The organism is Pseudomonas sp. 8_5_2 (assembly GCF_059295255.1).
In genome coordinates, this window is the sequence record NZ_CM181238.1 from 4444353 (window position 1) to 4670000 (window position 225648).

180 protein-coding genes, 5 tRNA genes, 2 rRNA genes and 8 pseudogenes (2 of these 195 running past the window's edge) are annotated in these 225648 nt (G+C 62.2%); 93 read left to right on the forward strand and 102 right to left on the reverse strand.

The window, feature by feature from the left end:
* On the forward strand, positions 1-938 hold the 3' portion of the coding sequence (locus AC5O5R_RS20425; protein ID WP_494514689.1) for an NADP-dependent oxidoreductase. 64 nt of this gene lie to the left of the window's left edge; 938 of the gene's 1002 nt are visible here — the last part of the coding sequence; its start codon lies off the left edge, out of view; it ends in the stop codon at positions 936-938.
* A gap of 228 nt (positions 939-1166) precedes the next feature.
* Here the strand turns inward: AC5O5R_RS20425 and pyrF are convergent, their stop codons facing one another.
* Positions 1167-1868, reverse strand: a complete 702-nt coding sequence (gene pyrF, locus AC5O5R_RS20430) for an orotidine-5'-phosphate decarboxylase (protein WP_012271070.1) — start codon at positions 1866-1868, stop codon at positions 1167-1169.
* A gap of 181 nt (positions 1869-2049) precedes the next feature.
* Between pyrF and AC5O5R_RS20435 the strand changes: the two genes are divergently transcribed.
* On the forward strand, positions 2050-2217 hold the full coding sequence (locus AC5O5R_RS20435) for a DUF2897 family protein (RefSeq protein WP_172228589.1): 168 nt from the start codon (positions 2050-2052) through the stop codon (positions 2215-2217).
* A gap of 185 nt (positions 2218-2402) precedes the next feature.
* Here AC5O5R_RS20435 and AC5O5R_RS20440 read toward each other — a convergent pair whose 3' ends face one another.
* Positions 2403-2738, reverse strand: coding sequence for a ComEA family DNA-binding protein (locus AC5O5R_RS20440; RefSeq protein WP_494514690.1), 336 nt, complete (start codon positions 2736-2738; stop codon positions 2403-2405).
* A 916-nt stretch (positions 2739-3654) separates the two neighbouring features.
* Here AC5O5R_RS20440 and AC5O5R_RS20445 point away from each other — a divergent pair.
* Positions 3655-3930 (forward strand): DUF3077 domain-containing protein, encoded by a 276-nt coding sequence (locus AC5O5R_RS20445; RefSeq protein ID WP_494514691.1) that lies wholly within the window; start codon positions 3655-3657, stop codon positions 3928-3930.
* Positions 3931-4219: 289 nt separating this feature from the next.
* On the opposite strand, the gene AC5O5R_RS20450 is transcribed toward AC5O5R_RS20445, so the two are convergent.
* Complete coding sequence (locus AC5O5R_RS20450) at positions 4220-4933, reverse strand: hypothetical protein (RefSeq protein ID WP_494514692.1); 714 nt, start codon at positions 4931-4933, stop codon at positions 4220-4222.
* Between the two features lie 547 nt (positions 4934-5480).
* On the opposite strand from AC5O5R_RS20450, the gene AC5O5R_RS20455 reads away from it, so the two are divergent.
* The 10 genes from AC5O5R_RS20455 (at position 5481) to kdsB (ending at position 16112) form a co-directional block, all read left to right on the forward strand.
* Complete coding sequence (locus AC5O5R_RS20455) at positions 5481-6272, forward strand: ABC transporter permease (RefSeq protein ID WP_494514693.1); 792 nt, start codon at positions 5481-5483, stop codon at positions 6270-6272.
* A 70-nt stretch (positions 6273-6342) separates the two neighbouring features.
* On the forward strand, positions 6343-6939 hold the full coding sequence (locus AC5O5R_RS20460) for an ABC transporter ATP-binding protein (RefSeq protein WP_494514694.1): 597 nt from the start codon (positions 6343-6345) through the stop codon (positions 6937-6939).
* Positions 6940-6993: 54 nt separating this feature from the next.
* A complete protein-coding gene (locus tag AC5O5R_RS20465; RefSeq protein WP_494514695.1) occupies positions 6994-8100 on the forward strand; it encodes a KpsE/RkpR family capsule polysaccharide export protein in 1107 nt (368 codons plus the stop codon).
* Complete coding sequence (locus AC5O5R_RS20470; protein WP_494514696.1) at positions 8093-9181, forward strand: polysaccharide biosynthesis/export family protein; 1089 nt, start codon at positions 8093-8095, stop codon at positions 9179-9181. Before AC5O5R_RS20465 ends, AC5O5R_RS20470 begins: the two co-directional genes overlap by 8 nt.
* A 70-nt stretch (positions 9182-9251) precedes the next feature.
* Positions 9252-11402 carry a glycosyltransferase gene (locus AC5O5R_RS20475; protein WP_494514697.1) on the forward strand — a complete coding sequence of 717 codons (2151 nt, stop codon included), beginning with the start codon at positions 9252-9254 and terminating at the stop codon, positions 11400-11402.
* Complete coding sequence (locus AC5O5R_RS20480; RefSeq protein ID WP_494514698.1) at positions 11386-12351, forward strand: hypothetical protein; 966 nt, start codon at positions 11386-11388, stop codon at positions 12349-12351. Before AC5O5R_RS20475 ends, AC5O5R_RS20480 begins: the two co-directional genes overlap by 17 nt.
* On the forward strand, positions 12338-13018 hold the full coding sequence (locus tag AC5O5R_RS20485) for a 6-hydroxymethylpterin diphosphokinase MptE-like protein (RefSeq protein ID WP_494514699.1): 681 nt from the start codon (positions 12338-12340) through the stop codon (positions 13016-13018). The genes AC5O5R_RS20480 and AC5O5R_RS20485 overlap by 14 nt, the downstream gene beginning before the upstream one ends.
* Positions 13015-13938, forward strand: coding sequence for an FkbM family methyltransferase (locus tag AC5O5R_RS20490; RefSeq protein WP_494514700.1), 924 nt, complete (start codon positions 13015-13017; stop codon positions 13936-13938). The genes AC5O5R_RS20485 and AC5O5R_RS20490 overlap by 4 nt, the downstream gene beginning before the upstream one ends.
* A gap of 15 nt (positions 13939-13953) precedes the next feature.
* Positions 13954-14796, forward strand: coding sequence for a 3-deoxy-8-phosphooctulonate synthase (gene kdsA / locus AC5O5R_RS20495; RefSeq protein WP_494514701.1), 843 nt, complete (start codon positions 13954-13956; stop codon positions 14794-14796).
* Between the two features lie 29 nt (positions 14797-14825).
* Positions 14826-16112 carry a 3-deoxy-manno-octulosonate cytidylyltransferase gene (gene kdsB, locus AC5O5R_RS20500; RefSeq protein ID WP_494514702.1) on the forward strand — a complete coding sequence of 429 codons (1287 nt, stop codon included), beginning with the start codon at positions 14826-14828 and terminating at the stop codon, positions 16110-16112.
* Positions 16113-16181: 69 nt separating this feature from the next.
* On the opposite strand, the gene AC5O5R_RS20505 is transcribed toward kdsB, so the two are convergent.
* Both AC5O5R_RS20505 and AC5O5R_RS20510 read right to left on the reverse strand, forming a co-directional pair.
* Positions 16182-16952 (reverse strand): hypothetical protein, encoded by a 771-nt coding sequence (locus tag AC5O5R_RS20505; protein WP_494514703.1) that lies wholly within the window; start codon positions 16950-16952, stop codon positions 16182-16184.
* Positions 16953-17197: 245 nt separating this feature from the next.
* Entirely contained in the window at positions 17198-18130 is a 933-nt protein-coding gene (locus AC5O5R_RS20510) for a KpsF/GutQ family sugar-phosphate isomerase (protein WP_494514704.1), read from the reverse strand.
* A gap of 487 nt (positions 18131-18617) precedes the next feature.
* Here AC5O5R_RS20510 and AC5O5R_RS20515 point away from each other — a divergent pair, with 487 nt between their 5' ends.
* From AC5O5R_RS20515 to AC5O5R_RS20550, 8 genes are all read left to right on the forward strand, one after another.
* Complete coding sequence (locus AC5O5R_RS20515; RefSeq protein WP_494514705.1) at positions 18618-19676, forward strand: phosphotransferase family protein; 1059 nt, start codon at positions 18618-18620, stop codon at positions 19674-19676.
* 270 nt (positions 19677-19946) lie between these two features.
* On the forward strand, positions 19947-21968 hold the full coding sequence (locus AC5O5R_RS20520; protein WP_494514706.1) for a capsule polysaccharide biogenesis protein: 2022 nt from the start codon (positions 19947-19949) through the stop codon (positions 21966-21968).
* Positions 21908-23227, forward strand: a complete 1320-nt coding sequence (locus AC5O5R_RS20525) for a capsule polysaccharide biogenesis protein (RefSeq protein WP_494514707.1) — start codon at positions 21908-21910, stop codon at positions 23225-23227. Before AC5O5R_RS20520 ends, AC5O5R_RS20525 begins: the two co-directional genes overlap by 61 nt.
* The gene (locus AC5O5R_RS20530; RefSeq protein ID WP_494514708.1) at positions 23224-24000 is read left to right on the forward strand and encodes an SDR family NAD(P)-dependent oxidoreductase; all 777 of its coding nucleotides are present in this window, start codon (positions 23224-23226) and stop codon (positions 23998-24000) included. Before AC5O5R_RS20525 ends, AC5O5R_RS20530 begins: the two co-directional genes overlap by 4 nt.
* Before the next feature lie 7 nt (positions 24001-24007).
* Entirely contained in the window at positions 24008-25573 is a 1566-nt protein-coding gene (locus AC5O5R_RS20535; RefSeq protein WP_494515476.1) for an LTA synthase family protein, read from the forward strand.
* 4 nt (positions 25574-25577) lie between these two features.
* A complete protein-coding gene (locus tag AC5O5R_RS20540) occupies positions 25578-26144 on the forward strand; it encodes a GNAT family N-acetyltransferase (RefSeq protein WP_494511506.1) in 567 nt (188 codons plus the stop codon).
* Positions 26145-26297: 153 nt separating this feature from the next.
* A complete protein-coding gene (locus AC5O5R_RS20545) occupies positions 26298-28433 on the forward strand; it encodes a capsule polysaccharide biogenesis protein (protein WP_494514709.1) in 2136 nt (711 codons plus the stop codon).
* A gap of 3 nt (positions 28434-28436) precedes the next feature.
* Positions 28437-29480, forward strand: a complete 1044-nt coding sequence (locus AC5O5R_RS20550) for a phytanoyl-CoA dioxygenase family protein (RefSeq protein WP_172225524.1) — start codon at positions 28437-28439, stop codon at positions 29478-29480.
* A 71-nt stretch (positions 29481-29551) separates the two neighbouring features.
* Here the strand turns inward: AC5O5R_RS20550 and aceK are convergent, their stop codons facing one another.
* A complete protein-coding gene (gene aceK / locus AC5O5R_RS20555; RefSeq protein WP_494514710.1) occupies positions 29552-31267 on the reverse strand; it encodes a bifunctional isocitrate dehydrogenase kinase/phosphatase in 1716 nt (571 codons plus the stop codon).
* Positions 31268-33218: 1951 nt separating this feature from the next.
* Between aceK and AC5O5R_RS20560 the strand changes: the two genes are divergently transcribed.
* Both AC5O5R_RS20560 and AC5O5R_RS20565 read left to right on the forward strand, forming a co-directional pair.
* On the forward strand, positions 33219-34094 hold the full coding sequence (locus AC5O5R_RS20560) for a DMT family transporter (protein WP_172286522.1): 876 nt from the start codon (positions 33219-33221) through the stop codon (positions 34092-34094).
* A gap of 13 nt (positions 34095-34107) precedes the next feature.
* On the forward strand, positions 34108-34566 hold the full coding sequence (locus AC5O5R_RS20565; protein WP_494514711.1) for a DUF4265 domain-containing protein: 459 nt from the start codon (positions 34108-34110) through the stop codon (positions 34564-34566).
* A 3-nt stretch (positions 34567-34569) separates the two neighbouring features.
* On the opposite strand, the gene AC5O5R_RS20570 is transcribed toward AC5O5R_RS20565, so the two are convergent.
* Positions 34570-35451: a DMT family transporter gene (locus tag AC5O5R_RS20570; protein WP_494514712.1), complete on the reverse strand. Its 882-nt coding sequence runs from the start codon at positions 35449-35451 to the stop codon at positions 34570-34572.
* Positions 35452-35567: 116 nt separating this feature from the next.
* The gene (locus AC5O5R_RS20575; RefSeq protein WP_172225539.1) at positions 35568-35729 is read right to left on the reverse strand and encodes a hypothetical protein; all 162 of its coding nucleotides are present in this window, start codon (positions 35727-35729) and stop codon (positions 35568-35570) included.
* 190 nt (positions 35730-35919) lie between these two features.
* On the opposite strand from AC5O5R_RS20575, the gene pvdO reads away from it, so the two are divergent.
* A complete protein-coding gene (pvdO, locus tag AC5O5R_RS20580; protein ID WP_494514713.1) occupies positions 35920-36780 on the forward strand; it encodes a dihydropyoverdine dehydrogenase in 861 nt (286 codons plus the stop codon).
* Between the two features lie 125 nt (positions 36781-36905).
* On the forward strand, positions 36906-39365 hold the full coding sequence (locus AC5O5R_RS20585; protein WP_172286525.1) for a TonB-dependent siderophore receptor: 2460 nt from the start codon (positions 36906-36908) through the stop codon (positions 39363-39365).
* 316 nt (positions 39366-39681) lie between these two features.
* On the opposite strand, the gene AC5O5R_RS20590 is transcribed toward AC5O5R_RS20585, so the two are convergent.
* The 4 genes from AC5O5R_RS20590 to AC5O5R_RS20605 form a co-directional block, all read right to left on the reverse strand.
* Complete coding sequence (locus AC5O5R_RS20590; RefSeq protein ID WP_494514714.1) at positions 39682-48261, reverse strand: amino acid adenylation domain-containing protein; 8580 nt, start codon at positions 48259-48261, stop codon at positions 39682-39684.
* A gap of 1 nt (position 48262) precedes the next feature.
* Complete coding sequence (locus AC5O5R_RS20595) at positions 48263-60580, reverse strand: non-ribosomal peptide synthetase (RefSeq protein ID WP_494514715.1); 12318 nt, start codon at positions 60578-60580, stop codon at positions 48263-48265.
* Between the two features lies 1 nt (position 60581).
* Positions 60582-67049: an amino acid adenylation domain-containing protein gene (locus tag AC5O5R_RS20600; protein ID WP_494514716.1), complete on the reverse strand. Its 6468-nt coding sequence runs from the start codon at positions 67047-67049 to the stop codon at positions 60582-60584.
* A 180-nt stretch (positions 67050-67229) separates the two neighbouring features.
* On the reverse strand, positions 67230-68213 hold the full coding sequence (locus tag AC5O5R_RS20605; protein ID WP_494514717.1) for a TauD/TfdA family dioxygenase: 984 nt from the start codon (positions 68211-68213) through the stop codon (positions 67230-67232).
* 180 nt (positions 68214-68393) lie between these two features.
* Between AC5O5R_RS20605 and azu the strand changes: the two genes are divergently transcribed.
* Both azu and AC5O5R_RS20615 read left to right on the forward strand, forming a co-directional pair.
* The gene (azu, locus tag AC5O5R_RS20610; RefSeq protein ID WP_172228901.1) at positions 68394-68843 is read left to right on the forward strand and encodes an azurin; all 450 of its coding nucleotides are present in this window, start codon (positions 68394-68396) and stop codon (positions 68841-68843) included.
* A 34-nt stretch (positions 68844-68877) separates the two neighbouring features.
* Positions 68878-70530 (forward strand): cyclic peptide export ABC transporter, encoded by a 1653-nt coding sequence (locus tag AC5O5R_RS20615; protein WP_172228903.1) that lies wholly within the window; start codon positions 68878-68880, stop codon positions 70528-70530.
* 251 nt (positions 70531-70781) lie between these two features.
* Here the strand turns inward: AC5O5R_RS20615 and AC5O5R_RS20620 are convergent, their stop codons facing one another.
* The gene (locus AC5O5R_RS20620) at positions 70782-71717 is read right to left on the reverse strand and encodes an aspartyl/asparaginyl beta-hydroxylase domain-containing protein (protein WP_172228905.1); all 936 of its coding nucleotides are present in this window, start codon (positions 71715-71717) and stop codon (positions 70782-70784) included.
* Between AC5O5R_RS20620 and AC5O5R_RS20625 the strand changes: the two genes are divergently transcribed.
* Positions 71716-71850, forward strand: coding sequence for a hypothetical protein (locus tag AC5O5R_RS20625; RefSeq protein WP_256676262.1), 135 nt, complete (start codon positions 71716-71718; stop codon positions 71848-71850). The genes AC5O5R_RS20620 and AC5O5R_RS20625 overlap by 2 nt on opposite strands.
* A 42-nt stretch (positions 71851-71892) precedes the next feature.
* Here AC5O5R_RS20625 and cysK read toward each other — a convergent pair whose 3' ends face one another.
* On the reverse strand, positions 71893-72867 hold the full coding sequence (cysK, locus tag AC5O5R_RS20630; protein ID WP_172228907.1) for a cysteine synthase A: 975 nt from the start codon (positions 72865-72867) through the stop codon (positions 71893-71895).
* A 134-nt stretch (positions 72868-73001) separates the two neighbouring features.
* Here cysK and AC5O5R_RS20635 point away from each other — a divergent pair, with 134 nt between their 5' ends.
* The 3 genes from AC5O5R_RS20635 to AC5O5R_RS20645 all read left to right on the forward strand — a co-directional run bounded on the left by AC5O5R_RS20635 (position 73002) and on the right by AC5O5R_RS20645 (position 76322).
* Entirely contained in the window at positions 73002-74075 is a 1074-nt protein-coding gene (locus AC5O5R_RS20635; protein ID WP_172228909.1) for a DUF748 domain-containing protein, read from the forward strand.
* A gap of 209 nt (positions 74076-74284) precedes the next feature.
* Complete coding sequence (locus AC5O5R_RS20640) at positions 74285-75130, forward strand: AAA family ATPase (protein ID WP_013973748.1); 846 nt, start codon at positions 74285-74287, stop codon at positions 75128-75130.
* Between the two features lie 13 nt (positions 75131-75143).
* A complete protein-coding gene (locus AC5O5R_RS20645; RefSeq protein ID WP_172285698.1) occupies positions 75144-76322 on the forward strand; it encodes a vWA domain-containing protein in 1179 nt (392 codons plus the stop codon).
* A gap of 110 nt (positions 76323-76432) precedes the next feature.
* Here the strand turns inward: AC5O5R_RS20645 and AC5O5R_RS20650 are convergent, their stop codons facing one another.
* The 6 genes from AC5O5R_RS20650 to AC5O5R_RS20675 all read right to left on the reverse strand — a co-directional run bounded on the left by AC5O5R_RS20650 (position 76433) and on the right by AC5O5R_RS20675 (position 82132).
* Positions 76433-77221, reverse strand: a complete 789-nt coding sequence (locus AC5O5R_RS20650) for an RHS repeat-associated core domain-containing protein (RefSeq protein ID WP_172285697.1) — start codon at positions 77219-77221, stop codon at positions 76433-76435.
* 204 nt (positions 77222-77425) lie between these two features.
* On the reverse strand, positions 77426-78217 hold the full coding sequence (locus AC5O5R_RS20655) for an RHS repeat-associated core domain-containing protein (protein ID WP_494514718.1): 792 nt from the start codon (positions 78215-78217) through the stop codon (positions 77426-77428).
* A gap of 239 nt (positions 78218-78456) precedes the next feature.
* Positions 78457-79374, reverse strand: coding sequence for a 5-oxoprolinase subunit C family protein (locus AC5O5R_RS20660; RefSeq protein ID WP_172285695.1), 918 nt, complete (start codon positions 79372-79374; stop codon positions 78457-78459).
* A complete protein-coding gene (gene pxpB / locus AC5O5R_RS20665; protein ID WP_494511518.1) occupies positions 79371-80057 on the reverse strand; it encodes a 5-oxoprolinase subunit PxpB in 687 nt (228 codons plus the stop codon). Before pxpB ends, AC5O5R_RS20660 begins: the two co-directional genes overlap by 4 nt.
* Complete coding sequence (locus AC5O5R_RS20670) at positions 80054-80836, reverse strand: 5-oxoprolinase subunit PxpA (RefSeq protein ID WP_494514719.1); 783 nt, start codon at positions 80834-80836, stop codon at positions 80054-80056. The genes pxpB and AC5O5R_RS20670 overlap by 4 nt, the downstream gene beginning before the upstream one ends.
* Before the next feature lie 9 nt (positions 80837-80845).
* Positions 80846-82132, reverse strand: coding sequence for an MFS transporter (locus AC5O5R_RS20675; protein WP_172285691.1), 1287 nt, complete (start codon positions 82130-82132; stop codon positions 80846-80848).
* Between the two features lie 129 nt (positions 82133-82261).
* Here AC5O5R_RS20675 and AC5O5R_RS20680 point away from each other — a divergent pair, with 129 nt between their 5' ends.
* Positions 82262-83176 (forward strand): LysR family transcriptional regulator, encoded by a 915-nt coding sequence (locus tag AC5O5R_RS20680; protein ID WP_172229328.1) that lies wholly within the window; start codon positions 82262-82264, stop codon positions 83174-83176.
* Between the two features lie 129 nt (positions 83177-83305).
* Here AC5O5R_RS20680 and AC5O5R_RS20685 read toward each other — a convergent pair.
* The 5 genes and pseudogenes from AC5O5R_RS20685 to AC5O5R_RS20705 all read right to left on the reverse strand — a co-directional run bounded on the left by AC5O5R_RS20685 (position 83306) and on the right by AC5O5R_RS20705 (position 87071).
* Positions 83306-83759: pseudogene (locus tag AC5O5R_RS20685) on the reverse strand (REP-associated tyrosine transposase).
* 171 nt (positions 83760-83930) lie between these two features.
* On the reverse strand, positions 83931-84926 hold the full coding sequence (locus AC5O5R_RS20690) for an IS110 family RNA-guided transposase (protein WP_494514720.1): 996 nt from the start codon (positions 84924-84926) through the stop codon (positions 83931-83933).
* A gap of 329 nt (positions 84927-85255) precedes the next feature.
* Positions 85256-85777 (reverse strand): DUF2937 family protein, encoded by a 522-nt coding sequence (locus tag AC5O5R_RS20695; RefSeq protein WP_494514721.1) that lies wholly within the window; start codon positions 85775-85777, stop codon positions 85256-85258.
* A gap of 9 nt (positions 85778-85786) precedes the next feature.
* The gene (locus AC5O5R_RS20700; protein WP_172229332.1) at positions 85787-86560 is read right to left on the reverse strand and encodes a class II glutamine amidotransferase; all 774 of its coding nucleotides are present in this window, start codon (positions 86558-86560) and stop codon (positions 85787-85789) included.
* 13 nt (positions 86561-86573) lie between these two features.
* Entirely contained in the window at positions 86574-87071 is a 498-nt protein-coding gene (locus tag AC5O5R_RS20705) for an MFS transporter (protein WP_172229334.1), read from the reverse strand.
* Between the two features lie 120 nt (positions 87072-87191).
* Here AC5O5R_RS20705 and AC5O5R_RS20710 point away from each other — a divergent pair, with 120 nt between their 5' ends.
* The gene (locus AC5O5R_RS20710; RefSeq protein ID WP_494514722.1) at positions 87192-89234 is read left to right on the forward strand and encodes a S9 family peptidase; all 2043 of its coding nucleotides are present in this window, start codon (positions 87192-87194) and stop codon (positions 89232-89234) included.
* A gap of 101 nt (positions 89235-89335) precedes the next feature.
* On the opposite strand, the gene AC5O5R_RS20715 is transcribed toward AC5O5R_RS20710, so the two are convergent.
* A complete protein-coding gene (locus tag AC5O5R_RS20715) occupies positions 89336-89614 on the reverse strand; it encodes a hypothetical protein (protein ID WP_494514723.1) in 279 nt (92 codons plus the stop codon).
* A 132-nt stretch (positions 89615-89746) separates the two neighbouring features.
* Between AC5O5R_RS20715 and AC5O5R_RS20720 the strand changes: the two genes are divergently transcribed.
* The gene (locus AC5O5R_RS20720) at positions 89747-90118 is read left to right on the forward strand and encodes a YajD family HNH nuclease (protein WP_172229340.1); all 372 of its coding nucleotides are present in this window, start codon (positions 89747-89749) and stop codon (positions 90116-90118) included.
* A 71-nt stretch (positions 90119-90189) separates the two neighbouring features.
* On the forward strand, positions 90190-90660 hold the full coding sequence (locus tag AC5O5R_RS20725) for an RNA methyltransferase (protein ID WP_172229342.1): 471 nt from the start codon (positions 90190-90192) through the stop codon (positions 90658-90660).
* A gap of 189 nt (positions 90661-90849) precedes the next feature.
* Here the strand turns inward: AC5O5R_RS20725 and AC5O5R_RS20730 are convergent, their stop codons facing one another.
* The 6 genes from AC5O5R_RS20730 to AC5O5R_RS20755 form a co-directional block, all read right to left on the reverse strand.
* Positions 90850-92340 carry an aldehyde dehydrogenase gene (locus tag AC5O5R_RS20730; RefSeq protein WP_172286567.1) on the reverse strand — a complete coding sequence of 497 codons (1491 nt, stop codon included), beginning with the start codon at positions 92338-92340 and terminating at the stop codon, positions 90850-90852.
* A 12-nt stretch (positions 92341-92352) separates the two neighbouring features.
* Positions 92353-93246 carry a dihydrodipicolinate synthase family protein gene (locus AC5O5R_RS20735; protein ID WP_494511525.1) on the reverse strand — a complete coding sequence of 298 codons (894 nt, stop codon included), beginning with the start codon at positions 93244-93246 and terminating at the stop codon, positions 92353-92355.
* Positions 93247-93319: 73 nt separating this feature from the next.
* Positions 93320-94648 (reverse strand): MFS transporter, encoded by a 1329-nt coding sequence (locus tag AC5O5R_RS20740; RefSeq protein ID WP_494511526.1) that lies wholly within the window; start codon positions 94646-94648, stop codon positions 93320-93322.
* A gap of 179 nt (positions 94649-94827) precedes the next feature.
* A complete protein-coding gene (locus tag AC5O5R_RS20745; RefSeq protein WP_494514724.1) occupies positions 94828-96147 on the reverse strand; it encodes an NAD(P)/FAD-dependent oxidoreductase in 1320 nt (439 codons plus the stop codon).
* Between the two features lie 62 nt (positions 96148-96209).
* Complete coding sequence (locus tag AC5O5R_RS20750; protein WP_494514725.1) at positions 96210-96926, reverse strand: GntR family transcriptional regulator; 717 nt, start codon at positions 96924-96926, stop codon at positions 96210-96212.
* Between the two features lie 75 nt (positions 96927-97001).
* Positions 97002-97211, reverse strand: a complete 210-nt coding sequence (locus AC5O5R_RS20755; protein WP_494514726.1) for a hypothetical protein — start codon at positions 97209-97211, stop codon at positions 97002-97004.
* Positions 97212-97452: 241 nt separating this feature from the next.
* On the opposite strand from AC5O5R_RS20755, the gene AC5O5R_RS20760 reads away from it, so the two are divergent.
* The gene (locus tag AC5O5R_RS20760; RefSeq protein WP_172225605.1) at positions 97453-97794 is read left to right on the forward strand and encodes a DUF2892 domain-containing protein; all 342 of its coding nucleotides are present in this window, start codon (positions 97453-97455) and stop codon (positions 97792-97794) included.
* A gap of 267 nt (positions 97795-98061) precedes the next feature.
* Here the strand turns inward: AC5O5R_RS20760 and AC5O5R_RS20765 are convergent, their stop codons facing one another.
* Both AC5O5R_RS20765 and AC5O5R_RS20770 read right to left on the reverse strand, forming a co-directional pair.
* Entirely contained in the window at positions 98062-99270 is a 1209-nt protein-coding gene (locus tag AC5O5R_RS20765; protein ID WP_172225602.1) for a hypothetical protein, read from the reverse strand.
* 40 nt (positions 99271-99310) lie between these two features.
* Positions 99311-99760: a YcgN family cysteine cluster protein gene (locus AC5O5R_RS20770; protein ID WP_494514727.1), complete on the reverse strand. Its 450-nt coding sequence runs from the start codon at positions 99758-99760 to the stop codon at positions 99311-99313.
* Between the two features lie 89 nt (positions 99761-99849).
* On the opposite strand from AC5O5R_RS20770, the pseudogene AC5O5R_RS20775 reads away from it, so the two are divergent.
* Positions 99850-100305, forward strand: a pseudogene (locus AC5O5R_RS20775) (nitroreductase family protein); the annotation flags it as partial.
* A gap of 129 nt (positions 100306-100434) precedes the next feature.
* Here the strand turns inward: AC5O5R_RS20775 and AC5O5R_RS20780 are convergent.
* The 4 genes from AC5O5R_RS20780 to AC5O5R_RS20795 all read right to left on the reverse strand — a co-directional run bounded on the left by AC5O5R_RS20780 (position 100435) and on the right by AC5O5R_RS20795 (position 104644).
* The gene (locus AC5O5R_RS20780) at positions 100435-101367 is read right to left on the reverse strand and encodes a D-2-hydroxyacid dehydrogenase (protein WP_172286561.1); all 933 of its coding nucleotides are present in this window, start codon (positions 101365-101367) and stop codon (positions 100435-100437) included.
* A 2-nt stretch (positions 101368-101369) separates the two neighbouring features.
* On the reverse strand, positions 101370-101663 hold the full coding sequence (locus tag AC5O5R_RS20785) for a YcgL domain-containing protein (protein WP_172225593.1): 294 nt from the start codon (positions 101661-101663) through the stop codon (positions 101370-101372).
* Positions 101660-102793, reverse strand: a complete 1134-nt coding sequence (rnd, locus tag AC5O5R_RS20790) for a ribonuclease D (RefSeq protein ID WP_172286560.1) — start codon at positions 102791-102793, stop codon at positions 101660-101662. The genes AC5O5R_RS20785 and rnd overlap by 4 nt, the downstream gene beginning before the upstream one ends.
* A 213-nt stretch (positions 102794-103006) precedes the next feature.
* Entirely contained in the window at positions 103007-104644 is a 1638-nt protein-coding gene (locus AC5O5R_RS20795; protein ID WP_494514728.1) for a phosphoethanolamine transferase, read from the reverse strand.
* A gap of 252 nt (positions 104645-104896) precedes the next feature.
* Here AC5O5R_RS20795 and AC5O5R_RS20800 point away from each other — a divergent pair, with 252 nt between their 5' ends.
* Complete coding sequence (locus AC5O5R_RS20800; protein ID WP_172225584.1) at positions 104897-105133, forward strand: HP1242/YdcH family protein; 237 nt, start codon at positions 104897-104899, stop codon at positions 105131-105133.
* A gap of 116 nt (positions 105134-105249) precedes the next feature.
* Here the strand turns inward: AC5O5R_RS20800 and AC5O5R_RS20805 are convergent, their stop codons facing one another.
* Positions 105250-106431: a trans-sulfuration enzyme family protein gene (locus AC5O5R_RS20805; protein ID WP_494515477.1), complete on the reverse strand. Its 1182-nt coding sequence runs from the start codon at positions 106429-106431 to the stop codon at positions 105250-105252.
* 92 nt (positions 106432-106523) lie between these two features.
* Here AC5O5R_RS20805 and AC5O5R_RS20810 point away from each other — a divergent pair, with 92 nt between their 5' ends.
* Positions 106524-106985 (forward strand): Lrp/AsnC family transcriptional regulator, encoded by a 462-nt coding sequence (locus AC5O5R_RS20810; RefSeq protein WP_172225581.1) that lies wholly within the window; start codon positions 106524-106526, stop codon positions 106983-106985.
* 116 nt (positions 106986-107101) lie between these two features.
* Here the strand turns inward: AC5O5R_RS20810 and AC5O5R_RS20815 are convergent, their stop codons facing one another.
* A complete protein-coding gene (locus tag AC5O5R_RS20815) occupies positions 107102-109432 on the reverse strand; it encodes an FdhF/YdeP family oxidoreductase (protein WP_494514729.1) in 2331 nt (776 codons plus the stop codon).
* 233 nt (positions 109433-109665) lie between these two features.
* Here AC5O5R_RS20815 and moaA point away from each other — a divergent pair, with 233 nt between their 5' ends.
* Together moaA and AC5O5R_RS20825 are read left to right on the forward strand one after the other, a co-directional pair.
* On the forward strand, positions 109666-110670 hold the full coding sequence (gene moaA / locus AC5O5R_RS20820) for a GTP 3',8-cyclase MoaA (protein WP_172225575.1): 1005 nt from the start codon (positions 109666-109668) through the stop codon (positions 110668-110670).
* A gap of 20 nt (positions 110671-110690) precedes the next feature.
* Complete coding sequence (locus AC5O5R_RS20825) at positions 110691-111590, forward strand: bestrophin family protein (protein ID WP_494514730.1); 900 nt, start codon at positions 110691-110693, stop codon at positions 111588-111590.
* Positions 111591-111720: 130 nt separating this feature from the next.
* Here the strand turns inward: AC5O5R_RS20825 and moaB are convergent, their stop codons facing one another.
* Positions 111721-112260: a molybdenum cofactor biosynthesis protein B gene (gene moaB, locus AC5O5R_RS20830; protein WP_494511531.1), complete on the reverse strand. Its 540-nt coding sequence runs from the start codon at positions 112258-112260 to the stop codon at positions 111721-111723.
* Between the two features lie 275 nt (positions 112261-112535).
* Here moaB and AC5O5R_RS20835 point away from each other — a divergent pair, with 275 nt between their 5' ends.
* Positions 112536-113423 carry a LysR family transcriptional regulator gene (locus tag AC5O5R_RS20835; RefSeq protein WP_172287131.1) on the forward strand — a complete coding sequence of 296 codons (888 nt, stop codon included), beginning with the start codon at positions 112536-112538 and terminating at the stop codon, positions 113421-113423.
* Here AC5O5R_RS20835 and AC5O5R_RS20840 read toward each other — a convergent pair.
* Positions 113411-114193, reverse strand: a complete 783-nt coding sequence (locus AC5O5R_RS20840; protein ID WP_172287130.1) for an AraC family transcriptional regulator — start codon at positions 114191-114193, stop codon at positions 113411-113413. The genes AC5O5R_RS20835 and AC5O5R_RS20840 overlap by 13 nt on opposite strands.
* Positions 114194-114570: 377 nt before the next feature.
* On the opposite strand from AC5O5R_RS20840, the gene AC5O5R_RS20845 reads away from it, so the two are divergent.
* The 5 genes from AC5O5R_RS20845 (at position 114571) to AC5O5R_RS20865 (ending at position 121249) form a co-directional block, all read left to right on the forward strand.
* On the forward strand, positions 114571-116187 hold the full coding sequence (locus tag AC5O5R_RS20845) for an APC family permease (RefSeq protein WP_172287129.1): 1617 nt from the start codon (positions 114571-114573) through the stop codon (positions 116185-116187).
* Between the two features lie 168 nt (positions 116188-116355).
* Positions 116356-117282 carry a 4-hydroxyproline epimerase gene (locus tag AC5O5R_RS20850; protein ID WP_172232500.1) on the forward strand — a complete coding sequence of 309 codons (927 nt, stop codon included), beginning with the start codon at positions 116356-116358 and terminating at the stop codon, positions 117280-117282.
* 42 nt (positions 117283-117324) lie between these two features.
* Positions 117325-118272, forward strand: a complete 948-nt coding sequence (locus AC5O5R_RS20855) for a dihydrodipicolinate synthase family protein (RefSeq protein ID WP_172232497.1) — start codon at positions 117325-117327, stop codon at positions 118270-118272.
* A 149-nt stretch (positions 118273-118421) separates the two neighbouring features.
* A complete protein-coding gene (locus AC5O5R_RS20860) occupies positions 118422-119999 on the forward strand; it encodes an aldehyde dehydrogenase (NADP(+)) (RefSeq protein WP_172219436.1) in 1578 nt (525 codons plus the stop codon).
* Positions 120000-120001: 2 nt separating this feature from the next.
* Positions 120002-121249 carry an NAD(P)/FAD-dependent oxidoreductase gene (locus AC5O5R_RS20865; protein WP_494514731.1) on the forward strand — a complete coding sequence of 416 codons (1248 nt, stop codon included), beginning with the start codon at positions 120002-120004 and terminating at the stop codon, positions 121247-121249.
* 33 nt (positions 121250-121282) lie between these two features.
* Here the strand turns inward: AC5O5R_RS20865 and xenA are convergent, their stop codons facing one another.
* On the reverse strand, positions 121283-122374 hold the full coding sequence (gene xenA, locus AC5O5R_RS20870) for a xenobiotic reductase XenA (RefSeq protein ID WP_172287125.1): 1092 nt from the start codon (positions 122372-122374) through the stop codon (positions 121283-121285).
* Between the two features lie 51 nt (positions 122375-122425).
* Between xenA and AC5O5R_RS20875 the strand changes: the two genes are divergently transcribed.
* Positions 122426-122761 carry an ArsR/SmtB family transcription factor gene (locus tag AC5O5R_RS20875; protein ID WP_172219430.1) on the forward strand — a complete coding sequence of 112 codons (336 nt, stop codon included), beginning with the start codon at positions 122426-122428 and terminating at the stop codon, positions 122759-122761.
* A 148-nt stretch (positions 122762-122909) separates the two neighbouring features.
* Here AC5O5R_RS20875 and AC5O5R_RS20880 read toward each other — a convergent pair whose 3' ends face one another.
* From AC5O5R_RS20880 to mqo, 3 genes are all read right to left on the reverse strand, one after another.
* Positions 122910-123533, reverse strand: coding sequence for a helix-turn-helix transcriptional regulator (locus AC5O5R_RS20880; RefSeq protein WP_172219428.1), 624 nt, complete (start codon positions 123531-123533; stop codon positions 122910-122912).
* Positions 123533-124168, reverse strand: a complete 636-nt coding sequence (locus AC5O5R_RS20885) for a hypothetical protein (protein WP_172219426.1) — start codon at positions 124166-124168, stop codon at positions 123533-123535. The genes AC5O5R_RS20880 and AC5O5R_RS20885 overlap by 1 nt, the downstream gene beginning before the upstream one ends.
* A 158-nt stretch (positions 124169-124326) precedes the next feature.
* On the reverse strand, positions 124327-125964 hold the full coding sequence (gene mqo, locus AC5O5R_RS20890) for a malate dehydrogenase (quinone) (protein WP_172219424.1): 1638 nt from the start codon (positions 125962-125964) through the stop codon (positions 124327-124329).
* A 334-nt stretch (positions 125965-126298) separates the two neighbouring features.
* Between mqo and AC5O5R_RS20895 the strand changes: the two genes are divergently transcribed.
* The 3 genes from AC5O5R_RS20895 (at position 126299) to AC5O5R_RS20905 (ending at position 130375) form a co-directional block, all read left to right on the forward strand.
* Positions 126299-126829 (forward strand): sigma-70 family RNA polymerase sigma factor, encoded by a 531-nt coding sequence (locus tag AC5O5R_RS20895; RefSeq protein WP_494514732.1) that lies wholly within the window; start codon positions 126299-126301, stop codon positions 126827-126829.
* Positions 126830-126833: 4 nt separating this feature from the next.
* The gene (locus tag AC5O5R_RS20900; RefSeq protein ID WP_172219420.1) at positions 126834-127799 is read left to right on the forward strand and encodes a FecR domain-containing protein; all 966 of its coding nucleotides are present in this window, start codon (positions 126834-126836) and stop codon (positions 127797-127799) included.
* 134 nt (positions 127800-127933) lie between these two features.
* On the forward strand, positions 127934-130375 hold the full coding sequence (locus tag AC5O5R_RS20905; RefSeq protein WP_494514733.1) for a TonB-dependent siderophore receptor: 2442 nt from the start codon (positions 127934-127936) through the stop codon (positions 130373-130375).
* Positions 130376-130463: 88 nt separating this feature from the next.
* Here AC5O5R_RS20905 and AC5O5R_RS20910 read toward each other — a convergent pair whose 3' ends face one another.
* Complete coding sequence (locus tag AC5O5R_RS20910) at positions 130464-130655, reverse strand: YhfL family protein (RefSeq protein ID WP_172219416.1); 192 nt, start codon at positions 130653-130655, stop codon at positions 130464-130466.
* A 188-nt stretch (positions 130656-130843) separates the two neighbouring features.
* Here AC5O5R_RS20910 and AC5O5R_RS20915 point away from each other — a divergent pair, with 188 nt between their 5' ends.
* The 7 genes and pseudogenes from AC5O5R_RS20915 to AC5O5R_RS20945 form a co-directional block, all read left to right on the forward strand.
* A complete protein-coding gene (locus AC5O5R_RS20915; RefSeq protein WP_494514734.1) occupies positions 130844-131461 on the forward strand; it encodes a LysE family transporter in 618 nt (205 codons plus the stop codon).
* Positions 131462-131870: 409 nt separating this feature from the next.
* A pseudogene (locus tag AC5O5R_RS20920) lies at positions 131871-132076 on the forward strand (hypothetical protein).
* Positions 132077-132172: 96 nt separating this feature from the next.
* Positions 132173-132322, forward strand: a pseudogene (locus tag AC5O5R_RS20925) (transposase); the annotation flags it as partial.
* Between the two features lie 83 nt (positions 132323-132405).
* A pseudogene (locus AC5O5R_RS20930) lies at positions 132406-132546 on the forward strand (IS66 family transposase zinc-finger binding domain-containing protein); the annotation flags it as partial.
* Between the two features lie 2 nt (positions 132547-132548).
* Positions 132549-132716: pseudogene (locus AC5O5R_RS20935) on the forward strand (transposase domain-containing protein); the annotation flags it as partial.
* Between the two features lie 249 nt (positions 132717-132965).
* The gene (locus AC5O5R_RS20940; RefSeq protein ID WP_172219410.1) at positions 132966-133484 is read left to right on the forward strand and encodes an isochorismatase family protein; all 519 of its coding nucleotides are present in this window, start codon (positions 132966-132968) and stop codon (positions 133482-133484) included.
* 348 nt (positions 133485-133832) lie between these two features.
* Positions 133833-134012: pseudogene (locus AC5O5R_RS20945) on the forward strand (addiction module antidote protein); the annotation flags it as partial.
* Between the two features lie 101 nt (positions 134013-134113).
* Here AC5O5R_RS20945 and AC5O5R_RS20950 read toward each other — a convergent pair.
* From AC5O5R_RS20950 to dapA, 5 genes are all read right to left on the reverse strand, one after another.
* Positions 134114-134203: transfer RNA gene (locus AC5O5R_RS20950), tRNA-Ser, on the reverse strand.
* Between the two features lie 91 nt (positions 134204-134294).
* Positions 134295-135005 carry a phosphoribosylaminoimidazolesuccinocarboxamide synthase gene (gene purC, locus AC5O5R_RS20955; RefSeq protein WP_016498342.1) on the reverse strand — a complete coding sequence of 237 codons (711 nt, stop codon included), beginning with the start codon at positions 135003-135005 and terminating at the stop codon, positions 134295-134297.
* Positions 135006-135035: 30 nt separating this feature from the next.
* Positions 135036-135794 carry an MBL fold metallo-hydrolase gene (locus AC5O5R_RS20960; RefSeq protein ID WP_494514735.1) on the reverse strand — a complete coding sequence of 253 codons (759 nt, stop codon included), beginning with the start codon at positions 135792-135794 and terminating at the stop codon, positions 135036-135038.
* Entirely contained in the window at positions 135795-136913 is a 1119-nt protein-coding gene (gene bamC / locus AC5O5R_RS20965) for an NlpB/DapX family lipoprotein (RefSeq protein ID WP_172219407.1), read from the reverse strand. It abuts the gene before it with no gap.
* A gap of 15 nt (positions 136914-136928) precedes the next feature.
* Positions 136929-137816: a 4-hydroxy-tetrahydrodipicolinate synthase gene (dapA, locus tag AC5O5R_RS20970; RefSeq protein WP_172219405.1), complete on the reverse strand. Its 888-nt coding sequence runs from the start codon at positions 137814-137816 to the stop codon at positions 136929-136931.
* Between the two features lie 259 nt (positions 137817-138075).
* Here dapA and AC5O5R_RS20975 point away from each other — a divergent pair, with 259 nt between their 5' ends.
* Positions 138076-138636 carry a glycine cleavage system transcriptional repressor gene (locus AC5O5R_RS20975; RefSeq protein WP_172219404.1) on the forward strand — a complete coding sequence of 187 codons (561 nt, stop codon included), beginning with the start codon at positions 138076-138078 and terminating at the stop codon, positions 138634-138636.
* An 11-nt stretch (positions 138637-138647) separates the two neighbouring features.
* Positions 138648-139121 carry a peroxiredoxin gene (locus tag AC5O5R_RS20980; protein ID WP_172219402.1) on the forward strand — a complete coding sequence of 158 codons (474 nt, stop codon included), beginning with the start codon at positions 138648-138650 and terminating at the stop codon, positions 139119-139121.
* Between the two features lie 130 nt (positions 139122-139251).
* Here AC5O5R_RS20980 and AC5O5R_RS20985 read toward each other — a convergent pair whose 3' ends face one another.
* Both AC5O5R_RS20985 and AC5O5R_RS20990 read right to left on the reverse strand, forming a co-directional pair.
* Positions 139252-140322, reverse strand: a complete 1071-nt coding sequence (locus AC5O5R_RS20985; RefSeq protein WP_016488640.1) for an AI-2E family transporter — start codon at positions 140320-140322, stop codon at positions 139252-139254.
* A 19-nt stretch (positions 140323-140341) separates the two neighbouring features.
* On the reverse strand, positions 140342-140581 hold the full coding sequence (locus AC5O5R_RS20990; protein WP_172219401.1) for a sulfurtransferase TusA family protein: 240 nt from the start codon (positions 140579-140581) through the stop codon (positions 140342-140344).
* A gap of 122 nt (positions 140582-140703) precedes the next feature.
* On the opposite strand from AC5O5R_RS20990, the gene AC5O5R_RS20995 reads away from it, so the two are divergent.
* Complete coding sequence (locus tag AC5O5R_RS20995; protein WP_172219399.1) at positions 140704-142140, forward strand: M48 family metalloprotease; 1437 nt, start codon at positions 140704-140706, stop codon at positions 142138-142140.
* Positions 142141-142258: 118 nt separating this feature from the next.
* On the opposite strand, the gene nadA is transcribed toward AC5O5R_RS20995, so the two are convergent.
* Together nadA and AC5O5R_RS21005 are read right to left on the reverse strand one after the other, a co-directional pair.
* On the reverse strand, positions 142259-143317 hold the full coding sequence (gene nadA, locus AC5O5R_RS21000) for a quinolinate synthase NadA (RefSeq protein ID WP_172219397.1): 1059 nt from the start codon (positions 143315-143317) through the stop codon (positions 142259-142261).
* A gap of 278 nt (positions 143318-143595) precedes the next feature.
* Positions 143596-145104, reverse strand: a complete 1509-nt coding sequence (locus AC5O5R_RS21005; protein WP_172219395.1) for a YdgA family protein — start codon at positions 145102-145104, stop codon at positions 143596-143598.
* Between the two features lie 446 nt (positions 145105-145550).
* Here AC5O5R_RS21005 and AC5O5R_RS21010 point away from each other — a divergent pair, with 446 nt between their 5' ends.
* The 4 genes and pseudogenes from AC5O5R_RS21010 to AC5O5R_RS21025 all read left to right on the forward strand — a co-directional run bounded on the left by AC5O5R_RS21010 (position 145551) and on the right by AC5O5R_RS21025 (position 150123).
* The gene (locus AC5O5R_RS21010) at positions 145551-146903 is read left to right on the forward strand and encodes an APC family permease (protein WP_172219393.1); all 1353 of its coding nucleotides are present in this window, start codon (positions 145551-145553) and stop codon (positions 146901-146903) included.
* Between the two features lie 285 nt (positions 146904-147188).
* A pseudogene (locus AC5O5R_RS21015) lies at positions 147189-148178 on the forward strand (methyl-accepting chemotaxis protein); the annotation flags it as partial.
* Between the two features lie 102 nt (positions 148179-148280).
* Positions 148281-149036 (forward strand): methyl-accepting chemotaxis protein, encoded by a 756-nt coding sequence (locus tag AC5O5R_RS21020; protein WP_372242406.1) that lies wholly within the window; start codon positions 148281-148283, stop codon positions 149034-149036.
* 127 nt (positions 149037-149163) lie between these two features.
* Positions 149164-150123: a cation diffusion facilitator family transporter gene (locus tag AC5O5R_RS21025; protein WP_172219389.1), complete on the forward strand. Its 960-nt coding sequence runs from the start codon at positions 149164-149166 to the stop codon at positions 150121-150123.
* 174 nt (positions 150124-150297) lie between these two features.
* On the opposite strand, the gene AC5O5R_RS21030 is transcribed toward AC5O5R_RS21025, so the two are convergent.
* From AC5O5R_RS21030 to AC5O5R_RS21115, 18 genes are all read right to left on the reverse strand, one after another.
* Positions 150298-150373, reverse strand: a tRNA-Lys gene (locus AC5O5R_RS21030).
* Positions 150374-150433: 60 nt separating this feature from the next.
* Positions 150434-151108: a 7-cyano-7-deazaguanine synthase QueC gene (queC, locus tag AC5O5R_RS21035; RefSeq protein ID WP_494514736.1), complete on the reverse strand. Its 675-nt coding sequence runs from the start codon at positions 151106-151108 to the stop codon at positions 150434-150436.
* 15 nt (positions 151109-151123) lie between these two features.
* Positions 151124-151771: a 7-carboxy-7-deazaguanine synthase QueE gene (gene queE / locus AC5O5R_RS21040; protein ID WP_172219377.1), complete on the reverse strand. Its 648-nt coding sequence runs from the start codon at positions 151769-151771 to the stop codon at positions 151124-151126.
* A 159-nt stretch (positions 151772-151930) separates the two neighbouring features.
* Complete coding sequence (ybgF, locus tag AC5O5R_RS21045; RefSeq protein WP_172219375.1) at positions 151931-152737, reverse strand: tol-pal system protein YbgF; 807 nt, start codon at positions 152735-152737, stop codon at positions 151931-151933.
* Positions 152738-152743: 6 nt separating this feature from the next.
* Positions 152744-153244 (reverse strand): peptidoglycan-associated lipoprotein Pal, encoded by a 501-nt coding sequence (pal, locus tag AC5O5R_RS21050; RefSeq protein WP_012273762.1) that lies wholly within the window; start codon positions 153242-153244, stop codon positions 152744-152746.
* Between the two features lie 54 nt (positions 153245-153298).
* Positions 153299-154570, reverse strand: a complete 1272-nt coding sequence (gene tolB / locus AC5O5R_RS21055; protein ID WP_218583460.1) for a Tol-Pal system beta propeller repeat protein TolB — start codon at positions 154568-154570, stop codon at positions 153299-153301.
* A 26-nt stretch (positions 154571-154596) separates the two neighbouring features.
* Positions 154597-155715, reverse strand: a complete 1119-nt coding sequence (gene tolA, locus AC5O5R_RS21060; RefSeq protein WP_172219371.1) for a cell envelope integrity protein TolA — start codon at positions 155713-155715, stop codon at positions 154597-154599.
* Positions 155715-156167 (reverse strand): protein TolR, encoded by a 453-nt coding sequence (tolR, locus tag AC5O5R_RS21065; RefSeq protein ID WP_012273765.1) that lies wholly within the window; start codon positions 156165-156167, stop codon positions 155715-155717. Before tolR ends, tolA begins: the two co-directional genes overlap by 1 nt.
* A 14-nt stretch (positions 156168-156181) precedes the next feature.
* Positions 156182-156877 (reverse strand): protein TolQ, encoded by a 696-nt coding sequence (gene tolQ, locus AC5O5R_RS21070; RefSeq protein ID WP_008090219.1) that lies wholly within the window; start codon positions 156875-156877, stop codon positions 156182-156184.
* A 2-nt stretch (positions 156878-156879) separates the two neighbouring features.
* Entirely contained in the window at positions 156880-157332 is a 453-nt protein-coding gene (ybgC, locus tag AC5O5R_RS21075) for a tol-pal system-associated acyl-CoA thioesterase (RefSeq protein WP_172219369.1), read from the reverse strand.
* A gap of 125 nt (positions 157333-157457) precedes the next feature.
* Positions 157458-158504 (reverse strand): Holliday junction branch migration DNA helicase RuvB, encoded by a 1047-nt coding sequence (gene ruvB / locus AC5O5R_RS21080; protein WP_172219367.1) that lies wholly within the window; start codon positions 158502-158504, stop codon positions 157458-157460.
* Positions 158501-159118 carry a Holliday junction branch migration protein RuvA gene (gene ruvA, locus AC5O5R_RS21085; RefSeq protein ID WP_172219365.1) on the reverse strand — a complete coding sequence of 206 codons (618 nt, stop codon included), beginning with the start codon at positions 159116-159118 and terminating at the stop codon, positions 158501-158503. Before ruvA ends, ruvB begins: the two co-directional genes overlap by 4 nt.
* Positions 159119-159227: 109 nt before the next feature.
* Positions 159228-159752: a crossover junction endodeoxyribonuclease RuvC gene (gene ruvC, locus AC5O5R_RS21090; RefSeq protein WP_172219363.1), complete on the reverse strand. Its 525-nt coding sequence runs from the start codon at positions 159750-159752 to the stop codon at positions 159228-159230.
* Positions 159753-159941: 189 nt separating this feature from the next.
* Positions 159942-160688: a YebC/PmpR family DNA-binding transcriptional regulator gene (locus tag AC5O5R_RS21095; RefSeq protein ID WP_172230847.1), complete on the reverse strand. Its 747-nt coding sequence runs from the start codon at positions 160686-160688 to the stop codon at positions 159942-159944.
* 114 nt (positions 160689-160802) lie between these two features.
* A complete protein-coding gene (aspS, locus tag AC5O5R_RS21100) occupies positions 160803-162578 on the reverse strand; it encodes an aspartate--tRNA ligase (RefSeq protein ID WP_172230850.1) in 1776 nt (591 codons plus the stop codon).
* 93 nt (positions 162579-162671) lie between these two features.
* Positions 162672-162893, reverse strand: coding sequence for an FmdB family zinc ribbon protein (locus AC5O5R_RS21105; protein ID WP_016498320.1), 222 nt, complete (start codon positions 162891-162893; stop codon positions 162672-162674).
* A gap of 92 nt (positions 162894-162985) precedes the next feature.
* Positions 162986-163315, reverse strand: a complete 330-nt coding sequence (locus AC5O5R_RS21110; protein WP_172230853.1) for a ribbon-helix-helix domain-containing protein — start codon at positions 163313-163315, stop codon at positions 162986-162988.
* Positions 163316-163453: 138 nt separating this feature from the next.
* Complete coding sequence (locus tag AC5O5R_RS21115) at positions 163454-163927, reverse strand: Dps family protein (RefSeq protein WP_003254783.1); 474 nt, start codon at positions 163925-163927, stop codon at positions 163454-163456.
* Between the two features lie 279 nt (positions 163928-164206).
* Here AC5O5R_RS21115 and AC5O5R_RS21120 point away from each other — a divergent pair, with 279 nt between their 5' ends.
* Entirely contained in the window at positions 164207-164800 is a 594-nt protein-coding gene (locus AC5O5R_RS21120; protein WP_172230856.1) for a cold-shock protein, read from the forward strand.
* Between the two features lie 54 nt (positions 164801-164854).
* On the opposite strand, the gene AC5O5R_RS21125 is transcribed toward AC5O5R_RS21120, so the two are convergent.
* On the reverse strand, positions 164855-165061 hold the full coding sequence (locus AC5O5R_RS21125) for a SlyX family protein (protein ID WP_172230859.1): 207 nt from the start codon (positions 165059-165061) through the stop codon (positions 164855-164857).
* 1 nt (position 165062) lies between these two features.
* Entirely contained in the window at positions 165063-165482 is a 420-nt protein-coding gene (locus tag AC5O5R_RS21130; protein WP_172285495.1) for an HIT family protein, read from the reverse strand.
* A 693-nt stretch (positions 165483-166175) separates the two neighbouring features.
* On the opposite strand from AC5O5R_RS21130, the gene AC5O5R_RS21135 reads away from it, so the two are divergent.
* From AC5O5R_RS21135 to AC5O5R_RS21145, 3 genes are all read left to right on the forward strand, one after another.
* Positions 166176-167459, forward strand: a complete 1284-nt coding sequence (locus AC5O5R_RS21135; RefSeq protein ID WP_172219677.1) for an OprD family porin — start codon at positions 166176-166178, stop codon at positions 167457-167459.
* 160 nt (positions 167460-167619) lie between these two features.
* Positions 167620-169335 carry a proline--tRNA ligase gene (locus AC5O5R_RS21140; protein WP_172219679.1) on the forward strand — a complete coding sequence of 572 codons (1716 nt, stop codon included), beginning with the start codon at positions 167620-167622 and terminating at the stop codon, positions 169333-169335.
* A 20-nt stretch (positions 169336-169355) separates the two neighbouring features.
* Complete coding sequence (locus tag AC5O5R_RS21145; RefSeq protein WP_172219681.1) at positions 169356-170306, forward strand: hypothetical protein; 951 nt, start codon at positions 169356-169358, stop codon at positions 170304-170306.
* A gap of 41 nt (positions 170307-170347) precedes the next feature.
* Here AC5O5R_RS21145 and dinB read toward each other — a convergent pair whose 3' ends face one another.
* Positions 170348-171406: a DNA polymerase IV gene (gene dinB / locus AC5O5R_RS21150; RefSeq protein WP_172219750.1), complete on the reverse strand. Its 1059-nt coding sequence runs from the start codon at positions 171404-171406 to the stop codon at positions 170348-170350.
* A 221-nt stretch (positions 171407-171627) separates the two neighbouring features.
* On the opposite strand from dinB, the gene AC5O5R_RS21155 reads away from it, so the two are divergent.
* From AC5O5R_RS21155 to AC5O5R_RS21175, 5 genes are all read left to right on the forward strand, one after another.
* Positions 171628-171704, forward strand: a tRNA-Met gene (locus AC5O5R_RS21155).
* A gap of 134 nt (positions 171705-171838) precedes the next feature.
* A tRNA-Met gene (locus tag AC5O5R_RS21160) sits at positions 171839-171915 on the forward strand.
* Positions 171916-172048: 133 nt separating this feature from the next.
* Positions 172049-172125 (forward strand) — tRNA-Met (locus AC5O5R_RS21165).
* Positions 172126-172386: 261 nt separating this feature from the next.
* Positions 172387-175029 carry a bifunctional lysylphosphatidylglycerol flippase/synthetase MprF gene (mprF, locus tag AC5O5R_RS21170; protein WP_172287489.1) on the forward strand — a complete coding sequence of 881 codons (2643 nt, stop codon included), beginning with the start codon at positions 172387-172389 and terminating at the stop codon, positions 175027-175029.
* Positions 175029-176321 (forward strand): virulence factor family protein, encoded by a 1293-nt coding sequence (locus AC5O5R_RS21175; protein ID WP_494514737.1) that lies wholly within the window; start codon positions 175029-175031, stop codon positions 176319-176321. The genes mprF and AC5O5R_RS21175 overlap by 1 nt, the downstream gene beginning before the upstream one ends.
* Positions 176322-176456: 135 nt before the next feature.
* Here the strand turns inward: AC5O5R_RS21175 and AC5O5R_RS21180 are convergent, their stop codons facing one another.
* Positions 176457-178367, reverse strand: coding sequence for a potassium transporter Kup (locus AC5O5R_RS21180; RefSeq protein WP_494514738.1), 1911 nt, complete (start codon positions 178365-178367; stop codon positions 176457-176459).
* A 236-nt stretch (positions 178368-178603) separates the two neighbouring features.
* Here AC5O5R_RS21180 and rimO point away from each other — a divergent pair, with 236 nt between their 5' ends.
* Entirely contained in the window at positions 178604-179935 is a 1332-nt protein-coding gene (gene rimO / locus AC5O5R_RS21185; protein ID WP_172219689.1) for a 30S ribosomal protein S12 methylthiotransferase RimO, read from the forward strand.
* 73 nt (positions 179936-180008) lie between these two features.
* Here rimO and AC5O5R_RS21190 read toward each other — a convergent pair whose 3' ends face one another.
* The 4 genes from AC5O5R_RS21190 to AC5O5R_RS21205 all read right to left on the reverse strand — a co-directional run bounded on the left by AC5O5R_RS21190 (position 180009) and on the right by AC5O5R_RS21205 (position 184106).
* The gene (locus AC5O5R_RS21190) at positions 180009-180758 is read right to left on the reverse strand and encodes a hypothetical protein (RefSeq protein ID WP_172219691.1); all 750 of its coding nucleotides are present in this window, start codon (positions 180756-180758) and stop codon (positions 180009-180011) included.
* 52 nt (positions 180759-180810) lie between these two features.
* Positions 180811-182451 carry a DUF5666 domain-containing protein gene (locus AC5O5R_RS21195; protein WP_172219693.1) on the reverse strand — a complete coding sequence of 547 codons (1641 nt, stop codon included), beginning with the start codon at positions 182449-182451 and terminating at the stop codon, positions 180811-180813.
* Entirely contained in the window at positions 182448-183293 is an 846-nt protein-coding gene (locus AC5O5R_RS21200; RefSeq protein WP_172219695.1) for a DUF6502 family protein, read from the reverse strand. The genes AC5O5R_RS21195 and AC5O5R_RS21200 overlap by 4 nt, the downstream gene beginning before the upstream one ends.
* Before the next feature lie 147 nt (positions 183294-183440).
* On the reverse strand, positions 183441-184106 hold the full coding sequence (locus AC5O5R_RS21205; RefSeq protein ID WP_494515478.1) for a hypothetical protein: 666 nt from the start codon (positions 184104-184106) through the stop codon (positions 183441-183443).
* Between the two features lie 209 nt (positions 184107-184315).
* Here AC5O5R_RS21205 and AC5O5R_RS21210 point away from each other — a divergent pair, with 209 nt between their 5' ends.
* The 4 genes from AC5O5R_RS21210 (at position 184316) to tsaA (ending at position 186766) form a co-directional block, all read left to right on the forward strand.
* Entirely contained in the window at positions 184316-184768 is a 453-nt protein-coding gene (locus AC5O5R_RS21210; RefSeq protein WP_172219700.1) for a GNAT family N-acetyltransferase, read from the forward strand.
* A gap of 77 nt (positions 184769-184845) precedes the next feature.
* Positions 184846-185556: an rRNA pseudouridine synthase gene (locus AC5O5R_RS21215; protein ID WP_172219702.1), complete on the forward strand. Its 711-nt coding sequence runs from the start codon at positions 184846-184848 to the stop codon at positions 185554-185556.
* Positions 185557-185605: 49 nt separating this feature from the next.
* Positions 185606-186067 (forward strand): YehS family protein, encoded by a 462-nt coding sequence (locus AC5O5R_RS21220; protein WP_172219704.1) that lies wholly within the window; start codon positions 185606-185608, stop codon positions 186065-186067.
* Positions 186068-186073: 6 nt separating this feature from the next.
* Positions 186074-186766, forward strand: coding sequence for a tRNA (N6-threonylcarbamoyladenosine(37)-N6)-methyltransferase TrmO (gene tsaA / locus AC5O5R_RS21225; RefSeq protein ID WP_172219706.1), 693 nt, complete (start codon positions 186074-186076; stop codon positions 186764-186766).
* Between the two features lie 66 nt (positions 186767-186832).
* On the opposite strand, the gene AC5O5R_RS21230 is transcribed toward tsaA, so the two are convergent.
* From AC5O5R_RS21230 to AC5O5R_RS21245, 4 genes are all read right to left on the reverse strand, one after another.
* Positions 186833-188155: a dicarboxylate/amino acid:cation symporter gene (locus AC5O5R_RS21230; protein ID WP_172219708.1), complete on the reverse strand. Its 1323-nt coding sequence runs from the start codon at positions 188153-188155 to the stop codon at positions 186833-186835.
* A gap of 392 nt (positions 188156-188547) precedes the next feature.
* Positions 188548-189894 (reverse strand): ATP-binding protein, encoded by a 1347-nt coding sequence (locus AC5O5R_RS21235; RefSeq protein ID WP_172219710.1) that lies wholly within the window; start codon positions 189892-189894, stop codon positions 188548-188550.
* Positions 189891-190568 (reverse strand): response regulator, encoded by a 678-nt coding sequence (locus AC5O5R_RS21240; RefSeq protein ID WP_172219712.1) that lies wholly within the window; start codon positions 190566-190568, stop codon positions 189891-189893. Before AC5O5R_RS21240 ends, AC5O5R_RS21235 begins: the two co-directional genes overlap by 4 nt.
* An 83-nt stretch (positions 190569-190651) precedes the next feature.
* The gene (locus AC5O5R_RS21245; RefSeq protein ID WP_172219714.1) at positions 190652-191257 is read right to left on the reverse strand and encodes an outer membrane protein; all 606 of its coding nucleotides are present in this window, start codon (positions 191255-191257) and stop codon (positions 190652-190654) included.
* A gap of 129 nt (positions 191258-191386) precedes the next feature.
* Here AC5O5R_RS21245 and AC5O5R_RS21250 point away from each other — a divergent pair, with 129 nt between their 5' ends.
* Positions 191387-192178: a dienelactone hydrolase family protein gene (locus tag AC5O5R_RS21250; RefSeq protein ID WP_172219716.1), complete on the forward strand. Its 792-nt coding sequence runs from the start codon at positions 191387-191389 to the stop codon at positions 192176-192178.
* A 74-nt stretch (positions 192179-192252) separates the two neighbouring features.
* Positions 192253-192954: a 4'-phosphopantetheinyl transferase family protein gene (locus tag AC5O5R_RS21255; protein WP_172219718.1), complete on the forward strand. Its 702-nt coding sequence runs from the start codon at positions 192253-192255 to the stop codon at positions 192952-192954.
* Between the two features lie 3 nt (positions 192955-192957).
* On the opposite strand, the gene AC5O5R_RS21260 is transcribed toward AC5O5R_RS21255, so the two are convergent.
* Both AC5O5R_RS21260 and AC5O5R_RS21265 read right to left on the reverse strand, forming a co-directional pair.
* Complete coding sequence (locus tag AC5O5R_RS21260; RefSeq protein ID WP_172219720.1) at positions 192958-194565, reverse strand: ATP-binding protein; 1608 nt, start codon at positions 194563-194565, stop codon at positions 192958-192960.
* Positions 194562-195260, reverse strand: a complete 699-nt coding sequence (locus AC5O5R_RS21265) for a response regulator (RefSeq protein WP_172219722.1) — start codon at positions 195258-195260, stop codon at positions 194562-194564. The genes AC5O5R_RS21260 and AC5O5R_RS21265 overlap by 4 nt, the downstream gene beginning before the upstream one ends.
* 351 nt (positions 195261-195611) lie before the next feature.
* Here AC5O5R_RS21265 and AC5O5R_RS21270 point away from each other — a divergent pair, with 351 nt between their 5' ends.
* The 4 genes from AC5O5R_RS21270 to AC5O5R_RS21285 all read left to right on the forward strand — a co-directional run bounded on the left by AC5O5R_RS21270 (position 195612) and on the right by AC5O5R_RS21285 (position 201257).
* Positions 195612-195812 carry a hypothetical protein gene (locus tag AC5O5R_RS21270; protein WP_172219725.1) on the forward strand — a complete coding sequence of 67 codons (201 nt, stop codon included), beginning with the start codon at positions 195612-195614 and terminating at the stop codon, positions 195810-195812.
* Positions 195813-195992: 180 nt separating this feature from the next.
* Entirely contained in the window at positions 195993-198872 is a 2880-nt protein-coding gene (locus AC5O5R_RS21275) for a ribonucleoside-diphosphate reductase subunit alpha (protein ID WP_172219728.1), read from the forward strand.
* 231 nt (positions 198873-199103) lie between these two features.
* Entirely contained in the window at positions 199104-199235 is a 132-nt protein-coding gene (locus AC5O5R_RS21280; protein WP_256676297.1) for a hypothetical protein, read from the forward strand.
* 774 nt (positions 199236-200009) lie between these two features.
* Entirely contained in the window at positions 200010-201257 is a 1248-nt protein-coding gene (locus AC5O5R_RS21285) for a ribonucleotide-diphosphate reductase subunit beta (RefSeq protein WP_494514739.1), read from the forward strand.
* A gap of 171 nt (positions 201258-201428) precedes the next feature.
* Here the strand turns inward: AC5O5R_RS21285 and AC5O5R_RS21290 are convergent, their stop codons facing one another.
* Positions 201429-201716, reverse strand: a complete 288-nt coding sequence (locus tag AC5O5R_RS21290; protein WP_172229312.1) for a type II toxin-antitoxin system RelE family toxin — start codon at positions 201714-201716, stop codon at positions 201429-201431.
* Positions 201706-201945: a type II toxin-antitoxin system RelB/DinJ family antitoxin gene (locus AC5O5R_RS21295; RefSeq protein ID WP_028700126.1), complete on the reverse strand. Its 240-nt coding sequence runs from the start codon at positions 201943-201945 to the stop codon at positions 201706-201708. The genes AC5O5R_RS21290 and AC5O5R_RS21295 overlap by 11 nt, the downstream gene beginning before the upstream one ends.
* A gap of 950 nt (positions 201946-202895) precedes the next feature.
* On the opposite strand from AC5O5R_RS21295, the gene AC5O5R_RS21300 reads away from it, so the two are divergent.
* The 8 genes from AC5O5R_RS21300 (at position 202896) to AC5O5R_RS21335 (ending at position 210974) form a co-directional block, all read left to right on the forward strand.
* A complete protein-coding gene (locus AC5O5R_RS21300; protein ID WP_172229314.1) occupies positions 202896-204134 on the forward strand; it encodes an OprD family porin in 1239 nt (412 codons plus the stop codon).
* A 246-nt stretch (positions 204135-204380) separates the two neighbouring features.
* Complete coding sequence (locus AC5O5R_RS21305; RefSeq protein WP_172229316.1) at positions 204381-205187, forward strand: NAD-dependent epimerase/dehydratase family protein; 807 nt, start codon at positions 204381-204383, stop codon at positions 205185-205187.
* 24 nt (positions 205188-205211) lie between these two features.
* Complete coding sequence (locus tag AC5O5R_RS21310; protein ID WP_172229318.1) at positions 205212-206093, forward strand: glucurono-1,5-lactonase; 882 nt, start codon at positions 205212-205214, stop codon at positions 206091-206093.
* A gap of 63 nt (positions 206094-206156) precedes the next feature.
* Entirely contained in the window at positions 206157-207128 is a 972-nt protein-coding gene (locus tag AC5O5R_RS21315) for a TRAP transporter substrate-binding protein (protein ID WP_172229320.1), read from the forward strand.
* Between the two features lie 65 nt (positions 207129-207193).
* A complete protein-coding gene (locus AC5O5R_RS21320) occupies positions 207194-207724 on the forward strand; it encodes a TRAP transporter small permease (protein ID WP_172229322.1) in 531 nt (176 codons plus the stop codon).
* The gene (locus AC5O5R_RS21325) at positions 207725-209005 is read left to right on the forward strand and encodes a TRAP transporter large permease (RefSeq protein ID WP_172229324.1); all 1281 of its coding nucleotides are present in this window, start codon (positions 207725-207727) and stop codon (positions 209003-209005) included.
* 156 nt (positions 209006-209161) lie between these two features.
* On the forward strand, positions 209162-210085 hold the full coding sequence (locus AC5O5R_RS21330; protein WP_172226792.1) for an EamA family transporter: 924 nt from the start codon (positions 209162-209164) through the stop codon (positions 210083-210085).
* A 19-nt stretch (positions 210086-210104) separates the two neighbouring features.
* The gene (locus AC5O5R_RS21335) at positions 210105-210974 is read left to right on the forward strand and encodes an aldose 1-epimerase (protein WP_172226795.1); all 870 of its coding nucleotides are present in this window, start codon (positions 210105-210107) and stop codon (positions 210972-210974) included.
* A 48-nt stretch (positions 210975-211022) separates the two neighbouring features.
* Here AC5O5R_RS21335 and AC5O5R_RS21340 read toward each other — a convergent pair whose 3' ends face one another.
* The 12 genes from AC5O5R_RS21340 to AC5O5R_RS21395 form a co-directional block, all read right to left on the reverse strand.
* Positions 211023-212321, reverse strand: a complete 1299-nt coding sequence (locus AC5O5R_RS21340; RefSeq protein WP_172226798.1) for an MFS transporter — start codon at positions 212319-212321, stop codon at positions 211023-211025.
* A 157-nt stretch (positions 212322-212478) separates the two neighbouring features.
* The gene (locus AC5O5R_RS21345) at positions 212479-213375 is read right to left on the reverse strand and encodes a LysR family transcriptional regulator (protein WP_172226801.1); all 897 of its coding nucleotides are present in this window, start codon (positions 213373-213375) and stop codon (positions 212479-212481) included.
* Positions 213376-213462: 87 nt separating this feature from the next.
* Positions 213463-215499, reverse strand: a complete 2037-nt coding sequence (locus AC5O5R_RS21350; RefSeq protein ID WP_172226804.1) for a pyridoxamine 5'-phosphate oxidase family protein — start codon at positions 215497-215499, stop codon at positions 213463-213465.
* Positions 215500-215526: 27 nt separating this feature from the next.
* Complete coding sequence (locus AC5O5R_RS21355) at positions 215527-216156, reverse strand: glutathione S-transferase family protein (RefSeq protein ID WP_172226807.1); 630 nt, start codon at positions 216154-216156, stop codon at positions 215527-215529.
* 175 nt (positions 216157-216331) lie between these two features.
* Positions 216332-216883 (reverse strand): UPF0149 family protein, encoded by a 552-nt coding sequence (locus AC5O5R_RS21360; RefSeq protein WP_172226810.1) that lies wholly within the window; start codon positions 216881-216883, stop codon positions 216332-216334.
* Positions 216884-216974: 91 nt separating this feature from the next.
* On the reverse strand, positions 216975-217964 hold the full coding sequence (locus AC5O5R_RS21365) for an asparaginase (RefSeq protein WP_172226813.1): 990 nt from the start codon (positions 217962-217964) through the stop codon (positions 216975-216977).
* A complete protein-coding gene (locus AC5O5R_RS21370) occupies positions 217961-219115 on the reverse strand; it encodes a hypothetical protein (protein ID WP_172226816.1) in 1155 nt (384 codons plus the stop codon). Before AC5O5R_RS21370 ends, AC5O5R_RS21365 begins: the two co-directional genes overlap by 4 nt.
* 10 nt (positions 219116-219125) lie before the next feature.
* The gene (locus AC5O5R_RS21375) at positions 219126-220022 is read right to left on the reverse strand and encodes a nitrilase family protein (RefSeq protein ID WP_172226819.1); all 897 of its coding nucleotides are present in this window, start codon (positions 220020-220022) and stop codon (positions 219126-219128) included.
* A gap of 134 nt (positions 220023-220156) precedes the next feature.
* Entirely contained in the window at positions 220157-222094 is a 1938-nt protein-coding gene (locus AC5O5R_RS21380; protein WP_172226822.1) for a flavin monoamine oxidase family protein, read from the reverse strand.
* 144 nt (positions 222095-222238) lie between these two features.
* The gene (locus AC5O5R_RS21385; RefSeq protein ID WP_494511581.1) at positions 222239-223882 is read right to left on the reverse strand and encodes an acetolactate synthase large subunit; all 1644 of its coding nucleotides are present in this window, start codon (positions 223880-223882) and stop codon (positions 222239-222241) included.
* Between the two features lie 333 nt (positions 223883-224215).
* Positions 224216-224331 (reverse strand): 5S ribosomal RNA (gene rrf / locus AC5O5R_RS21390).
* Between the two features lie 143 nt (positions 224332-224474).
* Positions 224475-225648, reverse strand: a 23S ribosomal RNA gene (locus AC5O5R_RS21395); it runs 1719 nt beyond the window's last position.

A 225648-nucleotide genomic window follows, 5' to 3' on the forward strand; every position in this document is an offset into this window, starting at 1 on the left:
ACTTCAGCTTCGAGCGCGTGCCTGCCGAACAACCCGGCGAAGGCCAGGTGCTGGTGAAAAACCTGTACCTGTCGCTGGACCCGGCCATGCGCGGCTGGATGAACGAAGGCAAGTCCTATATCCCGCCCGTGGGCCTGGGCCAGGTGATGCGGGCGCTGGGTGTTGGCGAAGTGATCGCCTCCAACCACCCCGATTTCAAACCCGGCGACCATGTCAGCGGTGCCCTGGGTGTGCAGGACTACTTCACCGGCGAGCCTCAGGGCCTGCACAAGATCGACCCTAAACTGGCCCCGCTGCCCCGCTACCTGTCGGCGCTGGGCATGACCGGCATGACCGCCTACTTCGCCCTACTGGACGTTGGCCAGCCCAAGGCCGGCGAGACCGTGGTCATTTCCGGTGCGGCCGGTGCGGTGGGCAGCATCGTCGGGCAGATTGCCAAGCTCAAAGGCTGCCGCGTGGTCGGCATTGCCGGCGGCGCCGAGAAGTGCCAGTACCTGAAGGACGAGCTGGGCTTTGACGGGGTGATCGACTACAAGGCCGAAGACGTGCTGGCCGGCCTGAAGCGCGAATGCCCCAAAGGCGTGGACGTGTACTTCGACAACGTCGGCGGCGACATCCTGGATGCAGTGCTGACGCGCATCAACTTCAAGGCCCGCATCGTCATTTGCGGCGCGATCAGCCAGTACAACAACAAGGACGCGGTAAAAGGCCCGGCCAATTACCTGTCGCTGCTGGTGAACCGCGCGCGCATGGAAGGGTTCGTGGTGATGGACCATGCCAAGGATTACGGCAAGGCCGCGCAGGAGATTGCCGGTTGGCTGGCCACCGGGCAGGTGAAGAGCAAGGAGGATGTGGTGGACGGGCTGGAGACGTTCCCCGAAACCTTGCTGAAGCTGTTCAGCGGGGAGAACTTTGGCAAGCTGGTACTGAAGGTATAACCGCCCCTGCGGGGCCAATTTAGGGACAGCGGTGTGTGTCGCAGGAGCTACGGTCTCGCGCAAAATTCAATAGCATGCGCGATCCCTGTGGGAGCGGGTTTATCGAGGCGTCGAACCGCCGCGAACACCGGCGCAGCCGGTGCCATGCACGTCGTGCTACACACTGCACTAACCCCAAACGAAAAGGCCAGCACACGCGTGCTGGCCTTTTTCAATACCGCAGGCTATTTACCCACGAATCTCCGCCACCACCGCAGCCAGCGCCTGCGCCGGGTCTGCCGCCTGGCTGATCGGCCGGCCGATCACCAGGTAATCCGAACCGGCATCCAGTGCCTGGCGCGGCGTCAGAATACGGCGCTGGTCATCCTGCGCACTGCCCGCCGGGCGAATACCCGGGGTTACCAGTTGCAGCGACGGGTGCGCCGCCTTCAGTGCCGGGGCCTCCAGCGCCGAGCACACCAGGCCGTCCATACCCGCCTTCTGCGCCAGCGCCGCCAGGCGCAGCACCTGCTCTTGCGGGTCGACATCCAGGCCGATACCGGCCAGGTCCTCACGCTCCATGCTGGTCAGCACGGTCACGCCAATCAGCAACGGCTGCGGGCCGCTGCGCTTGGCCAGCTCTTCGCGGCAGGCCGCCATCATGCGCAGGCCACCGGAGCAATGCACGTTGACCATCCACACGCCCATCTCGGCAGCGGCCTTTACCGCCATGGCCGTGGTGTTGGGGATATCGTGGAACTTGAGGTCCAGGAACACTTCGAAGCCCTTGTCGCACAAGGTTTCGACAATGCCCGAAGCGCTGCTGGTGAACAGCTCTTTGCCCACCTTGACCCGGCACAGCGCAGGGTCAAGCTGGTCAGCCAGCTTCAGGGCGGCCTCACGGGTAGGGAAATCCAGGGCGACGATCAGGGGCGTCTGGCAGGCGGACATGGGCAGGGTCTCTTGGCAAGTCGAAAACGGCGCGCATTGTAAACGAAGTGGCGCAGGCTTTGGGGGCCGCGGGTCACGGAATTGGCCCGGCGGCGGCTGGGTTCTATAATTGAACCAACGGAACGGCAATTTGCTCAAATTTCATACAAGCACTGCCTGTACCCGGTAAAGGAGAACGACAATGCCCTGGTATGCCTGGCTGATACTTATCTTAGCCCTTGGCTCGATCGTCGGCGGGCTGATGATGCTGCGCGACACCGCAAAAAAACTGCCACTGACCGACGAGCAACTGCGCAAGGTGCATGAGCGCAATGCAGAGGCGGATGCCAAGGATGCGCAGGACCGTTAGTGGGCCGGGCTTAAACGCAGACTGCGCGAGTATTAGCGGCGCCTATGAAATCGAGCGCCGCGCGGGCGGCGCTCGATCTCACCGGCGCTACATATCTTGCCCCAAGCACCTGTCAGCCCTGATGCAATCCCTGTAGGAGCTGGCTTGCCGGCGATGGGCCGCATAGCGGCCCCACCCCCCGCCCTCTATTCCACCATCACCTTGTCCCGATTACGCTCCAGCAACGCACTCCCAATCCCCTTGATCTCCAGCAACTCATCCACCGAAGCAAACTGCCCATGGGCGTCGCGGTAAGCCACAATCGCCTCGGCTTTCGCCTTACCAATTCCATTCAGCTCCTTCTGCAAGGTCAACGCATCGGCCTTGTTAAGGTCCAGCCGCCCCGGCTGCTGGGCCTGTTGCTGGCTTACCACCGGCACCGGCTCGGGTACCGCCATGGCACCGGCCGGGGCGGCGCTAAGGGAGAACGACAAGCTGGCGAACAGCGGCAGCAGCAGGTACGACAGAACGTTATTACGCATGGTGAACACTCCTTCAGTTGGTCATTTGCCAGCAGCCGTTTTCCTTCGGCTGCGCAACAAACCCTAGCGGTTGCAGCGCCCTGCAGACAGCCACCCACAGCCGCGAATGGTTACTGAATCGGTCAACAACCTGGCCAACTTCCCCCACCCAAAAAAACAGCCGTTTTACTCCCGCGAGCGCAAAACCAAGACCATCAATGGAATGATCCCGCGCGTGTAGCCCAATCCCTGCTTGCCCAATACCGCCTTCCCACCCCTGCCCGCCCATCGCCCTACAACACCCGCCGCACAAGGCCCGCCCAGAAAAAAACCCATCCCGCAGCCCGTAATGCGCTCCGCTGCAGGCTGGTACCCCACTGCCCAGCTGCTATCAACCCGAACCACGACCTGAACATGAGCAGCTGCGTCCTCTTCGATATCAAAGGGAACAAACGAGGCGGCCAGAGGCAATCTTACAGGGGGTACTGGCTCGAAACAGATTCAGGAGAGACGGTGCGGCGATCCGACTTTGCCCGCGAATCGCCGCGCGGGCGGCGCTCGATGTCACAAGCACAACAAGATTCAACTCATGCGCCCGCCAGCCCAAGTGCATAGCCAGCGCGTCAGACTTTCCTGAAACCTTGCCCCACCTCTTCAGGTTGGGTGAGCTAGCGAACTATCCTACGCACCAGTCAGAAGCAGCTGAATTGTCGGGGAAATGCCCCAGGGATAACTTCACCGGGTCTCCGTAATGGTGACCGGGTGTGAGAACCTGTTGTGCACTGCTGCTCTACTGTTCAATGGCAGCCATTCGCGGGCAGGCTTCGGCTTGGCCGGTTTTTCAGTGCACCGGTTTCTCACCCCGCGCAATGGCTGCCACCTTTGTCCGTGAGAAAGACCGAGGCGGTGGGTTCTGTCAACGCACTGGAATTTCACCATGAAAAACATCGACCACTCCCCCATCCTCACCGCAGGCATCGAAACCTTTCTCGAAGCCGGCAACCCCACCCTGGACCTGCTCCGCGTGCAACCCGGCGTCCCCGTCGACGATGCCTATGAACACGTCTCGGTCCTGCTGGGCTACTGCAAGCACCTGGTGCGCGAAGGCGACATGGAAGATGACCACAAAATGCTGGGCGCAGCCGACTATCTGCTGGCCATCGCCAAGGCCCTGATGAACGACATCGAAATTGCGAAGAACAAGCGCCACTGAAGGCGCTACCCCAAGCCCGGCAGGGCGCTGCCCCGCTTGCCGCGAAACGCAAGCCTGTGTGGGAGCGGGTTTACCCGCGAATGCGTCCGCACCGACAACTCCACATGGCCAGTAAAAACTGGCCAGCAGCCCCATGTGGGCAAACCCGCGCCTGGGTGGCTAATGGGGCTGCTGCGCAGCACTTCGCCGCCAAGCCATGCACCGTACTTGTGGGAGCCTGGCTTGCCGGCGATGGGCCGCAAAGCGGCCCCAACTATTTAACTGACTGGCATTCCCCTATGAGCCCCCCTCAAATCACAGTTCGAGGATAAACACTGATAAACGCCGATATGGCGATCGGTTCCCCGTCATCCACTTTCACCCGCGGACTCTGCCCCGACCGTTTGATGTCAGAAGCAAAATCCGCCGCCTTGAATGCCTGCTCAAGCTCATCACTGCCCGCACCGGCATACACAACCACCTGAGTGCCGGTACTGTGCTTTTGCTGGGGCAGCTGTTTGATCTGCACCTGTACGCCTGCCTTGGTCAAAGCCACCGCAATTTCCTTGGCAAACTGAACGGCCTCTTTGTCATCCTTGAGGATATTGAGCAGCACCACTGGCTTCAGCGTTTTAGCGGTCAACTCACCCGCCAGTGCCTTGAACGCGTCAAGGGCCAGCGGTGTGAGCTTTCTAGGCTTGAGGCTGGCCTCAAGCTTCAGCCGCTCGGCTTTCTCGCGCTCCAGTTCCGCCTTGAGCGCGTCGTTCTGTTCTGTCAGTTGCTGGATTTCCAGCTGCGCCTGGACGGCCGACTCATTGACCACCGTGATCTCCTGGGAGGCTTGGGAGATGGTGCTTTCGGAGTGCTGGGTTTTTACGTCCGAGGTCATGTGGGCGATGATCATCGCAGTGGCTGCTACGAGCGCGGCAATGACGGCGGTGACAGAGGCGATAGTGTGGATCAGGCTGGCTGCACCTGCAGAAATATCCGGCATAAACAACTTCTTGATGTTATGGGTTTTCATCGTTTCACTTTCAGGGCGCCGGACCGAGAAATGAGCCGGCTTTGGTGCTGGTAAAGCTGTGTCGTAAGCGTGGCCGTGGCAGAGTGCCATAAAATCTGTGGGTTTACGACATGTGCCCAAACGCGCGCCTGTCGGGTCACCGAGAACTCGTTCGCTTCATCTCCGTAAGCGGGAACGGATGTGCTTGGCTAACCATTTCTACTTCGTGACAAAACTGTGACACCATTCAATACACCTCCGCCCCCCCAAAGCGTATGGTGTCCGGGCAATACGGCAGATCTGAGTCGCCCCTCCCCTTCCCAGGGTGACATCATTATGCCATCATGAATTCCACTGCCATCCGTCTCAAATACCTACAGATGGATTAGAACTTTCGCCTGCAAACGCTGTACCTCGCTTGACGCTTATGCCCTTGCACGCTTACCCTTCCGCCCCTTAGAACAGGGAAGTGTCCGGAAGATCCGTCTGAAATCGCCTCAGGGCGAGCCTTTCCTGAAGATGAATTCCGGCGTGCCTAGGCGCGCTGCATTGCTTTGCGGTCGCCATCTTGAAAGCTCGGTCATCACTCCAGATTCAGAAATCAGTCATCTTCGCTCTCGTTCTCCGCGAGGCAAGGTCTCGTGTCGGCGATAGTCGCCTGGGAGCCTTATGGCTACTGCTTGAACCAGTATGCCACCTGCTGATCTTCTCGGTCCTGTTCGCAATGCTGCGTACCCGAACCGTCGCAGACGTTGAGTATCCCGTGTTTGTATTAGTAGGTATGGCCCCATTCTTGCTGTACCGAAACACTGCCCTCCGCTTGATGGACAGTTTGCGCGAGAACCGATCACTTTTTGGATACAAGCAGATTAAGCCACTTGATACGTATGTGGCTCGAGTGATTGTCGAAACGTGCATTAGCGCTACTGTGTACGCCATCCTAGTATTTGGCTTTGCTTGGTTTGGTTTCAATATGTCCGTCCATAGCCCACTCCAATGGGTGATGACTCTCTCTCTTGGATTGTTCTTTGCGTTTGGCTTAGGCATGTTTTTCGCAATGATCACCCACGCACTTCCAAGTATTAAAATAATCATCAGGATGGCGTTCTTCCCGCTGTACTTCATCTCAGGCGTACTCATTCCGCCGGCCTATTTGCCGCCTGCCATGATGCCAGTCCTCCTACTGAATCCTTTCTTGCATCTGCTAGAGCTCATTCGCGCTGAAGTGCTGCCAAATTACGTTCCAGTTGACGGTGTATCTGAAGCCTACGTCGTCACAATCACGGTGGTGCTAATGTTCCTGTCGCTTGGCGCCTATCGCGCTCGCAGGATGCACCTCATTTCTACCAAGAACGGTTGAGTACGGGTCAAACGTGTTCGAGCTTAGAAACGTAACCAAGTCTTACCTGACACCCAATGGGCGTAGATACGTGTTTCGTAATCTGTCGCTGGCCATTCCACCAGGGAAAAACATCGGCCTTATTGGCCGAAATGGGGCAGGTAAATCTACTCTGATGCGCCTACTCGGAGGTGCAGATGTTCCAGATTCTGGAAGCATCGCAACGGATCGCAGTATCTCTTGGCCTGTAGGCCTGACTGGCGGATTTCAAGGCAGCATGACCGGCCGGGACAACATTAAATTCGTATGTCGCATCTACGGCGCCGAAGGCCAATCAATGCGGGATAAGATCCGTTTCGTCCAAGAATTTGCAGAGATCGGCGACTGGATAGACGAACCAATCAAAACCTACTCCTCCGGAATGCGCTCCAGGGTAGCATTTGGGCTCAGCATGGCTTTTGATTTTGACTATTACCTGATTGACGAGGTTATGTCCGTAGGCGATGCGCAGTTCAAACGAAAATGCGCTGAAGTGTTCGAAGACAGATTGAAAAAGTCCAATATTGTGCTGGTTTCGCACTCCATGCCCGAAATCAAGAAGCTATGCGACATCGTACTACTGGTTCGCGGTGGCGAAATCCAAGTTTACGAGGACGTGGATGAAGGCATCCAAGCTTATAACAACTGATCAACCCTTTACTCAACTTCGCAGCACCGTTACATATCAAGGATGCATCCAATTATGAGCAGTTCGGGCAAAAAGAAAGGCTGGAGACTGGCACTCGCCATGGTAATCCTGCCCATGGTCTTAGCGGCAGTCTATTACAGCGTATTCGCGGTAGACCGCTATGTGAGCACCGCCCAGGTGGTAGTGCGCCAAGATGGCAACAACCAAGGCGCTCAGGTTCCGGGTCTAGCCACTCTGCTTACCGGCACAAACCCTGCCTCGCGAGAAGAAACACTCTATCTACGCGAGTACATCACCTCTATGGACATGATGCTGCTTCTGGAGGAAAAAGTTCAATGGATTGAACAATATGCCACTCAGGGGAGTGACGTATTTTTCTGGCTTGACAAAGATGCTCCACGCGAGGATCTGCTGAAGTATTATCAACGCTTGGTTTCTGCCCATTACGACGAGACGACTGGATTGCTTCGAGTTGAAGTTCAGGCCTTCACTCCTGAACTGTCAGAAAAAATGTTGCGCACCATCTTGGCAGCAAGCGAGCACTTCGTGAACGAAGTTAGTCATAATATTGCACGCGAGCAAATGAAGTTCGCCCAAGGCGAACTCGAAACAGCCCGAGTCAATTACTCGAAACGTAAGACTCAGCTTCTTAACTTCCAAAATGACAACAAGGTTCTCGACGGCGGCAACACTGCTCAAAATCGCGCCACTATCATTGCTGAACTGGAAAGCCAATACACAAAGGAGCAAGCACTGCTCACTGAGATGTCTTTCAAACTCCGTGGTGATGCTCCACAGGTCCGCCAGCAAAAGCAAAAGGTAGAAGCTATCACCCAGCAACTCGCCAAAGAAAAGCGTTTGCTTGTTTCTTCCCCGCAAGGTTCTCAACTAAACGTAATTGCATCGCGCTTCCAGCAGCTGACACTCGACGCAGGAATCGCAGAAGAAACATATAAGAGCGCGGTAGCGGCGCTAGACAACGCAAGAATTGAGGCAAGCAAGAAAATTCGGACGCTGGTAACCGTGGTAAGCCCCAATACTCCACAGCTGGCACTCTATCCGGAGCGACTGTACAATCTGGCAACAATTTTGCTTGGTCTATTGATGCTGTACGGCATCACCCGCTTCATCTTGGCTTCGATCGAGGATCATCGTGATTAATTTTCAGCCTGTGTCCAAGTTGTTCAACCTGAAATTGGCGGCACTGGCCTTGGCGACCCTGGGCCTCGCCGGCTGCGGCGGCGCAATTTCGGGAGCTGGCCCTTATAAGGGCGAGATCGAAAGCAAGAATGAGGCGTACAATCTCGTCGATATCAACGCCAATACGATCGCCCCATATATGCGTGGTGTTGAGCCGCCTCCCTTGGCGACCGTAAGCAAACCGGTTTCGCCAGAAGTGCGTTTGATGCCTGGCGACACACTCAACGTGTTGATAGCCGATACCGCCCCCGAAGGTTCCGCTCTGTTTGCGGCTCTCGCTAGCGGCGGCACTCAGCTGAAATCTCGAATCGACACCCAAGGCATGCTTTCCCTGCCTTATGTCGGGCGACAGTTCGTCGGCGGCATGACCCTTAATCAAGTCGAGGACATGATCCGTCGCCAACTGAAAGGCATTACCACCGATGTGCAAACACACGTAGAACTTGTTGGCGACCTGTCTGGATCAGTGTTGGTAGCAGGCGCCGTGAAAAGCCCAGGGCGATTCAGCACGTTGCAGGGCCCGTTGACTTTGCTCGATGCAATCAACCAAGCAGGTGGCCCCGTCATTGAGCCTCATCTGGTGAACGTCACTGTACGCACCGGAAGCCAGGTTCAACAATTCAACTACGAAGACGTGCTCGCAGGCAACAATATGGTCTTACGCCCAAACTCTGAAGTAGTTTTAGACAGAGCACGTCAGCGTTTCGTTGCCATGGGGGCAGTAACTGAGCCTGGCCTGAAAGATTTACCGAGCCAGCATACGACATTGCTTGATGCACTGGGGAGTGTTGGGGGCCTGCGAGAAGCCAATGCAAACCCCGAAGGAGTGTTCGTCTTCCGCATGGCTAGCGGTGCAACCAAGCCAACGGTACTGAGATTGAACATGCGGGACCCGGCTGCAATTTTCTACGCTCGTCAAGTCATGATTAAACCGGATGATACGATCTACGTAACCAATGCGGCAGTTTATGAATGGCAAAAGGTAATTTCGCCAATCGTCCAAACCATGGTCCTTGGGCGTGCAGTGGGCGCGTACCAGTAATAATCCTTTTAGGTTCCGGCAGCTCGGCTGCCGGGACTTAACCAGCTAACCCGCTCTCAGGAAGCGATGCATGGGCACTGCGATGAATGGAATCTACATATTAGTTGACCCGTTCAACCGAACAGACAGTGGTGTTACAACCTACACTCGCTATGCATCTCAGCAATTAGCAACGCTTGGCGTGGCCGTCAAGGTTATAGAAAAGGGTCTCGAGGAGACGTTAGAGGATTTTCGCGTTCGCTTGCGACATGAAGTAGAGCAAACTCCAAACATTATATGTGTTGAAGCGCCTGAATCGCTAAGCAGCACGCGCCTGATAGACAAAAACATCCCGATCCACATTAGACTCCATTGTTCTAGGAGCTTGGGCGCTGTTGTCCAGGGCTTACCCTTTAGCAAAGAAGAAGTGAATTTCGAGAAAATCGAAATTGAACGTTCGAAATTTCTAAGCTCTCCATCTTGGGCGTCATTCATCGCCAGCAAAGAACTATTCAAGTTCAAGAAAATACCTAATATTTTCCCAAACCCTGCTGCTGCAGATGCCAAACCACAGTTACCCCCTAAAAAATATGACGTCACGTTCGTAGGGCGCTATCAAAAGCTCAAAGGTACGTCGGTTTTGGAGCAACTTGCGATAAGTCATCCAAACCTAAATTTTGCTGTTGTATGCCCGCCGATCAGCGAGGCATCAGCGATTGGGAACATGACGTTTCTGGATGGCGCATCAATGGGCAAGGACGAGATCTACGCACTATCGACAGTAGTGATTATCCCGAGCCTTTTCGAAACCTCGTCAATGGTTGCTATCGAAGCGCTGACTCACGGTTGCCACGTGGTACTTTGGCAACACTTAGGGGTGGTGGAATATTTTTCTGGCCTAGCGGAGCTCATGCCCATTGAACCAGGAAATATACAAAAATTTTCAGAAGCCATTTCAAAAAGTCACACACTGCAGAGGTCGGTCCAAAACTGCAACTTGACGACCTCAATAAACCAAGCGTTCAAAGATGGTCTAATTAAAACACTCCAAGGGGGAATGAAGGTTTCTCTGACCACCAGACCCGAAAAGCACATAGAAAAACATTTGAAAACTCTGGTCAAAAACCAACTAAAAAATATTATGAAGAAAAAACAGTCCCCCTTTGTTAAAAAAACAAAGAAGTTATTTCTGCATCCCATCGACTTCTTTCGCGACTCAACGGAAGCGAAATATATCAGAAGGAAGCTTCAGGACCGCCGCTTGAAGCAACTAGCGAACCTCAAAGTTGAATTCAAAGACCACCCCATAATCGCAGAGAAACCTGCGGCTCCCGTGACCGTCATAGTGAAATCCCCTACAGTGAAAGCCATAGTGGACAGCGCCCAACCGAAGCAAAAAAAGGCAATTTTGGAAAATTACATCACCTCTATAAGCGATGAGGGTCGTATTGAGTTCAAAGTACGCCCTGCCAAACCCAAGGGATATGGGACAGCATTTCTTCACCAGAGCAATGTCGACCCCGAGCTGGTTCTATCCATTCTCGATAAGCTGAACACGTATGATGATTTCAAATATGTGAATACGGAAAGGATGCAGCTGGGTTCCTTTGATATCGCCGAGGATCAATCTCCGCTTTCTATCATCAACCGTATTGATGCGAAGAACAAAGGCAACCTGGCAGAAATAAATTTCTTGATCATGCTGGACGCACCGGCAAATCTGTGCTATGCCTTGAGATATTCAGGCACCGATCAACGAATCATTCTTATCAAGACCGAAGCGGATCTGGTTGTTGATCCTGAAGCAGTCGATGTTCTTATCACTCTCTTCGCCGAGGATGAAGCACCAAACCTGAGCAGACTGATAACACTTGAGTCGGTTGACGACATACCAGTGGCGATTCGACGGGCGCTGCAAGAAGGCTTTCCTCGAAAAAAGGACATGCTGCTTCCAGTTTTAATTAGCGAAGATGCGCAATTTGATAGATCAGAATTTTTCAATTTCGATCATCGTTATTATCAAGGGATTATGAAAATTCGTCCGGTTGACCATACCGGATCGACTAACATGATCGATATTTACGAAGGTTTGGCAGAGTCGACCGTTGGGTTTGCATTATTGGAATCGGTTTATATGAGGTATCGCTCACAGTGCGAGGCTGTAGAACAAGGTGGTTCGCCTCTCAACCTCATTAAAGCCTGCTTGAAAGATGGAGTGATGATTGATGTCCAAGAAGTATAAGATAGTTCATATCTCTCAGACACCGCTAGTAGCTGCGCCCGCAAAGATTGCGCTCGCCCAGCGCCTGATCGGACATGACTCCATCGCTATTGCGTTGAATGACTACCCCAACAATGGACCACTATTCCAAAAGTTCATCGAAGATTATATTGTTGAAACCGAATTCACCAAGCCGCTTATTGATGCTGCTATTCGTGAAGCGGATATCATCCAAATCCACAACGACTTACCACCTGCTTGGGCAGAACGTCTGATTCACGCAAACCAAGCAGCAAAATATTTTTATCAAGTCCACTCTCCACTGAGAGAAGGGCCGCTCTATGTGCCTCGTCAGAATGACATTAATCTGCCATTCTTGGCTAATTTTGTGGTGGGTCAGTTCCAGCCGAGAATCCACAACAATCATATCTTTGTTCCAAACATCATCCACGACACGCCGATGGCGAGCATCAGGCAGAAAGGTGAGAAGCTTCGAGTTATTTTCAGCCCGACTCACCTCAGGCCAGGACGTTGGAACAATAAATATGTTGCAGAGCTCGAAACAGCGATGAACTCACTTGTCAGCCTCGGAAAAATCGAAGCCGTAGTACCTGACAAACCTGTCTCACCCAAAGTTTTGATGGCCGTCCGTAAGACGTGCCACGTTTCTATTGATGAGATCGCCACCGGAGGCTTCCACCAGGTATCGGTTGAAGGCCTAGCCGCTGGCAACGTCACAATCAATAGGGCCGACTACTTCTGTAAGGCAGTATTTTCGACTTTCGCCGAGGGCAATAAGCCTCCGTTCCTCTATGCCACAGGTGAGTCGATCGCCGAGACGCTTCACGAATTAGCAAACGACTGGAAGAAGACCGCTGAACTTCAAGAAGCAAGCTTGGACTATTTCAAGTCCCACTTGACCCCGGAAAAAATGGCTAGAGTTTTCGACAACGCTTATGAAAATTTTTAAATCTATTTCGTCCCTTAAAAACCGAGAAAAAGGCAAACGCGCATTTATCTTGGCAAACGGCCCTTCTATTCTTTCAGAAGACCTTTCCCTTCTGAAGGGGGAGGTAACCATTGGAATGAATGCATCAACCATGCTGGAAGAGCAGCACGGGTTCACCACGGATTATTACGTACTGTCGGACAAGCGCTTTCTAACGCATCCTGAAAAAAGCCATTTCGGAACTACCGATCTCGATCCGAAGACCATCCGAATTCTTCGAGAAGAGCTTCGCGAGGTTGATGATAAGACGCTTCCGAACAAAAGCTACTATGTCCCCGCTCTTCAACGGGACGGCTTCTCCCGAGATATTCGTGCCGGCTACTTTTTTGGTTGCACCACTACTATGTTAGCCATTCAGTTCGCATACTATTTGGGAATCACAGACATCTACCTGCTGGGCTGCGACCTCAAATATTCCGCCGAGTCGCCCCGTTTTTATAAAGAAAGCAACCCGCAACTAGAAGATAGCTTCACTAGCATTCAAATATGGAACATTGCAAACGCCAACGAAGTCATGAATAAAGAGGGCAAAAGAATAGTCAACTGCAGCAAAGGCTCTTTCTTGCGCCCGTACCTGGATCATGCGGAATTCTCTTCTCTGTTCGGAAAGCGAGTGGTAGCCGCATGAAGTTCATGGAGAATAAGAACGAAGCTGCGTTGGCACTAAGGAAGCTTTACCAGTTAAAGGCCAACACGAAAATCGACCAAGATCAGTTTGAATTCCTAATGGAAAAGACTTCATACTTTGGATTCATTGATATCGAGATTGATGACGTCTTGTTCTCCATGTTCAGCAACAATGACGACTTTGTTGCTCGCTCGTACTTTTGGAATGGCAAGAACGCATACGAATCGACCAGCCTCCGACTGTGGACTGCCCTCGCCAAGCTGTCCTCGCATGTCATAGACATCGGATCATATACCGGGGTCTACTCATTGGCGGCGGCAAAAAGCAACCCTAAATCCAAAGTCTTTGCGATAGAAGCCTTGGACCGCGTTTACTCTCGCCTGCTCGCAAACAAGCGCGCTAACGGGGCGTCCAATCTCAATTGCTTCAATATGGCTATCACTGATGGAAGCCCAGAAGTAGAGCTATTTATTTATTCCGGTGAGGACATACTCGTTTCAGGCTCGACGACTGTCTCAGAAGTAACGGACCGCGCCCCCGTAGAGAGCAGGGTGGTACGAGCCACCAGCCTTGACAAGTTTGTTCAGGACAATAACATTCCTCGAGTTGAGCTGCTGAAAATTGATGCGGAAGGTGCTGAACATCTCATTCTTGAGAGCGCTCAATATATTATCGGCAAGTCGAAACCCAATATCATCTGCGAGCTGCTGCCCACCTCTTTGACTGACACTATTCACGCGTCACTCGAACCGCACGGCTACAGATACTACAGAATATCGGAGTCATCTCTGATTTTGACTGAGACCCGCACTCCTCCGCCATCAATTGAGCCACCAGATTTCAATATTCTGATGTCCACGATGAGTGCATCAGAACTAGAGAAAGCACTCCCCTTTGTTTCTTTCGAACACCTAGCATAACAAGCGGACCCCCACATGATCCAGATTTCTCAAAATATCAAATGCTCCAACGATAGCCCATTTGTGCTTTTTGGTGGGATTAACGTATTGGAGTCCGAAGATCTCGCTCTGACGGCGTGCGCTGAATATGTACGCGTCACCGAAAAGCTTGGCATTCCATATGTTTTCAAAGCCAGTTTCGACAAGGCCAACCGCTCGTCCATCCACTCCTACCGTGGCCCAGGCATGGAAGAAGGGCTGAGAATCTTTGAGAAGGTAAAATCTGAATTCGGTGTTCCTATCATCACTGACGTTCACGAGATTTACCAGGCTGCCCCTGTTGCTGAAGTTGCTGACATACTTCAGCTCCCTGCTTTCTTGGCCCGCCAGACCGACTTAGTGATGGCTTTGGCAAAGACAGGGAAGCCGGTGAACATAAAGAAACCACAGTTCTTGAGCCCATCACAGATGCAGAACATCGTGCATAAGTTCAAGGAAGCAGGCAATGATCAATTGATTCTCTGCGATCGAGGCTCATGCATGGGCTACGACAACTTGGTGGTCGACATGCTTGGATTTGGTGTGATGAAGCGAACCTGTGACAATCTGCCAATCATTTTTGACGTCACCCATGCACTGCAGAACCGCGACCCGTCAGGTGCCGCATCGGGTGGTCGACGCGATCAAGTGGTAGACCTTGCTCGAGCGGGCATGGCAGTGGGCTTGGCTGGGCTCTTCCTGGAGGCTCATCCTAACCCCGACCAAGCCAAATGTGACGGACCAAGTGCCCTACCGCTCGACAAGCTGGAGCCATTCCTGCTGCAGATTAAAGCTCTTGATGATCTCGTTAAATCGTTCTCTCCGCTGAAAATCTCGTAAGCAGATCCTAGTTACCAAGGATTGTGAACATGCCAAGTTCTGAACAACGGGTCGTGATCGTTATCCCTGCCCGGTATGGCTCGACCCGCTTGCCAGGTAAGCCGCTAGCCGACATTGCAGGTAAACCCATGATACAGCACGTTTACGAGCGTGCTCTTGAGGTTGCCAACGCAAACGATGTAGTCATCGCTACCGACGATGAACGCGTCGCAGAAGCGGTACGCGCCTTCGGCGGAAAGTATGTCATGACATCGCCAGATCATCCTTCTGGCACCGATCGACTAGCAGAAGTCATGCGTGTAATTGATGCCGACATATACATCAATCTTCAAGGGGATGAACCGCTGGTTCGTCCGGCTGATATTGAATCGTTAGTCACAGGTATGCTTGCTGACACGGAAGTGAGCGTTGGTACTCTTTGCCATCCTATCGACGGAGAAGAGGCTCGCAACCCCAACACCGTGAAGGTAGTACTCGCCACTAACGGTAACGCATTGTATTTCAGCCGCTCCCCAATCCCGTACCCCCGTGATAACGAAGCGGCTTCATACTTGAAGCACGTTGGTGTCTATGGGTACCGCCGTGAGGTAGTTGCAAAGTATTCTGCTTTGCCTCAGCCGATGATGGAGCATGCCGAGAAATTAGAGCAGCTTCGCCTCATGGCTGCCGGTTATTGCATCCGCGCATACCTTGTCCAGCCAACAGGGCCAGGCGTCGACACCCCAGAGTGCCTGGAGCAGGTACGAGCGCTTATCACTGGCCACCAACCGACGCCTTCAGTGACACTCAAGGATATCCGGCTAGTGATCACAGATGTAGATGGTGTTTTAACAGATGGCGGAATTTACTACGACGCTACAGGGGAATGCATCAAGCGATTCCATGTCCGCGACGGCTTGGGAATGCGTCTGCTAGAGGAGAACGGGGTCAGAGTTGCAGTATTGTCGGGTCGTGACTCAGGCACGCTACGCAAGCGTGTGTCTGACCTGGGTATAGAACTCTGCCAATTCGGCGTCAAAGATAAGCATAGCGCCTGCAAGCAATTGATGGACGAAGCAGGCGTTACATCAGCGCAAACCGCATGCATCGGCGATGACAGCATTGATTTACCAGCATTTTCAGCATGTGCAATGTCTTTTGCTGTAGCAGATGCTCCCATTTACGTGAAAGCAGCAGCGACTCAAACGCTACTTGCCAGCGGTGGGACGGGAGCATTCCGTGAACTTGCAGATGCCATTCTTTGCGCCCAAGGCAAAGATAGCGTACTCAGCACAGCGACAGGCTATGCCAAAGTAATGAGCACCATGGCTCAGTGACCCAACTGCATGAGGGAGAGTAATTGTACTTTCCCTCGTGCCCAAGACTAAGCCGAGATGAGGATCTACCTAGCTCGCCGAACGAACCTTGCCCCAGAAATCGATGATATCGAATAATCGATATTTGTTGATGGTGGTTTCACTATGTCCACCACCAGTGAACTCACGGCTGTAGCATATTTTCAGATCCGTGAGGGAGCCAATCAATTTATTAACGGCAGACACATCTGCAGGATAGTCCCCGTGCTCAATGTGTATCTTAGGCTTGACATCAAAGCGATACACGAAATCATTTAAATCAACCCAAGTGTCTCCTATCTCCCGAATTTGTCTCTCCCAGTTCTGCATGGAGTGACGACGGGTACTTGCATAGTCGATCTGAGGATTGATGGAAACCACTCCCGCGACACCAAGACTGAATCCGAAATAAAGCGCAGCGTACCCTCCCATGGAGGAGCCAATCATATAAGCATCAGAGGCTTTAAGCCCGCGAGCCTCTAGCTGCTCATTAATAAACTTAATATGCCTAATATACATAGAGGAAGTACTATCCCCTAAGTAATAATGCTGAGAATCGTCTTTGAAGATTATGTACAAATCCTCACAACCTTCCGAGTGCCGCTCAAAAAACCATGACCAACGCTCATACTTACCAGGATTCATGCTCGAAAACGAAATTACTGCTCGTTTTGGATTAGCCCCAGACATCACCAAAGCTTCAACACCATTTTTTTGAATTTCATATTTTGAAATATCAACTTTGGATAAGGCTGCCTGCGACTGAGCCAAATCTGCCTGCTTTATATTCGTATTATCTGGCGACTCAACGGCATTCATCATGTGTCATCTCTATAAAGATCAACTTAAAACAGCACTGCTAAAGCGGATCTCAGCACCCTTATTGCGCCCACCACTTCACTCCTCTCGAATATAGATCATTATTCGAGGGTGGAAAAGCAGGGAGTGGAAATCAGTGCGATGTAATGCCGCGAAAGCCAGCATTTTCGGGGGTAAAAATGCTAGAGCAGCGCACTGGTACGTACGCTGCCAAACGAAGACAAACCGACCATAAGGTCCTAGACCGGTCAGTCGAAAATCTCGACAACCCCCACAACAGCGCCTTCAGCATCAGTAACAGCCAGCGCCCGAATCTTGTTATCCAGCATGTAGGCCTCAGCCTCCGATAGCTGGGAATCCTCGCGAATGGTATGAGGGCTAGCGGTCATGAAGTGATCAACCGTGGCCTGAATAATGCTCTCATCTTCCAGCAGCGCTCGGCGTAGGTCACCGTCGGTTACGATGCCGACCAATTTGTCATTGTCCATTACCACGGTCATACCCAAACGGCTACGAGTCATGACCAGCAAGCAATCATGGAAGCTAGTAGACGGCGCAACGACAGGCGCCGGTGAGTGCATGACATCACAAACGCGAGTCAGCAGCTTGCGACCCAGGCTGCCCCCGGGGTGATAGCGAGCAAAGTCCATCGGCTTAAACTGGATCGCTTCAATCAGCGCTACCGCAAGGGCATCGCCCATGGCCATGGTCGCCAACGTCGAAGTGGTCGGTGCCAGGTTGTTTGGGCAGACTTCGCGATCAACCGAAATGTCGAGCCAGATATCGGCATGCTTGGCTAGGGTGGACTTGCCGTTCCCTGTCATGGCAATGATCTTGTTACCGAACGATTTGAGGCTCGGGATCAGCTTAATCAGCTCCTCGGTCTCGCCGCTGTAGCTGATGAGAATCAGCACATCGATCGGCTTGAGCATGCCGAGGTCGCCGTGGAAGGCTTCCGCTGGATGCAGGAAGAAACTTGGGGTGCCTGTAGAGGCGAAAGTGGCGACCATCTTCTGACCGATCAGCCCGGATTTGCCCATGCCACAGACCACGGTGCGGCCTTGGCAACCGAGGATCAGTTCAACGGCGCTCTGGAACTCGCCGTCCAGGCGATCGGCCAGTTGAGTAACGGCTTGAGCCTGGGCGATAAGGGCTTCTTTAGCGATGCTGAGGTGATTCATTTTCGTCCCTGACGACAGCTGAATATATGCGAAGGGGCGAATGTTAAGGTTTTTACAACGGGAAGCAAAGTACGAACACCTCAGCGTCTAAGCTATCTGACTGTCGGAGGCTATGGCTGACTGTGAATAGGACCTGATGTGGCGCCTAATGATGGCCTAACGACATCAGCGCCTGACCTCTTCTTCCTTCGTCGCCCCCAAATCCCGCCATCAACGGTCACCTGGCAAGACAGACCTGATAGCTGAACACGCTTATATGATCAGTGTGATCTGCGCCTTTCAAGCGCATGTATTGGTGGTAGCACTGCCCGCTCGTACGGACCATGACCGAACATTTATGCCTCCTGGAGGCCCTATAGCAAAGGGAACGCACCCTGCTCTCCTCTTCCAAATCAATGGTTTGTTGCAACTTTTCGTTGTGAACTGGCCTCTCATACATCAGCATACCCCCTTCACAGCTTCAAAACGGACGTATGGCGATGCCAACATGGATGTTATGAATCCTCCAACACGCGGGCAGGTAGCCAAGAAAACGCTTTACCGCTGGCAAAGCGCCTCGCTCGAAAGCCATCTTCTTGCCCTAACGCCTGAATGGAGTGGAAAAAAGCTCGACATCACGACCGAGGTTCTCGGCGCAAATGCTTCTTTTGTGAATTACGTACGCCTCCATCGCCTGCAGGACCCGTGCACGGGACAACCTGTAGAAGTCGTGGAAAAGTCAATTCGTAAGGTGGCATTTATAGGCAGCCAGGAAGCTCGATTTCACCGGGCCGCGAGCATGCTGACAGGGAGTACGAAATTTCACTATCCGGCCTGCCTTGGCGTTATTGAAACTCCGTGGGAGAGCTTGGTCTTCACCGAGTTTGTGCGCGGGAAGCCACCACGCATGCACAAAATAGGCAAGCAGCTAGCACTAGGCATCGCCGAGCTTGAGACGCTAAGCCATGACTATTTGCAAGCACAGCCACTTGGAAAAGCGCCACTGCTATGGAGCATGGACTTCTTCAGGCCTTGGTTCCTTCTGCGGCCACGCTTCAATTTTTCACGTTGCTTACCCGCATTGGCACAGCTTGCGCTCGAAGACGAGCGGTTTGCCGGCCTTGCAGAGCGCTTCAAAGCCTTTCTGCCGCTGACTCAAAAAATGGAAAGCGAAGCACGCCTTAGCCCTCGCTGCATTAGCCACATGGATTACCTCCAAAAAAACTTGTTCATCGACAATGGGCAGTTGCACCTGATTGACTGGAGCGAGGTTAAGATCGGTCGGATTGGCTTTGACGGTGGCGCCTATTTGGGAAGCCTGTTCAGGCGTAAAGATATGAAGGTGTTCCTTGCGGCGCAGGCGGATTTCATAGATGCCTACAGGAATTCGCTACCCGAGATCTTTGACATTCGGCAGGCATTGCGAAACCTGCGCTACGTCTTCCTGCTCACTGCATTGTTCCATTGCCTGCGCCCAGAAACGATCGCGGAATATCGAGAGCGTGATCGCATGGCCTTGTTGCAGGAAAAATACGGATACTTGCTGGGTTTGCTGAATGAGTCATAGCCTCGACTAAGCATGCTGGGGAGCCAAGAAATTCGCGGGCACGCCTCTATCGCGCCTCACTTGGTTCAGGAGAATGTGCTCGCATTAGATATCATTTTGATGCCATAGGTCATCAATTGCACAGATCGTCTAATTTCTTTTCAGGATTTTTCCCCAACGGCGCGCCTACAAATCTGATTTTGTATTAAGATTCGCCCTCTCCCAACCCCACGGACCCGCAGAGCACACCGCGCCTGCCGCCCTTTGCTGAATGGATGCCGCTTCACGTTTATGGACGACGCTTCGCCCCGCCCTCGCCTGCTGGTCCTGTCCAAAGGAGCCCAGCGCATCAGTACGTTGCCTGCATTGCTGCCCGAATTCGCGCTGCAAAACGGTGCCGTGCGCGATGTAGCGCTTGCTGACTGGGTAATGGCCTGGGGCCGCAAGCCCAGCGCGATCAAGGCGATGGCCGAGGCGCACAAGGCCGGCAAGCCCGTACTCACGCTGGAAGACGGCTTCATCCGCTCAGTAGGCCTGGGTGCTGACGAACCGCCCCTGTCGCTAATCGTCGATGACGTAGGTGTGTACTACGACGCCACCCAGCCATCTCGCCTCGAACAACTGATCGCCACGCCCCTCGACGCCGAACAGACCGCACGCGCCCTGGCGCTGCGCACCCTGTGGCAGCAGCAGCGGGTCTCCAAATACAACGACGCACGCATCGAGCTGCCAGCCCTGCCGGCGGACTGCGTGCTGGTGGCCGACCAGACCTGTGGCGATGCCTCGCTGCAGGGCGCGGGGGCAGACGAATTCCGGGCGATGCTGGATGCGGCGTTGGCGCGCTACCCGCACAGCACCGTCGTGCTCAAGGTGCACCCTGACGTGGTGGCCGGGCGCAAGACCGGGCACTTCGACCTGGCAGCGCTGGCCAGCAACCCGCGTGTACAGGTGCTGGCACGCAATATCCACCCGGCCGATTTGTTGCCACACATGCGCGCTGTGTTCGTCATGACGTCGCAACTGGGCTTCGACGCCTTGCTCTGGGATGTGCCAGTGCACACCTGGGGCATGCCGTTCTATGCCGGCTGGGGGCTGACCGATGACCGCTTGCCGGCGCCTGCGCGGCGCACGCCTGTGCCGTTGGCGCAGCTGGTGCATGCCAGCCTGGTGGCTTACCCGCGCTATGTGTGCCCGGAGCGGAGCCAACCGTGCACGCCAGAGGTGCTGATCAACTGGCTTGGCCTGCAGCGCCGCCACCGCAGCGTGCTGCCGAGCGCGGTGCAGATGCTGGGCTTCAGCCGCTGGAAAGAGCCGCTGGCCAACCTGTTTTTCAATGGCGCGGCCATCCGCTTCGTCAAGCCCGAACAGCCGCTGACGCATGATGTACCGGTGGTGTCCTGGGGCTGCAAGCACGACACCGACCTTACTGCGCACCCGCTGCCGGTCAACCGGGTAGAAGACGGCTTTCTGCGTTCGGTAGGGCTGGGCGCGGGCAAGGCGCGACCGTTGTCGTGGGTGGTCGATGACCTGGGTATCTACTACGACGCCACGCGGCCTTCGCGCCTTGAGCGCATTCTGGCCGATGAGCCGTTCACCCCGCAGTTGCTGGCCCGCGCGAATGCCCTGCGCGTGGCTATCTGTGCTGCGGGGCTGACCAAGTACAACTTGCCGGGGGCCAGCTGGCAGCGCCCGGCGCAGGCGCAGCGGGTGATCCTGGTGCCTGGCCAGGTGGAAGGCGATGCGTCCATCCGCTTTGGCGGCAACCGTATCCGCAGCAACCTGCAACTGCTGCGTGCCGTGCGTGAGCAGAACCCTGAGGCGTGGGTGTTGTACAAGCCCCACCCCGAGGTGCTGGCCGGCACGCGTGCGCCGGGTGATGACGAAGCGCAGACCGTGCACTGGTGCGACGAAGTGATCGGCGATACGCCCCTGCAGCAGTTGCTGGAGGTGGTGGACGAGGTGCATGTGCTGACCTCGCAGTCGGGCTTCGAGGCGCTGTTGCGCGGGGTACCGGTGACCACCTATGGCCAGCCGTTCTACGCCGGCTGGGGGCTGACGCGCGACCTGGACCTGCAAGCCCACGTGCAGGCGCGGCGCAGCCGGCAACTGACGCTGGACCAGCTGGTGGCCGGCACGTTGCTGCTCTACCCCACCTACGTAAGCCTGGTGACCAACCGCTTCACCACTGCCGAACAGACCTTATACGAACTACAAAATTGGCACGCCTTACCGCAGCCTGGAGCTTCATCCCGATGGCAGGACTTGAAACGACGCTTGAGCAGTTTGTTGGGCATGAAGCGCCCGACGAACTGATTGCGAGGGCGACGCGTGGTCCTTTGCTGCGTATCCCCACCCATAATTTTCTGTTGCTGCAGGGTGTCAGTTCACCCTTTTTCAGCCGCCTTGCCAAAGGGCTGCGCGATATCGGCCAACGGGTGCACAGCGTGCGCTTCAATGTCGGTGACGCCCTCTATGGCCCCGGTGGCGCGCGGCTGACCTGCCCGCACCGTGCCGAAGACACGGAGGCCTGGTATTCCCAGGTGTTCCGCCAGCTGGACATCACCGACCTGGTGCTGTTCGGCGACTGCCGCCCGGTGCACCGCCCGGCAGTGGCGTTGGCGCGGTTGTCGGGCATTCGCGTGCATGTGTTCGAAGAAGGCTACTTCCGGCCCTACTGGGTGACCCTGGAGCGCGACGGGGTGAACAACAACTCGCGCCTGCCGCGTGATCCGCAGTGGTACCGCGACGTGGGCAAGCACATTCCGCGCTATCAGAACGGCAACCCGTTCAAGCTGTCGTTCACCGCCCGCGCCACGCACGATGTGCTGTACCACGCCGGTGGCGCGCTGAATCGGCTGTGCTTTCCGCGCTACCGCACCCATGCGCCGTTCAACGCGGCCACCGAGTACGCCGGTTTCATTCGCCAGGGCGTGCGCCTGTTGCGCGCCCGGGTGCATGACGACGCGCTGGTAGCCGAGGTCGCGCGGGAGCGCCACCCCACATTCCTGCTGCCCTTGCAACTGGACAGCGATGCGCAGATCCGCGACCACTCGCCGTTCCAGAACATGACCCAAGTGATCGAGCATGTGATCGATTCGTTCTCGCTCAACGCGCCGTTCGATGCGCGCCTGTTGGTGAAGAACCACCCACTGACGCCGGGGCTGATCAACTACCGCAAGGTCACCGAGCAGCTGGCGCGCAAATATGATGTGGCCGAGCGCGTCGATTTCATGGAAAGCGGGCACATGCCCACGCTGCTTTCGCACATCACCGGCATGATCACCGTCAACAGCACCGCCGGTGCTTCGGCATTGCTGCACCACCGCCCGACCTGCACACTGGCCGATCCGATCTACGCCATGCCGGGGCTTACGCACCAGGGCGGGCTTGACGATTTCTGGCAGCAGCCCGAGGCGCCCGACAACACCTTGTTCCAACGTTTTCGCAACACGGTCATCCACACCACCCAGGTCAACGGCGGCTTCTACACCGGCTGCGGCATGGACATGGCAGTGACCAACTGCCTGGAAGTCCTGATGGCGAAAACCTCAAGAATCGAAAAATACCTATGAGTTCGCACGCTTCACCTCGCTGCATCCTCATCACCGGCGCCACCGGCGGCATCGGTGGCGCGCTGGCGCCGGCCTACGCGGCCCCGGGCGTGACCCTGATCCTGCAAGGCCGGCGCCAGGACCGCCTGGACGAAATGGCCGAGCAGTGCCGCGCCCTGGGGGCGCTGGTGTGGCTGGAGGCCCTTGACGTGCGCGACCTGGACGCGCTGCGGGCGATGGTGCGGCGCGTCAGCGACGCCCATCAGCCCGACCTGGTGCTGGTGGGGGCCGGGCTTAATACGGCGGTGGGCGCCAATGGCGAGCCGGAGGCCTGGGACGACAGCCGGGCGCTGATGGAAGTGAACGTGATGGCCGCGCTGGCCACCGTCGAGGCCGCGCTGCCGGCCATGCGCAGCCGTGGCCATGGGCAGATCGCGCTGTTCAGCTCGCTGGCGGGCTGGCGTGGGTTGCCGGTAACGCCAACCTACAGCGCCAGCAAGGCGGCGATCCGCGTGTATGGCGAGGCCATTCGTGACTGGCTGGCGCCGGAAGGGGTGAAGGTGAATGTGATTGTGCCGGGCTATGTGGAGTCGAAGATGTGCTTCGAAATGCCTGGGCCTAAACCTTTTCTGTGGACGGCCGAAAAAGCGGCCAGGCGGATCAAGCGCGGGCTGGCGGCGAACCAGGCGCGTATCAGCTTTCCGTTTCCGCTCAACCTGGGCACCTGGCTGCTGGGGCTTATCCCGCAGTGGCTTTCTTCGATGATCCTGCGTGGGTTGAAGTACAGTGATTGATGTTTCCTTGTTGCCGGTTGCCCTGGGTGGCCTGGCGCTGACCGTTGGCGTCGAGCGCCTGCTGGTGCCCCGCCCTGCCCTGCGCCGCCCGGCCGACTGCTGGATGCTGCATGCGGGGCTGTGGTGCGTGGGGCTTGGGCTGCTGTATGCGCTGACGGCGCGGCCGTTGTTCAGTGGCGTGAACCTGCTGCTGCTGTGGCTGTTGATCGTGCTGGTGAGCAACTCGAAGTATCACTCGCTGCGCGAGCCGTTTGTGTGTGCAGACTTTGAATATTTCAGCGATGCAGTGAAGTTTCCGCGCTTGTACCTGCCGTTTTTCGGTTTCGGCAAGGCGGCGTTGCTGGCGGTGGGCTTTCTTGTTTACCTGTGGGCGGGGCTGAGCTTCGAGGTGCCGGGTGCGCGGCTTGCGGCGCTGCTGCCGCTGGCGGTGGGGCTGGGGCTGTTGCGTTTGGGCCGTCGGCAGGTGCAGCCGAGCTTTGATGCCGAGCGGGATGTGCGTGCCTGGGGGTTGGCGGCCAGTTTATGGCGGTACTTCTGGGCGGCGCGGGCGCCGGTCGACCGGGCGGGGTTGGGGTCGCCGTTTGCGGGTGAGCCTGTGCCGGCCTCTTCGCCGGCGAAGGCCGCTGCTGCATCGGGCTTTGGCCAGCCCACATCGCTGCCGGACCTGGTCTCGGTACAGAGCGAGTCGTTCTTCGATGTGCGCGACCTGTGGCCGGGCGTGCGCCCGCAGGTGCTCGACCAGTACGACCTGCTGGCCAGCCAGGCGCTGGCCCGGGGCAAGCTGCAGGTCGCGGCCTGGGGCGCTAATACGGTGCGTACCGAGTTCGCCTACCTGACCGGTATCCCCACGGGCCGGCTGGGGGTGCACCGCTTCAACCCGTACCGCGTGCTGGCCCGTCAGGGCCTGCCCAGCATCGCCTCCACGCTCAAGGCGCAGGGTTACCGCACTGTCTGCATTCACCCCTACGATGGCGGCTTTTATGGGCGCAACAAGGTGCTGCCGGCGCTGGGCTTTGACGAGTTTATCGATGTAAAGGCGTTCGACGCTTCGCAAAAGGCCGGGCCGTTCATTGGTGATTGCGCGGTGGCGGAAAAGATTCGCGAACTGCTGCAGGCGCCAGGCCGTACCCAGCCGCTGTTCATCCATGCGGTAACCATGGAAAACCACGGCCCGCTGCACCTGGAAAGCGCGGCCGCGCACGAGCTGCCCGCCTGGTTCGACCGCCCGCTGCAACCGGGCATGCAGGACCTGGGCCCTTATGTGCGGCATATCTGTAATGCCGACCGCATGCTGGGCATGCTGCGCGAAACGCTGATGGCCCGGCCGAACGAGGCGCTGCTGTGCTTCTATGGTGACCATGTGCCGATCTTGCCTGGGGTGTACCAGGCAATCGGCGCACCCGCGGGTGACACCGACTACCTGATCTGGTCCAACCGCCACCAACCGGGCTGCCGTGCCAGTGCACTGGCGGTACAGCAGTTGTCCAGTACCTTGCTCGGCCATGCCTGCACCCATGCCCAGGCGCCTGCACAAGGCCGGCATGCGCCGGCTGCCAGCGCCGGGGTAGCCTGACAAGGTGGTGCACATCGTTCTGGGATCGGACCTGGCGCCGGAGCGTGCCGCAGCCCCTGCCCTGGCCCGCTTGCTGGCCGAGGGGCGGGGCTCGCTGGCGTTTCTGATCGGCGATACGGCGTGCCGTTATCGCCTGCTGGGCGCGGCCATCAACTGGGACCGTGTACTGCTGGCCTTCGACGGCGAGCAGGTGCTGGGCTTTGCCGCGTTCAAACATGGCAAGCGTGGGCCGTTTGCCTTGCGCTGGCGGCCGTTCATTCGGGAGTTCGGCGTGCTGGCTGGCGGGGTGCGCTTTGCCGGCTTTTGCCTGAGCGAGCTGCGTGAATGGCGCTACCCGTTCCTGCTGTACGGGCTGCGGGTGAGCAAGGCTGCCCGCCAGCAAGGCGTGGGGGCGGCGTTGGTGCAGGCGTGCTGTGCGCATGCTGCGGGCCAGGGTTTTACCCAGGTCGAGCTGGAGGTGCCGCTGAACAACCCTCGGGCGCAACGGCTGTACCTGCACAACGGCTTTGCCCCGCGCCGCAAGCGCTGGGTGCCGTTTCCACCGGTGCGCAACATGTGGCGGGCGGTGTAATGCACATTATGGAACAACCAGCTGCCTTGAGGCTGTGGGGGCAGGCTTGGCCCGCGAACCCCGGCTGCGCCGCTGCCAGCCACGGTGGCGCCTGCTTCGCGGGCATGCCCGCTCCCACAAGGCCTGTGCAGCCCTTTATATGCGGTGGTTGCCATGAGCGCTGACTTGCCCGTCAACATCGGCCAGTTCACGCCCCCGCAGGCGTTGGTAGACGGCACCGGCTGGGTCGGCATCATGTCGCAATGGGTGGCCTGGAAGGTGCTGCACCTGCCGCAGTTTCTCGGCCCGGAAGGCCCGCCCTTCTGGCTGTGGCGGCGCGGGCGCAAGGCGCCCAAGGGGCTGAAGGCCATTGCCGGTATCGGCTACAAGCAATCGTCGGCCCAGGCCCGGGTGCTGTGCCAGCGCTGGGGGCTGCCTTACATTGCGCTGGAGGACGGTTTTCTGCGGTCTTCCTCGCTGGGCATCGAGGGCGACACGCCGATGTCGATGGTGGTCGACCCGGTGGGTATTCACTACCTGGCAGACCGCCCTTCGCTGCTGGAAAACATTCTGCAGCAGCCCGAGGCCCTCAGCGACTACGAGCTGGGCTGCGCCCGCGAACTGATCGATTTGATGCGCAGCAGCGGCATCGGTAAATACAACAACGCCCAGGACTTGCCCGCAGACGACCCGCTGGGCCGCGAGCGGCCGTTGGTGCTGGTGGTGGACCAGACGGCCGGGGACTATTCGATCCCGGGCGGCGGGCTGTGCGAGGCCGACTATGTGCGCATGCTGGATGTGGCGCTGGCCGAAAACCCCGGCGCCGACGTGCGCGTGCGCATTCACCCCGACTGCCTGGGCGGGCAGAAGCCCAGTTGCCTGCTGGCAGCGGCGCAGGCGCGTGGGGTAGCGCTGGAGTCACGGCCGGTGGCCTGGGCGTCGCTGGCGCGGCGTGCCCGGCGGGTGTACGTGGGCACCAGCCAGGCGGGGCTGGAGGCGTTGATCCAGGGTGTGCCGGTGACCTGTTTCGGGCTGCCGTTCTATGCGGGCTGGGGGCTGACCGATGACCGCATGGCCATCCCCCGCCGCCAGGCCCGGCCAGACCTGGTGCAGCTGGTGGCTGCGGCTTATGTGCGCTATTGCCGCTATGTGGACCCGTTGACCGGCCAGCTGACCGATGCCTTGACCGTTGCCCGTCAGCTGGCCCGCAAGAAGGCCCGCGATGCCGGGTTTGCCGGCCCGACCACGGTGCTGGGGGTGAAGCGGCACAAGCAGCACAATATCCGACGCTTTTTTGCCAGCCGCTGGGGGCAGCTGCGTTTTGCGCTGGACACGCCGCAGCTGGTACAGCAGGTAGCCGCCGAACAGGGCCGGCTGCTGGTGTGGGCGGCACGCGAGCCGGCCGGCCTTGCCGAACGTGCGCGCCAGGCCGGTGTGCCGCTGTGGCGGGTCGAGGATGGTTTTTTGCGCTCCACGGGGCTGGGCGCCAGCAACAGCCCGGCGCTGTCGCTGGTACTGGACCGGGGTGGCATTCATTACGATGCGCAGTCTGCCAGCGACCTGGAGCAACTGCTGCAGCATGACACCTTCGATGCCGCAACCCTGGCCGAGGCTGCAAGCCTGCGGGCGCAGATCGTGGCCAGCGGTGCCAGCAAGTTCAACCTGCGCAGCAACGCGCGGCCCGCGCTGCTGGGGCAACCGGGCCAGCTGCGGGTACTGGTGGTGGGCCAGGTAGAGGACGATGCCTCGGCGCTGTGCAGCGGCGGCGGTGCCGGGTGCAACCTGCGCTTGCTGCAACAGGTGCGGGCGCAGCTGCCGGATGCCTGGGTGCTGTACAAGCCGCACCCGGACGTAGAGGCCGGCAAGCGCCGGGGCCAGGTGGCACCCGCCCAACTGGTGGGGCTGGCGGACCAGGTGCTGGCCGGGGTGGACATCGCCGGCCTGTATGGCCAGGTCGATGCGTTGCATACGCTCAGTTCCACTGCCGGTTTCGAGGCCTTGCTGCGCGGTGTGCCGGTTGTCACCTACGGTACGCCGTTTTATGCCGGCTGGGGCCTGACCGAGGACCACCAGCCACTGCCGCGCCGAACCCGGCGCCTGACCCTGGACCAGTTGGTAGCCGGCGCCCTGCTGCGCTATGCGCGCTATGCCGACGTCCAGCAAGACTTGCCCTGCGATGCCTGGCACGCCCTCGCCTGCCTCAGCGCGCCACACCCGGCGCGCGCGGCAAACAAGCGATTGGCGCCGTTGCTCAACTATACCCGGACCATGCTCGGCTGCGGCCGGCCACTGGCCCCATCAAAGGACTAGAACATGCCTGTATCGATCAAGGACATCGGCCGTTACGCGGCGCTCCCCTGGCATTGCTTGCAGTTGGCTACCCATGCCAAGTCGTTCGAGAACAACCCGGTGCTGGGCAGTGCCCGGCTGAACGCGCTGGGTTTGCATGTACAGCGTCGCCAGCTGGCGATGGCCATGGCCGGCTACCGCCGCCAGGCACTGGCCTCGCGGCTGGATGCCGGTGAGCGCGAGCATTTTGAGCAGAACGGTTTTTTCATCCGTGAAAACGCCCTGCCCGCCGAACAGTTTGCGGCATTGCGCGCCGAGCTGGGCGCCTTGCGCAGCACTGGCTGGGAAATGCGCCAGGGCCGCGCGGTAACGCGCCGGGTAAGCCTGGACCAGGATGTGTTGGCGTGTAACCCGGCCAGTGCTGCGTTTGTGGCGGACAAGGGTGTGCGAAACCTGATTGCCTATGCGTCGTCCAATACCGGTGGCATTACCTATCAGTTGCAGTCGATCGTGATTGACGCGGCCAATGCCGACCAGGACCCGCAGACCCGGCTGCATGCCGACACCTTCCACCCCACGGCCAAGGCCTGGTTGTTCCTGGATGATGTGGAGGATGACCAGGGGCCGTTCAGTTATGTGCCGGGGTCGCATCGGCTGACGCCGGAGCGGCTGGCGTGGGAATACCGGCAAAGCCTGGGGGCGGCGCGGTCTGTCGAGCGGATGCACCGCGAAGGGTCGTTCCGCATCGACGAGCCCGACCTGGCCGCCCTCGGCCTGCCGCCGCCACGGCGCTTTGCCGTGCCGGCCAATACCCTGGTGGTGGCGGACACCTCGGGCTTCCATGCCCGCTGTGCCAGCCACCAGGCCAGCCACCGGGTAGAGATTTACGCCAGCCTGCGGCGTAACCCGTTCATACCGTGGCGTGGGGCGCACCTGTTTGCCTTGCCGTGGATTGCCAATCACCACATGCGCTGGGATATCCGCTTGAAACGGTTGATGGGGTTCGGGAAGAAAAGCCATTGGCGGTTTGTGGAACAGTTGAATGCGTATGAGGCGCCGTATATCTGACCCACGGTAAACCTGCCCTGTTTGGGCGGGTTTACCCGATCGACGCAGGGCCGGCGGTGCTGGCGTGGCAACTACCTGCCTTTGCGCCGATAGGGGAACACATCGATCACCTTGCCCTCGCGAATCGCCGCCTGCAGCCCCTTCCAGTAATCCGCGTCATACAACTCTCCATGCAAACGGCTGAACAACCGCCGTTGGCCGATATCGGCAAACAGAAACGGCGGAAACTCCTCGGGGAATACGTCGTGCGGCCCGATCGAGTACCACGGCTCACCCGACATTTCGTCTTCCGGGTAACGTGGCGGCGGTATATGGCGGAAGTTCACCTCGGTCAGGAAGCAGATTTCGTCATAGTCGTAGAACACCACGCGGCCATGCCGGGTAACGCCGAAGTTTTTCAGCAGCATGTCGCCAGGGAAGATATTCGCCGCCGCCAATTGCTTGATCGCCAACCCATAGTCCTCCAGCGCCTCCAGCACCTGGGCTTCGCTGGCGTGTTCCAGGTACAGGTTCAACGGCGTCATGCGCCGCTCGGTCCAGCAGTGGCGGATCAGCACCGTATCGCCCTCCAGCGCCACCGTCGACGGTGCCACCTCCAGCAACTCGGCCAGGCACTCCGGCTCGAACTTGCTGCGCGGAAAGCGAAAATCGGCAAACTCCTGGGTATCGGCCAGACGCCCTACCCGGTCGACGCTTTTCACCAGCCGGTACTTGTCGATAACCGTGGCGCGGTCGACGGTCTTGGACGGCGAAAAGCGGTCCTTGATGATCTTGAACACGGTGTTGAAGCCCGGCAGGGTGAACACGCTCATGACCATGCCGCGCACCCCGGGCGCCATGACGAAGCGGTCGTCGCTGCTGGCCAGGTGGTTGATCAGCGCCCGGTAGAACTCCGACTTGCCCTGCTTGTAGAAGCCGATCGAGGTGTACAGCTCGGCAATGTGCTTGCCCGGCAGAATGCGCTTGAGGAAATTGACGAACTCCGCCGGCACCGGCACATCGGCCATGAAGTAGGAGCGGGTGAACGAGAAGATGATCGAGACCTCGGCCTCGTCGGTGATCAGCGCATCAGCCTCGATGCCGTGGCCCTCGCGGTGCAGCAGGGCAATTGCCAGCGGCCATTGCTCGTCGCCGTTGTACAGGCGGCCCACCAGGTAGGCGCCCTTGTTGCGGTACAGCACCGGCACGAACAGCTCCACGGCCAGGGCCGGGTCCTTGCACACCCAGTCCGGCAGGCAATCGCGCAGTTGCTCTTCCAGGCGTGCAAGGTCGCCGTCCAGGTCGCCGTAGGGCGTATCGAACGGGTAATCGTCGAACACCGCCCGCAGCAACCCCTTGATGCCACCTTCAGGCCGATAGGTGCGGGTTTGCGCAGCGCGCTCACGGCCACGCATGGACGGCCGGGTGGTGTGGATGAACATGCTGCCATCGCTGATCAGGTCGTGGCTGAACAGGCTGCAGAACAGCGAGTTGTACCAGGTCTCGGCCAGCTCGTCGTCCAGCCGCGGGTCGATCAGCTGGATGTAGGCGTTTTTCACCAACGGCCACTGCTCCACGTCCAGCAGCACCTCTGCGGCAAAGGCCTGGCGCAGCCAGCCGTTGACCTCGGCGACCTTTTCTTCATAGAGGTTGATGCGCGCGGCGGAGGCCTGCTGGATAGCCTGCCAGCGCGCCTGCTCGAAGCGCTGGCGGGCACCAAGGGTGATGCGCTGGAAGTGGTCGCGGTAGTCGTCGAAGCCGGCGAGGATGGTGCGGGCGATTTCGACAGCGGGCCAGGGTTGGGGCATGCCGGAAACCTCGATGGGGGTGAGTTACACAGCTTAGTCGGCCTGTTTGAAATGCGGTGCCTGTGCCGGCCCATTCGCGGCGGTTCGACGCCTCGGTAAACCCTCTCTCATAGAACTGCACATGACTCACTGGTTTAGCAGGGACCCTGTGGGAGCGGGTTTACCCGCGAAGAGGCCGGACCTGCCGGCCAATATCCTTGGGCATTCACTGTCGCCGCCGCCACCGCATTCGCGGGTGAACCCGCTCCCACTGGGCTGGGCAATCTCACATTGACTGCACATAACTACTGATTTAGCAGGGACCCTGTGGGAGCGGGTTCATCGAGGCGTCGTACCGCCGCGAAGAGGCCGGACCTGCCGGCCAATATCCTTGGGCATTCACCGTTGTCGCCGCCACCGCATTCGCGGGTGAACCCGCTCCCACTGGGCTGGGCAATCTCACATTGAACTGCACATAACTGACTGATCTAGCAGGGCCCCTGTGGGAGCGGGTTTACCCGCGAAGAGGCCGGACCTGCCGGCCAATATCCTTGGGCATTCACTGTTGTCGCCGCCACCGCATTCGCGGGTTAACCCGCTCCCACTGGGCTGGGCAATCTCACATTGACTGCACATAACTACTGATTTAGCAGGGCCCCTGTGGGAGCGGGTTTACCCGCGAAGAGGCCGGACCTGCCGGCCAATATCCTTGGGCATTCACTGTCGCCGCCGCCACCGCATTCGCGGGTGAACCCGCTCCCACTGGGCTGGGCAATCTCACATTGACTGCACATAACTACTGATTTAGCAGGGCCCCTGTGGGAGCGGGTTCATCGAGGCGTCGAACCGCCGCGAAGAGGCCGGACCTGCCGGCCAATATCCTTGGGCATTCACCGTTGTCGCCGCCACCGCATTCGCGGGTGAACCCGCTCCCACTGGGCTGGGCAATCTCACATTGACTGCACATAACTACTGATTTAGCAGGGATGGACCCTGTGGGAGCGGGTTTACCCGCGAAGAGGCCGGACCTGCCGACCAATATCCTTGGGCATTCACCGTTGTCGCCGCCACCGCATTCGCGGGTGAACCCGCTCCCACACGGGCTGGGCAATCTCACATTGACTGCACATAACTGACTGATTTATCAGGGATGGACCCGGTGGGAGCGGGTTTACCCGCGAAGAGGCCGGACCTGCCGGCCAATATCCTTGGGCATTCACTGTCGCCGCCGCCACCGCATTCGCGGGTGAACCCGCTCCCACTGGGCTGGGCAATCTCACATTGACTGCACATAACTACTGATTTAGCAGGGATGGACCCTGTGGGAGCGGGTTTACCCGCGAAGCGGCCGGACCTGCCGACCAATATCCTTGGGCATTCACCGTTGTCGCCGCCACCGCATTCGCGGGTGAACCCGCTCCCACACGGGCTGGGCAATCTCACATTGACTGCACATAACTGACTGATTTATCAGGGATGGACCCGGTGGGAGCGGGTTTACCCGCGAAGAGGCCGGACCTGCCGGCCAATATCCTTGGGCATTCACTGTCGCCGCCGCCACCGCATTCGCGGGTGAACCCGCTCCCACTGGGCTGGGCAATCTCACATTGACTGCACATAACTGACTGATTTAGCAGGGCCCCTGTGGGAGCGGGTTCATCGAGGCGTCGAACCGCCGCGAAGAGGCCGGACCTGCCGGCCAATATCCTTGGGCATTCACCGTTGTCGCCGCCACCGCATTCGCGGGTGAACCCGCTCCCACTGGGCTGGGCAATCTCACATTGAACTGCACATAACTGACTGATTTAGCAGAGACCTGTGGGCTGGGCAATCTCCTGCAAGCAGGAGCGGCGGTGCGGTGGTCCGATTCATCCGCGAATGGGCCGGTACAGGTTTACAGCGCAAGAAAGCACAAGAATCGCACCGCCCCCTGGCGTACACTCGCGCCCCTGCCCTGCCTCCGGAGACCGTTGTGAGCCCCATCGCCCTAGCCCGCCTGCTGACACTTGCCGCCGTCTGGGGGGCGAGTTTCCTGTTCATGCGCATCATCGCACCCGAGCTGGGCACGGTGCCGACCGCGTTCTTCCGTGTCTCCATCGCCTGCCTGGGCCTGGTCGCCATCGTCGCCGCCGCCCGCGTGCGCTGGGACTTCCAGGGCAAGCTTGGCGCCTGCCTGGTGCTGGGCATGATCAACTCCGGTATCCCGGCCACTTTCTACTCGGTGGCCGCGCAGGTGCTGCCGGCGGGGTATTCGGCGATCTTCAACGCCACCACACCGCTGATGGGCGTGCTGGTCGGCGTGCTGTTCTTCCGCGAGCCGATGACCCTGGCCAAGCTCTGCGGCATCTTCCTCGGCCTGTTCGGCGTCGGCATCCTCAGCGGCGCCGGCCCGGTGGCGCTGGACATGGCCCTGGTGCAAGGCGCCCTCGCCTGCCTGGCGGCCACCACCTGCTACGGCTTTGCCGGGTTCCTTGCCCGTCGCTGGGTCAGCGGCCTCGACAGCCGCCTCTCGGCGTTGGGCAGCATGATGGGCGCCACGCTGCTGCTGAGCCCGCTGTTCGCCTGGAGCGCCATCAGCCAGCCACCGGCCAGCTGGGGTGGCTGGCAGGTCTGGTCGTCGCTGCTGGGCCTGGGCCTGCTGTGCACGGCGTTCGCCTACATCCTCTACTTCCGCCTGCTGGAAGAAATCGGCCCGGTCAAGGCCAGCACGGTGACCTTCCTGATTCCGGTATTCGGCGTATTGTGGGGGGCATGGCTGCTGGACGAACCATTGTCGCTGGCACACCTGTACGGCGGCCTGCTGATTGCTGCAGCGTTGTGGCTGGTGCTGCGCCCGGCACGCAACTGACGCGGGGTAAACGATGGACAGCGCATATAAAAAAGTCCTGTTCCGCCTGGAACAGGACCCGAACGGCTACCCGCCCGCCTCGGTCGAGGGGTTGTGGGCCAAGGCCGTGGAAGGCGGATACAGCGTCGACAGCATTCCCTTTCATGTCTACGGCATAGCCCCGGGCGACCTCATCGGCACCCGTGAAGAAGCTGGCGAAACCTGGTTCGATGAACTGCGCAGCAGCAGTGGCAGCTCGGTGTTCCGGGTTGTGGTCAGGCCACCGGAAACCCTCGACCAGGTACGTGCAGCCTTGCTCGATTTCGGCTGCGCCTGTGAAACCGAGCCGGCAGTGAAGATGCTGGCGGTCGAGGTGCCGTCGCTGCGTTCGCTCGATACCCTGCTCTACTACCTGCTCACCCAGCGCGAAGCCGGCCTGCTGGACTTCGAGGAAGGCGTGCTGCGCCACACCATCCCCGAAGAATTCCGCTAGCGCTTACGCCTCGGCCAAGCGCGCAGCGGGCTTGCGGAACACGAACAGCAGGCCCACCACGATCAGCCCCATGCCCAGCAGGCTGAGCGGTGCCAGGCGGTTACCGAAGATCAGCAGGTCCATCACCGCCGTCACCGCCGGCACCAGGTAGAACAGGCTGGTGACATTGACCAGGTTGCCCTTGGCGATAAGCCGGTACAGCAGCAAGGTCGCCAGCAGCGAAACCACCAGCCCCATCCACAGCAGCGCGCCGATGAAGCCGCCGGTCCACTCGACATGCAGCGGCTGCAGCGGTGCGAACACAGCGCACATGGCAAAGCCCGCCAGGTACTGCAGCGGCAGCGTGCCCATCGGGTTGTCGGTAATGCGTTTCTGCAGGATCGAACCAAAGGTCATGCTGGCCAGCGCCAGCAAGGCAAACAGCATGCCCGCCAGCGATACCCCGCCCAGGTTGATGCCCTGGTACACCACCATGATCAAGCCACCCAGCCCCAGCCCCAGGCCGAACAACCGGCTCCAGGAACGCTGGCGTTCCATCAGCACCACGGTAAGGATCGGTTGCACCCCCATCACCGTGGCCATCACGCCGGGGGTGACATGGGTATTGAGCGCCAGCAGGTAAAAGATCTGGTAGGCGCCCAGCAGCACACACCCGGTGCCCAGTGCCCGCAGCATGGCCCCGCGGCTGCGCGGCCAGCGCAGGCCCAGCAGCGGCCCGATCAGCAGCAGGCCGGTCAGGGCCAGTGCCGAGCGCAACAGCAGGAAGGCGAACGGGCTGGCGTGTGCCAGGCCCAGTTTGGAGACGATTGCGCCGCTGCTCCACAGCAGGACGAACAGGCTGGTAGTGGCCGCCGAGGCCACGGATGCTTTGGTAATGACAGACATGTATTGCCACCTGATGCTAGGCGAAAAAGCCAAACGGACGGCGTGCGCTTCAGCGTGGGAAGTAGCCGACCGTGTTCAGTAGGTTGCGTGTGCGAAGGGGTGCGGCCTAAAGCCGATCAGCCCAGCACGACCACGCAAGCAGGCGGAGCTACGCCGCCTACGACGCCACTGACAGGTGGTGGGTAGTGACTGATCATGACCGGCTGCTGGCTGCCACGCACGACCATGCCCGCGACTGGCGCGATGGCAAAGCTTGTGGTGGAAGGGCTGGCTGGCATGAACAAGTCTTCAGGAAGAGAACAATGGGCTGGACTATAGCCCGGTGTATCGGGCCTGGCAACTGCTGCCATCGGCTTTACCGCGAGCCCCGCACAGGCTGCAGCGCATCGCCCCCTGGTTAATTTTTCACCGCCCCGTCTCGTCTGAATGCGAAACGCAGCACGCATTCACCCGATTCGAGGATCACTCATGAACGTATCCACCTGGCTCTACCGGCCAGCCCAGATCACCTGCCTGCTGCTGGTCAGCGCCTACGCCCATGCCGCCAAACCAGGCGACGTGTTCAAGGACTGCAAAAACTGCCCGGAAATGGTCGTGCTGCCCGCCGGCAGCTATGTGATGGGCGCGCCCGACGACGAAGTCGGCCGCCAGCCCGACGAAGGCCCTTTGCACACCGTGACCTTCGCCAAGCCCTTCGCCATGAGCCGCTACCAGGTCACCGCCGGCGAGCTGGATGCCTACATCAAGGCCACCGGCACCGTGATCAAAAGTGGCGACGACCGCCCCGGCCGCTGGTGCGAAGCCAGCAAGCCAAGCTACCAGCAAGGCCCCCGCCAGCCAGCGGTGTGCGTCGACTACGACGAAGTGCAGGCCTACACCCGGTGGCTGGCGAAAACCACCGGCAAGCCCTACCGCATGGTCAGCGAAGCCGAACGCGAATACGCCGCCCGCGGCGGTTCCACCGGTGCGTTCCCCTTCCCCTTCGACGAGCCGGGCAAGTACGAGATCAGCAAGCACGCCAACACCTACGGCCCACGCGATGGCTACACCTACACCGCCCCGGTGGGCAGCTATCCGGCCAATGCCTTTGGCATGTACGACATGCACGGCAACGTCTACGAGTGGGTTGCCGACTGCTACCACGAAAGCTATCAAGGCGCCCCCGCCGACGGCAGTGCCTGGATCCAGGACCCCAAGTGCATCCGCGCGCACATGCGTGGCAACGACTGGGGCGAGCCGCCGATCTTCTCGCGCTCGGCCAACCGCAACGACCGCCTCAAGACCACCCGCGGCGACTTCCTCGGTTTTCGCGTAGCACGCGAACTGTGAAGTTGTGACGCGGTTAACGCAGCGCCGACAAAAAAATCGCCAATAAGAATCGTTCCGGTTTTTTGCAGGTGCTGCGTCCCATAGCTGACATAGAAAAAAACCCTCTGCCAACGAGACCGCAATAGATGTCCAAGTCCTTGCCCGGCCCGCTCAACCCGCTTGCCAAAGCGTTACTGATCCGTCATTCCCTTCGCCCACAGCGCGCGTTGTCGCGCATTGGCCTGGGCATGGCCCTGTCCGGGGCGCTGGTTGCCCAGGTGCAGGCGCAGGAATGGACCCTGGATATTCCTGCGCAGTCGATGAACTCGGCGTTGCAGGCGCTGGCCAAGCAGACCGATACCCAGTTGCTGTATAGCCCGGAAGATATCAGCGGGGTCCGCTCCGCTACGCTGAAGGGGCGTCACGACCTCGCCTCGTCGCTGCGTATCCTGCTGGGGGGCAGCGGCCTGCGCTATCAGATCGACGGCGACACGGTCACCGTCACGGCGAGTTCAGCCGCAAAGGACGGCCAGGTCGAGCTTTCGGCGACCAACGTCAATAGCATGGGCCTTGGGGCCACTACCGAAGGCACGGGTTCCTATACCACTGGCGTCACCAGCACCGCCACTCGCATGAATCTGTCTATCCGCGAAACGCCGCAGAGCATCAGCGTTGTCACCCGCCAGCAGATGGACGACCAACACTTGGCAAGCATCACCGACGTGTTGAAGCAGAACCCGGGCATCACCATGTCCCAGGACGGTGGCGAGCGTTTTCACATTTACTCGCGCGGCTCGGAAATCAGCACGTACCAGCTCGATGGCGTGAATACCACACAAGACTACCTGACGCGTAACATGCCCAATACGCTGATGGACATGGCCATGTTCGACCGCATAGAAATCGTCCGCGGCGCCACTGGCCTGATGACGGGTGCCGGCGAACCCAACGGTGTGGTCAACATGGTGCGCAAGCGCCCTACGCGCGAGTTCCAGTCGTATGTGCAGGCCGGTGTCGGCTCATGGGACTACTACCGCACCGAGGCCGATGTCTCCGGCCCGCTGATCGAAAGCGGCAAACTGCGTGGCCGCCTGGTGGCAGCCAAGCAAAGCAACCAGAGCTACATGGACTGGTACAGCCAGGACCGCGACCTGGTGTACGGCGTGCTGGAAGCAGACCTCACCGATACCACGACCGTGCGTTTCGGCATGGATTACCAGACTTACGACGCCAACGGCGCTCCGGGCGTACCGTTGTTCTTCAGCAACGGCCAGCCCACCCATTTCTCTCGTTCCACCAGTTCCGGCCCACGCTGGATGTACGAAGACTACACCACCAAGAACTACTCCTTTGGCCTGGACCAGGAGCTTGGCAATGGCTGGCAGCTGAAAGTGGCCGGCAACTACATGGACGTTGATCGCGACTCGCTGTCGGCGTTCTATCGTACCGGCGCGGGTGTATCCACCCTCGACCAGGCCACTGGCAACGCCTCATTCGATCGCCTGGAGGTGGATGCCCATCAGGTACAACGTGGCGTCAACGTCACCCTGCAGGGCCCGTTCCAGCTCTTCGGCCAGACCCACGAGCTGGTCACCGGGTTCGATTACATGGATTACGAGAACAACCACTTCACCGGTACGGCCGGGGCGGTGGATGCCAACTTCTACAACTGGGGTAACCGCTTGCCGCAGCCTGGCAGTTATTCGCCGCTGCTGGACTATGACCTGTTCATCCGCCAGACCGGTTACTTCATCGCTACCCGGCTCAACTTCACCGATGATCTGCACATGATCCTTGGTGCCCGCACTACCAGTTATCGATCCGACTCCGACCAGGTCGTGTTGACCACAGGCACCGGTAACCCCACCCATTTGCAGGAGCGCGGCGAGGTAACACCTTATGCGGGCCTGATCTACGACCTGACGGACGAACAATCGGTGTATGCCAGCTATACCGATATCTTCAAGCCCCAGACCAGCCGCGACCGAACCGGTAAAGTGCTTGACCCGGTTATCGGGCAAAACTATGAAATGGGCTGGAAAGGTGAGTTCTACAATGGCCGCCTGAATGCCAGCGCTGCGATCTACCTGATCAAGCGTGACAACCTTGCAGAAGAAGACGTAGGTTTCGCTGTCCCCGGCGTACCCAACTCCACCGCCTATCGCGCAGTCAGCGGAGCAGAAACCAAGGGCTTCGACCTTGAATTGTCCGGCGAAGTGGCCCGCGGGCTGGAGCTGCATACTGGCTATAGCCACTCCCGCACGGAGGATGCCAATGGCACCCGCCTGACCACTCAACTGCCGCTGGATACATTCCGCCTGTGGACCACTTACCGCCTGCCGGGCGAGTGGGAGCGCCTGACCGTCGGTGGCGGCGTTAACTGGAACTCCAAGCAGTCAGTGGCCACCCGTTACAACACGCGTATCGCCCAGGAAGACTACGCCGTGACCAGCCTGATGGCCCGCTACAAGATCAGCGAGCACCTGGCCGCCACGCTGAATGTGGAAAACCTGTTCGACAAGAAGTACTACGCGGGCCTGGCCGGCAACTACGGCCACTACGGCGCACCAAGAAACGCGACGCTGAACCTGCGCTACGACTTCTGATCCCCCCAATGAAAAGCGGCGCCTCCCCCTCGGGAAGCGCCGCTTTTTCATGCCCGGCATGCAGGCCGCAAAAAAAGGGCCGCTAATGCGGCTAATGCCAGTCAGTTAAAGCTAATGGGGCTGCTGCGCAGCCCATCGCCGCGGTTCGTCGCCACGGCAAGCCAGCTCCCACCCCGACCGCATCAAATTCAAGCCATGCGCCGTACTTGTAGGAGCCTGGCTTGCCGGCGATGGGCCGCAAAGCGGCCCCAATTGCTTGACTGACTGGCATTACGCTAATGCGGCCCCTTCTCACCTCTGCGTGGATTCACAGGGTTTACGGGTTAACGGTGTCTTCCAGCAACAGCCTGGCAATCACGCCCTCGAGCACCTCTGCCTGTTGAAGGATGTCATAGTGCCCGGCATTGATACCGATGTCCTGGCAGCTACCGGCAATACTCCCCGCGTGCGCTGCCTCATCGGCCCACCAGCAAACTGCCGCGGCCTTGGTAGACGGTAACGGGTTCAACTGGCGCGACAGTTCCTTGAGCTTCATGGCCACAACAAAGGTCTGCGCCAGGTCAGCGTTGCCAATTTCGGCGTAAGCCGACTGCACAGTCTGCGCAGCACGGGCGGCTTGGATCACCTGCTCCAAGTCCTCGTTGCTGCACCCAGCCGGTACCGCCGGCACAGTCAGCGCGTCAACCGCCCCCCCCAGAACCACCGCCAGGAAGCCGCACAGGTCAGCCGCCCAGTCACTCTCCTGCACATGTTGACCTGCCGAAGGCACAAAGCTGTCCACCAACGCCAGCACCGATACCCGCTGGCCCTGGTTTTCCAGCTCCCGGGCCACCAGCACCGCCAGCGTACCGCCAAGCGACCAACCGGCCAGCTGATAAGGGCCTTCGGGTTGTTTCTGCCGGATGTACTGCGCGTAGTCGATGGCCATGGTATCGAGCGAATCGTCCACCCAGGTGGGGTCCAGCAACATCCGGCATTGCAGGCCATACACCGTGCACCGGCCTTCCAGCTGGCGTGCCAACGGCTCGTAATCGAACACAGTGCCAAACCCGGCATGCAGGCAGAACAGCGGCGTACCTGTATTCAGCCGGCTATTGAGCAACAACAGTGGGTCCAGGCTGGTGTCGTTGGGTGCATAGCCAGACAACTCGGCGATGGTCGGCCGGGCAATCACATCACGCAGCTTCAGCTCGATCGGCAGATCTTCGCGAGCCCGTACCCTGGACAACATCTTGAGCACGCGCAGAGAGTCACCACCCAGCTCGAAGAAGTTGTCATCTACCCCGACCTGCTCCACCTCCAGTACCTGCTGCCAGATATCAGCCAGCGCCTGTTCGACGGCATTGCGCGGTGCAACCCACGCCTGGACTGCGGAAAATTCAGGTGCTGGGAGGCCATTGCGGTCGATCTTGCCATTGGGAGTGAGCGGCAGGGAGGGCATCAGCACCAGTTGCGCTGGCACCATATGATCCGGCAGATCGGCGCGAAGGGCATCGCGTAGCTGCTCGGCGCGGATGTCGGAACTGGCCACTACTACGTAGCCGATCAGTTGCTTGCCTGTGCTGATGTCACGTGCCACCACCACGGCATCGCGCACGCCGGCCAGATTGCGCAGGCGAGCCTCGATTTCGCCAGGCTCGATGCGGAAGCCGCGAATTTTCAGCTGGTTGTCCAGCCGCCCCAAAAAGTCGATAACCCCATCGGCGCGGCGCCGCACCCGGTCACCGGTGCGGTACAGGCGGCCACCGGTGGCGAACGGGTCGGCAACGAATCGCTCGGCTGTGAGCGCTGAGCGTTGATGATACCCACGCGCCACGCCATCACCACCGATGTAAAGCTCGCCGGCCACACCGTCTGGCAAAGGGTTGAGGTTATGGTCCAGCACGTGCAGCGTGCGCTCACCCACCCGCTCACCGATAGGCGCGTAAACTGCCCCGCAAGTCTCTTGCGCAGGCACTTTCCACAGCAGCGGTGTGACTACGGTTTCAGTGGGCCCATAACCATTGGTCAGCCAGCGCGGGCGCAGCGAACGTTTGACCTGCTCGAACAATGCATCGGGTACTGCATCACCACCAAAGCAGTACACCCGCACTGCCGGCGCAGCTTGCTGCTGGCTCTCGGCGAATTCTGCCAACTGTTGCAGATAGGCCGGCGGGAAGCAGGCGATGTCGATGCGCTGGGCATGCAAGGTCTGCCAGGTTTCTTCGGCTGTCCACAGCCTGTTGTCGCGCACTACCAGACAACCGCCCGAGGACAATGTCGACAGCCAACGCTCCTGAGCACCGTCAAAGGCAAACGACATGAACAGCAACTCGCGGGTTTGCCCGTCCATTTCATACAATCTGGCGATTGCCTGGCAATGCATGCGGATCTGCCCGTGGCTGACCGCCACGCCTTTAGGCTTGCCTGTCGAGCCGGAGGTGTAGATCAGGTAGGCCAGGTTGTCGGCACATGCCTGCGCTTGAGGTGCATCTGCTGGCAGGTGCTCCAGTTCCTGCCGGTCGAGTTCGACGCACTGGGCAACCTGGGCAAAGCGCTGGCGCAAGCCACTGCTGGTGACCAGCAGGTGCATGGCGGAGTCTTCGACGATCCACTGCAGGCGCTCCTGTGGATAGTCGATATCCAGTGGTACATACGCGGCGCCGGTCTTCATGACTGCCAGGAATGCCACGATCACTTCAACCGACCGCTCCAGGGCTATGCCGACGCAGGTTTCCGGGCATGCGCCCTGCGCAATAAGCTGGTGGGCAAGGCGGTTGGCACGCGCGTCCAGTTGGGCGTAGGTCAACTGCTGGGCACCACAGATTACCGCCAAGGCTTCGCCGCGCTCACGGGCATGCAGGGCAATGCACTCGGCAAGCAACGGCTGCTCGCCCTGCGGGGCCGCCAGCCGGTTGCGAAGGTCGGCGTGCTGCACCTGTGAAGGGGTCAGCATACCCAAGCTGCCGAGCGTGGCCTGCGGGTTGCCCAGCATGGCGGTCAGCAGGCTTTCGAAGCTGCCGCGCAAGCACTCGGCGGCGGCTTCGGTGAAGCGGTTGCGCAGGTAAAGGAACTCTACCGAGAAGGTTTCGCCCAACTGCACGGCCAGGTCCATGGCGTAGTTGGTGACGTCACGGTTGCGCACTTCGCCAAAGCGAAGCGTACCGCCCCCACCGTCGCGCAGGCGCTCGTCAACCGGGTAATTTTCAAATACCACGATGCTGTCGAACAGCGCTTGCCCAGGCCGCCCCGCCCAACGTTGCACATCGGCCAGCGCCGCGTGCTCATGGTCCCGCAACTCCAGGTTGTAGTGCTGCAACTGGTGCAACCAGTCGCTGACAATATGCTCGGGTTGTGGCGCCTGTACCACCGGCAACGTGTTGATGAACAACCCCAGCATCTCGTCCGCACCCGCCAGGCTGGTGGGGCGCCCGGCCACGGTGGCGCCGAAGCACACGGTGTCCTGGCCGGTGTAGCGTTGCAGCAGCAACAGCCAGGTTGCCTGTACCAGGGTATTTGGCGTGACGCGCAGGCGCCGAGCCTGGTCTCGCAGCTGTTGCGTACGCTGCGCATCCCAGCGCAGGTACAGCGCATCATGCCCGACAAGCTTGCCGTCCGCCTGTGGCGCAACACTCTCGGCCAACAGCGTCGGGCCCTCCAGCGCTCGCAGTTTTGCGCTCCAGAACTGCTCCAGCTTGCCGACAGGTTGCTCACCCAGCCAGCGGATGTAGTCACCGAAACGTCCCCCCACATGACTGACGGAGCGGCCGTGATAAACCTGCAGCACTTCACCTAGCAAGCGCGAATTGCTCCAGCCGTCCATCAGGATGTGATGACGTGACCAGACCAGGTGCAGGCGTTGTTCATCCAGCTGGACCAAGGTCAACCGCATCAACGGCGCGCAGGTCAGATCGAAGCCCTCGGCAGCATCCTCGGCAGCCAGTGCCTGCAGTGTATCGCTGGCCACCTTGCGCCCCCGCCAGTCCATCACGCGCAGTGGCAGGCTGGCCTGACGCTGCACCACCTGCAGTGGCTCGGCCCATTGCGCTGACGACAGGAATGCCGTGCGCAGGATGTCATGGCTGGCAATCACCTGGTTCCAGGCAGCGACGAAGCGATCAATGTCCAGGCCGTGCACATCGACAGATGTCTGGTTGATGTACAGCGCAGCTTCCGACTCCTGCAGGGTGTAGAACAACATGCCCTGTTGCATCGGCGACAGCGGGTAGATGTCGGCAATTTGCGCAGCAGGTACCGGCAGGCGGTCCAGTTGCGCCTGGTCGAGGCTGGCCAGCGGGAAGTCCGATGGCGTGAGGCCTCGGGTATCCTCTTGGCAGCAGTGTTCGATCACCGCCTTGAGTTCTTCGGCATACGCATCAGCCAGGTGCTGGATGGTCGCGGCGTCGAAGACCTCACGGCTGAACGTCCAGCCCAGCATCAGCTCACCGCCGTAGACCTGGCCATTGAGCGCCAGCAAGCCGCTCAAGGGCGCGTTTTCATCCTGGTTCGGCCCGGCGTGCTCCTTGGCCGGTTTGAACAAGCTGGCCTGCTGGTCGAAGCTGCCATCGAACTGCCCCAAATAGTTGAAGATGATCGTGCCCTGGGCCAGAGCCGCCAGCGTTTCCTGCGCTTCGGCGCTGCCCAGGTAACGCAGCACGCCATAACCAAGCCCCTTGTTGGGCACCGCGCGCAGCTGCTCCTTGATGCTCTTGATCGAGCCTGCCAACTCAGGCTGCGGGCTCAACCTGACCGGATACATGCTGGTGAACCAACCCACAGTGCGGCTCAGGTCGATGCCGTCGAACAGGTCTTCGCGGCCATGGCCCTCCAGCCGCACCAGTACTTGCGGCTGCTCGGTCCAGCGGCTCACGACACGGGCCAGTGCCGTCAAAAGCAGGTCGTTGATCTGTGTGCGGTAGGCCGCCGGCGCCTGTTGCAATAGCTTGCGGGTCCAGGCCGAATCCAGCCGGGTGCTGACCGACGCCGCGTGTTTCTGCCGGTTTTCGCCGTGAGGGTAATCACACGGCAAGACATCGCTGCTGCCTTGCAGTTGATCGCGCCAGAAGTGCAGCTCACGCTGCAGCGCCGGGTCGCCGGCATATGCCTGCAGCTGTTCGGCCCAGGCCTTGAACGCGCTGGTTTTTGCCGGCAACTTCACGGGCTGCCCCAGGGCATGCGCCTGATAGGCCTGCTGCAGGTCTTCGAGCAGAACCCGCCAGGACACGCCATCCACCACCAGATGGTGAATGACCAGTAACAACCGCTGGCTGCCGTCTGCGAGCGTGGCCAACACGGCGCGCAGCAGTGGCCCCTGTGCCAGGTTCAAACTGCGCTGGGCCTGGTCAGCCAGATGGGCCAGGTCTTCGGCATCGGCGCATGCGCGTACCCACAGCAGCTCGGCCGATGTCGGCGCGCCAATCGAGGCGTGCCAATGCTCGCCCTGGTGCCAGGCATTGAGCCGCAACAGGTCGTGATGTGCATGCAGGTTGGCCAGTGCAGCGCTCAACAAGCGCGCATCCAGTGCTTCACCAGGTTCAAGCAGCAACGACTGGTTCCAGTGGTCACGTGCCTCAAGCGCCTGCTCGAAGAACCAGCGCTGCACCGGAATCAGTGGCAGAGGCCCGCTGACCTCGCCCTGCTCCAGCTCCCGCGTTTCGCTGCGCCGGGCAACCGCGGCCAGGCCTTGCACGGTCTGATGCTGCAACAACTCCTTGGGTGTGAAGCGTATGTCTGCCTGGCGTGCTCGGCTGACCACCTGCAACGAGATGATCGAATCGCCACCCAGCTCGAAGAAGTTGTCGTCAAGACCCACTCTGTCCAGCTTCAGCACATCTGCCCAGATCGCCGCAATCTGCTGCTCCAGCTCGGTTTGCGGGGCGATGTATTCACCCTGCAACTGGCTGGCATCCGGCTGTGGCAGGGCCTTGCGGTCCAGCTTGCCATTTGGCGTCACCGGCAGTTGGTCGAGCAGCAGCAGGTGCGCCGGGACCATGTAGTCCGGCAAGCCTGCCTTCAGCGCTTCGCGCAGGCTGTCGCGCAAGGCGCTGTGGTCCTGCGTGCTGTCGGCCGGCACCACATAGCCCACCAACTGCTTGCCGCTCGGGCCGTCCTGGGCCAGCACCACCACTTCCTGCACGCTGGGCAGCTCCAGCAGGCGGGCTTCGATTTCACCCAGTTCGATACGCAGGCCGCGAATTTTTACCTGATGGTCGATACGCCCGGCGTAGTCGATCACGCCATCGGCGCGGTAGCGCGCCAGGTCGCCGGTGCGGTACAGCCGCCCGCCGTTGTCGCTGAACGGGTCCGGTACGAAGCGTTCGGCAGTCAGCGCCGGGCGCTGGTGGTAGCCACGGGCAAGACCAACGCCGCCCAGGTACAGCTCGCCGGCACTGCCGCGCACGGCTGGCTGCAGGCTGCCTTCGAGGATATGGGTTTTCAGGTTGTCGATCGGCTGGCCGATCGGCACGCTGATGCTTTCGTCCGCCTGGCAGGTCCAGTGGGTGACGTCGATGGCCGCTTCGGTCGGGCCGTACAGGTTGTACAGGCCGGCTGCGGGCAGGCGTTGCAGGGTCTGACGGGCCAGCTCGGCCGGCAGTGCTTCACCGCTGCACACCACGCGTTTGAGGCTGACGCAGCTTTCCACTGCCTCATGGGTCATGAACGCCTGCAGCATCGACGGCACAAAGTGCAGCGTGCTGATGCCGTGCTGGTTGATGGTGTCGACCAACAGCTGCGGGTCGCGGTGGGCACCCGGCTGGGCCACGACCAGGCGGGCGCCGGTCATCAATGGCCAGAAGAACTCCCACACCGACACGTCGAAGCTGAACGGGGTTTTCTGCAGCACGCTGTCGCTGGCGTCCAGGCCGTAGGCCTTCTGCATCCACCACAGCCGGTTGACCAGGGCCTGGTGGCTGTTGCCGGCGCCTTTCGGGCGGCCGGTGGAGCCGGAGGTGTAGATCACATAGGCGAGGTTCAGCGGCGCCACGTCGATATTGGGGTTGGCATCGCTGTAGCCTTCGAGGTTTTCGCCATCCAGGTCCAGGCTGCGCAGGCCGGCGGGAATCGGCAAGGTTTCACGCAGGTGCGACTGGGTCAGTAGCAAGGTGATGCCGCTGTCTTCGAACATGTAGCTCAGGCGGTCCTGTGGGTATTCAGGGTCGAGCGGCACGTAGGCCCCGCCGGCTTTGACGATGCCCAGCAGGCCGATGACCATCTCCAGGCTGCGTTCCATGGCGATGCCCACCAGCACATCCGGGCCCACGCCCTGCTCGCGCAACTTGTGCGCCAGCTGGTTGGCGCGGCGGTTGAGCTGGGCGTACGTCAGCGTGTGCTCGCCGAATACCAGGGCCGGGGCATCCGGGGTGGCGAACACCTGGGCTTCGATCAGCTGGTGAATGCTGGTATCACCTGGATAATCGGCTTGCGTTGCATTCCAGCCATCCACGATATGCTGCCGGTCAGTGTCATCCATCAGCGGCAGTTCAGCCACTCGCTGGTCTGGGTTGGCGACGATGCCTTGCAGCAGGTTGCGCCAGTGAGTAGCCATCTGCTGAATGGTCGCGGCATCGAACAAGTCGGTTGCGAAGGTCAGGGTGGCGCTGAAGCCATGCTCGTGCTCGAAAGTGTCCAGGGTCAGGTCGAACTGCGCCGCATGCACACTCCACGGCAGGCTCTCCACCTCCAGGCCTGGCAAGCTGCGACGCTCCCCTTTCACTCGGGTCTGATGGTTGTACATCACCTGGAACAAGGGGCTGTGGCTCAAACTGCGCTCTGGCTGCAAGGCATCGACCAGTTGCTCGAATGGCAGGTCCTGATGGACCTGCGCAGCCAACGCCCGCTGGCGCACTTGTGCCAATAATTCGCTGAAAGTCAGCTGCGTGTCGAACGCGGCACGCATGACCTGGGTGTTGACGAAAAAGCCGATGAGCCGTTCGGTTTCTACCCGGTTCCGGTTGGCGATGGGCACCCCCACTCGCACATCAGCCTGCCCGGAATACCGATGCAGCAGCACCTGGAAACTGGCCAGCAACAGCATGAAGGCTGTCGCACCCTGGCGCTGTACCAGCTGCTTGAGCGACAGGCCAAGCGCCTCACCCAGGTCGACGTTGATACGCTGGCCCCGGTAGCTCTGCTGCGCCGGGCGTGGTCTGTCGGTGGGTAGTTCGAGCACCGGGTGGTCATCACCCAATTGCGACATCCAGTACGCCAGTTGCCGCTCGCGCTCGCCAGCGTCCATCCATGCTCGCTGCCAGATCGCATAATCGGCGTACTGGATCGGCAGTTCGGCCAGCGCCACCTCACGGCCCTGGCTGTAGCCTTCATAAAGGCTTACCAGTTCATCGATGAGCAACGGCATCGACCAGCCATCGGCAACGATATGGTGCAGGGTGAGCACAAGCACGTGCTCTTCCTGCGCCAGATCCAGCAATTTCACCCGCAACAGTGGCCCCCGAGCCAAATCGAATGGCTGCTGTACCTCAAGTGCAACCTGCGCCTGCAAAGCGCCCTCATCCAGGGTACCCACGGCCTGACGGGCCAGTTCGAAAGGCTGGCAGGGGTGGATCACCTGCAGCAACTGCCCATCTTCCTCGCCAATGGTCGTGCGCAAGGCCTCATGACGCTGGATCAGCGTCTCGAAGCTGCGCTGCAGGGCGGCCAGGTCCAGCTGGCCGCGGAACCGGAGCGCGGTTGGTATGTTGTAGGCCGAGCCGTCAGGTTCCATCTGCCAGAGGAACCACTGGCGTTGCTGGGCATAGGACAGCACAGGGCGTTCGACTTCGTTCCTGACCACTGGAATGGGCAGCTGCGCGAGGGTGACGCCCTTGGACGCCAGTTTCTCGAGAAACAGCTTCTGCTGTGCCTGCGGCAGACGAATGAAGCGATAAACCAGGTCTGCGTTTCTATTGTCCGTGTGCATCTCAAACCGCCTCGAGCTCTGCCATGAAGTCCTGGAGCTCATCCAGGTCTCCGTCGTTTCGGGTACCGAGACTGCCTACCTCTTGCGCAAAGGCCTGCAGGTTCTCTGTCTGGAACAACAACGCGAGTGGCAGGTTCGTGCCCAGTTCGATCTGCAGTCGTGCTACCGCCTGGGTTGCCAGCAAGGAATGGCCGCCCAGCTCGAAGAAGTTGTCGGTAAGAGATACGTTTTCCACGCCCAGAACTTCAGCCCATATTGCCGCAACCTTACGTTCGAGCTCCGTGTCCGGCGCCACATAAGCTGCTTGCCGCAGGTTGCCGTCCGGCTGAGGCAAAGCCTTGCGGTCCAGCTTGCCATTCGGTGTCAACGGCAGGCGCTCGAGCAGCAGCAAGTGTGCTGGCACCATGTAATCCGGCAGGTTGGCTTTCAGTTGGGCGCGCAGGGTGTCGCGCAGCGCCGTCTGCGCTTCCTGGCTTTCAACCGACGCAGCATCACTTGGCACCACATAGCCCACCAGTTGCTGGCCTCCCGCTGCATCCTGGGCCAGAACCACCGCTTCACGCACGGTGTCCTGCTGCTGCAGTCGCGCCTCGATTTCGCCCAGTTCGATACGGAAACCACGGATCTTCACCTGATGATCGACGCGCCCGACATATTCGATAACGCCATCGGCGCCATAACGGGCCAGGTCACCAGTGCGGTACAGGCGGCTGCCCGCTTTGCCGAACGGGTCTGGGAGAAAACGCTCAGCGGTAAGGCCAGGGCGCGCCAGGTAACCACGCGCCAGCCCTGCACCGGCCATGTGCAACTCCCCCACCACACCTGTCGGCAGCGGCGCGCCGGCTTCGCTCAGCAGGTATACCGCACTGTTGGACAGCGGCCGGCCAATATTGGCCTGGCCACCCTGCGTGCGCAGGGTGAAGGTGGAATAGGTGGTGTCCTCCGACGGGCCATACAGGTCGTATACCTTGAGCACATGGCCGGTCGCGTAAAGCGCGTCGACCAACCCCTGCTTGAGCGCTTCTCCCGCCAGGTTGATGATGCGTACGCCGGGCGGCAACTGGCCGGTTTCATGCAGCACCTTGATGGCCGACGGCACCGTGTTGACCAGGCGCACCTGGTCCTTGGCCGGCAGGTGGGGCAGTTCCAGGGCATTGGTTGCCAGCACCGCGTAACCACCCGAGCCCAGGGTTACGAACAGCTCCCAGACCGACAGGTCGAAACAGATCGATGTGGACGCCAATACGCCACACAGGTCTTGCCGGCTGTAGACTGACTGCGCCCAGGCGATCATCGCCACGGCGTTGCGATGTTCGATCTGCACCCCTTTGGGCTTGCCGGTGGAGCCGGATGTGTAGATGCAGTAGGCCAGGTTGTCCGGTGTAGTCAGGCACACCGGGTCGATCTCGTCGTAGCCGTCGAGGTGCAACTGGTCAACCAGCAGCGTGCGCGCCTGGAAGCTGGACGGCACACGTTCGAGCAGGTGTGATTGCGACAGCAACAAAAGCGACTGGCTGTCTTCCAGCATGTACACCAGTCGATCCTGCGGGTAGCCCGGGTCAAGCGGCACGTATGCACCGCCCGCCTTGAGGATCGCCATCAACGCGACCACCATGTCCAGGCCCCGCTCCATGGCGACACCCACCAGTACTTCCGGGCCGACACCGGACTCGCGCAATTTGTGCGCCAGCTGGTTGGCCCGCGCATTCAGCACGGCATAACTGAGCGTCTGCTCGCCGTGGATCAGCGCGACGGCGTCTGGTGCGCTGGCCACCTGCGCCTCGAACAGCTGGTGAATGCAACGCTCGGCCGGGTAGCTGGCCGCCGTGCGGTTCCAGTCCTGCACGATAAGCTGGTGCTGCGCAGCATCGAGCAGCGGCAGATCGCCCAGTGCAGCGCCCGCATCGCTTACCAGCGCGTCAAGCAGCGTTGCAAAATGATGCGCCAACTGTTCGATCGCCTCGCCGTTCCACTGAGCGCGGTCATGCCGGTACTGGATGGCCAGGCTGTCGCCAAGGCTCACCAACACGGTCAGCGGGTAGTTGGTCTGCTCACGCACTTGCACCGCGCCAAATTGCACCCCACTCGGCGCACCCTGCTGAAGCGCTTCTGATACCGGATAGCTTTCAAACACTACCAGGCTGTCGAACAGCGCTTCACCGCCCAGGCCCGCCCAGCGCTGCACGTCGTACAGTGGCGTGTGCTCATATTCGCGCATGGCCAGGTTGCTGGCCTGTACCTGCCCGATCCAGTGCGCAACGCTTTGCTCGCTTTGCGGCGCGCCCACCACCGGCAGGGTGTTGATGAACAACCCGATCTGCGCTTCCACGCCAGCCAGCTCCGCCGGCCGCCCTGCGACCGTGGCGCCAAAGCACACCGACGACTGCCCGGTATAACGCTGCAGCAACAGCAGCCAGGTTGCCTGCACCAAGGTGTTGACGGTGACGCGCTGAGCGCGGGCAAACGCCTCTACCCGAGCGGTACGCGCGGCATCGAACACCTGGTGATGCACCTCATGCCCCTGGCCCTCTGGCTCGGCACTGCGCACCGCCTGGGCCAAGCGCGTGGGTTCGTGGAGTTCAGCCATCTGGCCCCGCCAGAATGTCTCGGCAGCCCGTGCATCCTGGCGCTGCAGCCAGGCGATATAGTCGCGATAACTGCCCGTCGTGGCCACCACAGGCTGGCCGGCATAACGCTGCAAGACCTCGCCGAGCAACTGCGAAGTGCTCCAGCCATCCATCAGGATGTGATGGCAGGTGAAGATCAGGTGATGACGCGCAGCCCCCGTACGCACCAGCGCCAGACGCAACAATGGCGCCTCGGCCAGGTCGAACCCAAGCTGCCGGTCGGTATCTGCCAGGGCGTCCAGGGCCTGATCCAGCCCAGCCTCGGCACGCAGGTCGTGCTCGCTGAACGGCAGCGTTACACGCTTGCGTACTACCTGCACCGCCTGGCCCAGATCACCCTGCCAGATGAAACTGCTGCGCAGGATATCGTGGGCTTGCAGGGCAGCCTCCCAGGCTTGCCTGAAGGCGTCTACATTCAGGCCATCCACATCCACGCGCATCTGGTTGATGTAGTTGCCGCTGCCTTGCTCGTAGATGCTGTGGAACAGCATGCCTTGCTGCATGGGCGACAAGGGGTAGACATCGGTGACGTGCGCCGCTGCAACCGGCAACTGGTCGAGTTGTGCCTGGCTCAGTGCAGCCAGCGGGAAGTCAGATGGCGTCAGGCCACGATGCCCGCTCGCACAGCAATGTTCGATGATCTGACCCAGGGCCTGCAGGTAAGCCTGGGCCAACCGCTCGATGGTTTCGCGGTGGTGCACGTCCTGGCTGAAAGTCCACTCCAGGCGCAGCTCGCCGCCATAGACCTGGCCGTTGACGGTCAACAGGCTGGCCAGCGGCGCCTGGGCATCCTGCCTGGCCCCGTCATGCTCCTTGGCAGGGGTGAACAAGCCTGTTTCGCCGTCGAAACTGCCGTCGAACTGCCCAAGGTAGTTGAAAACGACCTGCCCCTCAGGCAACGCTGCAAGGGCTTCGCGGCTGGCAGCATCGCCCAGGTAGCGCAGCACACCATAGCCAAGGCCCTTGTCAGGCACGGCGCGTAACTGTTCCTTGATGGTCTTGATGGAACCCGCCAGGTCCGCTTGCGGGCTCAGCTTCACCGGGTACAGGCTGGTGAACCAGCCCACCGTGCGCGTCAGGTCGATGCCCGCAAACAGGTCTTCGCGACCATGTCCCTCCAGGCGCACCAGCACCTCAGGCTGGCCACTCCATTGGGTGACTGCCTGCGCAAGCGCCGTCAGTAGCAGGTCGTTGATCTGCGTGCGATAGGCCACAGAGCACGCCTGCAACAGCCGTCGGGTGCTTTGCGCATCCAGGCGGGTGCTGACTGAAGCAGCATGCCTGAGTTGCCGGCTGCCCTGCGGGTTATCACAGGGCAGCGCTTCGCGGGTGCCTTGCAACTGCGCCTGCCAGTAGCCCAGTTGCTGTTGCAGCTCCGGCGCGGCGGCATAGGTTTGCAAACGCTCGGCCCACGCTTTGTACGACGTGGTCTTGGGCGCAAGTTGCAGCGGCTGCCCGGCGGCCAGGGCCTGGTAGGCCTGCTGCAGGTCCTCCAGCAGTACACGCCACGACACGCCGTCCACCACCAGGTGGTGGATCACCAACAGCAGCCTCTGGCTACCGTCAGGCAGCGTCCCGAGCATGGCGCGCAGCAAGGGGCCGTGCTCAAGGTCGAGGCTGCGCTGGGCTTGGGCGGCGTCTTGCTCCAGTTGCTCGATGCTGGCGAAATCCCGCTGCCACAGCTGGACATGACCCGCTTCGGCAAACTCCGCCTGCCACTGCACCCCATGCTTGACCATGCGCAAACGCAAGGCATCGTGGTGGTTCAGCAATGCCTGCAGTGCGGCATCGAGCATCAGCGCGTCAAGCGCTTCGCCTGGGGTCAGAAGGACCGATTGGTTCCAGTGATGGCGCTTGGCAATGGGTTGTTCGAAAAACCAGTGCTGGATGGGCGTGAGCGGTGTAACCCCAGTCACCGCGCCCTGATCGATCAGCACGATGTCGCCACGCGAGGCGAGTCGCGCCAGCGCTTGCACCGTCTGTGCCTCGAACAGGTCCTTGGGAGTGAAGTGGATATCCACCTGGCGTGCTCGGCTAACCACTTGCAACGAGATGATCGAATCGCCACCCAGCTCGAAGAAGTTGTCGTCAAGACCCACCCTGTCCAGCTTCAGCACATCTGCCCAGATCGCCGCAATCTGCTGCTCCAGCTCGGTTTGCGGGGCGATGTATTCACCCTGCAACTGGCTGGCATCCGGCTGCGGCAGGGCCTTGCGGTCCAGCTTGCCATTTGGCGTCACCGGCAGTTGGTCGAGCAGCAGCAGGTGCGCCGGGACCATGTAGTCCGGCAAGCCTGCCTTCAGCGCTTCGCGCAGGCTGTCGCGCAAGGCGCTGTGGTCCTGCGTGCTGTCGGCCGGCACCACATAGCCCACCAACTGCTTGCCGCTCGGGCCGTCCTGGGCCAGCACCACCGCTTCCTGCACGCTGGGCAGTTCCAGCAGGCGGGCTTCGATTTCACCCAGTTCGATACGCAGGCCGCGAATTTTTACCTGATGGTCGATACGCCCGGCGTAGTCGATCACCCCATCGGCGCGGTAGCGCGCCAGGTCGCCGGTGCGGTACAGCCGCCCGCCGTTGTCGCTGAACGGGTCCGGTACGAAGCGTTCGGCAGTCAGCGCCGGGCGCTGGTGGTAGCCACGGGCAAGACCAACGCCGCCCAGGTACAGCTCGCCGGCACTGCCGCGCACGGCTGGCTGCAGGCTGCCTTCGAGGATATGGGTTTTCAGGTTGTCGATCGGCTTGCCGATCGGCACGCTAATGCTTTCGTCCGCCTGGCAGGTCCAGTGGGTGACGTCGATGGCCGCTTCGGTCGGGCCGTACAGGTTGTACAGGCCGGCTGCGGGCAGGCGTTGCAGTGTCTGACGGGCCAGCTCGGCCGGCAGTGCTTCACCGCTGCACACCACGCGTTTGAGGCTGACGCAGCTTTCCACTGCCTCATGGGTCATGAACGCCTGCAGCATCGACGGCACAAAGTGCAGCGTGCTGATGCCGTGCTGGTTGATGGTGTCGACCAACAGCTGCGGGTCGCGGTGGGCACCCGGCTGGGCCACGACCAGGCGGGCGCCGGTCATCAATGGCCAGAAGAACTCCCACACCGACACGTCGAAGCTGAACGGGGTTTTCTGCAGCACGCTGTCGCTGGCGTCCAGGCCGTAGGCCTTCTGCATCCACCACAGCCGGTTGACCAGGGCCTGGTGGCTGTTGCCGGCGCCTTTCGGGCGGCCGGTGGAGCCGGAGGTGTAGATCACATAGGCGAGGTTCAGCGGCGCCACGTCGATGTTCAGGTTGGCGTCGCTGTAACCTTCGAGGTTTTCGCTATCCAGGTCCAGGCTGCGCAGGCCGGCGGGAATCGGCAAGGTTTCGCGCAGGTGCGACTGGGTCAGCAGCAAGGCGATGCGGCTGTCCTCGAACATGTAGCTCAGGCGATCCTGCGGGTATTCCGGATCGAGCGGCACGTAGGCCCCGCCGGCTTTGACGATGCCCAGCAGGCCGATGACCATCTCCAGGCTGCGTTCCATGGCGATGCCCACCAGCACATCCGGGCCCACGCCCTGCTCGCGCAGCTTGTGCGCCAGCTGGTTGGCCCGGCGGTTGAGCTGGGCGTACGTCAGCGTGTGCTCGCCGAATACCAGGGCCGGGGCATCCGGAGTGGCGAACACCTGGGCTTCGATCAGCTGATGAAGGCTGCGCGCGTCCGGGTAGGCTGCCTGGGTGTCGTTCCAGCCTTCGAGCATTTGTTGCTGTTCTGGCTGACCGAGCATCGGCAGTGCACCGACCACTGCGTCCGCGTTTTCCACCAGTGCCTGCAGCAGGTTGGCAAAGTAGCCCGCCAGGCGGCCGATGGTTGCGTCGCCCCACTGCGTACGGTCGTGGCTGTACTGCATCGACAAGGTCGCACCCAGCTCCACCACCAGGGTCAGCGGGTAGTTGGTCTGCTCCTGCACGGCCACATCGCCAAAGCGCAGGCCACCGGGCGCCCCCTGTTGCAGCGCCTCGGACACCGGGTAGTTCTCGAACACGAGGATGCTGTCGAACAGCGCGTCACCGCCCTGCCCGGCCCAGCGCTGCACATCGTACAGCGGCGTATGCTCGAACTCGCGCGCGGCCAGGTTGATGGCCTGGACCTGGCCGATCCACTCGGCCACGGTCTGTTCGCTGCGAGGCGCGCCAATCACTGGCAGGGTGTTGATGAACAGGCCGATCTGCTCTTCCACGCCTGGCAGATCTGCCGGGCGGCCGGCGACAGTGGCGCCGAAGCACACACTGGCCTGGCCGGTGCAGCGCTGCAACAGCAGCAGCCAGGCCGATTGCACCAGGGTGTTGACCGTGACCCGGTTGGCCCGGGCGAAGGCTTCGATACGTGCTGTCTGCTCGCGGTCGAAGGCCAGGCGATAGTCGCCATGGCCGCTGCCGCCTGCGCTGCCGGCGATGGCCTGGGCCAGGCGTGTCGGCGCATCCAGGGTGGCGAGCTGGGCCTTCCAGAAGGCCTCGGCAACGGCTGCGTCCTGGCCCTGCAACCAGGCGATGTAATCGCGGTAGTGCGTGGCCTGCGCTTGCGGCGCCAGGCCGGCATAGCGCTGCAGCACTTCGCCCAGCAGGCGCGAGGTGCTCCAGCCGTCCATGAGGATATGGTGGTTGGTGTAGATCAGGTGGTGGCTGGCATCGCCGCTGCGCACCAGTACCAGCCGCAGCAGCGGCGCAGCGGCCAGGTCAAAGCCGCGCTGGCGCTCATCATCGGCCAGGGTCTGCAGGGCCTGTTCCAGGGCCGGCTGGCCGCGCCAGTCGTGCTCGCTGAACGGCAGCTCGACAGCCTTGCGCACCAGCTGCACGGCCTGGTCCAGGTCGCCTTGCAGGACAAAACCGGTGCGCAGGATGTCGTGGGCATCCACGGTGGCCTGCCAGGCCTGCCTGAAGCGCTGCACATCCAGCCCGTGCACATCCACGCGCAGCTGGTTGATGTAGTTGCCGGCCTGTTGGTCGTAAAGGGTGTGGAACAGCATGCCCTGCTGCATCGGCGACAGCGGATACACATCGGCGATCTGCCCTGCGGCCAGCGGCAGGTTGTCCAGCTGCGCCTGGGTCAACGCGGCCAGCGCGAAGTCCGAAGGCGTCACGCCCTGATGCCGGGTATCGCAGCAATGCTCGACCAGCTCCGCCAGGGCCTGCTCGTAGGCCTGCGCCAGGGCCTCGATGGTGGCCGAGTGGTGCACGTCGGCGCTGTAGGTCCATTCCAGGAACAGTTCGCCGCCGTACACCTGCCCGGTGATGCTCAGCCAGTTGCCCAGTTGGGCGCCGGCGCACTGGGTACGGCCAGCGCTTTCGCCGCTTGGGGTGAACAGTGCGCCGGTTTCGGCAGCGAAGCTGGCGTCGAACTGGCCCAGGTAGTTGAAAGTGACACGCGGCTGCGCGGTATTCCCGAGCTGCTCACGCACTTGGGCATCGCCCAGGTAGCGCAGCAGGCCGTAGCCAATGCCTTTGTCCGGCACGGCGCGCAGTTGCTCCTTGATGGCCTTGATCGACTGGCCGATATCGTTGCCGGGGGTAAGGCGTACCGGGAACAGGCTGGTGAACCAGCCCACGGTGCGGCTCAGGTCCAGGTCGTCGAACAGGTCTTCGCGGCCATGCCCTTCCAGCTGCACCAGCACGTTGTCGTGGCGGCTCCACTGGCACAGGGTGCGCGCCAGCGCGCTCAGCAGCAGGTCGTTGATCTGCGTGCGGTAGGCGGCCGGGGCCTGCTTCAGCAGCCTGGCGGTGCGCTCGGCGTCCAGCCGTGTGGCAGCGGTGCGTGCATGGGTATTGGCCAGGCTGCCCTGCGGGTTGTCACGCGGCAGCTCGGCGCTGTCGCTGGCCACCGCCTGCAACCAGTAATCGCGCTGTGCCTGCAGTGCCGGGCTGCTGGCGTGGCGGGCCAGGTGCTCGGCCCAGGTTTTCACCGACGTGCTTTTGGCGGGCAGGCTCACGGCCTGGCCGCCGAGCACTTGTCGATAGGCTTGCTGCAAGTCTTCCAGCAGCACCCGCCATGACACGCCATCGACGACCAGGTGATGAACCACCAGCAGCAGACGCTGCTGGCCGTCGGCAAAGTCAAACAGCTCGGCGCGCAGCAGCGGCCCTTGCTCCAGGTTCAGGCTGGCCTGTACCTGGCTGCCAGCAGCATCCAGCTCGCTCAGCGCGGCCAGGGTGCGCTGGCTCAGCAGCGGCGCGTTGGCCAGCGGCTGGAAGCGCGCCTGCCACTGGCCGGCGCCACGGCTGAAGCGCAGGCGCAGCGCATCGTGCTGCTCAACGACAGCACGCAGGGCGGCCTCCAGCGGTTGCAGCTGCACCGGGCTGGCCGGTTTCAGCAATACCGACTGGTTCCAGTGCGCCGGCTGGGCGATATCCATTTCGAAGAAGCGCGCCTGCGCTGGCAGTAGCGCCGCCTCGCCAGTGAGTGCGCTGTCGACCACTGCTGTCGGCGCAGGCTGCCTGGCCTCGATGCGCTTGGCCACCTGGGCCAGCTGAGCGATGGTCTGTTGTTCGAACAGCTGCTTGGGGGTGATCTTGATGCCCTGGCGCTTGGCGCGGGCGATGATCTGCAGGCTGAGGATGGAGTCACCCCCCAGCTCGAAGAAGTTGTCGCTGCTGCCGACCTGCTCCAGCTTGAGCACATCGGCCCACACCGCAGCCAGCTTCTCTTCGATTTCACCTTCTGGCGCCACATAGCCGCGGCTGACCGCACCCGGTGCCGGTAATGCGCGCTTGTCGAGCTTGCCGTTGGCGGTCAGCGGCAGGCGCTCCAGCAGCAGCATCTGCGCTGGCAGCATGTAGTCCGGCAGGCGTGCCTGCAGTTGCGCCTGCAACTGCTGCACGCTTACCCCGCCGTCGGCCACCACGTAGGCCACCAGTTGCAGGCGCTCGGTATCGCCTTCCAGCGGCAAGGCCAGCACCACGGCTTCGCTTACGCCTGGCAGGCCGAGCAGCACACGGCCCACTTCGCCCGGCTCCACGCGGTAACCGCGGATCTTCACCTGGTCATCCGCGCGACCGATGAACTCTACCAGGCCATCGGCGCCAAGCCGGGCGCGGTCGCCGGTGCGGTACAAACGGGCTCCACCTTCGGTGGGCACGAAACGCTCGGCGGTCAGCGCAGGCTGACCCAGGTAACCCTGGGCAACGCCCTGCCCGCCGAGGTACAGCTCCCCGGGCACGTAGGCCGCCATCGGGTTGAGGTAGCCATCCAGCACCTGGGCGCAGGCATTGCCCAACGGGCGCCCAACTGGCACCGTACGGCAGCCGGGCAGCGGCTGATCGGGCTCGAAGGTGAGCACGCCGACCGTGGTTTCGGTAGGGCCATAGTGGTTGATGACCCGGCAACCCGGGCGCAGTTCGCGGACCTTGTCCAGCAGGCTCCAGCTGCAAGCCTCACCGCCCAGGATCAGTGCTTCGGCCGGCAGTACATCGGCAGCGCGGGTAGCTTGCAGCAGGCCTTGCAGGTGGCTCGGCACCAGCTTCACCACACCCACCTTGTGCTGCGCCATGTAGCTGGCGAAGCCGTCCGGGTCGAACGCCAGGTCCTGTGGCAGCAGGTGCAACAGGCGGCCAGACGCCAAGGCGCCGAACAGCACGGTATGGCCCAGGTCAGCCGCAGGGGTGGAGACCATGGCCATGCTCGCCGCGGCCGGCAGCTGCAGGCGTTCCAGCACCGCCTGGGTGTAGCTGGCCAGCGCCCCGTGGCTGACCACCACGCCTTTCGGCTGGCCGGTCGAGCCCGAGGTGTAGATCAGGTAGGCCGGCTGTGCGGGGGCGATGGTCACCTCGACCGGGCTGTCGCTGCAGGTCGCCCACTGGGTGTGATCGCAGGCAATCACCTGCACGCCTGGCATGGCCGAAAAGCGATGGTCGCCCGCCTCGTGCAGCAGCACGGCCGCAGCACTGTCGGCAATCAGCTGCTGCAGGCGCTCTTGCGGCTGCTGGGCGTCCAGCGGCAGGTAGGCGGCGCCGGTCTTGAGCACGGCGAGCACGGCGCTGACCCACTCGATGGAGCGCGGCAGGCACAGGGCAACGATGCTGCCCGCGCCGACCCCGCGTTGGCGCAGGTAGTCGGCCAGGCGGTTGGAGGCTGCCTCCAGGCCGGCCTGGGTCATGAACCGGTCACCGGCGCGCACGCCGCCGTGGGCCTGGCCTGGCGCCATTGCCTGGCGCCACAGGGCGAGGAAGTCGCCATGCGGGTAGGGCTGCGTGCGGGCTGGCAGCACGCTCGCCACCTCCGGGCAGTCCACCATGGCCTGCTGCGGGTCGCGGATCAGCGCGTCCAGTACCTGGCGCAGCGAGCCCGCCATGCGCTCGATGGTAGCCTGCGCGAACAGGTCGGTGGCGTAGGTGAAGTAGCCTTCGATGCCGTCGGCCTTGTCGGAGAAGTCGAACGCCAGGTCGAAACGGGCATCGCCGCCGTCACGGGCAAAGCCTTCCACTTCCAGCGCGCCCAGGCGCTTGCGCCCGGCGTCGCTGGCCGCCACGTGCTGGTTGATCTTGAACTGGAACAACGGGTTGTGCGCCAGGTTGCGTTCGGGCAGCAAGGCGTCGACCAGGTGCTCGAATGGCAGTTCCTGATGCGACTGGGCGCCGCCGATCACGTCTTTCACCTGCTCCAGCAGCGCGGCGAAGGTCGCGCGCTCGTCCACCTGCACGCGCAGTACCTGGGTGTTGATGAAGAAGCCGATCAGGCCTTCCAGTTCCTTGCGGTTACGCCCTGCATTGGGCGCACCGATGCGGATGTCGGCCTGGCCGCTGTAGCGCGACAGCACCACTGCCATGGCCGCCAAAACCAGCACGAACAGCGTGTGGCCACCTTTGCGCGCCTGGTTGCGCAAGGCTTCGGCCTGTTCGCTAGAGATGTCCACCCGCACCACCGCACCGCGCTGGCTTGGCGTGGCCGGGCGCTCGAAGTCCAGCGGCAGGCTCAGCACCGGCTGCTCGTCGCCCAGCTGGGCCTGCCAGTAGGCCAGCTGGCGCTGCGCTTCACCGGCTTCGAGCCAGGCACGCTGCCAGATGGCGTAGTCGGCGTACTGGATCGGCAAGGCGGGCAGGTCGGCCTGGCGCCCCTCGGCCAAGGCGGTGTACAGCTGGATGAACTCCTGCACCAGCACGTCGCTGGACCAGCCATCGGAGATGATGTGGTGCATGCTCAGCACCAGCACATGCTCCTCGGCCGCCACGCGCAGCAGGGTCACCCGCAGCAGCGGCCCGGTCAGCAGGTCGAAGGGCTGCTTCAGGGCGGCGTCCACCGCCACACTCAGCGACGCCTCATCGGCGACGCCATCGAACATCACCAGCTCAAGTGGCAGCGGGCAGTGGTCGAGAATTTCCTGGTGGAACTCGCCTTCTTCCGAGGCGAAGCGCGTGCGCAGCGACTCATGGCGCTGCACCAGCGCATCCAGCGCCTGCTGCAGCACCGCCTGGTCCAGCGCGCCCTTCAGGCGTACCGCCATCGGCACGTTGTAGGCCGGGCTGTCGGGCTCCAGCTGCCAGAGGAACAGCAGCCGCTGCTGGGCGAACGACAGCGGAATACGGGCCAGGCCCTGGCGTGCTGGCACGATGGGCAGCAAGCGGAAGCTCTGCCCGCTGGCCTGCATCTTTTCCAGGATCTGCTGGCGTTGCTCCACAGGGAGGCCGACGAAACGTTGGGCGATACGTTGTGCTGCTGTGAGTTCCATGTCAGGCCTCTGTGAATTCGTTCATCATTTTTTCGATATCGCTCAGGCCGTCGTCACTCAGTGACAGCGCCTGTTCCTCCAGCGCCTGGGCGAAGGCGCGCAGCTCGGGGTGGGTGAAGATCAGCCGCAGCGGGACATCCAGACCCAGCTCGACGTTGATCCGCGACACCGCCTGGGCCGCCAGCAAGGAGTGGCCGCCCAGCTCGAAGAAGTTGTCGCTCAGACCGACCCGGGCCACGTTCAACAGCTGCGCCCAGATATTCGCCAGCTGTTGTTGGCGCTCGCTTTGCGGCGCCTGGTAGTCGTGCTGCGGCTGGTTCGGGTCGGGCAATGGCAGGGCCTTGCGGTCGAGCTTGCCGCTGGGCGTCAGCGGCATGTCCGGCAGGGTCACCAGGTAGGTCGGGATCATGTAGTCCGGCAGGCTGGCCTTGAGGTACTGCTTCAGCGTCAGGCGCAGGTCACCGCTGTGGCCTTCGGCTGGCACGGCATAGGCGCACAGCTGCTTGCCGCCGGGCAGGTCGATGGCCAGTACCGTGGCTTCGCGCACGTCCGGGTGCGCCCGCAGGTACTGCTCGATCTCGCCCAGTTCAATGCGGAACCCGCGCACTTTCACCTGGTGGTCGACACGCCCGCGATAAGCCAGCTGGCCGTTTGCGTCGTAGTAACCGAGGTCGCCGGTGCGGTACAGCCGACCACCGCCAACCGTGTCGAACGGGTCGGGGACGAAGCGTTCGGCGGTAAGCGACGGCCGCTGGTGATAGCCGCGCGCCAGGCACCCTGCCCCGCCGATGAACAGCTCGCCAGGTACGCCAACCGGGGTCGGCGCCAGGCCTTCGTCCAGCGCATGCAGGCTGCGGCCTGGCAACGCGCGGCCGATGGGCACGCCGCCCTGGCTGATCTGCTCCAGGGTCATCTGCGAGCAGTCGTAGGTGGTGGCAACCACCGTGGCTTCGGTCGGGCCATAGGTATTCAGCAGGCGCACCGCTGGCGGGCCATCGGCCAGCCAGGCACGCAGGGCGTCTTCCGCTACCGCTTCACCACCGACATGAATCTGCTTCAGCCGGCCATAGGCTTGCGGGGCGCGGCGCTCCAGCGCCAGCAGGCGCCAGTAGGCCGCCGGCAGGTCGGCCACGGTCACCCCGTGGCGGTTGATCTCGTCCAGCAGCGTGGTGGTGTCCCACAGCCGCAGGTCACGCAGCACCACGCAGGCGCCCTGGGCCAGCGGCGGGAAGAACTGCTCGATGAAACCGTCGAAACTGAAGGTGGCGAACTGCAGCACGCGGTCGTCCGGGCTCAGGCGCGAATAATCGCCGGCCACCTGGCAGAACAGCGACAAGGCATGGTGGTCGATGGCCACGCCCTTGGGCATGCCGGTGGAGCCGGAGGTGTAGATCACGTAGGCCAGGTTGTGCAGCGCCGCCAGGTTGGCCAGGGGTTCGCAGGGCCAGGCCTGCAGCCATTCGGTGCCCGGTTCCAGCACCACGCAAGGTAGCTGCTTGCCCAGTTGCAAGCGCTCGCGCGAAGGCGCATCCGCCAGCAGCAGGCTGATGCCGCTGTCCTCGACCATGTAGGCCAGGCGCTCTTGCGGGTAGTCCGGGTCCAGCGGCACGTAGGCGCCGCCAGCCTTGTGAATGGCGATCAATGCCAGGGCCATGCCCAGGCCACGCTCCACGGCCACGCCGACCAGGCGATCCGGCCCCACACCCAATGCACGCAGGCGGTGCGCCAGCTGGTTGCTGGCACGGTCGAGCTCGGCGTAGGTCATCTGCTGGTCGTCGAAGATCAGCGCGAGCGCGTCCGGCCGCTCACCGGCCTGACGCTGCAGCAACTGGTGCGCGCACAGGCCGCTGCCTTGCTGCGCTGCGGGGTTCCAGCCATGGGTCAGTTGCTGGCGCTCTTCGCCGCTGAGGAAATCCAGCTCGGCGATGCAGCGCTGCGGCTCGGCGCAGATGGCCTCGAGCAGCGCTTGCCAGTGCCCGGCCATGCGCTCGATGCGCGGGGCGTCGAACAGGTCGGTGGAGTAGTTGAACGAAGCGGTCACGCCATCGGAACGCTCCAGGGTATTGAGCGAGATGTCGTACTGCGCGCCGGGCTCCAGCAGGTCCACTTCCTTGACCTGCAGCCCGTGCAGGGCATCGCCTGACACCTGCTCGCCCAGGTCGCGCAGGTGGTTGTACAGCACCTGGAAGAACGGGTTCACGCCCTGGTCGCGGTCCGGGTACAGCGCCTCGGCCACCTCCAGAAACGGCACATCCTTGTTGGCCTGGGCCTGCAGCGTGGTTTCCTTGATCGCCGCCAGCAGCTGGGCGAACGGCTGGCTGCCATCGACGCCGATACGGGCTACCACCACGTTGATGAAGAAGCCGATCAGCCCTTCCAGCTCCAGGCGGTTGCGGTTGGTGACCGGTACGCCGATGTTCAACGTGCCCTTGCGGCTGTAGCGCGACAGCACGATGGCGTAGGCCGCCAGGAACACATGGAACAAGGTGGCGTTGGATGCCACCGCCAGCGCCCGCAGGCGCTCGGTGAGGGCCAGCGGCAGGCGCACGTCGAAGCGGCTGCCCTGGTAGCTCTTGACCTGCGGGCGAATGCGGTCGGCGGGCAATTCGAGCACTTCGAAGTCGTCTTCCAGGCGCGCCTTCCAGTAATCGATCTGCGCCTGCATCTGCCCCTCGGCCAGCCATTTGCGCTGCCAGGCGGCGAAGTCGGCGTACTGCACGGGCAGCGGTTCGATGGCGTGGGCCTGGCCGGTGGCTGCCGCGTTATAGGCGGCGGCGAACTCGCGCACCAGCAGGCTCATCGACCAACCGTCGGAAACGATATGGTGCAGGGTCAGCGACAGCAGGTGCTCCTGGGCGTGCACCTTGAACAGCCGCGCACGCAGCAGCGGACCGTGCTCCAGGTCGAACGGCACGAAGGCTTCGGCTTCCAGCTTGCGCATTTGCGCGGCGTGGTCCTGGCCGCTGAGGTCTTCGAAACCGATCGGCACCGTGGCGGCCGGCAGGATGCGCTGCCAAGGCAGGCCGTCGGCTTCGACGAACACCGTGCGCAGTGACTCGTGGCGCGCAATCAGTGCGTCCAGCGCCGCTTGCACCGCGTCACTATCGAGGTTGCCCTGCATGCGCACAGCCATCGGCGTGTTGTAGGCCAGGCTTTGCGGGTTGAGCTTCCAGAACAGCCACTGGCGGTTCTGCGAACGGGACACCGGCAGCGGCTGCTGGCGGTCGAGGATTTCGATGTCCAGGCCCGTGCCCTGCTCGGCGTCGGCCACCGCCTGGGCGAAAGCCTGCAGGTCGACGGTGTCGAACAGGGTGCGCAAGTGGACGTCCAGGCCCAGTTGCTTGCGCACTCGGGATACCGCCTGGGTGGCCAGCAGCGAGTGGCCGCCAAGGGCGAAGAAGTTGTCGCTCAGGCCCACCTGCGGCACTTGCAGCACCTGGGCCCAGATCTGCGCCAGTTGCGTTTGCAGCGGGGTCTGCGGCGCCTGGTAGGCCACTTGGCTGGCGACCGGTTCCGGCAGGGCCTTGATGTCGACCTTGCCGTTGACCGTGACCGGCAGCTGCGCCAGCACCATCAGGTGGGTCGGCAGCATGTGCTCGGGCAGCAGGCCTTTGAGGCGGGTGCGGATCGACGCCTGCCAGGCCAGGCTGTCGCTCGGCAACTGGCTGGGCACCAGCCAGGCGGCCAGTTGCAGCTGCGGTGCCTGGCCATGCACGCGGACCAGCGCGTTGGCAACGCCGTCCAGTGCGCGCAACTGGTTTTCGATTTCTGCCAGCTCGACGCGGTAGCCACGGATTTTCACCTGGCCATCCATGCGCCCGGCAAACTGCAAGTCGCTGCCTTGGCGCACCCAGTCACCGCTGCGGTACAGGCGCTGGCCATGGCCACCGTTCGGGTCGGGGACAAAACGCTCAGCGGTGAGCGCCGGGCGGTTCAGGTAGCCGCGGGCCAGCCCGGCGCCACCGATGTACAGCTCGCCCTTGGCCTTGGCCGGCAGCGGCTGCAGGCAGCGGTCGAGCACCGCTACGCAGGTGTTGGCCAGCGGCTGGCCGAGGCTGGTCTGGTCGTGCAGTTCGGCAACCAGCACACCAACGGTGGTCTCGGTCGGGCCGTAGTGGTTGAGCACCTTGAGTGCCGGTGCAAGCTGGCGGATCTTGCCCAGCAGGCCTGGGCTGACGCCCTCGCCGCCGAGCACCAGGCACTGGCCCGGCAACGCCGCGCGCCCCGCCACCAGCATCGCCTCCAGGTGCGACGGCACGATCTTCAGTGCATCCACCTGGTGCTCGGCCAGGTAGGCGGCGAAGCCTTCGGCATCCAGTACCTGTTCGCGCAGCAGCACATGCAGCGTGTGGCCGCCACACAGGGCGCCGAACAGCATGGTGTGGCCCAGGTCGGCAGCCGGGGTCGAGACCTGGGCCATGCTGCGGATGCGCTCTACCGGCAGGCGCGCGGTGATGCCATCGACATAGTTGGCCAGGGCGCCATGGCTGATCGCCACGCCTTTGGGTTGGCCGGTGGTGCCGGAGGTGTAGATCACGTACGCCAGGTTGGCCGCGGCCGGGGCGGTTCGTGCGGGGCTGCCAGTGCCGCCTTGCGCCCAGTCCAGGCGCTGTACGTTGGCGGGCAACTCGGCCTGCCAGTTTCCAGGTGCCAGCAGCACACGCGTGCCACTGTCGGCAAGCATGTAGGCCAAGCGCTCAGCCGGTTGTTCAGGCTCCAGCGGCAAGTAGGCGCCACCGGCCTTGAGCACACCCAGGATACTGGCGAGCATGCTGACGCTGCGGTCGGCCAGCACGCCGACCAGCCTGTCCGGGCCAACCCCGGCTTCGACCAGGCGGTTGGCGATGGCTTCGGCACGGGCATCGAGTTCGGCAAAGCTGGCCTGCTCCCCTGCGGCCATCACTGCGGTGCGTTCGGGATGACGGCGAGCCGCAGCGGCAAACCGCTGGTGCACCAGCGGCGCATCATCGGCCGGGTCTGTCACTCCGGTGGCCGTAGCCAGGCGCGGGAGTGCAAGCTCACCTACTGCGCCAGCGGTTTCAGCGGCCAGCGCCTGCACCAGGGCCAGCCACTGTTCGCCGAGCGTTTCGATGGTGGCCGCATCGAACACGTCAGTCGCGTAGGTGAAGGCCGCCTGCAGCTGACCGCCGCGCTCGTGGGTATCCAGCGCCAGGTCGAAGCGGGCGCTGTGCTTTTCCAGTGCGATCGGCGCCAGGCGCAGGCCGGAGCGGGTCTCGATGGCCTGCACATCCGCCACCTGCGCCTGGTGGTTGAACAGCACGCGGAACAGCGGGCTTTCGCTGCTGCGCGGCAAATCCAGGGCCTCGACCAGCTGTTCGAATGGCAGGTCCTGATGGCTTTGCGCGCCCACGGCGGTTTCACGCACGCGCTGCAGCAAACCGGCGATGTCCAGCAGCGGGTCGATTTCGGTGTGCAGCACCTGGGTATTGATGAAGCAGCCGATCAGGCCCTGGCCCTCGGCACGGTTGCGGTTGGCGATCGGTACACCGACGCGGATCGCAGCCTGACCGCTGTAGCGCTGCAACAGCAGCTTGAAAGCGGCGAGCAGGACCATGAAGAGGGTGACATTGTGCTTGCGTGCCAGGCCGCGCAAGCGCTCGGTGACGTCCGTGGCGATGGGGAATTCGTGGCGAGCGCCGCGGTAGCTGGGGCGGCCCTGGCGGGTGCGGTCCAGTGGCAGCTCGAGCGGCGAATGGTCGTCGCCCAGGCGTGCCTGCCAGTAGGCCAGCTGGCGCTCCTGCTCGCCCGCCTCAAGCCAGCTGCGCTGCCACAGGGCGAAGTCGCGGTACTGGATCGGCAGCGCGTCGAGGGTGGCTTCAGTGCCCGCCACAGCAGCGTCATACAGGCACAGGAATTCGTCGATCAGCACGTTCATCGACCAACCGTCGGCGACGATGTGGTGCAGGGTCAGCAACAGGACGTGTTCCTGCGCGGCCAGTTGCAGCAGGCGCACGCGCAGCAGCGGGCCGCTGGCCAGGTCGAAGGGGGCCAGCGCCTCGGCTTCGGCGATGGTTTCGATGGCGGCCTGGCGGGCGTTCTCGTCCAGCTCTGTGAGGGCGTCCTGGCGCAGCTGCAGGGGCGCGGCGTTGGCGTCTACTTGCTGGCGTACATCATCGCCGTCGGCAACAAAGCGGGTGCGCAGGGTTTCGTGGCGGGCCACCAGCGCATCGAAGGCGTGCTGCAGCGCCGCCAGGTCCAGCGGGCCATGCAGGCGCACGGCCATGGGCAAGTTGTAGGCCGCGCCCTGCGGGTCGAGCTGCCAGAGGAACCACATGCGCCGCTGGGCGTACGACAGCTGGTTACGCTCGGCCACGTCCACGCCGGGTGCAATCGGCAGCACGGAGAAGTCCATGCCCTCGCCCTGCAGCGCCTTGAGGAACAGACGGCGCTTGTCGGGGCTGAGTTCGATGAAGCGGCGGGCGAGCTTGAGCGTTTGGTCGGCATTCATGTCGAGCGGAGTCCTGGCAGTCGAGCGGTAACTGTCAGACGAAGGGGTAGGGGGGTTATTTAGTGGAGGGCTGCGGGGCTGAAAGGTGTTCGCCATGGCAGGTTCAGCGCCTGTGAGATCGAGCGCCGCGCGGGCGGCGCTCGATCTCACAGGCGCTGCACATCTTGCGGCAAGCACCTGTCAGCCCAACACCTCACTATGCCCCTGCGCCATCGCCACCACCACCTTGCGCTTGCCGGTAAACGGCGACCGCGCATGCGCTGCCAGCATGTTGTCGAGCATCAGCACATCGTTCGCCAGCCACGGGAAGCGGATGGTGCATTCATCCAGCACCCCGCGCACTTCATCGAGCAACGAATCTTCGATGGTCGTCCCATCGCCGTAATACACGTTACGCGGCAGGTCCTCTTCCTCCACGATATCCAGCAGCGACTCACGCACCTCTGGCTGCAGGTTCGATACATGGAACAGGTGCGCCTGGTTGAACCATACGTCATCCCCTGTCACCGGGTGGCGCGCTACCACCTGGCAGCGCTGGCGGGTGCGCAGTTCGCCGTCACCCTTCCAGATGCACTCGATGGCATGCGCCCGGCAGTACGCCTCGACCTGGCGCGGGTCGTCGGTGTTGAACACCTGGGACCATTCCACATCCAGGCCGTTGCCGTAGTTGCGTACGTACATCAACCCCTTTTCCACCAGGCGCTCACGAATACGCGACGGCATGCGCCGGTATACCTCGCGGCTGTCGGCAATCGGCGTTTCGCCACCGGTCTCGGCAGGGGTCACGCTGTAGAACCAGATCTTCATCGGCCATTCCAGGGTATAGGCCTGCTCGTTGTGCAACGGGATGCTCTGGTGCGCCGGGTACTCGGTGGAGGTGTACACGCCTTTGGTCACGTTGCTGCGCGGGGTAGAGCCGAACTCGTAGTTGAGCAGCGGGTGGCCAAACGACGCGGCGAATTGGCGGAAGGCTTCGGGGCCGCCAACCTCGAACCCGCGGAACAGAATGCCGCCCGCTTGCAACAGATGCCGGTCCACCAGCGGCTGTAACGCTGCAAAGGCGTCCAGCAGGTCGATACCCGGTTCCGGCGCGCGTACCAGCAGCGGCAGGTTGCCGCGCGCGGCGTCCAGGGGTTCGATCGCAAAGCTCAGCAGTTCACTCATGACGGTCACCTCAAGCCAGGGCCGCGTTGGCGGCGAAATCGGGATGTGCGCCATTGCGGCGCCTGACTAGATGAACGAGCGGGCCTGCGGGAAATTCACCAAGGCCGCACACACAGGTAAAGCCAGCGCGCGCCGGTTCGTCTGAACGATGTGCACCCTTTTATCGCCCAGGAACCGTACATGACTCGCCAGCTCCTGCTCCTCGCCCTGCTCGCCACGGCCCCCGCCGCCTGGTCGGCAGAGCAATGCGCCGTGGAAATCAACGGCACCGACCAGATGACCTTCGACACGGCCACCATCACCGTGCCCAAGGCCTGCACCTCGTTCACCGTCACCCTCACCCACCCCGGCGACATGCCGAAGAACGTGATGGGCCACAACTGGGTACTGAGCACCCAGGCCGACATGCAGGGCGTGCTGGACGACGGCCAGAAGGCCGGCGAGGCGCAGGACTATGTGAAACCCGGCGACACCCGGGTCATCGCCCACACCCGTTTGATCGGCGGCGGCGAAAAAGACAGCGTCAGCCTCGATACCCGGTCGCTGAAGGCCGGTACCGATTACAGCTTCTACTGCTCGTTCCCGTTCCACAGCACCTTGATGAAGGGCAGCCTGACCCTCGGCAGCTGACCCCGCCCCCACTCCACCAGCGAGATTACCCTTCATGAAAACCTCCTCCCCCGGGGCCATCCGCGAATTGCTGGGCCTGCTCAAACCCTACCGCCCGGCGGTGATCGTCTCGGTTGTGCTGGGCATGGTCGGTGGCCTGGCCGTCACCGCCCTGCTAGCCACCGTCAACCAGGGCCTGCATGCGGCCGGCGGCATGAGCCAGGGCGTGATCCTGGCGTTTGCCGGCCTGTGCGTACTGGCGCTGGTCAGCAGCGTGGCCGCTGACAGCGGCACCAACTATGTCGGCCAGAAAGTCATCGCCAGGCTGCGCAAAGACCTGGGGGCCAAAGTGCTGTCGGCGCCCATCGAGCAGATCGAGCGCTACCGCACGCACCGTCTGATCCCGGTGCTGACCCGTGACGTCGACACCATCAGCGACTTCGCCTTCGCCTTCGCCCCGCTGGCCATCTCGCTCACCACCGTACTGGGTTGCCTGGCCTACCTGGCCTACCTGTCGTGGCCGATCTTCCTCATCACTCTGGTGGCCATCGGTATCGGCAGCGGCGTGCAGTACATCGCCCGGCAAAAGGGCGTGGCCGGCTTCAACGCTGCCCGCGATGCCGAGGACAACCTGCAGAAGCACTACTCGGCCATCGCCCAAGGCGCCAAGGAGCTGCGCATCGACCGCCGCCGTCGCCACGCCATGCTGACGCGCAATATCCAGGGCACCGCCGACTTCATCGCCAACACCCATATCCGTGCCATCAACATCTTCGTTGCGGCCAAGAGCCTGGGGTCGATGTTGTTTTTCGTGGTCATCGGCCTGACATTGGCGCTGCAATCGCTGTGGCCGAGCAATGACCCGGCGGTGATGAGCGGCTTCGTGCTGGTGCTGCTGTACATGAAAGGCCCGCTGGAAACGCTGATTGGCAACCTGCCGATTCTCGGTCGCGCGCAAATCGCGTTCCGCCGTATCGCTGATCTGTCCGAGCGCTTCTCCTCCCCCGAGCCGCACCTGCTGCTGGAGCCGCCGGTCAAGCGTGCCACTGCCGCCACCGCGCACCTGGAGTTGCACGACGTCGAGTACGCCTACCCGCCGGTAGACGGTAAAGAACCGTTCCGCGTGGGGCCGGTGAACCTGAGCATCGAGCCGGGCGAGATCCTGTTCATCGTCGGTGAAAACGGTTGCGGCAAGACTTCGCTGATCAAGCTGCTGCTAGGCCTGTACACCCCGCAACGCGGTGAGGTGCGCCTGAACGGCAAGGCCGTCGGCCCAGAGGGGCTGGATGACTACCGGCAGCTGTTCACCACCGTGTTTGCCGATTACTACCTGTTCGACGACCTGCCAGAACACGAGCACAGCCTGCCCGAGGACGCCACGCGTTATCTGGAGCGGCTGGAGATTGCGCACAAGGTCAGCGTGCGCGACGGTGCCTTCACCACCACCGACCTGTCGACCGGGCAGCGCAAGCGCCTGGCGCTGGTAAATGCCTGGCTCGACGGGCGACCGGTGCTGGTGTTCGACGAATGGGCAGCGGACCAGGACCCGACGTTCCGCAGGGTGTTCTACACCGAGCTGCTGCCGGACCTGAAGCGGTTGGGCAAGACCATCATCGTGATCTCGCACGATGACCGGTACTTCGATACGGCGGACAAGGTGGTGCACCTTAGCCGTGGGAAGGTGGTGGAGGCACTCGAACCGGCGTAACTCAGCAAAGGGCCGCTGAGTGAAATGCCAGTCAGTCAAGCAATTGGGGCTGCTACGCAGCCCCATAGCCTTGACTGATTGATTAGCCGCTGAGCGGCCCTTTTTGACCGGCCTATAGTCGCTCTATAGTCGCTCTATAATTTCCTATAAAGCAGCAACTCACGAAGCACCATTGCCTTCGCATCGTGTGTACAGGCTCCAACTGGACAAGCTGGCCATGCTGCGCCACAGGCGCCGTGAACAACCTGTAATCAGAACAACCAGCGATACAACAGATACGCCACCACCACCGCCAGCACCGGCCGCAGGATGCGGTAGGCCTTGGGGTTGGCGCGCTTGAACGTCTTCACACGGCCGCTGATGCGGTTGCTGAAGCGCTTGCTCCAGGCATAAGCCTGGTTGATCCCGCCAACGCGCTCGTCGTCGGTATTCTGCGGCGCGGTGGCGCGGCCGAGGAAGGCACTCACCTGGCGGTTGATGCGGGACATCAGCGGGCTGCTCAGCGGGCGTTCGATGTCGCAGAACAGGATCACCCGGGTAACGTCGGTCTCGTTCTTCACCCAGTGCACGTAGGTTTCGTCGAACATCACGTCTTCGCCATCACGCCAGGCATATTCCTCGCCATCCACATAGATGCGGCAGGCATCGGAGTTGGGCGTGGACAGGCCCAGGTGGTAGCGCAGCGAGCCGGCGAAGGGGTCGCGGTGCGGGTTCAGGTGGCTGCCGCCGGGCAGCAGCGCGAACATTGCGCCCTTGACGTTGGGGATGCTGCTGACCAGCTCGACAGTGCGCGGGCACAACGCTTCTGCCGACGGCAGCGGTTTGTCGTACCACTTCAGGTAAAAGCGCTTCCAGCCCTTCTTGAAGAACGAACCGAAGCCGGCGTCGTTGTCCTTCTCGGCGGCGCGAATATAGCCCTCGTCGAACAGACGCATGGCCTCTTCGCGGATTTCCTGCCAGTTGTCCTTCAGCACGTCCAGCTCGGGGAAACGCTGGCGGTCCAGGTACGGTTTGGACGGCACGCCGGAAAACAGGTACATCAAGGCGTTGTACGGCGCAAACAGTGCTGAATGGTTGACGAACTGGCGCAACACCGGCAGCCGGGCCTTGCCGCGCAGGTGCACGAACAGCACGCTGCCGAAGAACACCAGCAAGACACCCGCCTTGGCTGCAAAGGAAAAGGTCATGCTTTCACTCCTTGGGGAAGCGCCAGGGCTGCGCGGCCTGGCACTCCAGAAAAATCATCCTGCCATCATAAACCGATCCCGCCGAGGTAAAAACAACCTCGGCGGGATCGCATTGATGAAGATTTTGCAATGAAGCCCGCCACCGGATGTTGCCCCGGATCAGCGGAAACGCCGGTTACTGCTGGTTTTCCTGCTCGCTGAACAGGTCGCTGAAGAGCATGCTCGACAGATAGCGCTCGCCGGAATCAGGCAGAATTACGACGATGGTCTTACCCTGCATTTCCGGTTTTTCGGCCAGGCGCACGGCCGCCGCCATCGCCGCGCCACAGGAAATACCGCAAAGGATGCCCTCTTCCTGCATCAGGCGGATGGCCATGGCCTTGGACTCTTCATCGGTCACCGTCGCCACCTGGTCGACAATCGACAGGTCGAGGTTTTTCGGCACGAAGCCGGCACCGATGCCCTGGATCTTGTGCGGGCTGGGCTTGAGCTCTTCACCGGCCAGAGTCTGGGTAATCAGCGGCGACGCCACCGGCTCCACGGCCACCGAGGTGATGGCCTTGCCCTGGGTATGCTTGATGTAGCGCGAAACACCGGTAATGGTGCCACCGGTGCCGACACCGGCCACTACCACATCAACCGCACCGTCGGTGTCGTTCCAGATTTCCGGGCCGGTGGTCTTCTCGTGGATCGCAGGGTTGGCCGGGTTCTCGAACTGGCCAGGCAGGAAATACTGGGCCGGGTCGGAGGCGACGATTTCATTGGCCTTCTCGATGGCGCCCTTCATGCCCTTGGCCGGGTCGGTCAGCACCAGTTCGGCGCCCAGCGCCTTCAGCACCTTGCGACGCTCCAGGCTCATCGAGGCGGGCATGGTCAGCATCAGCTTGTAGCCACGGGCAGCGGCGACGAAGGCCAGGCCGATGCCGGTGTTGCCCGAGGTGGGCTCGACGATGGTCATGCCCGGCTTGAGCTTGCCGTTGCTTTCGGCGTCCCAGACCATGTTCGCGCCGATGCGGCATTTGACCGAGTAGCCCGGGTTGCGCCCTTCGATCTTGGCCAGGATGGTCACGCCGCGCGGGGCGATGCGGTTGATCTGCACCAGCGGCGTGTTGCCGATGGAATGGGCGTTGTCTGCAAAGATACGGCTCATGGCAGGGGTCCTTGGCATGAAAAAAAGCAGGGTAAGACCCCAAGGGTAAGCCCCGGCCGGTGACCCGTAAAGCCTGTTCGAACTCCGCGCGGTGGGTTGCGGTCAACCGCACATCCCGCCTTGGAGACACCCCGATGAGAGCCCGTTATCGCTGGCCGCTGATCGGCCTGGCCAGCCTGGTCGTGCTGCTGGTCGCCCTGCAGCTGGCCCTGCCCTACCTGGTACGCGACTACCTGAACGACAAGCTGGCCGACATGGGCGACTACCGTGGCCAAGTAGCCGATGTGGACCTGGCCTGGTGGCGCGGTGCGTACCAGATCAACGGGCTGAAGATCGTCAAGACCAGCGGCAAGGTGCCGGTGCCGTTTCTTGATGCACCGTTGATCGACCTGTCGGTGAGCTGGCATTCGCTGATCTACGACAAGGCCGTAGTGGCCAAAGTAACCTTCGACCGCCCCGAGCTGAATTTCGTCGACGGTGGCAGCAAGCAGGCCTCGCAGACCGGCCAGGGCACCGACTGGCGCCAGCAGCTGGAGAAGTTGCTGCCTATCACCCTCGACGAAGTGCACATCGAAAATGGCACCCTCACCTTCCGCAATTTCAACTCCAAACCGCCGGTGGACCTCAAGGCGACCCGGCTGCAAGCGAATATCCGCAACCTGACCAATGTTCGCGATCAGAAAGGCCGACGCGACGCAAGCTTCGACGGTACTGCGTTGATCGCGGGCGATGCCAAGGTGGAAAGCCGTGCCACCTTCGACCCGTTCAGCGATTTTGATGACTTCGAGTTCCGCTTGCGCGCCACCGGCATCGAGCTGCGCAAGCTCAACGACTTCGCCAGCGCCTACGGAAAATTCGACTTCAATGCCGGGCATGGCGACGTGGTCATCGAGGCCCAGGCCGAGAATGGCCGGCTGAACGGCTACATAAAGCCGCTGCTGCGCGATGTCGATGTATTCGACTGGCAGCAGGATGTGAAGGAGAAGGACAAAGGTTTTTTCCGCTCGGTATGGGAAGCAGTGGTAGGCGCGACCGAGACCGTGTTGAAGAACCAGCCGAAAAACCAGTTCGCTACCCGTGTTGAGCTGAGCGGCAGCGTGCACAAGCAGGACATCAGCGCTTTCGAGGCGTTCTTGCAGATCCTGCGAAACGGCTTTATCCAGGCGTTCAATGCACGCTATGAGCAGCCGGCACCGAAGTCTGACTGATGGGAAGTGACGGAGCATTCAGGGACTGAATACCCGGTCTGCGTTTGCAGCCGCCCAAGCCCGCGTTATAGTCGGTAACAAATCAAAATATGTGCTGCCTGTACTGGCCCTTTCGCGGGTAAACCCGCTCCCACAGAGGTCGCAACTACCTGTCGGAGACGGTTTACCCGCGAAAGGGCCAGTACAGGCTTACCGCAGAGGACAGATCCATGAAGTTCGAAGGCACCCGCGACTACGTCGCCACAGACGACCTGAAGCTGGCGGTAAACGCGGCCATCACCCTCGAACGCCCGTTGCTGGTCAAGGGCGAGCCCGGCACCGGCAAGACCATGCTCGCCGAACAGCTGGCGGCCTCGTTCGGCGCACGTCTGATTACCTGGCATATCAAGTCCACCACCAAGGCCCACCAGGGCCTGTACGAGTACGATGCGGTCAGCCGCCTGCGTGACTCGCAGCTGGGCGTGGACAAGGTCCACGATGTGCGCAATTACCTGAAAAAGGGCAAGTTGTGGGAGGCCTTCGAGGCCGAAGAGCGGGTCATCCTGCTGATCGACGAAATCGACAAAGCCGACATCGAGTTCCCCAACGACCTGTTGCAGGAACTCGACAAGATGGAGTTCTACGTCTACGAAATCGACGAGACCATCAAGGCCAGGCAGCGCCCGATCATCATCATTACCTCCAACAACGAAAAGGAACTGCCGGACGCCTTCCTGCGCCGCTGCTTCTTCCATTACATCGCCTTCCCCGACCGCACCACCCTGCAGCAGATCGTCGATGTGCACTACCCGAACATCAGCCAGTCGCTGGTCAGCGAGGCGCTGGACGTGTTCTTCGACGTGCGCAAGGTGCCGGGCCTGAAGAAAAAACCGTCCACTTCCGAGCTGGTCGACTGGCTCAAGCTGCTGATGGCCGACAACATCGGTGAAGCGGTGCTCCGTGAACGCGACCCGACCAAGGCCATTCCGCCGCTGGCCGGGGCACTGGTGAAGAACGAGCAGGACGTGCAACTGCTCGAGCGCCTGGCCTTCATGAGCCGGCGCGGCAACCGCTGACAGGAGCCGGGCCATGCTGCTCAACCTGTTCAATGAAATGCGCGCAGCCAAGGTGCCGGTATCGGTACGCGAGCTGCTCGACCTGCACCACGCCCTGGAAAAGCACGTGGTGTTCGCCGACATGGACGCGTTCTACTACCTCGCCCGCGCCATCCTGGTGAAGGACGAGCGCCACTTCGACAAGTTCGACCGGGCGTTTGCCGCTTACTTCAAAGGCCTGGAAAACCTCGACCGGCACATCGAGGCGTTGATCCCCGAAGACTGGCTGCGCAAGGAATTCGAACGCTCGCTCACCGACGAGGAACGTGCGCAGATCCAGTCGCTGGGCGGCCTGGACAAGCTCATCGAGGCGTTCAAGCAGCGCCTCGAAGAGCAGAAGGAGCGCCACGCCGGCGGCAACAAGTGGATCGGCACCGGCGGCACCAGCCCGTTCGGCTCGGGCGGCTTCAACCCCGAGGGCATCCGCGTGGGCGAGGCCGGCAAGCGCCAGGGCAAGGCGGTGAAGGTGTGGGACCAGCGCGAATACAAGAACCTGGACGACCAGGTGGAGCTGGGCACACGCAACATCAAGCTGGCCCTGCGCCGGCTGCGCAAGTTCGCGCGGCAAGGCGCCGCAGAAGAGCTGGACATCGACGGCACCATCGACCACACCGCACGTGACGCCGGGCTGTTGAATATCCAGATGCGCCCCGAGCGGCGCAACACGGTGAAGCTGCTGTTGCTGTTCGACATCGGCGGCTCGATGGACGCCCACATCAAGGTCTGCGAAGAGCTGTTCTCGGCGTGCAAGACCGAGTTCAAACACCTGGAGTATTACTACTTCCACAACTGCGTGTACGAGTCGGTGTGGAAGAACAACCTGCGGCGCACTTCGGAGCGCTATTCCACGTTCGACCTGCTGCACAAGTACGGCGACGACTACAAAGTGATCTTCGTCGGCGATGCGGCCATGGCCCCGTACGAAATCACCCAGCCGGGTGGCAGCGTGGAGCACTGGAATGAAGAGGCCGGGTATGTGTGGATCCAGCGGTTCATGGAGAAATTCAGGAAAATCATCTGGATCAACCCGTATCCGAAACAGGCCTGGGACTACACCGCCTCCACCCACCTGGTGCGTGATTTGATCGAGGACAAGATGTATCCGCTGACCTTGCAGGGGTTGGAGGAAGGGATGCGGTATTTGTCCAAGTGAGATAGACGACGGGCTGCGAGACGCACTGCAGTACAGCAGCCCGAAGCCCCTTGCGAGCAATTACGTATTTTCAGCGACGTGATTTGAACAAGGGTTGAGTTCTAAACCACCTACTGTCGGCGCCAAGAGCTTATATCTTCAAGCATCGGGGCAATCAGCCGCCTGGCAACCGACTTCAGCCGGAGATGGGCACGATCTCTTTCAAATTTAACTTGATTCCTCAAGATATAAAGTTGCTGAACTATTTCCCCAGCCGCCTCAGGAGACGGAGCCTGACTAAACGCGTCGAGTTTAGAATTAACCTTGAGTCGTCGCTCACGCACACCATGAAATATCTCATTGGAAGAGGCAAATAAACCATTCGGCACCGGGGCCAATGGATCACGACTCAAAGCCAAAACATGATTTAGAACATTTGACGCTTCCGCCCCCTCGATATGCAGAAGATAATCCGGCGAATCTTGCACTAGCGTTATCAACTCCGCTGGACTGGACTGATTAATCATCCTTTTCGTCTCCCTCCACGTGCGCTTGAGTGGTCGCGACGTGCCGGTTTGCAATCGAATTTTGCCAGTCGGGTCAGTATAATTTACCGGATCACCACCACAGTAGCTATAGCCATTGACCCCGCCACTACCAAAGGGACTGAGGCTGTCATATGACAAAAAACCTGACCTCACCACACTTGAAAATCGTCTTCCGCTGCCTAGAAAATAGCCATCAATCAACGAGTCGAATCGCTCCCCAGTGTATCGGAGCAGCGAATCATGCGCCGTCTTACCTTCAGAATAACCATAAGGGGCATACGTATAATTCACCCATGTTTTGATGGATGAATGGGTAGCCACCGAACCCGCTGAGTCCTGATAAACCAAAATCGATTGATCATCACTTTTCATACAAGTGCGCGCCGGGAGCAAAAAATGGCATACGCGAATACACATCCGATGACATTTATCACGTTCCGCCTGCCTGAACTGATCCTTAGCATAAAAGCATCGGATCACCATACCCAACGCTGTCAAACATAAATCATTCCTAGACTAGTATCATCTGAAGCAGCAAACGGCCACTGGCAAAAGTTTCAGTTGCTCGCCATACGGTCAGCTAATCACCCCTGACACACGCACGGAGTTCATCATCGTGACAATCTCATCATGCGACGGATCGTTTTTATCCAACAGGCCTCGACCATCGAAAAAATCAAGCCTGCTTTCAAACAACGCTATTAGGGTCTTGAGGCCCTTCTGCGCAATTTCGGCTTTAGCTGACGCCACAGCCCCGGAGCCCGCTGCTTTCAGAAGTTCCGCCATCCGATTCCAAAATTTCACATTATTTTCGTAATAGTACGCATCTAACCTTGTGATCCCACTCTGCGCGAGATGCCCTGAAAACAGATCGGCAAGCGCCTCCTTCGTCATGTAGCGATACAAACTGGGGAGCTCACTTTTTTTGAATCCTAATAGATATTCTGACATATTTGAATGATCTACCCATTTCAATGAATGACTGACCTGCCCCCCATGCATTTCGCGACCCAGCAGTTGGTGCAAAACATTAGAACGCTTAGGTGATGCCTGAACCACCCTACTATTTTGCCCCGTGGGGTCAATGCGATTTAGCGGATCACCCAAGCAATAACCATAAAGGTTCAACCCTCCAGCACCAAAGGGACTTTTTGGGTCAGGGCTATAAAACCGCATCAATATCGGGCTGTAAATCCTACGCCCTAAGCCCAGCAGATACGAATCACTCAATACATCTCGCCGTTCACCAGAAAACCCGAGTGAAGCGTGCGACTCTGATGCACCACCGTAAATTGTATAAGAAGACTTCTTAACACTTATGCGGAGCTTATTGGCTCTCACCCTAATCTCCAACACGGATAACGACACATGTAGACCACCCTATTTTCACACAGTGGCTTACCGACACAAACTCAATGGCACACCTATCAAATACGGTTCCATCAGTGGCCAACGAAGAAGATAAGACACTCTCTTCACCCTAGGCGAACAGCGGTCGCGCCACAACTGACAAAATTATCAGGTACTGCCTTTAAAAAACGTAAAAAGGGAGGGATGCGCCGCTCCCTATGTAACCCCTCTAGGAGCCCGCAAACAGGCCAGCAGCCTTACACCCAACGCCCCAGATAAAGCTGCTGCTCCCGCCAGGCCTCGTCCTGCACCACCGCCCTGAACCGCACAGAAGCCCCCGGCATGCACTGCGCCAGTTGCGCCAGCGCCAGCGGCGTCAACGCCCCCAGCCGCGGGTAGCCGCCGATGGTCTGCCGGTCATTGAGCAACACGATCGGCTGCCCATCCGGCGGCACCTGCACCGCCCCCAGCGGAATGCCTTCGGAAATCATCGGCGCCCCTTGGTAGACCAACTGCGGCCCCAGCAAGCGAATGCCCATGCGGTCGGCGCGGCTGTCCAGCGTCCACTCGCGGTTGAACGCTTCGAACAGGCTGGTACCGCTGAAATCGCCGATCTGCGCGCCCATCACCAGGTCGAGCACAGGCTTGGGCTGATGACGCGGGCGCAGCGCCTCAGGCACCTCGCGCAGGCTGACCGCGGCATCTGCGAACGCCAGCACCTGGCCTTCGCCAAGCGCCGAACCTTGACCATCAACCCCGCCCAGCTGCTCCCGCACAACGGTGGCACAACTGCCCAGCACCGCCTCGCCCTGGAACCCGCCAGGCGCCGCCAGGTACGCACGCACACCCCGTTTCGGCTGTTTCAGGGTCAACCGCTGCCCCTTGGCCAAGGCAAAGCTGCGCCAGGGTGCGATCGGCTGCTCTTCGACCCGTGCATCCAGATCGGCACCGGCCAGCGCCAGCACGCAATCCTGTTCGGCCACCACGCAGAAACCACCCAGCGTCACCTCGACCACCGGTGCTCCCAACGGGTTGCCGAGCAGCCAGTTGGCCCAGTGCATCGCCACCCAGTCCAGCGCCCCGCCCTGGGTCACGCCCAGGTGGCGCACGCCAAAGCGCCCGGCGTCCTGCAACTGGCACAACGCGGTGCTGGTTTCGATCCTCAACTGCTTCATGCCTGCGCCTCCACATCGCCGCCCAAGGCGACGAAATCGGCCTTCGATACCGCCACAAAGCGCACCCGGTCCCCCGGCTGCAGCAGGCTGTAGCCCTCACGTTCGCGGTCGAAAAGGCGCACGGGCGTGCGCCCGATCAGGTTCCAGCCGCCTGGCGACACCGCCGGATAGGCTGCTGTCTGGCGTTCGGCAATGCCGACACTGCCCGCCGCCACTCGCTTGCGTGGGGTGCTCAGGCGCGGGCTGGCCAGGCGTTCGTCGACCAGGCCCATGAAGCCGAAACCCGGGGCGAAGCCCAGGGCGAACACCGGATAATCGCGCTCGCCGTGCAAGCGGATCACCTCGGCTTCGCTCAGGCCGCTGCGGGCTGCCAGCACGGGAAGCTCAGGGCCGACACTGGCGTGGTACCACACTGGGATTTCGTGACGGCGACCGCCACTGCCGGCGTCTGGCCGCAAACCGTCCAGCGCTTGCTTGATCAATGCCCTCGCCTCGCCCGGCGGCAGGTCGAATTGCACCATCAGCGTGGTATAGGACGGCACCAGATCCAGCAAATGTTCACCGAACGCCACGCTCAAGCGTTGGCTGGCGGCAAGCATCCAGGGCATGTTGGCCTCGTCGATACGCTCGAACAGGCGCACCATCAGGCTATCGAAGGCCACTACTTCAACGCGTGGGTTCATCGTGGCTCCAGTGCATCGAGGGCCAGGCGAATCTGCCGCACAGCCGCCACCGAACTGTCGTTGTCGCCATGCACGCACAGGGTGCTGGCCACCAGCTTCAGTGCACTGCCGTCGTCCGCCACCAGCGTGTCGCCCCGGGCCAGGCGCACGGCCTGCTCCACCACAAGCGCCGGGTCGTGGTGTACAGCACCAGGCAGGCGCCGCGACCGCAGGTGACCACTGGCGGTGTAGGCGCGGTCGGCGAAGGCCTCGAACCACAGTGGCACGCCGATCTCGTCGCCCAAGGCCTGGGCCGCGCGGTTGTCGGCCGTGGCCATGAGCATCAGCGGCAAGGTGCTGTCGTAGGCCGCCACGGCCTCCAGCACGGTACGCAGCTTGAGCGGGTCGGCCATCATGTCGTTGTACAACGCGCCATGGGGTTTCACATAGGCTACGCGGCCGCCCAGCACCTTGCAGATGCCGTCCAGGGCGCCGATCTGATAGTGCAGCATGTCGCGGATTTCCTCGTTGCCGCAGGCCATGGAGCGGCGGCCGAAACCGGCCAGGTCCGGGTAGGCCGGGTGCGCACCGATGCGCACCCCATGCTCCAGCGCCAGGGCGACGGTGCGGCGCATGATGCCTGGGTCGCCGGCGTGGTAGCCGCAGGCGATGTTGGCGCAATCGATGTAAGGCATCACTTCGGCATCCAGGCCCATGCGCCAGCTGCCGAAACTCTCGCCCATGTCGCAATTGAGTAGCAGGCGTTCCACCGCGCGGCCTCCGTTGTTTTTGTTGTCCATATGCCTACCTTACCGCGCCTGCAGCTGTTTGCCGCGTGTTTCCGGCAAGCTCAGCGCGGCCACGATCACCACGCCGTAGGACACGGCCGAGAACACGCCAATGCCCAGGCCCAACGGGACTTTCTGGCCCAGCATGCCGATCATCAGCGGGAACAGTGCCGCGATGACCTTGCCGATGTTGTAGCAGAAGCCCTGCCCCGAACCGCGAATGCGGGTGGGGAACAGTTCAGTCAGGAACGCCCCCATGCCGCTGAAGATCCCCGAGGCGAAGAAGCCCAGCGGGAAACCCAGCCACAGCATGACCCCATCGCTGACTGCCATCTGCGTGTACAGCAGCACGATGACGAACGAGCCCACGGCAAACAGGATGAAATTCTTCTTGCGCCCCAGCAGGTCGGACAGATAAGCGCTGACCACATAGCCGATGTACGAGCCGACGATCACCATGGCCAGGTAGCCGCCCGTGCCCAGCACGCTCAGGCCGCGCTCGTTCTTGAGGAAGGTAGGCAGCCACGAGGTGATGGCGTAGTAGCCGCCCAGCGCGCCGGTGGTCAGCAGCGACGCACGCACGGTGGTCCACAGCATGCCGGGGGCGAAAATTTCGTAGAAGTGCGAAGGTGCCTCGGCGTTTTCCACCGCCTTGGCCTCGCGGTACACCTCCGGGTCTTTGACCAGCCGGCGAACGAAGATGACGAAGATCGCCGGCACCAATCCCAGCAGGAACAGTGCACGCCAGGCCTGCTCGGCCGGCAGCCAGGAGAACAGCAGCGCATAGAGGATGGCGGTAAGGCCCCAGCCAAGCGCCCAGCCGGACTGCACCATCCCGACCGCCTTGCCGCGGTCCTGGGCACGGATGACTTCGCCGATCAGCACCGCACCGGCGGTCCACTCACCGCCAAAGCCGAAACCCATCAGGGTACGGGCGATCAGCAATTGTTCGTAGTTTTGCGCAAAGCCGCAAAGGAAGGTGAAAAAGGCGAACCACAGTACCGTCAACTGCAGGGTACGCACCCGGCCGATACGGTCGGAAAGAATGCCTGCCACCCAGCCACCCACGGCCGAGGCGATCAGCGTGCTGGTGTGGATCAACCCGGCCTCGGTGGTGGTGATGCCCCACAGCATGATCAGCGTGGGGATGACGAAGCTGAGCATCTGCGTGTCCATGCCGTCCAGGCCATAGCCGATCTTGCAGCTCCAGAAGGTGCGCCGTTGTTGTGAGTCGATATCGCGATACCAGGCGAATGGCCCGGACGAAGAGGGGGAACTGACCTGCTGCTGCACGCCGGTGGGGTTCATGCTTGCCTCGGCTTGTTGGTATTGTTTTATAGGCGACTTGAGGGTCGCGGCCTGGGCGTCATTGTTCAGAGGCCGTGTCGCCTGCGTCCAACGAGAAAAACCGCCGGTCTGGAACAAGAAAAACTGATCATGAACCTTCGCTTCCTCGAAACCTTCGTCTGGGTCGCCCGGCTCAAGAGCTTCCGCCTGACCGCAGAAAAGCTGTTCACCACCCAGGCCTCGGTGTCCAGCCGCATCGCCGCGCTGGAGGCTGACCTGGGCGTGAAGCTGCTGCTGCGCGATTCCCGCGGCGTCAGCCTGACCCCGGAGGGCGGCAAGGTGCTGGAATATGCCGAGCGCATGCTGGAAACCGCCAAAGCCATGAAGCAGTCGCTGGACAGTGACCGGGCCAAGCTTGGACGCATCCGCATCGGGGTGATGGACACGGTGATCCACACCTGGATGAGCGCGCTGGTGGCCGAGCTGACCGAGCGCTACCCGCAGGTGGAGATCGAACTGGTGGCCGACACTGCGCTGAACCTGCGCGAGCAGCTGCAAAAGGGCTTTCTCGATGTGATCCTGCAGACCGACCTGCTGCGCGAGCAGTCGATCCGCAGCCTGGACCTGGCACGTTACCCGATGGGCTGGGTGGTGGCGGCCGGTTCGCACCAGCACCGCGACTATGCATCGCTGGCCGAGCTTGGCCGTGAGCGCATCATCACCTTCTCGAAGAACTCTCGGCCGCACCAGGAGGTGCTGAGCCTGCTGCAGGGCGCGGGAGCCGAGGCGCCGCGACTGAACTGCGTGAATTCCGTAGCGGCGATTACGCGGCTGCTGCGCGACGGGTTTGGCATTGGTGCGCTGCCGCCGGCGCTGGTGGACGGTGAGCTGGGCCGGGGTGAGCTGGTGTTACTGACGGGGCTGCAACCCCCGCCGAGCCTGGAGCTGGTGGTGGCCTGGCAAACCGGGGTGGCGCTGGTGGATGAGGTGGTCGGGGTCTGCCGGCAGGTGCTGGAGCGGTATGCGCGGGATGTGGGGGGGCGACGGATTGTGTTGGCTTCGTAGCTGTTCGCCGCTAGGTTTTCCGCGCCTGTGAGATCGAGCGCCGCCCGCGCGGCGCATCGCGGATGAATCCGCCCCTACATTTGTTGCAACGTGCCGCACCTGTCAGGCCATGGTTGTCAGTCTTTGGGATCAGATCCAGATCGCATCCCAATGGGGATAGTCACCGATTCTGGTCACCAATCCTGCTCTTAATGGGTTGGCAATGATGTACCTGGCGGCCTTGACTGCATCTTCTTCCCTGCGCAGAGCGCGGTCGTGATAACCGGCTTGCCAGACGGGGACCGTGAGGGCTCCAGACTTTCGCAAGCAGTGGCTTGACCTCGCTTTGAAGCGACGCATCAGTGTGCTCAGAGTTATTTCTTTCAGCTCGATCAGCCAATGTACATGGTCAGGCATGACAACCCAGGCCAGTGAATGGCAGCTGTTCTCCTGCTCTGCCATGCGCAGATGGCGAATCACGATGCGTGCGCGCTGGAAATTGTCGAACAACGGGTGGCGGTTCTGAGTGACTGTAGTGAGCACAGAGCCTGCCCGGTTCTGAGCACCTACGGCGGCGCAGCAGGCAGCCTTTCGGGCTGAGCATGACGGTCATCCATGAATTGTCTATTCACGTTTCAGCCTAGAATTGCCTGCAATTGGTGCTCGGACGATATGGTTTGCAAATGTGTCCCGAGTTCATGTCATGCGCCAAAGCAGGCGACCATGGCGCAACAGGTTAGGCACGTTGCAACAAATGTAGATACTCTGTTGGCGGTCAAGCTTTTCTGAGGTGTTCAGAGCTGAAAAGCTTGGCCGTATCAAATGGCACATCCCCGCGCATGCATGCCCAGATACCTGTCAGGTATTTGCGCATGACAGCGGCGATAGCTTGCATTTTTTTCTTGCCTCTACCGATCAGCGACTCGTAAAAGGCCTTTGCATAAGGGTCACAGCGCACCGCAGTCAACGCTGGCATATACATGGCTGCGCGTAGATACGCATTCCCACTCTTACCGAGCCGGCCTGGCTTGTCGATGCTTGTTCCAGATTGTGTCTGTCGAACATCCAGCCCCGCATGGCGTGCTACCTGAGAGGACTTGAGCAGTTCAGGCAGTGTGGTCAATTCAGCCAAAGCTGCAAGTGCCGTAACTTCTCCTATTCCGGGGCCTGCGAGTAGTTGCTTGTATTGCTGGGTGAGGGTTGGACATTGGGCGATCAGTTCGCGTCCTGCTTTACGAAAGCGCTCAATGCGAGTGTCCAGGGTGGCAATCGCCTCCTCCTGATCCTCGATCAAAATAGAAATGGTCGTAGCGGTCGCCTGCAGTGCATGCAGCTCATTTTTCGCCCTGGTGCGGTGTCCTACCAGCCGATTGATGTGCCGACCGAGGGCCCTGAGCTCAAGCTGTACAGGGCTTGGCGGTGTCCACAAGCGCGGCGTCATACGCTCGCCGTACTCGGCTAGCAACTGAGCATCTATTGCATCAGTCTTGCTGTTGACCAGCATGAGCTTGACGAAGTTATGGAAACTTTTGGGGTTGATGACTGAAACAGGAAGGTCGGCCGCATGCAGCTCAAGCGCGAGGTCCAAATAATAGATCCCCGTGGCCTCCATCACGATCGTCTTGGGTTTGAGGGCCTGCAGTTTTTTCACCGCTGCCTTGCGGCCAGCGGGTGTCTGGGCGATGTCCCATTGCCCGACAGGGCGCCCATCTTTACGCACCCCAGCAATCGAAGTACGCGAACCGATATCCACGCCAACACAGACACTCATTCTTCCCACCGCATGTGAGTTAGGTAACAATGGCCTCCGGTTCCCCGACCTCGAAATTCATGCCGCTGCAACCTTGTAATGCGAAGTCCGACTAGTCGGCTTCTCGATACTCTTCGTAGTGGGCAATGAGGCGGGGGACCTCTCTACATACAAGGTCAGGGCAAGCCTGCCTTCAGGAGCGATCGGTCTCCCCGGAAGTGCTTCTCGAACCTGACCAGAATAACCTCTCTCGTCAGGGTCAGACACAACATACAAGGAGCGGATTTATCCGCGATGCGCCGCGCGGGCGGCGCTCGATATCCCAAGCACTGTATTGCTCAAGGCGAACGTCAGCGCCAGCTCTCTTTGACCGCCCCACGCCGCCCGCCGAGGATCAGCCAGCCAATCCCAAGCAACAGGCTCTCGACCAGGAACGCCAGAACAAACCCTGCACCAATCCCCCAGCCCACCGCCTCGGGCACCAGCAGAATCTGGTAGCTGTAGCTATTGAGCGTTTCTTCACGCAACTGCGGGTCGGCCTGCACCAGCACATGCCAGGTCCGCTGTGCCCAGGGCCCTTGCAGCGCCTGCCATTCGTTTTCCAGCAGTTCGTTGCGGATCATCAGGCTTTCGATGCTGTTGGCATCACTGTTGAACACCGGGTCGTCGCTGCTGCGGTAATGCCGCAGCAGCGCCTGCAGGTCGCCGTCGAAGAAGCGTTCGGCGGTCTGGCGGAAGCCATCCAGCGCTTCGCGCGACTCGAACAGGTGCGCTTCGACGCGCTGGCTGTAGTCCTTGACCAACCCCGGGACCTGGATACCGGCCAGCAGGCCGAAGGTGAACAGCAGCAACCGCAGGTAACTTCTGAACATGCAGCGTCCTTAGCTCTGGCCGTGCGCTGTGCACTCGCCGTGCCGCCACAAGGCCCATTGACCCGGCTCGTAGCGCTGCCAGGTCTCGTTCTCGGTCAGGGCCTCGGTGGCGATCACCGTGACCACGTCATTGGGGGTGGTTTCGGTATGGAAATCGACGATCAGGTCGACATCCTTCAACCGCGCTGCGCCAAACGGTGCACGTCGGGTGATGTGCACCAGCTTGGTCGAGCAGAAGCAGAACAGCCAGTCGCCATCGCTGAGCATGCAGTTGAACACGCCCCGGCCACGGTAGCCGGCACAGGCTTCGACCAGCACCGGCAGCAACTGTTCCACCGGTACGGGTTCGGGGAAGGCGCTGCGGATGCGGTTGAGCAGGTCGCAGAAGGCAGCTTCGCTGTCGGTGTCGCCCACCGGCCGGTAGAAGCTGACCTCGCCCTTGAAGTCGCCCAACTGGCCGTTGTGCGCGAAGCACCAGTTGCGGCCCCACATTTCCCGCACGAAGGGGTGGGTGTTGGACAGGCAGACCTTGCCGACGTTGGCCTGGCGGATATGGCCGATGACCACTTGGCTTTTTATCGGGTAACGCTGCACCAGGTTGGCCACTTCCGACTCGCTGCTCGCCGCCGGGTCCTGGAACAGGCGCAGGCCACGGCCTTCGTAGAAGCCGATGCCCCAGCCGTCACGGTGCGGACCGGTACGGCCACCGCGCTGCATCAGCCCGGTGAAACTGAAGACGATGTCGGTCGGGACGTTGGCACTCATGCCCAGCAGTTCGCACATGGCGTGTCTCCGCTTACAGACGGGGCTCGACCCGGCCACCGCCGCGCGGGGCGGCTGGGGGCGGGTTGTCACGGTAACGGTCGTGGCGCTCGGCGGCCAGCGGGGCCTGGGTGCCGAGCTGGTCATCCTCGGCCACCTCGCGCTGGGCGGCGGCTTCGGCCTGGGCGCGGCGCTCGCGGGCGCGCTTTTCCAGCGGCCAGCGCAGCAATACGAAAAGCAGATACAGGCCGAACGCGATCAAACCGTACATGGCGAAGTCGGAAACGGCGCGCCAGGCGTTGTTGCCAACCTTGAAGGCGACATCCAAAGCAGTGATGGCGATGGCCGGGGCGAAGCTTTCCTTCACCGGGTCGACGATGGTCGGGGTCAGCAGCAGCACGGCCAGTACCACCCGCAGCGGTTCGCGCAGCCAGCGCCACATCCAGCCGGTGAGCTTGAAGCCAACCAGCAGGCAGCCCAGGGCGGCGACAGCATAGAGGCCCCAGGCGAGGGTGTAGTCGTTCTCGGTCATGGTGTTCGTGCAAGCCAGGCAAAGAGATGCCTATGATAAACACTTTTCCGGGCGCACACAGTGTTTGCCTGTACCGCAGCGAAGCGGCCGGCACAGGCAACCCCAATCAAGAGATCCTCAATGCCAACCAAGCCCCAACCCCCAATCGCCCACCAGGCCCAGGCCGCCGACCCCTATGCCTGGCTGCAACAGCGCGACACGCCCGAGGTGCTCGCCTACCTGCAGGCCGAAAACGCCTACCAGGAGGCCTGCCTGGCCGAGCAGGCGCCCTTGCGCGAGCAATTGTTCGAAGAAATCAAAGGCCGCATCCTCGAAACCGACCTGTCGCTGCCGGCACCGTGGGGCCCCTACCTGTACTACACCCGCACCACCGCGGGTGACGAGTACCCGCGCCACTACCGCTGCCCGCGCCCGGCCGACGATTCGAACACCGTCGATGAAAGCCGCGAGCAACTGCTGCTCGACCCCAATGCCCTGGCCAACGGCGGCTTCCTGTCGCTGGGCGCGTTCAATGTCAGCCCCGACCATCGCCTGCTGGCCTACAGCCTCGACACCAGTGGCGATGAAATCTACACCCTGTACGTCAAGGACCTGGCCAGCGGCAGCGTCACCACCCTGCCCTTCGACGACTGCGACGGCAGCCTGACCTGGGCCAACGACAGCCAGACACTGTTTTTCGCCGAGCTGGACGACACCCACCGGCCCTGGCGCCTGCGTCGCCACACGCTGGGCAGCGACAACGCCCAAACCGTGTTCGAAGAGCCTGACGGGCGCTTCTTCCTGCACTGCTACCGCACCAGCTCCGAACGCCAGCTGGTCTTGCTGCTGAACAGCAAGACCACCAGCGAGGCCTGGGTGCTGGACGCCGAAACCGCGCAGGCGCCGTTCACCTGCCTGGCGCCGCGGGTCGAAGGCCACGAATACTTCCCCGACCACGGCCAGCTCGATGGCGAGTGGCGCTGGTTCATCCGCACCAACCAGGACGGCATCAACTTCGCCTTGTACCACGCCCAGGTCTCGCCGGTACCACGCCGTGAGCAATGGCAGGTGTTGGTGCCGCACCGCGACGCGATCATGCTCGAAGGCCTCAGCCTGAATGCCGGCGCCCTGACCCTGAGCCTGCGCGAGGGCGGCCTGCCGATCATCGACGTGCGCCCGCAGGGCCTGCCGGCCTACCGCGTCGAGCTACCAGACGCCGCCTACAGCCTGTACGTGCAGGACAGCCTGGAGTTCGCCAGCACGCGCATCCGCCTGCGCTACGAGGCACTCAACCGCCCGGCGCAGGTACGCCAGCTGGAACTCGCCAGCGGCGAGCAGGCTGTGCTCAAGCAAACCCCGGTGCTAGGTGCATTCGATGCCGATGACTATGTCAGCGAGCGCGTGTGGGCCACTGCGGCGGACGGTACCCAGGTGCCGATCAGCCTGGTGCGCCGCCGCCAGGACCTTGGCCAGACCGTGCCGCTTTACCTGTATGGCTACGGTGCCTACGGCGAGAGCCTGGACCCGTGGTTCTCGCATGCCCGCCTGAGCCTGCTGGAACGCGGCGTGGCCTTTGCCATCGCCCATGTGCGCGGCGGCGGCGAACTGGGCGAGGCGTGGTACCGCGCTGGCAAGCAGGAGCACAAGCACAACACCTTCAGCGACTTCATTGCCTGCGCCGAGCACCTGATCGCCGAAGGCGTGACCGCTGCCGAACGCCTGGCCATCAGTGGCGGCAGCGCCGGGGGCCTGCTGATCGGCGCGGTGCTGAACCTGCGTCCCGAGCTGTTCCGTTGTGCGATTGCCGAAGTACCGTTCGTCGACGTGCTCAACACCATGCTCGACCCCGAGCTGCCGCTGACCGTGACCGAGTACGACGAATGGGGCAACCCTCAAGAGCCGCAGGTGTACGAGCGAATCAAGGCCTACGCCCCCTATGAAAACGTGATGGCGCAGGCCTACCCGGCGATGCTGGTGGTGGCGGGTTACAACGACAGCCGCGTGCAGTACTGGGAAGCGGCCAAGTGGGTGGCACGGCTACGCACGCGCAAGACCGACAGCAACCTGCTGCTGCTCAAGACCGAGATGGGCGCCGGGCATGGCGGAATGAGCGGGCGGTATCAGGGGTTGAAGGATGTGGCCCTGGAGTATGCGTTCGTGTTTGGCGAGCTGGGTGTGGTGTGAGGCTTGAAGGGTTCGCCGATAGGTTTCTGCGCCTGTGAGACCGAGCGCCGCGCGGGCGGCGCTCGATCTCACAGGCGCCAAAAAACTAAAGTCGTACAGCCCTAATCATCATCCACCGCCGGCTTCGCAGGCTCTGGCCGGATCCCCGGCAATGGCTGGTCCTTCGGCGGCCCGGGCACCGGCATCGGTGGCAACAACGGTGCCCCCGGCTGGCTGTCATAGGCCTTGGGCGGTGTGCTCGGGGTTATCTGCGGGTAAGGCGTGGGCGTTGGCGTACCCGGTGCACCCGGCACCGGCGTGGTCAGCCGGGGGGGTGTACTGGCGGCTTCAGCCAAGGGCAGGCCAGCCACAACCAGCGCGGCGAGGATCGCGTGAAACATCAGCAACCTCCTGTCGGGAACCTTCCTACAGGCTACGCCTAAATCGAAGCTTTCGCCTGTCCGCCTGCCCGGCAAGCGCGCTAGACTCAATGCCATAACCGTCATCTGCCTGATCAGAACAAAGGAAACACCATGAGCGCCACCTCTTCCGCCGCCGCCACCGCGCGCCTGGACCGCATCCTGGCCGATGCCAAGCGCGACAAGGAAATGGGCTACCGCGACAAGGCCCTGAGAATGTATCCGCACGTCTGCGGCCGCTGTGCCCGTGAATTCGCCGGCAAGCGCCTGAGCGAGCTGACCGTGCACCACCGTGACCACAACCACGACAACAACCCGCAGGACGGCTCCAACTGGGAGCTGCTGTGCCTGTACTGCCATGACAACGAGCACTCGCGCTACACCGACCAGCAGTACTTCAGCGATGGCTCGCTCAGCACCCCGAGCATTGCCAAGGCCACCCACAACCCGTTTGCCGCGCTGGCCGGGATGATGAAGAAAGACTGACCATCGATTCGCCCCCCGCTGCTACCGGGCAGCCCGTATAATCGCGCTTTTTTCGCGAAGGGCCCCGGTACGTGGCAAACAAACGATACAGCTGCATCGGCCTGTTCAACCCCAAGTCTGCCGAAAACGTCGGCTCGGTGATGCGCGCCGCCGGCTGCTATGGCGTCAATTCGGTGTTCTATACCGGCAAACGCTACGAACGCGCCCGTGACTTCGTCACCGACACCAAGCGCGTGCACTACGACATTCCCCTGATCGGCATCGACGACCTGCAGCGCATCATCCCGCTGGGGTGCACACCGGTAGCGGTAGAGCTGGTGGAGGGCGCGCGGCCGCTGCCCGAATACACTCACCCGGACCGGGCCATCTATATCTTCGGGCCGGAGGATGGTTCGTTGAGCGAGGATGTGCGGGCGTGGTGTGAAGAGACCATCTATATCCCGACCGAAGGTTGCATGAACCTGGCGGCGACGGTGAATGTGGTGCTGTATGACCGTTTGGCCAAGGGGTTGAATACCCGTTCGGGGCCCAAGTTCAAGTAAGGAAAAAGGCCGCACTTGCAGTGCCTGTACCGGCCTCATCGCCGGCAAGCCAGCTCCCACAGGAAGTGCGCAGGCCGTGAAGACTGCGGGTACCTGTGAAAGCTGGCTTGCCGGCGATGAGGCCCGCACAGCCACCACAAAAGCGGCCAGGTGCTGAGCTCCGTCAGAACAGCACCGGTCTTGCTCGGATCACGAAGCGTTGATCCAGATGGTCTTCAGCTCCGTGTACTGGTCGTGGGCCCAGATCGACTTGTCGCGCCCACCGAAACCAGACTCTTTGTAGCCACCGAACGGCGTGGTGACATCACCTTCGCCGAAGCAGTTGACCGTGACCACGCCCGCGCGGATTTCACGCGACAGGCGCAGCGCATTGCGCAGGCTGCCGGTGTAGGCCGAGGCAGCCAGGCCGTAGACGGTATCGTTGGCCAGTTCGATCGCCTCGTCGATGGTCTCGAAGCTGGTCACGCTCAGCACCGGGCCAAAGATTTCCTCGATGAACAGCTTGTTGTCACGGCCAACGTTGTCGACGATGGTCGGCTGAATGAACACGCCCTGTTCCGCTTCGCCACCTTGAACGACGTCAAGCTTGTGCTCGGCCGCGTATTCCAGGTACGACTTGACCTTCTCGAAGTGCGACTTGCTGACCATGGCGCCCAGGCGGTTGTCCGGGTCGAGCGGGTCGCCCAGCTTCCAGTCCTTCAGGTGCTTGCCGATCAGGCTCAGCAGCTCGTCCTTGACGTCCTTGTGGACGATCAGGCGCGACGATGCAGAGCAGTTTTCGCCCATGTTCCAGAACGCACCGGCAGTGACAAATTCGGCCACTTCGTTCAGGTCTTCGCAGTCGTTCATGACCACGGCCGGGTTCTTGCCACCCAGCTCCAGAACGATGCGCTTGAGGTTGGACTCGGCAGCGTACATCAGGAAAAGGCGGCCGGTATCGGTGGAGCCGGTGAAGCTGACCATCGGGATGTCCATGTGGCGGCCAATGGCTTCGCCCACTTCACGGCCACCGCCAGGCACCAGGTTGAACACACCGGCCGGGATGCCAGCCTCATGGGCCAGCTCGGCCACGCGCAGGGCGCTGAGGGTGGTTTCCTTGGCGGGCTTGACCACGATCGAGCAACCGGCGGCCAGCGACGGGGCGATTTTCCAGGCCAGCATCAGCAGCGGGAAGTTCCACGGCAGCACCAGGCCGACCACGCCGATGGCTTCACGCACCACCATGGTCACGGCAGCGTTGCCGGTCGGGGCAGTGGCGTCGTAGATCTTGTCGATCAGCTCGGCGTGCCAGCGAATGGTGTGGATGGTTTCCGGCACGTCGACGTTCTGGCACTCGCTGACCGGCTTGCCGCTGTCCAGCGCTTCCAGCACCGCCAGCTCGTGGGCGTTGTCTTCCAGCAGCTGGGCGAACTTCTGCAGCACGTGCTTGCGGTCGTTCGGCTGCATCTTCGACCAGGTGCCTTCCTCGAACACGCGCTTGGCGGCAGCCACGGCAACGTCGACATCCTGCACGTCACAGGCGGCGACTTCTGCCAGCTGCTTGCCGGTAGCCGGGTTGGTGGTGACGAAGGTGCGGCCCGAAATGGCGTCGCGGAATTCACCGTCGATGAACGCCTGGGTGCGCAGCTGCAGTTCGGCGGCAATGGCCGCGTATTGTTCCTTGCTCAGCAAATCAGCCATGGTCCCGGCTCCTTATTTGATCTGTGCGATGGTGGCCTTGAGTTCGGTGACCACGCGCTTGAGTTCTTGCTTCTCGGCCTCATTCAGGTCGTACAGCGGCTTGCGCACGCCGCCGGTCTTCAGGCCGTTCAGGGCTACACCGTTCTTGATCGCCTGGACAAACTTGCCACCTTCGAGGAAGTCCATCAGCGGCATCATGGCAGCCATGATCTTGCGGCCTTTGGCGAAGTCCTTCTCGATCACGCAGGCCTCGTACAGGGCCACGTGCTCGCGCGGGATGAAGTTGGAGCCGGCGCAGACCCAGCTCTGGGCGCCCCAGGCGAAGAATTCCAGGGCCTGGTCGTCCCAGCCGCACGACAGCTGGATGTTCGGGCGGTGGATGGCCAGGCGGTGCAGCTGGGCCATGTCACCGGAGCTTTCCTTGATGGCGACGATGTTTTTCACATCGGCAACGGCATCGAAGAACTCCTCGCCCATGCTCACGCTCATGCGGCCCGGGTAGTTGTAGAGCATGATCGGCAGGCCGGCGGCGGCGTCGACAGCTTTGACGTGCAGGGCGATTTCCTGCTGGGTCGGCAGCGCGTATGGCGGGGTGCCCACCAGCAGGGCGTCAGCCTTGATTTCCTTGGCGTGCTGGGCGAAGGCCACGGCGTCTTCGGTGCGGATGCCACCGGTGCCGACGATCAGCGGCAGGCGGCCGTTGAGCACGTCCTTGGCCTGGGCGGCCAGCTCGATGCGCTCTTGGGTGGTGTGGGCGTAGTACTCGCCGGTGGAGCCACCGATGATCACGCCGTGGATTTTCGAGTCGACCAGATATTCGAGGACTTCGGCGAACGCCGCCTTGTCGATCGAGCCGTCCGCAGCCAGCGGAGTGATTGCCGGGGTGTAGATGCCTTCGAATTTCACGGTAGGTTCTCCAGTGCGTTGCTCAGTGTCGTAAAAGCCGCAGCGCAAGGACGCTGCGGCAGGTTGTAAGGGTTCAGCCCAGCGAAGCCGCTTGTTGCAGGTTCAGCGAACGGGTTTCCGGTGCCAGGGCGAGCGAGAAGGCCAGGCCGACGAAGGTGACCACGGCGGCGGCATACATGGTTGCGCCGATGCCGTAGCTGTCGAGCGCGATGGGCACCAGCCAGGTGCCGACGGCAGCGCCGATGCGCGACATCGAGGTGCCCACACCCACCGCGCCAGCGCGGATCTCGGTCGGGAACAGTTCGTTGGGGTACACCAGCTGCAACACCTGGGCGCCACCGATGAACAGCGCATAGGCGCCGAACAGGGCCAGGATGAGCATCTCGTTACCGTTGCTGAAGGCACCCAGGCCCAGCAGCGCCAGCCCTGACCAGAAGAAGCTGTGCAGCAACGTGGTGCGGCGGCCGATGGTGTTCAGCAGGCGGGTGCCGATGATGCAGCCGACCACGAACAGGAACGTGATGGCGATCGAACCGATCGATGCCCAGTCACCCTTCAGGTTGAGTGCGCCCAGCACCCGGGGGGCGAACGCGTAGACGGCGAACACCGGGATCACCGAGCAGGTCCAGAACATGGTGACGAACAGCATGCGCTTGCCGTAGCCGGAGTGCAGCAGGCTGAGGAACGACAGCTTGTGGGTCTTGGGCTCCTCCGGCAGGTTTTTCAGTGAAAAACCGTTGCCGTACACGCGCTTGATCACCTGTTCGGCTTCGGCCGAACGGCCTTTGCTGATCAACCAGCGCGGTGATTCCGGGGTGCCCAGGCGAATTGCGAACAGCAGCGCACCGATCACGGCGGCACTGGCCAATACCAGGCGCCAGGCATCGTCGCCGCCGTGGCGCAAAATCGCCTCACCCGCCAGGTAGGCAGTGGCAGCACCGGCGAACCACAGCACGGTCAGGGTGGCCAGGCGTGGGCCACGGTTTTTCTTGGGCAGGAACTCCACCAGCAGCGAGGTGGCGACCGGGTATTCGATACCCACCGCAATGCCGATGGCAAAGCGCAGCAGGAACAGGGCCAGCGCCGATTCCACCCAGAACTGCGCCACCGAGGCCAGGATGAACAAGGTCGGGCCGACGAAAAACACGCGTTTGCGGCCAAAGCGGTCAGTCAGCCAACCGCCGAAGAAGCCACCGAAGAAAATGCCGATCAGCGCCGAGGCGGCAATCATGCCCTGCCAGAAACTGGTCAGGCTGAGGCCTGCAGACATCTGCACCATGGCCACGCCAATGATGCTCAATACATAGCCGTCGACGAACGAACCGCCACCGGAACGCAAGGTCAGCAACTGGTGGAAGTTGTTGATCGGTACATCTTCAATCGAAACATTGGTACTTGTCATTGTTGTTCCTACCACTCTGCTACATGCACATTTTCAAGGCGAGCGAGTCCGCGAAACTGAATACAGCACTCAGCCCCGGGTGAATGGCCTGCTGGCCAATCATCGATTTCGGGCAAAGGGTGCCCGTGCCGGCTAAATAACCTCCGGCATCAAGTATTCAAATTACAACTCGTCAGCGCTCAGCTTTCCTGGCCAGCGCGGAACTGCCCCCACATCAGGTTGGCGTTCAAGCCCAGTGAAACCAAAGGCTGCGGCGGGTTGGCGCAAGGCCCGGGGGCATTCAGCAAAAACTCGATCAGTTGGTTCTTGTCACCGGCCAGCCAGTCGGCCAGCAACTTGCCGGTGACCGTGCCACGGGTAACGCCCAGGCCATTGCAGCACAGTGCGCCAACTACATTGGGCGCCAACTTGCCAAAGAAGCCCATGTGGTTGCGCGACAGTGCCAATGCACCGCCCCAGGTATATTCAAAGTTGACCCCGGGCAGCATCGGGAAGCGCCGGGCGAACGATTCGCGGTGACGCTGGACGAAACGCTCCAGGTATTTGCGGTTGCTGCGCCCGTCGGGGTTGTAGCTGAAGCTGTTGCGAATCAGCAGGCGGTTGTCGACGGTGCGGCGCATGGTGGTGCCGAACGGGTCGGCAGGGATCACGCCCCAGTAGGGTTTGCCACCCAGGCGCGCCTGCTCTTGCTCGGTCAGCGGGCGGGTGATACTGCCGTAGGTGAACACCGGCAGCATGCGGCCCTTGAGGAAGCCGAAGCTCATGCCGAACGCGTTGGTGGTGAGTACCAGCTTGTCGGCGGTAATCGAACCGTTGGCGTGGCGCAGCACCACCTTGTCGCCGTACTGAACGTCGGTGATCGGCGTCTTCTCGTACAGCGACACGTTGCCCGGCAGGCTGTCGGCCAGGCCTTTTACCAGCGCCGAAGGCTGCAACAGAGCAGTGCCTGGGGTGAACAGACCCTTGCGGTAGAAGTGCGTACCGATGTGATCGGGCAAATCGCGCCCTTCGATCACTTCGTAGGGCTGGCCGAGCTTGTCCAGGCCGCGGCGGTAAGCATCCAGCACGGCAATGCCGCGGTCTTCGATGGCCGCCTGATATTTGCCGCAATGACGGAACTGGCACTCGATGTCGTAGCGTTCGATCAGTTCCTTCAGGTTTTCCTGGCCGCCCAGGTTGAGCTTGAGCACGGTCTTGGCGATGTCGATGTCGCCAATGTAGTCCTCGGCGCCGATGTCGTGCGGCAGGTCGATGGCAAAACCGGCGTTGCGCCCGGAGGTGCCAAAGCCGACTTCCTGGGCTTCGACCAGCACGATTTCGTCATCCGGAAAGTTCGTTGCCAGCTGCCGCGCGGCAGCCAGGCCGGTGAAACCGGCGCCGACCACCACCCAGCGTGCCTGGCTGTTACCACTGTGGGTCGGCCTTGGCGTGCGGGGCTTGCTCAGGTGATACCAGCCACAGGTGGCGTCATCAGCAGGTAACGAACTTATTCTTGTCATGTCACTAACCTGGATCTTGTCGTTGTCGTGTGGTCAGCAGCGGCGGCCCTGACCTTGGTCTTTCATATCTGGATCGGTACATCCAGCCCTTGCGGTGCGGCGTACTCGGCCATGCGCCGGCGCGACAGCTCGAAGTGCTCGCGCACCAGATGGCCAGCCATCTGCGGGTCGCGGCGCTCGATGGCCTGGATCATCTGCTCGTGCTGCTCGCAGGCCGCCTCGAGGTCGCGCTGCATGTCATCGGTGGTCGGGTCGCGATAGAAGATCTTGCCCAGCCGGGTGTGGTCGATCAGCAGGCGACGCAGGCTCGGCATCAGGTAGTCGTTGTGCGCCATCCGGCCGATTTCGAGGTGGAAGGCGTCGTTGTAGAGCACACGGTTTTCCACGTCACGCTCTTCGATGGCGCGGCGGAACTGGGCCTGAATGGCCTTGAGCACTTCGATTTCTTCGGCGCTGGCGTAGGTGGCGGCCAGTTGGGTGGTGGCAACGTAGATAAGCGGGGCGGCCACATAGAAGCTGTGCAGCGACTCGTGGTTCATGGCGGCGACGCGTGGCGCGCGGTTGGCCTCCAGCTCGATGTAGCCTTCGGCGGCGATCTGGCGCAGCAGCTCACGCACCGGGGGACGCGACAGGCCAAACTCGTCGCACAGGGCCAGCTCGTCCACCACGGCGCCCGGGGCCAGTTCCATACTGAGGATCCGGCGGCGCAGTGCTTCTGCAAGGACGGCTTTGCGGTCCTGCGGCACTTCTGCGGTGAGTGGTTGAACGGTGGCTTTCATGGCGGCCTTCTTTGTTGTCATAGCGCTATGTCTACTATTTGTATAACGACTATATGGCACTGTTAGACAATGTGTCTACAGCATTTTCGATGAACGGTGAAAACTGTCTGGGCCTTTGTTTTCAAGGCTTGGAGCGGTTTTTAGAGGTGAGATTAAACACCCTTGAAGCTGCATTGCCAAACCGGACAGGTATTTATCCGTTTCAGACAAATGGGCGATGAGGGCCCGCCCGACACTGACCGCACAAACAAAAAAAAACCTTGCATGCAGGAGCTTCTCTTTCATTCAGACCCGTCAGACTTACGCAGATGACAAGGCCTCGCGCCGCGCATGCCGCTTGGGTCAGCAGCACCGTCATGCTCAGGGCAAAGACTCAGGCATCGAGGTGCGGGAGCCAGTTATTGAGCACTACGCCTGCGGCATTAGCAGAGCCTTCGCCGCGACAGGGCATGTCGTTTGGCGTGCCGACTGAACGATGGCGGCGGCGGGCAGGTCAGCTGCTTACACTTCCCAAGGAGGCTTTGCCATGCTTGATATTCATTCCCCGGCAGCGCAGTCCGAGCACAATGTTCATGGCCTGGAACGGGTCAGTTCGCTGGCCGGTGGGGCGCTGATGCTGAGCAAGGGCCTGCGCCATGGCGGCCTGGTCGGCATGCTGCAGATGGTGGTGGGTGGTTTGGCGGTGGCGCGCGGGGTCAGCGGCCATTGCTCGACCAAGGCCTGGTGGCGGCGCCATCGGCAGGAGTACCAACGGTTGCGTGCGGACATACAGCGCAGCGGGGCGGAGCTGGAGGCACTGAAGGCCAGTGCCGAGGCGGCGACGCGCGGGGTGACGGTGACTGGCAAGGATCCGTTGGCTGGCGGTTGATTTTGCACTGCCTGGGCGGGCCCTATCGCCGGCAAGCCAGCTCCCACAAAGGGCTCGTGGCTGCATGCATATCACCAGCCTGTGCTGGCCTCTTCGCGGGCTTGCCCGCTCCCACGGGTTGTGCGCAAGTCTGGAAGGCAGTGCAGTACCTGTGGGAGCTGGCTTGCCGGCGATAGGGCCAGCACCGGAGAGCAACAACCTGCCAATCAGTAACCCACGGTGGGAGCGGGCGCGCCCGCGGAGAGGCCGGTACAGGTAAAGAAATGCTTAGCGCAACGCTTTGCTCTGCAACACCTCGGAACGCCGCCCCAGCACGTTCTCGCTGATCTGCACAAAGTCCTCGGTACTGACGCTGGGCAACCGCATCAACCCCCGCACCACATCATCGAGCGAACGCTTGGCCTGGGTGTGTATGCGGATTTCCTTGTCCAGCGCCTGCAACAGCATCACCCCACGCGCCACCTGGGCCGGCGTTGCGCGGTCAGCCTTGAGCCGGGTGACCTTGGCGCCCTGCTTGCTCAGCCGTGCCTGCCAGGCCAGGTAACGGTCATCGCTCACCCCGCCCGAACGGCGCAGCAACTCGCTGGCGTAATAATCGGTCAGGCTTTCCACGAGCCAGTCATTGCCGTCGCGCCCACGGATCTGCGCAAACAACTGCACCACTTCGCGCAGCAACGGGCTGCTGCCGTTCTCGCTCACCATCGGCCGGGCGCTGTGCAGGTACAGAGAACCCTGCGCCGCCATCGCGCCGCGCCACATGCCGTCCCGGGCACCGACCAGCAGCAGCTTGGGCGGGTTGCGCGGGAACACCGCCTGCAACTGCGGCCACACAAAGGTCAGCAAGGTCAGGCTGTCCATGCGCCGCATGCCCTGCCCGACCGGCGCGGCCACGGTCACCTCGGTATCGCCCAGGCGGGCGCGGCGGCTGCCCAGGTCACCGGCAAGCATCCAGCCGGTCGGGCGGTCGAACAGGCGCGAAACGTTGTCGATGCGGAACTTGTCCTTGCCCACGCGCGGCCAGGATGTCTCGATGCTCTTCCAGCCATCGGGCAGGTCGAACGCCAGGCGCGCCACCAGCTCGGTGCCGTCCTGTTGGTCGAGGCGCGCCGGTGGCACCAGCTGGTCGCCCATGAACAGCGCCCAGTGCGGGGTGATTCGCGATGAATAGGCACCGCTGCCGAGCTTCTGGTCCAACTGCACGCGGTAGCTGAGGCTGGTCTTGCCCGCTGCGGGCTGCCACACGCCGCGCTGGCCCTGCAACTGCCATTGGCCATCAGCCTGGAAACCGCTGTAGGCCCCGGCCTTGCCCAGGTCGAAATCCAGGCTGCGCACTGCGCTGCCGTCGGCCAGGGTGAGGCGGACCTCGGCCTGGCCACTGGCCGGTAACAGGCGCACCTGGTAATCAAGATCGACCTTTTTTGCCCAGGCGGGCGCACTGGCCATCAGGCCTACAAGCAACAACAGCTGACAACGCATACAGAAACTCCTTGTTCCCCGTGGCAGCGGGCCGCGCCGCTCAGCTGGCGCGGAAGATCAGGTGGTCTTCCCAGTCGTCTTCGTGCACATCGTGCTCACTGAGCATACGCCCCGACTGGGAAATACGCTGTTCATGCACCTGCTTGCGGTCACCGCAGATCAGGTGGTGCCAGGCCGGCAGGTCCTTGCCCTCGCTGACCAGGCGGTAGCCACAGGTGCTGGGCAGCCACTTGAACTGGTCGGCCTTGCCCGGGGTGAGCTGGATGCAGTCAGGCACGTGGGTGAAACGATTGGGGTAGTCGCTGCACTGGCAGGTTTCGAGGTCCAGCAGCTTGCAGGCGATACGCGTGTAATAGACGCTGTTGTCGTCCTCGTCTTCCAGCTTTTGCAGGCAGCACAGGCCGCAGCCGTCGCACAGCGACTCCCACTCTTGCGGGCTGAGTTGTTCGAGGGTCTTGCGCCGCCAGAACGGCGCGTTTTCAGCGATCATCACACGGAGTTCCTGCATTCATCTTGGGGCCACGGCGCGCGGCGGCGCCAGTCTAGAGCCTGGCCTTCGGCAAAGCCAGACCGCTTGTCAGTCGTTGCAACTCGCAGCCTTGGCGCTTTCTTTATGCCCGCCGTGACACACCAAACTGGGAGCGTTACCTGAACCTGCTGGCGCCGTTCAACCGCAGCTGGGCGCAACAGGCGTCGGCGCTGGTGCTGATCATGTCCAGGACCACCTTCGCGGCACCTGGCGCCACGGAAGAAAAGCCGGCGCTGTGGCATACCTTCGACACAGGCTCCGCCTGAGGCCACCTGGCCCTGCAGGCCAGCATCAGCGGCTGGCATACCCATGGCATGGCCGGTTTCGACCAGGACCTGGCGCGTCAGGAACTGAAGGTGCCCGAAGGCTACGTGCTGCATGCCATGGTGGCGATCGGCAAGCTCGGTGACAAGGCCAGCCTGGACGAGGCGCTGCAGGCCCGTGAAGCGCCGACCCCGCGCAAGCCGTTGAGCGAGCTGGCTGCCGAGGGTGATTTCAGCCTGTAAGCCTTGTGTCGGCTGTACCGGCCTCTTCGCGGGTGAACCCGCTCCCACAGGTACCCACATTACTCAGGTACTTTGCAAGCTGTGTGGGAGCGGGTTCACCCGCGAAGAGGCCGGTACAAGCACTGCAAATCAATAGCCCCGAGCGAAGTCGACTTCGCCACGCATCCCCTGCCCTGCTTCATACGCCCGCACATTCTCGACAAACAACCGCACCATCGCCGCCGGGGAGGTAGGCGCCGAGCTGTGCCCGGTCAGCAGCAAGCCCCAGGCGGTCCAGAACGGATGCTGCTTGGGCAGTGGCTCCTGCCGGCACACATCGATCACCGCGCCGGCCAAGTGGCCTTCCTTCAGCGCCGCTACCAGGTCGGCATCGACCACCGCCACGCCACGCCCGGCATTGATGAACAGCGTAGTGGGCTGGAAGCACTTGAACAGCGCCGCGTCATACAGGTCATGGGTGGCCGGGGTATCCGGCAACAGGTTGAGCACGTAGTCCACTTGCCCGACCATGCGCGGCAGGTCGGCCAGCGCCGCCACCTCGACGAACGGCGCCTGTGCACGGGCGCTGCTGGCAACGCCGTACAACGCCACGCCAAATGGCTGCAGGAACTCGGCCACACGCTGGCCAATGTCACCGGTACCGACAATCAGCACCTTGCGCCCTTCAAGGCTGCACCCCGGGCGGTCATCCCAGCGCCGCTCCACCTGGCTGACCAGTCGCGACAGCACTTCGCGCTCGTGGCCGAGCATATAGGTGAGCATGTACTCGGCCATCACCTGGCCGAAGATGCCCACCGCACGGCTCAGGCGGTAATCACGCGGCAGGCCTTCGGCCAGCAACGGCGTGACACCGGCCCAGGTCGACTGCATCCAGGCCGGCTTGAGCCCCTGCCGCAGCAGGGTTGCCAGCAGGTCTGGCTGGCCCAGCCACACCGGGCATTGTGCTGCCTGGCAGGCCAGTTCGGCAGAGTCGCCGCTGGTCAGGATTTCTACGTCTGGGGCGGCTTCGTGCAACAGCTCGGCGTAACGGGCATGGTCATGCTCAGCGATCAGTACTCGCATGATCAGACCGGGTCGTTACGGCGCAGCAGCTCTTCAGGCAGGTGCTCGATGTATTCATCTTCCAACGGCGGCATCTGCAGGTGGTAGCCCTGGTTTTCGAGGTTCTCCAGCACCTTGGTGATGTCCTCGCGCGCCAGTTTGCGCTCGGGGGTGAGCACCAGGTCGAAGGCGTGAATGGGGGTACCAAAGGCCGGCAGCAGGGCTTCGGGTACGCGGTCCAGGCCGTCGGCCTTGAGCACGTACAGGTACATTTCGTTCTTGCGGGGGCTCTTGTAGATCGAGCAAATGCGTTTCATCGGGTCTCTCCGGCGCCTGCCAGGTTGTCCAGCAGGGCCTGGCCCATGCGCTCACGGCGCCAGCCGCGCAGCGAATCGGGCAGTTGATAAGGGCCGTTCGGGTAGCCGCTTTTGAGCAGCGCTTCCAGGGCCTTCTTGCGCAGCATCAGCTCGGGGACAATGCCCAGGCGCTCACCTTCGGCCTGACCGATGGCGCGCAGCTGCTTGAGGATGCCGGCGGCCTCGATCGGCAGAGGCTCGGGCAACACCGCTGGCCACTGCTCGGCAGGCAGGCTGGCGGCGCGCTTGATCAGCTGAATAAGGAACTCACCGTCCTGGCGAATGGTGCGCGGGTGCATATCGTCGATCTTGGCCAGCGCCGACAGGTTGCTCGGCTGGCTCTTGGCAATAGGCCACAGCGAGTGCTCCTTGAGGATGCGGTTGCGCGGCACATCGCGGTTGCGCGCTTCGCGCTCGCGCCAGGCGCACAGCTCACGCAGTACCGCCAGTTGCTGAGGCGCCAGCTTCCAGGCCAGCTTGACGTCGCGGTAGAGGCTTTCGGGCTCGACTTCGCGGCGCAGCTGGGCAACCAGTTCGGCGCCGTCTTCCAGCACCCAGGCATATTTGTCGTCGGACAGGCGCGGGCGCAGGGCGGTAAACAGCTCGGCCAGGTGCACGGCATCCTCGGCGGCATAGCTGACCTGGGTCTCGGACAGCGGGCGTTGCAGCCAGTCGGAGCGGGTTTCGCCCTTGGGCAACTCGATGCCCAGCACCTCTTGCACCAGGCGCGAATAGCCCATGGAGAACCCCAGGTTCAGGTATCCGGCGGCCAGCTGGGTGTCGAACAGCGGTTGAGGCAGCTTGCCGGTCAGGCGCAGCAGCACTTCAAGGTCTTCGCTGCAGGCGTGCAGTACCTTCACCACACCGGCATCTTCGAGCAGTTCGCCCAGCGGCTGCCAGTTGCTGATCAGCAACGGGTCGATGAGGAAAGCCCGCACGCCGTCGCCGATCTGGATCAGCCCGGCTTTCGGGTAAAACGTGTCGACCCGCATGAATTCGGTGTCGACGGCGACGAAGGGCAATTTGCACCAGTCGCGGCAGTGTTCGGCCAGGCTCTGGTCGTCACGGATCCAGTGTATTTCGATGGCCACGAGGCTCTCCCACTAACATTGGCGCGCAGTATATACGGCGCGGGCACTGCTGGTGAAACCCGGGCCATCCTTGATATCGATCAATGGTGCAGTTTTGCATGTGCGGGGCCGCCCCTGTGGTGGCGGGCGCACCCGCGAAGAAGGCGACACGGTGCATGGCACGGGCTTGTCCGCAGACAGGGACAGCGCAAGCCTGCACGACCGCGACGGGCTTCAGCGCTTGGCCGTCAACCAGGGGCGGCAGCTGGCGAACATGTCCAGCGACTGTTGGTACACCTCGGTGTGCACCTGCAACAGGCCGAGCATCGAATGGAACAGGTTGTCCTGCGACAGCGGGGCATCGCTGAGCTTGGCCAGGCAGTCGGTGTCGACGCCGAAGTCCTCCTTGTAGCTGTCGGAGAACCAGGTCAGCAGCGGCACATGCTTCTGCTGCTCGGGGGCGATGGCATAAGGCGTGCCGTGCAGGAACAGGTTGTACTCGCCCAGCGATTCGCCGTGGTCAGACAGGTAGATCATGGCTGTGTCGACCTTGTCCTGCTTGCTGCGCAGGGTATCGATCAACGAAGACAGCACCTTGTCGGTATAGGTCAGGGTATTGTCATAGCCGTTGATGATTTCCTGCTCGCTGCACTGGTTCAGGGCGTTGCTCTGGCACACCGGGGCGAAGCGCTGGTCGGCGCCAGGGTAGCGCTTGAAATACTCGGGGCCGTGGCTGCCCATCTGGTGCAGTACCAGCACCGTGTCCTTGTCGAGATTGTCGATCAGCTCGCCCAGGCCCTGCAGCAGGATCTGGTCATGGCACTCGCCATTGGCGCACAACTCGGGGTCCTTGAGGTTGCTGACATCGATGAACTGCACGCGGTCGCAGGTGCCCTTGCAGCCCGACTGGTTGTCGCGCCACTGCACGGCCAGGCCGGCCCGCTGGAGGATGTCCAGCAGCCCTTCGCGGTTCTTTGCCACCCGGGCGTCGTAGTCCTTGCGCTTCATGCCCGAGAACATGCACGGCACCGAGACGGCGGTTTCCGTACCGCACGAGTGCACGTCGGAAAACGCCAGCAGGCCCTGCTGCCTGGCCAGGTTCGGCGTGGTGTCACGGTCGTAACCCAGTACACCGAAATGGTCTGCCCGCGCACTTTCACCGACCACCAGTACGGTCAGCGACTTGCGTTCATGCTTTTGCCAGGCGGCATCGCGCCTGGCATCTTCGCCGTAGTGCTGGAACGGGCGCGATGCAGTACCGACACGCTCGCTGACATAACCAATGGAGGCACCGACGATATTGCTGGGGGTGAGCATCAGGCGCAGTTCGTGGTGGTTGCGAAACAGCGACGACAAGCCCTGGTAGTTGACCAGTGCCACCGAACCCAGGGCCACTACGCAGGCGCCACTGACTACCAGCTTGCCCAGCAGCTCGCGGTGCCAGGCACGGTAGGCGATGGGCGCTTTCCACAGCAGCAGTGAAGGCAATACACCCAGCAGCAGGATATAACCGGCAAACTTCAACGACATCAAATCGAGTACTTCGGCAGTATTGGTCTCAGCCATGTTGCGGAACATGCCGGCGTCAATAAGTACACCGTATTGATTCATGAAGTAAGCGACGCCGGCGCCACTCATGAACATCAGGATCAACAGCGGTTTCAATACATAACGGAAGGCAAACAGCGTCAATATCAGGTTGAATGCAAACAGCATCAGCACGGCGAACGCCAGGCTCAGCCACAGCCCGGACAGGCCGGCGGGCACGACCTCTTGCAGGTGCCCCCAGAGAAACATGTTCATGCCAATCAGCAGGTAAAGGCTGGCCAGCAGCGTGACCCATTCAGTCCGCAGGGGTTTGAAGTTGAGCATCAGTGTTCGCATTCAAGAGTGATTATCAACCCCCGGCCAAATGACACCGTGGGAAAGTTGGGCGAACTCTAGAAAGCAGGGCATCAATTTTTTGTGAAAAAGTTGGTAATAATTTCGTGAGTCAGCGGCTTTTATCAATTACCTGGACTTGATTCAGCTGCCATTCAGCCTGGCAACCCTCAACCGCCAGCGCAAAGGCAGGCTATCCTCAGTGGTCAGGACCTAACCGACAACCCTGACAGAGGTGAAGAAATGCCAGTTCCGCATGATCTGCTCGCTGACCTGCACGTTACCGCTGACGACTTCCAGGCGCTCATCGACAAAGACCAGGCGCTGCACGCACTGCACAAGGAATACAACGCCAAGGACAAGGAGGTGGTGGCCGCCGAGGGTAACGGTACCAACGACGATGCCGTCAACCGCTTGCGCAAGGAGCGGCTGCTGATCAAGGACAAGATCGAACGGATCATCCATCCGCCCAAATCCTGACCTGACATCTTTATCGAACTCACCGGCCCAATCGCCGGCAAGCCAGCTCCCACAGGTACACCACAACATTCCGAACCCTGTGGGAGCTGGCTTGCCCGCGATTGGGCCAGCAGCCTTTAAACAGCAACCAGCGCGTTTAAAGCACCATCAAGGTCTTCGACCAGGTCACGGTAATCCTCGATCCCCACCGACAAACGCAGCAGGTTCTCGCTGATCCCCATCACGCCTTTCTGCTCCGGGCTCAGCGAGCAGTGCGACATGCTCCACGAGTGGTTGATCATGCTTTCAACCCCGCCCAGCGAGTCAGCCAGCACAAAGATCTGCAGCGCCTCCACCAGGCGGTTCAGCGCGGCGCGATCGCCTTTGACCTTCATCGCCACCACCGCCCCGCCGCTGCGCATCTGGCGTTTGCACAGTTCATGCTGCGGGTGGCTTTCCAGCCCCGGGTAATACACCTGCTCGACCTGGGCGTGGCTTTCCAGAAAGCGTGCCACCTGCAGGGCATTGGCGCACTGGCGCTCCATGCGCACATCCAGGGTTTTCAGGCCGCGCAGGGCCAGGTAGCAATCGAACGGCCCCTGCACGGCGCCAATCGCCATGCTGATACGACGCAGGCGCGCCAGCAGCGTATCGTTGGCCGCAACCACCACGCCACCGGTCAGGTCCGAATGGCCGCCGATGTACTTGCTGGCCGAGTGCATCACCAGGTCGACGCCCAAGGTGATCGGGCGCTGGTTCCACGGTGAGCAGAAGGTGTTGTCGATGCAGGTGAGGATGCCCCGCGCCTTGGCCAGGTCGCACACCGCCTTGATATCGACCAGGTGCAGCAGCGGGTTGGTCGGCGACTCGATCCAGATCAGCTGGGTCTCAGGCTTGATCGCGGCAGCCACGGCCTCGAGGTCGTTGAGGTCGACATAGGTGGTGGTCAGGCCCGAGGTGCGGCTGCGATAATCCTCCAGGATGCGGAAGGTGCCGCCGTACACGCCGTTCATCACCACCACATGGGCATCTTTGGGCAGCAGTTCGAGCACCGTCGCGGTGGCGCTCACCCCCGAGGCGCAAGCGACCGCACCGACGCCGTCTTCCAGCGCGGCGACACAGGTTTCGTAGGCATGCCGAGTGGGGTTGCCGACGCGGCTGTACGAGTATTCCGGCTTGTCGTCCAGGCTGCGCTTGGTGAATGAGCTGGCGGTGACGATGGCCGGGAAGATGGCGTTATCGGCGACGCTGAACTGTTCGCCGGCGTGGATGGTACGGGTGGCGAAATTGCGCGGCTTGTCGGACATGGTCGGGCCCATAGGCAGAGGGAGGGCCGTCACTATCGCACAACGCAAATCATCTGGCCTTGGGGTAATCTGTGAAATATTTTTCTTCACGGCCATGGCGCGATATGGACAGTTTCGACCAGCACATTCTTACCCTGCTTCAGCGCGACGCCTCGCTCTCGCTGAAGGACCTGGCCGAGGCCGTCAACCTGTCGACCACGCCGTGCTGGAAGCGGGTCAAGCGCCTGGAGGACGACGGCTACATTCTTGGCCGTGTCGCCCTGCTCGATCCCGAACGGCTGGGGCTGGGGCTGACCGTGTTCGTCCAGCTCAAGACCCAGCGCCACGACAGCGCCTGGCTGGAGCAGTTTGCCGTTACCGTGAGCGGGTTCGAGGAGGTGATGGAGTTCTATCGCATGTCCGGGGACTGGGACTACATGCTGCGGGTGGTGGTGGGGGATATTGCGGCGTATGACCGGTTCTACAAAAAACTGATCACCAGTACCGATGGGCTTTCCAACATCACCTCAAGTTTTGCCATGGAGCAGATGAAGTACACCACCGCCTATCCGGTGCATCGATCCTGATCGGTGCTGGATTCTTCGCGGGTAAACCCGCTCCCACAGGATCACCACAGATTTCAGGGCTGTGGTGATCCTGTGGGAGCGGGTTTACCCGCGAAGAGGCCAGCACAGACAACCCATCAATCCGAGGCCAACACCGCCGCAATCCGGTTCCCGACCTTGGCCTTTTCGACCTTGATCGCGACAAACTTCGACGTCGGCGTATAGGTCCCCTCGCCATAACTCTCCAGCGGCACCAGCGGGTTGGTCTCCGGGTAATACGCCGCCGCCTGCCCTTCCGGCACGTCATACGCCACCAGGCGGAACCCCGACACGCGCCGCTCCACGCCATCCTCCCACAGCGACACCAGGTCCACCTGCTCACCCGGCTCGAAGCCCAGCCGGCGAATGTCAGCCTCGTTGACGAACACCACTTCGCGCAGGCCGAACACGCCGCGGTAGCGGTCATCCAGGCCGTACAGGGTAGTGTTGTACTGGTCGTGCGAACGCAGGGTCTGCAGGATCAGGTCGGGCTTGTCGCCGCGTGCCAGCACCTTGGCGTTGATCAATTCCTCGGGCAGCGCGTGAGGCATGAACCGGGCCTTGCCGGTGGCGGTGCGGAAGTTGCGGTCGGCGGCGTTGTTGCCCAGGTGGAAACCGCCCGGGCTGTTCAGCCGCTCATTGAAGTCGGTGAAGCCAGGAATAACGTCAGCGATCATGTCGCGAATACGGTCGTAATCGGCCACCGCATACTCCCAGTCGATCGGCTGGTTGCCCAGCGTGGCCTTGGCCATGCCGGCAACGATCCAGGGCTCCGAGCGCATGTGCGGCGAGCGCGGGCGCAACTGGCCGTTGGAGATGTGCACCATGCTGAAGGTGTCCTCCACGGTCACGCCTTGTGGCCCTTCGTCCTGCAGGTCGATCTCGGTACGGCCCAGGCACGGCAGGATCAAGGCATCGCGGCCGGTGACCAGGTGCGAGCGGTTGAGCTTGGTGGAAATCTGCACGGTCAGCGCGCAGTTCTGCAGCGCCGCATGGGTGCGTGGGGTGTCCGGGGTGGCCTGGGCAAAGTTGCCGCCAAGGGCGATGAACACCTTGGCCCGCCGCTCTTCCATGGCCTTGATCGCCAGCACCGCGTTATGCCCGTGGGCACGCGGCACACGGAACTGGAAGCGTTTTTCGAGGGCGTCGAGCAGCGCCGCCTTGGGCTTCTCGTCGATACCCATGGTGCGGTCGCCCTGCACGTTGCTGTGGCCTCGCACCGGCGACAGGCCGGCGCCGGGCTTGCCGACGTTGCCGCGCAGCAGCTGCAGGTTGACGATTTCCTGCACGGTCGGCACCGAATGGCGATGCTGGGTGACGCCCATGGCCCAGCACATGATGACCCGCTCGGCCTTGCGGTACATGCGCGCGGCCAGTTCGATCTCGGCCAGGGTCAGGCCTGACTGCTTGACGATGTGTTCCCAGGAGGTGGCGTCCACCGCCGCCAGGTAGCCATCGACGCCACTGGTGTGCTCGGCGATGAAGGCATGGTCGAACACGGCCGGCTCGCCCTTGGTCTGGGCCTCACGTTCCCATTGCAGGAGAAACTTGGCGATGCCACGCATGGCCGCCATGTCGCCACCCAGGGCCGGGCGGAAGTAGGCGCTGGAGGTCGGCTCGGAGCCGTTGCTGAGCATTTCGAACGGGTGCTGCGGGTGCTGGAAACGCTCCAGGCCGCGCTCCTTGAGCGGGTTGAAGCACACCACCTGGGCACCGCGCTTCACCGCCTCGCGCAGCGGTTCGAGCATGCGCGGGTGGTTGGTGCCGGGGTTCTGGCCGATGACGAAGATCGCGTCCGCCAGCTCCAGGTCGTGGAACACCACGGTACCTTTGCCTACCCCAAGGGTTTCCGACATGCCCGCGCCGCTTGCTTCGTGGCACATGTTCGAGCAATCGGGGAAGTTGTTGGTGCCGTAGGCACGCACGAACAGCTGATAGAGAAACGCCGCCTCGTTGCTGGCCCGGCCGGAGGTGTAGAACTCGGCCTCATCCGGCGACTGCAGCGCACGCAGGTGCCTGGCGACCAGTTCGAAGGCCTCTTGCCAGGTGGTTTCCACGTAGTGGTCGGTGGCGGCGTCGTAGCGCATGGGGTGGGTAAGGCGGCCCTGGTATTCGAGCCAGTAGTCGCTCTGGTCCTTCAGTGCGCTGACGCTGTACCTGGCGAAGAATGCCGGGTCCACCGACCGCCCGGTGGCCTCCCAGTTAACCGCCTTGGCGCCGTTTTCGCAGAACTTGACCATGTCGCTTTCCGGCGACTCGCCCCAGGCGCAGCCGGGGCAGTCGAAGCCGCCGTTCTGGTTGGTCTTGAGCATGGCCCGCAGGTTCTTGAAGGCGTTCTCGCTACCCAGCCAGCTCTTGGTCACGCTCTTCAGCGCCCCCCAGCCGGCGGCGGCGCCTTTGTAGTCCCTGATGTGTTCGTCCTGGCTCATGCGATGAATCCTCACGCTTCGATGCTTTTCGCAAGCGTATGGAGCGGGGGGTGGGGCGTCCAATCGAAAGATCTTACGGTTTGATAAGCGCTTTCGATCATGGGCCTGCCGGCGCCGAAGAGGCTGTGTGCCAAGTGATAGAGGCCATTGATCACCCAGTCGGCCAAAGCAATTTGACGCCCCGCCAGCCAGGTTATAGCTTGGAGTTGAACCCATCCCATCCGAGCGCAAACGTGGAACAGAACAGCCGGGCCCTGATCGACGGCTTCAACCGGAAAATCGACTACCTGCGGATGTCGGTCACTGATCGCTGCGACTTCCGCTGCGTGTACTGCATGGCCGAAGACATGCAGTTTCTGCCGCGCCAGCAGATCCTCAGCCTCGAAGAACTGTTCCAGGTAGCCGAGCGGTTTGTCGCCCTCGGCACCCGCAAGATCCGCCTCACCGGCGGCGAGCCGCTGGTACGCCAGGGCATCGTCGACCTGTGCGGGCGCATCGCTGCCCTGCCCGGCCTGCGTGAGTTGTGCATGACCAGCAACGGCTCGCAACTCGGGCGCCTGGCCCAGCCGCTGTTCGACGCAGGCGTATCACGCCTGAACATCAGCCTCGACAGCCTGGATGCCGAACGTTTCAAGCAACTGACCCGCACCGGCGACCTGCACCAGGTCATCGCCGGCATCGACGCTGCACGCCGGGCCGGCTTCCAGCGCACCAAGCTCAACTGCGTGGTGCTGAAGGGCCGCAACGACCACGAACTGGTCGACCTGGTACGCTTTGCCATCGACCGCGAGCTGGACATCACCTTCATCGAGGAAATGCCGCTGGGGGTGATCAGCGAGCATGAGCGTGGCGAGTCGTTCTGTTCCAGCGACGAGGTACGCGCGCTGCTTGCCGAGCAGTTCACCCTGATCGAATCGACCGAGTCGTCCCAGGGCCCGGCCCGTTACTGGCGCTTGGCCGAAGCCGCCAACACCCGCGTCGGCTTCATCTCGCCGCACAGCCACAACTTCTGCGCCACCTGCAACCGCGTGCGCCTCACCGTCGAAGGCCGCCTGCTGCTGTGCCTGGGCAATGAGCACTCGGTAGACCTGAAACAGGTGCTGCGCGCCCACCCAGGCAACCCCGCCCGCCTGGAAAAGGCCATCCGCGACTCGCTGCACCTCAAGCCCTACCGCCATCACTTTGAAGTCGGTGGCGACGTGCAGATCCTGCGCTTCATGAACATGACCGGCGGCTGATCGCCCGCCTCTGGATTGACATGATCGTCCACCCCACCCCCGATGTGCTGCGCGTGCTGTTCACCCTCAAAGGTTCGATCGTCAAGCGCATCGCCCTGCGCTGCCTGATGGTCACACTGCTGGCGGCGCTGATCGTGCTGGTCGAGCGCCACTACCCGGCGTTTTTCTACCCGGTCAGCGCCACACCTTTCACCTTGCTGGGCCTGTCGCTGTCGATTTTCATGAGTTTTCGCAACAACGCCTGCTACGACCGCTGGTGGGAGGGGCGCAAGGCCTGGGGCAAGCTGATTATCGAAACCCGCTCGTTCATACGCGAAAGCGTGGTGATTGCCGACGAGAACCTGCGTACCGAGCTGCTGCGCAGCCTGTGCGGCTTTGCCCATGCGCTGAATGCCCGGCTGCGTAACGAATGCGAGATAGACGCCGCCAGGCCCTGGCTTGCGGATGAAACGAAGATCAGCCCGCACAATATCTGTAATGGCATCCTTCAGGAGATTGGCGCGCATTGCTCGCAGTTGGCGGCTCAACAGCACATCAGCGACTGGCGCTACAGCCTGCTGGAGCAGCGGCTGGTGGGCCTGACCGAAGTGCAGGCCACTTGCGAGCGGATCAAGGGCACGCCATTGCCGTTTCCCTACACCCTGCTGCTGCACCGCACCATCTACATCTTCTGCATTTTGCTGCCATTTGCCCTGGCCGAGCCGCTGGGCTGGCTGGCGCCGCTGTTCACTACCATCGTGGGTTACACGTTCTTCGGGCTGGATGCGATTGGCAACGAACTGGAAGACCCGTTCGGGCGGGATGAGAATGACCTGCCTACCGATGCCATGGTGCGCACCGTGGAGCGCGATGTGCTGGCGGGATTGGGGGCAGCCGGACTGCCACCGGCCTTGTTGCCGGCGGGGTATGTGTTGAGCTGACGGTTAGTGGGTGCCTTTTCTGGCCTCTTCGCGGGCTCGTCCGCTCCCACAGGGTCTTCACAATTCTTGAGTCATGCGCTGTTCCTGTGGGAGCGGGCAAGCCCGCGAAGAGGCCGGTACAGACTGAAGATCAGTCCCGGCTTGCACAGGCCTCAATGGGCAGCAGGTGTTTGACGAAGTTGCACGGCCGGTGGCGGGCATCCAGCTGCTCCGCCAGAATCCCCTCCCAGGCCGTGCGGCATGCCCCAGTGGAGCCGGGTAGGCAGCACACCAGCGTGCGGTTGGACAACCCGGCCAAGGCTCGGCTCTGCACGGTCGAGGTGCCGATATCCAGAATCGACAGCGCCCGGAACAGCTCGCCAAAACCGTCGATGCGCTTGTCCAGCAGGCACTCGACCGCCTCCGGCGTGCTGTCGCGGCCGGTAAAGCCGGTACCGCCGGTAATCAGCACCACCTGCACCTGTTCATCGGCAATCCAGGTGGCCACCTGAGCGCGGATCTTGTACAGGTCGTCCTTGAGCAGCGCCCGCGCCACCAGGCGATGGCCGATCTCCACCGAACGGCTGGCCAGCAGCTGGCCAGAGGTGTCGTTGTCATAGGAACGGGTGTCGCTGACGGTCAGTACGGCGATGTTCAGCGGGACGAAGACCGCATCGGGTTGGACGCGCACGGTGTAGCTCCTTGAATGGCATTTGCGCCACGCTAGAGACATGGGCTGAAAGCGTCCAATCGATATGGCGAACTGCTTCATCGACAAGGTCTATCGCTGCCTGTACCGGCCCTATCGCCGGCAAGCCAGCTCCCACAGGTACGGCGCAGGCCTTGAGGGCAATGTCCTGAGTGAGCTGGCTTGCCAGCGACAGGGCCCGCACAGGCACCATCAAACAATGGCCAGCCACCGCAGAGTTGGTTAAGGTCAACACACCCCGCATGCCAGGCACTTCCATGGACATCAAGCAGCTCAAGTTCCTCATCGCCCTCGACCAGACCCGCCACTTCGGCCAGGCGGCGGCGCTGTGCCACATCACCCAGCCGACGCTGTCCATGCGCCTGCGCAACCTGGAAGACGAACTGGACCTGGTACTGGTCAAGCGTGGCCAGCGCTTCGAGGGCTTCACCGAGGCCGGCGAGCGCATTCTGGCCTGGGCCCGCACCCTGCTGGCCGCCCACGACGGCCTGCAGGCCGAAGCCGCCAGTTGCCGTGGCCAGGTGGTCGGCAGCCTGCGCCTGGGCACGGTGCCGCTGGCCAGTTTCAACCCCATGCACCTGCTGCTGCCGCTGCGGGAAAAATACCCGGAGCTGCACTTCCAGCTCAGTTCGCTGAGCTCGGAACAGGTCATCGACGGCCTTAGCCGCAACCAGCTCGATCTGGGCATCTGCTACCTGGACCAGGTCAACACCAGCTTCTTCGAAGTGATCGAATTGGGCATCACCACCATGGGCCTGCTGCATGACACCCGGCACTTCCGGTTTGCCAGCGACAGCTTGCGCTGGGACGAACTCGGCGACATTCCGCTGGGGTTGCTGAGCAAAGGCATGCACTACCGCCAGTCGCTGGACCTGAGCTTCCGCAGCCGTGGCCTGGAGCCCAATGCAGTGCTGGAAAGCGACTCGAGCTTCCAGCTGATCCAGGCCATCAACACCGGCATGTGCTGCGCGATCATGCCGCTGGACTGCGGCCTGGAAGACCTCAGCGAGCACTTGCGCATCCTGCCGGTGGCCGACGCCGCCATTCATAGCCAAGTGGGCCTGCTGCTGCGCCGCAGCGAGCCGCGTTCGGCGATTGCCGAGCAGTGCTTTGACCAAGCGCGGGCGCTGTTTCAGGCCAGCTGATCGCCGGTCGCCTGGCGGTACTGGCGCGGGGTAAAGCCGGTCAGTTGCTTGAACTGGCGGCTGAACGCGCTGTGGTCGGTGTAGCCGCAGCGCATTGCCACCTCGGTAATAGGCAGCTCTGAATGCAGCAGGCGATGGGCATGTTCCAGACGCGCCTTGTGAATCATCTGGCGGGGTGTGAGGTGGAACACCCGCTTGCAATAGCGCTCCAGCTGAGCCACGGAAATGCCGGCGATGCGGGTCAGCTCGCGCATGCTGATCGGCTGGTGGAAGTGTTGGCGGATGTGTTCGTCGACGGCGGCAAGGCGCTGGTAGGCGGGGTGGCTGTCGGCGGCTGACTGCAGGTCGACCGATATGCCGACCAGGCCGATGATCTCCCCGGCCTGGTTGTGCAGCGGGCGCTTGTGGGTCAGGCACCAGCCGGGTTCGCGGCTGCCATAAAGATGCAGCTCCAGTTGGTCTTCCAGCACCAGCCCTTCCTTGAGTACGCGGCGGTCCTGCTCGGTGTAGCCGGGGCCCAGCTGTGCCGGGAACACTTCGGCGCTGGTCTTGCCCAGCAACGGCTGCAGGCGCTTGAGGCCGCAGCGCTGGACCAGGGTGTTGTTGGCCAGCACGTAGCGGGCGGCCGGGTCCTTGATGAAGATTGCGGCGTTGGGGATGGCGTCGAGGATCGGCAGCAGCAGCGAGACACCGGCCAGCAGGGCCTCGAGGGTGGCGGGGCGGTGCTGATCGAGGGACTGGTACAGGGTTGCCAGGGGGGTGACGGTCATCTGCTTTATCTCGGTTTGCTGTGTCGGCCTCTTCGCGGGTGAACCCGCTCCCACACTGACCTCGCAGCTTTCGAAGGCCACGCAGGACCTGTGGGAGCAGGTTTACCCGCGAAGAGGCCGGTGCACCGATTGAATCTCTACAGCCCTTGCGCGGTATGGCTTTCAGCCTATCCACCGGCCTTCAACCCCGCCACAAATTTTTTGCAACTGTGCCGATTTCGTCATGCCCCTTGCAGAAAACCATCAAGAACCCTCGCCCCGATCGGCCCATTCTATGCCCCACGCAAGCCGCCCACATGCAATAAGAGCGCGGCCCAGAAAGCCGCACCTCGTGACATCAGACCTGCCTATCCAATAACCAACAAAAAGGCGAACCCATGTCAGGCAAATTCAAGAAACAGCTGTCGTTGCTCGACCTCACTTTCATCGGCCTGGGAGCCATCTTCGGCTCCGGCTGGCTGTTCGCCGCCAGCCACGTCTCGGCCATCGCCGGCCCGGCCGGCATCCTCTCCTGGTTCCTCGGCGGCTTCGCCGTCCTGTTGCTGGGCATCGTTTACTGCGAACTGGGCGCCGCCCTGCCCCGCGCTGGCGGCGTGGTGCGCTACCCGGTGTACTCGCACGGCCCGCTGCTGGGTTACCTGATGGGCTTCATCACCCTGATCGCCTTTTCCAGCCTGATCGCCATCGAAGTGGTCGCCTCGCGCCAATACGCCGCCGCCTGGTTCCCCGAACTGACCAAGGCCGGCTCCAGCGACCCGACCGTGCTCGGCTGGCTGGTGCAGTTCGCCTTGCTGGGGTTGTTCTTCTTCCTCAACTACCGCAGCGTGAAAACCTTCGCCAAGGCCAACAACCTGGTCAGCGTGTTCAAGTTCATCGTGCCGCTGCTGGTGATCGGCGTGCTGTTCACCTTCTTCAAGCCGGAAAACTTCGAGGTCCAGGGCTTTGCTCCGTTCGGCCTGTCGGGCGTGGAAATGGCCGTGTCGGCTGGCGGCATCATCTTCGCCTACCTGGGCCTGACGCCGATCATTTCGGTAGCCAGCGAAGTGAAAAACCCGCAGCGCACCATCCCGATTGCGCTGATCCTCTCGGTGCTGCTGTCCACCGCGATCTACGCCCTGCTGCAACTGGCCTTCCTCGGCAGCGTGCCGACCGAAATGCTGGCCGACGGCTGGGCCAGCGTGACCAAGCAACTGGCCCTGCCCTACCGTGACATCGCCCTGGCCCTGGGCGTGGGCTGGCTGGCCTACCTGGTGGTGGCCGACGCAGTAATCTCGCCCAGCGGCTGCGGCAACATCTACATGAATGCCACCCCGCGCGTGATCTATGGCTGGGCGCAGACCGGCACCTTCTTCAAGTACTTCACCCGCATCGACGCCGAATCCGGCATCCCGCGCCCGGCGCTGTGGCTGACCTTTGCCCTGTCGGTGTTCTGGACCCTGCCGTTCCCGTCGTGGGAGGCGCTGATCAACGTGGTCTCCGCCGCCCTGGTACTGAGCTACGCCGTAGCCCCGGTCACCGTCGCCGCGCTGCGCCGCAACGCCCCCGACATGCCGCGCCCGTTCCGGGTCAAGGGCATGGCCGTGCTCGGCCCGCTGTCGTTCATCATCGCCGCGCTGATCGTGTACTGGTCCGGCTGGAACACCGTGTCGTGGCTGCTGGCGCTGCAAATCGTGATGTTCGTGCTGTACCTGCTGTGCGCTCGGTTCGTGCCCACCCAGCACCTGTCACTGGCCCAGCAAGTGCGCTCGTCGGCGTGGCTGATCGGCTTCTACGCGGTGACCATCCTGCTGTCGTGGCTGGGCAGCTTCGGCGGCCTGGGGGTGATCGGCCACCCGCTCGACACCGTGGCCGTGGCCGCCTGTGCGCTGGGCATCTACTACTGGGGCGCGGCCACTGGCGTGCCGGCCCATTTGGTGCGCCTGGAAGGCGAGGACGAAAGCGAAGCCATCCAAGAGCCGCTGGCAGGCCAACGCCCGGCCGCGCTGGCTCGGTGAAGGCTACTGGCCCTATCGCCGGCAAGCCAGCTCCCACAGGGGCTGCGCTGCCCCTGAGGCGGATGCAATACCCCAGAGGCCGATGCAATACCTGTGGGAGCTGGCTTGCCGGCGATGAGGCCAACATAAACAGCACAAGACCCTGCAGATCAAACAATGGACGAGCCCATGAAACAGATTCACGTCATCGACTCCCACACCGGCGGCGAACCCACCCGCCTGGTGATGAAAGGTTTCCCGCAATTGCACGGCCGCAGCATGGCCGAGCAGCGCGACGAACTGCGCGAGCTGCACGATCCATGGCGCCGCGCCTGCCTGCTGGAACCACGCGGCAACGATGTACTGGTCGGCGCACTGTACTGCCCACCGGTATCACCCGACGCCACCTGCGGGGTGATCTTCTTCAACAACGCCGGCTACCTGAACATGTGCGGCCACGGCACCATCGGCCTGGTCGCCTCGCTGCAGCACCTGGGCCTGATCGAACCTGGCGTGCACAAGATCGACACGCCGGTCGGCCAGGTCAGTGCCACCCTGCATGAAGACGGCGCCATCACCGTCGGCAACGTGCCCTCCTACCGCTACCGCCAACAAGTGGCGGTGGAGGTGCCCGGCCATGGCGTGGTGCGCGGCGACATCGCCTGGGGCGGCAACTGGTTCTTCCTGGTATCCGACCACGGCCAGCGCATCGAACTGGGCAACCGCGAGGCGCTGACCGAATACACCTGGGCAATGCTCAAGGCCCTCGAAGCCCAGGGCATCACCGGTGAAAACGGTGGCCCCATCGACCATGTCGAGCTGTTCGCCGACGACGCCAACGCCGACAGCCGCAATTTCGTGATGTGCCCCGGCAAGGCCTACGACCGCTCGCCCTGTGGCACTGGCACCAGCGCCAAGCTGGCCTGCCTGGCTGCCGACGGCAAGCTGGACGAAGGCCAGACCTGGGTGCAGGCCAGCATCACCGGCAGCCAGTTCCATGGCCGCTACGAGCGCGACGGCGAACGCATTCGCCCGTTCATCACAGGCCGCGCCTACATGACCGCCGACAGCACCTTGCTGATCGACGAACAGGACCCGTTCGCCTGGGGCATCTGACCCCGCTTTTATCCCGACTGAATACCGCCAGGAGCTACATCAATGACTAACAACATCTTCACCGGCACCATGCCCGCCCTGATGACCCCTTGCACCGCCGAGCGCAAGCCGGACTTCGACGCCCTGGTGCGCAAAGGCCGCGAATTGATCGAAGCCGGCATGAGCGCCGTGGTCTACTGCGGCTCGATGGGCGACTGGCCGCTACTGACCGAAGCCGAGCGCCAGGAAGGCGTGGCGCGCCTGGTGGCCGCCGGCATCCCGACCATCGTCGGCACCGGCGCGGTGAACACCCGCGAGGCCGTGGCCCATGCTGCCCACGCCGCCAAGGTAGGCGCCGCCGGCCTGATGGTCATCCCCCGCGTGCTCAGCCGCGGTGCCTCGCTGATCGCCCAGAAACACCACTTCTCGGCCATTCTCGCTGCCGCGCCGAAGCTGCCGGCGGTGATCTACAACAGCCCTTACTACGGCTTTGCCACCCGCGCCGACCTGTTCTTCGAGTTGCGCAGCGCGTTCCCCAACCTGATCGGCTTCAAGGAATTTGGCGGTGGCGCCGACCTGCGTTATGCCGCCGAGCACATTACCTCCAAGGATGACGACGTGACCCTGATGGTCGGCGTCGACACGCAGGTGGTGCATGGCTTCGTCAACTGCAACGCCACCGGCGCCATCACCGGCATCGGCAACGCCCTGCCGCGCGAAGTGCTGCAGCTGGTGAGCCTGAGCAAGCAGGCGGCCAAGGGCGATGCCAAGGCCCGCCGCCTGGCACGCGAGCTGGAAGCGGCGCTGGCGGTGCTGTCGTCGTTCGATGAAGGCTGCGACCTGGTGCTGTACTACAAGCACCTGATGGTGCTGAACGGCGACCGCGAGTACGGCCTGCACTTCAACGAAACCGACGCACTGACCGACGCCCAGCGCAACTATGCCGAGCAGCAGTACGCGCTGTTCCGCAGCTGGTATGCCAGCTGGTCGGCCGAGCAGAACATCGCCTGATAACCCGGGGCCGCTGCGCAGCCCATCGCCGGCAAGCCAGCTCCCACAGAGACTGCACAGGCCTGAGGCCGGTGATGATCCTGTGGGAGCTGGCTTGCCGGCGATGGGCCGCGCTGCGGCCCCTCATACCTGAAGCCCAAGGAGGCTCCATGACCCTGACAGGCAACCTGCTCATCGGCCAGACGCCGGTAACCGGCAGCCGCGAAGCCATCCACGCGGTCAACCCGGCCACAGGCCAGGCACTGCAACCCGCCTACCTCGGCGGCACCGGCGAACACGTGGCCCAGGCCTGTGCCCTGGCTTGGGAGGCGTTCGATGCCTACCGCGAAACTTCGCTGGAACAACGGGCCCGGTTCCTCGAAACCATCGCCGCGCAGGTCGAAGCGCTGGGCGATGTACTGATCGACCGCGCTGTAGCCGAAACCGGCCTGCCCAAGGCGCGTATCCAGGGCGAGCGTGGGCGTACCTGCACCCAGTTGCGCACCTTCGCCCGCGTGGTCCGGGCCGGCGAATGGCTGGACGTGCGGGTCGACAACGCCCTGCCCGAACGCCAGCCGGTGCCACGCGCCGACCTGCGCCAGCGCCAGGTGGCCCTGGGGCCGGTGGCTGTGTTCGGCGCCAGCAATTTCCCGCTGGCGTTCTCGGTGGCCGGTGGCGATACCGCCTCGGCCCTGGCCGCTGGCTGCCCGGTGGTGGTCAAGGCCCACGGCGCTCACCCCGGCACCAGCGAGCTGGTCGGCCAGGCGGTGGCACAAGCGGTCAAGTTGTGTGGCCTGCCGGCCGGGGTGTTCTCGTTGCTGTACGGTGCTGGCCGCGAAGTCGGCATCGCACTGGTCAGCGACCCGCGCATCAAGGCGGTTGGCTTCACCGGCTCGCGCAGCGGTGGGGTGGCCTTGTGCCAGGCGGCACAGGCGCGCCCGGAACCCATCCCGGTGTACGCCGAGATGAGTTCGATCAACCCGGTATTCCTGTTCGATGCCGCGCTGCAGGCGCGCGCCGAGGCACTGGCGCAAGGTTTCGTCGCCTCGCTGACCCAGGGCGCAGGCCAGTTCTGCACCAACCCCGGCCTGGTGATCGCCCGCCAGGGGCCGGCACTGCAGCGTTTCATCAGCGCCGCCAGCGAGCACGTGCACCAAGCCGCAGCGCAGACCATGCTCACAGCAGGCATCTTCAGCGCCTACCAGAACGGCGTCGACGCCCTGGCGCACAACCCCAACGCGCAGGCGGCCGCCAGCGGCCAGGTTGGCCAGGGCCCCAACCAGTGCCAGGCGCAGCTGTTCGTCACCCAGGCCGAAGCGTTCCTGGCGGACCCTGCGTTGCAAGCCGAAGTGTTCGGTGCGGCATCGTTGGTCGTGGCCTGCGCCAGCGATGAGCAGGTACGCCAGGTGGCCGAACACCTGGAAGGCCAGCTGACTGCCACCCTGCAACTGGATGAGGCCGACATCGCCAGCGCCCGCGCGCTGCTGCCAACCCTTGAGCGCAAGGCCGGGCGCATCCTGGTCAATGGCTGGCCTACCGGCGTCGAAGTGTGTGACGCCATGGTGCATGGCGGGCCGTTCCCGGCCACCTCCGATGCCCGTACCACCTCGGTGGGCACGGCGGCGATCCTGCGTTTCCTGCGCCCGGTGTGCTACCAGGACTTCCCTGATGCCCTGCTGCCGCAAGCGCTCAAGCACGGCAACCCGCTGCAGCTACGGCGTCTGCTTGACGGCAAACGGGAAGCCTGAGCATGGTCGAAACGGCTGAAACCGATATCGCCGTGGTCGGCGCCGGTATTGTCGGCGTTGCCTGCGCCCTGCAACTGGCCCGCCAGGGCCGCCGGGTGCTGCTGATAGACCGCCAGGCGCCGGGCCAGGGCGCGTCCTACGGCAATGCCGGGCACCTGGCCACTGAACAAGTATTCCCGATTGCCGACCTGTCGATCCTCAAGCGCCTGCCGCGCATGCTGCTGGACCCGATGGGCCCGCTGCGCCTGGACTGGAAATACCTGCCCAAAGCCATGCCCTGGTTCACCCGCCTGCTGCTCAACCTGCGCCCGGCGCCGTTCCAGCGCAGCGTGGCCGGCATCCGGGCGCTGAACGAGGGCAGTCTGGGCGCCTGGCAGCGACTGCTGGGGTCGATCGGGCGCAGCGAGCTGTTTCACGAGGACGGTTCGCTGCTGGTGTTCGAGCGGCCTGAATCGCGCCGGGCACTGGAGGCCTTGCGCGCACGCCTGCAGCAGCAGGCGGTGCCGGTGGACCTCTGGTCGGCGCAAAGCGTGCGCGAAGCGGCGCCGCAGTTGAGCACGTCGTTGCTGGGCGGGCTGTTCTTCCCGCGTACCGGGCACTTCATCGACCCTTACCGGGTGGTGTGCGAGTTGTTCGAAGCGGCCAAGGCCAGTGGTGTGCGCTTTGTCCAGGCACAGGTCGATAGCGGACAGCTGCACAGCGCCGGCGTCAGCCTGAACAGTGACTGCGGCACGTTCGATGCTCGCCAGGTGTTGGTCAGCTGTGGTGCGCATTCGGCACGGCTGACCCATGCGCTGACGGGCAAGCGGGTACCGCTGGACACTGAGCGCGGCTACCACCTGATGTTGCCAGGCGAGCATCAGCGTCTGCCGTTTGCGGTCACTTCGCTGGAGCGCAAGTTCATCATGACGCCCATGGCTGACGGGCTGCGACTAGCCGGTACGGTGGAATTCGCCGGGCTGGAAGCGCCGCCGAGCATGCAGCGGGCGTGGCAGTTGCACCGATTAAGCAAGGGTTTGTTCCGGCAGGACTTGAGTGTCGAAGGGGCGACGCCGTGGATGGGTTTCCGGCCTTCGTTGCCGGATTCATTACCCGTGATCGACCGGGTGTGTGAAGGGCGGGTGCTGTTGGCATTCGGGCATCAGCACCTGGGGTTGACGCAAGCGGCGGTGACGGCGGAATGGGTCGGGCGGTTGGCTGAGCGGGCCAGCGGAACAGAGATGGCAGCCTACCGTCTGGATCGGTTCTAGATCCGGGGGCCGCTGTGCGGCCCCCGGCATCACTCAGCGGTAACGCTCAAGCCAGTGCGCATACGGCGCCGGCAAGGTCCAGGAGGCTTTCTCCACCCCCAGCTCCTTGGCCGCAAAGTAGGCCCAGTGCGGGTCAGCAAGGTGTGCACGCCCTACCGAAACCAGGTCCAGCTGGTTGGCCTGCAACGCGGCCTCCGCCAGCTGCGGCGTACCAAAGCCCCACGCCGAAGTCACCGGCAGCTTCGCCTCGCGGCGCACGCGCTCGGCAATCGGCCCCATGAACGCCGGGCCCCACGGGATATTGGTGTCAGGAATGGTGAAGCCGACACTCACGCTCAGCAGGTCGAGGCCGCCGGCTTTGAAACGGCGCGCCAGCTCGATCGATTCTTCCAGGGTCTGCTCGTCGCGGCCGTCGTATTCCAGCACACCGAAACGCGCGGTCAATGGCAGGTTCTCCGGCCACACTTCACGCACCGCCGCCAGGGTTTCCAGCAGGAAGCGGCTGCGGTTGTCGAAGCTGCCGCCATAAGCGTCGGTACGTTTGTTGGAGTGTTCGGAGAAGAAGCTCTGGCCCAGGTAGCCGTGGGCAAAGTGCAGCTCGATCCACTCGAAGCCGGCATCGCGCGCACGGCGTGCGGCATCGACGAAGTCCTGCTTGACCCGGGCGATGTCGTCCAGGGTCATTGCACGCGGCACTTTCGGCAGGTGCGCGCCAAAGGCGATGGCGGACGGGGCGATGGTGTCCCAGCCGCGGGCATCATCGGCAGCAATGTGGTCGTCACCTTCCCACGGCCGGTTGGCGCTGGCCTTGCGCCCGGCGTGGGCGATCTGGATGCCCGGCACGGAACCGGCGGCCTTGATCGCCTGCACCACCGGCACGAACGCCTGGGCATGGGCATCGCTCCAGATACCCGCGCAGCCGGGGGTAATACGGCCTTCCGGCGCCACGGCGGTAGCTTCGACCACCAGCAGGCCGGCGCCGCCACGGGCCAGGCCAGCCAGGTGCACGTGGTGCCAGTCATTGATCATGCCGTCCTCGGCCATGTACTGGCACATGGGCGGAATGGCGATGCGGTTGCGCAGGGTGACGTCCTTGAGGGTGTAGGGTTCGAACAAAGCGGACATGGGCAGAACTCCCGGGCTATTTGATTACGATAGTTCGATCATAATCGAACTATGGCAATTAATGATAGCCCCGTTATGATGACGACCATGCGAGCCTACCCACACCCCAATTCTGAAGACCTGACCCTGGAACGCCTGCTCTATGCCCTGAGCGACCCGGTGCGCCTGGGTATCGTGCGCCACCTGGCGGGCGTTGCCGAAGCCAGCTGCGGCGAGCTGGACGGCGGGCGGCCGAAATCGAGCATGTCCCACCACTTCCGCGTATTGCGCGATGCGGGGCTGGTGCATACCCGCAATGTGGGGACTACGCACATGAATTCGCTGCGTAGCGAGATGCTGGGTGAGCGGTTTCCCGGGTTGCTGGAGTGCATCCTGCGCCAACAGTAACTTGGCAGCCTAACTCGGCCCATGTAGGAGCGGCCTTGTGTCGCGAAAGGGCCGCAAGGCGGCCCCGGCCATATGTGCGGCGAAGCTGAATTCCGGGGGCCGCTACGCGCCCCTTTCGCGACACAAGGCCGCTCCTACAAGGGCCGCATTAGCTTGCAGGTTTTGCATGGATCAGGGCAAACCGGCACACCTGCCCTCCCCTGAGCATGCATTCCTCATGGCTGACCTCGGCACCTCCCAAGGTGCCGATCAACGCCAGGTCCAGCTCGCACACCACCGGATGCACCTTGGCCAGGTGATGGAACACGCAGTTGTGCGCGACGATCTGCGGCTCCCCCGTCGAACGGAAGAACACCTGCGCCTCATACCCCGCGTTGTTCATATGCTCGACGATGCGCGCCTCATCCACCACCTGGTGCTCCAGGTCCGCCGCCAGCTTGCGCCCCAACTGACGCATCAGCGCCAGCAACGCCTCCTGCCCCATCAGGCCAGCCACTTCGGCAATCAGCAGGTTGGCCAATAGCGGGTACTGGCGGGGAAACTGCTCGCGGGCATGCTCGGTCAGTTCGTGCAACTGCTCCGGGCGCCGCCCGGTTGGTCGAGTGGCGCCGCGCTTGACCAGTCCGTCACGCTCCAGCGCGGCCAGGTGTTGTCGCACTGCTGTGCGGGTGATGGCCAGGGCCTGCGCCAGGTCGTCGATGCTCATGCCGGCCGGCTGATGCAGCAACGTGTAGAGCAGGTCCTTTTGGGTACGGCCCAGGCCTTCGAGCATCAGAACTTGTCCGGGAACTGTTTGACCAACGCCGCAGCCAGGGCGTCGGACAGGGTCAGGATGTGTTCGCGCATCATCGCCCAGGTGCGTGCCTCACCGGCATAGTCGCCGGCCGCCAACTGGTCAATCTGCACCACATGGTGGCCGCCGTGGGCACTGAGCAGCGTCAGCAAGGTCGCCTCGGGCAAGTTCGGGTTCGCCTTGGCCAGGAATGCAGCGATGGCCTTGGCATTGGTCGTCAGCTCATCAACCGCCGCTTGCTGGCCCTTTTTGTCCTTGCCCACGGTGGCATCGCTGTAATGCTTGATTGCGCCCCAGTGGCCCGCCAGCAGTTTCAGTAACTGGTCGGCAGCGGGTTGGCCATAAAGCGGGGCAATGCTATTGGCGATTCTTGTCGCATCGCTAACCACTTCGTTGGCGGCCACTGCAGCCTGCCTGGCGTTGCCGGCCTGGTTGGCCACGGCGTAGTTGCGAACCCAGAAGATGTGCTCGACCCACAGGTCGCGCAGGGCCATGCGCGTGGTCACTGCAGCGGATTCGGCGGGTTTGGCGGCAGCGGTGCTGGCGTAACTCTGGCTCCATGCCGGCTGGGCGCACAGGGCGAGCAGCACAAGTGCAGCAATCTTGGTGTTCATGACGGCACCCTCCTTGAGGGGATCGACTGACAAGATTAATTTAAGCATCAATATATGTTTTTATTGCGCGCCTGCCAGGTTTCCGATCAGTGGTTTTTTGTACAAACAAAAAGCCCCGGAATCGCTGCCGGGGCTTTCGGTCACAACAAGGCGGTCGCTTACAGCGCCATGTCGTTCTCTGGCTTGCTTTCAACCGGCTTGCTCGCCGCGCCGCCAAAATCGACGCTGGCGTCGATCACTGGTGGCTTCTCCAGTTGCAGCATTTCAGCGGTGTAGTTCCACTCTTTCTGGGTGGCTGCCGCCGACTCGTTCAGCTTGGTGCCGTAGCTTGGCACGATCTCTTTGATCTTGGCCTGCCACTCTGGGGTAGCGACCTTCTCCTTGAACACGGTTTCCAGCACGTTCAGCATGATCGGCGCAGCCGTCGAGGCACCAGGCGAGGCGCCCAGCAGACCGGCGATGGTGCGGTCCTGGGAAGCCACCACTTCAGTGCCCAGCTTCAGCACGCCGCCCTTCTCGGCATCACGCTTGATGATCTGCACGCGCTGACCAGCCTGCCACAGTTTCCAGTCTTCCTTCTTCGCGTTCGGGAAGTAGGTGCGCAGCGCTTCGAAGCGGTCATCGTCAGACAGCATCAGCTGGCCAGCGAGGTACTCGACCAGCGGGTACTGATCGATACCGACCTTGGTCATCGGCCATACGTTGTGGGTGGTGGTGCTGCTCAGCAGGTCCAGGTACGAACCGTTCTTCAGGAACTTGGTCGAGAAGGTGGCGAACGGGCCAAAAAGGATCACGCGCTTGCCGTCCAGCACGCGGGTGTCCAGGTGCGGTACCGACATGGGCGGCGCACCGGTCGAGGCAATGCCGTAGGCCTTGGCCATGTGCTGCATGGCCACGGTCGGGTTCTCGGTCACCAGGAACGAGCCGCCCACCGGGAAGCCTGCGTATTCCTTGGCTTCAGGAATGCCCGACTTCTGCAGCAGCTTCAGCGCGCCACCACCGGCACCGATGAACAGGAACTTGGCATCGGTGGCCGACTCGGTACCGTCCTTCAGGTTCTTGTACTCGACGTGCCAGGAGCCGTCCTTGTTGCGCGAGATGTCCTGCACTTCGCTGGACAGCTTCAGGTCGAAGCCTTGCTGGGTTTGCAGATGGCCAACGAACTGGCGGGTGATCTCGCCGAAGTTGACGTCGGTGCCGATCGGCGTCCAGGTCACGGCCAGCTTCTGGTTCGGGTCGCGGCCTTCCATCATCAACGGGGCCCACTTGGCGATCTGCGCGTGGTCCTCGGAGTACTGCATCGGGCGGAACAGCGGGCTGGTCTGCAGCGCGTCGTAACGCTTCTTCAGGAACTTGATGTTGTCATCGCCCCAGACGAAGCTCATGTGCGGGGTGGTGTTGATGAACGAGTGCGGGTTCTTCAGCACGCCCTGGCGTACTTGCCACGACCAGAACTGGCGGGAAATCTGGAAGGCTTCGTTGATTTCGATGGCCTTGGCGATGTTGACGTTGCCGTCTTTGTCTTCCGGGGTGTAGTTCAGCTCGGCCAGCGCAGAGTGACCGGTACCGGCGTTATTCCAGCCGTTGGAGCTTTCTTCGGCCACGCCATCCAGGCGCTCGACCATTTCCATCGACCAGCTTGGCTCCAGCTCGTGCAGCCACACGGCCAGGGTGGAGCTCATGATGCCGCCGCCGACCAGCAGCACGTCTACTTTCTTGGTTTCTGCGGCGTGCGCTTGCATGAAGCTTGCTGCAACAGCCAGACCCAGCAAGGTCTTGCCAGCTTTCTTGAACATTGATCAATTCCAGTCAGGAGAACGGAGTGAGGGCCTGTGGCTGGCCCAGGTATTCCTTGTTCTTCAGCGCAGGCTTGTTGTTGATCATTGTTCAGCAGCCAGAGAACAGAAAACGACTCGGCCTTTTGTCGAATTGACCGACGAGGGCTGAATCGTTTTTCCGATTGTATCCCAATTGCCAGCACAAACAAATTGCGTGCCGTCGCGTCAACGCGGCAGGTTGTCCCAGGCATCCCGACGGCGGCAACGACAATGATTGCAGTATTTTTCAGCGGCCTCTACTATCGCGATCATTTCTCATTCGCACCATTACGCGCTCGCGCCGGATGCCGCCGTGGTTTCGATACCCCAGTTGAATACCTCGCTCCATACCCTTTACCACAGCCATTCGCGCTGGTTGCTCGGCTTCCTGTACCGCCGGCTAGGCAGCCGCTGCGATGCTGCCGACCTGGTGCAGGACACGTTCGTGCGCATCCTCAACCGCCCAAGGCAGTTTGACGGCGTACGCGGCGAACGCTCGTACCTGGCGACCATCGCCCGCGGCCTGTGCGTGGACCACTGGCGCCGGCAGAAACTGGAGCAGGCCTGGTTGCAGCAGCTGGCCTTGCAACCCGAGAACGTACAGCCCTCACCCGAACAGCGCGCGATCATCGTCGAGACCCTGCACGAGGTGGACGCAATGCTGCTGCGCTTGCCCGGCAAGGTACGCCAGGCGTTCCTGCTGGCGCAGATCGACGGGCTTGCCTACCGCGATATCGCCGCGCATATCGGGGTAAGCGAACGCATGATCAAGAAGTACCTGGCCCAGGCATTTTTGCACTGCGCCATTCTTGAAGCCGAACTCGACGGGATGCTGGTGGAGTGATGCCATGAATTCGCCGGCGCAAAAGCTGAGCCACGCCAGCCTGCAACAAGCGGCGCACTGGTACGTGCAGTTGCAGGACGAAAACGTTCCCCCGCAGTTGCGTAAACAGTGGCAACGCTGGTTTGACCAGCATGGTGACCATCAGGCGGCCTGGCACTATGTGCAACGGGTCGGCCAGCGCTTTGCGCCCTTGCAGGCCGAAAGCACGGCTGCAGGCCGGGTATTGCGCGAGCATGATGCCCGCCGCTTCAGCCGACGCACGGGGCTCAAGTCCTTGCTGGTGCTTGGCGCCAGCAGCCTGCTTGGCTGGAGGGTCTGGCAAGGCGCGCCGGTGTCGGGCTGGGGGGCCGACATGGCCACCGGCATCGGTGAAATCCGCGAAACCCGCCTGGCCGATGGCAGCCAGTTGTGGCTGGGGGCGCAGAGCGCCGTGGACATGCAGTACTCGCCGCTCAGCAGGGTGCTGAGGCTGCGATTTGGCGAACTGCTGGTGGAAACCGCCCACGACCCGCGTCGCCCGTTCTTCGTCGACACTGCGCAAGGGCGCATGCAGGCGCTGGGGACGCGCTTCGCGGTTTGCCAGCAGGGCGAAAATACCCGGCTTGATGTGTACGCGGGCGCCGTGGAGGTGTGCACCGCTGGCAGCGGCGAAAAGTGCATCGTGCAGGCGGGCCGGCAGGTGGACTTCAGTGCCCTGGGCATCAGCAGCACTCGGCCGGCACAAAGTGCTGGCGAGTCGTGGGTTCATCACCGCCTCAATGCCGAGGACATGCCGCTGGCGCATCTGCTGCAGACCTTGGGCCGGTATCGCCACGGGCACCTGGGCTGGCATCCACAGGTGGCGAAGCTCTCAGTCATGGGTGCCTTCCCGCTTGATGATACCGACCGGGCGCTGGCGTTGTTGCAGGCGGCGTTGCCGGTGCGGGTGCAGCGGCTGACGCCGTGGTGGGTGACTGTAGAGCCGGTTTGATACCTGGAAGCCAGCGCTGGCCTGATTGTTGTGCAAGGCAAAAAAAATCTGTCGAGCCGGTTCCCTTTTCCCAATCTCATCCGGTTAACCCGGCATAGCCCTCCCAACTCACCCTACCGATTCCCGAGACCCGCATGCCGACGCCCTTCCACCCCGCGCTTCGCCTGGCGCTTGCCGCGCCCCTTTCGTTCTGCGCCGCCGCGCCGCTGATGTTGCCAGCAACCCTGGCCCAGGCCGGACAGGCCGCCAGCGCCGAAAGCACCTTCAACATCGCCCCCGGCTCGCTCGCCAGCGCCCTCAACCAGTTCAGCAGCCAGGCCGGCATCTACCTGGCCGGCAGCAATGAACTGGCCGCCGGCAAGACCAGCCAGGGGCTGCAAGGCCGCTACAGCGTCGCCGTGGGCCTGGCCCGCCTGCTGCAGGGCAGCGGCTTGCAAGCCGTGCCTCAGGGCAGCGCAGGTTATGTGCTGCAACCACTGGCCGATGGCACGGCGCTGCAACTGGACGCCACCTCGATCAACGCCGCCACCCTGCTCGCCAGCAACGGCCAGAGCGATACCGGCTACCGCGCCGTGGCCAGCAGCACGGCCAGCAAGACCAGCAGCGCGCTGGCCGACACCCCGCGCTCGGTCTCGGTGGTTACCCGCCAGCGCATGGATGACCAGCAATCGCAAACGCTGACCGAAGTGCTGGGTTATGTACCTGGCATTTTCTCGCCGCCGTTTGCCGGCGGTGACGGCCAGGCGGGCGACCTGTTCTTCATCCGTGGCTTCAACGCCACCGACTACGGCTATGGCCTGCTGCGCGACGGCCTGCGCGTGCAAGGCAACCGCTACGACACCAGCAGCGAACCCTACGGCCTGGAGCGGGTGGAAGTGTTTCGCGGCCCGACCTCGATCCTGTATGGCGAAAACGCCCCCGGTGGCGTAGTCAATCTGGTCAGCAAACGGCCCACCGCCGAGGCCCGTCATGAAGTGCAACTGAGCTATGGCTCGCACAACCGCCGCCAGTTGGGCGTCGACGTTTCAGGCCCGCTGACCGATGAAGGCAATGTGCTCGGCCGCCTGGTGATGATGGGCCGCAAGTCCGATACCCAGGTCGATCACCAGCCTGATGATCGTATGTACATCGCCCCCTCGCTGACTCTGAACTTCGACGAGTTCAACAGCCTGACCGTGCTGGCGACCTATCAGCGTGACCGCACCTTGATGGAGCTGGGTTTCCCCGCCGCCGGCACCCTGCTGCACAACCCGAACGGCAAGATCGACAAGGACCAGCTGTCCGGCAACCCGGACTGGGACAACTTCGAACGGGAAACCTGGAGCCTGGGCTACGAGTTCAGCCACCGCTTCAACGACACCTGGCAGTTCCGCCAGAACTCGCGCTACATGCAGTCGCGAATCGACCGCCAGGAAATGTGGCCGGGTAGCCTGAACAATGGAGGCTTCGGCACCACCCTGAGCAATCAGGCCTACGACCGCTACAACAAGTCCATCGCCTACTCGCTGGACAATCAGTTCGAAGGCCATTTCACCAGAGGCGCGTTCGACCACACCTTCCTTGTCGGGGCAAGCCTGGACCGTACCTCGTTCAACCAGGACTGGGACGCTGGCAACGGCGGCACCATCAACGTGTTCGACCCGGTCTGGAACGGCAAGCCGACTACGCCCTTGCATGTTCAGAATGCTCTGCTCGACCAGACCATGTACGGGCTCTACAGCCAGCTGCAAACCAAGGTCGATAACTGGGTATTGTTGCTGGGCGGGCGCCTGGACCGGGTCAACAGCCAGTACCGCAACAAGGCCGGCACCCTCAATGCACAAGCCGACATGGACAGCTGGGACAGCAAGTTCACCTGGCAGACCGGAGTGATGTACCAGTTCGAAAACGGCCTGTCGCCGTACTTCAGCTACTCCACAGCCTTCGCCCCTACTCAGCAGACCGAAAGCCGCAGCGGCCCGCTGGACCCCACCACCAGCGAACAGTACGAAGTGGGCGTCAAGTATGAGCCCAAAGGCTGGAACACCGCCTTTACCGCGTCGGTCTACGACTTGCGCAAGAAGGACGACGTGTTGTTCGACTCCGCCGTGGGTGACTACCGCCAGATCGGTGCCAGCCGAGCCAAGGGTGTCGAGCTTGAGTTGAACAGCGACCTGAGCGAAAACCTGAACCTCACCGCTGCCTATACCTACACCGATTCGCGCATTACCAAGGACGTCGCCGGGTCGCTGTACGAAGACCACCAAATGACCGGCGTGCCGCGTAATCAGGCATCGGTGTGGAGCACTTACCGCTTCCGTGACGGGCTGCTCAAAGGGTTGCAGATCGGGGGCGGCGTGCGCCACTTCGACAGTACTTTCGCCTACACCCCGGCAAGCCTATACGGCAAGCTGGACAGCGGCGACGTGACGTTGGTGGATGCCAAGGTCGGCTATGAAATCGACGACAACTGGTCGGTCGAGGTCAATGCCCGCAACCTGTTCGACAAAGAGTACGTGGCAGGCTGTAACAACGCCGGGCGCTGCTACTGGGGCGAAGAGCGTACTTTGCTGGGAACAGTTTCGCTGCGCTGGTAAGAGACCCACAAACAAAAGCCCCCGGCCATCTGCATGACCGGGGGCCTTGGATCACGTCGCAAGCGTCGCGATCAGGGTACCGCCAAGATTACTGCTGCTGAGGCAGTTTATCGATCGGGCCGCAGCCACCGATGATCTTGGAGATGGAAACCGAAGGGTGGAACAGGTAGTCGTAAGTGCAGTTCTTCGGTTGGTTGTAGACCTGGCCAGTGCAACCCGACAGCAGGGCAACACCCGAAACGAGAGCAACGGCGACGGTGGCCTTGAACAGCTTTTTCATACTAAGTCCTTTAAATGAATCATCTTCGGCCATCGTCTGATGGCGGCCGGATGATACAGAAGCCAGGCATTGGATCCAAGTCGCGCGTAGCAGAGATTCATTGCAATCGTGCAACAACAGGTTGTAAAGCGCGTCTTTGCCGACGATAGTTCAGGGCACTGACTTCGTATTGCCCACAGGAACTCACCATGCTCGGCGTCACCGACTACGGCGCATTCGTCATCGCCTTCATCATTCTTCTGGCCATCCCCGGCCCGGGCAACTTCGCCCTGATCACCGCCACCGGCAAGGGCGGTATCAAGGCTGGCCTGGCAGCGACCTGTGGGGTAATCGTGGGTGACCAGGTGCTGTTGTGGCTGGCGGTAGCGGGCGTCGCCACCCTGCTGGCCACCTACCCCACAGCCTTCCATATGGTGCAGTGGGCGGGTGCCGCGTACCTGGCCTACCTGGGCCTGCGCATGCTGCTGAGCAAACCCGGTGGTGCAGCCCACCCTTGCCGCATGGACAATGGCCAGTACCTGCGCCAGACCATGATGATCACCTTGCTCAACCCCAAGGCGATCATGTTCTACATGGCGTTTTTCCCGCTGTTCGTCGACCCGGTGAAGCACCAGGGGCTGGTAACATTCGGCTTCATGGCTGCGACGGTAGCGGTGGTAACTTTCGTGTATGGGCTGATTGCCGTGGTGCTGACGCACAAGCTTGCCGAACGCATGCGCGCCAACCCGCGCATCACCAATATGTTCGAGCGGCTGGCGGGGGCTTGCCTGGTGGGGTTTGGGATCAAGCTGGCGGCGATGCGCTGAGCAAGGCCGCAGGGGTTATAGCAATAGATAGCGGAGTCTAGCGATTTTCGCTATCTATTAGTAGATTTCGGTAGCGTTTGCCCTTCGACGCCGCAAACCAGCGCCCGTCCTACAGCCTGCACTCAGAATTATCCCCTTCCTTGTAGGGCGTTTCCCAAACATACTGCCAACCTGTTCAAACTGTTGCGACGGATTCGGACGCGCTCTAGTCTCGGCTTGTCGTTGTGGAATCAGCGACCGGCTTTGACAGGCCGATTACTCAAGTTTCCGTTGCAGCGCTTAATGGCAGCTGTGCGTGGGGCATATTCGTGTGCGCCGGGTCCTTGGGTACCGGTCTGTCAACCCATGTATAGCTGCCTCCATTCGTTTGACAGCGTTGCCAGGCGGCTCCACTACCCAAGGAGCTTACATGCGCAAGATAGTCCCCGATCCACCCTACTCCCTCGATTCCACCCAGGTCCTGCAAGACACTCTGGTCCAGTCCTCAGAGTACGTACTCTGCGCCCTGTCCGTCGCACGCCAATCCGTGCAACTCAACCGACCGCCCACAGCTCTATCGTGATGCAGGCTGTGATCCATGAAATGGAGGCGGTACAGAGCCTGGTCGAGTCGTAAGCGTCCGGCGAACTCACCTTCCGAACTCCAGCTTTAAGGGCGATGGTGTCCGCGTATTTTCAAGCGGACGCGATCGCCCTTATCGCCAGGATTTCCATGCGCCAACGAAGTTCTTATCCGAAACCGTTCAAAGCCCAAGTCGTTCAGGAATGCCTGCAACCTGGCGCATCCATTTCCAGTGTCGCCATCAGCCACGGCATCAATGCCAACGTCATCCGCAAATGGATGCGGCTCTATGGAGATCTGCCCGCAGCGACTTCACTACCGGCATTTGTCCCACTAAAAGCCGCACCTAAACGGCCAGTCGAAGCGTCAGTGATCATCGATTTCGCCATGAACCCGAAAACACTCAGTGCGCCTGTGGTTGCCAGCTCCAACGCATCGGCGAAGACGTCAGCGAGAAGCTGGATTACACGCCGGGCGTGTTTACCGTCGAGCAACATGTGCGGGGCAAATGGGCCTGCCGTCAGTGGCGGCGATCATGAGTTTGATCCAGTCGGCACGCATGAATGGGCATGATCCGTATGCGTATCTCAAGGACGTGCTGATGCGGCTGCCAACGCAGCGGGCGAGTGAAATCGGCCAACTGCTGCCGCATCAGTGGTGCCTTCCTGAGTTACACAAGACCTCATGTCCGTAGACCTACACTACGCCGCCTGTCAAAAGCACTCACTTTAGGATCCTGGCTTGTCAGCTCGCTACGATATTGCTAGTTTCGATCTATGACTAGCTATTGCCTTACCTCGACTATCACCACCACGACCGCTGAAAGCGGAGCGTTCGAGGTGTCGTGAGCCAATAGCAGACGAACTTCAAAGGCCCGCCAGCGATGGACAGGGCCTTTTTTTATGCCCTTGTGTCGCTGGAACAAACGCAAGGAGATGCACTCATGTATGCCCTGTTGATACTCGATATCCAAGTCGGGCTTGTTCACGGCCCGGAAAAGCCATGGCGCTGTGAAGAGTTGTTGGAAACAGTGAACACCCTGATGGACAAGGCACGCAGCGCTGGCGCTCCGATTTTTCTCGCGCGCCACGTCGGGCCCGCTGGATCTCCAATCGCACCAGACAGTCCCTTGACGATGGTTGCGCAGGAACTGAAGCTTCTGGGTGGCGAGGTGGTATTCGAAAAGCGGCGGCCCAACGCATTCGAATTAACCGATCTTGCGGACAATTTGCGGTCTCGCGGGGCTACCGGTGTGGTAATCACCGGCATGAAAACTCAATACTGCGTCGATAGCACCTGCCGTGCTGCTCGTGATTTTGGCTTCAATGCGGTACTTGTCACCGAAGGTCATACCTGTTCAGACACGCCGGTGATGAAAGCTAAGGACATCGTTGCTCATCACAATGCAACTCTGGATGGGCCGTTTTGCCAGCTAGTTCCGGCTGAAGAGTGGAGTTTCTAGCAGAGTTCAAAACTACGGGAATGCGCATGACTTGCCGTAAGCACTGGCACCGTGTGACATTCCCGCACTCCAACTTGGGTCGTGAAGGGTCTGATGTATATCAATGGCCCAAACACGCTCGTATCTGAAAATAGACCGCAAGATGTATTGCCGGAACGCTTACAAGCCAGCTCCCACCCAGACCGCATCGAACTCAAGCCATGCGCCGTATTTGTGGGAGCCTGGCTTGCCGGCGATGGGCCGCAAAGCGGCCCCAATTGCTTAACTGACTGGCATTGACCCAAAGCCCGTTTGTGCGCCGATTATCGGACACACTTCGTACGAACGGGCTCGACCCGCTACCTGATGCTGGCAAAAGCCAAGGGTGTGAATCAATTTGCGCAAGACGCAGGCGTCAATCGGGAATCTCTCTATAAAACCCTGAAGGGCGGCGATAAAACTCGTTTCACTACTATTCAGAAACTCATGCTTGCCTTGGGTGTAGAGCTCACCGTCAGACCGCTCAAGAAGCTCCCCGCTTCCTCTTAGGCTCGGACCGCGCAAATGGGGCTGATGACCGCCAGCTATTTGGCGACACGCACAACGAAAAAGCCCCTGAAAGCTTTCGCTTCCAGGGGCTTGATCTTGTATGGCGGAGAGATAGGGATTTGAACCCTAGGTACTGTTGCCAGTACAACGGATTTCGAATCCGTCCCGTTCGACCACTCCGGCATCTCTCCAATGCCGCGCATCATACCAGCGTTCTTTTGAAACGCAAACTTTTTTTTAAAAAAAGTCGCGTGGTATCAGGCGCTTGCGTGAACGCGTCGCTTACAGCGGCACGCCCAGGCGCTTGGCAACTTCTTCGTAGGCTTCGATCACGTCGCCCAGGCCCTGGCGGAAGCGGTCCTTGTCCATCTTCTTGCGGGTTTCCTTGTCCCACAGGCGGCAGCCGTCGGGGCTGAACTCGTCGCCCAGCACGATCTGGCCGTGGAACACACCGAACTCCAGCTTGAAGTCGACCAGCAGCAGGCCGGCGTCATCGAACAGCTTGGTCAGCACTTCGTTGACCTTCAGCGACAGCTTTTTCATTTCCACCAGCTGCTCGGCGGTGCCCCAGCCGAACGCGACAACGTGGGATTCGTTGATGAAGGGGTCGCCCTTCTCGTCGTTCTTCAGGAACAGCTCGAAGGTGGACGGCTCCAGCTTGATGCCCTCCTCCACGCCCAGACGCTTGACCAGGCTGCCGGCGGCGTAGTTGCGCACCACGCACTCGACCGGGATCATGTCCAGCTTCTTCACCAGGCACTCGTTGTCGCCCAGCAGCTTGTCGAACTGGGTCGGCACGCCGGCTTCTTCGAGCTTTTGCATGATGAAGGCGTTGAACTTGTTGTTCACCGTGCCTTTGCGGTCGAGCTGTTCGATGCGCTTGCCGTCGAACGCCGAAGTGTCGTTACGGAACAGCAGGATCAAGCGGTCGGCGTCATCGGTCTTGTAAACCGATTTGGCCTTGCCGCGGTAGAGTTCGTCGCGTTTTTCCATGATTGGGCTCCGCTTGCTTGAGGTGTTGGGCTAGGCGATTTCGCGCCAGTCGAGCCCGTGTTCCTGATTCGCCACCTGGAGCCAGTCCGGGTCGCACCCAAGGGTGTCGACGAAGCACTGGCGGGCCAAGTGTGGCAGGTTGTTCTTGCTGCTGAGGTGGGCCAGCACCAGGTGTTGCAGGTTGCTCCAGCCCAACTCGTGCACCAGGCGCGCGGCCTGATGATTGTTCAAATGCCCTTGCATGCCACCTACCCGCCGCTTCAGGAAGGCCGGGTAGTGACCGCGTGCCAGCAGGTCGCGACAGTGGTTGGCCTCGATCAGCAACGCATCCAGGCCCTGGTAACGCTCCAGCAACAGCGTGTCGTACGAGCCCAGGTCGGTGAGCATGCCGAAGCGCCGCTGGCCGTCGCCGATTACGTACTGCAACGGTTCAAAGGCGTCGTGCTCGACCCGCGCGGCGGTGACTTCCAGGCTGCCGATGCGCAGGGCTTCGCCACAAGCGAGAAAACCGGCCACCTCCACCGGCTTGCGCATGCCGCGCAAGGTCCCTTGGCTGAGGTAGACCGGTACATTGTAGCGCCGTGACAGCAAACCCACGCCATGCACGTGGTCGGCATGCTCGTGAGTGACCACGACTGCGCTGAGCTGCGCCGGCGACACCCCGAGCAGCGCCAGGCGCCGCTCGGTCTCGCGCAGGGAAAAGCCGCAATCGACCAGGATGAACGTGTCACCACTGGCGATCAGCGTGCCGTTCCCTTGGCTGCCGCTTCCGAGTACCGCGAAGCGCACTTAGCCCAGGTGGTCCTGGATGGCGCTCAGCACGCGGCGGGCGACATCGGCCGGAGCCACGGTGTTGATGTTTTTCTCGACCGTGACCTGCACGCTCTCACCCACCTTGCTCAGGCGCACCTGGTAGCGCTCGGCGCGGGCTTCACGCTCTTCCTTGGTCGCCTCGCTGCCGAACAGGCGGCTGAAGAAGCCAGGCTGGTTCTGCTTGTCGTCAGGCTTTTCGGACAGGTTGATGTAGTACAGGCCCAGGCTGCGGTTGATGTCCTCGACACGCCACTCGCCCCCCTGCTCCAGGGCACGGCCCACGCCGGACCAGGCGCGGTCCAGGTCGGCACCAAGGTAAAGCACCGGGTTGCCACTGCCGTCTTCGCTGAGGCTGACGCGGCTTGGCGCGTCGAAATCGCGCGCGGCCAGCAGCGACACCGAACCGCCCTTCTCGGCGCTGCGGTTCATGCTGGCAAGCATTTCGTCGACCAGCAGCGCATCGGCGCCGGTGTTGGCGGAAGTGGACGGGAACGCAGGCTCGGCAGTGCTGCCGGCCGGGCGCTCGACGCTGACCACATACACCTCGGAGGTGTTGCGCTGCACGCCAGGCTCCATGCGCACACGTACGCGCACTTCGCTGTCAGCGCTGCTGGCGGTGCTGGCCAGGCGCTGGCCGAGCGATGCCGACAGCTCATCGAAGCGCTGCCAGGTGGTGTTGAATTCACCGGTCTGCGGGCGCTCTTCAGCAATGCGGAAGCCGTTGTCCTCGAAGAACTGGCGGGCCACCGGCCAGACTTCGGCCGGCGAATGCTGGGCCAGCACCCAACGGCTGCTGCCGCTGCGCTGCAGGCTGTAGTCGGTCACCGGGGCGCCGCCGGTCAGCGGCTGCGGGCGCGGCACTTCGAACTCGCCGGTTGCGCTGTCATCGGCGACGTTGCGCGGAATAGGCAGCAGCGGGTCAAGCCGCTTGACGCTGCTGGCGTCCGGCGGCAACTGCATCGGCGCGGTGGGGTGCGCCTGCAGGTAATCGCTGCCGCGGTCGCGGAAATAGCCATCCTCGCCCCACAGCCAGCCACACCCACTGGTGCTGGAGATAATCAGGGCAAGGGCGGAAAGACCAGCCAGTCGCTTCATGCGGTGTACTTCCTCTTAAACCAGTACGCCGGACTGGCGCAAGGCAGTACGGACTTTTTCGTGGCAGCCTTCGCTCAGCCAGGTCAGTGGCAGGCGAATGCCTTTTTGCATCAGGCCCATCTCGACGAGCGCCCATTTCACCGGAATCGGGTTGGCTTCGCAGAACAGGTCTTTGTGCAGCGGCATGAGTTTTTCGTTGATTGCGCGGGCCTTCTCGGCATTGCCCGCAAGGGCGGCCTCGCACAGATCGGCCATTTCGCGTGGGGCGACGTTGGCGGTAACGGAGATGTTGCCCTTGCCGCCCATCAGGATCAGCTCGACGGCGGTCGGGTCGTCGCCGGACATGACGATGAAGTCCTTGCTGACGCCGTCAAGGATGGCCTTGGCACGGACCAGGTCGCCGGTGGCTTCCTTGATACCGATGATGTTGGGCACGGTCGACAGGCGGATCACGGTCTCGGCCTGCATGTCGCAGGAGGTGCGGCCGGGTACGTTGTAGAGGATCTGCGGGATGTCGACAGCTTCGGCGATGTGCTTGAAGTGCAGGTACAGGCCTTCTTGCGTCGGCTTGTTGTAGTACGGCACTACCAGCAGGCAGGCGTCGGCGCCGGCATTCTTGGCGTTCTGGGTCAGGTGCACGGCTTCGGCAGTGGAGTTGGCACCCGTGCCGGCGATGACCGGGATCGGTTTTTTGCTGCGCTTGACGCGCTCGACCACGTGCTTGATGACCAGGATGTGTTCTTCGACATCCAGCGTGGCGGACTCACCGGTGGTGCCGACCGCAACGATTGCGTGGGTGCCGTTTTCCAGGTGGAAGTCTACAAGTTTGTCGAGGCTGCCCCAGTCAACACGCCCTTGTGCATCCATGGGTGTGACCAGTGCCACCATACTGCCCGCAATCATGTAACTGCTCCTGCCGGAAAAAGAGAGCGGTAATGGTACTGGGGGCATCGGCCTTGCACAAGCGAAGCAGGCGGGCGGAGCATTCCCCTCGGCGGCTTATTTCGCTACCCTTGCCCCTTTGATCGGTGCAGCGCGGCCCGCCGGGCCGTCGACCTTGCTCCCCGCCAGCGTCCACGACCTCGCATGCGAGCCCCGGGCCCTGCCGACAGGAGGCTTTCGCCCGTCCTGTGCCGACCGCTCATCGCTTTAGGAATGCTGCATGTCCACCCCCACCGTCCGCGAACAATTTCTTGTCATCAGTGCCCTGGGCCCCAACCCCATGGAGCTGGCCAACGTCCTCAGCCGCGCTGCCTTCGAAAACCGCTGCGCGGTGGTCACCTCGCGCCTGAGCCGCCACGGCGAGACCAGCGCCCTGGTGCTGCAGGTTGGCGGCAGCTGGGACGCCCTGGCCCGCCTTGAGGCGTCGCTGCCGAGCCTGGGCAAAAAACATGGCCTGACCCTTGACGTGGTGCGCAGCGCCGACCAGGAGGTGCGCCCCCAGGCCCTGCCTTACGTGGCCTACGTCAGCGCTGCCTATCGCCCGGACATCATCAACGAGCTGTGCCAGTTCTTCCTCGACCACCGCGTCGAGCTCGAAGCCATGACCTGCGACACCTACCTGGCGCCGCAAACCGGCAGCAGCATGCTCAATGCCCAGTTCACCGTGATCCTGCCGGCCGGCACCCAGATCAGCTGGCTGCGTGACCAGTTCCTGGACTTTGCCGATGCCTTGAACCTCGATGCGCTGATCGAGCCATGGCGCCCACAGAACCCGATGTAAGGAAACCGACCATGGCTGTAGCACTCGACCAACCCGTTGCCGACTTCCAGGCCCAGGCCACCAGCGGGCAGGCCGTCAGCCTGGCCGAACTCAAGGGCCAGCAAGTCGTGCTGTACTTCTACCCGAAGGACAGCACCCCGGGCTGCACCACCGAAGGCCAGGGTTTCCGCGACCAGCATGATGCCTTTGCCGCAGCCAACACCGTGGTGTTCGGCGTTTCGCGCGACGGCATCAAGTCGCACGAGAACTTCAAGGCCAAGCAAGGCTTCCCGTTCGAGCTGATCAGCGACAAGGACGAGGCGCTGTGCCAGCTGTTCGACGTGATCAAGCTGAAGAAGCTGTATGGCAAGGAATACATGGGCGTTGACCGCAGCACCTTCCTGATCGACAAGGACGGTGTGCTGCGCCAGGAGTGGCGTGGGGTGAAAGTACCCGGGCATGTGGATGCCGTTCTGGCTGCTGCCCAAGCCCTGAACAAGGCTTGAGATTGATGGGGCTGCCTTGCAGCCCATCGCCGGCAAGCCAGCTCCCACAGGCAATGCACAGGGCTTGAATGCGATGAGGTCGGTGTAGGAGCTGGCTTGCCGGCGAAGGGCCGCAAAGCGGCCCCAACAATCACAGCATTGGCGAAACGCTAGGCTCCTGCCGCGGCCAGGCATCCAGCACCGCCTTGATCAGCGTCGCCAGCGGGATGGCAAAGAAAATCCCCCAGAACCCCCATAGCCCGCCAAACAGCAGCACCGCGCAGATGATCGCCACCGGGTGCAGGCTCACCGCCTCGGAGAACAGCAGCGGTACCAGCACGTTGCCATCCAGCGCCTGGATGATCGCGTACACCGTCATCAGGTAGATGAACTGGTCACCCCAGCCCCACTGGAACAACGCGATCAAGGTCACCGGCACGGTCACCACCACCGCCCCCACGTAAGGCACCACCACCGACAACCCCACCAGCAACGCCAGCAGCGCGGCGTAGTTGAGCCCCAGGCTGATGAAGGCGATGTAGGTGGCAATGCCGCAAATCAGGATTTCGATGCCCTTGCCACGGATGTAGTTGGCAATCTGCCGGTTCATCTCGCTGCCCACCCGGTTCAGTAGGGCGCGCTGGCGCGGCAGGTAGCCGCTGACCCAACGCCCGATCAGCTCGCGGTCCTTGAGGAAGAAGAACACCAGGATCGGCACCAGCACCAGGTAGATCATGGCGTTGACCAGCAGCGGCAAGCTGGACAGCGAGAAGGTCAGCGCCCACTGGCCGAACTTGCCGATTTCACCGCGCACCGACTCGATGGCATGCAGCACCTGCTCGTCCGACACCAGGTGCGGGTAGCGCTCGGGCAACAGCAACAGCAGCGACTGCCACTTGCCGAGCATGCCCGGTAGCTCGTTGAACAGGGTGATCAGCTGGTGCCACAGCAGCGGCACCAGCACCAGCATGAATACCGCCAGTGCGCCCATGAACAGGGCGAACACCAGCATCACCGCCAACCGCGTGGGTACGCGCAGGCGCTCCAGGGCGTTGACCAGCCCCTGCATCAGAAACGCCAGCACCATGCCCGCCAGCACCGGCGCGAGCATGCCGCCCAGGGTAAGCACTGCGGTAAAGGCCAGGAACAGCAGGACCGCCAGCACCACTGCCTCCTCATCGGAGAAGTAGCGCTGCATCCAGTCGCGAAGCACTTTGAACATTGACGATCCTTGGTAAGACTCAGGCCTTGCGCAGCCAGTAGGTGTAGGTGCCGGCCTCGGCCGTTTCCCGCAGCAGCGTATGACCGGCCAGCCGGGCGAAAGTGCGGAAGTCACGCTGGGACCCGGCGTCGGTGGCGATCACCTTCAGCACTGCGCCGCTGGGCAGGCGGTTGAGCTCCATCTTGGCCTTGAGCAACGGCAAGGGGCAATTCAGCCCGCTGGCGTCCAGTTCGGCGTCGCAGGTCGGGGTGTCACTCATCGCAGGGCTCTCCAATGGCATTGCCGGGCTGCCGTTTGTTCGGGCCGGCTAGAATAGCGCCACTGGTCGCCAACGTGTGAGCCCGCTACAGTAGGTATCTTTGACCGACGCGAGCTTCATGCATGAATCTACTGCGCCCTACCCTGCTGACGCTGGCCTGCCTGTTGGCCCTTCCCGGCCATGCTGACGACCTGCCATCGCTGGGGGACGCCAGTTCCGCGATCGTCTCGCCGCAGCAGGAGCACCAGCTGGGCCGCGCCTGGCTGAGCCTGCTGCGCGGCCAGGTCAACCAGCTGAACGATCCGCAACTCAAGGACTACGTCGAAACCAGCGTGTACAAGCTGGCCGAGACCAGCCAGCTGCAGGACCGGCGCCTGGAGTTCATCCTCATCGACAGCCGCGAGCTCAACGCCTTCGCCGCCCCGGGTGGCATTGTCGGGGTCAACGGCGGTTTGTTCCTCAACGCGCAGACCGAAGGCGAGTACGCCTCGGTGCTGGCCCACGAACTGGCGCACTTGTCGCAACGCCACTTCGCCCGCGGCGTCGAGGCCCAGCAACGCATGCAATTGCCGATGATGGCGGCGCTGCTGGCAGGCATCGTGCTGGCGGCGGGCGGCGCTGGCGATGCAGGTATCGGCATGATTGCCGGTACCCAGGCGGCGGCCATTCAGGAACAACGGCGCTTCTCGCGGCAGAATGAACAGGAAGCCGACCGCATAGGCATCCAGAACCTGGAAAAGGCCGGCTATGACCCGCGCAACATGCCGACCATGTTCGAACGCCTGGCACGCCAGTATCGCTATGACGCCAAGCCGCCGGAATTTCTGCTGACCCACCCCGTTACCGAATCGCGTATCGCCGACACCCGCAACCGCGCCGACCAGGCGCCCAAAGGCGGCGTCGAGGACACCGCACGCTACCAGCTCATTCGCGCCCGGGTGGCGCTGACCTACGAGGGCACACCGGGGCTGGCCGCCAAGCGCTTCCGCGCCCAGCTGGACGAGGACCCCAAGCTCGACGCCGCGCGTTATGGCCTGGCCCTGGCGCAGATCAAGGGCGGCCAGTTGAACGAAGCACGCGAGCTGCTGAAGCCGCTGCTCGCCAAGGCACCCAACGACATCACCTACAACCTGGCGCAGATCGACCTGGATATCACCAACAACCGCCTGGCCGACGCGCAGCAGCGGGCCGAGCGGATGCAGGGGCTGTACCCAGGCAATTACCCGCTGAAACAGGTGCGTGCCGATTTGCTGGTGAAGCAGAACAAGCCGGCCGAAGCGGAGAAGGTGCTGAACGACCTGGTCAAGAGCCGGCCGGATGACCCGGACGTGTGGTACGACATGGCCGAAGTACGGGGCTTGTCGGGCAACACCATCGGTTTGCACCGGGCGCGGGCCGAGTATTTCACTCTGGTCGGGGATTTTGACCAGGCGATCCAGCAGCTCGATTATGCCAAGCGCCGGGCGGGCGGCAACTTCCCGCTGGCCTCGCAGATTGACCAGCGTCAGCGCGAGATCATGGAACAGCAGCGCATGGTTCGGGAAATGATGGGGCGCTGAGGATTTTGGGGGCGCTTTGCGCCCCTTTCGCGACACAAGGCCGCTCCTGCACGGGATCGCATTCGCCTGTAGGAGCGGCCTTGTGTCGCGAAAGGGCCGCAAAGCGGCCCCAGCAATCTCAGGCGTTACCGGACAGTTTCAGCCGCGCCGCCTGGGTAAAGTCCAGCATCCGGTTCAGCGGCTTGATGGCCTTGGGCACCAGCGCCGGGTCGACGAAGATTTCATCGCCACCATTGCGCAAGCAATGCAGCACCCGCTCCAGGGTGTTCATCGCCATCCACGGGCAGTGCGCGCAGCTGCGACATGCCGCGCCGTTACCGGCGGTGGGCGCTTCGACGAACTCCTTGTCCGGGCACAGCTGCTGCATCTTGTAAAAGATGCCACGGTCGGTTGCGACGATGAAGGTCTTGTTCGGCAGGGTTTGCGCCGCCTTGATCAGCTGGCTGGTAGAGCCCACCGCGTCGGCCAGGTCGATCACCGACTCTGGCGACTCCGGGTGCACCAGAATGGCCGCGTCCGGGTACAGCGCCTTCATGTCGGCCAGTTGGCGCGACTTGAACTCTTCGTGAACGATGCAGGCACCGTCCCACAGCAGCATGTCGGCGCCGGTCTGCTTCTGGATATAGCGGCCCAGGTGCTGGTCCGGCCCCCAGATGATGGTCTCGCCGTTGTCCATCAGGCTTTCGACGATTTCCAGCGCGCAGCTTGAAGTCACTACCCAGTCAGCACGGGCTTTGACCGCAGCGGACGTGTTGGCGTAGACCACCACGGTACGTTCCGGGTGCTGGTCGCAGAAGGCCGAAAACTCTTCCACCGGGCAGCCGAGGTCGAGCGAGCAGGTGGCCTCCAGGGTCGGCATCAGCACGCGTTTTTCCGGGGTGAGGATCTTGGCTGTCTCGCCCATGAAGCGCACACCGGCAACAATCACCGTGTCGGCAGCGTGGTTCTTTCCGAAGCGGGCCATTTCCAGCGAGTCGGACACGCAGCCGCCGGTTTCTTCGGCAAGCGCCTGGATGACCGGGTCGCAGTAGTAATGGGCAACCAGCACGGCGTTCTGGGCCTTGAGCTCGGCAGCGATGGCCGCACGGTATTCGGCCTCCTGCTCGGCTGTCAGCGGGTTGGGCTGCTTGGCGTCGAGGTGGGCCTGAACCAACAGGCGTTCTGAAATCTGGGTCATGATCGCTGGACCTGCAGGCGCGCGTGCGCGTCAAATCGAGTGTATCACCCGGCCCTGGCAGATCGGCTAAGGGTGCCGGACGGCATACAAGCCGCCACGGCCCTCTGCGGGCACGGATTATTATCGGAGGCCGAAGGCTACAGATAATCCAGCGATTACTAAAGGGGTTTTTGTGTTGCCTGTGCGGGCCTCTTCGCGGGCACGCCCGCTCCCACAGGAGTTGTGCAGACCCTGTGGGAGCGGGCGTGCCCGCGAAGGGGCCGGGACAGGAGAATCGATCAACCCTGCGGCGACAGCGCCGCCAGGTGCGCGGCCATGAGCATGGCAAACTCTTCCACGGTCATCTTGCGGCCATTGAAATCGACCATGCCATCGGCATAGTGCAGGCTGCTGACCACATCGTTGCCCTGCACGGTGGCCATGCCGCTCTGCAGCGCCATCATGCCGACCATCTCCCCAGCCTGGCTGGATTGCGCAGCGATCGCCTGGGCATCGGTCTGGCCATCCAGCAGCGCCTGCAAGGTCGCCAGGTCGCCCATCATCGGCTTGGACAGCGACAGCTTGCCTTTCACCTCGGTGATCAACTGCTTGCTCAACTGGTCGGGCGGCAAGTCGAAGCTGGTCGGGGCAGCGAAGTTCATCGACAGGTCGAAGCGGCTTTCGCCATTGGCGGTCCTGAACGACAGGTTCTCTACGGCCACCTTGGGCTTGGCAGCCAGCAACGTATGCAAGTCACCCTGGAACCTGGCCTTCTCGGCCTCGTCCATCCGGATTTGCGGCACCGACTGGCCGGCGGCAGCGGCGGCCTCGAATTCCGGCAGGTGCGCCTGGTACCACTTCGACAACGCTTGCAGCGCCGGGGCGTTGACCGAGGCGATGCTCACCGCCATCTGGGCCTTGCCCACCGCACGGCCATCCCAGGTGATATCGCCCACCTTGTATTCGACATGTCCACCTACGGTATCCGGGCCGTCCAGGGCCTGCAGGGCGTTCTGCTCAAAGCCCTTGATCAGCAGCACCTGCTGCCTGGGCCCCAAGGTGACCTTGGCTTCAGCCAGCAGCAGATCGACGTTGCCCACGTAGATGGCGTCGTGCTGCGTGGCGGCCAGGTTACCCCCGACCTTCAGGCCGTTGAGCTCGAAGGTGGCAGGCGGCTGGTCATCGCGCACCAGCTTCATCACGAAGCGGTCCGCATGGCCATGAAACTTCGAGGCTTTGCCCTCCCGGTCACCACTGACTTCCATCTGCATGCCCGAGAAGTCGATACTGTTGCCATCCGCTTCGTCGAGCTTGACCGGTGCCAACTGGACCTGGCTTACCACATCGCCACCGTAGCCCAGGCTGGTCTGGGCACTGACCGGCGCCTTGTCACCCGCAGCGGCGAACCACGGCGCGGTCGTGTCGTCCTTCTCCAGCGTGCTGTTGCTGACCGCCAGTACCGGCATCAGCTTCAGCGACTTGACCCGCGACCAGGGGAACGGGCCGTGCTCGATCTGGTCAGTAACGCCCACGTCGAAGTTGACAACCTCGCCTTCACCCACGTTGATGTCGCGGGCCTTGAGCCGGTAGCGGGCAGTACTGCTGAAGAAATGCTGCTCCAGCGACACCCGCTCGATGCTCATGCTGCCGCCGGTACTTACCAGCGCCTTCTTGAGTTCGGCGTTGCTGCGAGCCACGGCGTTGTCCAGCTCTGCCGGCAGCTGCTTGCCGGTATACCAGGCGCCAGCGGTGGTTGCGACGGCAATGGCAACAGCCAGGCCGGAGAGGATGCGAACTGATTTCTTCATGAATAGAACCGATTGCTGTCCGTAGGGGCTTCGAGGGCGGCCAAGGCCACGCAGAGAGCGAAGAGTATCACCCCCGCCGGGGCCGGGCGCGGGCCCGGGGCGAAAAACCGACAATTCGGATGCGTCTGACAGATGAGTAAAAGCTCAGCTGACTTCGTTAATTTTTACGAACACACCAATTGATCAAAACCGCAAAAAAACGCGCAAAAACCGAACAAATACCGGTTTAAAACGATAAATATTTCAATTCAGTAACATCTTGTCATGTTTAACTTGACACCAACCTACCCATCGTTTTTTATTTTCACCACTTAGCGCGCTCCCCCCCGCGCCTCCCGCCGCTCCAACATAAAAGGTGAACAACATGGAGCCCACCCGCTCGCCCTTGCCGCATGCGCAATCCCCCGTGCCCGCCGTTCACGCCCCGCAGCAGGAGCCATGCCAGCATGCAGCCTGACCACAGCGCTTCCGGCAACGGCCAATTGCGTAAAACGCTGCGCCTCTGGCACGTCATCATCATCGGTCTGGCCTACCTGACCCCGATGACCGTGTTCGACACCTTCGGCATCGTCAGCGGGATTACCGCCGGCCACGTGCCCAGCGCCTACATCCTGGCGCTGGCCGGGATCCTGTTCACTGCGGTGAGCTACGGCACGCTGGTAAAACGCTTCCCGCAATCGGGCTCGGCGTACACCTACACCCAACGCGCAATCAACCCCCACGTGGGCTTCCTGGTCGGCTGGTCGTCGCTGCTGGACTACCTGCTGCTGCCAATGGTCAATGCGCTGCTGGCCAAGCTGTACCTCTCGGCGATGTTCCCGGAAGTGCCGGAGTGGATATGGGTCGTGGGTTTCGTCACCCTGATCAGCCTGATCAACATGCGCAGCGTAAACCTGGTAGCCCACTTCAACCTGCTGTTCGTCGGCGTACAGGTAGCGATCATCGCCGTATTCATCTACCTGTGCGTGCGCGGCCTGGGCCACGGTGAAGGGCTGGGCACCACCTGGAGCCTGCTGCCATTTGCAGACAATCAGACCCACCTGAGCGCCCTGGCTGCCGGAGCGACCATCCTGTGCTTCTCGTTCCTGGGCTTCGACGCGGTCACCTGCCTGTCCGAAGAAACCCGCGACCCGGCCAAGACCATCCCGCGGGCGATCTTCCTCACCGCCCTGATCGGCGGCGTGGTGTTCATCACCGTGTCGTACTTCATCCAGGCCTACTTCCCGACCATGGCACGCTTCCACGACCAGGAAGCAGCACTGCCGGAAATTGCCTTGTACGTTGGCGGCAAGCTGTTCCAGTCGATTTTCATTGCCTGCACCGTGATCAACACCATTGCCTCGGGCCTGGCCTCGCAAACCAGCGTGTCGCGCCTGCTGTACGTGATGGGCCGTGACAACGTGATCCCGGCCAGCCTGTTCGCCCGCCTGCACTCGCGCTACAAGACGCCGGTGCTCAACATTGCCGTGGTGGGCCTGATTTCGCTGTCGGCGATCTTCTTCGATCTGGTCACCGCCACGTCGATCATCAACTTCGGCGCGCTGGTGGCATTCAGCTTCGTCAACCTGTCGGTGATCAACCACTGCTACCTGCGCGAAGGCAAGCGCCGCGGCCTGGCCAACCAGTTGAAGTACCTGGTACTGCCCACCATCGGCTTCTGCATCATTGTGTCGCTATGGCTGGACCTGAACGCGAACTCGCTGATGTTTGGCGGCATCTGGGCACTGGTCGGGCTGGCTTACCTGGCCTGGCTGACCAAGGCCTTCCGCGCGGCGCCACCCAACTACGTCGCCGAATGACCCACGCCGCCAACAACGCCCGCGCCTGATCGCGGGCGTTGCCGTTGATCGAAAAGGAAAGCCCTCATGTCGCTGCGCCGCCTCTCCATCCAGTGGAAGATCACCCTGCTCGCCGGCCTGTGCCTGCTGGCCATTGTCGCCCTGCTGGTGGCCACGTCCCTGACCCAGGCGCGACGCAGCGCTGCTCTGGTCAACCAGGCCAACACCGCCATGCTCGACAGCAGCGCGCGCCAGCGCCTGCAGGCTCATGCCGAAACCCAGGCGCTGCGTATCCAGCGCTACTTCATGGACGCCTACCAGTACGGCAATGGCTTTGCCCGCCTGGTGCAGGTACTCAAGGCGCGTGGCGGCAGCGATCTGCGCGCCGAGCTGACGCGCCAGGCCCGCGCCAGCCTGGCCGGCAACCCGGATGTAATCGGCCTGTACCTGGTGTTCCAGCCCGATGCGCTGGACCAGCAGGACCGTCAGCACCTCGGCCAGGAGGCCCTGGGCAGCAATGAAAGCGGGCGCTTTTCGCTGTACTGGTCACAGCCCAAGCCCGGCACCCTGGAGCTTGAAGCCATGCCGGAAGCGATGCTCGGCGACGCCAGCATTGGTACCAATGGCGCGGCGAGAAACCGCTGGCTGACTTGCCCGCAAGATACCGCCAGAACCTGCATGCTCGAACCCTACCTCGACGAGGTCAACGGCCGCCAGGTACTGATGACCAGCATCGCCCTGCCCCTGCTGGAGCACGGCAAGGTGGTCGGCGTGGTCGGCCTGGACATCGGCCTGGCCAACCTGCAGCAGCTGAGCCTTGATGGCCGCCGCGAGCTGTTCGACGGCCAGGGGCAGGTGAGTATTGCCAGCGCAGCCGGTCTGCTGGCTGGCAACAGCCGTGACGACAGCACGCTCGGCAAGCGCATGGACCCGGCAGTAGCCGACGGGATGCTGCGTGTAGCGCACCCGTTCACGCCGATCCCTGACGCCACCCCGTGGCAGGTGTTGCTCGAGCTGCCCGAAAGCGTGCTGCAGGCACCGGCTGTGGCCCTTAACCAGCGCCTGGATGCGCACAACCACAGTGCCAACCTCACCGGCCTGCTGACCGGCCTGGGCGCTGCCGTGGTCGGTTTGCTGCTGGTATGGCTGACGGCACGTGGCGTTACCCGGCCGATCCTGGCCGTGGCCGCGCGCCTGGAGGACATCGCCAGCGGCGAAGGCGACCTCACCCGCCGCCTGGACTACGCCCGCCAGGACGAACTGGGCCAGCTCACGGGCTGGTTCAACCGCTTTCTCGACAAACTGCAGCCGGTCATCGCGCAGGTCAAAGGCTCGCTGCAGGAAGCCCGCAACACCGCTGACCAGTCGGCCGCCATCGCCAGCCAGACCAGCAATGGCATGCAGCAGCAGCATCGTGAAATCGAGCAGGTAGCCACGGCGGCCAACGAAATGAGCGCCACCGCCCTGGACGTCGCCCACAACGCCTCGCAGGCAGCCCAGGCTGCACGCGCCGCCGACCAGGCCAGCCAGGAAGGCCTGCAACTGATCGACAGCACTCGCCAGGGCATCGACCGCCTGGCCGCCGGCATGAACACCGCCATGGACGAAGCGCGTGCGCTGGAAGGCCGCAGCGGGCAGATCGGCACAGTACTGGAGGTGATCCGCACCATCGCCGAGCAAACCAACCTGCTGGCGCTGAATGCCGCCATCGAAGCGGCCCGCGCAGGCGAAGCCGGGCGTGGCTTTGCCGTGGTCGCCGATGAGGTGCGTGGACTGGCCCAGCGCACCCAGGTCTCGGTGGAAGAGATCCGCCAGGTCATCGAAGGCTTGCAGCAAGGTACCCAGGATGTGGTGGGGGCCATGCATGAAGGCCAGCGCCAGGCCCAGGACAGTGTCGCGCGCATGGAGCAGGCGTTGCCGGCGCTGCAACGCATTGGCGAGGCGGTGGCGGTGATCAGCGACATGAACCTGCAGATTGCCTCGGCAGCTGAAGAGCAGAGCGCGGTGGCCGAAGAGGTGAACCGCAACGTGGCCGGCATTCGCGATGTTACCGAAGCGCTGGCTGGCCAGGCCGACGAATCGGCACAAATCAGCCAGGACCTGAACCGCCTGGCCAACCAGCAGCAGGCGCTGATGGAGCAATTCCGCGTCTAGTCTGTGGGGGCCTCTTCGCGGGTAAACCCGCTCCCACAGGGTCTTGCACGGACCTGTAGGAGCGGGTTTACCCGCGAAGGGGCCCTGACCGGCAATACCGCACCATGGATTCAACCGAGCACAATTTATGCAAACCCAAAACAGATCCACCTTCTTCGACATCACCAGCGAACAGGGCCTGCTACGCACCTCGATCGCCGTCACGCTGTTCATCGCCACCATCGGCATCGGCTTCGGCATCGCCTCCGGCTCTTTCTCGATTGTGTTCGACGGTGTCTACTCACTGGTCGACGCGAGCATGAGCGGGTTGTCACTGGTGGTCGTCAAACTGATCACCTCGCACACCACCAGCGTGCAGATGTCGCGCAAGCTGCGCGAGCGCTTCACCATGGGCTTCTGGCACCTGGAGCCGATGGTGCTGGCACTCAACGGCATACTGCTCAGTGGGGTGGCCATCTACGCGCTGATCAACGCCGTCGGCAGCCTGTTGCAAGGCGGCCGTCATCTTGAATTCGGCATTGCCATGGTCTACGCGGTGCTGACCGTGATCGCCTGCGTGACCATCGCCGTTGTCGAGGCCCGCGCCAACCGCAAGCTGCAGTCGGACTTCGTGCGCATGGACGTCAAGGGCTGGGTGATGTCGGCCAGCATCACCGCAGCGCTGTTGATCGCCTTCTGCTTTGGCTACGCGGTGCAGGGGACGTCGCTGGAATGGGTGTCACCGTACATCGACCCGGCAGTGCTGGCGCTGGTGTGCCTGGTGATCGTGCCGTTGCCGATGTCTGTGGTGCGCCAAGCGCTGTCGGAAATATTCCTGGTCACCCCAGGCGACTTGAGACTGCACGTGGATGAGGTCGCCAAGGACTTCGTGGCCCGCCACGGACTGCAGTCCTACCGTGCCTACGTGGCCAAGGTCGGGCGGTCGCGGGAAATCGAGCTGTATTTCATCGTGCCAAAGGCCATGGGCGCGAAAACCATCGATGAGTGGGATGCCTGGCGGAACGAGATTGGTGATGCGGTGGGCGGTGAAGGGCCGGACCGTTGGCTGACAGTGGTGTTTACTGGCGACCCGGAGTGGGCTGAATAAGCGGGGGCGCTTTGCGCCCCATTCGCCGGCAAGCCAGCTCCCACAGGTACAGCGTGGGGCTTGGCCTGGATGCATCCTGTGGGAGCTGGCTTGCCGGCGATGAGGGCATTACAGAAAAAGGAAAACGAAAAAGCCCGCGACCATTTCTGGTAGCGGGCTTTGACGTACTGCGTATGGTGGGTCGTGTAGGATTCGAACCTACGACCAATTGGTTAAAAGCCAACTGCTCTACCAACTGAGCTAACGACCCATTTGATGGCGCGTATAATACTGATTTCTAACGAAAAATCAATACTCCATCAGAATTTTTTCAAAAATAGCGCGTCGGGTCCTCTACCCCGGCGGCCTTGAAGCCGTCAGCGCGCAGGCGGCAGCTGTCGCACTTGCCACAGGCGCGGCCATCATCATCGGCCTGGTAGCAGGAGACAGTGAGGCTGTAGTCCACGCCACGCGCCATGCCGGCCTGCACAATCTGCGCCTTGCTCAGGTTCTGCAGCGGCGCCTGGATACGGAAGCCCTGCCCCTCTACACCCGCCTTGGTTGCCAGGTTGGCCATGCGCTCGAACGCTTCGACAAACTCGGGCCGGCAATCCGGGTAACCGGAGTAATCCACGGCATTTACCCCGATAAAGATGTCGCGCGCTTCCAGCACTTCCGCCCAACCCAGGGCCAGCGACAGGAACACGGTGTTGCGCGCCGGCACGTAGGTAACCGGTATGCCTTCGCCCGGGGCTTCCGGCACGTCGATGCTGCTGTCGGTCAACGCCGAGCCACCAATGCCGTCCAGGTTCAGGCCAATGACCTTGTGCTCGACCACACCCTGGTCGCGAGCAACGCGGGCAGCAGCATTCAGCTCGGCGCGGTGGCGCTGGCCGTAGTCGAAACTCATGGTGTAGCAGCTGTAGCCTTCGGCCTTGGCCATGGCGACCACCGTGGCCGAATCCAGGCCACCGGACAACAGGATTACTGCGCGCTTCTCAGTCATGTTCTTGCTCCTCAATCAACGTCCGGGTTCGTCGTTCCACAGCAGCTTGTGCAACTGCAGCTGGAAGCGTACGGGCAGGTTGTCGGCAACGATCCAGTCTGCCAGGTGACTGGCGTTGACCTGGTGGTGGCTAGGCGAGAACAGCACTTCGCCGGCACGCTCGGCCAGGTTGTACTGGATCAGCTTGGATACCGCCCAGTCGTAGTCCTCACGGGAACAGATGACGAACTTGACCTGATCGTTACGGGTCAGGTGTTCGATGTTCTGGTAAAGGTTACGGTGCGACTCTTCGGAGCCCGGGGTTTTCAGGTCGACTACGCGGCTGACGCGGGTATCGGTACCGGATATATCCAGGGCACCGCTGGTTTCCAGCGACACCTCATAGCCGGCGTCACACAGGCGCTGCAGCAACGGCAAGGCGTTGGGCTGTGCCAAGGGCTCGCCACCGGTGACGCATACGTAGCGCGGCTTGAAGCCGGCCACCTGCTCAAGGATCGAATCGAGGGTACGAATGGTGCCGCCGCTGAACGCGTAGGCACTGTCGCAGTACTGGCAGCGCAGGGGGCAACCGGTGAGGCGCACGAATACCGTGGGCAGCCCGGCCGTTCGCGTTTCACCCTGCAACGAGTAAAAGACTTCGGTGATGCGTAATGTGTCTTGCATGATCGCCTCGGGCGTGACAGCTAAACAGGCTGCCCGCCTCCTCAGGCACTGCCGCGGACTCGACAAAGCGTTATCCGCAACAGCGTGTTTACGAAAAAAGGGCACTGATTCTAACGAAAAAACCCGCGACAAGCGCGGGTTTCTTACCAACAGTACAACTTAGAGCTTTTGCAGGTCGCGTTGCGCCAGTTGCGCGGCAGAGGTGCCGGGGTACTGGGTGATGACCTGCTGCAGGATGCCCTTGACCTTGTCGGTGTGGCCCATGCGGCGCTCGACGTCGGCCAGCTTGTACAGCGAATCTGGCACCTTGCTGTGCTTCGGGTACTTCTGGCTGACCTGGGCAAACGCCTGGCTGGCCCCTGGCAGATCACCCTTGGCCAGGTTCACCTCACCCAACCAGTACTGGGCATTGCCGGCGTACTGGCTGTTGGGGTACTTGCGCAGGAAGGCGTTGAACGCCTGGCTGGCCTTGTCGAAGTCCTTCTGCTTGATCAGGTCGAAAGCAGCATCGTAGTAGAGCTTTTCCTTCGCCGGATCACCGGGCTCGCTACTGGCGGCCGGTTGTTGCGCAGCAGCACCGGCTGCTGCACCCGGGGCGGCATTGGAAGCACCACCACCGGAGGAATTGTCAGGGGTCGCGGCAGGTGCGGCGCCACTGTTGATGCGACGGTCCAGGTCCTGGTATCGCTCCAGGTTTTCCTGCTTCATGCGCGACACATCGTTTTGCAGCTCTTCGATGATGCCTTGCTGGCGGGAAAGCTGGTCCTGCATCTGTTGCAGCTGCATGAACAGCTGGCCCTGTGCAGAGGCAGGGGCCGAAGCCCCTGCCCCGGCATAGGCGCCGCTCGTGCCATAACCCGCAGGCGGATAACTGCCAGCGTTGTCATCTACTACAGGGATCTCAGCCCAGGCCGCAAGCGGCAGGCTGAGTGCGAGGACGGTTACTACACGGCGGCACATACGCATAAGAACTTACTTACGCAGTTCTACGCGGCGGTTCTGAGCCCAGGATTGCTCGTCGTTGCCAGTGGCAACAGGACGCTCTTCACCGTAGGAGACCAGTTCCAGCTGAGCAGGGGAAACGCCCTGCAGAACCAGGTAGCGCTGAACGGCCTTGGCACGACGCTCACCCAGAGCCATGTTGTACTCGCGGGTGCCGCGCTCGTCGGTGTTGCCTTCCAGAACAACACGGTTGCCGTTGGACTTCAGGTCCTTGGCGTGAACGTCCAGAGCGCGCATGGCTTCTGGCTTCAGGTCCGAGCTGTCGTATTCGAAGTAGAAGGTGGTGATTGCGCGCAGGGCGGCTTCTTCGCTCAGGGAACCGTCAACGGCGCCGGTGTTCGCACCGTAGCCAGCGTTCGGATCGACAGCAGCGCCTTCACCAGCGTTGTCGCCGCCCTTCGAGGAGCAACCTACAGCTACAGCCATGGCCAGAGCCAGCGCAGCGAATTTACCAAACTTCAGCATTTCCATCGTGAAACTCCTAATGAAACCCCAGTGTGTTAAGCAAAACGTATTACGCCGCAATCAGTTCAGGTAAGGGGACCAGGACGGTTCTCTGACTTCGCCTTGAGCGGTAGGAAGTGGGAGCCTCACGCGGCCATTAAGCGACACGAGCATCAAGACTCCCCGGCCCTGCTGGCGGGTGGCGTAGATTAGCATGGTGCCGTTTGGCGCAACAGTGGGAGACTCGTCAAGACTTGTTTCCGAGAGAATCTTTACACTTCCACGTTGCAAGTCTTGTGCCGCGACTTTGAAGTTGGTGAAACCCTGTTGGCGATGGATCATCACCAAGGTCTTCTCATCTGCGGAAAGTTTCGGGTTGGCGTTGTAGTTACCAACGAAGGTGACACGTTCTGCACCGCCACCGCTAACCGACTGCTTGTAGATTTGCGGCTTGCCGCCACGGTCGGAGGTGAAGTACAGGGTGTTGCCATCCTTGCCCCAGAACGGCTCGGTATTGATACCCGGGCCTGCAGTAACACGGCTGATCTGGCGCGACGCCACGTTCATCACGTAGATGTCCGGGTTGCCGTCCTTGGACAGCACGAACGCCAGGCGCGAACCGTCTGGCGACCAGGCTGGCGCGCCGTTCAGGCCTTCGAAGTTGGTCACCTGCTCGCGGCGGCCGGTATCGATGTTCTGCACGAAGATGCGCGGGCGCTTCTGCTCGAACGAAACATAGGCGATACGCTTGCCATCCGGCGCAAAGCGCGGCGACAGGATCGGCTCACGCGACTGCAGCAGGGTCACCGCACGCGCACCGTCGTAGTCCGAACGCTGCAGGGTGTAGCGGGTGTTGTTGGTGGAAAAACGCTCGGCCGTCACGTACAGCATACGGGTGGAGAACGCACCCTTGATGCCGGTGAGCTTCTCGAACGACTGATCGGCAATGTAGTGCGCCATGTCGCGCAACTGGTCGGTGCTGCCGGCCACGCTGCCGGTCAGCACTTGCTGCTCGGTGGCGACGTTGAACAGCGCGTACTGCACCTGCAGGCGACCGCCCGACGGCACGATGCTGCCGACCATCACGTACTGGGCACCCAGCGCTTTCCAGTCACGGAAGATGACTTCGCTGGCCTGCGACGGCTGGCTGATCATGTTCTGCTTCGGGATCGGCGAGTAATAGCCGGAATTGCGCAGGTCGTTGCTGATGATGTCAGCCATGTCCTCGGGCAGCACGCTGCCGCCCTGCAGGCCGAACGGCACTACCGCAATGGGTGTGGCCCGGTCGCTGCCGCTGGTGACCAGGATGTTCTTTTCCTCTGCCACCGCCATGCCTGCCACGCAGCAGAGCATGACCAGCAGTCCTCTCAGACGTTTAATCACAACGCTAGATCCTCAGGTGTAAATGTCATCTTGAACGAGCGATAACGGTTGAAATCGCTCGGCTTCATACCCTGCATCTCGGTCAGACGACCAATGTTCTTCACCGCAGCCACCGCCGAACTGTCATACGGGCCGTCCCCACTGGAACGGGACACGCTGACACTGGTGATGGTGCCGTCCGGCAACATGCTGACCTGCAGGGTCACCGTCATGCCCTTGCGCGCGGAAGGCGGACGCGCCCAACCCTCGGCCGCGCGCATACGGATCAAGTCGTCGAAGTCGCCGGCCACCTGGTCACCCTGCTCGTCGGCCAGGGCCTGCTGGCGCTCGGTAGTGTCGGACAACAGCTCGGCCAGGGCCTGGGCTTTCTTGTCTTCTGCCGCCTTGCGAGCCGCTTCCTGTGCCTTCTTCTTCTGGGCATCTGCAGCGGCCTTCTTCTTGGCCTCTTCAGCTGCCTTCTTCTTCGCATCCTCGGCCGCCGCTTTTTTCTTGGCGTCCTCGGCTGCTTTTTTCTTGGCCTCTTCGGCTGCCTTTTTCTTGGCATCCTCGGCAGCTTGCTTCTTCGCCTCTTCAGCGGCCGATTTCTTGGCCTCTTCTTCGGCTTGCTTCTTGGCTTCGTCCTCGGCCTTCTTCTTGGCGATGTCGGCCTGCTGTTTCTCGGCGGCTTTCTTCGCTTCGTCGGCCTTCTTGGCTTCGGCGGTTTTCTTGGCCTCTGCAGCTTTGGCGGCGTCGGCGGCCTTGGCGGCGTCCTCGGCTTTTTTCGCTTCGGCGGCTTCTCGAGCCTCTTCGGCCTTTTGAGCTGCGTCGGCCTTCTTTTGTTCCGCGGCCTTCACGGCCTCCTGCTCAACCTTTTTCTGTTCCAGCTGCTCGACTTCGGTCTGGCGCGAAGCGGTTTTCTTCGCTTCCCCGGCAATCTTCTGATTGGTCTGGGTAGTCGCCTGGCTCTTGGACTTGAGCTGGTACAGGGTAGCTTGAACAATCGGCTTGGACGGCGGCAGTTCAGGGGTCATGGCAAAACTGACGAACAGCATGGCGAACACCAGCACATGCAGGCCGATGGCCCAGACACTGGGCCAGAAGTAGCTTTCCGAGGCGGATGGCTCTCGCTGTTGCATCAGGGCGCCTCGGTAATCAGGCCAACGTTACCGACACCGGCCTTCTGCAACCCGCCCATGGCGCCCATCACGGCGCCGTAGTCGACAGCCTTGTCGCCACGAATGAAGACCTGGGTCTGCTTGCCCTGGTCACGGCCGGCAGCAATGATCTTGGTCACTGCGTTGGTCATGTCGGGCAAGGTCATGGCCTTGTCCATCTGCTTGTCGGTGTCGACTTCGCTGCCGAGGTTCCAGTAGTAGGTCTTGTCGGCCTTGATCGAGATGGTGAGGATCTGGACGTTGTTGTCCTGCGGCAAGGCTTCACTGGAAACCTTGGGCAGGTCGACCTTCACGCCCTGGTTGAGCATGGGCGCAGTCACCATGAAGATGACCAGCAGCACCAGCATCACGTCGATGTAGGGCACCACGTTCATCTCGGCGACGGGCTTGCGTTTGTGGCGAACTCGGGCCATGGGCTTCTACCTGATTACTCTTCGCTGGTGTGCACTTTACGGTGCAGGATCGCCTGGAACTCGTCGGCGAAGGTGTAGTAACGACCGATCAGCACTTCGCTGCGCGCGGCAAACCGGTTGTAGGCGATGACGGCCGGGATTGCCGCGAACAGGCCGATGGCGGTGGCAATCAGCGCTTCGGCGATACCCGGGGCAACAGTGGCCAGGGTGGCCTGCTGGGCGCTGGCCAGGCCGCGGAAGGAGTTCATGATGCCCCACACGGTACCGAACAGGCCGATGTACGGGCTGGTGGAACCGACAGTGGCCAGGAACGGCAGGCTCTGCTCGAGTTTTTCTTCCTCGCGCGAGATGGCTACGCGCATGGCACGGCCAACGCCTTCCATGACCGCGTCAGGGTCGACGCCCGGCTGTTGACGCAGGCGCGAAAACTCCTTGAAACCGGCACGGAAGACCTGCTCCACGCCGGAATCCGGGTCTGGGTTGCTGCCTGCCTGGCGGTACAGCTTGGACAGGTCGATACCCGACCAGAAGCGCTCCTCGAAGGCATCCAGCGCACGACGACCGGCGCGCAGCATGGTGCTGCGCTGGAAGATCATGATCCATGAAGTGACCGAGGCGGCCACAAGGATCAGCATTACCAGCTGTACCACCACGCTGGCATTGCTGACCAGACTCCACATGGAGGTATGGTCGACGACGTTAGCTTCCACGCTTATTCTCCTGCATTCGATTGATTACCCGAGCCGTCCGCCGCAAAGGCGTGGCGCAGCTGGGGGGGTATGGCTCGGGGTTTGAAAGTGTCGGCGCGCACCGCGGCCACCAGGAACTGCCCTTCGCAGAGCAGCGTTTCATCCTTTTCCCGCCAGACCTGCTGCACGAAACGCAGGCTGGCGCGATTGAGTTCAAGTACTTGCGCCGTCACCCGCAATTCGTCGTCCAGCCGCGCCGGCGCGTGGTAGCGCGCCTCGCTGGAGTGGACCACGAACAACAGGTTGTCGTCGGCCAGTTGCGACTGGGAAAACCCCAGCTGCCGCAGGCGTTCGGTGCGCGCGCGCTCCATGAATTTCAGGTAGTTGACGTAATACACCACGCCACCGGCATCGGTATCTTCGTAATAGACGCGACAACGGTGTGCGAACGGTTCCAGGCCATTTTGCGCGCGCATACTCTAGTGCTTACTCCTCGGCTTGCCAATCCGCTGTGGCAACTGTTTTTTCTTCATTAATGTCTTATTGCCAGCGCACCCTCGGCATGCCAGCGGTAGGACCACGAAAAGTCGGTTTTGATCTGTCATTCATCGCCTGGCTGGGAAAAATCACCACCCTCCCCCAGGCGCCCGGGAATATTCAGGCCAAAGTGCAGGTAGGCGTGCCGGGTGACCACTCGGCCCCGGGGCGTGCGCATGATATAGCCTTGCTGGATGAGGTAGGGCTCGAGCACGTCCTCGATGGTGTGGCGCTCTTCGCTGATGGCCGCAGCCAGGTTGTCCACGCCTACCGGGCCGCCGTCGAACTTCTCGATCATGGTCAGCAGCAGGCGCCGGTCGGAATGGTCGAAGCCGCGCTCGTCGACGTCCAGCAGGTTGAGCGCCATGTCGGCCACCGCCTTGGTGATCTCGCCCTTGCCACGCACCTCGGCGTAGTCACGCACACGGCGCAGCAGGCGGTTGGCGATACGCGGGGTGCCACGGGCACGTCGGGCGATTTCATAGGCGCCAAGGTCTTCGATGACCAGGCCAAGAATGCTGGCCGAACGGCTGACGATGGTGGCCAGGTCCTTGTCGCTGTAGAACTCCAGGCGCTGGACGATCCCGAAACGGTCGCGCAGCGGGTTGGTCAGCATGCCGGCCCGGGTGGTGGCCCCGACCAAAGTGAATGGTGGCAGGTCGAGCTTGATCGACCGGGCCGCCGGCCCTTCGCCGATCATGATGTCGAGCTGGAAGTCTTCCATGGCCGGGTACAACACCTCTTCGACGACCGGCGACAACCGGTGGATTTCGTCGATGAACAGCACATCGTGCGGTTCGAGGTTGGTCAGCATGGCCGCCAGGTCGCCCGGGCGCTCGAGGATCGGCCCGGAGGTGCTTTTGACCGACACGCCCATTTCGTGGGCGATGATGTTGGCCAGGGTGGTCTTGCCCAGACCGGGCGGGCCGAAGATCAGCGTGTGATCGAGCGACTCGCTGCGACCGCGGGCGGCCTGGATGAACAGCGCCATCTGCTCGCGCACCACTGGCTGGCCGATGTATTCGTCCAGCCGCAGCGGGCGTATCGCACGGTCCTGGACTTCTTCACGGTCGCGGCCACTGGCGGCGATCAGGCGGTCGGCTTCGATCACTTGGTAATCATCCCTTTCAGGCTGCGGCGGATCAGCTCTTCACTGCCCAGGCCGGCCTTGTCCTTGATCGCGGCGATTGCCTTGCTGGCTTCCTGGGGCTTGTAGCCCAGCGAGACCAGGGCACTGACGGCATCCGCCTCGGCGCTGGACTCGCTGGCGACCGGCAACGGCCCGTCGGACACCAGGGTGAACATGGCCGGGGAGGTTTCCCAGGCCTTGAAGCGATCCTTGAGCTCGACCAGCAGGCGTTCGGCGGTTTTCTTGCCGACGCCGGGTACGCGCACCAGCACCGAGGTGTCCTGGGCCTGCACGCAGCGCACCAGCTCGTCCACTTCCAGCCCGGACATCAGCGCCAGGGCCAGCTTCGGCCCCACGCCGTTGAGGCGGATGAGCTCGCGGAACAGCTCACGCTCGCGCTTCTCGGCAAAGCCGTAAAGCAGGTGGGCATCCTCGCGCACCACTTGGTGGGTATGCACGGTTACCGGCTCGCCAACCTTGGGCAAGCGGTACAGGGTGGTCATCGGCACTTCCAGCTCATAGCCGACGCCGTTTACGTCGATAATCAGGTGCGGTGGCTGTTTTTCCGCCAGGGTGCCGCGCAAACGTCCAATCACGTTCCAGTCCTTCCTCACGGGGAGCCGGTCAAAGACCGCTCAACCCTATCAGCAAAAGCAGCGGGCAAACGCATCACCCGGATAAATTGTGTATCTGCGCATGAAGCGTTTACAGACGCAAGCGCCCGCCACGCCGGCGCGCCGTGGCCAGCCCGTGCGGCACCAGGCTGGAGCGCGTATGGGCATGGCACAATGCGATGGCCAGGGCGTCGGAGGCGTCGATCTGAGGCTTTTGCGTCAGCTTCAGCAGGTGCATGACCATCATCATTACCTGATCCTTGTTGGCCCCGCCGGTGCCGGCCACGGCCTGCTTGACCTGGGTGGCGCTGTATTCGGCGATTTCCAGGCCCGCCTCGGCGGCGGCAACAATGGCTGCGCCACGGGCCTGGCCAAGCTTGAGCGCCGAGTCGGCATTGCGAGCCATGAACACCCGCTCGATGCCCATGGTCACCGGGCCGTGCTGGGCAATGACTTCACTGACGCCACGAAAAACGATCTGCAGCCGCTCGTGCAGCTCGCCGCTGCCGGTGCGGATACAGCCCGACGCCACGTACTCGCAACCACGGGCAGTCTGGCGTACCACGCCATAACCGGTGATGCGTGAGCCGGGGTCGATACCAAGAATCAGAGTCATAGCGCCTGTCGTACTAAACACATGTTTTAACATTATTGGGGCCGCTGCGCGGCCCATCACCGGCAAGCCGGCTCCCACAGGTACAGTGCAGGGGTTAAGAAATGCACTGTACCTGTGGGAGCTGGCTTGCCGGCGATGGGCTGCACAGCAGCCCCAAAATAGCGATCTACCCCGAAAACTCAGGACACCTTAGCCGAGGTTTTCCATGATCTCATCGGAAATCTGGGCATTGGAGTAGACGTTCTGCACGTCGTCCAGGTCTTCGAGCATGTCGATCAGCTTGAGCACCTTTTCTGCGCCATCCTGGTCGAGTTCGGCGCTAGTGGTCGGCTGCATGACGATTTCTGCGTCAGCGGCCTTGAAACCCGCTTCTTCCAGGGCATTGCGCACGGCGTAGAAGCTGTTGAACGAGGTGAATACGTCGAACGAGCCATCTTCGTTGGCCACCACGTCGTCGGCATCGGCCTCCATCGCCGCTTCCATCAACGCGTCCTCGTCCACCCCCGGAGCAAAGCTGATCTGCCCCTTGCGCTCGAACAGGTAAGCCACCGAGCCATCGGTACCGAGGTTGCCGCCACATTTGGTGAAGGCATGACGCACGGCGGCGGCGGTACGGTTGCGGTTGTCGGTCATGGCCTCGACCATGATCGCCACGCCACCCGGGCCGTAACCCTCGTAGCTGAGCTCTTCGACGTTGTCGCTTTCGTTGGTGCCGGCACCACGGGCCACGGCGCGATCAATGATATCGCGACTCATGTTGGCGCCCAGAGCCTTGTCCAGCGCCAGACGCAGGCGCGGGTTGGATGCAGGGTCGGCACCGCCCTGCTTGGCAGCAACCGTCAGCTCGCGGATCCACTTGGTGAAGACCTTGCCTCTCTTGGCATCCTGGCGCTCTTTGCGGTGCTTGATGTTCGCCCACTTGGAATGACCAGCCATAACGACTCCGAATCCTTTGAATCACAAACAGCCCCGCCCCTGTACGGGGCGGGACGGACAAAAACCTGCGCCGAAACGCAAAGGCGCATCCATGTGGATGCGCCCGGGGACAGCTTACTCGACCTTGGTCTGTTCGCGCAGTCGGATGTGCAGCTCGCGCAGCGCCTTGGCATCGACCAGGCCAGGGGCCTGGGTCATGACGCACGCGGCGCTCTGGGTTTTCGGGAAGGCAATCACTTCACGGATCGACTGGGCGCCGGTCATCAGCATGACCAGGCGGTCCAGGCCGAAGGCCAGGCCACCGTGGGGCGGTGCACCGAACTTCAGGGCGTCGAGCAGGAAGCCGAACTTCTCTTCCTGTTCCTCTGCCTCGATGCCCAGCAGGCGGAACACCGCCTGTTGCATTTCTTTACGGTGGATACGGATCGAACCGCCACCCAGCTCGGTACCGTTCAGCACCATGTCGTAGGCACGCGACAGCGCCGTGGCCGGGTTGGCCTCGAGCTCTTCCGGCGAGCACTTCGGTGCGGTGAACGGGTGGTGCAGTGCAGTGAAGCTGCCGTCTTCGTTCTCTTCGAACATCGGGAAGTCGACGACCCACATCGGTGCCCACTCGCAGGTCAGCAGCTCGAAGTCGTGGCCCAGGCGGATACGCAGCGCGCCGAGGGCTTCGCTGACCACCTTGAACTTGTCGGCACCGAAGAACACGATGTCGCCGTCAACGGCGCCAACGCGGTCAAGGATGGTGTTGAGGTTGGCCTCGGGGATGTTCTTGACGATCGGCGACTGCAAGCCCTCGACGCCCTTGGCGCGCTCGTTGACCTTGATGTAGGCCAGGCCACGCGCACCGTAGATGCCGACAAACTTGGTGTACTCGTCGATCTTGCTGCGCGGCATGCTGGCACCGCCTGGCAGGCGCAGGGCGGTAACGCGGCATTTAGGATCGTTGGCAGGGCCGGCGAACACCTTGAAGTCGACGTCTTTCAACTGGTCGGCAACGTCGACCAGCTCCAGCGGGTTACGCAGGTCCGGCTTGTCGGAACCGTAGCGGCGCATGGCTTCTTCGAAGGTCATGTGCGGGAATTCGCCGAATTCCAGGTCCAGCACTTCCTTGAACAGCTTGCGGATCATGCTTTCGGTCAGGCCCATGATCTCGCTTTCATCGAGGAAGCTGGTCTCGATGTCGATCTGGGTGAATTCCGGCTGGCGGTCGGCACGCAAGTCTTCGTCACGGAAGCACTTGGCGATCTGGTAGTAACGGTCGAAACCGGCAACCATCAGCAGCTGCTTGAACAGCTGGGGCGACTGCGGCAGGGCGAAGAAGCTACCGGCGTGGGTACGGCTTGGTACCAGGTAGTCACGCGCGCCTTCCGGCGTGGCACGGGTCAGGATCGGCGTCTCGACGTCAAGGAAGCCGTTTTCGTCGAGGAAGCGACGGATGCTGCTGGTGATGCGCGAACGCAGGCGCAGCTTGTCGGCCATTTCCGGGCGACGCAGGTCGATGAAGCGGTAACGCAGGCGGGTTTCTTCGCCGACGTCGGAATATTCGTTCAGCGGGAACGGCGGGGTTTCAGCTTCGTTCAGCACGTTCAGCTGGTAGCCGAGGATCTCGATGCCACCGGAGGCCATGTTGGCGTTCACCGCACCTTCAGGGCGCTTGCGCACCTTGCCGGTGATCTGCACGACGTATTCGCTGCGCACGCGGTCGGCAGCAGCGAAGGTTTCGGCGCGATCCGGGTCGAACACGACCTGGGCCATGCCTTCGCGGTCACGGATGTCGAGGAAGATCACCCCGCCGTGGTCGCGGCGACGATGGACCCAGCCGCAAAGGGTGACTTCCTGGCCGTCCAGGCTCTCGTTCAGTTGGCCGCAATAATGGCTGCGCATCATGATGGTGGTTTCGCTTCTCGTGATTCGTGTATTCGGTGGAGGCCTTGGCCGCCCGGAGGGCTAATACTGCAAGACCCGGTCACAGCATTCAACTCAGTCGGCCTTGTCGCCGCCTGCAAGATTCTTTTTCGCCCCGGTCTTGAAGTCGGTTTCATACCAACCATTACCGCTCAGGCGGAAGCCCGGCACCGACAGCAGCTTCTTCAGGGCCGGCGCCTGGCAGGCCGGGCAATCGGTCAGCGGCGCGGCGCTGATTTTCTGCAGCGCTTCCATACGGTGCTCGCAGGACGCACATTGATAGTCATAAAGGGGCATGGGTGTCTCTCGTCAACCACAACGCTGGCTGCCGGGGCAGCAAAAAGCGGGATTATATATGGTTAACCGGCACTGCGCAGCCCGCCCGGCGATCAGCGCAAATTTGGTGGATCCTGCAGCCAGGCAACGCAGATTACCCGGATCAGCCCGCTGAAGTTGCGCACCCCACCCTGGCGCAGGTGCACTTCACGGTCCACGTAGGACAACACCGCACTGACCGAGCAGCGATTGGCGGCGGCGATGCGCTCGAGAATACCCCAGTAGACAGCCTCCAGGCGCAGACAGGTGGAAAACCCGTTGAGCCGCACCGAACGTGACACCGGCTGGGTTTGCAACATGTCGAAATCCGCCTTGAACGGATCAATGCACTGTTTTCCTGGCCAACGCCCCTGGTTAGCCACACGTTTGCTCGCTTGCATCATGCGCCACACTTCCTCGTCACAGGTACCAGGCGGCCTATGAAGCGCTGAAGGGCGAGCTCAAAACAGCGGCAAAATCTTCCTGCGGACTATGCAATGCCCGGTCGGGAATGCGCGACCGGGCCCCTGGCCCTGGGGCAATTACTTGCCGTCGAGCAACACACGCAGCATCCATGCGGTCTTTTCGTGAACCTGCATGCGCTGGGTCAGCAGGTCGGCAGTAGGCTCGTCACTGACCTTGTCCACCACCGGGAAGATACTGCGCGCGGTGCGCACCACGGCTTCCTGGCCCTGGACCAGCTGGCGGATCATCTCGTCGGCCGGGGGTACGCCTTCCTCCTCCTTGATGGACGAGTGGCGCGCATAGAATGCATACGACCCTGGCGCCGGGAAGCCCAGAGCCCGGATGCGCTCGGCGATCGAGTCGACCGCCAGTGCCAGTTCGTTGTACTGCTCTTCGAACATCAGGTGCAGGGTGCGGAACGACGGGCCGGTAACGTTCCAGTGAAAGTTATGGGTTTTCAGATACAGCACGTAGGTATCCGACAACAGGCGCGACAGCCCATCGACGATGGACTTGCGATCTTCTTCGCTGATACCGATATCGATTGCCATGAAGTTCCCCTTTCCATAAGGCTTGAGACTCAAGCGGGCGCCGTCCACTGTAGCAATACTTGGCCGACCCCGCCCATGACATGGCGCAACACATCGGCTGGCATGGCCTGCGGTTTGAGTAGCCTGAGGCTTTGCTGTTAAATAGGCACGGTGCCACCCGTGCGGACTGTCATTGCCGGGTGCATAGGCTGGCCTGCCACGTGTTCGCGCTTTACACCTCATGCGCACCGTGCTGCCAGCTCTTCCTGTGATCGGCCTTATCAACTGTGAGCCAACCCCATGTTCAAGATCGTCCATCTGGTGACGGGCGTGGCAGCCTTGCTGCTATCGCTCATACCCAGCCTGAAAACCGATGCGACACCCTTCCTGCAGCAACCGGACGCGGTCTACCTGACCCTGCTCGGCCTGCTCAACCTGATCCTGGCCCCGGTGGTGCCACTGTACTACCGCGGTGCGCGGCAACAACTGCAGCACCTGGCCTGCGCCCTGCTGGTGGTAGCGGTGGTGCTGCAGACGCTGACGCTGCTGGCGCGCCCGGAAATGGGCAACCTTGCAGCACTGGTCTGCGCGACGCTGGCCGTGGCCCTGCACCTGGCCGTGGGCTTTGCCCGCAGCCCGCGCAAGGCGCGGCACAGCCAGCACGCGGCGCAAGAGGCCGGCAACCGGGATACCGGTACCGTCAAGTGGTTCAACACGTCGAAAGGCTTCGGCTTCATCTCCCGCGACTCGGGCGATGACATCTTCGTGCACTTTCGTGCCATTCGCGGCGAAGGCCATCGCATCCTGGTCGAAGGCCAGCGCGTGGAGTTTTCGGTGATGCACCGCGACAAGGGCCTGCAGGCCGAGGATGTGGTGGCGGTAACACGCCGCTGACCCCGCCTCAGCGCCGGTAGCGCATCAGCGATACCGGCGCATCGGCTTGAGCAATCAGTAATGAGGCGGTGGCGCCTCGTCCCCTTCGCTGCCGTACTGGCTGACCATTTCTGCATGGCGCTTGATCAGCTCGGCCACTTGCAACTGCAGCCGATCAATCACACGCCCCTGCTCGACCACCACATCGTTCAGCGCCTGGATGGTGTCATCCTGGAACGCCTGACGGGTTTCCAGCTCGACCATACGCATTTCCAGCGACATCTCAGGCCTCCTCGAAACCGGCAAGCTTCAGCCCCCGCAAGCGCTGACGAACGGCTTGCAACTGCTCATCGGTGTAGGCCACTGGTGGGCACTTGCCCCATACCGGTGCTGGCCAGGCGGCGTCGTCACGCTGGCGAACAATCACATGCATGTGCAACTGACTGACAACATTGCCCAGCGTGGCCACGTTCATCTTGTCGGCTGCGTAACTGGCCTTCAACGCTTCGGCCAGCAGGGTGGTTTCCTGCCACAACTGCTGTTGTTGCGCCGCATCGAGCTCGAACAGTTCACTGATGTCGGCACGTTTGGGCACCAGGATGAACCATGGGTAGTTGGCATCCTTGCTCAGCAGCAGCTGGCACAAGGCAAACTCTCCCAGCACCAGCGAATCCTGCTGCAAACGCGAATCGAGGACGAACACGGCATATCTCCTTAAGCAAAGCCAACCCGCTTCAAGCGGAAAACAGGCTGGCAAGGATACCCTGCACGTTCGCGGTAACACAGCGCTACTTTTCGCACCAAAATGAGGCCCCCCCGGCCACCCTTCACCACACTTGCCACCCCACAAACCACTCTGGATTAACTAGTTGCGGTAACACATTGACTTTCATGACAGCTTTTTAAATTTTAATGATTCTCGACTCCGGCACACCCTCAGACAGCCATCGCCCCGTGTTTACGGGACTTTCCGACCCCCGGTATTGGGTTTTGTGAAAATTTCATGAAGTGTTGCGAATTTTGAGCACACTTGTTGCATTCCCTTCACGCCAAGTCGGCACGGCATCTGCAAGGGCAGGTGTACGCGACAAATAACAACAGCGGCATTGGTCACCAGGGAGTTTCCTCATACAGATCCTGTAGTTACAGGTTTGTTACGGTCACGGAAACAGCGCTGGGGTTGTACGACCCCTCAACCGGGGCGTGGTTTGCGACATGGAACTACCTAAAAGCGACATGGCAAAAAAGTTCCGTAAAGAGTGCTTATAGCCATATCGCCAACAACAGTCAGCGTGCTATACATTTTCGCCGACATAACAAGAAAGAGCTGCACCATATAACTAAAACACATGGACGCAGCGGTACTCTTCCTAAAAAACCAAAGGAGCAAATCACGATGCGCGTGATGAAGTGGAGCATGATCGCCCTGGCCGTTGCGGCAGGGACCTCGCAGTTGGCTTTGGCCTCTTCCCAGGACGAGTCCAAGGGTTTCATCGAAGACAGCAAGCTGAACGTCAAGACCCGCATGCTGTACTTCAGCCGTGACTTCCGCAACAACGCGCCCGGCACCCAGAGCCGCGTTGAAGAAACCGGCCTTGGCTTCCTCGGCACCTTCGAGTCGGGCTTCACCCAGGGCACCGTAGGCTTTGGTATCGATGCCATCGGCATGCTCGGCCTCAAACTGGACAGCGGCCGCGGCCGCGCCGGCACCGGCCTGTTCCCGACCGGCTCCGACGGCCGCTCGCAAGATGATTACTCCGAAGGCGGTGGTGCGGTAAAACTGCGCGTTTCCGACACCGTGTTCAAATTCGGCGACCAGTTCACCGCGCTGCCAGTATTTGCCACCGACGACAGCCGCCTGCTGCCGGAAGTTGCCGAAGGTGGCCTGATCACCAGCAACGAAATCAAAGGCCTGACCCTGCATGCCGGTCACTTCACCGCGCTGAACGCACAGGCCCAGACCTACCACGACAGCTTGAACCTGACCGAGGCCAACGTCTTCGGTGGCACCTACGCCATTACCGATAGCCTCAGCAGCAGCGTGTACTACTCGCGCGTGGAAGACCACTTCCGCAAGTGGTACGGCAATATCAACTGGGCGCTGCCGATCAGCGACAAGCAAGGCCTGGTGTTCGACTTCAACATCTATGACACCAAGTCCATCGGTGACAACCGTACCGGCGCGTTCGTCAGCAAGTCCGACGGCAGCAACGACCTGGACAACATCGCAGCCAGCCTCTCGGCCGCCTACAACATTGGCGCCCACACCTTCACCCTGGCCTACCAGAAGGTCAGCGGCGACGGCGATTACGCCTACGGCGTCGACGGTGGCGGCACGGTATTCCTGGCCAACTCGGTTGCCCGTTCCGACTTCAACGCCGAAGACGAGAAATCCTGGCAAGCGCGCTACGACCTGAACTTCGCCGAGTTCGGCGTACCAGGCCTGACCTTCATGACCCGCTACGTTCGCGGTACCGGTGCAACCACCCGCACCACCGACAGCGGCAAGGAATGGGAACGCGACATCGACGTCAAGTACGTGCTGCAGGAAGGCCCGGCCAAGGACCTCAGCTTCCGTGTCCGTCAGGCCACCTACCGCTCGGGTGATGGCGTTTACTACGGTTCCCCGTCGATCGACGAACTGCGCCTGATCGTGGAGTACCCGCTGAGCATCCTGTAAGCCTGGCTTGCAGTGCCCCGCACCTGAAAAAGCCCGGCGATCACGCCGGGCTTTTTCTTGGCTGACAAGCGTCACGCCCTGGGGCATCCTGTACGCCATCGTTTCGCCCCCGTACAATGCGGGGCTATTTCAACGTCTTAGGCAATCGACACGGCTAACCATGCGCACCAGTCAATATTTGCTCGCCACCCAGAAAGAAACTCCTGCCGATGCAGTGGTCATCAGCCATCAGCTCATGCTGCGTGCCGGCATGATCCGCAAACTGGCCTCTGGCCTGTATACCTGGCTGCCGATGGGCCTGCGGGTAATGCGCAAGGTCGAGGCCGTGGTGCGCGAGGAAATGAACGCCGCCGGTGCCCTGGAAGTGCTGATGCCAAGCATCCAGCCTGCCGAACTGTGGCAGGAGTCCGGCCGCTGGGAGCAGTACGGCCCTGAACTGCTGCGCCTGAAAGACCGCCACCAGCGCGATTTCTGTGTAGGCCCTACCCACGAAGAGGTCATCACCGACCTGGCCCGCAACGAGCTGTCCAGCTACAAACAGTTGCCGCTCAACATGTACCAGATCCAGACCAAGTTCCGTGACGAGATCCGCCCGCGCTTCGGCCTGATGCGTGGCCGCGAGTTCATCATGAAGGACGCCTACTCGTTCCATGCCGATCAGGCTTCCCTGCAGGAAACCTACGACCGCATGCACCAGGCGTACAGCAACATCTTTAGCCGCCTGGGCCTGGATTTCCGCCCAGTGCAGGCCGACACCGGCTCCATCGGTGGCAGCTACTCGCACGAGTTCCACGTGCTGGCCGAGTCCGGCGAAGACGACGTGATCTTCAGCGACACCTCGGACTACGCCGCCAACATCGAGAAGGCCGAGGCCATCCCGCGTGAAACCGTGCGCCCTGCCCCAACCGAAGAGCTGCGCCTGGTCGACACCCCAGAGGCCAAGACCATTGCCCAGCTGGTGGAAAACCACGGCCTGGCGATCGAGAAAACCGTCAAGACCCTGATCGTGCGCGGCGCCGAGCAAGGCAAGCTGATCGCCCTGATCGTGCGTGGCGACCATGAACTGAACGAAATCAAGGCCACCAAGCTCGAGCAGGTTGCCGACCCGCTGGTCATGGCTACCGAAGCCGAACTGCGCGACGCCATCGGCGCCGGCGCCGGCTCGCTGGGCCCGCTGAACCTGCCGCTGGAAATCATCATCGACCGTTCGGTTGCCCTGATGAGCGACTTCGGCATCGGCGCCAACATCGATGACAAGCACTATTTCGGGGTCAACTGGGAGCGCGACCTGCCGGTGCCGCAGGTTGCCGACCTGCGCAACGTGGTCGCAGGCGACCCGAGCCCGGACGGCCAGGGCACCCTGGTGATCAAGCGCGGCATCGAAGTGGGCCACATCTTCCAGCTGGGCACCAAGTACAGCGAGGCGCTGAAGTGCCAGGTGCTGGGCGAAAACGGCAAGCCGGTGGTCCTGTCGATGGGCTGCTACGGGATTGGCGTGTCCCGCGTGGTCGCGGCGGCCATCGAGCAGAGCTATGACGACAAGGGCATCATCTGGAACGACGCCCTGGCCCCGTTCCAGATTGCCCTGGTACCGCTGCGCTACGAAACCGACGTGGTTCGCGAGGCAACCGACAAGCTCTACGCCGAACTGACCGCCGCCGGCTTCGAAGTGCTGCTGGACGACCGCGACAAGAAGACCAGCCCAGGCATCAAGTTTGCCGACATGGAGCTGATCGGTATCCCGCACCGCATCGTCGTCAGCGATCGCGGCCTGGCCGACGGCAACCTGGAATACAAGCACCGCACCGAGCAGGAAGCTCAGCCATTGCCAGTCAATGAAGTGCTGACCTTCCTGCAGGCCCGCGTTCGCCGCTGATAACCAATGCACGAGTGATCATGTTCAAGCGAAGTACCATTACCCTTGGGGGCGCCGCACTTGGCGCCCTGCTCCTCGGCGGCTGCGCCAACCAGATGTCCCAGCGCAGCGACCATGAGGAGCGCGTCGAGCGCAAACTGCTCGAGCACACCCTGCAGATCGATGTCGGCGAGCCGAAGGTGATGGAGCTTCCGCAGCGACGTGTGCGCGTGCATGAGCAGAAGCGCTTCGAAGTCACCGAGTTTGAAGTCACTCGTCGCTATGACCGCTACACACCCTACCAGCCCTGGCGGGAGATCTACGAGATCCCGCTGGGCGCAGTGGCGGTGGTGGCCGGCGTCGGCGCCAATGTGGTCAATGTCTTCGCCTTGGGCAACCTGCCGCAAAGCATCACCCACGATTGGCTCAGCTACGGCGTGGACGGGCTCAACCCGTTCATGAACGTGCCGTCCAACGGCCGCGCCCAGCAGAACCTGGCGGGGATCAGCGAAGTGCAGAAAGGCAAGCGCGAGGAATCGACCAGCGTGCCCTGGAGCGAACGCCTGGTCGAGGTCAAGGCCGGCAAGATGACCCACGAGCTGACCACCGACAGGAGCGGCGTGCTACGCCTGAACCTGCTCGACAGCCCGTTCTCCGAACAGAACCTCAACCACGTCGGCACCCTGCATCTGCAGGTAGTCGACGAGGACAACGCGGTACGTGGCGACGCCAGCCTGCTGGTCAGTGCCACCCTGCGCAACAAGCTGCTCGAAGCCCATGAGCTGATTTTCGATGACCTCGAAGATGATGATGTCGGCCAGTGGGTACACCGGGTCAAGCGCCTGTCCGAGCTGGGCCTTGAAGAGGAAGCCAGCGAAATGGAACAGAGCCTGATCGAGCTGACGCGCAACGACCCTGAACTGCAGCAGGAATTCCTGCAGTCGTTGACCAAGGCTACTGGCCGCTTGGTGGCTGACCCCGGCGCGCAATAACCCGGCATGAACTGAAGCAGCGGCCTTGGCGCTTTCCCTCTTTATATAGGAGGGAACAGCTCCAGCTGCTCATGCGCCCCGCGCAGGTCGCGCAACCTCACCCCCACCCCCAGCAAGCGCACGGGCTTGCCGCCACGGGCGAACGCCTGGCCCAGCAGCTGCCGATAGCTTTCCAGGTCCCTGCCCGCCCCTGCCTGCTCCATGGTGGTCTGGCTGAAGTCATGGAACTTGACCTTGACGAACGGTTTGTCCGGCCGGTAACTGCTGTCCATGCGGGCGATACGCTCGTTCAGGCTGTCCAGCAGCTCCGGCAGCCGCGCCAGGCAGCTGGCCAGGTCTGGCAGGTCGGTGTCGTAGGTGTTTTCCACGCTGACCGACTGGCGACGGCTATCGTTATGCACCGCCCGCTCATCCACCCCGCGTGCCAGCCCCCAGAGGCGCTCGCCAAACGTACCGAACTCCCGCACCAGCGCCAGGCGCGACCATTCACGCAGTTGCAGGCAGGTTTCGATGCCCAGCCGGGTCATTTTTTCTGCCGTGACTTTGCCCACCCCGTGCAACCTGGCCACCGGCAGCGCCGCGACGAACGTTTCCACTTCGCCCGGGGTGATCACGAACAGCCCGTTTGGCTTGCGCCAGTCACTGGCAATCTTGGCCAGGAACTTGTTGGGCGCGACCCCCGCCGACACGGTGATATGCAATGTGCGGGCGACGCGCCGGCGAATGTCCTCGGCAATTCGGGTGGCGCTGCCGGCATACCATTGGCTGTCACTGACATCCAGATACGCTTCATCCAGCGACAGGGGCTCGATCAGCTCGGTGTAGTCGCGAAAGATGGTGTGGATTTCCCGTGAGGCTTCGCGATAGGCCTCGAAGCGCGGCTTGACGATCAGCAGGTCAGGGCACAGCTTGAGTGCGTGCCGGGACGACATGGCCGAGCGTACCCCGTAGGCGCGCGCTTCATAGTTGCAGGTGGCAATGACCCCACGACGATCGGCAGAGCCCCCCACTGCCATGGGCTTGCCGGCCAGGCGCGGGTCGTCACGCATCTCGATCGCGGCGTAGAAACAATCGCAGTCGACGTGGATGATCTTGCGCAAGGACATGGATGACCGTCAGCACTGTAAATTCATACAGATAGTATCGCATGCGCCCTATTCTGAAACAGCTCAGCCACATTGCCACGCGATAATCGGCCTGAAAGCCCCGCCGCGCCTGGGCCAAGTCAGGTTATCAAGCGCTAAGGGATTGAACAAAAACGGTTTTTCTACAAAATTTGCTTGACACCCGGCAGTAAATCCGTAGAATTCGATCTCACAGGCGCGGGATGGAGCAGCCTGGTAGCTCGTCGGGCTCATAACCCGAAGGTCGTCGGTTCAAATCCGGCTCCCGCAACCAGATTCGAGAAAAGGCCACTGTTAACGCAGTGGCCTTTTTCTTTGGCCTCGAAAAAGGCCTCGTTAGAATATTGTGATAAATCAACAACTAAGGTTTGACAAAGGTTCAGGAAACTGTAGAATCCGCCCCACAGACGCGGGATGGAGCAGTCTGGTAGCTCGTCGGGCTCATAACCCGAAGGTCGTCGGTTCAAATCCGGCTCCCGCAACCAGCTTCAAGAAAAGGCCACTGTTCATACAGTGGCCTTTTTGTTTGCTCGCAATAACACGCCAGCAAAAGATTTTCGAATATCAGTGACAATCGCTTGACACAATGTTCGTTCGCTGTAGAATGCGCACCTCTGACGCGGGATGGAGCAGTCTGGTAGCTCGTCGGGCTCATAACCCGAAGGTCGTCGGTTCAAATCCGGCTCCCGCAACCATATTCGTCAGAACAAACCCCGCCTGTGTAACAGCAGCGCGGGGTTTGTTGTTTCTGCCCTTCCGTCTTTTCGTCACTTCGATTTTCCCCGCCCTCCAGCCAACCCGCAGGCTTGAGGTGCCGTGCCCAGGATGAACTATCTTTAACCCGGCCAGGCCGCTGAAAGCGGTTGAGGTCGGAGTAACATTGGATACGTTTTCCTAAGGGACTTTCACTTGGCCGCGCCTTTCCTTCACCTCGCGCTAGCTGCCCGGGGTACTTCATGACTTCGCACAACCCAGAACCCCCGGTGCCGCTCGCTTCGGCGCTGCCCGGTGCCGTGCAACGCCTGCCCTTGCTCGAACGCCTCAGCCGCTACCGTCAGCCCATCGGCCTGGTGGTGACGCTGGTGCTGTTCACCATGGCCTTGATTGCCTGCCGCCACCTGCTGAGCGAGCTGGACATCTATGCGTTGCACGATGCCATGCTCAGCGTGCCGGCCCAGTCATTGCTGGGCGCCTTGCTGGCGACCGTGATCGGCTTCGTGATCCTGCTGGGCTATGAATGGTCGGCCAGCCGCTATGCCGGGGTGAAGCTGCCGGTGGGCACCCTGCTGATGGGCGGCTTCAGCGCCTTCGCCATCGGCAACGCCATCGGCCTGTCGATGCTGTCAGGGGGCTCGGTGCGCTACCGGCTGTATGCACGCCAGGGCCTTGGCGCGGGCGAAGTTGCACGGATGACCGTGTTTGCCAGCCTGTCACTGGGCTGCGCATTGCCGCCGCTGGCCGCCGTGGCCACCCTGAGCGACCTGCCTGCCGCCTCGACCGCGCTGGGCTTGTCAGCTGGCCTGCTGGCGGGTATCGCCACGGCCGTGCTGGTGACGTCCGGCCTGCTGGTGCTGGGCTTGTACCGCCGGCGCCTGGCAGAGCAACCGCTGGCCAATAACCTGCTGGTGCAGCTGGGTCGCCGCACGCTGCGCCTGCCCGGCGCCCGCCTGGCCGCCCTGCAATTGCTGATTACTGCACTGGATGTGGCTGCTGCCGCCACCGTGCTCTATCTGTTGCTGCCTGAAGCACCGCCTTTCGGCGCGTTTGTGCTGGTGTACCTGCTGGCCCTGGCGGCGGGCGTGCTCAGCCACGTACCAGGCGGCGTCGGGGTGTTTGAAGCGATCCTGCTGGCGGCCTTTGCCGACCAGCTCGGCGCCGCACCGCTGGCAGCCGCCCTGCTGCTGTACCGACTGATCTACGTGGTGCTGCCGCTGTTACTGGCCTGTGTGTTGCTGCTGGCCAACGAAGCCCGGCGCCTGCTGTTTGCGCAACAGGCCATCAAGGCCGCCTCCGGGCTGGCCGCGCCGATCCTGTCGATTCTGGTGTTTCTGTCCGGCGTGGTGCTGCTGTTCTCCGGCGCCACGCCGGAGATCGATACACGCCTGGAGCACATGGGCTTTCTGGTGCCGCACCGCCTGATCGATGCCTCGCACTTCGGCGCCAGCCTGATCGGCGTGCTGTGCCTGCTGTTGGCCCAGGGCCTGCGCCGGCGGCTGTCCGCCGCCTGGCTGCTGACCACCGTGCTGCTGCTGGTCGGCGCCCTGCTGTCGCTGCTCAAGGGATTTGACTGGGAAGAGGCGAGCCTGCTGACGTTTACCGCCATCCTCCTGGCCGTGTTTCGTCGCTCGTTCTACCGCCCTAGCCGCCTGCTGGAGCTACCGTTTTCGCCGGTGTTTCTGGTGGCCAGCGCCTGCACGGTCGGCGCATCGGTGTGGCTGCTGCTGTTCGCCTATCAGGATGTGCCTTACAGCCATCAGCTGTGGTGGCAGTTCACCCTTGATGCCGACGCGCCACGTGGCCTGCGCGCGGCGATGGGCAGCGCCTTGCTGCTGGCAGCCGTGGCGCTGACCTGGCTGCTGCGTACCGCCCCACCAGTGATCCACCTGCCCGATGAACAAGAGCTGCAACGCGCCAACCGTATTCTGCTGGCTTCCGACCAGCCCGACGGTGGCCTGGCGCTGACCGGCGACAAGGCGCTGCTGTTCCACCCAGGTGACAACGCCTTCCTCATGTACGCCCGGCGTGGCCGCAGCCTGGTGGCGTTGTACGACCCGATCGGCCCGGCCCAGGAGCGCGCAGAAATGATCTGGCAGTTCCGCGACCTGTGCGACCTGCACCACGCGCGACCGGTGTTCTACCAGGTGCGCGCCGAGAACCTGCCATTCTACATGGACATCGGCCTGACGGCGCTGAAGCTGGGCGAAGAAGCCCGGGTCGACTTGCGCCGCTTCGACCTCGAAGCCAAGGGCAAGGAAATGAAAGACCTGCGCTACACCTGGAACCGCGGCGGGCGCGATGGCCTCAGCCTGGAAATCCACGAGCACGGTCATGCCCCGCTGGCCGAGCTGAAGGAGATTTCCGACGCCTGGCTCAGCGGCAAGAATGTGCGTGAGAAAGGCTTCTCGCTGGGGCGCTTCAGCCCCGAATACCTGCAGCACTTCCGCATCGCCCTGATTCGCTTCCAGGGCCGCCCGGTGGCCTTCGCCAACCTGCTGGAAACCCATGGCAACGAACTGGCAAGCCTCGACTTGATGCGTGCGCATCCCGAAGCACCCAAGCTGACTATGGAGTTCATGATGATCGGCCTGATCCTGCACTACAAGAGCCATGACTACGCCCGCTTCAGCCTGGGCATGGTGCCACTTTCCGGCTTGCAACCACGGCGTGGTGCACCCTTGACCCAACGCCTGGGCTCCATGGTCTTCCGCCGTGGCGAGCAGCTTTACAACTTCCAGGGCTTGCGGCGCTTCAAGGACAAGTTCCAGCCGGACTGGGAACCCCGCTACATGGCCGTGCCAGCCGGGCTCGACCCGCTGGTGGCACTGGCCGACACCGCCGCCCTGATTGCTGGCGGCCTGACTGGATTGGTGAAACGTTGATGACCCGACGCTATTGGCTGTACCTGCTTGTTCCCCTGCTGCTGGCGGCTCTTGGCGGCGCTGCGGCCTTCTGGTTATGGACCCGCCCCGCCCCCGAGGCGCGCCTGGAGCAACTCACCCTCAATGACACGGCTATCACCCGCGTGACCCCTGGCGTGCACCCCAAGGCGCGGGTGGCCATCGGCGTGCCGCAGGACCAGGCGCTGACCGACAAACAGCTGCTGGACCTGAGCCAGTCAGGTGAGGCGCAACTGGTGCAGGTGATCCTGCCACCGAACGACTGCACCCGGCAGCAACAGGCAATGGACCAGGCCGTGGCGCAGCTGTCCGAGAAGCCAACCCTGGTCGCCGGTATCGGCCCAGGCGCCGCACAAGCCTGGCGCTGGCTGGCCACCCAGACAGACGACAAGGCCCGGGCGATTTCCGTGGACTTCACCGTCGAGCAACCCGGCTGCCAGGTCGCGCTGCCAAAAGCGGCTGCCCACGGCCACTGGAACGTCGCCTGGAACGACAACCCCGATGACGCCAGCGCCGCATTCGTGCGCGACCAGGCCAATGCCGAAACCAGCATCAGCGACTACGACATCCACCTGCCACAAGTGCTCAAGGCCCAGTTGACCCAGGCCTTGGTCGGTCACGATGGCAATGCCCTGGCCATACCGGTGGTCGAGGTACCGGCCGGGCAAACGACCGACACGGTCACCCTGTTCCTCTCCGGTGACGGCGGCTGGCGCGACCTGGACCGCGACGTGGCCGGGGAAATGGCCAAGCTCGGCTACCCGGTGGTTGGCATCGACACACTGCGCTACTACTGGCAGCACAAGACCCCGGAGCAAAGTGCCGCCGACCTTTCCGAACTGATGCAGCACTACCGGCAGAAGTGGGGCACCAAGCGCTTCGTGCTGACCGGTTATTCGTTTGGTGCGGATGTGCTGCCGGCGATCTACAACCGCCTGCCAGCCGAGGACCAGCAACGTATCGATGCGGTGCTGCTGCTGGCCTTCGCCCGCAGCGGCAGCTTCGAGATCGAGGTTGAAGGCTGGCTGGGCAAGGAAGGCCAGGAAGCGCCAACCGGGCCGGAGATGGCCAGGCTGCCGGCGTCCAAGGTGGTGTGTGTGTATGGCGTAGAGGAGACCGACGAGAGCGGCTGTACCGACAAGACCGCTGTGGGCGAACGCCTGAAGCTGCCGGGTGGTCACCACTTCGACGAGAACTACCCGGCGCTGGCCAAGCGCTTGATTGGTGAAATCGAGACCCGCCAAGGCAAGTCGAGCGTAGCAGAACAGAACTGACATGAATCGGGGCCGCTTTGCGGCCCATCGCCGGCAAGCCAGGCTCCCACAAATACTGCGCAATTATTCAACATGACGCGGTCCCGGTGGGAGTCTGGCTTGCCAGCGATGGGCTGCAAAGCAGCCCTTTAGCCATCAGATCTCGACCTGGGTCCCCAGCTCGATTACCCGGTTCAGCGGCAAGTTGAAGAAGCGCAGGTTACCGTTGGCATTCTTCAGCAAGAACGCGAACAGGTTGCCCCGCCAGCGCGACATCCCTTCCAGCCGAGAAGCAATCACCGTCTCGCGGCTGAGGAAGTAGGTGGTGCGCATAGGCGTGAAGTCCAGGTCGTCCAGATGGCACAGCTTCAAGGCCGCCGGCACGTCCGGCTCGTCCATGAAGCCAAAGTGCAACAGCACCCTGAAGAAGCCGTCGCCGTAGGCCTCCACTTCGAAGCGTTCCTGCTCCGGCACGCGCGGCCGGTCTTCGCTGACCACCGTCAACAACACCACCTGGCTGTGCAGCACCTGGTTATGCAGCATGTTGTGCAGCAACGCATGGGGCACCGCATCGGAGCGCGCCGTGAGGAACACCGCCGTGCCCTCGACCCGGTGCGGCGGCTGAATACGGATACTGCTGATGAACAGCGGCAACGGCAGCGCGCCTTCGTCGATGCGCTCCATCAGGATCTGCTTGCCGCGTTTCCAGGTGCTCATCAACAGGAACAGCACACCGCCGGCCAGCACCGGGAAGGCACCGCCCTGGACGATTTTCGGCACGTTGGCGGCAAAGAACAGCCCGTCGACGAACAGGAAACCAAGCAGGATCGGCACCGCCAGCAGCGGCGGCCACTTCCACAGCAGCAGCATCACTGCCGAAACCAGGATGGTGGTCATCAACATGGTGCCGGTCACCGCCACGCCGTAGGCCGCAGCCAGGGCGCCGGATGACTCGAAGCCGATCACCAGCAGCACCACGCCCACCATCAGCGTCCAGTTCACCGCACCAATGTAGATCTGCCCCTGCTCGTCACTGGAGGTGTGCTGGATCTGCATGCGCGGGATGTAGCCCAGCTGGATGGCCTGCCGGGTCAGGGAGAAGGCACCCGAGATGACTGCCTGCGAAGCGATCACCGTGGACATGGTGGCGAGGCCGACCAACGGCAGCAGCGCCCAGCTCGGCGCCAACAGGTAGAACGGGTTGCGCGCCGCGTCAGGGTTTTGCAGCAGCAATGCACCTTGCCCGAAGTAATTGAGCACCAGCGCTGGCAGCACCAGGATGAACCAGGCCCGGGCAATCGGCTTGCGGCCGAAGTGCCCCATGTCGGCGTACAGTGCTTCGGCACCGGTCAGCGCCAGCACCACCGCACCGAGAATGGCCACGCCCATGCCGGGATGGACTACGAAGAAGTTGACTGCCCAGCCCGGGTTGAACGCCTTGAGCACTTCCGGGCTCTGGGAAATGCCATGCACGCCCAACGCGCCCAGCACCACGAACCAGGTGACCATGATCGGGCCGAACAGCTTGCCGATCTTCTCGGTGCCATGCTTCTGTACCAGGAACAGCGCCACCAGCACCACCAGCGAAATCGGCACCACCCAGTGGTCGATGCCGTCGAAGGCCAGGCCCATGCCCTCCACGGCCGACAGCACCGACACCGCCGGGGTGATCATGCTGTCGCCGTAGAACAGCGACGCGCCGATCAGGCCACAGATCACCATCAACGTGCGCAGCCGCGGATACGCCGCCGTGGCCCGCCGCGCCAGGGCGGTCAGCGCCATGGTGCCGCCCTCGCCCTGGTTGTCGGCGCGCAGGATGAACATCACGTACTTGAACGAAACCACCCACAGCAGCGACCACAATATCAGCGACAGGATGCCCAGCACGCCATCGTGGTTGACCGGCACCCCGTAACCGCCGGTAAAGACTTCCTTGAGGGTATACAACGGGCTGGTGCCGATATCGCCATACACCACCCCGACCGCCGCCACGAGCAGGCCCACCGACCGCGCCGCACCCTGCTTGCCCTCGTGCCCGCCCTCAGCGTGACTGCTTGCCTGAAACATCGACCACTCCCGCACGCGGCCATCACGGCCCTTGATATTCAATCTGCCGCCAAGCGCTCGCAGGCACCTTGACGTAAAGGCGCGAAGCATAGCGCAGCGTTCGTCGTATTTCTGCTGGTCAAGCGCCCCTGCGCTCGCTAGAATTGCGCACTTTTTGATCAGAGGCGCAAAAAAGCGCCCGTCAAGCTCGCCCCCGATTCCGGCCGGGCGACCTGCATTCAATACCGAGGTTAGTCATGTCCACCACGCCCGCCACCCCCAAGGTAGGTTTCGTAAGCCTGGGTTGCCCAAAAGCCCTGGTCGATTCCGAGCGCATCCTTACCCAGCTGCGCATGGAAGGCTATGAAGTCGTGCCCACCTACGAGGACGCCGACGTGGTGGTGGTCAACACCTGCGGCTTCATCGACAGCGCCAAGGCCGAGTCGCTGGAAGTGATCGGCGAAGCGATCAAGGAAAACGGCAAGGTCATCGTCACCGGCTGCATGGGTGTCGAAGAAGGCAGCATCCGTGACGTGCACCCCAGCGTGCTGTCGGTCACCGGCCCACAGCAGTACGAGCAGGTGGTCAACGCCGTGCACGAAGTGGTACCGCCGCGCCAGGACCACAACCCGCTGATCGACCTGGTGCCGCCACAGGGCATCAAGCTGACCCCGCGTCACTACGCGTACCTGAAAATTTCCGAAGGCTGCAACCACAGCTGCAGCTTCTGCATCATTCCGTCGATGCGCGGCAAGCTGGTCAGCCGCCCGGTGGGCGAAGTGCTGAGCGAAGCCGAGCGCCTGGTCAAGGCCGGGGTCAAGGAGATCCTGGTAATCTCCCAGGACACCAGCGCCTACGGCGTCGACGTCAAGTACAAGACCGACTTCTGGAACGGCCGCCCGGTCAAGACCCGCATGCTGGAGCTGTGCGAGGCCCTGAGCAGCCTGGGTGCCTGGGTTCGCCTGCACTATGTGTATCCGTACCCGAACGTCGACGACGTGATCCCGCTGATGGCCGCCGGCAAGATCCTGCCTTACCTGGACATCCCGTTCCAGCACGCCAGCCCGAAAGTGCTCAAGTCGATGAAGCGCCCGGCCTTCGAAGACCGTACCCTGGCGCGTATCAAGAACTGGCGCGAGCAGTGCCCGGAGCTGGTAATACGCTCCACCTTCATCGTCGGCTTCCCTGGCGAGACCGAGGAAGACTTCCAGTACCTGCTGGACTGGCTGACCGAGGCGCAGCTGGACCGCGTGGGCTGCTTCCAGTATTCGCCAGTCGAGGGCGCCCCGGCCAACGACCTGGGCCTGGAAGAGGTGCCAGATGACGTCAAGCAGGAACGTTGGGACCGCTTCATGGCCCACCAGCAGGCCATCAGCACGGCGCGCCTGCAACTGCGTATCGGCAAGGAAATCGAAGTATTGATCGATGAAGTCGAGGAGCAGGGTTCGGTTGGCCGCAGCTTCTTTGATGCCCCTGAAATCGACGGCAGCGTGTTCATCGACGGCGACCATGGCTTCAAGCCAGGCGACAAGGTCCGTTGCCGTGTGGTGGATGCCGACGAATACGATATGTGGGCTGAGCCTGTCTGACGGGTCTGAAAGCTGAAAAAGCCCCCGCCCCGGCACTCCCCACCAGGAATGCCCGGGGCAGGGGCTTTTTTTGTCAGAACGTGTGAAACAGCATCAGGCCGCCCTCGGCATCCGGGCTGGCGTCCGAGAACCCCTTGACCGCGTAGAGCTGGACCTTCCACTGCTGGTTGAGCTTGTGGGTCAGGAACAGGGTGAGCTCCTGGATCTGCGACCCCGTCGAGACCACTTTCTGCCGCCAGTCGTAGGAGGCGCCTGCCGACGTGCCTGTAGCCACAGGTATGGCGAAGCCGAGGCTGACAAATACCGGGTCGTCAAAATCGCTGTCGGGCGGGTCGCCGAACTTTTTCCAGCCCAAAGTTGCGAAGCCGGTGACAGGGCCGAAGGCCTTGGCGATGTCGACCTGGGCGGTGTAGTCGTACTCACCGGTGCCCAGGCACTGATCTTCATCGGCAGTGGGGAATTTGATCTTGCCGATCAGGTCGAGCATCACGCCGCCATCGTTGCCATCGAGCAGGGCATAACCGGCGCTGGCAACGGTATCGCCCAGCCCGCTTTCGACATTGCGGCAGCCACCGGGCAAGGGGTCGCCATTGGGGCCTACTTCGGGGTTGGTGATGCGCAGCCAGGGCACGGTGACCTTGTAGGTCATGGGCCCGGTTTCATATTTACCGACCACGGGAACGTACCAGATCTCCGAAGTGGTGCCGGTGCCATAGTCGCCGCTCGAATAGTCCATGCCCATGGCGGCGCTAAAGGTATCGGCCAAGGCCGGCGCACTGATACAAGACAGCAAGCAGGCGAAAACAGGAAGCGCGGGTCTCATCTGCACCTCAGTACCCTTCGGGTATGTGATCGGACTTACCCAGCCTAGTTGCCTAACGCCCGGATCGCTCTGGATGCTCTGTTTTTTCGGGCTTCTCGACTTTTTCCACCTTTTCCACCTTTTCTACTTTCTCTACTTTCTCTACTTTCTCTACTTTCTCTACTTTCTCTACCTTCTCTACCTTCTCTACCTTCTCTACCTTCTCTACCTTCTCAGGCTTTTCGACCTTCTCTACTTTTTCGACTTTCTCTACTTTTTCAACCTTCTCAACCTTTTCGGGTTTTTCGGCCTTTTCGATCTGGACCTTTTCTACCCGATCAGAACTGCCACTATTGCGGCTCTCGACCTTCTCCAGGTTATCGAGTTGTTCGGACTTTCCAGACTTGTCCACGCGTTCAGTGCTGCCATGCCCACTCGCGTCGTCAACAGCATCGCGCCCACCGTGATCATCCCTGGTTTCACTGCGACCGCCTGTTGCATCCCCGGTGCCATGACCACTGTTACCGGAACCTCCGGACTCACTGCTGCCGTGCTCGCTGCTGCGCCCCGAATGCCCTTTTTCCGGGTGTTCGGCACGGTCGTCGTCGAACTCCACCCGGGTTGCCCGCAATTCGTGGGTACCGTTGAGCACCCCACTCACCCGCACCCGTTGATCGAGCGCCAGCGCGGCTGGCTGCTTGCCGACAATCACGGTGTCCTGCCCCAACGTCACATTGATGCCACCCACCACCAGCTGCCGCGCCTGCGTGCGCTGCACCAACCCTTCGATCACTGCCTGCTGCACACGGCCCGCAAAAGGCAGGCTCGGGTCAGGGCGGGTTTGCGCCACTTCCAGCTGGCGCCCGGTCCACTGGCCGCGCACCAGCACTTCCCGCGCGGGCGCCACACGGGTTCCCAGTTTCAGGCCCTGCAGGCTACCAGCACGGTCAACCGCACCGATGGCGCTGGCCTCTTTCAACCCTGGGGCCCGTTCGATACGGCTAGCCACCACGTTGCCACTGGCGTCACGCAGGCCGCTGACCCTGACCGGCTCGCCCGGGCGCAGCCCTTCAGCCACCCGCGCGCCTGCGGCAAGCCGTACAGGTTGGCCCATGACGCGCAGGGGGGCCGAAGCACTCGGGAGTGCCGTCAGCGGCCCTTCGAAGGCGTTGAGAATCGAGATGCGCCCAGCCTGCAAGCCGCGCTGGGTGGCAAACGCCTCCACCGCCACCACCTGCCCGATTGCCAGGTGACCCGTGCTGGCTGGCGCACCGTTTTCACTCACCGGTACATCCTTGCCATAGTGCACTTCCATGCCATTCACGCAGATGGAGGCAAAACCGGTGATGGTGCCGACGATACCGGTACCGCCGGTGCCGCCCGGGCGCAGGATCGGGGCACCGGTACCGCCTACGCCACCGCTGCCATGCTCGAGGTAGCTACCGTCGACACCCTCGGCCACCGCCCCGGTCCCGCCTGTACCACCGGGGCGGTGTGGAAGTGGCGCGCCGGTGCCGCCGACACCGCCGCTTTCACTGCGCGCACCGGTACCGCCCACCCCACCCGGGGACTGCAAGCCTGCCGCACCGCCCATGCCCACTTCCTCGCGGCTGACGCACACCGGCGCAGCGGCCACCTGGGCAGGCGCCACCAGGTTCAAGCCGAAAACCAGGGCAAAGGTGACGGCACTGAAGCAGCGCGAGAGAAGAGTCATGGGCGTGGGGTCTTGGACGGATCGGGGTCGGTCGCTTCAGTGTAGAAATAAAGCCCGACAGTGATGCGTTGACGTTGATCCGGGCCAGGTTCATCAGTGCTTTCCAGCTCTGCTGCCAGCCGGCTGAAAGCGAGTAGCGTCCGCATGCCATCCTTGGCGACCACATCACGTAAATGGGCGACGCCGTCAGGGCTGAGCGCGTCGTAGTGCACGCTACGTTCAAAAAACGGCGGGGTTTGGTCAGTAAGGTTATGCACCGCTGCGCAGGCATGGTCATGCAGGTTGTGGCCGAAGTACGCGGCTTTTTCATCGAAGCCCTGCTGTGGCACGAACGCCTGGGCTTGCAGGTGCACGCAATCCTGCTCATCCAGCCGGACGACGCCCAGACGCAACCATTCATCCAGCACCACCCGGCCGCGGATATCGGTGCTGACCTTGGCTACCAGGGCATCGAACGAACAGTCGCCGCCGACACTTGCCAGCCGCGGCAGCGCCAATGCCTGGCCAGGTGCCGAGCAGAACGGCGGGCTCGTGGTCCAGAGATTCACCAGTTGTGCGCCAAGCGTGATGTTTTCAGGCAGGGTCGCGTGGTAGGTGTTGCTTTCACTGCGCAGCCGGCGGACATCCTTGCGATGAACACCTGTGAGCAGACTGATACGGCTGTCGGTTGGCGCGGTGTCGTCGAGGCGAAACTCGCGATGGGCCACGTCGACGAACACCTCCTTGAGCAGGTCGGCGAACATCGTGTAGGTCACCCCTTTGCGCAGCATCAGGCGCACCAGCGGGCGCATGACACGCCGCAGTGCGCTTAACATCGAAGGCGGTAAGGTGGGCGATTGCATTGAGCGCATTCCTTGACAGATGAACCCAGTATACGGCGCGGGAAAACATCCCACACCAACTGTGGTCGCACCCCCGGGCGGGGCGCCGGATGACTGTCAGCGCTCAGTGCACTCGTGCTGAGTGAGGCGGCTACAGTTCAGAGCCACTCAGCTCCTGCTGTTGTCATCACCCGGTTCGCCACCCACATGGTTGCCGTGATCATCACCAGGTTCGCCACCAACGTGATTGCCGTGATCATCGCCAGGCTCGCCACCGACATGATTACCATGATCATCCCCGGGCTCACCGCCAATGTGATTGCCATGATCGTCACCGGGCTCACCACCAACATGATTGCCGTGATCGTCACCGGGCTCACCACCAACGTGATTGCCATGGTCATCACCCGCTTCAGCATGGGTACCGCTGCGCCCGGAATTCGAGTTGCCGGCGTCGCCGTGGCCCGTGCCACTGTTGCCCGCATGGCCATTTCCACCGTCGTGGCCACCGCCACTGCCGCTTCCACCCCCGTGGCCACCACCCCCGCCACTTCCGCCACCATGGCCACCACCACCGCTTCCGCCACCATGGCCGCCGCCACCGCCGCCACCGTGACCACCGCCACCGCCGCCACTTCCGCCACCGTGACCACCGCCGCCGCCGCCACTTCCACCACCGTGGCCACCTCCGCCACCGCCGTGGCCGCCACCGCCACCGCCACCATCCTTGGCGTAGGCAGAGGAGCCATGAGAAATCGAGTCAGGGACCAACACGATGGAAGTCGACAGCAGGCCAGCAACGGCTACAGCCAACAGTGCCTTTTTGAATAGCATGTGGATTTGCATTTTCCGTCTCCAGATCGTCGCCACGAGACACGCCAAATCAGCCGGGGATCTTGTTTAAGGTGGTTTAGTCAATACGTGGGATTTTTTCCCACGAGTAAGTAATAGACCGCTCCCGCTTCAGGTTCAAGTGCCACCCTGGCAAGCCGACCGGCGGCGGGCCTGCTATGTTGTGGTTATCTCGATGCAGGAGCCTTGGCATGCAACCGCTATTGACGCTGCAAACCCCGCGCTTGCGGGACTACGGCGAATTGGTACAGGTCTGGGAGGACTCGGTACGTGCCACCCACGATTTCCTGCCGGAGGGGTACATCGTTTTGCTGCGCGAGCAGGTATTGCGCCGCTACCTCGACGCGGTGATGCTGATCTGCTGCAAGGACCAGCAACGTATCTGCGGCTTCGCCGGGGTCGCCAACGGCCGGGTGGATATGCTGTTCGTCGCACCTGAATACCGTGGCAAAGGGGTAGGCAAGCGCCTGCTGCGCTATGCAATCGACGAGCTGAACGGCGAGCGGCTGGACGTCAACGAGCAAAACCCGCAAGCCCTGGGCTTCTACCTGCACCAGGGCTTCGAGGTGATTGGCCGCTCGGAGACCGATGGCCTGGGGCAGCCCTACCCTTTGCTGCACATGCGGCTGCGCAAAATGGCGTAAATGACACAGATTCCCAGCCCCTCTGCCGCTTGGGCAGGTACAATGCAGGCCTTTCCCTGCCTTTGCGAATTGCCGTCATGTCCGAACCCACCCGTCTGTCCAAACGCCTCATCGAGCAGCTTGGCTGTTCCCGCCGCGAGGCCGAGATGTATATCGAAGGCGGCTGGGTCACCGTCGATGGCGTGGTGGTCGAGCAGCCACAGTTCAAGGTCGAGCAGCAGCGCGTCGAACTGCTGCCAGGCGCCCGCGCCGAAACCCTGGAACCGGTGACCCTGCTGCTGAACCAGGCGGTCGGCGTGGACATCGAAAGCGCCCGCGCCAGCATGAACATGGCCACCTTGAGCGAAGCCCACCGTGAAGGTGTGCGTGCCTTGCATGGGCATTTTACCCGTCAGGTTTGTGTCGCCCCCCTGGAACGTGGCGCCAGCGGCCTGCAGGTCTTCAGCCAGGACTGGCGGGTAACCCGCAAGATCGAGACCGACCTGCGCCGCCTGGAGCAGGAATTCATTGTCGAGGTACGCGGCGAAACCACACCCCAGGCACTGGAGCGCCTGGCGCGCGGGGCCATGCGCAACGACCGCGAACTGCCAAAGGCCAAGGCCAGCTGGCAGAACGAAACCCACCTGCGCATGGTGCTGAAAAACCCGCAACCCGGGCAGATCTCCGAACTGTGCGCCTACCTGCGCCTGGAGCTGCTGGGCATGCGCCGCATTCGCCTGGGTGGCGTGTCCATGGGCAAGCTGCCCCTGGGCCAGTGGCGCTACGTGGCCGCTACCGAACGTTTTTAAGTGATACGCCGCACTGGACAGTGCGGCACCTGAACAGGATTCTGCAGCAATGAACCACAACGATGTCCTGCGCAGCCTGCGCTACATGCTCAAGGTGAATGACGCCAAGATGGCCGAAATCATCAAGCTTTCCGGCCTCGAAGTGCAGCCTCCGGTGCTGGCCACCTACCTGAAGAAAGAAGAGGAGGAAGGCTTCGAGCGCTGCCCGGAACGGGTGATGGCGCACTTTCTCGATGGCCTGGTGATCTACCGCCGCGGCAAGGATGACAGTCGCCCGCCGCAGCCGATCGAGCTGCCGGTGACCAACAACCTCATCCTGAAGAAGCTGCGGGTGGCCTTCGAGCTCAAGGAAGACGACCTGCACGTGATTCTCAAATCGGTCAACTTCCCGGTCAGCAAACCAGAGCTCAGCGCGCTGTTCCGCAAGTCTGGTCATGACAACTACCGCCCGTGCGGCGACCAGTTGCTGCGCAACTTCCTCAAGGGCCTGACCTTGCGCGTGCGCGGCTGATTGGCCATGCAGCACACGGTTACCCCGGTCGGCATCGTTCACTCCTGCTTCAAGGAGAAGTTCGCCATCCCGCGCCAGCCCCAACTGGCGCCCGCCGCCCGCGGCGTGCTGGAACTGCTGCCGCCGTTCGACCAGGGTGATGCGGTGCAGGGCCTGGAGCAGGTCAGCCATGTCTGGCTGCTGTTCCTGTTCCACCAGGCCCTGGAGGACAAGCCACGCCTGAAGGTGCGCCCCCCGCGCCTGGGCGGTAACAAGAGCATGGGGGTGTTCGCCACCCGCGCCACCCACCGGCCCAACGGTATCGGCCAGTCGGTGGTGCGCCTGGAGGGCGTGGAGCCCGGGCGGCTGCTGCTGTCCGGGATCGACCTGCTCGACGGCACGCCGGTGCTCGACATCAAGCCCTATGTGCCCTACGCCGACAGCGTCACGGGCGCCAGCAACCAGATGGCCAGCCAGGCGCCCGCCGCAATTGCCGTGCAGTGGGCCGACGGCGCCCTGCCCGAGGCCCGCGAGCATGCGCTGCGCCTCGATGAGCCCTTGGTGGAGCTGATCGAGCAATGCCTGGCTCAAGACCCACGGCCGGCCTACCAGGTACCGCCGGCGGAGCGGGTGTATGGGGTAAAGTTCTGGGATGTGCAGGTAAGGTGGCATTACCCGCAGCCGGAGGTGATCCGGGTGCTGGAGGTGGTGCGGGCCTGAAAACCCAACCATCAACCACGAAAAAGGCGACCCGGAGGTCGCCTTTTTCAGTTCACGGAGCCGCGATCAGCGAGCCGGGCCTTCCGCCACGCCCAGGTCGTCGGTCGGACGGGTATCGAGCAGCGGCGCACCACCGGAGGCCAGCTCCGATGCCAGCTTGTCGTTGTCCATTTCGTTGACCCACTTGGCCACCACCACGGTGGCAACCGCGTTGCCCACCAGGTTGGTCAAGGCACGGGCTTCGGACATGAAGCGGTCGATGCCGAGGATCAGCGCCAGGCCGGCAACCGGCAGGTGCCCAACCGCCGAGAGGGTAGCGGCGAGGACGATGAAGCCCGAACCGGTAACGCCGGCAGCACCTTTGGACGCCACCAGCAGCACCAGCAACAGGGTGATCTGGTGAGTGATGTCCATGGTGGTGTCGGTCGCCTGGGCAATGAACACCGCAGCCATGGTCAGGTAGATCGAGGTGCCGTCCAGATTGAACGAGTAACCGGTTGGGATCACCAGGCCAACCACCGACTTCTTGGCACCCAGGCGTTCCATCTTGGCCAGCATGCGTGGCAGGGCCGATTCCGACGAGGACGTCCCCAGCACGATCAGCAGTTCTTCGCGGATGTAGCGGATCAGCTTGAGCACGCTGAAACCGTGGGCGCGGCAGATACCGCCCAGCACCACCAGCACGAACAGCAGGCAGGTGATGTAGAAGCAGGCCATCAGGTAGCCCAGCTGCACCAGCGAGCCAACGCCGTATTGGCCGATGGTGAAGGCCATGGCACCCATGGCGCCGATCGGGGCCAGCTTCATGATCATGTTGATGATGTTGAACATGACATGGGCGAAGCGGTCGATCATGTCCAGCAGCGGCTTGCCGTAGCTGCCCAGGCGGTGCAGGGCGAAGCCGAACAGCACCGAGAACATCAGCACTTGCAGGATGTCGCCATTGGCAAACGCACCCACCACGGTGTTGGGGATGACGTTGAGCAGGAAGCCGATGGTGGTCTGCTGCGCGCCGGCAGCGGCGTAGGCAGCCACGCTGCTGGCGTTCAGGGTGCTGACGTCGATGTGCATGCCAGCGCCCGGCTTGACCACGTTGACGACGACGAGGCCGATGATCAGGGCGATGGTGGAAACCACTTCAAAGTACAACAACGCGTAGCCGCCGGTCTTGCCGACCGATTTCATGCTCTGCATGCCGGCGATGCCGCTGACCACAGTGCAGAAGATGATCGGGGCGATGACCATCTTGATCAGTTTGACGAAGCCGTCACCCAAGGGTTTGAGGGCAACGCCCGTTTCCGGGTAGTAGTGGCCGAGCAGGATACCGATGGTGATGGCGACCAACACCTGGACATACAGGGATTTGTACAGCGGCTGACGTGTCGTCATGGCTAATTTTCCTCAAGTGTGCCGGTTCACCCTTCCCAGGGTGATGGGGCACCTGAATCGCTAACCCTCCTGCACCTGGAGGGATTTGTCGTTGTGTTCGAGCTGCCTGGGCAGGCCTCTGCAAGGATCAATAGCAAGGGTGGTGCCAAAATGCCCATGAAGGGTGCAAGGGCCATGTTTACGAGGAAAAGCTGCCCGATGACGGGGCGATTTGCCTGACGAAGGCTGGCGGATTTCCGCCCGGTGGCGGGTTTTGTACAGGGAGTGTGGCGGGAATCCGCCCATGACGGTTCCTGTGCCGGCCTCTTCGCGGGTGAATCGGATCGCCGCACCGCCGCTCCCACAGGTAGTGTGAAGGCTCAGGGGCAGTGCGATCCGGCACAGGCCAGGAATCATTCCAGATTGAAGGTAATCCTGAACGCCGCACCGCCCAGAGGCGAATCGCCCAGGCTCAGCTCTGCGTCGTAGCTGTCGACAATATCCTTGACCACCGCCAGCCCGATCCCCTGCCCCGGGTGCTGGCTGTCCAGCCGCTCACCGCGTTCGAGAATGCGCTGACGCTGATCGGCAGGCACCCCTGGCCCATCGTCTTCGATGCACAGTGTCAACTGCCCGGGCGCATGCACCAGGCTCACCCGCACCTGGCCCAGGCTGAGGCGGTAGGCGTTTTCCAGCAGGTTACCGAGCATTTCCAGCAAGGCACCCTGTTCCATTGGCACCTGTGCTTCATCGGGTAACTCCAGGGCCACGCTCACCTGCTTGTCCCGGTACACCTTGGCCAAGGTGCTGCACAGGCTGTCGAGCAACGGGCGCAGCAGCACGCTGTGCCGCACCAGGCCACTCTTGCGCAGGCTGGCGCGCTGCAGCTGATAGTCGATCTGCTGGCTCATGCGCTCGATCTGGCTTTGCAGCACCCGCGCCTGCTCGCGCTCACCGCTGCGCTGCTGCAGGCTTTCTCCCACGCCTTGCAGCACCGCCAGCGGCGTCTTCAGGCTGTGCGCCAGGTCATCCAGCGAGTCGCGGTAGCGCGTGCGCTGCTCTCGTTCACTGTGCAACAGGCGGTTGAGCGAACGGGTCAGGCGCAGCAGCTCGCGGGGGTGCTCGGCGCTCAGGCCATCGCGCGCGCCCGCCTCCACTTCATCCAGCTCGTGGCTGAGCCGGCGCAACGAGCGCAGGCCCCAGGTCAGGCCAGCCCACAGCAATACCATGAGCGCCAGCAAGGCAGCGCCGAAGCCCAGGTAGAGCTTTTCGCGCAGGCCGTTGAGGGTGGCCTTGTACTCGCTCAGCGGCTGCAGGGCGACGATGCTGTAGGCAGCGCTCTGGCCACCCAGCAGCTTGATCTCGACGTCGTAGACGAAGAACTCTTCGCCATCGGCCTGGTGAATGCGGGCGAATTCGTTGCCGCGCCCGTCATACCGCGGGCGGTAGTTGATGTGCCGGTCAGCGGTGGCGCGTGACTGCCAGACCAGCTTGCCGTCGCGGTCGAAGATATAACCGAGCAAGCCGGTGTACGGCAGGTTGTAGCGCTCGTCCGGCAGCAGCTCGGGCATTTGCAACTGGCCATGCTCGATACGCGCGGCGGAAATCAGCGTGGTCACATCCGATGCCAGGCGCTGTTCGATCGACTCCTGCAGGGCCAGGCTGAAGGCTTTCTGCAAAGCCGGTAGCAGCGCCAGCATGAACAACAGCGCCAGCACTGCCGCAGCCAGCATCAGGCGTACCCGCAGCGAGCGGATCAACGGCAGCGCTCGGTAAACAGGTAGCCCAGGCCGCGCACCGTGTCGATGGGCTTGAAACCGTGCTCGCCTTCAAGCTTGCGCCGCAGGCGGCCGACCAGCACTTCGATGACATTGGGGTCGCGTTCTTCGTCACCCGGGTACAACTGCTCCATCAAGCGGTCCTTGGCGACCACCTGCTGGTGATGGCGCATGAGGTATTCGAGGATGCGGTATTCGTACGCGGTCAGGGCCAGCGGCTGTTCGTCCAGGGTGGCCTGTTTGCGGTTGAGGTCGAGCACCAGCGGGCCGGCGGCGATGGTCGACTGGGTGAAGCCGCTGGAGCGGCGCAACAGGGCGTTCAACCGCGCTTCGAGCTCCTCGAACTGGAAGGGTTTGACCAGGTAGTCGTCGGCACCGGCGGCCAGACCCTCGACCTTGTCCTGCCAGTTGCCACGGGCGGTGAGGATAAGAATGGGGAAGGTCTTGTCCTGGCTGCGCAGGCGTGTGATCAGCTCCAGGCCGCTGATGCCGGGCAGGCCCAGGTCGATGATGGCCAGGTCGAAGTGGAATTGCCCGGCCTGGTACAGCGCTTCTTCCGCATCTTCGACGGCCTCGACCACATGGCCGCTTTCGCCCAGACGGGTGTAGAGGTGATGGCGAAGCAGGGCTTCGTCCTCGACCACCAGCAGTTTCATGTGCAGCTCCTTGATGTGTGTTGCCTGTACCGGCCCTTTCGCTACATGCGCAAGGGCCGGTACAGGATAACCCGGCTCGCCTGTCAGAACTTGTAACTGGCGGCCAGGTAGGTCTGCGCACTGCTGGTCAGGCGCAGGGTGCCGGCTTTGGGCCCGCCATGCTCGCCCACTTCGGTCGCGGCGTTGGTGCGCAGGTAACGGTAGCCCAGTTCGACCGAGGCCTTGTCGGTGATGTCCTGGATCACGCCAGCCTGCAGGCCGTAGGCATAACCGTAGTCGGTATCGCGGCTGGCACCTGACGACTCCTGGGACAGTTTGGTCATGCCCAGGGTGCCACCGCCGAACAGTTTGGTGGTATCGCCCACCGGCAGGAACAGGTCATAGCTGCCCAGCAGGTTTTCCTGGCGCAGCTTGAGGCCGCTGTGGTCGCCCGACACGTTGTCGTAGGTCATGTAGTAGCGGCCCTGGTCATTGATCTTGCCCACGCGTACACCCCAGGTGTCATCCTTGCCGATGATGCCGTCGGTATTGAGGTGATCGGTGTTGCGCTGCAGCAGGCCGGACTTGCGAACCTTGTCGCTGGTCTGGCCGTAGGTAAGGCTGGCGAAATTGTCGTCGGCGGCCTGGGCAGTGGTGATGCCAGCGGCGCAGACGGCCATGGCGGCAAGCAGGGTGTTGAAGGTTTTCATGGCGGGTTACTCCAGTTGAGTGCGCTGTTTCGGTCTGGAAGCTAGAGTAAGCAGGGCACCCTGAACCGCGACTGAACCCTGGCTGAACCCCGGCTGAACGATCCGATTGCAAACCAAGGAGTAGTAACCATGCGCGCCCTGCTGGCCGTGACCCTGATGTGCAGCGCCGCCTTAGCCCACGCGGCGGTACAAACCCGCGAGATCCCCTACCAGGACGCCGACGGCAACCGCCTGGTCGGCTACTACGCTTACGACGACGCTGTCGAGGGCAAGCGCCCCGGCATTGTCGTGGTGCATGAATGGTGGGGGCTGAACGACTACGCCAAGCGCCGGGCTCGCGACCTGGCGGGCCTGGGCTACAACGCGCTGGCCATCGACATGTATGGCGACGGCAAGCAGACCGAGCACCCGCAGGACGCCCAGGCGTTCATGGCGGCAGCGCTGAAAGACCCGAAAGCCGCGGCGCAGCGTTTCGATGCCGGCCTTGAACTGTTAAGGCTGCAACCGAACACCAACAAGCATCAACTGGGCGCCGTGGGTTATTGCTTCGGCGGCAAGGTGGTACTGGATGCCGCACGCCGGGGAGAGAAGCTGGACGGCGTGGTGAGCTTCCATGGCGCGCTGGCCACCCAGACACCGGCCAAGCCGGGCGTTGTGCGGGCAGATATCCTGGTCGAGCACGGGGCGGCGGACAGCATGGTCACACCTCAGCAGGTGGAGGCGTTCAAGGCAGAAATGGATGCGGCCAAGGTCAATTACCAGTTCGTCAGTATCGAAGGGGCCAAGCATGGCTTTACCAACCCGGATGCCGACCGGCTGAGCCACGGCGAGCACGGCGGTCCGGACATTGGTTACAACAAGGCCGCGGACGAGAGCTCCTGGGCGGATATGCAGGCGTTCTTCAAGAAGGTTTTCAAATAGGTATTGCCGGGGCCGCTCTGCGGCCCCCGGATACGCACCTCCCACATCGCCGCTGCGGCTGGCACAATACCCCCATGAACACACTCCCCGCCTGCTGCGCCCCGCTCCGGCACCACTGGCCCCTGCCCCGCCCACTGCCTGGCGCGGTACTGGTCAGCTGCGCCTTCGACCCCGCCCACCTGGCCACCGACGACTTCCAGCGCGCCGGCGTGGTGCCAAGCGCCAGCCTGCAACGCTCGGTGGCCAAGCGCCAGGCCGAGTACCTGGCCGGCCGTGTCTGCGCCCGGGCCGCACTCCAGCACCTGGACGGCCGCGACTATGTGCCCGGCACCCATGAGGACCGCTCACCCATCTGGCCTGCCGGGATCCGCGGCTCGATCACCCACGGCAAAGGCTGGGCCGCCGCCGTGGTGGCCGCCGAGAGCAGTTGCCAGGGCCTGGGCCTGGACCAGGAAACCTTGCTGGACGACCAGCGCGCCGAACGGTTGATGGGCGAAATTCTCACCCCGGCCGAGCAGGGGCGCCTGGACCGCCGCCAGCTTGGCCTGACGGTGACCTTGACCTTCTCGCTGAAGGAAAGCCTGTTCAAGGCCCTCTACCCGCTGACCCGCCAGCGTTTCTATTTCGAGCACGCCGAAGTGCTGGACTGGTCCGCTGAAGGCATGGCGCGCCTGCGGCTGCTCACCAACCTGTCACCACAATGGCAGCACGGCGCAGAGGTGCAGGGCCAGTTCTGCCTGCAGGACGGCCACTTGCTCAGCCTGGTCAGCGTCTGACCTTCAGAGCGGCGCTTGCTGGCGTGGCCAGTTCAGGCTGAAGCAGGCGCCGCCCAGCCCTTCGCTGCGCCCCACCGTCGCCCGGCCGGCATGCCAGTAAATGATTCGCCGTACGATCGACAAGCCCAGCCCATGCCCGCCCGAGGCCCGGGTGCGGCTGTCGTCGAGTCGGGTAAACGGCGTGAAAATGCGATCCCAGACACCCTCGGGGATCCCGGGGCCGTCATCCTCCACATCGATGCGGCAGCGCTGCTGACCCAGCTGGTAGCTCAGGCGTACTTCGGACTCGGCATGGCGCAACGCATTGCCGACCAGGTTCTGCAGGGCCCGGTGCAGGTACCGTGGCTCGGCCTCGACCCAGGCGCCATCGGTATCCGCGCCCTGGCAGTCGCCACGCAGCACCCGCACTTCGGCGCGCAGCGGTGACAACTCCTCGATGACCCGGTCGAGCATGGCATCCAGGTCGACCCGCTGGAACTTCAGCGCCGGCGCCCCCTGCTCCAGGCGGGCGTAGGTCAGCATTTCGTCGACCAGCTTGTCGAGGTCCTGGATATCCCCGTCCATGCCCGCCAGATGCTTGGCGCGGGCTTGCTCGGTACTGGCGGTTTCGATCATCTCCAGGCCAAAACGCAGGCGCGCCACGGGTGTGCGCAACTCGTGGGACACCGCCCGCACCAGCTCACGCTGCATGCTCAGCGAGCGCTGCAGGTGCTCGGCCATGCCATTGAAGGCCGCAGCCAGGCGCCCCACCGAGTCGGCGTCGCCGGCCGGCACGCGGGTGTCCAGGCTGCCCTGGGCGATGCGGCTGGCGGCAATTTCCAGGCCCGACACGCGCCGCTCCAGCTGGCGGACCAGCAGGTACACCACCAGGCCGATCAGGCACAGGCCAAGAAAGGCGATCAGGATCAGCAACTGGGGGGGATAAGGGTTCAGTTGGTAAAGCGGGCCGATTTCCAGCACCCAGGGCGAACCGGCGAGCCCGGAAAACACCCGGATCGAATCGCCATCCTTGCCCAGCGCCATCACCGTGTCGCCCTCCTCCACCCGGCGTCGCTGGTCATCGTCCAGGCTCACCCGTTCTATACGCTGCAGCGCCACGCCGAAGCCAAAGCCCTTGTCACGCTTGAGCTGTTCCAGGCGCTGTTGCTGCTCGGTAACCGGGTAGCGCACCAGTTCGTCCGCCAACAGGTAAAGGGTGGCCCGCGCCAGCTGTTCGCTGACCTGTTTGACCTGGGCCACCAGCAACAGGTCTTGCTGGCCGACCCTGCGCAGTATCTGCACAGCGTGCGGGCCCGTCTTCTCGACCACTACCAGGCCACGGTACAGACGTGCCCGCTGGCCGCCGTCGAAGCGGCGCGCAGCCATGGGCTGCAGGGTCAGCGGCACCCCGAGCAGGCGCTCCCAGATCAGCAACGAGCGTTTGCGCTCGGTGTCGTTCTGCACTGCCAGGTTATCGGCCATCAGGCTGAACGTGCCCTGGGCCAGGCCTTCGCGGTGCTGGGCGGCGCGCACTTCGTTGACCAGGTGCAGACTGAGCACGCCGAGCAGGGCCACCAGCACCAGTACGGCCAGCATGCCCCCGTAAATGCGCAGGAAGATCGAGTTGTTCATGGCGCCTCGCCGACGAACAGGTAGCCCTTGCTGCGCAAGGTCTTGATCAACCGGGGCTGCAGTGGGTCATCGCCGATCTTGGGGCGAATTTTGGAAATGCGTATGTCGATGGAGCGGTCCTGGCCGTCGTAGCCAACGCCGCGCAGCGCGGTGAAGATCTGCTCGCGCGTCAGCACCCGGCCGGCGTTGCTGGCCAGTAACCAGAGCAGGTCGAATTCGGCGCCGGTCAGCTCGATCAGTTGCTCGCCCAGGCGGGCCTCGCGCAGCCGGTTGTCGATGCGCAGCGCGCCGAATGCAAGGTCCTGGCGCTTGCCGTCCGGGGCTTCGGTGCGGCGCAGCAGGGCTTGAATGCGCGCCAGCAGCAGGCGCGGGCGCACCGGTTTGCAGACGTAGTCGTCGGCGCCCAGGTCCAGACCCTGGACCTGATCGAGCTCGTCGCTGCGCGCGGTGAGCATCAGGATCGGACCGGGGTACTGGCTGCGTACCCGGCGACAGATGCTCAGGCCGTCCTCACCGGGCAGCATCAGGTCGAGGACGACCAGGTCGGGCTGGCTGTCGACGATGCGCCGCGCGGCGCGGGCGCCATCGCCTTCCACCGCAACCTCGAAGCCGTTGGCCTGCAGGTATTCGGCGGTGAGCTCGGCCAGGCGCTGGTCGTCTTCCACAATCAGGATGCGGGGTACGGGGTGGTCCATGGCTTGTGCCTTTGCTTGTTGTTGTTCTGTTGCCTGTGCCGGCCGCTTCGCAGCACAAGGCTGCTCAAGGTGTCGCGCTCTCCTTGTGCTGCGAAGAGGCCTGTGCAGGGAGCATAACCCTTTAACCAAAAGGCAATATTGCCCGCGGATACTACGTCCACCCCCGGGTACTGCCAACCTCCCGGCTCTCCCCCGACTGAACCGTTTTTTGTGGTAGGGTGCGCCCCCGAAAAAAACTGCACTGGGGCAGTGTGGCGCAGAAAAATACTGCAAACCACTTGGCACAAGGCCTACAGCGAATACCCACCTTTCACCCACAATCTACCCACACGTTATCCACAGGCGCTCGCCTTGCAAAGACGCCAAGACCGCATTATCTTGTATGCCGAACGCGGCAAACCACTATATGTTGGGTTTAGCCCTGAGTCGCAAACACAAGTCAGCGCGGAAATTCAAGCGCTTTTTCTGGCTGAACTTGGCGCGATTCCAACAGCCAAACCGCTCCAGCGGCAAACTGAACAGCAGTTTTTGGGCCCAGCCCAAAACCTTTGACTTCGGCCAGGGAGCGGCAAGCCATTGCCCCTTATTCCTGAGTCTGTCCCGAAGTCGGTACGCCCGCGCGGGCGGATGCGCATGCATTGCGCATCCCCGCCGGGCCATCGAGCAAGTGGACGGAACGGTGGGCGCCCAAAAGGCGCCTGATCAATATAGAAACTGTGGAGACACCCACCCATGCAAACCGACACAACTCGCGAGAACCCGCAGGCCAAGGTGCCGCAGGCCGCCGATTCCAACCAGGATCTGGCCGCCACCGCCCCCGGCCAACTGCGCGTGATCAAGCGTAACGGCACTGTCGTCGCCTACACCGACGACAAGATCACCGTGGCCATCACCAAGGCGTTCCTCGCAGTTGAAGGCGGCACCGCCGCCGCTTCGTCGCGCATCCACGACACCGTCGCGCGCCTGACCGAGCAGGTCACCGCCACGTTCAAGCGTCGCATGCCATCGGGTGGCACCATCCACATCGAAGAAATCCAGGACCAGGTCGAACTGGCCCTGATGCGCGCCGGCGAACAGAAAGTCGCCCGCGACTACGTGATCTACCGCGACCAGCGCGCCAAAGAGCGTGCCACCCGCGCCCACACCGACGCTGTGGTCGAGCCGCACCCAAGCATCCGCATCACCCTGGCCAATGGCAGCCTGGCGCCGCTCGACATGGCCCGCCTGAACACCATCATCAGCGAAGCCTGCGAAGGCCTGGCCGAAGTGGACGGCGAGCTGATCCAGCGCGAAACCCTGAAGAACCTGTACGACGGCGTGGCCATCAAGGACGTCAACACCGCCCTGGTGATGACCGCCCGTACCCTGGTCGAGCGCGAGCCGAACTACTCGTTCGTCACCGCCCGCCTGCTGATGGACACCCTGCGCGCCGAAGGCCTGGGCTTCCTCGAGGTGGCCGAAAGCGCCACCCACCACGAGATGGCCGACCTGTACGCCAAGGCCCTGCCGGCCTACGTGGCCAAAGGTATCGAGTTCGAACTGCTCAACCCTGCCCTGGCCGACTTCGACCTGGAAAAAATGGGCAAGGCGATCAACCACGAGCGTGACCAGCAGTTCACCTACCTGGGCCTGCAGACCCTGTACGACCGCTACTTCATCCACAAGGACGGCGTGCGCTTCGAACTGCCGCAGGTGTTCTTCATGCGTGTGGCCATGGGCCTGGCGCTGGAAGAGAAAGACAAGGAAGCCCGTGCGATCGAGTTCTACAACCTGTTGTCGTCGTTCGACTACATGGCCTCGACTCCGACCCTGTTCAACGCCGGCACCCTGCGCCCGCAGCTGTCCAGCTGCTACCTGACCACCGTGCCGGACGACCTGTCAGGCATCTACCACGCGATCCACGACAACGCCATGCTGTCGAAATTCGCCGGTGGCCTGGGCAACGACTGGACCCCGGTGCGCGCACTGGGCTCCTACATCAAGGGCACCAACGGTAAATCCCAGGGTGTCGTGCCGTTCCTGAAAGTAGTCAACGACACCGCCGTTGCCGTAAACCAGGGTGGCAAGCGCAAGGGCGCTGTCTGTGCCTACCTGGAAACCTGGCACCTGGACATCGAAGAATTCATCGAGCTGCGCAAGAACACCGGTGATGACCGTCGTCGTACTCACGACATGAACACCGCCAACTGGATCCCTGACCTGTTCATGAAGCGTGTCTTCGATGACGGCAAGTGGACCCTGTTCTCGCCATCGGAAGTGCCAGACCTGCACGACCTGACCGGCAAGGCCTTCGAAGAGCGTTACGAGTACTACGAAGCCCTGACCGAGTACAACAAGATCAAGGTGTTCAAGACCATCCAGGCCAAAGACCTGTGGCGCAAGATGCTGTCGATGCTGTTCGAGACCGGCCACCCGTGGCTGACCTTCAAGGACCCGTGCAACCTGCGTTCGCCGCAGCAGCACGTGGGCGTGGTTCACAGCTCCAACCTGTGCACCGAGATCACCTTGAACACCAACAAGGACGAGATCGCGGTCTGCAACCTGGGCTCGATCAACCTGCCGAACCACATCGTTGAGGGCAAGCTGGACACCGCCAAGCTGCAACGCACCGTGAACACCGCCGTGCGCATGCTCGACAACGTGATCGACATCAACTACTACTCGGTGCCGCAAGCGCGCAACTCGAACATGAAGCACCGCCCTGTCGGCCTGGGCATCATGGGCTTCCAGGACGCGCTGTACCTGCAGCACATCGCCTACGGTTCCGACGCTGCCGTCGAGTTCGCCGACAAGTCGATGGAGGCGGTCAGCTACTTCGCCATCCAGGCTTCTTGCGACCTGGCCGACGAGCGCGGCGCCTACGAGACCTTCCAGGGTTCGCTGTGGTCCAAAGGCATCCTGCCACTGGACTCGCAACAGATCCTGATCGAAGCCCGTGGCCAGAAGTACATCGACGTCGATCTGAACGAGTCGCTGGACTGGGCACCCGTGCGTGCTCGCGTGCAAAAAGGTATTCGTAACTCGAACATCATGGCCATCGCGCCAACCGCGACCATCGCCAACATCACCGGCGTGTCGCAGTCGATCGAGCCGACTTACCAGAACCTGTACGTGAAATCGAACCTGTCGGGCGAATTCACCGTGATCAACCCGTACCTGGTCCGCGACCTGAAGGCCCGCGGCCTGTGGGACTCGGTGATGATCAACGACCTGAAGTACTACGACGGTTCGGTGCAGCAGATCGAGCGTATCCCGCAAGAGCTGAAAGACCTGTACGCCACCGCGTTCGAGGTCGAGACCAAGTGGATCGTCGATGCTGCCTCGCGTCGCCAGAAGTGGATCGACCAGGCTCAGTCGCTGAACCTGTACATCGCCGGTGCCTCGGGCAAGAAGCTCGACGTGACCTACCGCATGGCCTGGTACCGTGGTCTGAAAACCACTTACTACCTCCGTGCCCTGGCTGCGACCAGCACCGAGAAGTCGACCATCAACACCGGCAAGCTCAACGCCGTTTCCAGCGGTGGCGACAGCGCCCCGGTCCAGGCAGCCGGCCCTGCGCCAGTGCCGAAGGCCTGCGCGATCGACGAGCCTGACTGCGAAGCCTGCCAGTAAGGTAAACACGGGGCGAAAGAAGGTTACTTCTCTCGCCCCGCTTTGTAAGAACTGCTTTTCTCAGGCAATAAAAAGCCCGACGCAGTTACAGCTGCATCGGGCTTGGATCTCCCACGAGCACGTGCATCGCTCAAAGGGAGGCTAGATCCTACAGATCTAAAGTGAGCGCGAATTTTCGTGCCTGTCAGGACTAGTGTCAAGTGATGCTCATCTAAATTGGAGAATCACGCTATGTCTAAAAAGACATCATCCGGCGGCCAGAAAATCGGTCGCGATGCGGATAGCGGGCGCTTCACCACGGTCGAAAAGGCTCGTCAGAACCCCAAGACCCACGTGGTTGAAACCGTGAAGAAATCGAAGTAAATGCAGAAAAAGCCGGGAGAGCAATACTCCCGGCTTCTGTTTTTGGAATGCCCATGCTCATTTCTTCACTCTTCCTTTAACACTCTGCGGCTTTACTTGGGGCAGATGCCATGACGCCTCTTGACCTGTGACCGATTTCCTGGCAAGGAGGTCTGACTGTTTTTTTGCCTGTTCTTTGTCTCAGCGCTTCCATTCCCCCCGCTTCATTGACTCAAAATCCCCTTCGCTCGATCGCCATTCGTCAATCGGTTAGCTGATCCTGACAGGCCGGAGCTCCGTTTCCATGCGGCGTAACGCCCATCCTCTTGACTCAGGGCAAACTCGGCTTGAATTTCTCGCTTGTCCCCTACCTCTCAAAACTATATCGTGTGCTTCGGAACAAGACACAACACCATATAGGCGAATTTTGCCCTACTGGCGTCTTGACAAACTCATCGACGGTTATCGGGTCTCTTACCAAAAAAAGAGATCGGAGACACGACATGAAAGCCCCTGAATTGCCGTTTTCCGGTACAATATTGCCCCTCCAAAAGCGGCTCAAAATTCTGACCGCTTACGATGGTCGGCCCCTGCCTCCGGATGCCTTTTGCGGCCGGTACGTCAACGAAGCCTGTGATCGCTGATCACCAAGCTCATGGCCATTCAAACCAAATTCGAAACCTTTGCAGGGACACCTCGTGAGCCGAGGCGGTTCATGCGTGGTCTCTAGCAGTACCACTTCATCTTAATTTTTACGGTCGCCCACAAGCGACCCACAAGCGGAGCCAAAACACCATGCTGAGCTGGGACGAATTCGACAAGGACGAAAACGAAGTCACCACTAAAGGCCCAAGTAGCACTCAAGCCAGCCAGCCAGGTATCGACAAGCTCGACAGCGCCGGCGGTGCCGCCGCCCTGGAAGCTCGTGCCGTAGTTTCGACCGACTCCGAGGCAGTGAAGCGTGCCAAGGCGTCGCTTAATGACCTTGACATCGCCGAAGGCCTGGCCGAGCTAGAAGGATCCTCGGCCCGCGTCGCCGTTGACGAAAAGCGCATGATCAACTGCCGCGCCGACCTCAACCAGCTGGTACCTTTCAAGTACGACTGGGCCTGGCAAAAGTACCTGGACGGCTGCGCCAACCACTGGATGCCGCAAGAGGTCAACATGACCGCCGACATCGCCCTGTGGAAGAGCCAGGACGGCCTGACCGAAGACGAGCGCCGCATCGTCATGCGCAACCTCGGCTTCTTCTCCACTGCCGACTCGCTGGTTGCCAACAACCTGGCCCTGGCCGTGTACCGCCTGATCACCAACCCGGAGTGCCGCCAGTACATCCTGCGCCAGGCCTTCGAAGAGGCGATCCACACCCACGCCTACCAGTACTGCATCGAATCGCTGGGCATGGATGAAGGCGAAATCTTCAACATGTACCACGAGATCCCGTCGGTCGCGAAGAAAGCCGCCTGGGGCCTGAAGTACACCCGCGCCATCTCCGATCCGGAATTCAACACCGGCATCGTCGAAACCGACAAAGAGCTGCTGCGCAACCTGATCGCCTACTACTGCGTGCTGGAAGGCATCTTCTTCTACTGCGGCTTCACCCAGATCCTGTCCATGGGCCGCCGCAACAAGATGACCGGCGTTGCCGAGCAGTTCCAGTACATCCTGCGTGACGAGTCGATGCACCTGAACTTCGGTATCGACGTGATCAACCAGATCAAGATCGAGAACCCGCACCTGTGGGACGCGGCGATGAAGGAAGAGGCGACCCAGATGATCCTGCAAGGGACCCAGCTGGAGATCGAATACGCCCGCGACACCATGCCACGCGGCGTGCTGGGCATGAATGCCGCGATGATGGAGGACTACCTCAAGTTCATCGCCAACCGTCGCCTGACCCAGATTGGTCTGAAAGAAGAGTATCCAGGGACTACCAACCCGTTCCCTTGGATGAGCGAAATCATGGACTTGAAGAAAGAGAAGAACTTCTTTGAGACGCGAGTGATCGAGTATCAGACGGGTGGGGCGTTGAGCTGGGACTGATTTTCCGGGCTGAACATCAAGAAGGCTGCCGATTGGCAGCCTTTTTTATTGGCTCGGGAATGGCAGAATGGGGTTCTTCGCGGGCAAGCCCGCTCCCACAGAATCAGAGCTCTAGCTTTTTGGCGATGTCTACCTTGAGACTGCAGCCTGGGACTGCCATATCCTGGAGGCCTACTCGAGTCGCTCAGCAGCCTTTTTGTAAGCTTGGTCTCTTTCACGGCGATCGACAGCGACGACAAAAACCACGATCTCTTGGTCAATGACCTGATAGATCAGCCTATACCGGCTGCTGCGCAGCTTTATCTTGTAGCTGTCTGGTAGCGAGTGAAGACGATTGGCTTCAACCCGAGGATTCAGCAGAACCTCTGCCAGTTTCTTCTTGAACTGCTGACGCACGGTATCGCCCAGTTTCTTCCACTCTTTCAATGCACGGGAATCGAAGTCGAGGCTATAGGTCATCCAGCTGCACCCTCACGCGCTGCGGCGAAGCCAGTCGCTCCTGCACAGTGGCAATGAGGTCTTCATCTTCTTCGGTCATGAGGACCGGCCGGAAGGGTAACTTGCCCCGCTCAGCTACATATTGCAGAGCCTGTCGCATGAGTTCAGAGGGGGTTACGCCGAGGCGCTCGAGCTCTTTGTAGGCGCGGGCTTTGAGATCATCGTCGACGCGGATGTTGATGGAAGCCATAACCTGGCCCTCATGTAATGACGAATGTCATTACAATGCACTGATCTTGGTGATTCTGCAATGGCGGATTGTTCGCTGGCAGTGGCCACAGTCCATTCACTTATGAGCCGCTAGCGCAATCGCCGTAGGAGCTGCTTTGGGTCGTGCAGCGGCCCCAGACTCCGCACCTGTAATATTGCCGGGGCAGCTGTGCGGCCCTTTCGCGACACAAGGCCGCTCTTACAGGGAATCGCGTAGCACGGAAATTTGCCAAGATAGCTGTCGCCCATAGCGCCAGGGAGCGCTCGATCTTAGCCGGGAAGCCTTGCGAAAAAAGAAGAAGCCCCGCCCACGCCGACAGGAGGGGTACGGCACCAACGAGGATGCCGGGACTGGACATGCCAGTCTGCGTGGTCGAGGGCGAGGCCAGATCTGAAGACAGCCCAGGGTTGCGGCAGGGTCCACCGCCAACTGGATTTGATTGGTAAAGGGGGAGAATGGCACGCGCTCCGCCCGTGTTCGCGGCGGTTCAATGCATTGATGAACCCGCTCGTACCAAAGGCCGAGCGCCATCAAGGGCCTGGGTGCGGACAGGGTCGTCGTATGTCTTTACACGCGGCATTGTAGAGCACGTGCGTCCGTTTTTCGGGTATTTCAGCCTTGATCGCTGGCTGATTACGGATTGACAGCCTACCGCCTCCTTGCTAATAATCGCCCACAGTTGTACGACAACGCATAACAAAAACAACAATCAGTGGACGAAATCATGTCGACGCTCATCCCGCTCCATCCACGCCTGTTGCACACCTCTTTTCCCGCGGCCAGCTCACGTACATCCACCGGTACCTAGCCGCCGGCTAGTACGCAGTCACCCCAGGCCCTGACCGGCCCGTAATCTACTCGCCCCTGCCGCAGGCCGCTTGCGCGTGCCCGGTGGACGGGCTGCTACACCCTTCGGGAGCACAACAATAATGAAAATCTGCCAAACCCTTCCCTTCGCCCTGCTCGGCGCCGGGGTCATTGCCGGCCTGCCAGGCACTAGCCTGGCGGCGGGTTTTGTCGAGGACAGCAAGGCCACGCTCGGGCTGCGCAACTTCTACATCAACCGTAATTTCACCAACCCCGCCAACCCGCAAAGCAAAGCCGAGGAGTGGACGCAAAGCTTCATCCTCGATGCCCGTTCGGGATTCACCGAGGGCCCGATCGGGTTCGGCGTGGATGTGCTGGGGCTGTGGTCGGTGAAGCTCGACGGCGGTGGCGGCACCTATGGCACGGCGCTGCTCCCGCGTCATGACGATGGCCGGCCGGCGGATGACTATGGGCGCCTGGCGGTAGCAGGCAAGGCGCGGATTTCCAGGACCGAACTGAAGATCGGCGAGTGGATGCCGGTGCTGCCGATCCTGCGCTCGGACGACGGGCGCTCGCTGCCGCAGACGTTCCGCGGCGGGCAGGTCACCTCCAACGAGATTGCCGGCCTGACCCTGTACGGCGGCCAGTTCCGCGGCAACAGCCCGCGCAATGACGCCAGCATGGAAGACATGAGCTACGGCGGCGGGGTGTCGGACCGCTTCAACTTCGTCGGCGGCGAGTACAAGTTCAACCAGGACCGCACCCTGGTCGGGCTGTGGAACGCTGTGCTGAAGGACGTTTACCAGCAGCAGTACCTGCAACTGAGCCACAGCCAGCCGCTGGGCGACTGGACCCTGGGCGCCAACCTGGGCTACTTCCATGGCGATGATGACGGTTCCAGGCGCGCAGGCGAACTGGATAACAAGACCTACTCGGGAATGTTCTCGGCCAAGTACGGTGGCAACACCTTCTGGGTGGGGTTGCAGAAGGTCGATGGCGATACCTGGATGCGGGTCAATGGCACCAGTGGCGGGACCCTGGCCAACGACAGCTACAACTCCAGCTTCGACAACGCCAACGAGCGTTCGTGGCAGGTGCGGCATGACTTCAACTTCGTCACTGTGGGGGTGCCGGGTTTGACGCTGATGAACCGCTATATCAGCGGCCAGGATGTCCACAGCGGGGTGGTGACCGATGGCAAGGAATGGGTGCGCGAGACCGAGCTTGCCTATGTGATCCAGAGCGGGGCGTTCAAGGATTTGAGCGTGAAGTGGCGTAACTCTTCGATTCGTCGGGATTACAGCAATAACGAGTTTGATGAGAACCGGTTGATTTTCAACTATCCGCTCTCGTTGCTGTAACCGGAAAAACCGTTCTGCCTGTTATGGGGCCGCTCTGCGGCCCATCGCAGCGGTTCGTCGCCACGACAAGCCAGCTCCTACACCGAGCGCGCCGATTTCAAGCTATGTGCAGTACCTGTGGGAGCTGGCTTGCCGGCGATGAGGCCGGCAAAAGCCACACAAGCCTCATTGACAACCACCGGAACCACCGCCAATAATCACAAAAGTCATACGACAACCTACAACAATCAACAACAAGAGCCGGCCATGACCACAACTCCCCTCAATCGCCTGCTGCTCACCGGAGCTGCAGGCGGCCTGGGCAAGGTCCTTCGCGATCGCCTGCAAGGCTACGCCGAGGTCCTGCGCCTTTCCGATATCAGCCCCATGGCGCCCGCTGCCGGGCCGCATGAAGAGGTCGTCACTTGCGACCTGGCCGACAAGGCTGCAGTGCATGCCCTGGTCGAAGGCGTTGATGCCATCATCCACTTCGGTGGCGTATCCACCGAGCATTCCTTCGAAGACATCCTCGGCCCCAACATCTGTGGCGTATTCCACATCTATGAGGCGGCGCGCAAACATGGCGTAAAGCGCATCATCTTCGCCAGCTCCAACCACACCATCGGCTTCTACCGCCAGGACGAGCGCATAGACGCCCACTCCCCGCGCCGTCCCGACAGCTACTACGGGCTGTCCAAGTGCTATGGCGAGGATGTTGCCAGTTTCTACTTCGACCGTTACGGCATCGAGACCGTCAGCATCCGCATCGGCTCGTCGTTCCCACAACCGCAGAACCCGCGCATGCTCTGCACCTGGCTGAGCTATGACGACCTGCTGCAGCTGATCGAGCGAGGCCTGTCTACGCCGGACGTTGGCCACACCGTGGTCTACGGCGCTTCCGACAACCGCACCGTGTGGTGGGACAACCGCCATGCCGCGCACCTGGGCTACGCGCCCAAGGACAGCTCGGAAGCCTTCCGCGCCGCCGTGGAAGCCCAGCCGGCGCCTGCCGCCGATGACCCGAGCATGGTCTATCAGGGCGGCGCTTTCGCCGTGGCCGGCCCGTTCAACTGACCCACTGCGCCAGGAGGCACGGCCATGAACTGCGAACTGATCGTCGACGCCCGCAACGGCACCGGCGAAAGCCCCGTGTGGCACCCAAGCGAACAGGCCCTGTACTGGGTCGATATTCCCGCACGCCAACTGCACCGTTGGCAGGCGGCCGATGGCATGCACCAGGTCTGGCAGGCTGACGAGATGCTCGCCTGTATCGCCCGCAGCGGCGAAGGCTGGGTGGCCGGTATGGAAAGCGGCATATTCCAGCTGCAGGCCAAGGCTGACGGCAGCCTCGACAGCCACCTGCTCAGCAGCGTGCAGCATGCCCAGGCTGGCATGCGCTTCAACGATGGACGCTGTGACCGCCAAGGCCGCTTCTGGGCCGGCAGCATGCTCATGGACATGCCGCAGGGCGCCCACGTTGGCGCGCTGTACCGGCATGATGGCGAAGGCCAGCTGCATCTGCAGCTGGATGGCATGATCGTGCCTAACGGCCTGGCCTTCAGCCCCGATGGCAAACGCATGTACCTGTCCGACTCGCACCCCAACGTGCAGAAGGTCTGGGTGTTCGACTACGACATCGACAGCGGCACGCCGCACGACAAACGGCTGTTCGTCGACATGCGCGGTTACCCCGGCCGGCCCGATGGCGCCGCCATCGACCAGGATGGCTGCTACTGGATCTGCGGCAACGATGCCGGGCAGGTCCATCGCTTTACCCCCGAAGGTCGGCTTGACCGCTCACTCGACGTGCCGGTGAAAAAGCCTGCGATGTGTGCCTTTGGCGGCGCCAACCTGGACACCCTGTACGTCACCTCGATCCGCCCCGCGGGCTCCGACCTCAGCGACCAGCCCCTGGCTGGCGGAGTATTTGCCCTCAACCCTGGCACCAAGGGTGTCGAGGAACCTGCCTACCGGGGCTGAGCCCTTTGCCACACCAACACTTGCACGCCCGAAACCGGATAATAAAAACCACGGAGTTTCATCATGACGTTCAAACGCAAGCTGCTTCTTGCCGCACTCCCCTTCGCCCTCAGCCTGTCCATGCCCGTCTCGGCACTGGACATCAAGTTCGCCGAAATCCACCCGGCCGGCTACCCGACGGTGGTTGCCGAACAGAACATGGGCAAAAAACTCGAACAGGCCAGCAATGGCGACATTACTTTCAAGATGTTCGCCGGTGGCGTGCTGGGCTCGGAAAAGGAAGTGATCGAACAGGCGCAGATCGGTGCCGTGCAGATGACCCGCGTCAGCCTGGGGATCGTCGGCCCGGTGGTGCCGGATGTGAACGTGTTCAACATGCCGTTCGTATTCCGCGACCACGAACACATGCGCAAGATCATCGACGGTGAGATCGGCCAGGAGATCCTCGACAAGATCACCAACTCCGATTTCAACCTGGTCGCCCTGGCCTGGATGGACGGTGGCTCGCGCAGCATCTACACCAAGAAGCCAGTGCGCAGCCTTGAAGACCTCAAGGGCATGAAGATTCGCGTGCAGGGCAACCCGCTGTTCATCGACATGATGAACGCCATGGGCGGCAACGGCATCGCCATGGACACCGGGGAGATCTTCAGCGCGCTGCAGACCGGCGTGATCGATGGCGCCGAGAACAACCCGCCGACGCTGCTCGAGCACAACCACTTCCAGAGTGCCAAGTACTACACCCTGACCGGTCACCTGATCCTGCCGGAGCCGGTGGTAATGTCCAAGACCACGTGGAACAAGCTGAGCCCCGAGCAGCAGGTGCTGGTGAAAAAAGTGGCCCGTGAAGCACAGATGGAAGAACGCGCACTGTGGGACGCCAAGTCCGCCGCCAGCGAAGAGAAGCTCAAGGCCGCCGGCGTGGAATTCATCAGCGTCGACAAGAAGCCGTTCTACGACGCCACCGCCTCGGTACGTGAAAAATACGGCGCGCCGTACGCCGACCTGATGAAGCGCATCGACGCCGTCCAGTAACCCGGTCCCTTCCCGAACGACCTCGGCAGTGCGGCGCCCGCCGCCCTGCCGCTTTGGTGATGCCCATGAAAAACCTTTTCCTGCGTGCGAACGACACGCTCTACCGCGGCTGCATCTGGATCGCCGGCCTGTCGATCCTGGCCATGTCGCTGATCATCCCCTGGGGCATCTTCGCCCGCTACGTGCTCGGCACTGGCGCCAGCTGGCCAGAGCCGGTGGCCATCCTGCTGATGGTGGTGTTCACCTTCGTCGGCGCCGCCGCCAGCTACCGGGCCGGGGCGCACATGGCGGTGGCGATGATCACCGACCGCCTGCCTCCGCTGCCGCAGCAGCTGGCCGCGCTGCTGGTGCAAGTGCTGATGATTCTGGTGTGCGTGTTCATGACCTGGTACGGCACCAAGCTGTGCATCACCACCTGGAATCAGTTTCTGGCATCGCTGCCGGGCGTGCGGGTGGGCATGACCTATGCGCCGATCCCGATCGGTGGTGTGCTGACCCTGGTCTTTGTGCTGGAGAAACTGCTGCTGGGCGACCAGAGCCAGCGCAAGGTGGTGCGCTTCGACCAACTCGAAGAAGAAAGCGAAGGAGCGGCATAAATGGATGCGTTCATTCTGTTGGGCAGTTTCGTCGCCCTCATCCTGCTCGGCATGCCGGTGGCCTATGCCCTGGGCCTGTCGGCACTGATCGGCGCCTGGTGGATCGACATTCCGCTGCAGGCGATGATGATCCAGGTGGCCAGTGGGGTTAACAAGTTCTCGCTGCTGGCCATTCCGTTCTTCGTGCTGGCCGGCGCGATCATGGCCGAAGGCGGCATGTCACGGCGCCTGGTGGCGTTTGCCGGGGTGCTGGTGGGCTTCGTGCGCGGCGGGCTGTCGCTGGTCAACATCATGGCCTCGACCTTTTTCGGTGCGATTTCCGGCTCGTCGGTGGCCGACACCGCGTCGGTGGGTTCGGTGCTGATCCCGGAGATGGAGCGCAAAGGCTACCCCCGAGAGTTCTCCACCGCCGTGACCGTCAGTGGCTCGGTGCAGGCATTGCTGACCCCGCCAAGCCACAACTCGGTACTGTATTCGCTGGCGGCGGGCGGCACGGTGTCGATCGCCTCGCTGTTCATGGCCGGGGTGATGCCAGGCTTGCTGCTGAGTGGGGTGATGATGGGCCTGTGCCTGTTGTTCGCCCGGAAGCGCAACTACCCCAAGGGCGAAGTGATCCCCCTGCGCCAGGCGCTGAAGATCGCCGGCGAGGCGCTATGGGGCCTGATGGCCATGGTCATCATCCTTGGCGGCATTCTGTCGGGCGTATTCACGGCCACCGAATCGGCGGCAGTGGCCGTGGTGTGGTCATTCTTCGTGACCATGTTCGTCTACCGCGACTACAAGTGGCGCGACCTGCCCAAGCTGATGCACCGCACGGTGCGGACCATCTCGATCGTGATGATCCTGATCGGCTTTGCCGCCAGCTTTGGCTACGTGATGACCCTGATGCAGATCCCGTCGAAGATCACCACGGCGTTCCTGACACTGTCGGACAACCGCTACGTGATCCTGATGTGCATCAACTTCATGCTGTTGCTGCTGGGTACGGTGATGGACATGGCACCGCTGATCCTGATCCTCACGCCGATCCTGCTGCCGGTGGTTACCGGTATCGGGGTGGACCCGGTGCAGTTCGGCATGATCATGCTGGTGAACCTGGGGATAGGCTTGATTACACCGCCGGTGGGGGCGGTGCTGTTCGTCGGTTCGGCCGTTGGCAAGGTGAGCATCGAATCGACCGTGAAGGCACTGCTGCCGTTCTACCTGGCGCTGTTCCTGGTACTGATCGCGGTGACCTACATTCCGGCCATTTCGCTATGGCTGCCTAGCGTGGTGTTGTAACTGAAAGCGGGGCCGCTTTGCGGCCCATCGCCGGCGAGCCGGCTCCCACAGGAATTGGGCAGCCGTCCAGCCCTGCGCAGTCTCTGTGGGAGCTGGCTCGCCGGCGATGGGCTGCAAAGCAGCCCCCTACGCGAAACCTGCAAATGGATCCTGCACATGGCTGTCCCCTCCTCTGCTGCAACCCTGTTCCCGCGCAAACTGGCAATCGCCCTGCTGGCGCTGCTGGCCTGCTCATTTGCCGGCAACCACATCGCCGCACGCATCGCCTTCGATGACGGTACCGGGGTGTTGCTGGCAATCCTCTGCCGCTCGGGCATCACCTTGCTGGTGCTGGCCTGCCTCCTGCTATGGCAGCGCCAGGCACTGGGCCTGCCCGCCGGTACCCGCCACTGGCAGTTGGTACTGGGCCTGTTGATCGCCGCCCAGAGCCTGTGCCTGTACTCGGCAGTAGCGCGCATTCCGGTGGCCTTGGCGCTGCTGGTGGGCAACACCTTCCCGATGCTGTTGGCCCTGCTGACCTGGGCACTGGGCGGCGCCCGCCCGACCGGCCGCACCGTGCTGTTCATGGGGCTGATCCTGTGTGGCCTGGTACTGGCGCTGGATGTGCCGGCGCGCCTGGCCGACAGTGGCGCAGCCAACCCGCACTGGGCGCTGGGCGTCAGCCTGGCCTTCGGCGCCGCCTGCGCCTTCGCCTGCGCGTTGTGGATCACCGACCACAAACTGGCCGGTGTGCGCGGGCCAGTGCGCAGCCTGCTGACATTGCTGATCGTGTTCTCCAGCATGCTGGTAGCCGGCTTCAGCGGGGTGATGCCGTCCGGTCTGTCACTGCCGGGCAGCAGCAGCGGCTGGCTGGCGCTGGCCAGCCTGGTGGTGCTGTATGGCCTGGCCTTCACCTTGCTGTTCGTCTGCGTGCCACGGCTGAACATGGCGCAGAACGCACCGGTGATGAACGTCGAACCTATCGCCACCCTGCTGCTGGGCTGGGCTTTGCTCGACCAGCAACTGAGCCCTCTGCAACTAATCGGCGGCGCCGTGGTGGTGTGCGGCATCGTGCTGCTTACCTACCGCCGGGCCAGCTGACTTTTCAAAGGAGCCTTGAATGGCTGTGACCGAACTGCACCTGCAGGACCGCCTGACCCGCCTGAGCCTGGCCCCGGAGCTGGGCGCCAGCCTGGTGAACTGGGAAGTGAGTGCGACCGGGCAGGCGCTGCTGCGCCATTCCGACCCGGCCGCACTGGCCAGCGGTACGCCACGACGCCTGGGCTGTTATCCGCTGGCGCCGTGGTCCAACCGTATTGCCGAAGGTGGTTTTGCCCGCCCCGAGGGGTGGCAGGCCTTGACGCCGAACACCGGGCATGACCCCTACCCCATTCATGGCAGTGCCTGGCAGCAGGCATGGCAGGTGGAGCACCACAGTGAACGGCGTGCACGCCTGACGCTGGACAGTAAGGTGCCATTTGCCTACCACGCCACACTGGATGTGCATCTGCATGAGGGCTGCCTGAACCTGGACCTGCACGTGACGCACCTGGATGAGCCAGCCACCTGGTATGGGTTGGGGCTGCACCCCTACTTCCCTCGATATCCCGATACCAAGCTTTATGCAGCGGCGCGCAGGGTATGGCTGGCCGAAGATGGGCGGTTGCCGTCGTACCAGGCCGAGATCCCCGAGCAGTGGCGTTTTCAGACCATGGGCCGGTTGCCCGAAACCGTGGTTGATCATGCCTTCAGTGGCTGGGCAGGAGAATGCTTGATCGAACAACCCAGTGCAGGCTATCGGCTGGCATGCAGCGCCAGCGGGGCTGAACACTTTTTGCTGTTCTGCCCGCAAGGACAGGGCTTTTTCTGCTTCGAGCCGGTTAGCCATCCGGTCAATGCCCATCACCTGCCGGGGCGGCCCGGGCTGCGGTTGTTGCAGCGAGGGGAAGCGATGAGCCTGGGGTTCCGGATGCAATATCGAGCGTTGTAACCGTTTCGCCTGGGGTGGGGCCGCTTTGCGGCCCCAAAATCTGACGCTTTAAGCGAGCGCCTCGGTCGACGTCGCCATCGGCTTGCCAGATGCAGCAACCCCACACACCTCCCGCGCCACCTTCCACACCAGCACCGCCGCCACGATATCGAACGCCGCCAGCACCACGAACAGCGGGCTGTAGCCAACCTGCGTCACCAGAATGCCGAACACCAGAGTAAACACCGCCGCCCCCAGGTACCCACACATGCCGCCCATGCCGGTGGCAGTCGCCACCTGATCCTTGCTGAACGAGTCAGAGGTGATCGAGTACAGCGCACCCGACAACGTCTGGTGAGCAAAGCCGCCGATGCACAGCAACAGAATCGCCGTATACGGGCTTTCCACCAAGCCGATGCAGGCCGGGCCGATCATGCAGCTGGCGCCAAACACCAGCACCATCTTGCGCGAGGTGAACAGCGACACCTTGAAGTAGCGGTGGAACAGCGGGCTCAGGTAGCCCCCCAGCACGCAGCCGATGTCGGCAGCCAGGAACGGCAGCCAGGCGAACATCGCCACTTCCTTGATATTCATGTGCCGCTCGGTCATCAGGTACAGCGGGATCCACGCGTTGAAAGTTTGCCAGGCCGGCTCGGAAAGGATTCGCGCCGAAGCGATGGCGTAGAAGTTGCGGGTCTTGAAGATGCGTTTCCACGCGCCTTTCTCACGGGTGTCCTGCTGAAAGTGCGCCTCCTGCCCGGCCAGGATGTAGTCGCGCTCCTGGTCGCTCAAGCGCTTCTGGTCGCGCGGGTGCTTGTACAACAGCATCCACAGCAGGGTCCAGACGATGCCCGATGCCCCGACGATGACGAATGCCAGCTGCCAGCCGCTGTGCAGGATCGCCCACACCACCAGCGGCGGCGCCAGCAAGGCGCCGAGCGACGAGCCAATGTTGAACCAGCCGATCGCCACCGAACGCTCCTTGGCCGGGAACCACTCGGTGGTGGCCTTGACCCCGGCTGGCAGGCCGGCGGCCTCGGTCATGCCCAACAGCCCGCGCATGAACGCCATGCTCTGCCAGCCCGTGGCCAGCGCCGCGCCGGCGCAGGCCAGTGACCAGGCCATGGCAAACACGGCAAAGCCCAGCTTGGTGCCGATGAAGTCGATGAACCAGCCCGCTATCGGCTGCATGAGGGCGTAGCAGATCTGCCAGCTAGCAACGATCTTGGCGTATTGCTCGGTACTGATGGAAAGATCGGTCATCAGGGTGGGCGCGGCCACCGAGAGGGTATTGCGGGCGAGGTAATTGACGACGAGTCCAGCCGTGACAAGGCTGACCATCCACCAACGGATGCCTTTCATCTTCATGGTTCACCTGAATTTTTGTTTTTAGAGTTGCGGGTGATTCGCGCTTATGCCGGCAGTGGCCATATGCGACAAATTGTTTCAGGCGGAAGCTTGCCACGTCATAGGTCATCGTACAACACTTATTGTTTCGAGATGTTTTTGCTGTTGTTGTACGATCTCAATTCAGCTGCTGTGCGCGCAGGGTCTGGGCGAGCATATCGATGAAGGCCCTGACCTTGGCCGAGCCATACTTGCTCTCCCGGTGCAGCACATGAATCGGCCATGGTGCTTCTTCATACTCGGCCAGGATCACTTGAAGCTGCCCGCTGGCCAGCTCGTCTGCCACCTGGTAAGACAGCAGGCGGGCGATCCCCAGCCCGTCGCTGGCGGCAGCGATCGCCCCATCGTTGCTGGTCACGGTCAACCGCGGCTTCATGCGCACCAAGGTCGGCTCATCGGTCACCCCAAAACGCCAGCCGGCGCGTGGCGACAGGTTGGTGGTGCCGATCACCGCATGCCCTGCCAGGTCCGAGGGGTGCGTGGGCATGCCATGGCGGGCCAGGTAGTCTGGGGACGCACACAGCATCCGTCGCACCCTGCCCACCCGCAGTGCTTTCAGCCCGGAGTCAGGCAACGGGCCAATGCGCACGGCCACATCCATGCCCTCTTCGACCATATTCACCACCCGGTCTAGAAAGTAGGCAGACACATCGACCTCGGGGAACTGCTGCAGATAGCGCACGATGCAGGGCATGACGAACTTCTTGCCGAACAGGATCGGGGCGGTGACTGCAAGTTCCCCTTTGGGTGTGGCGTTGATACCGGCGGCCGCTTCGTTGGCTTCGTGGATGCTGGCAAGGATATGCCGGGTGTCTTCCAGGTAACGGCTGCCCGCCTCGGTCAGGCGAACGCTGCGGGTGGTGCGCAGCAACAGCTTGACCCCCAGTTGATCTTCCAGGGCGCTGACGGCGCGGGTCACCGCTGCGGGGGAGATGTCCAGGCGGCGGGCAGCGGCGGCGAAGCTTTCCAGTTCGCCGACGGCGACGAACACCTTCATCAGGTGGATCTGGTCCATGCGGGCCTCGGGGCTATGAAGTGCGCAGATTATCTTTTATTTGGGCTTTTGGGGTTGTCTGGCCTGGCCTGTTCGCGGGCAGGCGAATCAGGCATCCAGCACCAACGCCTGCCCGCCCTCCTCCATCCGCGCCGGCACAGCACAGCAGATCAACACGGTCCCGGCATCCGGCATCTCTGCCGGCGGGTTCGGGTAATGCACCTGGCCACTCACCAGCCTGGTCTTGCACGTTCCACATGACCCGCCCCGGCAACTGAATTCCGGCGCCAACCCGCGCGCTTCTGCCAGCTCCAGCAGCGTACCGCTGCCGGGCGCCCAACGCGCCTCTTTGGCCGAAGCCGCAAAATACACCGGCACCGGCTCGCTGGCAGCAGGCGGCTGCTGCAACGCCGGCTGGGCGCCGTCGGTATGCCGTCGTAGCGTCGATGGGCCAAAGGCTTCCGCGTGGATCCGTGCATCCGGCACATGCACCCCGCGCAGCCCTTCATACAGGTCCTGGGTAAAACTACCCGGGCCACACAGGTAGAAATCGTAGTCGTCCAGCGCCAGCGTCGCCTTGACCTGCTCGATGCCCAGCCGCCCGACGAACTCATGATCACGCCCCACCACCGCATGGCTTTCCGGCTGGCTCAGGGCACGGTGCACGTGCAGCATGCCAGCGGCCTGTTGCTGCAAAGCTGTCAGTTCCTGACGGAACGGCAAGTCGGCCAGGCTGCGGGCGCCATGGAAAAGGTGAATACGCCGTGCCGGGCCGCTGCTCAGCTGCTCGCGCAGCATGGCCAGTAACGGCGTGATACCGACGCCCGCGCCGATCAGTACCAGCGGCCGGGTACTCTGCCGATCGAGGGTGAAGCTGCCCATCGGCGCGCGTACGTTCAGCACATCACCCGCCACAACGCGCTCATGCAGGTACCGCGACGCCGGGCCCTGGGCCTTGACGCTGATGCGCAGGTAGCCGTCGGCAGGCGCGCTGGACAAACTATAGGTGCGGATCAAGGCAGCCCCACCGTCAGGCTGGATCTGCACGGGAACATGCTGCCCCGGCGCAAAAGCCACGTTGCTGCCGGCCGGTGGCTCAAGGTAGAACGAGCGAATATCGCGGCTCTCCTGCTCCACCCGCAACACTTGCCAGGCCTGCCACTGGCGCTGTTGCTGACGTTGCTGGATACGCGCTGCGGCCTCGGACCAGGTACCGGTCGTCAGGCTGGTGGGCGCATACCCCTTGAACCCCCAGCGCAGCGAAACGGCAGTCGGGCGCCACACCACCTGTTCGACCTGCAATGTCCATAACCGCTCGGCGCCTTCGAACGCCTGGGTTACCGGGCTGTCCAGCAGCACCTCGGTACGGCCGCCGAGCTGCAGCACGTTGCCGTTGTGGAAATCGATGAACAGCAAGCCTGCCTGCGGGTTTACCAACAAGTTGCCCAGGGTGTTGAAGTGCAGGTTGCCGGCATAGTCGGGAATGGTCAGGCGGTTGCCTTCTACCTTGACGAACCCGGGCCGGCCGCCGCGGTGGGAGACATCCACCGAACGCTGGCCGTCGCTGTGCTCGACGTAGCTGGCGACGAAAAAGGTATCGGCCGCCTGGATCATGCTGACTGTCGCGGCGTCCAGTGTGCTCGCGTCGACACGTGCCTGGCGGGGCTCATCGACGCGGGTGTAGTCACGCAGCTGGATGTATTGCGGGCAGTTGCCGAACGCCTGCTCTACCATCACCTGCAATTGCCCGCCCGCAGCCTGGCGGATCTGCCCGTTGATACGGTTGCGCCGGCGAGTATGCAGCTCGATACCCAGCAGGCCGATCGCCTGCCCGGAGGCCAGCCCCGGGGTGGCAGGGTCATCTGCAGGCAACGTGGTATCGATCGTCAGCTGACGAGGATCAGGCGAACTGACGAACCCCTCCGGGCCTTCCAGCAGGGTTGCCCAAGGGTGGCCGTCAGCGTCCACGCTGGCAGCGATCATGAACGGCAGTTGATGATAGAAAATGCGGTGCTGGTCGGGCATGAAGTCACGAATGACCTTTTGCCCGAACGCCTCCATGCGCTCTGCTACACCCACCTTTTCCTGGAGGGTCTTCTCGCCGGCATGCCAGGGCGAGGGGCGGTGGTCCGAGTGCTGTTGCATGGCGGCGGTCCTCCCGATGGCAGGGTGTCAGGCGCTGGTTTGCAGCCCGATCACGGTACGCGGCATGGGCACGAAGCCTGGTAGCGCTTCGATCCGCGCCAGCCAGCTGCGCACGTTGGCATAGGGCTCCAGCGACACATTGCCTTCGGGAGCGTGGGCGATGTACGAGTAGTTGGCGATGTCGGCAATGGTCGGGCTGCTGCCAGCCAGGAAGGGGGCCTTGGCCAGCTCGGCGTCGATCACCTTGAGCAGGGTGTGGGCACGGGCGATCACTTCGTCGGTATTGAACGCGGCTCCGAACACCGTGACCAGGCGTGCGGCGGCAGGGCCGAAAGCCAGCGGGCCGGCAGCGATCGACAGCCAGCGCTGCACGCGAGCGGCTGCGGCAGGTTCCTCGGGCAGCCAGGTGCCGTTGTCGTACTTTTTCGCCAGGTACACCAGAATCGCATTGGAATCGGCAATCACAATGCCGTTGTCATCAATTACCGGAACCTGGCCGAACGGGTTGAGGGCCAGAAAGTCGGGCTGCTTGTGCGCCCCTTTGGCCAGGTCGACGAACACCAGTTCGGCAGGCAGGTTCAGCAGCGAGAGCATCAGCTCGATGCGGTGGGCGTGGCCGGACTTGGGAAAGTTGTAGAGCTTGATCGGGTTCGACATGGGCTTGGCTCCTGGTCAGCGCCGGGTTGGGCTGATGGAGCACATCCTGCACCGGTTCGGCTGGCAGCAGAATCCGTGCGCAGGGGAAACCATAATTTCGCTGAGCGGAATAATCGTCCAGTCTACACCGCCCTATCGCCGGCAAGACGGCGGTAGGGCCAATAGGCATGCCAAATCAGTGCAGCTTGTTGAAATACCGGAACAGCTCACGCGCGGCCTCGACCACCTGCGGCACGCAGGCCTGGATATCTTCTTCGCTCATCTGGTCAAGCAATTCGAAGTTGTCTTCCAATCCATGCAGCGAGATAGCCTTGAGCAGTTGGTCCTGCTCAGGCGGCAGTTCGGTCCAGCCAGCGATCTGGGTACCGCGCATGTAGCCGAAGCACCATTCCTCCATGACGATAACGCTGCCCTGCTCGCCTTCGTTTTCCTCGAACAACGGCTCGAAGTGATCGACGTCGTCGCTCAACTGTTCCGCCACCTGGCTGGCATAGCGCAGCATCAACGCGGTATAGGCCTCTTCATGTGCAGGCTTCTTGAACTTCGGCACCTTGCCACCGGCTACCGCTGGCAACCAATGTTCAGGGGTGACGGTAATCGGCGAGCTGGCCAGCGCGGTGAAAAAGCCATTGAGCTCGGCCAGGTTGAGCACCGAATAGTCATTGCCGTAAGTGATCAGCAGGTCCTCGAGGCGGACGAGTTCTTTTTCGCTGAGAAGGGGAAGCATGGATGGACATCCTGGAAAGCAAAAGTGTGTGCACACTAGCACAGCAGTGCCTCAAGAGCTGCCCGCGGCGGTCGCTACGCGGGCAGATTCGTTACTGAGACAACCAGCTTTGCAGTGCCGTTTGCTCACCGGTACCCAGCAGTAACCACAACAGAATGCGGCACTTGCGCGGGCAGAGCTGCCCGGCCATGTGCACCCCCTTGCGCTGCAGATCGATCTCGGCTCCGGCAAACTCGTAGGTGGCTCGGGCGGTCGAACCACTGCCGGTGCGGGTGGCAACGATCACCGGCAAGGCAGATGCGAGCTGATCCAGCAGCGCGGCCCAGCTGCCGGAAACATGCCCTGCGCCGAACGCTGCGATGACCAGCCCCTCGTAGCCCAAGGGTGCTACGGCTTGCAACAGGGCCGTATCCGCGTCCAGGCACACTTCCAGCAAAGCAACGCGGTGCTCGATTCGATGGGGCAGCGGCAACACATCGCGCAAGCCTGGCGGTTGGCGATAAACCACTGCGCCCTCCACAACATCGCCCACGCGGCCGCAGCCAGGCGACTCGAAAGCGGCCAGCGCCAGGCTGGCCGTCTTGCGAACCTTGGCTGCACAGTGGACCTGATCATTCATCACTACCAGCACACCACGTCCACGGCTGCCTTGTGCCAGCGCAACCTGTGCCGCACTCAGCAGGTTGGCGGGGCCGTCATTGCCCGGCTGGCTGGCCGCGCGCATGGCACCGGTCATCACCAACGGAACATCGAACGGCCACAGTAGATCAAGAAAATAAGCGGTTTCCTCCAAGGTGTCGGTACCTTGGGTAAGGATTACACCCTGCGCGCCCCGCTCCACTTCACTGCGGGCCCAGGCCAGCACGTCGAGCAGCGCCGCAAAGCCCAACGAGGCACTGGGAAGCAGGCCCAGTGTGGCGACTTCAACATCAGCCATATGGCGCAATTGCGGGACCTTGGCCAGTTGCTCATCGCAGCCAAGCGTTGGTCGCACAGCGCGTCCCGGAGCAGCTGCCTGCATGCTCACCGTGCCACCCAGGCTACCGATCGAGAGCCTGGGCAGTGGCACTCCCCCATTCATACCCCACCTCCGGCAAGCACCCCAACCAGCGGCACGATCCCCAGGGTACTGATGGCCATCGACAGCACATTGCCGATATAGCCGTGCATAGAGGCCGGCAAGCGCTGGGTAATGGCCACTGCCAGCGGCGGAGCTACCAGCGCGCCAAGCACTGCACTGGCGACAACCACCTGCCAGCTGCCACCGTGGGCAAGCACCGCTGCCGGGACGATCGAGACAATTGGAATGTAAGTGGGATACCACCCACGCGCCTGCCACTGGCGTCGCCAGAACACGACCCCGACCAGTGACGCCAGTGCCTGCCCGGCGATCATTGGCAGCAACAGCAGCGAACCATACGCCGCCGCTGACGGAGCGAGCATATAGGCCAGGAACGCGCCCAGCAGCAAGCCTAGGCTGGCCAGTTCATTCCCGTAAAATGGCGCTTCGCTGAAGTCAGCCAGCACGCGGCGCAAGGTCCAGACCACGCCGTAATCAGCCTGTACAGCGACGGGCTCGGATGGGGCCGGCGCGTGACAGGGCCTTACCCATGAGGGAAAACACTTGCACAACAGGAATGCCACAAGGCTTGCCAGCGCCATGCCGCTCACGTTGCCGATCACCGCCGGCAGCTGCAAGGGATAGCACAGGTAGTTGACCATCAAAAGGCTGGCTGGCGTTACCAGCAACGCGCCCAGCAGGGCGCCGGTTATCGTCACCCGCCAGCCTGCACCAAACAGCAGCACCATGGCTGCCGGCAATGACACGAAGGCAACGAAGGTCGGTTGCCAGGCACCACTGGCCAAGGTCCATCCCCACAATGCGTGGCTCAGCAGCAGGCCCAGCAATGAGCTGGTGAACACCCATGGCCACAAGCCGCTGCCGTAGCAAATGGCAAAACCCTGCCAACGGTATCCGCGCACATAGGCCCAGTGTGCCAGGCAAGCACCTAGCAGCAAGCCCAGGGCAGGCAGCTCGTGCTTGTAGAACGCCACTTCGCTGATATCGCCGACTATCCAGCGCAGGCGGCTCAGCGGCTGATCAAGCGTCGCCGCGAGTTGCCCATAGTCCGGCCATTGGCCATGGGCCAGGCTCACCACCAACAGCACCAAAAGGCAGGCGAATATCAACGCCGGCGAACGTTGCCGGTTCGAGAAGCGTAGCGTTTTCATCGGCGACTCCTCAGCGCGGCATCGGTGAATGCAAGCGATAGCCAAGCGCCGCATCGTAGAGGTCAGTGCGCCGATCACGGGGTAGATCGTTGAGGGTGTTCCAGATCGGTGCCGAACGCGCAATGCTGAGGTCGACATCGGCATACAAGATGCTTTCCTCCTCTGGGCCGGCCACTTCACCAATGGGCCAACCATTGGTTCCAGCGATCAGTGAACAGCCCAGGAAGCGTCCACCCCGCTCCGTGCCGATGCGGTTGGCGGCGGCAATGTAGACGTTGTTGACGTGTGCTGCGGTCATGGTCAGGTAGGACGCCATGCAGCGACCTGCTTCGTCGAACAGAGGGGGCGGTGTCCATACCCAGTTGTTCAGGCTGCAGATGATGTCGGCGCCCTGTGCGGCCATCAGCCGCGGTACCTCCGGGAACCAGATATCCCAGCAGATCAACAGGCCGATGCGGCCAATCGGCGTCTCGAACACGGGGAAACCCAGATCACCAGGGGTGAACCAGAGCTTTTCCTGGTTCCACAAGTGGGCCTTGCGGTAATGCCCAAGCAGGCCCTGGGGGCCGAACAGGACCGCACTGTCATAGAGCTTCAGCCCGTCACGCTCGGCAAATCCTGCGGCCAGGAACACCTTGTGCTCGCTGGCAAAGTCCGCCCAGGCGTTGAGGCTGGGGCCGTCGCGCAGCGTCTCGGCATGGGCATAGGCCTCAGCTCGGGTGTGGAAGGTGTATCCGGTATTGGCCAGCTCGGGCAGCACGATCAGATTGGCCCCTTCGCATACCGCGCGCCGGGCCAGTGCCAGCCCTCTGCCTAGGTTACCAACGCAGTGCTCAAGCCCGACCTGAGGGTCATACTGGATGACAGCAATACGTACGGGGCTGACTGGGGTGCCGTGTTCAGACATGGTGGCTTCCTTCTTATGGTTGTTTTGGAAGGACGCCAGTAGAGCGGGGATCGACCGGGGAGTGACAGTCGGGACACTCCCACAAGCCTGTAGGAAAAGGGACGGGATGCAGTAGGGCTCTGCCTACATCCGCGTTAGTTGTTAACCTGATATTGCGGATAATGCTCCAGGGTGAAGCCACCCAGGAACTGCGCCGAGGTGCGACTACAGAGGTTGATGACGACATCGACTGCGGTTCGCAGGCACGGCTCGGTCCAGCCAGCATCAACAGAGAAGGACTCTCCAGCCAGATACAGCCCCGACAGCTCACTGAGCTCGCGGTTGTATTTCATCAGGCTTATCGCCTCATAATAGGTCCCTGCGCGATACAGCTTTGCACAGCCCAATGCATTTTTATCCGTGATCCAGCGTTGTATGCGGATGTTTCGAGTATCGATGTAAGGCGATATGGCCTCACCTATATTGCTGCAGCGGAGAAGGATCCGATCGAGTTCCTTCACGCATTTGTTGGCCAATTCCTCATCGGAAAATGCTGCCAGTTTGGTGGCATCGTCCTCCCAGGTGTAACTGAGCAGAATGCAATCATCAGGGTAGTGGTCGTTGTAGCGGTAGGCATAGACGTCATGAACGAAACTGTCGGTGACGAGAATCTGCGGGATCGTTGAATGGCGGTCGAGGAAGCTTTTCTTCAGCGGTGCGTAGACCTTGCAACTGGTTTCCCAATGAGCATGCTTCCAGGCATCCATGATGGATTGAGGTAATACCTGGCGGCTGAAACCTTCAAGATGGATGTTGGTTTCGATTAGCCAGGAGGGGGTAGTGAGGATTACGCTGTCGAAATCCTGATGACAGGGTTGCGCTAGTATCGGGTCACTGCATTGCCAACTGTACCCGACCCGGATACGGCCATCTTCGAGCTTGTGCAGCATAGTTACAGAGCTGTCCGTCAGTAGCCCGTCCTCGCGTTGCAAGAGGTGGTCATACAGCGAACCATCGCCCATCCCGATATCCAGAAACATGAGGCTTTCGTCCATCGCCGCGATGCCCAGATACGCAGGGGCCTGGAACATGAGGCCTTTGCTGTCAGGGACCTTGCTGGCATCAAGATGCGGTGCAGCGTAGGGTACGCCAGCGTCATCAACCCGGCCGTGCACCAACTGCAAGTGGCTGCTGAAACCAAAGATTGCCGTGCGTAGCGGATAGAGGCAGCAAACGTCGTAGAACGCGCCCCAGCTGCCGTCACCGATGCCAATCGCATAGAAGATGGCCGACTCCTCGGCACTCATGCCTAAACCGCCAAAATTCCCCGGGTTTTCAGGGCTCCATGCCGCCAGCGCCGGCAACTGCACAAGCTCTCTGAATGACACCCGGTGATAGCGTTCGACGATGGCCGACCACATTGATTGCCAACTTTCCGAACCGTAGACGGCGGCGACCCGCTCGGCGAACTGCTCGGCAAAACGGTGCCATTTGGCGTAAACCTGTTGCAACAAGGCAGTCGGCGGCGGAGTGTTCCCTTCGGGATTGCGCCAGATCAGCAGGCTTGGGGTGGCCTCCCCTTCCAATTGCCCCTCACGCAGATAAATCCCGGTTGCATTCACCCAAGGGGTGCCAGGGTTAGGGAAGTCGGAAATCCGCAGTTCGAACAAATTAGCGTAATAGGCCATCAGAGAGCGGCCTGCTTTCGGGGGCTCTCCAGTCCTGTTGAAAAAAGGCATCCGCATCGCTCCCATTTCGAACGGGGTTGATGGTTGCTTGTGGTTTCCTGACTGGTTTGCCACCGTAAGGTGCCGCCCACCCACGCGACGGGATTGCTCGATTACCGTGATACGTGTGAAGCCACACCGCAGCAATTCACGCGCAGCAGTCAACCCGGTCACACCGGCGCCGATGATACAGATCCGGTGGCCTGGCTGGGTGGCGCGTGCAATACCTCCTTCTTGCTCGAGCAAGCGGCGGTAATCGAAGCAGAGATCTGGAGGGTTGGGGAAGCGTGCAGCCCAAGGGTGGGCAGGTGGCGTTGGTTCGATGGCCAAGTCTGCGGGATGGTTGTGCGTCGTTCCGATGGTCATGTACTCGGGCTCTCCAAAAAATGGGAGACCTGAGGGTGATTAAATATGCCTTATGGCAGGGGGTCGATATGTACAGCCAACCTGCGGGACATAACCGCGAGCCGACAGCGCCTCCCACCAGGGGCAGCGCTGTTGGCAGGGGGCTTATACCGCCAGCGCGCGCTCGCGTAGCTCACTGTTGAGGATGCGGTCGTTCTCGCTGTAGTCGACCGGGCAGTCGATCACGTGCACGCCTGGGGTCTTGATGCAGTGTTCCAGCAGCGGCAGCAGGCCTTCGGCGCTTTCCACGCGGTGGCCGTTGGCACCGTACGCTTCGGCGTATTTGACGAAGTCCGGGTTGCCGTAGTCCAGGCCGAAATCGGTGAAGCCCATGTTGGCCTGTTTCCAGCGGATCATGCCGTAGCCATCGTCACGCAGGATCACCACGGTGATGTGCATGTTCAGGCGCACTGCAGTTTCCAGCTCCTGGCTGTTCATCATGAAGCCGCCGTCGCCACATACCGAGATCACCGGGCGGTCCGGGTGCACCAGGTGCGCGGCCATTGCCGATGGCAGGCCGGCGCCCATGGTCGCCAGGGCGTTGTCCAGCAGCACGGTATTGGGCTTGTGCGCCTTGTAGTTGCGGGCGAACCAGATCTTGTAGATGCCGTTGTCCAGGGCAACGATGCCTTCGGACGGCAGTACGCGACGGATGTCGGCCACCAGCCGCTGTGGGTACACCGGGAAGCGGTCGTCGTCGCCGCCTTCGGCGATCTGCGCTTCGTTGGCCTCACGGATGGCCAGCAAGCGGGTGAAGTCCCAGTGCGAAGTGTCGTTCAGGGCTTCGCTGATCTGCCACACGGCGTTGGCGATGTCGCCGATCACTTCCACCTGCGGGAAGTACACGGCATCGACTTCGGCCGAGCGGAAGTTGATGTGGATGACTTCGGTGCCACCGCGGACCATGAAGAACGGCGGCTTCTCGATCACGTCGTGGCCGATGTTGACGATCAGGTCGGCCGCCTCAACCGCACGATGTACAAAATCGCCGGACGACAGCGCGGCGTTGCCGAGGAAGCGCGGGTGACGCTCGTCGACCACGCCTTTACCCATCTGCGTGGTGATGAACGGGATGCCGGTCTTGTCGATCAGCTGCTTGAGGACCTTGGCGGTCATCTTGCGGTTGGCGCCAGCGCCGATCACCAGGATCGGGTTACGGGCGTTCTGCAGCTTTTCCACGGCCGCTTCGATGGCTTTGTGCTCGGCCAGGGGGCGACGGTGCAGGCTGCGCGGGATCGGCAGTGCGTCGGTCTGCTCGGCGGCGATATCTTCCGGCAGCTCCAGGTGGACCGCACCCGGCTTCTCTTCTTCGGCCAGGCGGAAGGCTTCGCGCATGCGCGCCGGGATGTTGTCGGCCGAGGCGAACTGGTGGGTGTACTTGGTGATGGGGTCCATCATGCCGCACACGTCAATGATCTGGAAGCGGCCCTGCTTGGACTTCTTGATCGGCTTCTGCCCGGTGATCATCATCATCGGCATGCCGCCCAGGTAGGCGTAGGCGCTGGCGGTGACCAGGTTGGTGGCGCCAGGGCCAAGGGTCGACAGGCTGACGCCGGTCTTGCCGGTCAGGCGACCGTAGGTGGCAGCCATGAAACCTGCAGACTGCTCATGACGGGTCAGTACCAGCTTGATCTTCGACTTGCGCAGGGATTCGAGCAGGTCGAGGTTTTCTTCACCGGGAATGCCGAATACATACTCGACACCTTCGTTTTCCAGGCATTGCACAACGACATCGGCGGCCTTGGCCATCTTGCTTGCTACCTCAAGTGATGGGACGGTGGAAGTCCAGAAATGCGCAGCACGGTACGCTGGCATCGCCAGGCCCGGGGCAAGGAATGCTCCGAACCAAAGTCTTGACGCAGGGGGGGCGAGGGAAAGTCACGTAAATTGGGCGGGAATATTGTTGCAGTCTGCGCTGACAACGCCGCGGGGTCTGCCTGGGAGATCGGGGATGCAGGTTTTGCGGCCGCTGGGCGCCCGATCGCGACGCAAGGCCTACAAGGGAATGCATGCGGCTGATGTTTGGGGGCAGAAAGACAAAACCCCTACCTGCATACGCAGATAGGGGTTTTGCGAAATGAATCTTGACGATGACCTACTCTCACATGGGGAGACCCCACACTACCATCGGCGATGCATCGTTTCACTACTGAGTTCGGGATGGGATCAGGTGGTTCCAATGCTCTATGGTCGTCAAGAAATTCTGTAGCCAGAATGTCCAGATGGACAGCCCAGCGAATTCGGATATGTGATAGTTGTGATGCTTTGTGAACAGTGCGAACTTTCGGTTCGTGTCATCTTCACCACCGCAATCTGCATGAGCAAATTGCTTGGGTGTTATATGGTCAAGCCTCACGGGCAATTAGTATTGGTTAGCTCAACGCCTCACAGCGCTTACACACCCAACCTATCAACGTCGTAGTCTTCGACGGCCCTTCAGGGGATTCTGGATCCCAGTGAGATCTCATCTTGAGGCAAGTTTCCCGCTTAGATGCTTTCAGCGGTTATCTCTTCCGAACATAGCTACCCGGCAATGCCACTGGCGTGACAACCGGAACACCAGAGGTTCGTCCACTCCGGTCCTCTCGTACTAGGAGCAGCCCCTCTCAAATCTCAAACGTCCACGGCAGATAGGGACCGAACTGTCTCACGACGTTCTAAACCCAGCTCGCGTACCACTTTAAATGGCGAACAGCCATACCCTTGGGACCGGCTTCAGCCCCAGGATGTGATGAGCCGACATCGAGGTGCCAAACACCGCCGTCGATATGAACTCTTGGGCGGTATCAGCCTGTTATCCCCGGAGTACCTTTTATCCGTTGAGCGATGGCCCTTCCATACAGAACCACCGGATCACTAAGACCTACTTTCGTACCTGCTCGACGTGTGTGTCTCGCAGTCAAGCGCGCTTTTGCCTTTATACTCTACGACCGATTTCCGACCGGTCTGAGCGCACCTTCGTACTCCTCCGTTACTCTTTGGGAGGAGACCGCCCCAGTCAAACTACCCACCATACACTGTCCTCGATCCGGATAACGGACCTGAGTTAGAACCTCAAAGTTGCCAGGGTGGTATTTCAAGGATGGCTCCATGAGAACTGGCGTCCCCACTTCAAAGCCTCCCACCTATCCTACACAAGCAAATTCAAAGTCCAGTGCAAAGCTATAGTAAAGGTTCACGGGGTCTTTCCGTCTAGCCGCGGATACACTGCATCTTCACAGCGATTTCAATTTCACTGAGTCTCGGGTGGAGACAGCGCCGCCATCGTTACGCCATTCGTGCAGGTCGGAACTTACCCGACAAGGAATTTCGCTACCTTAGGACCGTTATAGTTACGGCCGCCGTTTACCGGGGCTTCGATCAAGAGCTTCGCTTGCGCTAACCCCATCAATTAACCTTCCGGCACCGGGCAGGCGTCACACCCTATACGTCCACTTTCGTGTTTGCAGAGTGCTGTGTTTTTAATAAACAGTCGCAGCGGCCTGGTATCTTCGACCGGCATGGGCTTACGGAGC

Excerpts from the sequence above, each read along its gene's own strand:
- kdsB (WP_494514702.1), top strand. The coding sequence starts at position 14,826 with ATGCCAAGTTCTGAACAACGGGTCGTGATCGTTATCCCTGCCCGGTAT.
- AC5O5R_RS20845 (WP_172287129.1), top strand. The coding sequence starts at position 114,571 with ATGTCAGGCAAATTCAAGAAACAGCTGTCGTTGCTCGACCTCACTTTC.
- queE (WP_172219377.1), bottom strand. The coding sequence starts at position 151,771 with ATGCAAGACACATTACGCATCACCGAAGTCTTTTACTCGTTGCAGGGT.
- AC5O5R_RS20940 (WP_172219410.1), top strand. The coding sequence starts at position 132,966 with ATGTATGCCCTGTTGATACTCGATATCCAAGTCGGGCTTGTTCACGGC.
- AC5O5R_RS20705 (WP_172229334.1), bottom strand. The coding sequence starts at position 87,071 with ATGACCGAGAACGACTACACCCTCGCCTGGGGCCTCTATGCTGTCGCC.
- AC5O5R_RS21200 (WP_172219695.1), bottom strand. The coding sequence starts at position 183,293 with ATGCAATCGCCCACCTTACCGCCTTCGATGTTAAGCGCACTGCGGCGT.
- AC5O5R_RS21285 (WP_494514739.1), top strand. The coding sequence starts at position 200,010 with ATGCTGAGCTGGGACGAATTCGACAAGGACGAAAACGAAGTCACCACT.
- AC5O5R_RS20885 (WP_172219426.1), bottom strand. The coding sequence starts at position 124,168 with ATGAACACCAAGATTGCTGCACTTGTGCTGCTCGCCCTGTGCGCCCAG.
- AC5O5R_RS20825 (WP_494514730.1), top strand. The coding sequence starts at position 110,691 with ATGATCGTCCACCCCACCCCCGATGTGCTGCGCGTGCTGTTCACCCTC.
- bamC (WP_172219407.1), bottom strand. The coding sequence starts at position 136,913 with ATGAAGCGACTGGCTGGTCTTTCCGCCCTTGCCCTGATTATCTCCAGC.
- purC (WP_016498342.1), bottom strand. The coding sequence starts at position 135,005 with ATGGAAAAACGCGACGAACTCTACCGCGGCAAGGCCAAATCGGTTTAC.
- AC5O5R_RS21325 (WP_172229324.1), top strand. The coding sequence starts at position 207,725 with ATGGATGCGTTCATTCTGTTGGGCAGTTTCGTCGCCCTCATCCTGCTC.
- AC5O5R_RS21195 (WP_172219693.1), bottom strand. The coding sequence starts at position 182,451 with ATGACTCTTCTCTCGCGCTGCTTCAGTGCCGTCACCTTTGCCCTGGTT.
- AC5O5R_RS20520 (WP_494514706.1), top strand. The coding sequence starts at position 19,947 with ATGGACGACGCTTCGCCCCGCCCTCGCCTGCTGGTCCTGTCCAAAGGA.
- AC5O5R_RS21115 (WP_003254783.1), bottom strand. The coding sequence starts at position 163,927 with ATGGCAATCGATATCGGTATCAGCGAAGAAGATCGCAAGTCCATCGTC.
- AC5O5R_RS20765 (WP_172225602.1), bottom strand. The coding sequence starts at position 99,270 with ATGCGTTGTCAGCTGTTGTTGCTTGTAGGCCTGATGGCCAGTGCGCCC.
- xenA (WP_172287125.1), bottom strand. The coding sequence starts at position 122,374 with ATGTCCGCTTTGTTCGAACCCTACACCCTCAAGGACGTCACCCTGCGC.
- AC5O5R_RS20615 (WP_172228903.1), top strand. The coding sequence starts at position 68,878 with ATGAAAACCTCCTCCCCCGGGGCCATCCGCGAATTGCTGGGCCTGCTC.
- AC5O5R_RS20745 (WP_494514724.1), bottom strand. The coding sequence starts at position 96,147 with ATGACAAGAATAAGTTCGTTACCTGCTGATGACGCCACCTGTGGCTGG.
- aspS (WP_172230850.1), bottom strand. The coding sequence starts at position 162,578 with ATGATGCGCAGCCATTATTGCGGCCAACTGAACGAGAGCCTGGACGGC.
- queC (WP_494514736.1), bottom strand. The coding sequence starts at position 151,108 with ATGACTGAGAAGCGCGCAGTAATCCTGTTGTCCGGTGGCCTGGATTCG.
- AC5O5R_RS21340 (WP_172226798.1), bottom strand. The coding sequence starts at position 212,321 with ATGAAGATGAAAGGCATCCGTTGGTGGATGGTCAGCCTTGTCACGGCT.
- AC5O5R_RS21365 (WP_172226813.1), bottom strand. The coding sequence starts at position 217,964 with ATGAATGGGGGAGTGCCACTGCCCAGGCTCTCGATCGGTAGCCTGGGT.
- AC5O5R_RS20510 (WP_494514704.1), bottom strand. The coding sequence starts at position 18,130 with ATGAATCACCTCAGCATCGCTAAAGAAGCCCTTATCGCCCAGGCTCAA.
- AC5O5R_RS21095 (WP_172230847.1), bottom strand. The coding sequence starts at position 160,688 with ATGGCTGGTCATTCCAAGTGGGCGAACATCAAGCACCGCAAAGAGCGC.
- AC5O5R_RS21355 (WP_172226807.1), bottom strand. The coding sequence starts at position 216,156 with ATGTCGAACCCGATCAAGCTCTACAACTTTCCCAAGTCCGGCCACGCC.
- AC5O5R_RS21245 (WP_172219714.1), bottom strand. The coding sequence starts at position 191,257 with ATGAAAACCTTCAACACCCTGCTTGCCGCCATGGCCGTCTGCGCCGCT.
- AC5O5R_RS21210 (WP_172219700.1), top strand. The coding sequence starts at position 184,316 with ATGCAACCGCTATTGACGCTGCAAACCCCGCGCTTGCGGGACTACGGC.
- rimO (WP_172219689.1), top strand. The coding sequence starts at position 178,604 with ATGTCCACCACGCCCGCCACCCCCAAGGTAGGTTTCGTAAGCCTGGGT.
- AC5O5R_RS21010 (WP_172219393.1), top strand. The coding sequence starts at position 145,551 with ATGCAGCCTGACCACAGCGCTTCCGGCAACGGCCAATTGCGTAAAACG.
- AC5O5R_RS20990 (WP_172219401.1), bottom strand. The coding sequence starts at position 140,581 with ATGAGTGACACCCCGACCTGCGACGCCGAACTGGACGCCAGCGGGCTG.
- AC5O5R_RS20690 (WP_494514720.1), bottom strand. The coding sequence starts at position 84,926 with ATGAGTGTCTGTGTTGGCGTGGATATCGGTTCGCGTACTTCGATTGCT.
- ybgC (WP_172219369.1), bottom strand. The coding sequence starts at position 157,332 with ATGCGCGCGCAAAATGGCCTGGAACCGTTCGCACACCGTTGTCGCGTC.
- pvdO (WP_494514713.1), top strand. The coding sequence starts at position 35,920 with ATGAACGTATCCACCTGGCTCTACCGGCCAGCCCAGATCACCTGCCTG.
- AC5O5R_RS21110 (WP_172230853.1), bottom strand. The coding sequence starts at position 163,315 with ATGATGCAAGCGAGCAAACGTGTGGCTAACCAGGGGCGTTGGCCAGGA.
- AC5O5R_RS20865 (WP_494514731.1), top strand. The coding sequence starts at position 120,002 with ATGGTCGAAACGGCTGAAACCGATATCGCCGTGGTCGGCGCCGGTATT.
- AC5O5R_RS20525 (WP_494514707.1), top strand. The coding sequence starts at position 21,908 with ATGGCAGGACTTGAAACGACGCTTGAGCAGTTTGTTGGGCATGAAGCG.
- AC5O5R_RS21345 (WP_172226801.1), bottom strand. The coding sequence starts at position 213,375 with ATGGACCAGATCCACCTGATGAAGGTGTTCGTCGCCGTCGGCGAACTG.
- AC5O5R_RS20785 (WP_172225593.1), bottom strand. The coding sequence starts at position 101,663 with ATGAAACGCATTTGCTCGATCTACAAGAGCCCCCGCAAGAACGAAATG.
- AC5O5R_RS20650 (WP_172285697.1), bottom strand. The coding sequence starts at position 77,221 with ATGAAAAGTGATGATCAATCGATTTTGGTTTATCAGGACTCAGCGGGT.
- AC5O5R_RS20795 (WP_494514728.1), bottom strand. The coding sequence starts at position 104,644 with ATGCTCAACTTCAAACCCCTGCGGACTGAATGGGTCACGCTGCTGGCC.
- AC5O5R_RS21300 (WP_172229314.1), top strand. The coding sequence starts at position 202,896 with ATGAAAATCTGCCAAACCCTTCCCTTCGCCCTGCTCGGCGCCGGGGTC.
- AC5O5R_RS21295 (WP_028700126.1), bottom strand. The coding sequence starts at position 201,945 with ATGGCTTCCATCAACATCCGCGTCGACGATGATCTCAAAGCCCGCGCC.
- AC5O5R_RS20675 (WP_172285691.1), bottom strand. The coding sequence starts at position 82,132 with ATGAACCCCACCGGCGTGCAGCAGCAGGTCAGTTCCCCCTCTTCGTCC.
- AC5O5R_RS20780 (WP_172286561.1), bottom strand. The coding sequence starts at position 101,367 with ATGCGAGTACTGATCGCTGAGCATGACCATGCCCGTTACGCCGAGCTG.
- AC5O5R_RS20515 (WP_494514705.1), top strand. The coding sequence starts at position 18,618 with ATGGATGTTATGAATCCTCCAACACGCGGGCAGGTAGCCAAGAAAACG.
- AC5O5R_RS20975 (WP_172219404.1), top strand. The coding sequence starts at position 138,076 with ATGTCCACCCCCACCGTCCGCGAACAATTTCTTGTCATCAGTGCCCTG.
- AC5O5R_RS20595 (WP_494514715.1), bottom strand. The coding sequence starts at position 60,580 with ATGGAACTCACAGCAGCACAACGTATCGCCCAACGTTTCGTCGGCCTC.
- azu (WP_172228901.1), top strand. The coding sequence starts at position 68,394 with ATGACTCGCCAGCTCCTGCTCCTCGCCCTGCTCGCCACGGCCCCCGCC.
- AC5O5R_RS21290 (WP_172229312.1), bottom strand. The coding sequence starts at position 201,716 with ATGACCTATAGCCTCGACTTCGATTCCCGTGCATTGAAAGAGTGGAAG.
- pyrF (WP_012271070.1), bottom strand. The coding sequence starts at position 1,868 with ATGTCCGCCTGCCAGACGCCCCTGATCGTCGCCCTGGATTTCCCTACC.
- AC5O5R_RS20605 (WP_494514717.1), bottom strand. The coding sequence starts at position 68,213 with ATGAGTGAACTGCTGAGCTTTGCGATCGAACCCCTGGACGCCGCGCGC.
- AC5O5R_RS20550 (WP_172225524.1), top strand. The coding sequence starts at position 28,437 with ATGCCTGTATCGATCAAGGACATCGGCCGTTACGCGGCGCTCCCCTGG.
- AC5O5R_RS20645 (WP_172285698.1), top strand. The coding sequence starts at position 75,144 with ATGCTGCTCAACCTGTTCAATGAAATGCGCGCAGCCAAGGTGCCGGTA.
- mqo (WP_172219424.1), bottom strand. The coding sequence starts at position 125,964 with ATGTTCAAGAAAGCTGGCAAGACCTTGCTGGGTCTGGCTGTTGCAGCA.
- AC5O5R_RS21380 (WP_172226822.1), bottom strand. The coding sequence starts at position 222,094 with ATGACCATCGGAACGACGCACAACCATCCCGCAGACTTGGCCATCGAA.
- AC5O5R_RS20660 (WP_172285695.1), bottom strand. The coding sequence starts at position 79,374 with ATGAAGCAGTTGAGGATCGAAACCAGCACCGCGTTGTGCCAGTTGCAG.
- AC5O5R_RS20995 (WP_172219399.1), top strand. The coding sequence starts at position 140,704 with ATGAATCTACTGCGCCCTACCCTGCTGACGCTGGCCTGCCTGTTGGCC.
- AC5O5R_RS20530 (WP_494514708.1), top strand. The coding sequence starts at position 23,224 with ATGAGTTCGCACGCTTCACCTCGCTGCATCCTCATCACCGGCGCCACC.
- kdsA (WP_494514701.1), top strand. The coding sequence starts at position 13,954 with ATGATCCAGATTTCTCAAAATATCAAATGCTCCAACGATAGCCCATTT.
- AC5O5R_RS21320 (WP_172229322.1), top strand. The coding sequence starts at position 207,194 with ATGAAAAACCTTTTCCTGCGTGCGAACGACACGCTCTACCGCGGCTGC.
- AC5O5R_RS20465 (WP_494514695.1), top strand. The coding sequence starts at position 6,994 with ATGAGCAGTTCGGGCAAAAAGAAAGGCTGGAGACTGGCACTCGCCATG.
- AC5O5R_RS20850 (WP_172232500.1), top strand. The coding sequence starts at position 116,356 with ATGAAACAGATTCACGTCATCGACTCCCACACCGGCGGCGAACCCACC.
- AC5O5R_RS20810 (WP_172225581.1), top strand. The coding sequence starts at position 106,524 with ATGGACAGTTTCGACCAGCACATTCTTACCCTGCTTCAGCGCGACGCC.
- AC5O5R_RS21220 (WP_172219704.1), top strand. The coding sequence starts at position 185,606 with ATGAACCACAACGATGTCCTGCGCAGCCTGCGCTACATGCTCAAGGTG.
- AC5O5R_RS20640 (WP_013973748.1), top strand. The coding sequence starts at position 74,285 with ATGAAGTTCGAAGGCACCCGCGACTACGTCGCCACAGACGACCTGAAG.
- AC5O5R_RS21025 (WP_172219389.1), top strand. The coding sequence starts at position 149,164 with ATGCAAACCCAAAACAGATCCACCTTCTTCGACATCACCAGCGAACAG.
- AC5O5R_RS20910 (WP_172219416.1), bottom strand. The coding sequence starts at position 130,655 with ATGAAAAAGCTGTTCAAGGCCACCGTCGCCGTTGCTCTCGTTTCGGGT.
- AC5O5R_RS20485 (WP_494514699.1), top strand. The coding sequence starts at position 12,338 with ATGAAAATTTTTAAATCTATTTCGTCCCTTAAAAACCGAGAAAAAGGC.
- AC5O5R_RS21310 (WP_172229318.1), top strand. The coding sequence starts at position 205,212 with ATGAACTGCGAACTGATCGTCGACGCCCGCAACGGCACCGGCGAAAGC.
- AC5O5R_RS20805 (WP_494515477.1), bottom strand. The coding sequence starts at position 106,431 with ATGGGCCCGACCATGTCCGACAAGCCGCGCAATTTCGCCACCCGTACC.
- nadA (WP_172219397.1), bottom strand. The coding sequence starts at position 143,317 with ATGACCCAGATTTCAGAACGCCTGTTGGTTCAGGCCCACCTCGACGCC.
- AC5O5R_RS20840 (WP_172287130.1), bottom strand. The coding sequence starts at position 114,193 with ATGACCGTCACCCCCCTGGCAACCCTGTACCAGTCCCTCGATCAGCAC.
- AC5O5R_RS20480 (WP_494514698.1), top strand. The coding sequence starts at position 11,386 with ATGTCCAAGAAGTATAAGATAGTTCATATCTCTCAGACACCGCTAGTA.
- AC5O5R_RS20450 (WP_494514692.1), bottom strand. The coding sequence starts at position 4,933 with ATGAAAACCCATAACATCAAGAAGTTGTTTATGCCGGATATTTCTGCA.
- AC5O5R_RS21135 (WP_172219677.1), top strand. The coding sequence starts at position 166,176 with ATGCGCGTGATGAAGTGGAGCATGATCGCCCTGGCCGTTGCGGCAGGG.
- AC5O5R_RS20700 (WP_172229332.1), bottom strand. The coding sequence starts at position 86,560 with ATGTGCGAACTGCTGGGCATGAGTGCCAACGTCCCGACCGACATCGTC.
- AC5O5R_RS20475 (WP_494514697.1), top strand. The coding sequence starts at position 9,252 with ATGGGCACTGCGATGAATGGAATCTACATATTAGTTGACCCGTTCAAC.
- AC5O5R_RS20835 (WP_172287131.1), top strand. The coding sequence starts at position 112,536 with ATGGACATCAAGCAGCTCAAGTTCCTCATCGCCCTCGACCAGACCCGC.
- pal (WP_012273762.1), bottom strand. The coding sequence starts at position 153,244 with ATGGAAATGCTGAAGTTTGGTAAATTCGCTGCGCTGGCTCTGGCCATG.
- cysK (WP_172228907.1), bottom strand. The coding sequence starts at position 72,867 with ATGAGCCGTATCTTTGCAGACAACGCCCATTCCATCGGCAACACGCCG.
- ruvC (WP_172219363.1), bottom strand. The coding sequence starts at position 159,752 with ATGACTCTGATTCTTGGTATCGACCCCGGCTCACGCATCACCGGTTAT.
- AC5O5R_RS21005 (WP_172219395.1), bottom strand. The coding sequence starts at position 145,104 with ATGAAGAAATCAGTTCGCATCCTCTCCGGCCTGGCTGTTGCCATTGCC.
- AC5O5R_RS21140 (WP_172219679.1), top strand. The coding sequence starts at position 167,620 with ATGCGCACCAGTCAATATTTGCTCGCCACCCAGAAAGAAACTCCTGCC.
- AC5O5R_RS21105 (WP_016498320.1), bottom strand. The coding sequence starts at position 162,893 with ATGCCCCTTTATGACTATCAATGTGCGTCCTGCGAGCACCGTATGGAA.
- AC5O5R_RS21350 (WP_172226804.1), bottom strand. The coding sequence starts at position 215,499 with ATGCAACAGCACTCGGACCACCGCCCCTCGCCCTGGCATGCCGGCGAG.
- AC5O5R_RS21175 (WP_494514737.1), top strand. The coding sequence starts at position 175,029 with ATGACCCGACGCTATTGGCTGTACCTGCTTGTTCCCCTGCTGCTGGCG.
- AC5O5R_RS20545 (WP_494514709.1), top strand. The coding sequence starts at position 26,298 with ATGAGCGCTGACTTGCCCGTCAACATCGGCCAGTTCACGCCCCCGCAG.
- AC5O5R_RS20600 (WP_494514716.1), bottom strand. The coding sequence starts at position 67,049 with ATGAATGCCGACCAAACGCTCAAGCTCGCCCGCCGCTTCATCGAACTC.
- AC5O5R_RS21215 (WP_172219702.1), top strand. The coding sequence starts at position 184,846 with ATGTCCGAACCCACCCGTCTGTCCAAACGCCTCATCGAGCAGCTTGGC.
- AC5O5R_RS21315 (WP_172229320.1), top strand. The coding sequence starts at position 206,157 with ATGACGTTCAAACGCAAGCTGCTTCTTGCCGCACTCCCCTTCGCCCTC.
- AC5O5R_RS20435 (WP_172228589.1), top strand. The coding sequence starts at position 2,050 with ATGCCCTGGTATGCCTGGCTGATACTTATCTTAGCCCTTGGCTCGATC.
- ybgF (WP_172219375.1), bottom strand. The coding sequence starts at position 152,737 with ATGCGTATGTGCCGCCGTGTAGTAACCGTCCTCGCACTCAGCCTGCCG.
- AC5O5R_RS21260 (WP_172219720.1), bottom strand. The coding sequence starts at position 194,565 with ATGAACAACTCGATCTTCCTGCGCATTTACGGGGGCATGCTGGCCGTA.
- AC5O5R_RS20860 (WP_172219436.1), top strand. The coding sequence starts at position 118,422 with ATGACCCTGACAGGCAACCTGCTCATCGGCCAGACGCCGGTAACCGGC.
- AC5O5R_RS21375 (WP_172226819.1), bottom strand. The coding sequence starts at position 220,022 with ATGTCTGAACACGGCACCCCAGTCAGCCCCGTACGTATTGCTGTCATC.
- dapA (WP_172219405.1), bottom strand. The coding sequence starts at position 137,816 with ATGATTGCGGGCAGTATGGTGGCACTGGTCACACCCATGGATGCACAA.
- pxpB (WP_494511518.1), bottom strand. The coding sequence starts at position 80,057 with ATGAACCCACGCGTTGAAGTAGTGGCCTTCGATAGCCTGATGGTGCGC.
- AC5O5R_RS20985 (WP_016488640.1), bottom strand. The coding sequence starts at position 140,322 with ATGTTCAAAGTGCTTCGCGACTGGATGCAGCGCTACTTCTCCGATGAG.
- AC5O5R_RS21280 (WP_256676297.1), top strand. The coding sequence starts at position 199,104 with ATGTCTAAAAAGACATCATCCGGCGGCCAGAAAATCGGTCGCGATGCG.
- AC5O5R_RS20730 (WP_172286567.1), bottom strand. The coding sequence starts at position 92,340 with ATGGCTGATTTGCTGAGCAAGGAACAATACGCGGCCATTGCCGCCGAA.
- AC5O5R_RS20710 (WP_494514722.1), top strand. The coding sequence starts at position 87,192 with ATGCCAACCAAGCCCCAACCCCCAATCGCCCACCAGGCCCAGGCCGCC.
- AC5O5R_RS21370 (WP_172226816.1), bottom strand. The coding sequence starts at position 219,115 with ATGAAAACGCTACGCTTCTCGAACCGGCAACGTTCGCCGGCGTTGATA.
- AC5O5R_RS21385 (WP_494511581.1), bottom strand. The coding sequence starts at position 223,882 with ATGGCCAAGGCCGCCGATGTCGTTGTGCAATGCCTGGAAAACGAAGGT.
- AC5O5R_RS20800 (WP_172225584.1), top strand. The coding sequence starts at position 104,897 with ATGCCAGTTCCGCATGATCTGCTCGCTGACCTGCACGTTACCGCTGAC.
- aceK (WP_494514710.1), bottom strand. The coding sequence starts at position 31,267 with ATGCCCCAACCCTGGCCCGCTGTCGAAATCGCCCGCACCATCCTCGCC.
- AC5O5R_RS21335 (WP_172226795.1), top strand. The coding sequence starts at position 210,105 with ATGGCTGTGACCGAACTGCACCTGCAGGACCGCCTGACCCGCCTGAGC.
- mprF (WP_172287489.1), top strand. The coding sequence starts at position 172,387 with ATGACTTCGCACAACCCAGAACCCCCGGTGCCGCTCGCTTCGGCGCTG.
- AC5O5R_RS20875 (WP_172219430.1), top strand. The coding sequence starts at position 122,426 with ATGGCAATTAATGATAGCCCCGTTATGATGACGACCATGCGAGCCTAC.
- AC5O5R_RS20750 (WP_494514725.1), bottom strand. The coding sequence starts at position 96,926 with ATGAAAGCCACCGTTCAACCACTCACCGCAGAAGTGCCGCAGGACCGC.
- AC5O5R_RS20570 (WP_494514712.1), bottom strand. The coding sequence starts at position 35,451 with ATGTCTGTCATTACCAAAGCATCCGTGGCCTCGGCGGCCACTACCAGC.
- AC5O5R_RS20760 (WP_172225605.1), top strand. The coding sequence starts at position 97,453 with ATGCTTGATATTCATTCCCCGGCAGCGCAGTCCGAGCACAATGTTCAT.
- AC5O5R_RS20670 (WP_494514719.1), bottom strand. The coding sequence starts at position 80,836 with ATGGACAACAAAAACAACGGAGGCCGCGCGGTGGAACGCCTGCTACTC.
- AC5O5R_RS20880 (WP_172219428.1), bottom strand. The coding sequence starts at position 123,533 with ATGCTCGAAGGCCTGGGCCGTACCCAAAAGGACCTGCTCTACACGTTG.
- AC5O5R_RS20740 (WP_494511526.1), bottom strand. The coding sequence starts at position 94,648 with ATGACAAGTACCAATGTTTCGATTGAAGATGTACCGATCAACAACTTC.
- AC5O5R_RS20905 (WP_494514733.1), top strand. The coding sequence starts at position 127,934 with ATGCCGACGCCCTTCCACCCCGCGCTTCGCCTGGCGCTTGCCGCGCCC.
- AC5O5R_RS21125 (WP_172230859.1), bottom strand. The coding sequence starts at position 165,061 with ATGTCGCTGGAAATGCGTATGGTCGAGCTGGAAACCCGTCAGGCGTTC.
- AC5O5R_RS20680 (WP_172229328.1), top strand. The coding sequence starts at position 82,262 with ATGAACCTTCGCTTCCTCGAAACCTTCGTCTGGGTCGCCCGGCTCAAG.
- AC5O5R_RS21360 (WP_172226810.1), bottom strand. The coding sequence starts at position 216,883 with ATGCTTCCCCTTCTCAGCGAAAAAGAACTCGTCCGCCTCGAGGACCTG.
- AC5O5R_RS21330 (WP_172226792.1), top strand. The coding sequence starts at position 209,162 with ATGGCTGTCCCCTCCTCTGCTGCAACCCTGTTCCCGCGCAAACTGGCA.
- AC5O5R_RS21120 (WP_172230856.1), top strand. The coding sequence starts at position 164,207 with ATGTTCAAGATCGTCCATCTGGTGACGGGCGTGGCAGCCTTGCTGCTA.
- tolA (WP_172219371.1), bottom strand. The coding sequence starts at position 155,715 with ATGCAACAGCGAGAGCCATCCGCCTCGGAAAGCTACTTCTGGCCCAGT.
- AC5O5R_RS21250 (WP_172219716.1), top strand. The coding sequence starts at position 191,387 with ATGCGCGCCCTGCTGGCCGTGACCCTGATGTGCAGCGCCGCCTTAGCC.
- AC5O5R_RS20620 (WP_172228905.1), bottom strand. The coding sequence starts at position 71,717 with ATGACCTTTTCCTTTGCAGCCAAGGCGGGTGTCTTGCTGGTGTTCTTC.
- AC5O5R_RS21190 (WP_172219691.1), bottom strand. The coding sequence starts at position 180,758 with ATGAGACCCGCGCTTCCTGTTTTCGCCTGCTTGCTGTCTTGTATCAGT.
- AC5O5R_RS20490 (WP_494514700.1), top strand. The coding sequence starts at position 13,015 with ATGAAGTTCATGGAGAATAAGAACGAAGCTGCGTTGGCACTAAGGAAG.
- AC5O5R_RS20565 (WP_494514711.1), top strand. The coding sequence starts at position 34,108 with ATGGACAGCGCATATAAAAAAGTCCTGTTCCGCCTGGAACAGGACCCG.
- AC5O5R_RS20715 (WP_494514723.1), bottom strand. The coding sequence starts at position 89,614 with ATGTTTCACGCGATCCTCGCCGCGCTGGTTGTGGCTGGCCTGCCCTTG.
- AC5O5R_RS21275 (WP_172219728.1), top strand. The coding sequence starts at position 195,993 with ATGCAAACCGACACAACTCGCGAGAACCCGCAGGCCAAGGTGCCGCAG.
- AC5O5R_RS21255 (WP_172219718.1), top strand. The coding sequence starts at position 192,253 with ATGAACACACTCCCCGCCTGCTGCGCCCCGCTCCGGCACCACTGGCCC.
- AC5O5R_RS20635 (WP_172228909.1), top strand. The coding sequence starts at position 73,002 with ATGAGAGCCCGTTATCGCTGGCCGCTGATCGGCCTGGCCAGCCTGGTC.
- AC5O5R_RS20505 (WP_494514703.1), bottom strand. The coding sequence starts at position 16,952 with ATGATGAATGCCGTTGAGTCGCCAGATAATACGAATATAAAGCAGGCA.
- AC5O5R_RS20585 (WP_172286525.1), top strand. The coding sequence starts at position 36,906 with ATGTCCAAGTCCTTGCCCGGCCCGCTCAACCCGCTTGCCAAAGCGTTA.
- tolB (WP_218583460.1), bottom strand. The coding sequence starts at position 154,570 with ATGCTCTGCTGCGTGGCAGGCATGGCGGTGGCAGAGGAAAAGAACATC.
- AC5O5R_RS20915 (WP_494514734.1), top strand. The coding sequence starts at position 130,844 with ATGCTCGGCGTCACCGACTACGGCGCATTCGTCATCGCCTTCATCATT.
- AC5O5R_RS21265 (WP_172219722.1), bottom strand. The coding sequence starts at position 195,260 with ATGGACCACCCCGTACCCCGCATCCTGATTGTGGAAGACGACCAGCGC.
- AC5O5R_RS21145 (WP_172219681.1), top strand. The coding sequence starts at position 169,356 with ATGTTCAAGCGAAGTACCATTACCCTTGGGGGCGCCGCACTTGGCGCC.
- AC5O5R_RS21240 (WP_172219712.1), bottom strand. The coding sequence starts at position 190,568 with ATGAAACTGCTGGTGGTCGAGGACGAAGCCCTGCTTCGCCATCACCTC.
- AC5O5R_RS21020 (WP_372242406.1), top strand. The coding sequence starts at position 148,281 with ATGCAGCAGCAGCATCGTGAAATCGAGCAGGTAGCCACGGCGGCCAAC.
- tsaA (WP_172219706.1), top strand. The coding sequence starts at position 186,074 with ATGCAGCACACGGTTACCCCGGTCGGCATCGTTCACTCCTGCTTCAAG.
- AC5O5R_RS20625 (WP_256676262.1), top strand. The coding sequence starts at position 71,716 with ATGCTTTCACTCCTTGGGGAAGCGCCAGGGCTGCGCGGCCTGGCACTC.
- AC5O5R_RS20445 (WP_494514691.1), top strand. The coding sequence starts at position 3,655 with ATGAAAAACATCGACCACTCCCCCATCCTCACCGCAGGCATCGAAACC.
- AC5O5R_RS20575 (WP_172225539.1), bottom strand. The coding sequence starts at position 35,729 with ATGCCAGCCAGCCCTTCCACCACAAGCTTTGCCATCGCGCCAGTCGCG.
- AC5O5R_RS21230 (WP_172219708.1), bottom strand. The coding sequence starts at position 188,155 with ATGACGACACGTCAGCCGCTGTACAAATCCCTGTATGTCCAGGTGTTG.
- AC5O5R_RS20900 (WP_172219420.1), top strand. The coding sequence starts at position 126,834 with ATGAATTCGCCGGCGCAAAAGCTGAGCCACGCCAGCCTGCAACAAGCG.
- AC5O5R_RS21205 (WP_494515478.1), bottom strand. The coding sequence starts at position 184,106 with ATGCTATTCAAAAAGGCACTGTTGGCTGTAGCCGTTGCTGGCCTGCTG.
- AC5O5R_RS20590 (WP_494514714.1), bottom strand. The coding sequence starts at position 48,261 with ATGCACACGGACAATAGAAACGCAGACCTGGTTTATCGCTTCATTCGT.
- AC5O5R_RS20755 (WP_494514726.1), bottom strand. The coding sequence starts at position 97,211 with ATGAAAGAGAAGCTCCTGCATGCAAGGTTTTTTTTTGTTTGTGCGGTC.
- AC5O5R_RS21180 (WP_494514738.1), bottom strand. The coding sequence starts at position 178,367 with ATGTTTCAGGCAAGCAGTCACGCTGAGGGCGGGCACGAGGGCAAGCAG.
- tolR (WP_012273765.1), bottom strand. The coding sequence starts at position 156,167 with ATGGCCCGAGTTCGCCACAAACGCAAGCCCGTCGCCGAGATGAACGTG.
- AC5O5R_RS20815 (WP_494514729.1), bottom strand. The coding sequence starts at position 109,432 with ATGAGCCAGGACGAACACATCAGGGACTACAAAGGCGCCGCCGCCGGC.
- AC5O5R_RS20440 (WP_494514690.1), bottom strand. The coding sequence starts at position 2,738 with ATGCGTAATAACGTTCTGTCGTACCTGCTGCTGCCGCTGTTCGCCAGC.
- AC5O5R_RS20720 (WP_172229340.1), top strand. The coding sequence starts at position 89,747 with ATGAGCGCCACCTCTTCCGCCGCCGCCACCGCGCGCCTGGACCGCATC.
- AC5O5R_RS20855 (WP_172232497.1), top strand. The coding sequence starts at position 117,325 with ATGACTAACAACATCTTCACCGGCACCATGCCCGCCCTGATGACCCCT.
- AC5O5R_RS21305 (WP_172229316.1), top strand. The coding sequence starts at position 204,381 with ATGACCACAACTCCCCTCAATCGCCTGCTGCTCACCGGAGCTGCAGGC.
- AC5O5R_RS20980 (WP_172219402.1), top strand. The coding sequence starts at position 138,648 with ATGGCTGTAGCACTCGACCAACCCGTTGCCGACTTCCAGGCCCAGGCC.
- AC5O5R_RS20695 (WP_494514721.1), bottom strand. The coding sequence starts at position 85,777 with ATGTTCAGAAGTTACCTGCGGTTGCTGCTGTTCACCTTCGGCCTGCTG.
- AC5O5R_RS20770 (WP_494514727.1), bottom strand. The coding sequence starts at position 99,760 with ATGATCGCTGAAAACGCGCCGTTCTGGCGGCGCAAGACCCTCGAACAA.